Below are 230,686 nucleotides of genomic sequence, written 5' to 3' on the forward strand. Positions count from 1 at the left end.
AAGCCATACCAAGACCAGTTGCCCCTTTAATACCATAGTCTGTCTCCAATATCTTGCCCCACGCACCTGCCGTACCGTGACCTCCAGTCAGGGTGATAGAACCTGTTATCAAGCCCATAATAGGATTTTGCCCCAATGCACTCGCCAGCCCTACCCCTACCGAGTTTTGTACTACGATAAACAGTGCTACTACTCCTAAAAAAATAATAAGCCCTTTACCACCTGCTTTTAGTCGGGAGAAATCAGCACTAAGCCCAATAGACGAAAAGAAAAACAACATAAAAGCATCTTGCAGATTCGTATTAAAGTCTAACGAAATCTTGTATTTAAGATACAGCAGATAGATAATAACAGCTGCCAATAACCCTCCAGCTACTGGCTCAGGAATATTAAAGTTCTGTAGTAATTTTATTTTCCCTACCAATAAGCGTCCTACCAATAGCACAAGAGTAGCAATAATAAGTGTGTAATAAGGGTTGATAATAATGTTGTTCATTATAGTTTAAAAGATTAATGTTTTTTTGTTAGCTTTTTTCCGACTGCAAATTTATAACATTTATCTCAATATTACCAAATATTTAACCTTTTGTTTTGTTAAAAAAATAAGGCTATACAAGATTTTCCAACACTCTTGTATAGCCTTATTTCATTCATTTAAAAGAAGAACCGCTCTTTTTCGCCTTTATCATTCAACAATTCTAATGAATTACGACTGTTAGATGACAAACTTCCCATTATGTTTTTGAGCTCATCTACATCTTTAAAGCTCTTACCATTCACTGAAAGTAGTACTTTTCCTACAATACTAAGGTTGTTGTACTCGTAAAATTGCGAAGCTCCCGTTATTTTAACTCCCGTTTTAGTTTTAAAACGTTTTTGGTCTGCCTCCGATAAGTTCTTTACCTCCAAGCCTAAAGCATTAAGCACATAAGTACTATTCTTCATCAGAGTAATATTGGCAGTTTGATTCTTGCCATTGCGCTCATAAATAACTTTTAACACATCACCAGGTCGTTTAGAAGCTATATAGCCACTAAGGTCTGAATATTTGTGTATTGTTACATTATCTATCTGCTTGATAATATCACCTTTTTTAAGCCCAGCCTTACCTGCTCCCGAATCTTCCTCTACTGTTTCTATGTAAAAACCTTCTGTGTCTTTGATATTCAGCTTTTTAGCACTTTCCGAATCTAAATCAGTACCACGAACCCCCATTACACCTCGTTGTACGTTACCGTATTCTATAAGGTCTTCCACTACTTTTTTAGCAATATTACTTGGCACGGCAAACGAATATCCCATATACACCCCCGTAGTTGATGAAATAGCCGTATTGATACCTATCAGGTCGCCATTTAGGTTTACCAAGGCACCACCACTATTTCCCATATTTACTACGGCATCTGTTTGTATAAACGATTCTATTTTATCACTTCCTCGTTCACTGATATTACGTGCTTTAGCACTGATAATCCCCGCAGTAACTGTTGAGTTTAGGTTAAAAGGATTTCCCACAGCCAGCACCCACTCCCCTACTTGAGTATTATCAGAGTCGGCAAAAGTAAGGAAAGGTAATTTCTCTTCAGCTTCAATTTTTAGCAAAGCTATATCCGATGATGTATCCGTTCCTATAAGTTTTGCAGTATAAGTTTTGTTGTTGTTTAAAGTTACCTCTAGGGTAGTTGCGTTAGCAATCACGTGATTGTTTGTTACTATATAGCCGTCAGGCGTGATTATCACTCCAGAACCCGTACCCACTTGTGTTTGTTCTCCTCCTCTATTGCCGTAAAAAAGATCAAAGATAGAGGTAATATTCCCTTGTGATTTCACCGTATTCTTCACGTGCACCACACTATTCACTGTTTTATTGGCAGCCTCCACAAAGTTTGTCTCGCCCAGCACCGCCTTATCTGGGGTCGTATGATTCGTTTGTACAATTGCCGGACGTGACAATAATTCAAGCGCCGACTGTTTTGCATCTTGTTTGTCTATAAAAATTTTGTAACCTCCTAAGGTTAAAGCACCACCCAATATAGCGGCTGATACTACATTTGCATAATTCTTTATCATATTCTTTGTTTTAGTGTTTATCCTTAATCTATTAGGCAACAACTGTGCCAAAGTGATAAAGAAAAAAGCTGCTGCTTTGTGTAGCAACAGCTTTTTTTAGTTTATAAGGCAAAACAAAAATTACAATTTAGGCGCACCTGCCAATACATCAGCATCCGCTCCTTCAGCAAAATTTTTCTTTTTGAAGTTTTCTACGAATGATTCTGCCAATTCTTTTAGTTTTGCATTGAATTGTCCTTTGTCTTCCCAAGTGTTTTCTGGGTTCAAAATGCTTTGGTCTGATACCCCTTCGCAAGCTTGTGGTACTTCAAAACCAAAGATAGGCAATTTCTTGTACTCAACGTTATTTAATTTGCCGTTAAGTGCTGCTGTAATAAGCGCACGAGTATCTTTTAGGCTACATCTTTTCATTTTTCCGTTGTAACCAGTGTTCACCAACCATACATTCACGCCAGTCTCTTTAATTTTGCTTGCCAAACGTTTTCCGTATTCAGCTGGGTGCAATGGCATAAATGCCGCTCCAAAACAAGCTGAGAATGTTTTTTGTGGTGTAGTAATACCTACCTCAGTACCAGCTACTTTTGAAGTATAGCCCGATACAAACTGATAAGCTGCTTGCTCAGGGGTTAATTTTGAAATTGGAGGCAATACCCCATAAGCGTCAAAAGTAAGGAAGAAAATATTTTTAGGATTATGTCCTATTGAACCTGGTTGTATGTTAGCAATGTGGTAAATAGGATATGAAACACGAGTGTTTTCAGTAATGTCTGTACGAGCAAAATCTACCACTCCTTTTTCATCCATAATTACGTTTTCAAGGATAGCTCCTTTCTTAATAGCTGCAAAAATTTCAGGTTCTTTCTCTGCTGTAAGGTCTACTACTTTAGCATAGCAACCTCCTTCAAAGTTAAACACTGTATTTTCAGGAGTCCATCCGTGTTCGTCATCACCTATTAAGTGACGGTTAGGGTCTGCTGAAAGGGTAGTTTTTCCTGTACCAGACAAACCAAAGAAGATAGCAGTATCACCATCTTTACCCACGTTAGCAGAACAGTGCATTGGCATAGTGTTGCGGAACACAGGCAATTCAAAGTTCATAGCCGAGAAGATACCTTTCTTAATTTCACCTGTATAACCAGTACCACCTATCAAGGCAATCTTTTTAGTAAAGTTAAGAATTGCAAAGTTAGCTTGGCGAGTTCCATCTACTGCTGGGTCTGCAAGAAAACCTGGTGCATTCACCACCAACCAATCTTCTTTAAATGAAGCCAATTCACTATCCTCTATGCGCAAAAACATATTAAAGGCAAAAAGATTGCTCCAAGGAAGTTCTGTAATCGTACGAATGTTTGTGCGATACTTAGGATCTGCACACACATAACCATCGTGCACATAAATTTCCTTTGATGAAAGGTAAGCCACAACCTTGTCATATAGTTTGTCAAACTTGTCGGCATCAAAAGGAATGTTGATGTCGCCCCACCACACACGGTCTTTTGTGATGTCGTCTTTTACAATAAAACGGTCTTTAGGCGAACGACCTGTAAACTTACCAGTGTTAATGGCAATTGCTCCTGACGAAGCCTCAACTCCCAATTTCTTGTCTAAAGTTTCTTGGTGTAGTTCGTCAGCTGAAAGTTGGTAACGAACATTAGCATTCTTAATTCCGTATTTATCTACGGAAAGTGTTTTTGAATTACTCATAATGTCTCAATTTATTTAGAAATCTGTAATTTACAATCCCTCAATCTCGCAAATTTCCTGGAAAGAAACTTACTGCGAATATGAAATAGAGCCAACTCACAAAATTCTTTTACCAAAACTTTTTTTCAAACTTTCACCTAAAAAGCACCTTGTTATTGTGCGTTTAACTCTATCTCCTAAATATGCTGCAAATGTACGCATATATTTTTTAACAACAAAATATTTTTAGCATTTTTTTTGGCTAAAATAATATTTTTTTAGCAACTTATTGTGCCACATAAAACCACACTTCACTATTACGCGCACTCGTAAATAAATAGTAACCATTTTGCTGGTCTTCTACCGTATACGGACTGAACTTCGCCAACTGCAAAAACAAACTTTTTACATTTGAAAAAAAGTACAAACTATTGTATTCTTTCTCCAAAGTATCTCTAAAAAGTATCTCCACTTGGTTTGGCTTCCCTGCTACCCCCACAAATTCCGATTCGTAATAACAAGTATAACCACTCACTTCAGCATAAAATTGTGATACACTTGTACCGTCATTCCCCACCGATAATGGTAAAAAATAAAGTGCATCCGATAACACAAAATTACTACCAAACTCTCTTGTAATAGCTCTCTTTCGTCTGTTGAAATAGGTTAGTAAACTTGGCGATACCCATCCCGTTAAAAAATTTATCCTATGCGCATTATTAGTAGGAATAAAAGCAGGATTTACAAAATTAATACTTATAGAACCATCTGCCGTAGTAAGTCCTGTTTTAGTATCATTAATATAAAATTCACTAAAGGTAACTCCATTGATAGTTATAGGTTCGTAAAGCTTAAATCCTTTTTCAGTAATAGCAAAAGCTCTTTGGTCATATTTCTGATTATTATCCCACAAAAAAGCAAGTTGCCTATAACTAGAGAAAAATTTCAGCGTTACTTCAGTACCATTTGCCATAATAGGAGTTAATGCCTTGTTTTTTAATGTATTTGTGTTTTCACGTAACTTATTCAAAAAAGCCTCCCTATCCCCTTCTAATTTTTTCAAAGTCGCAAGGTTGTTAGATTTTCTCCCTCTCAACATTAAAACCCCATTTTCTTCTTTCAAGATTACAAATTCTGTTTCTCCTCCTCGTCCTGAAGGAAAATTATTTGTAACGTATGAAAAATGGTGTAGTGAACTATCATAAGTTTCAAAACTCAAAGTAGGTCCCTCTGTAGTTGTATAGCTAAAGTATGAACTACTCTCATTATTATTAGCTTTCACTTCCGATGAGGAGGTTACCATTCCTTCGTTAAACTTTAATACAGTGCTATATCCACCTATGCTACGAGGGTAGCGAGGATAGTCTCTTTCAGTTGCAAAAACAGTAGGATTATATGGGTATGCCCAAAAAGCCGTATTATTTACACCTGGGTAACTCGTTAGCACCCAATAGGTATCAGGAGTTTCCAACAAGTCCTTATAAGTTTGTAGCACTTCCGCACTCCGTTCAGATGGTTTCTTGCTAAACAATTCTTTTTCTTTATAATCACAGCTCGTAAAAGTGAGAAGAGCAAATGCTATGTATATATATCTTTTCATCGTTAATTGTCATTTAAAATTGAAAAATCTTTTCTTTGTACAGGCACACCGTCAAAAGTCTTTCCTGCTACATAAGGATAACGACTGCGTATTTCAGCGCGAAACTCATCAAGATTGATATTCCAAGTGTTGCTAAGATATTGTTTCATAATAGCCATTTTTTGCTCTATCTTTTCTTTACCTGTATATCGTTCTGTATCCCTTATTTTTACATTAGCTTCTGCTAACACCTCTTCCCATACACTTGCCGACTCATAACCTGCTGTATTACCATAGTTTACAAACTTAGCTTTCCAAGCTGTATATAACGCATCGTCAAAACCATCTCCATCGGTATCCAAACTGCTATCGCTGGTAGCACAACCACAGTCCAACGAAGCATTGTAATACACTATATAACGTGCCAATAACTCTACAAAGTCCTCATCGTGGTCAAAGCTCGAATAAGCTGTAATAAATCCTGCTTTCAAATAATCCTTAGTACTTCCCCAGTAAGAAAAACAATTACCTCCTTGGTAGTCGTTTAGTGATATTTTTTCATAATCAGTACCATACAACACCGATTGGTGTAATGTATGCGAATTTTCGTGGTATAGCGTAACCAATAGGTTATCGTTTAGCCAATAAATATTATTAGGCTCTATGTTGTTTATCTCGGTTAAGTGTACTTTAGTCCCTGCCATAGCAAGTCCCACATTTTTAGAACCATCAGTGTTAAAAGCTGGCTGTCCCAACAATACAAGTGTATTGAAAGAATGTTCTTTCAAAAACCTTTGTGAAGTAATTTTCACATAAGGCTCTATGAATAAGTATTTAAATACATTTACAAATTCTACTGCCTTATCGTATTGTGTAGGTGTATAGGGATACTCTCGGTTAATAAATTTTTTATCCTGAAAACGATACACTACCTCTATACCGTAAGGTCCCGCAATGTATTTGTCTAAATATTTATCCAATCGGTTTTGAGGATTCAAAGGGCGTTGAGGAGTAGCGTTTTCTTTCATCACCTCCTCAGGAATTATATCATCGTTATCACAGCCCATAAAGCTGAGTGCAACGAGCAAAGGAAATATTATTTTTCTCATAACGGTCTCTTTTTTAAATTATTTCTAAAAGGTTATCTAGGGTTTGCTTGCATCCCTGCCCCAATGGCTGCATCGGGTAGTTGTAGCGTGCGTCTTAAGTCGTTAGGAGGCAAAATAGCTTTAATAGTAGAAAGGTTTCTATCACTATTATCGCGCTCATAGCGAGCCACTTCTATATTGTAGCGGCGTATATCTTGCCAGCGTAAGCCTTCACCCAAAGTAAGAATACGCCTACACTGTAGTACATAGTGTAATAAAGGTTCTTGTATACCGTCATTTACTATTGTAAATGAGGGTGATAAACGTTTCTTCTGGGTGGCACCATTGTTAGTAGCTGTAGATGAATATTCCAGTCCGTTATAAAAATCAACAATTTCTTGTTGTGTAAATTCGTTCTTGCTGGTATATCCTCCTATGGTTACATCTTTTTTTATAAATTTAGCCGTCCACATATTTAGGTCGGTAATAGCACTTTGATATTGTTGCAAATGTATTTTAGCTTCTGCACGCACCAATAGCGTTTCATCTGTAGTAAAAGGCACTATTATACTCTTTGTTGTGTTGGCACCCATTTCTGTTTTAGCAGTAAATTTAGGAAATTTATCCAGTACAACCCCATCAGCTCGGGCACTAGTAGGTATAAAAGGCTCAAAATAGTAGTAATTAAATACAAAATTAGTACTTGATTGTCTTTGTTGATACCACACATTGGCAGTTACCAAAGTTTCTTCACTATTAGTACGCCTATTATGTACAAACCGAACAGTATAAGGATTGAAATACAAAACCGACATATCTGAATTTACAGGTAAAAGTAATAAATTAGCAATATGGCTTTCTTTAGTATAGTAAATTGCAAACCTACCAAATACTTTTCCTCCAGTTTTATTAGCATCGGTAAAATCGCTCCAGTTGCGCAATAAGCCTGCCGTAGTAGCATTATTAGTAGTTAGTACTACATTAGCAGCATCTAAGGATTTTTGCCATTGTTGATAGTACAAATAAAAACGTGCTGCAAAAGCATAAGCCGCTTTTTTATTGAAGTGATATTTAGGCGTTTTATAATAGCTATCGTTTATCAGTGGTAAGCCTGCTGTTAGGTCAGCATCTATTTTGGCATATACCTCAGCCACAGTACCCCTATCGTATTTAGGAAAAAGTTTTTCTTCGGGACGCAACATATAAGGAATACCCAAATCGGTAGCGCTGGTGGTAGGATTATAAGGTTTTGAAAAAAGATTAACTAGTACAAAGTGAGCATAAGCTCTTGCCAATAAGGCTTCTCCTTTGCTCGCTTTCACTTCGGCAGAGTTACCCATCTTCTCAAGGGCTTCCAATGCTGTATTAGCTGTATTAATCGCTTGGTAGTGAGCTGTCCAAACGTTTTGTAACCCATCTTTATTAGAGTATTCTTTTATCACCTGCCAATACGAAGCCTCTACACTCAAGTAGTTCGCATTAGATATAATAGTACCATTATCATCTATATTGTCTGATGATAACTCACTAATAAGTGCTTCACTACTTTTAGGATAGGCATTAGTAAGCAAGCGGCGCGCTTTTTCGGGAGTATCTATGCGCACTTGGTTATCAGGTATTTCATCTAACAGATTGTTACAAGCAGTTAAACTACAAGCCGTTAGTATTAGGGTATATATCTTTTTCATCATATGCTAAGTTTAAATGTTAAGTATTAAAGTCCTACACGTAATGTAAAAATCAATCGTTTAGGCTGAATAGGTGTACCAGTCGCCAAATAGTCAGGGTCATCACCATTCAGTTTTTTATCAGCATATAGTAGAGCAAGGTTAGTACCTTGTACTTTGATACTCAGCTGGCGAAGGTGATTTCTCTTCAAGAAGTCTTTATCAAAAGTATAGCCTATAGAAATCTCTTTCAAGCGTATATTATCACCTTTAGCAATACGAATATCAGTATAATCATAGGTGCTATAAGCTCGTACTAAAGGATCTCTTTGATATTGCTCAAGCATATAAGAGGTAAATGTCCTTGGCATATTAGTTATTTTTTCATCACCTTCTTTTAGCCAACGATTATTTACTTCACGAGGGGCAGAACCATATTCAGTAACATAAGCATTAATAATCTTGCTAAGACGTACTACGTTACCGTAAGAATACGTAAATACCACACCTAATGACAATCCTTTATAAGTAAATGAATTGCTCAAACTTCCTTTATCAGTAGGAATGAGTGTACCCGAGTATTTAAGAAAGTCTACATTTCGGCTGTCAAAACTTATACCACTCATAGTAGGGTTCCCGTCAGCTCCTATAAAGGTAGGTAGTCCTTTTTCGTTCAAACCGTTAAAAGGTACCGAAAAGAGTGAGTTCAGCGGATAACCTTCTTTTGCAAAACCTACAGAACCGTTAGAGGTAGAGTAGCCTGTCATATCCTTAATTGTAGGGGCAGTAAGTAGTTTGGTAATTTTATTAGTAGCACGAGAGTGAATAAACGACGTTTTCCAGCTGAAGTCTGCTGTTTTTATATTCGTAGTTTCTAACCCAAATTCCAAACCTTGAATACGCATCTCTGCCATATTTCCTTTTTTGGTTACGACACCTCCCACACCTTGTGTTGTAATGTTACCTATCAAGTCGTAGCTATTACGGTTAAACCACTCTGCCGATATATTGATGCGATTATTAAATAATCCAAATTGGGTACCGAGGTTTAACTCTTGGTTTTTCTCGTAAGTAAGGTCGTGATTGGCTGCATTTTTTATATATAAAGCCGTTTCACGCTCATTAGAGTTACGCCAAGGTATATCGGTATAAATTTGAGAAAGCGAATTGGTAATTGAAGGTGATATTGCAGTTATCCCAAAAGATGCTTTAAATGATAAGTGTGAGAGAGGTTTAAGTTTAGGGAAGAAACTTTCATTGGTTACATTCCAGCTTACCCCCGTATTCCAAGTTGGCATCCAGCGTATATAACGCGATTCTGCAAATTTGTTAGACGCATCGTAGCGCAAAGTGCCGTTAAAGCTATAACGATTTAAAAACGTATAACTCATATTGCCAAAAAGTGCTTGGTTGTTATTCACTGTGTTGTTAATGGCGTAATAACCTTTATTTTCCTCTTGTCGTTTTTTGAAGAATAAATAAGAGTAATAACTATGGTTTCCAGAATTGTAAAGCACTCCATAATCTTCATTTTCATCTACGTGGCGTTTTGTATTGTCCATTTCAAAACCTGCCAACATTGTCAAGGCGTGCATACCATTTTTGAAACTATCATTGTAGCGTAAGGTCGTACGAAAGTTATTAGTAAAAGTAGAAGTTTCTCGTTTAGAACGTATTCCACCTTCTGGCAGTACCGAGATAGGCAAAGCAAAAGGATCATTAGGATCTTTATACAAATAAGTATTGTTACTGCGTATTATATCGGTCGACATTTCGCGATATGACATTGCTTCGTTTGAATTTTCAGTACGCTCAGTATTGCGTATGAGCGTTTGGTAACGCACAGCTCCCATCATAGCCGCTTCCAATTTTGCGTTTATTTTCCACGTAAGTTGTGCTTGCAAGCGCACATTAGAAGTATATTTGTTTCGGTAAGCATTATCTATCTCATTAAATATATTATAGGGAGTATGTCTGTAAGTGTAATAGGCTTTAGGGTCTAAAGTACGTGAATAACCCAAAGCATAGTTATACAAATCCCTCTCAGGGTCTCTTTCTTCTCTATACGACAAATCATTGATGATATTCAAGCGAAGTTTCTTTGATAGATTGTAGTTGGCATTTAAGTTACCTGCGTATTGTTGTAGCGTACTTCCTTTTGTCCATCCTGGGTCGTTTAGCATACTCAAGGCTGCATAATAGGTAGATTTTTCATTCCCCGAAGTAAAAGAAAGTGTATAATTTTGCATTATATTAGTTTGAAACAATTCATTAAACCAATTAGTATTTCTAAGAGCTGCTTCTCGCAAATATGCATTACGTCCTGCATCGGTATTAGGAACTATAGCATTACCATTAGCATCAAGTTCTCGGTAGAGTTTATACATTTTATAAATAAGCCCCGATTGAGCGTAATAATCATCTACCTTGAAGTGTCCATTCTCTATAAACTCCTTATATAGTATTGCCTGATTTTGTGAGTTCATAATATTGTATTGTCCATAGGTAGGAATAAACCTAAAGGTAGACTCATTGGTATAAGTTATATTACTACTACCTGTACTACCGCGTTTGGTGGTGATTACCACTACCCCACCAATAGCTCGCTGCCCATAAATAGCCGTTGCCGAAGCATCTTTCAGTATTCTAAAACTATCAATACTTTCAGCTGTAAGCCCTGGTATAGCAGAAGCTATAAGCATCTTAGCATCGTCCGATACCAAATCTTCAGGCTTAAGGTCTACCGTATCTTCCAAGATTACCCCATTGAGCACCCATAAAGGCTTGTTACTCCCCGAAATTGAAGTCTCACCCCTCGTATTGGTATTCATAGGCGTTTGGGCTGTAGCTGTTTGGGTAGTTTGCACCGTAGTTTTCGTTTGTTGAGCAAACAACGTACTTGCAGTAGCCAAACAAAGTAATAAAAATAATTTGTTCAGTTTTTCCATAGTCATTATTTTAGTTTTACTACCTATTATCTTTACATTCCTTTTTGTAGGTTCAGTATTTTTTAATACTTTTGTAAAGTAATACAATATTTATTATTTTTTAAAACAATGAAACAACGTAATCTTCTTATTGATGTACTTAAAGGATTTACTATTATCTTAGTAGTAATGGGGCACGCCTCGCAATGGTTCTCAGGTGATGACCGTTCCAATCCTTTTTATGTAACTATCTACGCTTTTCATATGCCCTTATTTATGTTCCTATCAGGCTATGTGTGTTATAACAATCGTGGTGAAATAAACTTATTTAAACGTTTTCAAGTGCTGGTAATCCCTTTTTTTGTTTGGTTTTTTATCTCACTCGCCTTCCACAAAGAAATTATTTATCCCAATATAGTAATAGAAAAACTTCTCATTCTGCTAAAGAACCCTGCTAAGGGAATGTGGTTCTTATGGTTGTTGTTCTGGCAATGTGTGTTACTATATCTTGCTATTAAAGTCAACAAACAACGCGAAGTGTTTGTACTTATAGGGTTATGGAGTATCCTTATTTTCATTCATCGCATTTTAGGTGCTCCTATTCCTTTTTACGGACTTTCAGATTTATGTTGGTATCTCCTTTACTTTACAATAGGTTATGTACTACATAAATACGAACCCATTGCTATAAAAGTGATACGCCCTGCAGGCTGGTGCAGTTTGATCATTTTCCCTACCTTACTCTTCATTACTATAGATCCCGCAGAAAATCTATTTTATGCACTCCGTCTCTATTGTTTAGCACTATCAGGTACTTTTGCTTCCTATGTGTTTTGGGAATGGATAACCCAACGTAACAGCCTCTTAAAGCGATGCCTTGTCTATTTAGGAGGTATCTCGTTAGAAATATATGTTACACACTATTATTTTCGCTTTTTAAAACAATACATTACAAAATATATAGGTGATAATTTCTATATCAATGTAATTGTATTTACAGCTTTAGCTATTTTAGGTTGCGTACTTACCGAATTGCTCATTCGTCGTATCAAACCCTTGCGCCGTATTCTTTACGGACGCTTTTAGTTAGCATTCTCGTTTTCTTTTTCTTTTTCCCTATTCATTTCTCTTTTTCGTGATACCTCTATAAAGGTTTTAAATTCCTTGCCATAGGTAGAAGCAGCTACCTCTTTTGAAAGTTTGTTGTAAATAGAATCTAAGTATTTTACCCTTGTATTAGGTGCATCTACTAATACCACATAAGGTGTTATATACGAATCGGGGTGGGTAAGTGCGTAGTTCAGTACAAATAAATGTCTGCGAAAGTTATTCTTTTCAGATACTGTATTTAGTGAATCTACCAGCTTCATCTTCCCTGCTTTAAAAGCATTCACTTGTTTTTCTAATAATTCAGCATTTCTATTAGAAAACTGGCGCATCACTTTAGAGTATTCAGCGTATTGTTTTTGTGATTCAGAACCACTTACCCTCGCCTTTACCTCCAACATATCATACGAGCTATTAATTGTAATTTTCTTAGGCTCACCAAAGAACATCAATCTATCACCAAGGTCAGTGCCTGCTTGTTTGTGAAGGTCTAAGTAAAGGTAAAAAACTTCAGGTGTCTTTAAAGGCTGTTTAAAGCTAAATTTGCCACTGCCATTTGCCACTACCGAGTCTATATTTACGAGCTTATCTTTTATGTACTTCTGCAAATAGATAGTCCCTATTTTTAGCCCATTGATATCACCCTCCACTGTCATTGTATCCTTCTCTTCTGTATCATTACAACTAATTAAAAATAAAGCTGTTATGGCTATAAAAACTTTTTTCATAAAGGTATAGTAAAATTAATTTGATGTGGCAAAAGTAATAAAAAAAATCATATTAACAAGTTTTTATAACATTCAATCTGTAAAAAATACATTATATATAATCAATCCTATCTATCTATAAATAATTTTTGTATATTTGCACCCACTTGTATTACTTACAATTAATAACACATAGAAACAATGGTACAAATTAAAATCTTTGGTAAGCTTACCGAGCTTTTCGGTACCGATACCTACAGTACTTCTTTTGATAAAAAAACAGTAGCCGAGCTAAAAGCCCAGCTACATAATACTTTTCCTACCCTTGCTACAATGACCTACCTTGTGGTAGTAAATAACCAAAAAGCTAATGATGATACTATTATACCCGTCAATGCTTCATTGGCACTACTACCACCTTATTCTGGAGGATAGAGAATGCTTATTTTTCTTTCTCTTTTTTTGCATTATTTATAAAGCTTAGAACCAAAGATGTAGCGTAAAGTAATCCCAATACACCCCACATTGCTCTACGCAACAAGCTATCGCTGTATATAATATTGTACCCTACTAATACAACCATAAGCACAAATAATACTATTATAGCAACTTTCTTACTTTTCATCATTCACCACTAACCACTAATCATGTCTTCCCCCTTTTAGCATCTTAAAGATGTGAAATACAGCAGGAAAAACAGCATCCATAGATTCGGTAGCACCTTTGGTAGAACCTGGCAAGGCAATTACCAAGCTATTACCTATGGTACCCGCTACACTGCGCGAAAGCATAGAATAAGGGGTGCGATCTTGCCCGTAACTGCGAATAGTTTCGGCAATACCTTCAATTTCTCTATCCAACAGAGGGCGAACCGCTTCCGGAGTAACATCGCGAGGCGATAAGCCTGTACCTCCCGTAATAAGTACCAACGAGGTGTTTTTGTTTACAGCTTGTTTTATATGGTTTTGTATATCAGCTACTTCATCAGGAATAATGGTATAAGTAGCAGGAACAGCATAGCGTTCTAAGTGGGCTATAATCGCTTTCCCAGCTTTGTCTTCTTTTTTACCCGCTGCAATAGTATCAGAACATACTATTACTGCAGCAGTAAGTCCTTCAGTAGCTTCTTTATAGTCAGTTTTACCTCCTTTTTTCTCTACCAAGCGAATATTGCGTATTTCAATACCCTTATCAATAGGTTTTAGCATATCGTAAAGTGTAAGAGCTACTACCGAAGCAGCGTGCATAGCCTCTACTTCCACCCCTGTTTTGTAAATAGTATGTACTTCTACAAAAATGTGTATTTCTAATTCTTTTACCTCAAAACTAATATGCGTATATTCTATAGGTAACGGGTGGCAATCAGGAATCATATCACTTGTGCGTTTAGCAGCAAATAGCCCTGCTGTTTTGCTCATTTCAAACACGTTACCTTTAGGCACTTGATTGTTATTAATTGCAGTAATTGTAGCCTCGCTACTTACTGCCACTACTGCGGTTGCGATAGCTTTGCGCAGCGTATTACTTTTATGAGTTATATTTACCACTATTTTAATGTTTAATTATTTTCTTTCCACTGATGGCTACCATCTTCAAAAAGTTCTTTCCCAAAGATAGGCACTTCGTTTTTGATGCGATCTACCATTTCATCACAAGCCTGAATGGCAGCTTTGCGATGTGGGGCTGAAGTGAAAACAAAAAAACATACTTCACCAGCAGCAATTACACCCAATGAATGATGAATATGCGCACACGATAAACCGTATTTTACAATAATTTCTTCACGTATTTCAGCAGCTTTTTGGTTTGCCATTTCTTCGTAAGCAGTAAATTCTATAGCACTTACCGTCTTGCCGTCAATTACATCGGCACGCACTTGTCCTAAAAAAATACTATGTCCGCCAATTTCAGTTTTCACTTGGTGCTTAGCAATACTATCAGCTACAGCAGTTGCTTGTATAGCTCCTTGTTTAAATATATTTTTTATCTTCATATTTCTTATTATTACACTAATGGTGAAAAGCCTTTTGTAAAACTTTTAAGTTCCTTTTCAGGGAAAAAGTGTTGCATAAATTTAAGTGCTTTTTTGCTTCTAACGCCAGCCACGCACACAAAGCAAATTTTAGGGTAATCTTTCAGCTGTTCCCACTCATCAGGTAAGGTAGATAATGGAATTTCCAATACTTTGTACTTTTTTATCTTAGGTTGCTCATCGGCTTCGCGTACATCTACCAAGATAGCATTTTCATCAGCCAAAAAGCGTTCTAAACCGCTCACAGTATCAATGTCTTCGTCTATACCTTGATGACAAAAAGATGGGTAATCGCAGTTTTGCACCTCTTCTACAGTTTTCGGTACATTTTGTTGTTCAGTTGCCATATATTGTATTTTTGTAAGTTGATAATTTTTAGTATTTACAATTAAAAGAGTATGTATTAGTATCTCATCAGAATGGGTAAGGAGTTTTATTACCTCATTGGCTTGCAAATGTGCTATAAATGACGATATAGTTGGCAGTACCCCCGCCTGATTGCAAGTAGGGATTTCCTCGGGCTGAGGGGCAGTAGGAAACACATCGCGATAAGTGGTAGTATAACCATTTTTAGGAACATTAAACACACTCACCTGACCTTCATATTGGTAAAGTGCCCCATATACTAAAGGCTTTTTAGCAATAGCACAAGCGTCAGATAATAAGTAACGAACCGCAAAATTATCAGTACAATCTACTACTATATCGTAAGGAGAAATTGTAGCAAATACGTTAGCATTAGTAAGTGTATAAGGATAGGTAAAATATTGAATACTATCATTACGCGCTTTCAGGCGAGCCACAGCAGCTTCAGTTTTCAGTAAGCCTACCGAAGCCTTATCAAAAAGAAACTGACGGTGCAAGTTGTGTGCCTCTACCCTATCAAAATCAACCATTCCCAGCTTCCCCACTCCCATTGAAGAGAGCAGCTGCAATACAGGGCAGCCCAATCCTCCTATACCTACCACCAGCACGCTTGCATTTGATAAAAGTTCCTGATTATCAGCTCCAAAAAGCTGTATTTGTCGTGTATAATCCACTTAACAATCTCTTTATTAAATTTCAAGTGCAAAGATATAAAATAATGTTTAATTATCAATACCTAATGATTATTTTTTCTATTTATCAATTCATAATTCTTCCCAGCGAACCTTCAGCGAAGGATGAGCGAAGGATAAGCGAAGGAAAGTCGGCGAGCTGGCGCAGCCGAGTATGTGACGAAGGATAAGGGGAAGATATGACAAAAGTCAGTGAGCTGGTGCAGCCGACAAACCAATATATTCATATCATATTTTTTTTATGCTATCTCTTTGTTTATTTCTATTTTTTTACTACCTTTGCCCGCTCAATGGGAGTAATTTATAACACTACTTAAATTCTAAAATCACAAAAAATGAATAAATTAGACGCTTTTAAAGAAACAATACACAACGGATATACTTTCAAGGGGGACTATATTACCCTAGGAAGTGCTGTTTATGAAGGGCAACCTCTTCAGAATGTATTCGTGAATATTCCTTTAAAAACGCTCAATAGGCACGGACTAATAGCAGGAGCTACAGGTACTGGTAAAACAAAAACCTTACAAGTAATGGCTGAGCATCTCTCAAAAAAAGGAGTGCCTGTATTGTTAATGGACATCAAAGGAGACCTTAGCGGCATCGGGGCTGCTGGTGAGGTAAAACCCTTTATTTTGGAACGTCTTCGCAAAATAGGGCTCGACTTCCAGCCTCAAGCCTTTCCTACCGAACTGCTTACTATTTCAAAACAAAAAGGCGTTCGCTTGCGCGCTACAATATCTGAATTTGGAGCTGTTCTCTTATCGCGTATCTTAGACCTTAGCGATGTGCAAGAAGGAGTTTTAGCCGTTGTATTTAAATACTGCGATGACCATTCTCTACCCTTGTTAGACCTTAAAGACCTAAAAAAGGTACTTCAATACGCTACCGATGAGGGAAAAGCTTCTTTTGAAAAAGAATACGGCTCGGTAGCCAAAACCTCTACAAGTGCTATTTTACGCAAAATAACCGAATTGGAACATCAAGGAGGAGATCAGTTCTTTGGTGAGCTGAGTTTTGACCCACAAGACCTAATGCGCACCAACGAACAAGGTGAAGGTTACGTAAATATCATTCGCCTGACAGATATACAAGACCGCCCAAAGCTGTTTTCTACCTTTATGCTCAGTTTATTAGGTGAAATATATACCACTTTCCCCGAAGTAGGCGATATGGCTAAGCCTAAATTAGTAATTTTTATAGACGAAGCTCACTTAATATTCAACGAGGCATCAAAAACATTGCTAAACCAATTAGAAAACATCGTAAAACTGATACGTTCTAAAGGTGTTGGGCTTATCTTTTGTACTCAAAACCCTACCGACATACCCGATGGCGTACTTTCACAGCTGGGTATGAAGGTACAACACGCCTTGCGTGCCTTTACAGCCAAAGACCGTAAAGCCATTAAGCTCATCGCCGAAAACTACCCCTTGTCTGACTATTTCGATACGGTAGACGCACTAACAACATTGGGTACGGGCGAAGCTCTTATTACTGCTTTAAACGAAAAAGGAGTTCCTACCCCCTTGGCAGCTACAATGATGCGTGCCCCAATGAGCAAACTCGATATCCTTACCGATGAAGAAATAGACGCTCTTGTAAACAACTCAGCTTTGGTACGCAAATACAACGAAACCATAGACCGCGAAAGTGCTTATGAAATCCTCAACAAAAAAATAGATGAGGTGCACCAAGAAGAAGAAAAACAAAAAGAAGCTACACAAAGCAAAGAAACCGAAAAAACAAATACCACAAGCAAAGGAAAAACAAGTACTGCCAAAAAAACAACTACCAATAGCACTACCAATAGTATTATAAAAATGGTTACAAGTGCTACTTTCATAAGAGGTGTTTTTGGTATATTAAATAAAATAATGAAAAAATAATGAAAAAGTACATCATCACTGCTATTACACTTTTAGGTATTATAGCTTGTAATAATAGCAAAAATGAATTTTTAATTACGAATAATAGTGTAGGTGGTATAGAAAAAAATACTCCTATACAGAAATTAGATTCTATTTTTGCAAAAGATTCAATTGTAAATTCTAATTTGGAAGGAGAATTGCGCTATGCAAGTACCGAACGCATTACAATATACAACAAAGAGGGTAATGAATTATTAGAAATTACTCCCAAAATAGATGAAAAGAACGAAAAATTGGTAGAATCAATCTTTGTTTTATCACCTTTATACGTTACTGAAAAGGGAATTTCACTAAAAAGTACCTTTAAAGACGTAAAAGAAAAATATCCCGATATAGAGATAGAGCCCTCTATCAGCAGTATTATTGTAACTCCTAAGGGCAAAAACTACTATTTTACTTTTGATAAAACAGCATTGAAAAGTACTAACTTTGGGCTCAGCGACAGTGTGAGCGAAAACGACATTGAAGAGAGTGCTGTAATCACAAGAATAACGCTAAACTTTTAAGTAACAATCGTTACCCTATAAATTTTAAAAATAAATGAACACTTTTAAACTAAACAGCATAGAAGAAGCTGTTGAAGATATTAAAAAAGGGAAAGTAGTTATCGTAGTAGATGACGAAGATCGTGAAAATGAAGGAGACTTTATAGCTGCGGCAGAAAAAGTTACTCCCGAAATGATTAACTTTATGATTACACACGGGCGCGGGCTGGTATGTGCCCCGCTTACTGAAAAACGCTGTGCCGAACTGGACTTACCTATGATGGTACAAAACAACACGGTATTGCACGAAACACAGTTTACAGTATCTGTAGATTTAAAAGGGCAAGGGTGCACTACAGGTATTTCAGCTTTTGACCGTGCCAAAACCATAAAAGCATTAGTAAATCCTGATACCAAGCCTTTTGACTTGGGTAGACCGGGGCACATATTCCCTTTGCGTGCTAAAGAAGGAGGGGTATTGCGCCGTACAGGGCACACCGAAGCAGCTATAGACCTTACTCGTATTGCAGGATTACAGCCTGCAGGTATATTGGTAGAAATACTAAACGAAGACGGCACTATGGCACGCTTGCCACAACTGATAGAAGTTGCTAAGAAATTTGACCTTAAAATTATATCAATAGAAGACCTGATTGCCTACCGTATGCGCAAAGATACTTTGGTAATTAAAAAAGAGGATTTTGCTTTGCAAACACCTTATGGCGAATTTCGTTTGCGTGCATACGAACAAACTACAAATCACCAAATACACTTAGCTTTTACTAAAGGGTCTTGGAAGGCTGAAGAACCTGTGCTCACAAGGGTACATTCATCATTCATCAGCAATGATATACTAGAAGTATTAGCAGGTGATAAAGATAACCCCTTAGAGCGTATTTTTAAGAAAATAAGCGAAGAAGGTAAAGGAGCGGTAATCGTTATCAATAAAGAAGGCTATTCGCAAAATTTATTACAGCGAATTACCGAAATGAAAGAACAACAGAAAGGGCATACACTTCCTAAAACCGACAAAGATACTAAGGACATAGGAATGGGTGCACAAATACTAAACGATTTAGGCATCAGGAAACTGCGATTGCTCACCAATTCTAAAAACGCTTCTAATTACGTAGGTATGTCGGGTTACGGATTGGAAATTACAGAGGAAATTCCTTATTAATAATATTTACTTATTAAATTTAATTATTTAATTGAGAAAGATTACATTAATTTTATCATTATTGGCTACAGCTCTTGCTACTGCGCAAGAGCTGAATGCCATTGTAACAGTTAATACACAGCAGGTAAACCAAAGCAATCGTTCGGTATTTAAAACCTTAGAAAAGTCATTGCACGAGTTTATCAATCAGACGCGTTGGACAGAGCTGAAAGTAGAGGAAAATGAGCGCATTCGTTGTAATTTTACTTTGGTAATCAACAAAGTGGAAGGCAATCATTATCAGGCAACACTTTTAGTACAGTCATCACGCCCTGTGTATAACAGCAATTACCAAACGCCTATATTCAATCTACAAGATAAGGAAGTAGATTTTGATTATCAGGAGTTTGCTCCGCTTACATTTTCAGAAAATACCTTTGAGTCTAACCTTACTTCAATAATAGCTTATTATGTATACATGCTTTTGGGTACTGATGCAGATACTTTTGCCTTGCAAGGAGGGAAACCGTATTTTATAAAAGCACAACAAATAGCCAACATAGCACGTACCAACAACAATGGAGGTTGGGAAGACAACGGCAAGAGCAATCGTTTTTTGCTCATAAACGAACTTATATCGGAAAACTACGACCTTTACCACAAGGCTTATTACGATTATCACCGCTTAGGCTTGGATATAATGAGTAGTAATGAGAAACAAGCCAAAGAAGAGGTAGCTGCTGCTGTAGATTTGCTCACACAAATCCCCAGTTTACGGCTTAATTCATATGCTATGATTGCATTTTTCAATGCAAAGACCGATGAAATTACAGCTATTTTCTCTTCAGGAGCTATGGTAGATACCAAAAAGCTAAAAGAGGCAGTATTTAAACTATCACCAGCACAAGTAACCAAGTGGAACAAAATAAAATAAACTAAGAAAAGTATATGCTTACAGCTTTATCTATAAAAAACTACGCCCTAATAGATGACTTAAAAGTTAATTTTGGGGAGGGATTTATTATTATCACAGGAGAAACGGGGTCGGGTAAATCGATTATGCTTGATGCACTATCGCTTATTTTAGGAAAAAGAGCCGATATGTCGGCATTGCACAATAAGGAAGAAAAATGTGTAATAGAAGCCGAGTTTAGTGTAGATAAATACAATTTTCAGTCACTTTACGACTCTTTAGAACTCGAGTACGACCCTCAAACCATTATAAGGCGCGAGATACTCCCTTCGGGAAAATCACGTGCTTTTGTGAATGATTCGCCCGTAACCTTAGATGTACTTTCACAATTAGGGCAAGCCTTAGTAGATATACATTCGCAACACCAAACGCTTGCCTTAAGCGACACTTCATTTCAGTTTGAAATTATAGATGCAATGGCTGATAATTACCAGCTACTTACTGACTATGCACAATTGTACAAACAACTGAAAAAAGAACAAAAAAAATTGGAAGAGCTCATTGAGTTTCAGAAAAATGCCAAAAAAGAATACGATTACAATGTACATCAGCTAAAGGAGTTTAAATCGGTAACATTAGAGCCCGGTATATTGGAAGAATTGGAAGAAAGTTATGAAGAAGCATCAAATGTAGAGGACATCAAGGCTACTGTGGAAGAGAGCTTGCAACTGCTAAACGATGAAACAATAGGAGTGCTAAACAATTTACGCGACTTGAGGCGTATATTTGCTGGGCTTACCGAATACAAACAGCAATATAGGGAACTCTACGACCGCATAGAATCGGCTTTCTTAGATTTAGAAGATATAAATAGCGAAATTATAGATATAGATGAGAACATAGAAACCGACCCTGAAAATTTAGAACATATATCACGACAGCTAAACAAAATATACGCCCTACAAAAGAAACATAGGGTACAAACCATTGAGGAGCTTATTGCCATACGCAAAGAATTAGAAGAAGCCGTATCTAAAACAGAAACTGCTGATTTAGACTTAAGTGAACAACAAAAAGCAGTAGCTGAACAACAAGAAGCTACCCTGAAGAAAGCAACTCAGCTACACAAAAACCGAAGCAAGGTATTGCCTGCTTTAGATAAAAAACTTACTGAATATATGCACGAGCTGGGAATGCCCAACGGTAAATTTAACATACAACTCACTACAAGTAGCAATTTCTTCGGTAATGGTAATGATGAGCTTACGTTTTTATTCTCGGCAAACAAAGGCGGTGACTTTGGCCCGCTAAAGAAAGTAGCCTCTGGAGGGGAACTTTCGCGTATTATGCTGGCTGTAAAAGCTATAATGGCAGCGCATACAGCATTGCCTACAATAATGTTTGACGAAATAGACACAGGAGTATCGGGCGAAATATCACAAAAAATGGGTGATATAATGAAAACTATGAGCCAAAACCGACAAGTATTTGCAATTACACACTTGCCACAGGTGGCAGCAAAAGGAGCTTACCACTACAAAGTATTTAAAGATGATGTGAAAGGTAAGACTACTACCCATCTAAAACTCTTAAGCGAAGAGGAACGCATCGTAGAACTATCGGAAATGCTGGAAGGCAAAAATAGTGGAGCTTCGGCACGCAATCACGCAATAGAACTACTCAGAAAAGGTTGATACAGAAGCAATGAAACAACACCTCTTAATATTTATTTTACTACTGAGTAGTGGCAGCATACTCTGGGGGCAGCAGCCTACCCCTATGGCAACTATCAAAGGTGGAAGTTACTTGCCGCTGTACGGCATTAAAGATCGTGATAAAACTACCAAACGCATAAGCTTAAAATCTTTTAAGATAGATATTTACCCCGTTACAAATGCTCAGTATAAGCAATTCTTAGAAAAATATCCTGAGTATAGACGGTCTCGCCTCAAAGGTATTTTTGCAGAAAAAAGTTACCTTTCGCAATGGAAAGGAGATATAGACTTTGGAACACTTGATGCTGAAGCTCCTGTTACTAATATTTCTTGGTTTGCTGCTAAAAAGTACTGCGAGTGCCAAGGCAAACGTTTACCTACAATGGACGAATGGGAATACGTAGCACAAGCTAATGCCACACTGATAGATGCTCGCAAAGAAAAAAGTTATCAGGAGTTTATTAGCTTATGGCTACAAACCCCTAAAACTTACCTAAACAAGGTGGGCAGTACTCCTAAAAATTATTGGGGGGTGTATGATATGCACGGACTGGTATGGGAGTGGGTATCAGACTTTAACAGTGTATTCTTTTCGGGTGAAGGACGTAAAGATAACTTTGGTGATGATAGTTTATTTTGCGGAGGGGGTGCTTTAAACGCTACCGACCTTACTAACTATGGAGCGTTTATGCGATATTCACTTCGCGGTAGCCTAAAAGCGAACTATACAAGTATCAATTTAGGTTTTAGGTGCGCAAGTAGTAAATAATTGAGGTAATTTAAACATTTATAATTAAAAATTATTTTGTAACTTTGCACTTTAATAATTTATAGTATTTATGAAAAAAATTAGTATGACCCTTATGGCGATGTTGCTGCTTATCCCTGTAGCACGTGCTGATGAAGGAATGTGGTTTTTGATGTTCATAGAACGTTTAAACCAAAGGGATATGCAGAAGCTGGGCTTGCAACTAACAGCTCAAGAGATTTACAGCATCAACAATAATAGTTTGAAAGATGCTATAGTGCAATTCAATGGTGGGTGCACAGCGAGTATCATATCAAAAGACGGATTGGTGCTTACGAACCACCATTGTGGCTACGGCAATATAGCTGAGCTTTCTACTCCTGAAAAGAACCACCTAAAGAATGGTTTTTGGGCACGTACTAAAGCTGAAGAACTATCACCTAAACAATCATTTGTGCGTTTCTTTGTGCGTATGGATAACGTAACCGACCGTATGCTAAAGGTGGTAACTCCAAAAATGACCGAAGAGGAACGCCAAGCGGCATTAAACCGAGAAATGGCTGCTATTCAAAAAGAAAATAGTGAAGGAGGAAAATACGTAGTTTCTGTACGTCCTTTCTTTCAAGGGAATGAATATTACTATTTTGTTTACCAAGATTTTAAAGATGTGCGCTTGGTAGGAACACCACCTGAAAGCATTGGTAAATTTGGTGGAGATACCGACAACTGGGAATGGCCACGCCAAACAGGAGATTTTTCGCTCTTCCGTGTATATACTGATAAAAATGGAAATGCTACTAATGGTTATGCAGCTGATAATATACCTATGAAGGCTAAAAAATACCTAAAAGTAAGTTTAAAAGGGGTACAAGATAAAGATTTTGCTATGATTATGGGATACCCTGGCAGAACAAACCGTTGGGAAAGTTCATTTTGGGTAGATCAGAAGGTAAAATATGCTTATCCTGCGTGGGTAGAAGGTTCTAAAACAGCAATGGATGCTATGAAGCAATTTATGGATAAAGATGATGCTATCCGCTTGCAATACGCTTCTAAATACTCAAGCATAGCTAACTATTGGAAGAACCGACAAGGAATGATAGATGCTTTGACAGCTCACAAGACAGCTGATACCAAACGAAAAGCAGAAGCTAAATTTGAGAAATGGGCAAATAACCCTGAAAACAAAGCTGAATATGGTATTGTATTAAAAACTATGGCTGATTATTTTGCTAAAACAAATGATAAATCGGCTGATGAGAACTATATGATTTCTATATTGCGCTCTTCATTCTTAGCAGTGTTTCCTTCGCGTTTTATAGCGATGAAAGAAGCAACTGAAAAAGGTAATATGCCTGCAGAAGTAGCGAAACAAAACTTAAATTCGCTTATTGCAGGATATGACGATATAAATATAGATGTAGAACAGGCTTTATTGGCAGACCTTTTGAAACTTTACGCTACCAAAAGTAAAGACGTAGCCCCCGAGGTATTGGCTATTAAGAAACAATACGGAGGAGACTTTAATAAATACGTAGATAATGCTGTGCAAACAAGCTTTTTTGGTAGTAAAAAAACAGCACAACAAGCTACTGCTGCAAAAACTGCTGACGAACTGAAAGAAGACCCCTTATACAAACTTTCGGCTGGATTGTTTGAAAAATACAATACCATTTCGCCTGAATTTAACCGTTTGGAAGATGCTTACCAAAAAGCTTTCCGCAAGTTTGTAAAAGGAATGCGTGATTCAAAAATAAGTACTATTCTTTACCCCGATGCTAATTCTACTTTGCGCCTTACTTATGGTACTGTAGTACCTTTGGCTGCTGATAAACGCAATCCCGATGTAAGTAAGAATTTTTATACTACCTTTGGTACAATGGTAGCTAAATACAAAGCAGGAGATGCTGAATTTGATATGCCCCAACGTTTATTAGATCTTTACAAAAAGAAAGAGTTTGGAAGGTATTTAGACAAAGATGGTTCTATGCACGTAAACTTCTTAACAAATAATGATATTACAGGAGGAAACTCAGGTTCACCAGTAATGAATGGCAAAGGAGAGCTTATAGGGCTTGCTTTTGATGGTAATATAGAAGCAATGGCTGGTGATGTAATTTTTGACGAGAAATTACAGCGCACTATCAATGTAGATATACGCTATGTACTTTGGGTAATAGATATTTACGCCGGAGCTAAGAATATTATTGATGAAATAGAAGTAAATTAGAGTTTGGAAGTTAGTCTTTAGTTGTTAGAACTATGTAATCTAATGACTAAAGACTAATTTTTACATAGGTTTACTAACTATAATACAATCCACTACCAAAATGTTTTACCTTTTTTTTTGATGCTACCAATAGCATTAAAATTAAAAAATTAACAATTCATAATTAGAGAAAGTGTCGTTATCAGATTATACAAAAGAATTTAAATACAATTTTAAGATAGCTTACCCTGTGATATTGGGAATGTTAGGACATACGTTGGTAGGTTTTGTAGATAATGTAATGGTGGGTAAAGTGGGTATTACCGAATTGGGTGCTGCGGCTTTGGGTAATACCGCTATTTTTATAGCGATGTCGTTTGCCATAGGTTTTTCAATAGCTACAACTTCATTGGTAGCGATGAATGACGAAGCAGGCAATAAAGATGCTGTACAATCTATACTAAACCATAGTATGCTATTAAATGTAATATTAGGTATTATCCTTTTTGTACTGATGTTCTTTGTAGAACCTGTAATGCGACTTACAGGGCAAAGTGAAAATGTCGTTGCTTTGGCAGTACCTTATACTCACTTAGTAGCTTTTTCACTAATTCCTTTGGGGGTATTCACTACCTTTAAACAGTTTGCCGATGGACTCTCAATGACCAAATACGCAATGTACGTTACCTTACTAGCAAATTTAGTAAATATATTTTTCAATTACCTATTTATCTATGGTCACTGGGGTTGCCCTAAATTAGGGGTATTGGGAGCTGGTATTGGTACGCTCATTTCACGAATAGCGATGCCTATAATGCTGTATTATATGCTGAAATACTTGCCAAAGACCAAAGCATATGTTACGCACATCAGTTTAAAAAACATCAAGAAAACAATGCTGAAGAAAATCAGTGGGATAGGTTTTCCTACAGGATTACAAATGATTTTTGAAACAGGAGTATTTTCAGCAGCAATATGGATTAGTGGTATGCTGGGTGAGAATGAATTATCGGCGAACCAAATTGCCTTAAACTTATCTACGATGACTTTTATGGTGGCTAACGGTTTAGGGATTACAGCAATGATACGTGTAGGAAACCAATTAGGAGCTAAAAACTATGTAAATTTGCGTAGAGTAGCCTTTTCGGTATTTCTATTAGTGCTTTGTACACAAGTATTTTTTGCTATTCTTTTAGCCGTATTGCGTGAATGGCTGCCCTCATTATACTTAGAAATGGATAATATAGAAAAAGCTGCTAATAACGCCGTTGTAATAGGTGAAGCTGCCAATCTTTTGCTTATAGCTGCTATTTTCCAAATTTCGGACGGATTGCAAGTTACAGCTTTAGGAGCTTTACGAGGGGTGCAAGATGCTAAGGTGCCTATGTATATTACTTTTGTAGCTTATTGGCTTATTGCCTTTCCAATATTATATGTGCTAGGGGTACATACCTCTTTGGGCAATATCGGTATTTGGATAGGTTTATTAATAGGACTTACTGCGGCAGCTGTGTGCTTATTTTATCGTTTTAACCGCATCAGTTTAAGACTTATAAAAAACAGACATCAAATTAATTAGCCTATTTGCTAATTCAAAAATCATAACTTAAAATTCAAAATTAATTCAATATGAAAGCAGGGATTGTAGGCTTGCCAAATGTGGGCAAATCCACTCTTTTTAATTGTTTATCAAATGCTAAAGCACAAAGTGCAAATTTTCCATTTTGCACTATAGAACCAAATTTGGGGGTAGTAAATGTTCCTGACCCACGCTTGGAGATACTTGAAAATCTTGTAAAACCAGAACGAGTGTTGCCCGCTACGGTAGAAATTGTAGATATAGCAGGACTTGTGAAAGGGGCGAGCAAAGGTGAAGGATTGGGCAACCAATTTTTAGGAAATATACGTGAGTGCAACGCTATCATACACGTATTGCGCTGTTTTGAAAATGATAATATAGTGCACGTAGATGGTAGTGTGAACCCTATACGCGACAAAGAAACAATTGATATAGAACTACAACTAAAAGACCTTGAGACTGTAGAAAAACGATTGGAAAAAGTAACTCGTGCAGCTAAAGCTGGCGATAAAAAGGCAGCTAAAGAAATGGAGCTGCTAAATCGTATAAAAGAAGCCCTTTTGACAGGAGTATCTGCACGGGCAGTACAGGTAAATGACGATGAAAAAGAGCTTTTAGAGAGTTTTCAGTTACTTACTACCAAGCCTATACTTTATGTGTGCAATGTAGATGAGAAATCGGCTAAAGATGGGAATGCTTTTGTTGCACAAGTGAAGGAAGCTGTAAAAAATGAAGAAGCCGAAGTAATTGTACTTGCTGTGGCTACAGAGGCTGATATTACCGAATTGGAAAGCTACGAAGAACGCAAAATGTTTTTGGAAGACATAGGCTTAGAAGAGCCAGGAGCTTCTAAACTAATACGTGCGGCTTATCATTTACTGAATTTACAAACCTACTTTACAGCAGGGGTAAAAGAAGTGCGTGCTTGGACGATACACCAAGGAGATACAGCACCACAAGCCGCAGGGGTAATACACACTGATTTTGAAAAAGGGTTTATTCGTGCTGAAGTAATTGCTTATGATGACTTTGTAACCTATGGTAGTGAAGCAAAAGTAAAAGAGGCAGGAAAAATGCGTGTAGAAGGTAAAGAATACATAGTGAAAGATGGTGATATTATGCACTTCCGTTTCAATGTATAAAAAAATCGGTAAGTGATTCACATCTCTTACCGACAAAATAATTCTAAATTAAATAATCTTTATGGTTCAACTCAGTCATTCAAAGATCTTGCTTACCTTTGAATAACGATGCAAAGATACAATAAGATGCCTTTAGAAACAATATAAATTGATAATTTTTAGTTATACGTATTTAGATTGTTTTCTATTTTTATACATAATACACTGAATTACAGAAATATAATCTTTCTTACCAAAGATGAAATATTGAAATTTAACACTTGTTATTAAAAATTCATCATTGATAATTAAACATTATTTCGTATCTTTGCCCCAAAAGAAATAGAAACCAAAAATTCATTATATGAGAAAAAAAATTGTAGCAGGTAACTGGAAGATGAACAATGATATAAAGAAGTCATTATCATTAATTTCAGACCTATTAGGAAAACTACCTCAAACAGAAGCAGAGGTGATGATAGCTCCTACTTTCGTAAACCTTATACCATCGGTAGAGGCTGTAAAAAACAGTAAAATAGAGGTAATTGCACAAAATATGCACTTTGCTGAAAGTGGGGCTTATACAGGTGAAATATCAGCTGATATGCTTACAAGCATAGGTGTAAAAACTACCATTTTAGGGCACTCAGAACGCCGTGCTTACTTTAATGAAACAGACGAAAGTTTATCAAAAAAAGTAGATACTGCACTTAAACACGGTATTCGCGTGGTGTTTTGTATTGGGGAAGAGTTGGCAGACCGTAAAGCTAACAAACACTTTGAGGTGGTGGGTAACCAAATAAAGAATGGTTTGTTTCATTTGCCAGCCGAAGCGTGGCAACACCTTGTATTGGCTTATGAGCCAGTATGGGCTATTGGTACAGGAGAAACAGCTACTCCTGAGCAAGCACAAGAAATTCACCACTTTATTCGCAAAACAATTTCAGATAAATATGGTAAAGATGTAGCTGACAATGTATCTATTCTTTATGGTGGTAGTGTGAAACCTGATAACGCTAAAGAAATCTTTGCAAAAGAAGATGTGGACGGCGGACTTATAGGGGGAGCTGCCCTTAAAGCTGATGACTTTGTGAGCATTATCAAAAGCATTTAATTTAGTATTATTAGATGAAGGGACTGCCCAATGAGAGTTGAGCAGCCTCTTCTTTTTTATCTTATAAAAAATGTTACAGAACGATATATTTTTAAGAATCCTCAATGGTGAAATTACCGAACGCCCTGCTGTGTGGATGATGCGACAAGCAGGACGCTATTTACCCGAATTTAGGGCATTACGTGATAAATACGATTTCTTCACACGATGCAAAACCCCTGAATTAGCAGCAGAAATTACTGTACAGCCCGTAGACATTGTGGGGGTAGATGCTGCAATCTTATTTTCAGATATACTTGTAGTACCCCAAGCTATGAATATAACTGTTGAGATGAAAGCAGGTGTGGGACCTGTAATTCCTAACCCTATACGCACTATCCAAGACCTTAACAATGTAATTATCCCCAATATAGAAGAGCGCTTGGGCTATGTAATGGACGCTATAAAACTTACTAAGGAACTTTTGAACAATAGGGTACCTCTTATAGGTTTTGCAGGAGCCCCTTGGACGATATTTTGTTATGCTGTTGAAGGGTCGGGGTCACGAGATTACAGTAAAGCCAAAGAACTATGTTTTACTAATGCTGCTGTAGCTCATCAATTTTTACAAAAAATCACAGATACAACAATTGCTTACCTAAAAGAGAAAGTAAAGGCTGGAGTGGATGCTGTACAGTTATTTGACAGTTGGGGAGGGGTTCTTTCTCCTGAAGATTATAGTAGCTTTTCACTTCCTTACATCAAGCAGATTGTAGAAGCTCTTGCCCCTATTACTAAAGTAATTGTTTTTGCTAAAGGCTGTTGGTATGCCTTGCCTGAAATGGCTGCTACTAATGCTGCTGCTTTGGGTATCGATTGGACTTGCTCTGCCGCCAAAGCACGCCAACTGACAGGGGGCAAAAAGGTGCTACAAGGTAATTTAGACCCTTCTTTTTTGCTATCTTCTCCTGCAGATATTAAACAAAAAGTACAACAAATGATTCGTGATTTTGGCAGTGCTCATTATATTGCCAATTTAGGTCACGGCATCTTACCCAATGTGCCTGTAGCTAATGCACAAGCCTTTGTAAATGCTGTAAAAGAATATCATTCTTAAAAAACTCGTATCATAGGGTGCAGATATCAATAAAAATTGTATTTTTGCACCCACTTATTAAAACTATAATGAAATCAAAATATGCTTTCCTTATTATCCTATTGGTACTTATTATAGATCAATGGAGTAAAATATATATAAAAACTCACTTTATATTGAATGAAGCAGTAAGAGTATTTAGCTGGTTTCAAATCTATTTTGTAGAAAATGAAGGAGCTGCTTGGGGTACTAAAATACCTGGTGAATATGGTAAGCTTCTATTGACCCTTTTCCGTATTATAGCTGTAATAGGTATTGGGTATTGGTTGATAACAGCCACTAAAAAACAACAGCCTAAAGTGCTTATTGTCTCTATTTCACTGATTTTAGCAGGTGCATTAGGAAATATTATCGACTCGGTTTTCTATGGTATACTATTCAACCATAGTTATGGACAGATAGCCACCCTATTTTCTAACGAACCCTATGGAACGCTATTACACGGTAAAGTTGTAGATATGTTCTACTTTCCTTTAATAGATACCACACTACCCAATTGGGTACCCATATGGGGGGGCGAACGTTTTCGTTTCTTTGAGCCTGTTTTCAATGTAGCCGATTCGGCTATTTGTATAGCTGTAGGGCTAATGATTATTTTCCACAAGAAAGTATTTAAAAGTTAGTATTTTTCAGTTCCACATACACTTTGACAAGGCTTTAGGCTTTGTCAAAGTTTTTTATTGCTCATACTTCCTTTCGACAATTCACATAATACTAATTTCAAATTAGCAAATTAGCAAATTAGCTAATCTGCCAATTATCCCCTATCTTTGCCTCTATTATCATTTTATTAGTTGGTATGGTGGGAATAGAAGCCCACTTGTGGGACGATCAAGAATATTTTGCTATCATCAAAGGATATTACAACCTTGAAGAGGAATTTCCTAAGTTTGTATTTCACTACTTTAGTTGTTAAATCATTAACCACGCATCTTACCACTCACATAAAAAAGCAAATTTTTGAACAACTCTCTCAAAAAATTAAAAAATATAAGTGTAATGAAAAATATATCTAAAATATTAAAATCTGATATAAAAATAGAAGACGTAAAACAAGAAAATGGTATTTTTTGCTGTATGAATGACCATTTTGTAAGTGGAGACCCAATACAAAAAAAGCCTCTTCTCTAAATCCTATTTTAAAGACAAAACAGTAGATTTGAATGCTATAGAACAATGTATTCCTACTTCAGTAACAGAAAAGAAAACAGAATTGTTCTGGGATAATAAATTTTATAGTATTACTTTTAGAAAACCTATTTAAGCGTGATGTAACGGAGTATTCTCCCTTTTCAAAGTATAAAAACAAAGTAAGATTTATGATAACACAAAAACTAATAGCCTTAGCCGATGTTCCTTACCGCGATTTCACGGCTGCTCTTATCCCTACGGTTGATAAATCACGCATTATAGGGGTACGCACCCCTGCTATACGCACATTGGCTAAAGATTTGCTAAAAAACGAATCTGAAAAAGCAATGTTTTTCTTGGAAAAACTGCCGCATTATTACTACGAAGAAAACAATTTGCACGCTTTTATAATAGCAGAACTAAAAGATTTTGAGCAGGTAATGAAGTATACCGAACGCTTTTTGCCTTATATTGACAATTGGGCTACTTGCGATACATTTGCGCCTAAAATCTTTCTGAAATACCCCAAAGAGACACTCACCTATGTACAGAAATGGTTGGCAAGCACTGACACTTACACAGTGCGCTATGGTATAGGGATATTGCTATCTAACTATTTAGACGCACACTTCAACCCTATACACCTGCAATGGGTTACAGCTATTCAATCGGACGAATATTATATCAATATGATGATAGCGTGGTACTTAGCAACGGCTTTAGCTAAACAATACGAGGCTACCTTACCTTATTTGACATCTAAAACGCTGAAGCCTTTTATCCAAAATAAAACAATACAAAAAGCACGCGAAAGCAGACGTATTGCTCCCGAAATAAAAGATTATCTAAAAACGTTACGCAAGTAATAGAACACATTAATTGGGGGAGTCCCTCCCCTACTCCAAAAAAATTAACGAAAAAAACTTGCTACTTTCAGTAGAATCATTTATTTTTGCACCAAATTTAACATACTCTAATGAAAGTAGCTATAGTGATGGGTAGCCAAAGCGACCTTCCGGTGATGCAACAGGCTATAGACATCTTAAAGACATTTGGTATAGAAACCGTTGTGGACATTGTTTCGGCACATCGTACCCCCGAAAAGCTTACAGATTTTAGTACAAACGCACATAAGCGTGGAATAAACGTAATTATAGCAGGTGCTGGAGGTGCAGCCCACTTGCCAGGTATGGTAGCCGCTATGTCGCCTTTGCCAGTAATAGGAGTACCCATTAAAAGCTCAAACTCTATTGATGGCTGGGATTCTGTGCTCTCTATCTTGCAAATGCCCGCAGGAGTGCCTGTAGCCACCGTAGCCCTCAACGGGGCTAAAAATGCAGGTATCTTGGCTGCGCAAATATTAGCAAGCCAACAAGCTTCATTATTACAAAAAATATTAGATTACAAAGATAGTTTAAAACAAGCCGTACTCACTGCTGCGGCTGCTCTCAAAAATGAATAAAGATACTTTTCAGGGCTCTCGCCTATTGATTTTAGACTTTGGGTCGCAATACACCCAGCTCATAGCACGCCGTGTGCGCGAACTTAACGTTTATTGTGAAATACACCCTTATAACCATTTGCCTGAGAACATCAGTAGCTTTTCGGCAGTGATACTTTCCGGCTCACCTTATTCAGTGCGCAGTGCTGAAGCTTTACACCCCGATTTAAATGCTCTAAAAGGTAAAATGCCACTTTTGGCGGTATGCTATGGGGCACAATATTTAGCACACTTTGGAGGTGGAGAAGTAGCACCCTCTAACATACGCGAATATGGGCGTGCACAGCTATCTTACATCAAAAAAACTGACGATCCTCTGTTTGAAGATATTAGTGAAGGTAGCCAAGTGTGGATGAGCCATAGCGACACTATTAAGCAACTACCTACCAATGCGGTTTGCTTAGCAAGTACCGCCGATGTTGCTAATGCTGCTTATCGCATTGAAGGTGAAGACACTTATGCTATTCAGTTTCACCCTGAAGTTACTCACTCTACCGATGGTGTAAAACTATTGAGCAACTTCCTCTTCAAGATTGCTAAATTAACTCCTAATTGGACATCTGCCAACTTTGTAGATATGACTGTAGCCCAGCTAAAGGAACAAATAGGCAACGATAAAGTAGTTTTAGGTTTATCAGGTGGAGTAGATTCTACCGTGGCAGCAGTGTTATTACATAAGGCTATTGGGAAACAACTACATTGCATTTTTGTAAATAACGGCTTATTGCGAAAAAACGAGTTCCAAAACGTACTAAAGCAATATGAGGGTATGGGCTTAAACGTGAAAGGTGTAGATGCAAGTGAACGCTTTTTAACAGCCTTAGCAGGAAAAACAGACCCTGAAGAAAAACGCAAGACCATAGGACGTGTATTTATTGAAGTCTTTGATGATGAAGCACATAAAATAGCTGATGTGAAATGGTTGGGACAAGGCACTATTTATCCTGATGTAATTGAGTCGCTATCGGTGAAAGGTCCTTCAGCAACTATTAAATCGCACCATAATGTGGGTGGCTTGCCTGACTATATGAAACTGAAAATTGTAGAGCCCTTGCGAATGCTCTTCAAAGATGAAGTACGCCGTGTAGGACGCAGTATGGGCATTAGCGATGAACTATTAGGGCGACACCCTTTCCCAGGTCCTGGTTTAGCTATCCGTATTTTGGGAGATATTACAGCTGAAAAGGTAGCTGTATTGCAAGAAGTAGATGCTATTTTTATCAATGCACTAAAAGAACATCAGTTATATGATAAAGTATGGCAAGCTGGGGCTATTTTACTACCTATTAATAGTGTGGGGGTAATGGGAGACGAACGTACTTATGAACGTGTAGTTGCCTTGCGCGCTGTAGAAAGTGTAGACGGAATGACTGCCGACTGGGTAGATTTGCCTTATAAGTTCTTGCAAAAAGTATCAAACGACATTATTAATAAGGTAAAAGGCGTAAACCGTGTGGTGTATGATATCAGTAGCAAACCACCTGCAACAATTGAATGGGAATAATAAGCATCAAACTAAAAACGAAACTATATGAAAAAATTTTTATCACTAACCACCTTATTATGTTTTGTTGCAGTAGGCGCACAAACAAAGCACACTGCAAGTAATTACGAAAGCATTGAAAGCATTGCCAAAACGTATCGCTTTTCACCTTCCGATATACTAAAACTAAACCCAGGTGTAAAAGAAGGAATTGCTAAAGGCGTGAGTATCAATATTCCTGTAAGCGATGTAAAACACTATAATACTGAACGTCCCGTAGGCTTTGATTCCTATATAGTACAACCCAAAGAAACATCTTTTAGTATTGCTCAAAAAAAAGGCATCTCAGTAGATGATTTGAAGCGCTACAACCTTGAATTGTACAAACGCGATATTTACGAAAATGAGCGTATCACTATCCCTATCTTTAAACGAGCTCAAGATATGGTAAAAAAAGGTGTAGAGGGTTACAAACGCTATGTGGTAAAACCTCAAGAAACGCTTTGGAAAATAGCGAAAAACCACAATGTGAATGTAGAGGATTTAGAGCGTATCAATAAAAAAGAAAAAAACTTCAACCCCGACCAATTGCGTGAGGGACAGGAAATATGGATACCTGCTTCAGCAGTAGATAGTTCGGTACCCAACACTAATAGTAGCTATGTAGCACCTGCGAGCAATAATAGCACAGGAGGTATGGTTACTTATATCATTGAAAAAGGGGAAGGTTTTTTTAGCTTAGAACGCAAATTTGGGTTATCTGAAAACGAACTTATCAAACTAAATCCTTCACTTAAAAGCGGATTGAAAAGCGAGATGCAAATAAATATCCCTAAAGAGAATTACAATCGTTATGTAGCGAGCTCTTTTGGTACTTATAACTTTGAGGATTCTAATAGTGCCCTACGCTCTTCATCTCACCCTTCTAATGTAAAAGAAATCTCATTTGTATTACCTTTCAAGGTGGAGGGTGGAAGCAACAAAACTACTCATTTGCGCAGCCTCCTTACCGATAACAAAGTAACGCCTATAGCTACTGATTTTTATTCAGGGGCACTTATCGCTTTGGACTCATTACAAAAAATGGGCTATAAGTTTAAAGTAAACGTTTTTGATAGTGAAGGTGACATAAAAAAGATTATTAATAATGCTAATTTTAAGAGTTCACAAGTGGTAATAGGGCCTTTTGCTACCAAAACATTCAATAGCTTAGCTTCGGCAGTGGGTGGTGGTAGCAACACTGCTTTATTAGCTCCTTTATCTAACAAAAATGTATTGTTAAACCCCAATGTATATCAAACATTGCCTTCAGATGATGCACAGCAAGCTCAAATGCTTAGTTATTTAGCTAAAAACTATTCTGATGAAAATATGATTCTTTTAGCAGATAGCAAAAATGCTGCTCTACGCGAAAAAATGGAGCGTTTATTCCCTAATGCTAAAGTAGTAACTGAAATGTCTGCTAATGGTTTTACCAATGCACTGAATTACGGCAAAGAAAACGTAGTGATTTTACAATCTAACGACATAGGCTATGTATCTATGGCTGTACGTTTATTGCACGGAGCTTTGAAATCTAAAAAGAATAACGTTTCGCCCAAAATAGTACTTGCTACAGTTGATAGAGGCTCTGTATTTGATTCGAGCAGTCTTTCTAACAACCAGCTTTCCGACCTTCACTTTACTTACCCTACCGTAAATAAATACAGCAATGGTAGTGATACATTCTCTGTGCGTTACCTAAAAACTTATGGTGTGTTGCCCAACAAATATGCCGTACGAGGCTTTGACCTTACTATGGACGCTGTACTACGTTTGGGAGTAGCTGGTAACCTGACAAATAACAATAATACCATAGGAGAAACCTCGTTTTTAGAAAACAAATTTGCCTATAGCAAGAATAGCCAAAAAGGTGGAGGTTATGAAAACCAAGGTATTTATATTGTGCAATACGACAATATGGAAGTAAAAGAAGTAAAATAATTATGGAAGTACGTATAGACCCCAGCTGGAAAGCCGTATTACAAAACGAATTTGACAAGCCTTACTTTGCTACGCTCACAGCGTTCGTAAAAGAAGAATATAAAAAAAATATTTGTTACCCAAAAGGGCAACAAATATTTTCTGCTTTTAACCATTGTCCACTCCCCAAAGTAAAAGTAGTACTTTTAGGGCAAGACCCCTATCACGGAGCAGGGCAAGCTAATGGGCTTTGTTTCTCGGTAAATGATGGGATAGCTCACCCTCCTTCATTGGTGAATATCTTTAAAGAAATAAGCGATGATGTAGCTTTGCCATACCCTATTAGTGGTAATTTGGAGCGCTGGGCTACCCAAGGTGTGCTGTTACTCAACGCTACCCTCACTGTTCGTGCTAATGAGGCAGGAAGCCACCAGCATCAGGGGTGGGAAACTTTTACCGATAATGTTATAAAAACCGTATCTGACAACTGTGAACACGTAGTATTTATGTTATGGGGAAGCTTTGCTAAAAAGAAAACAACCCTCATAGATAGTACTAAGCATTGTATCCTTACTTCAGGACACCCTTCACCCTTGAGTGCCAACAAAGGCTATTGGTTTGGCAACAAACACTTTAGCAAAGCCAATGACTACTTGAGCAGTGTAGGCAAAACAGTTATCAATTGGGCATAAAGGTTAATTAGCCTTTTTTACATACTGGGTAAGTATCACAATTGTTGCCCCTCTACTTTCCCCTCGATATATTGCGCATTTTCGGGGTCTAACGCAATCTTACGCACTACCGTACCTTGCTTGGCAGTCATACTACTACCTTTTACTTTCAGGTCTTTGATAAGTACCACATTATCACCATTGGCAAGTACTGCCCCATTACTATCTTTGTGAATAACCTTTTCACTTTCCTCTAAATGGTCGTTAGATGCTTTTGCAAAAGTTAATTCCTCATCGTCTAAATACATCATATTGAGCAAATCAAGAGACCAACCTTCACTTTTCAAGCGGTTGAGCAAACGCCACGCCATTACTTTTACAGGACGATGCTCACTCCACATACTATCATTTAGACAACGCCAATGGTTGGAATCCATAGTTTCGGGGTGCTGTATTTGGTTAAGACAAGTATCACACACCAAGATAGCGTTATCTACACTATCCCCTTTAGTAGGTGGTACCCCGTAAACACTTAGGTTTACCGTAGCATTACAAAGTTCGCAATGATTATTGCTTCGTTTTTTCAGTTCTTGTAATATATCCATTTTAATTATTAGTTTAGGCGCAAAGTTACAAAAAATCATACAAATATAGCAGAAAAAAAACTAAGCGACACTTTTTGGCGTTTTGCTACTGTATCTTTGCCCCGTGAAACTAAAAACTAATAAAAATGGTATACTTAGAAACTTTTTATTTCCCTTCAGTAGAAAAAGAGGAAGATGAACTACAGGAGTTTTTCTATAGTGAAGAACATAGGCGTCCTATAAAGCCAGCACTTAATTACATTGCTGAAAAAGTTTATCCGTTTAGCCTTTTAGCCCATCGCCTTACCTGCTTAGATTTTGAACCTATTACTATTCTCTATGGGGGTAATGGTTCGGGTAAGTCTACAATTTTAAATGTAATTTCAAACAAATTGCATATTTCAAGAGAGGCTCCTTATAATTCGTCTTATTTAATGGAAAAATACGTAAAAATGTGTTCTTTCAAAACTGATTTGCGTTATACAGGCGAAGAATTTGACTTCTTGGAAATGCGCAACAGCAAGTATGATATTGCAGAAATCAGCAAGGTGATTACCAGCGATGATGTATTTAAGAATATGATAGAGAAACGCCTTAAAGACGAGCAAAAACGTTTTAAAAGTGACTTACTTATAGAGAAAAAGACAAAGCAAAAAAGAGATTGTATTATGCCTAAGTCTATCAATTTGGAAGATAGGAGAAGTGTAGAAGAATTTAATGATTTTTACACTATGAGGGAGAGCAGTTATACCCAATACCTCAAAAAAACGATAGGCGAAGTAGAACCTTCATATTCTAATGGCGAAACAGGGCTTTTGTACCTTATAGAGCAGATAGCCGACCCAGGGTTGTACTTATTAGACGAACCAGAGAACAGTATGTCGTGCGAAACCCAATTAAAGTTAGTAGAGTTTATTGAGCTTTCAGCACGTGCTTATAATACCCAGTTTATTATCGCAACTCACTCGCCTTTTCTACTTTCTATTCCCAATGCAAAAATATACAATCTCGATACCCGTCCTGTAAGTTTATCTAAATGGTGGGAACTTGAGAATATGAAGCACTATTTTAAACTTTTTAATAAATACCAAGCCGAATTTCAAAAATCATTATAAATAACTTCACTGCCCGTAGGGCTCATAATAAATTTAACATTATGGCAAATAAAAAAAGTAGAAGAATTCAATATCTATTGCAGATTCTTAAGACTAGAGGTGAAAGAGGCGCCTCTTTTGAAGAGATAAAGAATTATGTAGAAAGATGTTTTGAAGAAAAGAGAATTTCTTACGAATACAGCGAACGCAGTTTTTCACGTGATAAAAACGACCTTTGCGAAGAACGTGAAATAGTCATTGATTATAACCGCGCTTATAATGTTTATACCATCAATTGGGACGCAGTAAGTGAATACCAATTACAGCTAATGGAACACGATTGGCTAATGGAAGCCTTGCGACAAAGTACCTATAACCGTCAGTTTATACACTTTGAAAAACGCCCAGCACGCGGACTAAATCACCTACACGGACTTATCTATGCTATTGAGAACCACCTCCGGCTTCGCTTTAGCTATCATAAGTTCCGCGAAAATACTCATACTCCACACACTGTGCATCCCTATGCCCTAAAAGAGTTTGATTATCACTGGTATTTGTTGGCGCGCGATGTGGTTAATAATACCGAAGAAACTGCTATAAGGGTTTTTGCTGTAGATCGCATCAGTGATTTGGATATTCTAAAAAAGAAATTTACCCCTACGCCATTTGATGTGGAAAAGCATTTCAAAAATGCTTTTGGAGTGATAGCCCTACCCGATGCCCCTGAAGATATAGTGTTGCGTTTTGACCGTCATCAAGGCAATTATATCAAGGTGCGACCTTTGCACCACAGCCAACAGATAGTGAGTGATAATAATGATGCATTGGTAGTACGTTTACATCTTACCCCTTCCTACGATTTTGATTTGAAACTATTATCACTTGGCAACCGCGTGCAAGTGCTTGAACCACAGTGGTATCGCGAACATATTGTAATGCGAATCAAGCAAGCATTGGATAATTATAGTTAGCAATCTAACAATCCTTAAAAAAAGACTGTTAAAAAAATTGGAAAATATTTTGTATTTGTGAAAAAAATATTAATTTTGCGCCATAAAGAAAAAGATAACAGCGTTTCGCTTTACATTTTCCGCATACTCGAGAATACGACCAATTTTTTCAAAATGCTAAAGGAAAGTGAAGTGGAAATGCCTACGTTTTATAAGCGTGGGCATTCCTTTTGCATTTAGCATTAGCCTTTGGTCGGGCTTCGAGTATAAGCAAAGAGGAATGGCTCACGCTTTTTTAAATACCAAAAAAGATAAAAAAAATAAAAACCATTTTTTGGCGTAGTCATACCTTACCTTTGCCACCGAAATAAAAAATAATTAAATATGAGTACAGAAGTTCAAAACAACCACACAAATGAATGGGTATGGGCTGGGTAGATGATTTTTTTGTAGCTACCATAGGTGGGCTCAACCTTTTGCAAGGCTACGCTGCCGATAGTAGCCGAAGCCTTGCAGGTATTTTAAAGATGATAAAATGGGCAGTTATCATCTTAGGGGTCATCTGTATCCTTTTAGTAGTGCTATTGGGAGCCTTGATCGTAAAACTATTTACAAATTAAACCTTTAAAAAATATGGCATTATATAGAGTAACCGTAACCCGTACCGTAGCCAGCAATGGCATACGTTTAGAACCAGGAATGTCAGTAGACATTCCCACCCAAATTACCACCAATCCCGTATCAGTAAACGGGGGTCGTGAGGTAATAGCCGCCTTTCAGCGTATTTATGGCATAGATGTAACCAAAAGTTTTGGTATCTTAAGAACGGCATTGAAAGTGGAGAAGGTGGGGTAAAACGACTAAAGAGGGTGTCCGAAAAGTTTTGTTTTAGCTTAAAACAAGCTTATTAATAAATAGAACATTTTTGTAACTAATTGATTATTAATATCCCCCCATTAACACATACTCCGCTGCACCAGCTCGCGGACTTCTTTCAAAAGGGGGATGCCGAAGTTGTACTATTAAAGACTTTTTGAACAGTCTCTTTCTAGTTTAACTCAAATAATACATTAGGCAGTAATTGACTAATATTAAGAGCTACCGCTGTTAGATTTTAAAACAAAGAACGTGCACCTTTAACCAAGAAAAATATTTTACCTATATACTATGAAAAAACAACTTTTGTATATACTATTTCTTTTTACTTGTTGTCTTCTTTCTTGTACAAAGAAAGCAAACATTGAAAAAAAATGGGTAACTACTGATAATAACTATCTATTACTTACACAACCTGATGATAGCCTTTCATATCATTGGGAAGGGGGATTTTTTGAAAATGTTATTAATGGAAAGGGGACGCTCTCAGCTTATTATAATGGACGGCAGATAAGTTCAAAAACTATAGAAGCCTATTATGGAGCTACTTCAAAAGAAGATGTTTTAAATAGTAATGGTAGTAAGTATATAGGTAGTGTAAAGGAAAATAATTTTATAGGTTTTGGTGTTTGGGTGCTTCCTAAAGAAATTTATATAGGTGAATTTTTAGAAGGTCATCCTAATGGTTATCTTTCTTATTATAAAAATGGAAAACTATCTTACAGAGGTGAATGGCAGAACGGAATGCGCTCCGGAAAAGGAACCAACTATAAAGAAAATGGGAAAATAGTTTCAGGTATTTGGAAAGATAACAAAATATTTGAAGCTGATACTACTATTACTACAGCTAAAGGTGTTTACAAGGGTGGATTACGCAATAATTTATATCAAGGGTATGGAGAACTAAATTATTTTTCAGGTAGCCAATATCGTGGTAATTGGGATAAGGGTAAGTGGCACGGAGAAGGCTCTTTTACTTCAGCTACTGATACTATTATAGGCGAATGGGCAGAGGGGAAACTCAATGGTTATGGACTCTGCAAAACACCTTATGTTCTTTTAGAAGGAGATTTCAAAGAAGGTAATTTAAATGGTGAAGGGTATATGCTCCTGCCTGATTCTACCTTTTATTCGGGAGGTTGGACAAATGGCAAAAAGAATGGTAATGGTGATATTATGATGAGTAATGGCGATACCTATATGGGAGGCTGGAAAGATGATCAGTATAACGGCGAAGGTCGTTATAATTACCATACCGGAGAGGTATATGACGGACATTGGAAAAACGGACAGCAAGATAGTTTAGGTAAATACACCTGCAAAGATTATACCTATATAGGTAATTGGGAAGAAGGATGGATGAATGGGCACGGTAAAATAACCTACCCTAATGGTGATTATTACGAAGGTGATTTTGTTGAAAACCAAAAATATGGTATAGGTTATTACCATTTCAAGGACGGTAATGCGTACGATGGTGAGTTTGTCGATGATAAATTTAATGGATTAGGGGTCTTTACTTTTAAAGATGGTAGTAGGTATCAAGGAGAGTTTAGAGAAGGTAAGATAAAAGGCGATGGTACACTTTTCTTAAAAGAGGGTAAAGAAACTATTGCTATTACAGCTAATTGGGACGGCTCTACTAAATTTCCTAAAAAAGCAAGTGTACTCTTTGAAAATGGAGATCTTTATGAAGGCGAATTAGATAGTAATGGTTTCCCTACCCAAAATGGTGTATGGACAAGTGCGCAAGATAGGGAGAAAGGGATCACAGCTTATGATAAGGCTAATGAATTCTACAAAAGACATAAAGAGACTTGGAATAATATAGTTTTTTACACAAGTATAGCGCTTACCGCTATTGAGTTAGGGGCTCCTCTTGTAGCAAGTGTTGTAGCTTTTACACCTGCAGCTCCATTAGCTCCTGCTATAGGAGTAATAGGAGTGGGAGCAGGAAGAGTTAATACAGCTCTAAATGCCGCTGATGCGGCTCTTGCAATGGCTTCAGCTTCTATAGATATGTATGAAGGGATTAGAGATGATGATACAGAAAAAACAAAAGAAAGTGCTAAAGCATTAGGTGAAGAAGTTGCTATTAACGCAGCATTTATATTAGTTCCTAAAGCCCTACAATCAAAACCAGCAAGAAAGTTAGCTAAAAAACTTAGTAATGTGGCAAGACAAGTAGGCAAGACAGCTATACATTTTGCTAAAAATAAGACTTTTGGGAAAGTAATAAAGTTAGTAAAAAATAGTAGTGGGGTTATTGAAAAGCAGTGGGTGAAAATAGTTGATAAGGTATGGGTTAATTCAAAACTACATGTTTTTACAGAGCGTTTAGCTAAGAAGTTTGATAATCAATTAGTTTCACAATCTCGATATGCACGTAATGCTGACTTTATCAAGAATCAAGATTTAGGAAAACCTGCAAATGGAACAACTTTACTAAAAAATATGATGTCTTTTATGAGTAGTAAAGAGAAAAGAGCTATATTAAAAGAGAAAGCATTAAGTAAAAGGCTAGGACAAAAAGGTATTCAAGCACATCATATAGTCGCAGGGAATAGCCCTACAGCTAAAGAGACAAGAAAAATATTAGAAAAGTGTGATATTGATATAAATGACGCTCGAAATGGTATACTCTTACCAATGCATCCTAAAAGTATTTTTAAAGGGAGTCTTCACGGGAACCATATTAGACAATATGACGAAATAATTTATCAAAGGATATCAGAAGCCTATAAAAAAGCTGGTAAAAAAGGAGTTGAAGAAGCTCTTGATTACATCAAAAAGGATTTATATAAAGGGAATATACAACTCCTATCAAATGATAAACATTATGTAAATAGACTTTGGAATTCCTTTAACAACATAAGACAATAGAATTATGAGTATTTTTTTAGCAAAAAAACAAAATATAGATTGTGCTGAACCATTAATTGAAGATGATAAAATTTTATTTCTTTTAGAGAAAAGATTTGGAACACAATTATCTAATAAATGGAAAGAAGTAGAGGCAAAATGGTATCGAGAAGTTGGAGAACTTATTTGTGATTTTCCTTTTCTGTTAGGGACAATGCCATTATGCAATGTAGAGATATATCATAAACTACACAAAAAACTCAATTTAGAAGGTATAGAGTTTCTTCCTATTAGGATAGAAAATGAATTGTATTATATTATGAATCCTTGTCTTTCAATCAAAGGGATACTTAATAAAAAGCAATCTAAGATTGATTATTTTTCTAATGGAGAAATAATGTGGATTTCAAAATACGTTTTTTATCCTAATGAAATAGAAACAAGTATGTTTAAGATTCCTGAAATGTATACCTCTATTTTTGCAACAACTAGTTTTGTAGAGTTTATTAGAGAGAATCATTTTACAGGGATAGAATTTGAGCCTTGTGCAATTAAAAAAGAATCATTTTTAAGTAGAATTTTTAAATAACTAAAATTATGTCAGAAAAATGTATCAAATGCTCAAAGATGATACCAGATGAGCAGGTATCCAACGGAAAACAAACCTCACAGGGTTTTGTGTGTGCGAATTGTAATCGTAAAAAGAAAGGAGGAATAATAGTAGGAGCTCTAATTGTTGCAGCTCTGTTAGGAAGCGGTGGCTATTGGTACTATAATCAACCACTTGATATTCCTAATAATTATAAAGGGGCTGGAGAAGCTGATGATGTAATAAACCCAACTACGCCTGATGAGCCTACCTTTAATTGGCAGACCTCTTTGGCTGTAAGTAGTCCACTTACTAATGTTGGAGGCACTATAGAAAATTTAGAATCTTTTAAACGCCAAATGGAGGAGAATCTAAAGAATGCTGAAGCTAATAAGAATACTGAAATAGCTATTCCCTCAATTGGAGTTTTGTTTGAAAAAGGTTCTTATGTTTTAAAACAAGAAGCTGAAGACTTACTAAAAGAGTTTGCTAAAACTTATCTCCAAACTAATAAACAAGCTACTCTTTTGATTGAAGGTTATACTTGTGATCTTGGAACGGATAAGCTTAATGATCGTCTTTCAGAACGTCGTGCTGAAACTATCAAGAATAACCTTATAGCCGAAGGTCTACCTGCTGATAAAGTAGAAACAAAATGGTATGGTGAGAGTCTGTATGGTACTCTTTACAAAGGTAGAGAAGAAAATAGAAGAGTGAATGTATCTATTAAATAAACTAAAGTATGAAAAAGGTAATATTTTTTTCATTCTTAGCTTTTGCTTTTGGGAGCTGTAATGACACTGCCAAAACAACAGCAGAAGTAACGGAAACTATTGGGAAAACAGCAGGTTATATAATGGCACCAATAGTAACTTCAGGGGTTGAAATATATAGAGATTACGCAACTACTGAGGAAGAAAAAGAATATGTAGAGATGCACAAGGAATATTTTTTGAATAAGAAACTCTACAATATAGATAAAAGTATAGCACTATCTGGAACTCAAAAGTACTCTGAACTTAATCTTACGTTAGATACTCTAAATGGTTTGTCTTGCATTCTAGCTTCAGAGTTTGAAAAATCAGGTTATAAGCTCCCAGATACTTATAAGGATATTTTAGAGAGCAAGAAGTTTAAGAAAACGGAAAATAAGGTTAGTTATCTCATAAAAGTACCTACAATTTCAAGTTATACAGATATGATGAATTATCTGAAAGCAGAGTATGGTGAGGTATTCTATTATGACTATGTTGTTGACCAAAATACAGGAGAAGCAATAGCTTATATCTATTCCAATACTAAAGACCCTAACTATATTGTATCCGGCACCAAATTAAAATTTGAAGCATATAAGATTAAACACGAGTATGAGGGAAAAAGTAGGGAGGAAAATAAGACGATGAAGTAATAGAAAGATAGTTTAATACTTTGGATTTAAATGATATTTAAGCTTCGTTAAATAATAGTAAGGCTTCGTGCCTTACTATTATTTTACAGGGTTGTATCATCGTGAGACAACTATTTGGATATTTTGAAAAAGTGTTGGAACTTTGCGGCGTAAAAGTAACAGAAAAATAACGGAAAAAGTAACAGATACTATGGATACATCTTTAAAAGAGGAACAAAAGCTGTTGAAGAAGGCTGAGCGTAAGCTGCGTATGGAGCAGAGTAGAAGTTATAGGGCTATGAAGTCGGCTACTAAAATGATGGACGACTACTACTTAGACCCTATACTTGGTTTGGTGCCGGTGGTGGGCGATATTGTGCCGCACTTGTTCAACGCTTCTTTTTTCTATATTTCTATTTTCAAAATTAGGTCGTATGCGCTTACTGTAACACTCTTGCGAAATGTGCTAATAGATACTTTCGTAGGTATGATACCTTATCTGGGGATTGTACTTGATTTTTTCTATAAATCTTATCGCGAAAATACGATTTTGATAGAGGGCTTTGTAAATGATGACCCGAATATCGTTAAAAAGGTGAAGCGAAGGGCTGTCTATACTACTATATTTATTGTGGTTTTAGGGGTGGCTGTTTATTACCTTGCGGTATTTTTATGGTGGACAGTAACACAATTGGTAGAGATGATAATGAGGTAACATAAAAAAAGATAGAAAAAATTAGTAGGTATTATTTTTTTTTGTACCTTTGCCGCGTGAAACTATAAAAGATGTTTTACCAAATAAAACCTACATACAAAAATGTTTAGTGAAAATACTCCGAAAGTATCTAAAATCTTTGCGTGCTCTAAAAGTATTGCATTAGCAGAGAAAATTGCAGAAAAGTACGGCACTCAACTCGGTGAAATTAAACTATCATACTATAGCGATGGCGAATTTCAGCCCTCATTTGAGGAATCTATTAGGGGGCTACGGGTGTTCTTGATAGGTTCTACCTTTCCAAACTCGGACAACTTGATGGAGCTTTTGCTGATGATTGATGCTGCAAAGCGCGCTTCGGCAAGGCATATTACAGCTGTAATACCTTATTTTGGTTGGGCAAGACAAGATAGGAAAGATAAACCTAGAGTACCTATAGGGGCTAAATTGGTAGCTAACTTACTGCAAGCAGCAGGTGCTACACGAATAATGACAATGGACTTACACGCTGACCAAATACAAGGTTTTTTTGAGCGTCCTGTGGATCATCTTTTCGCATCGAGTATATTCTTGCCTTATTTAGAGAGCTTGAACTTAGATAACTTGTGTATCGCTTCACCCGATATGGGAGGTTCTAAACGTGCTTATGCATACTCTAAATACCTAAATTGTGATGTTGTGATTTGCTACAAACAACGCAAACAGGCAAATATTATTGATACAATGGAACTTATAGGTGATGTAGAAGGTAAAAATGTAGTACTTGTAGATGATATGGTAGATACTGCTGGTACTCTTGTAAAAGCTGCTCAAATAATGAAAGAGCGTGGCGCTCTGAGCGTACGTGCCGTTGCTACTCACGCTATACTAAGTGGAAATGCTTATGAGCGTATTGAAAACTCTCAAATGGAGGAACTAATCGTTACTGACACTATTCCGCTAAAACATCCTTCATCTAAAATAAAAGTGCTTACTTGTGCTGATTTATTTGCTGAAGTAATGCATAGGGTGCACGAGAACGAATCTATCAGTTCTAAATTCATAATGTAACTTAATAACTATTTATAAATAAATGAAATCAATTACAATCAAAGGATCTCAAAGAGAAAGCGTGGGCAAAGCTGCGACTAAAGCCTTACGTAATGCTGGACAGGTACCTTGCGTATTATACGGAGGAGACAATGTTCTGCATTTTTCGGCGCCTGAAATGGCCTTCAAGAGCATAGTATATACTCCTAACGTATATACTGCTACGATTGAATTAGGCGGTAAAAGTTACACTGCTATTTTGCAAGACATTCAGTTTGACCCTGTAAGTGACAAAATCCTTCACGTAGATTTTTACGAACTTAACAAGAATAAGGAAATCACTATTGAAGTGCCTATCCAAATAGAAGGTACTTCGCCTGGTGTAATGGCTGGTGGTACTTTGCGCATTGTAAACCGTAAATTGAAGGTAAAAGCGCTTCCTGATAATCTTCCTGACTTTGTATCAGTAGATATTTCGGGTATGGAAATGGGTAATAAATTGTATGTTACTAAATTACCTCAAGAGAACTACAAGATTATGCACCCTGATAACACTGTAGTTTGCCAGATAAGAATATCACGTGCTGCTATGAAGGCTGCGCAAGATGCGGCTAAAGCTGAAAAAGGTGGTAAAAAGAAATAATTAGGAATTTTGAATTCAAAATAAAGGCTGTCTAAAAAGTTATCATTTTTTTAGACAGCCTTTTTTGTGGTAATATACCCCCTCTTTTAACTATAGCTTTGAAAAAACTGCTCTTTCTAAAGCTTCACGATGATTGGGGTGCGCAATATTAATAAGGGCTTTGGCTCGCTGATGTAGGTTTTTACCAAAAAGTTCGGCTACACCATATTCTGTAACAATGTACTGCACGTGTGCACGGGTGGTTACTACGCCTGCGCCTTGTTTTAAAAAAGGTACTATTTTACTTTCGCCTTTGTTGGTTAATGAAGGAAAGGCAATAATAGATTTTCCTCCTTCGCTTAACATAGCTCCCCGTACAAAATCTACTTGCCCTCCAAACCCTGAATATATATTACTACCAATGGAGTCGGCGCATACTTGCCCTGTAATATCTACTTCTATAGCGGAATTGATAGAGACTACTTTGGGGTTTTGCCGTATTACTCCTACCTCGTTGGTATAAGAAGCTTCTGCAATTTCTACAGAGGGATTTTTATCAATAAAATCGTATAATCTTTGGGTGCCCATAGCAAATGAAGCTATGATTTTGCCTTTATCAATTTTCTTTTCATAGCCGTTGATAACTCCTTTTTTCACCAAATCGAGTACTCCTTCAGTGAGAAGTTCGGTGTGAATACCTAAGTTTTTGAGGTGTCCCATTTCAGCTAAAGTGGCATTGGGAATATTGCCTATCCCTAATTGTAAGGTACTACCATCTTCTATCAGGGGGACTATATGTTGTGCTATTTGGGTTTCGATAGCAGTAGGTGTGGTAAGTTGTAGCGAAAATATAGGAGCATCGTGTTCTACCAGAAAATCTATTTCATCTATATGAAACATAGCATCGCCGTAGGTGCGTGGCATTTGGTTATTTACTTGTGCAATAACGTATTTGGCATTGCGAATAGCGGACTTGGAGGCTTCGACACTTACCCCCATAGAGCAGAACCCGAATTTATCAGGAGGAGTTACTTGTATAAGTACGACATCTACTTTGATGTGTTTGCGGTCGAATAATAACGGCATATCACTCAGGAAAATAGGTGTATATGAGCCATTATCAGTTTGATTGATATGTCTCACATTGGAAGAGAGAAAGAAAGAATTGACGAAGAAGTTATCTTTATACTGGGGGTGGGCATAAGCTGCTTTGCCTTCGATATGTATATGCCCAATAGTAACGTTACGCAGTTCGGGGGCTCGTGCCACAAGAGCATCGATAAGGATTTCGGGTACAGCAGCTCCGCCGTGAATATAGACGAAATCGTTACTTTTGACAATTTTCAGTGCTTCTTGCGCTGTTGTAATTTTTGTCATAAAAAATAGTTTTTAGTTTTGCGGCTCAAAGGTAGTTATAAAAAACGATTTTACAAAATATTTGGTGAATAAAAAAAAATTAGTACCTTTGCACCAATAAAATAAAGAATATTATGTATCCACCTGAATTGGTAAAACCTATGATAGAGGAACTAACAAATGTTGGTTTCCACGAATTGAAGACTGTAGAAGCTGTAAAAGAGGCGATAGAGCGCGATGGGACTACTTTGGTAGTAGTAAATTCGGTATGTGGTTGTGCAGCTCGCAATGCACGCCCTGCGGTAGTATATAGCTTGCAAAATGCTAAAAAGCCTGATTATTTAGCAACTGTATTTGCGGGTGTAGATAAAGAAGCAACTAATGAGGCTCGCGAATATATGCTACCTTTTCCGCCTTCATCACCAAGTATTGCGCTATTTAAAGATGGTGAATTGGTGCATATGCTTGAACGTCATCATATTGAAGGGCGTATGGCTGAAGCAATTGCTGAGAATTTACAGCAAGCTTATGACGAATATTGTTAATACTTATCTTTTATTTTACACTTTGCTAAAGTATAGTTGCTTTAGCAAAGTTTTTTATTTTTAAAATATGATGAAAATACTTTCTTATCCTCTTAGTGTTTTGCATTACTTGCTTTACGGCGGCTTATTGCTTCTTTTTCACCCCATACAATGGATTTGTATTCACTTTATAGGGCGAAAAGCTCATAAAGCCGTTGTAGATTTTCTCACATTGATACTTACCAAAATAATGATCGTATCAGCCAATTGGGTACGCTTTACTATAGAAGTACCGCTACCCGATAATGTTCCGCTTATTTTTGCTCCTAATCACCAAAGTATTTACGATATACCACCACTAATATGGTATTTGCGCCGTTACAGCGTACGTTTTGTAGGTAAAAAAGAGTTGGGCGGCGGAATACCAAGTATCACAATAAATTTGCGTAATAATGGTTCCGTACTCATAGACCGCAGTCGTCCGCAAGATGCTGTGCCACAACTAAAAGAATTTGGTGCCGACTTGCAAGCAAAACGAGGTGCTGGACTCATATTTCCTGAAGGTACGCGTAGCCGCAACGGAGTGCCTCGCCCTTTTAAAATAAAAGGATTGCAAACAATTATGGAGCAAATGCCTGATGGCTATGTAGTGCCTGTAACTATTAATAATTCTTGGAAAATACTCAAATATGGACAATTTCCTTTAGGAATTGGCAATCTCATTAGTTTTTATGTGCATAAACCTATTAAGATAGAACAAGATAGAATCATAGAACAAATAGAGGAAGTGGAAGCAAAAGTAAAATCGATGATTGATAAATAAGGATATAAGCAAAGGATAAGCCTATAAATCAAAATTTATGATTTGTTGTTTATCATTTGTCATTTATCATTATTTTCGTATCTTTGCAGCAAAATTAAGACAATGGCTAATTGTAAATATATATTCGTTACGGGGGGGGTTACTTCCTCTCTTGGCAAGGGTATTATTGCAGCATCTCTTGCTAAATTACTTCAGGCACGTGGCTATCGCGTTACTATTCAAAAATTTGACCCTTATATAAACGTAGACCCTGGTACGCTTAATCCTTATGAACACGGCGAATGCTATGTAACAGAAGATGGTGCAGAAACCGACCTTGACCTTGGACATTATGAGCGTTTTTTGAATGTTCCTACTTCGCAGGCGAACAATGTTACCACAGGACGCATCTACCAAAGCGTTATAGAAAAAGAAAGACGAGGAGAGTTTTTGGGTAAAACAGTGCAAGTAGTGCCTCATATTACCAATGAAATAAAGGAACGTATACAGATACTTGGCAAGACAGGCGAGTATGACATAGTGATTACTGAGATTGGCGGTACTGTAGGCGATATAGAATCATTACCTTATATAGAGTCGGTACGGCAATTGTTATGGGATTTAGGAGAACACAATGGTATTGTTATTCACCTTACTTTGGTACCTTACCTTGCTGCTGCAGGCGAACTCAAGACAAAACCTACCCAGCATAGTGTAAAGATGCTGATGGAAAGCGGTATTCAGGCAGATATTTTGGTATGCCGCACTGAACACGAACTTTCTGATGATCTTCGTTATAAATTGGCACTTTTCTGCAATGTAAAGCGCGAGGCTGTTATACAATCAATAGATGTGCCTACGATTTACGATGTGCCCAATATGATGCTCTTGGAGGGCTTAGACAAAGTGGCTCTGAAAAAATTAGACCTTCCTTATAAAAATGACCCTGATTTGACCCAATGGAACGCTTTCTTGCAACGATATAAAAACCCAAAACATCGTGTAAAAATAGGTTTGGTGGGTAAATACGTAGAGCTACAAGATTCTTATAAATCTATTTTAGAGGCATTTATTCACGCTGGCGCTGCAAATGAAATACGAGTGGATGTAGAAACCATTCACTCTGAACATCTAAACGAAGAAAATATAACAGCTAAATTGTCTCATTTAGATGCAGTGCTTGTGGCACCTGGTTTTGGTGGGCGTGGTATTGAAGGAAAAATAAAAGCAATAGCCTACGTACGCGAACACAATATACCTTTCTTGGGTATTTGCCTAGGTATGCAAATGGCTGTGATAGAATTTGCACGTAATGTGGCTGGAATGCCTGATGCTAATTCTACTGAAATGAACCCTAACACACCTTATCCTGTTATCAGCTTAATGGAAGCACAAAAAGAGGTAACGCACAAAGGGGGTACAATGCGCTTGGGTGCGTGGGATTGTGATTTATTGCCCGATAGCAAGATTTATGAGGCTTATGGCAAAACTCACATCTCGGAACGCCACCGTCATCGCTATGAGTTTAATAACGATTTTAAAGAGCCATTAGAAAAAGCTGGCTTGCGCTGCACAGGGTTAAACCCTATAACGGGATTGGTAGAGGTAGTAGAATTGCCTACCCACCCTTGGTTTATAGGGGTACAATACCACCCAGAGTATAAAAGTACGGTAGCCAATCCGCACCCGCTATTTGTGGCGTTTGTGAAAGCTGCTTTAGATAACAAACTTAAAAAGAACTAAAAAACGGATATTTATATATATATGGAAGAAAAAAGGTTTGATATACAAACGATTATTGGTTTTGTATTATTGTCGGTGTTATTTATTTGGATAGTAATAAACAACCGACCTAACGAGGCGGAAATAGCAAAACAAAAAGCACAACAAGAACAAGCAGAAGCTGCAGCAGCCAATAAGGCTAAAGCAGAGGCTGCAACAACGGCGGCTTCATATCAAAACATACCTACTGACTCTGTAGCATTGGCAGCTTACAAGGCTACTTTGGGTGATTTTGCTTATTCAGCAACTTTACCTTCTGCTAAAAATGCAGTAACTGTTATAGAAAACAAGGATTTAAAACTAACCATTAGTAATAAAGGTGGTATCCCTAAAGAAGTATTACTGAAGGAGTTTAAAACTTATGACACTTTGCCTGTATACTTAATAAAAGACGGCAATGCTTCATTTGCAGTGGATTTCACTACTGTAGATGGAAAAAAGCTAAATACTAAAAACTTGTATTTTGAACCTTCATTGACTACAAAAGACGGCAAGCAAGTGCTTACAATGCGTTTGAAAACAGCTGAAAACAATTATTTGGAATACGTGTATACACTTGGGGCTGAGGGATATATGGTGGATGTAGCCGTACGCAGCCAAGGTTTGGCTAAAACGTTAAATAGTAGTGCTCCTATTGCTATAGATTGGCAGCTGAAAGCACGCCGTATGGAAAAGAGTGTTACTTATGAAAACCGCTATACACAAGCTACTATACAATACGACAATGGCGAGATTAGCCGTATGAACCAAGCTGGTAATGATGGCAATAAAAAATCTCAAGTGAACTGGGTGGCTTATAAACAACATCTTTTCACTTCTGTAATGATTCAAGATACTCCTTTTGCTAATGCCGATTTTCTCTCATACAATATCGCTAATAATGAGGGAAAAGAAGTGAAATACACAAAAAACTTCAGAACTACAGCTCCTATAAAAACAAAAGGAGGAGAATTAAGTGAATCATTGCATTTTTACTTTGGACCAAGTGATTATAATGTATTAAAGCAATACAATGATAAATATGATCTTACAGAGCTTATACCATTAGGTTGGGGAATTTTTGGATGGCTAAACAAATGGGCTTTTATACCGCTCTATAATTTCTTATCTGACTATTTTTCAGTAGGCTTGGTAATTATACTAATGACCATTATTGTACGTTTATTCTTGTCGCCAATGGTATATAAATCATATGTATCACAAGCTAAAATGAAGGTATTACGCCCTGAAATAGAAGAGATTAACAAGAAATACGAAGAGCCTATGAAACGCCAGCAAGAAACAATGGCACTCTACAGTAAAGCTGGTGTAAACCCTATGAGTGGCTGTATACCTGCCTTGTTGCAGTTGCCGGTTTTCTTGGCACTCTTCAACTTCTTCCCTACTGAATTTGGACTTAGACAAAAGAGTTTCTTATGGGCACAAGATTTATCATCATACGATGCTATTTTTGAATTGCCTTTCTCTATTCCGTTCTATGGTAGTCATATTAGTTTGTTCCCACTATTAGCTTCGGTAGCGATTCTTATTTATTCGCTGATGACAATGGCGCAAACAGTACAACCGCAGCAACCTGGTATGCCTAATATGAAATTCTTGATTTACTTATCCCCTATAATGATGTTGTTTTTCTTTAATAACTATGCGAGTGGATTGAGTTTGTACTATTTTATATCAAACTTACTAACTATCCTAATAATGTTGGTTATTAAACACTTTATTATAGATGAAAAGAAGATTCACGCACAAATACAAGAAAATAAGAAAAAACCTAAAAAAGAAGGTAAATTTCAGGCAAAAATGCGTGAGATGATGGAGCAAGCAGAAGCGCAAAGAAAAGCGCAACAACGAAAATAAAATAAGAACGAGATACGTGTATAGGTATCTCGTTTTTTTTATAGAAAGAAGTTGTAAATAAATCTTAAAATTATTTGTACAATTCATAAAAGAATTGTACCTTTGCCGTGTTAAAGAAAAACTAAAAAATTATCATTTATCAAACAAAATGAGAACACATATTAAAAAAGAAGTTTCATCGATTGCTCATCACCCAGCGGGGTCGGTGGAAGAGACACGTTTTGAGAAGATCGATAATGTAATTTTCTCAAGCTCAATAACAGCTTCAATAAGTGTTGCACACGAAATAGCTGCATTAATCAGAAAAAAAGAAGCAGAAGGCAAACCTTGTGTGCTGGGCTTAGCTACAGGGTCATCACCTGTGAAAGTGTATGATGAATTGGTGCGAATGCACAAAGAAGAAGGACTTAGCTTTAAAAATGTCATTACCTTTAACTTGGACGAGTATTATCCTATGGAAAAACAGGATATACAAAGCTATTGGTACTTTATGCACGAGCATTTGTTTAACCATATTGATATTCCAAAAGAAAATATCAATATTCCTAACGGAACGGTTTCACACGAAGAACTTGAAGCTTACTGCCAAGGTTACGACAAAAAAATAGAAGAATGTGGCGGTATAGACTTTCAGCTTTTGGGTATAGGGCGTACAGGGCATATTGGTTTTAACGAACCTGGTTCTAACCGCAATTCGGGTACTCGTATTATCACGCTTGACCATATTACCCGTTCTGATGCTGCTGAAACTTTTCACGGCATAGATAACGTACCACGCCAAGCTATCACTATGGGTATCCGTACCGTAATGAAAGCGCGCCGTATTGTACTATTGGCGTGGGGTAATAGTAAAGCCTCTATCGTAGCAAAAGCTGTAGAAGGCGAAATCACTTCGGAAGTACCTTCATCTTACCTACAATTGCACGACAATACTACTTTCGTGCTTGACCAAGAAGCGGCTTCAGACCTTACTCGTATCAATACTCCTTGGCTAGTAACTGATGTACAATGGAATGAAGACCTTAAAGCTAAAGCTATTGTATGGCTATGTGAGCACTTGGGCAAAACAATACTTAAACTTACCGACTCTGACTACAACGAAAACGGTATGTCTAAACTTCTTGCGGAATCGGGTCCTGCTTACGATTTGAATATTGCGATGTTTAACCGCTTACAACACACTATCACAGGCTGGCCAGGTGGTAAACCTAATGCTGATGATACTAATCGTCCTGAACGCGAACACCCACACAAAAAACGCATTATTATCTTCAGTCCGCACCCTGATGATGACGTTATCTCAATGGGCGGTACTTTTGACCGCTTGGTATCACAAGGACACGAAGTACACATTGCTTACCAAACTTCTGGTAACTTTGCCGTATCAGACCACGAAGCGTTGAAATTTGCTGAAGTGTTTAAAGATATGGTAAAAGAAAACAAGGGCGAAGTAGCTGTACTTGATGAGATTATCAGCAATATCACTAATAAAAAATCTAATGAAATAGATACTTTATTAGTACGCCAACTAAAAGGTAATATACGTCGTCACGAATCATTGGCAGCTACTCGCTACGAAGGTGTGCCTGATAAACACGTACACTTCCTGAACTTGCCTTTCTACGAAACAGGAGGTGTGAAGAAAAACCCTATAGGTGAGGCAGATATCAAAATCATTATGAATTTGATTGAAGAGGTAAAACCACACCAAATATATGCGGCTGGTGACCTTGCTGACCCACACGGCACTCATAAAGTGTGCTTAGACGCTATTTTTGCAGCTCTTAAGAACTTGAAAAACAAGGATTATATGAAAGACTGCTGGGTATGGCTATACCGCGGAGCTTGGCACGAATGGGATATACACGAAATAGAAATGGCAGTGCCTATGAGTCCGGCGCAAGTGCTTAAGAAACGTCAGGCTATTTTCTTCCACCAATCACAAAAAGATGGTGCAATGTTTCAAGGAGATGACTTGCGTGAGTTCTGGCAACGTGCAGAAGCGCGCAATAGCCAAACGGCACAACGCTATCGCAATTTAGGCTTAGCTGATTATGAGGCTATAGAAGCGTTTAAACGTTACTTTTTTTAATTAGTAAATTTGAGAATTAGCAAATTTGAGAATTAGTAAATTAAATTATAGATAAAATAAAAAAGGCAGTGCAGTGATGTGCTGCTTTTTTAGTTTGTAAAGAAAATATGAATTATAGTTGCAGGAGTGAAAAAATAGTTGTACTTTTGCCTAATCATTTAACTTAAAAAACTTACTATAAAAAATAATTAAAAAACAATGAGAAAAACTTTTTTAAACTTAGGTGTTTTTGTGCTTTTATCTACTTCGGTAGGAGCACAAGTAAAAGATATTAGCTTCGCTGTAGCCCCTACGGGTGATTATGTGTGGTGGCAAAAGAAAACCGCTATCACCAATGGCTTTATGGCAGGTGGTTACGTAGGCTTCGGGTTCGGTAGAAATATAGAGTTATTGGGTTCGTATAGACAATCGATAGGAATGAAATCGAATCTTGCGGGTTATGATGCTCCTAATGCTATTAGCAATGTTTTTGAATCTAAAGAGGTAGCTGTGCACAGATGGGGTGGCGAACTGAAAGGTAATATACCGATGGCATACTCTTTTCAGCCTTATGTTACCTTGGGTTCAGGAGTACAAACCATCAAAGCTAATGACTTGAGCCAAGACCAAGTGTACTTTGCTTTAGGATTGGGGGCTAAATTTAACCTTGCGCGCCGCCTTACCCTGAACCTACAAGCTAAAGCGACTCGTTTCAGTTTTGACCCTAGCAATGTGCTTTATAAACCTACAGAAGCTAACACTTCAGCTTATAACACTTGGATAAATAATAACGTAGATGAAGAAAATCACTTGGCGTGGAGTGTAGGCGCAGGACTACAGCTTTACTTAGGAGGTCGCAACCCTAATCAGCTAACAGAATTAGACCAAGCGTATACAAACTTAAAGAGTTTCAAGGTAGTAATAGAGCCTACTTTGGGTTACTTAAACTTCAATAGTGATAGTAATTTACGCGATGCTTGCTTTGGAGGCTTGGCATTGGGAGTAGATTTTACTGAATACATAGGCATCAGAGGGTATTACCACCAAGCAATGACTGAAGGAAAATTATCAACTAAATTTGATAAATTATCAATGTATGGTGGTGATTTCTTAGCACGCCTAAACGTAGCTAATGGTGTAGTGCCTTACGTGCAATTGGGTGCTGGTTATATGAGAGTAGGCGATGATTATGTAGGTAAGGTAGCAAGTGTAGCAAATAAATCGGGGATTTTTGCTAAAGGGGGGATAGGATTAGCTATACCTTTAGGCAAGCGCGTAGAGCTTTTTGGGGTAGCTAATTTGCTCTATACAACTCATAACAAAGATGTAAGTACTGCCCTAAGTGCTATAAATGAATTGCAAAGCAATGTATTTTACAACGCAGGGATACGTATCAAGTTAGCTAAAAAGGTAGAAAGAGAAGTGTATGGAGAACCAAAAGAAGTAACAGCTGTTGCTACTACTCCTGTTTCGCCCGAAAAACAAAAATTAACTTACTACAATAGCCAAATAACCATAATAGAAAAACAAATACAATTGGCTTACCAAAATGGCGATACGGCTAATGCCAATCGTTTGCTAAAGGAAAAACAACAATGGGAAGACCTTAGAAATACGTATGTGGCAGAGCATCAGCCCTACCCTACTGCTGAACAAGTGCGCTTGGTACGTATGACTCCAGAAGAACTACAACAACTTATAGATAATGTAGTAAAAAGTATTAAGGAGGGCGAAGGCAAAACTCCTGAGCAACGTATAGACCGATTAGAGAAACTACTTTTAGAGGCGCAAAAAGCTAAAGACGAAGTTCAAAATACAAAAACTGTAGTACCTACAGCAGAATAATTTATGAAGTATATCTATCATATTATAGGGGTTTTATTGCTATGTGTACCTACTATAAGAGCACAAGTAGCTCCTACCCCAACAAAAACAGAGATAGTAATGACGGTAGATGAACTGCGCTTACTCTTAGAACAAATAGGGAGAGCAGAGCTAACTTCCTTAAGAGATAAGCAGTTAGACAGTATGCTATCGGCTGTAAATTACAAAACAACAGCAGTATCGCCTACTTCGGTAGTTATAAATGAGTATCGATTAGTAGAAGTAGCTGCAGTAAGTCCTACAGTAGTGGGAACAAATAGTAGTACTATTATCAACCGCACGATGAGTAATACTGCTATCGCTCGTACTGCGAATTCTATGGCAGTTGTCCATACGGCGAGTATTACTACAGCTCAGCGTTCTGTAGTACCTGCTGCTGTAGCTCAACCACAGAATACTGCTGCGATAGCCCAACAGGTAGCTCAACTATCGGGGGTAGTGGAACAGTTGCGCAAACAGCAGCAATTGTTATTGGCAGCTTTGACGGCTAATACAGGAGTGGTAGCGGCTAAAAGTAAAGCTACTCCTACAGCTACTGCTACCCCTGCCAATACTCTGTCTGCCGCTGTAAGTACCCAAGCTACGACAACAGCCACTACGGCAACAGCGGGCTATACTCCCATAGTAGTGCAAAGCGTAACTGCTACAGGGGTGCCTGTACAAATTTCGGCAGAAAAACGCAGTGAATTGGAACAGCTATTGGCTGCATATGGGCATAAGAAAGCGGTACTCTATTTTGCTAATAATAAAACTATACCTTTGGCTTATGACCCTACAATAGTAGACGAAATGGTAGCGATGCTACAAGCACACCCTGAACTATCTATACTCTTAGAAGGTTATGCAAGTGCCGTAGGGAGTGCTTCCTACAACAATGTGCTCTCTATGGAGCGCGCTGTAGCAGTTGCCCAAATACTAAATGGTAAGGGGATAAGCAACGAGCGTATATTGACCGCTTTTAAAGGGATAGACTCGCAAGCTACTCCTGCTCAAGCGCGCCGTGTAGAGCTACGGGTAATCATTCGCAGTTATTAGGTGTCATCAGTTTAAAATAAAGACTGATTGTTTTAGAAATTAGTTTTAGAAATGAAATAGAAAAAGGTAGTATAACAATAAACTGCCTTTTTCTTGCTTTTATGTTATAGATATAATGCTATATGTATTGACAAGTGTCCTTATTATAAGTGTTCTTATGGTTTTAGTATTCCATTTGATACGAAAAAAGTATAGGATTTTTTATTACGAATTTTATATTTCGGCTTCATTATTTGATGTTATAGTTGAAACAGAAAATGAGGTTAATAAAAAGGCAATTTATCATTTCTTTAGTAGAAAACCTTATTTTTGCGACAAAAAGAATATCAGTATAATAAGACAAGCTGATAAACTTTTCTATTTGTATATAAGATTTTATGATGAAGAAAAAATGATTCTTTTTAGAGAAGAAATTGAAAAATATAAAGAAATATTTCCTTTTTGGGTGGTGTTTCCTAATAATTTTTATGGAGCTCCTCGTTGGAATCAAGGATATCAAGAACAATATAGGGATGTTTTTTTGAAATATTGGAAGACTTTGAGCAATAAAGAGCAAGAAGAATATATGAATAAATACAACTGCCCAACTGAGTGGTGTGAATGGTTGGGTGATTATAAAAAATCTCTTTTGAACTGATTGTATTATTTTTTGTAATTTGGTATTTTATTCGTAATTTTGCAGGCAAAAATAATAGAATATTATGTTTCATAAAGAAGGTTTTAAGATTATCTTGGTTAGCTTTACTATTACGATGGTAGTAGCATTGATAGCTCATTATTGTATTGATATAGAATGGATTAGATTGACAATACAGCTGTCGGCTTTTGTCTTTTTGATAGCTATACTACAATTTTTCAGAAACCCTAAACGCATCACCCCTAAGAATGATACCCATATTATTGCTCCTGTAGATGGTAAGGTAGTGGTAATAGAAGAGGTATTTGAAAAAGAATACTTCAAAGATAAACGTTTGCAGGTATCAATATTTATGTCGCCTTTAAACGTACACGTAACACGTTATGCTTTAGGTGGTAAGGTAACCTACAGCAAATATCACCCAGGTAAGTACTTGGTAGCGTGGCACCCTAAGGCTTCTGAAGAGAATGAACGCACTACTATAGTGGTAGATAACCCTGTGTTTGGTGAGGTACTATACCGACAAATAGCAGGAGCTTTGGCAAAACGTATTGTTAATTACGCTAAAGTAGGCGATACTGCAGTGCAAGGCGAAGATGCAGGCTTTATAAAGTTTGGCTCGCGTGTGGATGTATATCTGCCTTTAGGTACCAAAGTGAAGGTGCAGTTGGGAGATAAAGTAAAAGGAGGCGTGCAAGTAATTGCTGAAAAATAAGAAAGACGATGAAAAAAACACTTCTGTTATTAGCAGTTATATTTGTAGGGACTATTTATTCACAAACTGATAATCAAATAGATACGACTTCAGTAGTAACAAAAGATACTCTTACTATTGTGGCAGTAGGCGATGTAATGATAGGCTCAGCTTTCCCTGCAGGCAATCTGCCACCTGATGATGCTAAGAATAGCTTTAAGCACGTGAAACCTTATCTGAAAGGAGATATAGTGTTTGGCAATTTGGAAGGTGCTATTTTAGATGCAGGAAATTCAGAAAAATGTAAAGGGTCTGAATCAGGTACTTGTTACGCTTTTAGGATGCCAGACCGCTATGGTGATATACTGAAAGAGGCGGGTTTTAACCTTATGAGTACTGCTAATAATCACGCTAACGACTTTGGTGAAAAAGGGCGCCGCAATACGGCTAAAGTATTGGATAATGTAGGGATTTACCACGCAGGGCCTGTAGAAAATAAGTCGGTAGTATTTGAAAAAGATGGAGTGAAGTATGGCTTCTGTGCTTTTTCACCTAATAGCAATATGTTGTCGGTAAACAATATAGCTCAAGCGACTGACTTAGTAAAGGAGCTAAGAGCGCAAGCTGATATAGTTATTGTTTCGTTTCACGGAGGTGCCGAGGGCTCTAAACATACCCGCGTACCCCGAACGAATGAGTTTTTCTACGGTGAAAATAGAGGAGATGTGCATAAATTTGCTCACTCAGTAATAGATGCAGGAGCAGATATAGTATTGGGACACGGGCCGCACGTTACACGCGCTGTAGAGGTGTACAAAGGAAAGTTTATCACCTATAGTATGGGTAACTTTAATACTTATGGGCAGTTTAACCTACAAGGTGTTAATGGGATAGCTCCCCTCTACCAAATAAAAATAGATAAGAACGGCAATTTTATATATGCAGATGTCATCTCTACAAAGCAAACTAAAGGGATTGGCTTAGAGTTGGACGCTGAAGGTAGGGTATTTCAGGAAATAAAAAAGCTTACAGGACTTGATTTTCCTGAAGCACAATTGCAATTTGAAGAAGGAAAAATTAGACAATTAGTCAATTAACTATTAAAATAAACAATTAACCATTAATAATTAATTATTAAAAAAGATGGGAAGAGCATTTGAATTTAGAAAAGCCCGTAAATTTAAACGTTGGGCTGCAATGGCAAAAACATTCACTCGTATAGGAAAAGATATTGTAATGGCAGTGAAAGAGGGAGGTCCGCACCCTGAAAGTAACTCTCGACTACGTGCCGTAATACAGAATGCTAAGGCAGCTAATATGCCGAAAGAAAATATAGAACGCGCTATAAAAAAAGCAAGTGAAAAAGATACCGCTAACTATAAAGAAGTGCTTTTTGAAGGCTATGCACCACACGGTATAGCTGTGCTGATAGAAACTGCTACTGATAATAACAATCGTACCGTAGCAAATATACGTAGCTACTTCAATAAATGCAATGGTACATTGGGGACTTCTGGTTCTGTAGAATTTATGTTTGACCATACGTGTAACTTTCGTATCAATGCTGAAGGTATAGACCCTGAGGAATTGGAACTTGAGATGATAGATTTTGGAGCAGAAGAAGTATTTGCAGACGAAGATGGTATTCTTATTTATGCTCCTTTTGAGAGTTTTGGAGCTATACAAAAAGAGCTTGAAAGTAGGAATATAGAGATTCTGTCATCAGGTTTTGAACGCATTCCACAGGTTACCAAAGAACTCACTCCTGAAGAACAAGCTGATGTTGAAAAACTATTAGAAAAAATAGAAGAAGACGAGGATGTCCAGAATGTTTATCACACTATGAAGGAATCGGAAGAATAAGCCTATTATAGTTGACTATTCATCAAAAAAAGAGAATGTTTAAACCAAGCATTCTCTTTTTCTTTTTGTAAGCAAAATTAAAAACTTTGCCAAAGTCTTAAACTTTAGCAAAGTTAATTACATTGTTATCTACATTTTATTACTAATTGCTTGTAATTTGTTCAAAATTGCGCTTTACAAAATCGGAAAGTTCTTTGCCTTTTAGCAAACCTTGTGATAAACGAGCTAAATCAAAGGCTTGTTTTATAAGAGTTTCTTTATCAGCCTCTGCAGGGGCAGCTAATATTGCATCTGCTAAGGGAGAATTACTATTCACTACCACGTGATATATTTCGGGTAAGCCCATAGCCATCATACCGCCACCTGTAGCACTCATTTCCTTCATACGGCGCATAAACTCAGGTTGATTGATAACAAAAGGAACATCATCACTACCCAAATCTTCCAACTGCACCATATATCCTTCTTTAGGCACTACTTTTTCTATCTCAGCTTTTAGCGTTTGTTTCTCTTCCTCGCTATGTTTAGCAATTATAGGCTCGTCTTTTTCAATAAGCTTTGTTATAGGAGCAGCATCTACGCGAGCAAAAGTAAGTCCCTCATTATCCCCTTCTAATTTTTGTATTAAATGCGGTACAATAGGACTATCCAATAGCAGTACTTGGTAGCCTTTTGCTGTAGCTTCTTCTATAGCAGCATATTGTTGTTCCTTATTTTGGGCATAAAGCACTACTATTTTACCATTTTTGTCTGTTTGAAGCAACTGAATTGCTTCTTTTAGTTCGGTAAGTGTATAGTATTTGCCATCTACAGTAGGATATAGCACAAAATCACCTGCTTTTTCATAGAATTTATCATCGGTGAGCATACCATATTCTAATACCACCTTAATATCATTCCATTTTTGCTGAAAATCCTCACGATTATTAGTAAAAAGCTGTTTAAGTTTATCAGCAACCTTACGCGTAATATAGGCACCTATTTTCTTCACATTGCCATCAGCCTGCAAGTAAGAGCGCGATACATTTAGCGGAATATCAGGAGAGTCTATTACCCCTTTGAGCATCGTCAAAAAGTCAGGGACAATACCTTCTACATTATCGGTTACAAACACTTGGTTTTGGTAAAGCTGAATGCGGTCTTTTTGCAATTGCATATCTCCGCTAAGCTTTGGAAAATACAAAATACCAGTAAGGTTAAACGGATAATCTACATTCAGGTGAATATGAAACAAAGGTTCATCAAACTGCATAGGGTACAAACTATGGTAAAATTCCCTATAATCCTCATCGGTAAGGTCGGCAGGTTTTTTAGTCCACGCAGGGTGAGTATCGTTGATGATATTATCTACCGTAACGTATTCTGTTTTGTAGTCCTCAGGAGCATTTTCAGGGCGAGGCAAAGCCTCTTGTTTAGTACCAAACTTAATAGGCACAGGCATAAAACGATTGTATTTGCGCAAGAGCTCGCCTATGCGATACTCTTCCAAAAACTCAAGCGAATCGTCATTGATGTGCAGTATAATTTCAGTACCACGTTCTGTACGCAAGGTGGTTTCTTCTAAAGAATACTCCGGACTACCATCACACACCCAACGCACAGCAGGTGCATCGGTATATGATTTGGTTATGATTTCCACCTCGTTAGCCACCATAAAAGCCGAGTAGAACCCAAGCCCAAAATGACCAATCACCCCAGCATCTTTAGCCGTATCCTTATATTTTTCTAAAAACTCTTCAGCTCCGGAAAAAGCAATTTGGTTGATGTACTTTTCCACTTCTTCGGCAGTCATACCAATCCCTTGGTCGGTGATATGTAACGTCTTAGCCTCTTTGTTTATTTTCACCTCAATCAGCGGATTGCCATAATCTACCTTAGCCTCACCAATACTACAAAGGTGTTTCAGCTTCAAAGTAGCATCAGTAGCGTTAGATACAAGCTCACGCAAAAATATTTCGTGATCGCTATACAAGAATTTTTTAATTAGCGGAAAGATATTTTCCACCGAAACGTTTATATTACCTTTCATTTTGTTTTATAATTATTCTGTTATTATTTTTCAGTTCTATACCATAGCCAAAAGAATACCAAACTGCTTTCAACTGCCAAATTGTCAGTTCTTATCCCCTTCAATCAATTACATCTTTACTATTATCTTACAAATCGATTGCTCAGTTACTATTCCCAACAAACCTTCATAAGAGGAAAGTAAGCAAACAATAGCAGTGAGATTGACCAAAAATAAAAAAATAATCATTAAGTATTGTCAATTAAACATTATTTTGTACTTTTGGGCGATAAACATCTACAAACAAACAGCCTTATGCTCATCATTCCTAAAAATTACCATTCTCCTTATGGGATTATGGATACCGAAAGAGCTATCAAGCTCATCAAAGATACATTTGAAACTACTCTTGCTAAAGCACTGAATCTCACCCGTATATCAGCGCCATTATTTGTGCGAAAACGCACAGGACTCAACGATAACCTCAGCGGCGTAGAACGACCTGTAACTTTCCAAATGAAACACTATCCCGATGACGATATAGAAATTATCCATTCCTTAGCCAAGTGGAAACGCTTAGCCCTAAAACGCTATGGCATCGCGATGCACGAGGGTATTTATACCGATATGAATGCTATCCGCCGTGATGAGGAATTGGATAACACACATTCTATTTACGTAGACCAATGGGACTGGGAAAAAATCATTACCCCTCAGGAACGTACTTTGTCATATTTGCACTATACAGTACGACAAATATACCAAGTGTTTTTAGCTACTGAAGCACAGCTTATTGCACAATATCCTCTATGCCGAAAGCTATTGCCGCCCGAAGTTACTTTTATTACTTCGCAAGGCTTAGAAGATCGTTACCCTAACTTATCACCCAGTGAGCGCGAACAAGTTTTTGCTAAAGAAAAAGGGGCTATCTTCATCACTCAAATAGGTAACACCCTACGTTCAGGCAAAAAACACGACAATCGTGCCCCCGACTATGACGATTGGCAGCTCAATGGCGACCTTATTTTTTGGAATCCAGTGCTCGACAAAGCATTAGAGCTTTCGTCTATGGGTATTCGTGTGGATGAGAGTTCGCTTAGCCAACAGCTAAAAACTGCCAATGCCGAAGAACGCAAACAGCTTGAATATCACCAAATGTTGCTAAAAGGGCAATTGCCACTCACCATAGGTGGAGGTATAGGTCAGTCTCGTATCTGTATGTTTTTCTTGCAAAATTACGAATAAAAAGCAAAACTACAAAAAATAATGTAATTAGCTCATACAAAGAGGATTAATTTTTTGACAGGAAGATAAGAGAAGACAGGGTCTTAGATGATTTGGATAGGTTTTTTCAAAATTAGGTTTCTAAATCGTTACCTAATACATTGAAAAATATTTTTTATTAATAGGTTATATTTCAGTGTTTTACACCTTTTTTCATATTGTACAGTAACTTGATAAAAAGTACTTTCGCAAATTAAAAAATTAGAGTATGAAAAAAGTAAAACGCTCAACCTTTAAGGTATTGTTTTACCTTAAAAAGAATGCCCCAAAGAAGAACGGTAAGGTTGCTATTATGGGACGTATTACCATTGACAATCAGGTAGCTCAGTTTAGTACCAAACTTGAAATTCTTCCACAGAAATGGGATTTGAAATATGGCAGAGTAACAGGTAAAACAGAAGAAGCTACCCAACTTAATCGCAAGCTGGAAGAGATTCGATCACGTATCATTACTCATTATGAGGAGTTGATGAAGTACGAGGGAGTGGTTACTGCTCAGAAGCTAAAAGCTACTTTTCTAGGCATAGGAGTAATGGAAGATTCCTTGCTAAAAGTCTATGAGAAGTTCAAAGAAGACTTTGCCCTGATGGTAGAAAAAGGTGTTAGAAGTTACAGTACGCTTAACAAATACGAAAATGTATACACTCATTTGAGCGAGTTTATCCAGTACAAATACCACAGAAGTGATATTTCTTTCAAAGAGCTTACAGAAGACTTTATCAACGATTTTGACTTCTATCTTAGAGTTAATAAAAGTCTTACTCACAACACAATATGGGTTTATATGATGCCCCTTTGTAAAATGGTAGAAATAGCTATAGACAAAGGTATCATCTATCGCAATCCTTTTAAGAATTATATAAGTTCTATGGAGGAGAAAGACAGAGGCTATTTGCTTAGAGAGGAAGTAGAAACTCTTTTACAATATCACCCTAAGAGTGCTTCTGCTGAATTAGTACGAGACCTATTTGTTTTTAGTTGCTTTACAGGTTTTTCGTATATTGACATCAAGCAGCTCAAGAAAAGTCACTTACAATCATTCTTTGACGGCAACAAATGGCTTATCAAACGCCGTCAGAAATCCGATGTGTCCTGTAATGTACGTCTGTTGGATATAGCCGAGAAAATTATTGAAAAATATGAGGGCACTACTCGTACTGAGGCATTGTTTCCTACGCCCTCCAATGCTAATTGCAACCTCCTGATCAAAAAGATGATGAAAGATTGTAACATCATTCGTGAAAAACCTATCTCCTTTCACTGGGCACGCCATACCTTTGGTACTCTGTTCTTAACAGAAGGAGTCCCCTTGGAAAGTGTTAGCAAGATGATGGGACATAAGAATATCAAAACCACCCAGATTTATGCTAAAATCACCAATGAGAAAATTAGCAAGGATATGGAAATTGCTGCCGAACGATTAAAAAACTTAAAGATAGGATAACTAACAAATTCCCTCTGAGAATTAAAATCCATTGATAACATTTCAAAAAGAGATGTGTCAATGGATTTTTTTGTTGCCTTACAGAAAGCTATTAGAAGAGAAAAAGACTTCAACAAATAAGGAAAAGGGTATTCGTTTGTCACAAATAGAAATACGTCATTAAGACTTACCTATTTTTCCTGTTTTAAACACTTAAGGCACGTAATGGCGGTTCGTTGTTCGAGTGCAAAGGTATTTCTGTGTTCTTAACGCTTCTTGCAAGGTCAAGCCCGATGGGTTTTCAAAAAAATCTCCAGCCCTTGTCCGTTGTCCTGCGGGTAGTATTTTTTTGAAAAACCTTGCAGAAGCTAAACACAGACCTTTTATGGCACTCGAAACGAAACCAGCTCATTCCGACCTTTAAGCGAATAAAAAAAAATGTCAAATATGAGAAAAATGCTGCTTCTTACAGATTGTTTTTTGAAACGAATACCGCTTTTCCTCCCATTGTCGAATGAAAAAAATTCAAAGTATGTAGCTACTTAATTACGTTTTTACTTTCGTACATACTTGCTTGCTTTGATACGTGAATGCAAAGTAATGTACAAATATACATATAGCTTTACATAGAATTGTAAATAACTTTGTAAGTAAGTGATTGATTAAATATATTGCTAATATGCCCTAAATCACTTTATGAGCTTGTAGTGTTTATCTTCTTTTCTTATGGTTAATTAAAATTTGACCTTTAGGGAGAATTTTCTGTTCACCCGAACAGAGCAAGTTGTGTTTTGAGGCACGCATTAGGCGTTTAGGCACTCAAAACAACTTGCCCTTGCAGGGAGCTTAAAACGCACTCCGAAGTCGTGGTTTTTTAATTTTATATTTTTATTGCATTAAACTAAACGACGAAAAAAGTCCTTATAAAGTTTTCTTTCATAAGGACTTTTTTATTTATTATATTTCTATTAGACTTATTCTTAAGCATAGAAGTGAAAAATATTTTTCTCTATGAATTCTAAAATGAAATAAACCTTTGTTGTTTTTGTGTTAGATTGACTTCTAATGTAACAAAATTTTAACAACTCATTTGAGGCATTACCGAAAACACACACCAATTAGAGCAGAAAGTATCATTCTCTTTTTAGATGAACAATCCTATTCGGTATAAAAACCGTTGCTTCATCTCCAATAGTTTCAAATACCCACTCATTTTTATCTTTCCAACACTTTTTTTTGAGTTTTCTGAATAAAGATTGCACATCTTTTTTAAACTCAGGAAACTCATTTGCCCCAAAATAGGCTAAGCGACCACTATAATACTTATCATCGTCTATTCCTGATGGAGAATATTCAATAACAGGACTATCATAAATAGAAATGGACGATTTACCTGAAAGGGTGATTATTTGAGAAGCCAAACTTTCATAAGTTAAATAAATTTCAAAAGGAGCGGGAGGAAATTCTTCTATCTCTTTTATTATACTTTCTTTCTTCCCAAAGTAATCTCTTACATAAAGAGAACCGAACTTCTTTAAAAGTTCTTGTCTTATAATTTGCTCTCCTTGTTCGTCTGCAAAATAATTAAACTGTATTGAACTCATAATTAACAACTATTTTTTCTATGTTTTTTACTTGGCTCTTTCCAATCATCGGCTTTGTCGGGGTCTATAAGTGTTACCTGTCCCTTTTTATCGTGGAAAACTATTCTTACATTATCCCCTAAAGCCTCTCTAATATCCATAATTGCCCCTCGCTCTCTTGATGAAGGTCTAAACCCGCCACGAGTACGCATATCCCCGATTTGATGTACTTCTAATATTTGTTTCTTTTTATCGTCTGCATATACTACTACATCACCAAATCTTGATTTATCGTTTTTTAATTTTATCTGCCCTTCTGTTCCTACATTTTTGCCCAAACCTTTTAAATCATCTCGTAGTTGCTCTTGAATTTCCTTATGTTTAGCACCACCACGACCGCTTAACCCCAATGGGTCTATCCAACTATTTGGGTCAAAAACATACCCATATAGTGTAGGATTCCCTCCCGCAAGTCCTATTGGGTCTTGTGAAATATAAGCCCCCGTTTCAGGAGAATAGTAACGATAACGATTATAAGCAAGATTGGTCTCAAAATCATAATACTGCCCTTGATAAAGGAATGGTATAAATGGGCGTACGTCATCTCCTAATGAGGATGCTTTAATTTCTCTTTTTACCCTGCCATATATATCTAATTGTCGATTCCAAACCTCATTCCCCTCGCTATCAATAGCAAGTATAGGAGTGCCTAAGTGGTCGCTTATGATAGAGTACGCTTTGCCATTCACCAACTTGGCGGTAGGCACAAAACCTTCAAAGACCCAAGTAGTAAGCTCAGTGTTTTCGGAGTTGTCTTTTTTGAAAGTTTCGTGCAGGAGCACATTCCCGTCCCATACAAAACGGAACGTGGAAGCCATACGGCGTTTTTCTAAACGCCTACCGAAAGCATCGTATCTAAATCTATAAGTAACGCCTTTTAGGTCTGTAACAGAGCGGAGTGAGCCATTAGCGTTCCAAGTATATAAAAAGCCTTTACCAGTGCTTTTGGGATTTATGCCTAAGTCACGGAGTTCACTACCACTAAAGAAAGGACGGAAACCAACGTCTTTAATATGCTCTTTAAAGATAAGGTTACCTTCTACATCATAGTGGTAAAAATAGGTTTGGTCTTGTTGGAGTTGGCTGTTTTTATACTTGCGGTCTTTCTTGTCCTTTGTCTCGTATAAGTTACCGAGTTTGTCAGGAGTACGGAACTGTTCTTCTTTCTTGGCATAAATAGCACGTACGAGGTAGCCCTTATCATCGTAGTCAAAGGCAACATCACGGTCTTTATAGGTATGGTCTATGATGTTGTACAAGCGGTAGTCTATGCCCCATTGGTATTCTTTCCAATAGATATTTGCCCCTTGTCCATCTTTGGTTACTTGGTGGCGCATACGCCCCAAGCGGTCTCTTCGGGTTTCGTGTTTTACACCTCCTGTAAGCTGTCGGTAAATTTCTAAACCTAACTCGTCGTAGTCTATTTTAGCTTCCCAAGAATCCTGCCCCTCCAAAGAAGGGGAGGTTGTGGCGTGAATATGAGAGATGTTACTTAGTTTATCAAGTTCAAAAGATATCTCTGCTCCTAAGTTGCTACTTAGTTTGATACGTCTGCCGAGAATGTCGTATTCGCTATAGACTTCGGTTACTTCATCGCTATTGGTGCGTTTGGTACTTTCTTTGGTGATGTTGCCTAATTTGTCTCTTTCAAAGCTCACTACTGCATCGGCATTAGTGGCTTCTTTTAAAAATCCTGCTTCGTAGAGGTACTGCTCGCTGCTGCCGTCGTGGTAACTTACTTGGGCTATACGTCCGTTAGGGTCGTAGTCGTAGTTTGTATAGCGTTTTTTAGTGCGTTGTACTCTTGTTACCCAACCTGCTTGGTTGCGCTCATATTCTCTGATGAGTCCGTCAAAAGCGTTTTCTTTGCGTACATTGCCATTGCCGTCCAAATCAAAGAGATATTCTTCGCCTTCTTCGTTTACAATACGGCGTAGTTGTCCTTCGGTATCGTATTTAAAGCGTACAGTGCTATCACCCTCAGTGCGTTCTATGAGTTTGTTTAAGCCTTTGTAACGGTAGCGGATGTCCTTGCCGTTGCTGTCTCTATAACGCACCACATTGTCCATCGCATCGTAGCTCAATGAGATGTTGTTGTTGTCAAAGTCCTGTAAGTATTCCACACGTCCCAACAGGTCATAGTGGCGCAGTTGCCTTAGCTGGTGAGGGTTGGTAATAGCCGTACATTGCCCTAAGTGGTCGTATTCGTATTTGGTATAGCCTTCATTAGGGGCTTTTATCTGCTTGATGTTCTTTTGGTCGTCGTATTTTACTTCCGTAGTAGCTCCCAATGCATCGGTGAGGGAGCGCAACAGTCCTTCTTCGTATTTAAAGGCTGTGGTAGCTCCCAAAGGCGTTTTGCGTTCGGTAAGGTTACCTACCTCGTCGTAGTTCCATTCCCATTTGCCTCCTCTTGGGTCAGTGGCTTCGGTAAGCAGGTGTTTGTTATAAGGGTCGTAGTACTCCATTTGGGTAAGGCTCCCATCGGGTTCTATGACCTTTACCACATTGCCCCATTTATCGTGGAGATAGCTGGTGGTATTACCCAAGGGGTCAGTTTCCATTTCCAATTCGCTAAAGCTGTTGTAATGGGAGTTCCATTCGCCTTTTTCGGGGTCTATGTATTTTATGACACGTCCGTTGTGATGATAGAAAGATTTGGTATAGCCCAAGCTATCTCTTACCAGTGTGCAATGTGGGTCGGAGTAATCAAAGGTATAGTGCAAGAGGTCTTCACTACCTCGTACTTCTACGCATTTAGCTCCTGTGCCTTTGCCATCGTAAGTAAATGTCCATACCGTACCATTGCGCCAAATTTCTTTTACCATTAGGTGGTTTTGGTAGGCAAAGTGCATAGGCTGCCCTAAAGCATCGGTATGGGTGAGCAAATCTCCTTCCTCGGAGTAGCTATATTGTGCGATCGCAAAGCGTTCGTTTTCTTGTTTGGGGTGAGGTGCGTATATAGTGGTGATACGTCCCTCGTTATCTGTTTCAAAGGTTAAGGTACGTTCGGCTGAGTCTATTAGCTGGGTAAGGGCTCCATTGGCTTTATAGCTCAGTTGTATTTGGTGTCCGTTTCTATCTACTATTTTCTCCAGCAGCTGTTGCTTGCGCTCACTGCCTTTCATTGGGTATGCTGTTTCCGTAAAATAGTAGCAGAGTCCTGAGGTGTCTTTTACGTAATAACGTCCGCTTTCATCCACACATAAGTAGAGTTTTTCTAAGCGGTGGAAAGTAGGTTTGTCGGGACTGTTAGGTAGTTCTATATCTACCCCTCGTCCGTCGTTCATTCTGATAGTGGCTACTCTGGCTTCCCAATCAAAACCTATAGCCATATCGTAAGAGTGGTGCCAGCCATAGCCTAAAGGACCTTCGTAAGGGCTATAGCTATACCAAGTGCGTTCCCATACCAAAGGAATCACTCCTGAGAGGCTAAAGTCTTCATTATCGGTATAGAAATATCCTTCGGCTACTTCCACAGGGTGGCTTTGTCCTGTACCCAGATGTTTAGAGAGTTTGGTTTTGGTAGCACAAGAAAAGGGCAGTTTGGAGATGCCTTTTTCGGCTAACTTTCGGAAGCGTTGTCCTAACTTGAGTTTGCCCAAACCTGCTTTGAAGAGTCTATCGCCTATACTCAAAGGGTTGATAGGGGTAGGTATGGTATTGACCAGTACAGGTCGGCTCCAAGGGATAGGCAGGATACTGCCTGAAGGGACAAAGAGTTCTGTTTTAGGGTTTTTAGGGTCGGGTGATTTTTTGGTACTATTGCGTTGGCTTTTGAACAGGTCTATAATGCCTATATCCCAGCAGTCATAGTTCAGGTGCATCATCCCTGCCATAGGGTCGCCATCGGCTGTTACAAAGAGGCTTCCTAAATAGACTGTACCGTTGTCTTTAGCCACAGGCACATCAAAGCTAGGATGAAAACCTGCTCCCATAGGGATATGTGGAATTACTCTTGAGGTAGTGCCTGTAATAGCTCGTGGTAGTACGCCTCCAATAAGCACGGTGGCACTAAGCCCTGCCATTCCTAAAGCCGTAGATACTAAGCCATCGGCTTGATTGATGAGTTTATCAGTTTTGGCTTGTGCGGCTTCTTCTGCTTCTGTTTGAGGTTCATTGGCATTGGGTTGTGCTTCTTGTACCGCACTCATTACTTCTGCCTTTACCATATTGACCATACAGCTAACCCAATCCTTAGCTCTGAAAAGTACAGAAATGTAAGGGTGAGGCAGGGGAACAGGAGTCCCTGGCGGAACAGTAACAAAGTGTACATCTATCCCCATTACAGGGTCTAACTGCTTTGCTACAGGCAAAAAGGCTTCACCTTTAAACGCTGCTAAGTGAGTCATCAGGGGCATCATCAGCGACTCGGAGAGCTGTCCTGAGAGTCCTTGTACTGCATCGATAGCCGCTTTGATGTCTAAGGCTGCCTCTATAGGGCTTACACTCCCATCGGCAAGTCCTTTTAGGGCATTTACTGCCCCAACAACAGCTTCAGAGTTCTGCAAAAGGTTTTCCTCAGCTCCCTGCAACGCTTGGTCTGTACTACCTGCGTCAGCTATGGAGTCCTCTCCGTCCTTCTTGAATATCTTCTTTAAATAGTTGTTGTTTGACATCTTTTGTTAATTTTGTGTGTGTTATTATTTATTGTCCCTTGTATGTAAGGCTATATAGGAGAAATAAAATCCTATGACTATAAAGAGTATTCCTATGAAAAAGCCAATAATGTGTGCCTTATATCACGCCCTAAGTAGCGACTTATCTGTCGCATTGTTCAGCCATTTTATTTAAAGTTTCCTCATCAGAGACCTTTTTCCAACTTGATACTATCTCTCTCCACTGTTTACCAAATAGAGGTTCGCAGATAGCTTCTATCTCATCATAGCTAAGATACTTTTCATAGTTCTTTTCCATAAATGTATCCACTGCAATGCGGTAAGAAGAACCAAAAGCAGCTTCTTTGCTTAAAACTTTTCCTAATGAAACAGCTACTTTTAAAGCCTCCATTGCTTCTTTGGTTTTGTTACAGTGAAAGCCTGCATTAGCCAACATTCTTGCTGCCTCAATCAATAAGATAGGGTTATCTGATTGCAAGTAAAGTTCATAGGCTGTAAGATAATCAGTATATGAGTTTTCCCATTTTTCTTTAATATAATAGATAGTTCCTCTATACAGTAAGGTTTGTGCAAGGAGCGCTTGAGATACTGATTTTTCCAATTGACTTTCAGCGATAACAGCAGTAGCTACAGCTTTGTCAGCATACTCTAAAACTTCTTTGTCTTTTTTATAACGCATTTTATCATTAGACAAAATGGTATAAATTACCACTAATTGAGTAAGCCAATAAGGGTCTTTACTCAATAAGTTTTGAGCTTCAGCGATACATACCTCTCCATACTTTTCGGCTTCACTCTCTTTTTCTTCTTCTATAGCCTTAGTCATACTTATAAAAGCCTTACGGTATTTGACAGAAGGCTCATCAGGAGGAAGCATTGAAGTAATTTGTTGCATAGCCAAAGGCATATTTAAGTTTAAAAAAATTGTATAAACTTTTTGTTTGCCTTCCCTACTTAAGCTGTCAAATACAAGAGTATTCACTGTATCAGTTACAAGGAAACGTACTTTTTCACTAATACCATAGTCAAGGCATTTAAAAAGCCATTGGATAAAGTTTTTGCTTTTGTTGGTGTTTTTAAGAATAGCTACGGTATAGTTGCCTTCTAAGAGATGGAGTGCTTCGGCTAATTTATTGAAATTAGCTGTAAAAACACCTGCCCATCCCATTTCTTTTCCTATATTGTAATCTACTTCCCAATCAATTTTTTCGGAAGTTTCCTGTTCGTCTTCTCCTACCTCTTTTTGATTTGTATTCCAAATGGTGATAGTTTCTTTTAATTCCTCTAACAGAGATTTAGTATATTCTTCATCATTGGTATACATTGCATCGAAATGGAAAGCAATATCCATAATATCAGTATCTGTAGCAATCATATAAGTAAAGAAAGTATCTACTATATCCTGCTCATCTCTTTGAGAGAGTATACGCACTATACGTGCTTGGGAGTCCGTTTTTGAAATGTCCCACTCATCTACTATTTGCTCGATACGTTGTTCAATAGGGTTTGTTGCCATTTTCTAATTTGATTTTAAGATACTTCCTTGAATAGAAGTGTCCACTTGAGGTTACTGTTGCTTTTCTTTCTTTAGTGGTACTTTAGCACTCACTGATGAGGTTTTTACCTCCTTACTAAGTCAGTATTTTTAGAGTCAGATTTAACAATCTTTTTAGATATGAAACCTTTCCTATGATAAAGCTGTTTTTACCTTAGAATAGCTATCACCATATCTTTAATGATTTTAAATTAAATATGGGGCAAAGCTACAAAAGATTTTTCAGTCTTACAAAGGCTTGGGCAAGTTTTTTGATTTTTGTAGTAATTCTACTACATAGATAGGCAGAACATTGACATATTACCAGCCCCACACAAACGTGCGTTGCTGCACGGGCTTTTATAAAAGCCCGTGCAGCAACGCACGTTTGTGGGTGCAAAGGTAAAATTTTTTGGTTATATTGTCAAGATGTTGTACCTTTGCACCTAGAAGTTACTGAGAAAATAGGTGTAATCAAATGAAATAAGAGCTATTACTAAATCATTACCTAATCTTCTTGTAATTCCTGTATCTTCTTTATTTAAAATAGATTATATAAGTAGTTTCAATTTTTCTGCAAAAAGCCCATATAGGCGAAGTACAGGCTTCTGTATGGACAGATGATATGGTACTACTTTGTGAAAACAACGGAATGAAACTTTTGTAATTTGCTAATTATATCGTATTTTTGCACCCAAAAAGAAAACATAATTCACTAAAAATGGCGCACTTAAAACACGTACGTAAATACTTTTTTAAATACAAATACCACCTCCTTTTAGGAATCTTTATTACTATTATATCACGTGTATTTTCACTCTTTATGCCCCGATATGTAAAGAATGCAATTGCTGCTATTGAAAATTTTGCTCGTTCTACTACCAAAAATACAGACCAAATAATATCATTGCTCATAGAATACGCTGCTATTATCATTGGAACTACCATTATTTCGGCAATTCTTATGTTTTTTATGCGCCAACTCATCATCAATGTGTCTCGTTACATAGAATACGATATGAAAAATGAGATTTTTGCCAAATATGAGCAACTATCATTGAGCTTTTATAAGCAAAACCGCGTTGGCGACCTGATGAATCGTATTAGTGAAGACGTAGGAAAAGTACGTATGTATGCAGGGCCTGCCATAATGTACAGCGTGCAAACCATCACGCTTTTTGCTTGTGTAATCCCACTGATGTTTATCATTTCGCCGAAACTTACCCTCTTTACGCTTATCCCACTGCCTTTGCTCTCAATTCTCATCTACACAATGAGCAAAAAGATAAACGTAGAGACAATGAAAGTACAAGCTTTCTTATCTGATTTTTCTACCTTTTCACAAGAGACCTTCTCGGGTATAGGGGTTATCAAAGCCTACAACCACGAAAATACTACCCAAAAACAATTAGCCACATTGGTAGAAGACGGACGACAAAAAAACATCAAATTAGCCAAAATACAAGCCTTTATTTTCCCAACAATGATACTAATGATAGGGCTAAGCCTTATAATGGTGATATTCGTTGGGGGCAGACTTTATTACACTGGTGAAATACAATCTATAGGGGTGATTGTAGAGTTCAGTATCTATGTAATGATGCTCACTTGGCCTGTAGCTACCGTAGGCTGGGTAAGCTCTATTGTGCAACAAGCCGAAGCTTCTCAAAAACGCATCAACGAGTTTCTTGCCGTAGTGCCCCAAATACGCAATCTAAACCCACACCCTACCCCTATCAACGGCAATATAAGTTTTGAAAACGTATCCTTCACCTATGACGACACACATATACAAGCACTTAAAAATGTGTCTTTTGATATTAAAGCAGGACAGACGGTAGCTATAATAGGCAAAACAGGTAGCGGAAAAAGTACCATTTTAGACCTTATATCGCGTATGTACGATGCCGATGAGGGCAAGATACTCATTGGTAATCAACCTATACAACAGCTAAATCTTCACAATCTGCGACAAGCCATTTCGGTAGTACCTCAAGAGAATTTTCTATTCTCGGATACCATTCGCAACAACCTGCGCTATGGCAATAACGCTACCGAAGCGCAGATGATAGAAGCCTGCCAAAAAGCTGTAGTACATCACAATATTATAGATTTCACACACCAATACGACAGTATGCTGGGCGAGCGAGGTGTATCGCTTAGCGGCGGACAGCGACAACGCGTAGCCATTGCCCGTGCCCTGCTAAAACCTGCTGAAATTTATTTGCTGGACGATTGCCTTTCAGCCGTAGATACCGACACTGAAGAGAAAATACTTAGCAACCTGCGCGATAGCCTTCAGCACAAAACAGTTATCATTGTTAGCCACCGCGTATCGGTAGCCAAGTACGCCGACAAAATATTGATGCTCAGCAACGGAGAATTAGTTGAGCAAGGAACCAAAGAAGAGCTTTTAGCTAAAAATGGTGCTTTCAAAGCCTTTTACGACACCCAAACATTCTAACACTTTACCAATAATCACTAACCTCAACAACGAATCATCAGAAAAAATGATAGAAAAAGCGCAAAGCCTATACACACAACAGCTGCCTTTTGTATGCACAAAGCAACCTTTTAGCAACAAAGTAAGCCTACATTGGCAAACTGACGATACCTTGCATTATTTTCAAGAAAATCGGGCAACTGACGGCTTTTTATTCGCCCCTTTTAGCAGTGATAGTCCCACTGTTTTTCTTCCTTTTAGTACCGAAAATACTTTAGAAAGCTATTTGCCTACCGAAAAAGCAGATATTCCCACTCAAACTGCTTTGCCCAACAACGAAGCCGAAAAGGCACAACACATCGCTTTGGTAGGACAAGCTGTGCAAGCAATACAAGAAGGCAAACTACAGAAAGTAGTGCTTTCTCGCAAAATAACTCTGAACAAGGCGGCTGACCCTATAAAGAGTTTTCAAAATATGTTGGTGAGCTACCCGAGTGCTTATTGTTATTTATTCTATCACCCACAAGTAGGCACGTGGTTAGCAGCCACCCCTGAAGTGTTATTACATCACCAGAACGGGCATTTTAGCACAATGGCATTGGCAGGCACACAGCCTTTTAAGGAGGGTGAAATACTATGGCATACTAAAGAAAAAGAAGAGCAACAAATAGTTACCAACACCATTGTAGCACAGCTGGAAGGTTATGCCACTTGTTGCGAGGTAGCCCCTGCCAAAACAGTACGCGCAGGTGGCATAGTACATTTATGTACCGAAATAAAAGGTGATTTACCTAACAATCTCGTTTTCAAAACAGTAGAACGTTTGCACCCTACCCCTGCTGTATGCGGCTATCCCACCGATAAAGCCCGCCAATTCATCTTGGAAAACGAACCCTACCACCGAAAATACTACACAGGCTATTGTGGAGAAATGCAAGAAGGAAAAGAACTGCGCTTATATGTAAACCTGCGATGTATGGAAATAAGCAATAGCGACACTTACCTATATGTAGGAGGAGGTATCACCAAAGATTCTGTACCCGAAAAAGAATACGAAGAAACACAAAATAAAGCACAAACAATGTACAAAATTATTGCTTAAGAGTTTGCAGAATCAAAAATAATTAGTACCTTTGGAGCAAAAATCAGCCGAGATATGTTAGTAAAAATTTATGGAAGTGCCGTATTTGGCGTAGAAGCAACTACAATTACCATTGAAGTAAATATAGATAAAGGCGTAGGCTACCACTTAGTAGGTCTTCCCGATATAGCTATTAAAGAGAGTAATTACCGCATAGCTGCAGCCCTACAAAACAACGGCTATAAAATACCAGGCAAAAAAATAACCATCAATATGGCACCTGCCGATATGCGCAAAGAAGGTTCTGCTTACGATTTGAGCTTTGCTATTGGTATTCTTGCTGCCAACGAGCAAATCATAGCCGATAAAATTGACAAATATATTATTATGGGCGAACTATCATTGGATGGCAGCTTACAACCCATCAAAGGAGCTTTACCCATTGCCATACAAGCCCGCAAAGAAGGTTTTGAAGGCTTTATACTACCTGCACAAAACGCTAAAGAAGCTGCTATCGTAGACCAACTAAAGGTGTATGGTGTTACAAATATCAAAGAAGTAATAGCCTTTTTCAATGGTGAAAAAGAGTTGGAAGCTACCAAAATTGATACTCGCAAAGAGTTTTACAAAAACTTAGACAATCCCGAATTTGATTTTGCTGATGTAAAAGGACAAGAGATGGTAAAACGCTGTATGGAAATAGCAGCTGCAGGAGGGCATAATATCATCTTGATAGGGCCCCCTGGATCAGGAAAAACAATGTTAGCAAAACGTCTACCAAGTATCCTACCCCCTATGACACTACACGAAGCTTTGGAAACTACCAAAATACACAGCGTAGTGGGGCGCATCAAAGACAGTGGACTGATGAGTCATCGCCCATTCCGCAGCCCACACCACACCATCTCTGATGTAGCTTTAGTAGGAGGAGGGGCTTATCCGCAACCAGGTGAAATATCATTAGCCCATAATGGAGTGCTCTTTCTTGACGAATTGCCCGAATTTAAAAGAGCGGTGCTGGAAGTGATGCGACAACCCTTAGAAGACCGAGAAGTAACAATTTCGCGAGCTAAATTTTCGGTTACTTATCCCTCATCATTTATGCTGGTAGCAAGTATGAATCCTAGCCCTAGTGGTTATTTCAACGACCCCGATGCGCCTATGGTTTCTACTCCTGCCGAAATGCAGCGGTATATGAATAAAATATCGGGTCCTTTGCTTGATAGGATTGACATACATATAGAAGTAAATCCTGTACCATTTGAAAAGCTATCGGATAGCAGACCAAGCGAAAGTAGTAGCCAGATTAGGCAGCGCGTGATTGAAGCACGCAATATACAAACGGAACGTTTCAAAGACTATGAGCATATTCATTACAATGCACAGATGAACACCAAGCAAATTCAGAAGTTTTGCAAAGTAAATGAAGCCTCATTATCTTTATTGAAAAGTGCAATGGCACGGCTAAACCTATCGGCACGTGCCTACGACCGCATACTGAAGGTAGCACGCACCATTGCCGATTTGGCTAAAAGTGAAGAGGTATTGCCAGAGCATATAGGCGAGGCTATACAGTACCGAAGTCTTGATCGTGAAGGTTGGTTTGGAAATTAATAATTAACTATATAAAAAATGAAAATTCGCAGTATTTTTACAATGTGTATTGCCCTATTGGGCTTTGTAGCTTGCAACAACAGCAAGCAGCTTGATAATGACGAAATTACCGAACTCATTAGCAGTCATTTAGAAGAGCAGCCCCTATTTGAAACCGCTAAATTCCGCACTGATAAGCAGAAATTAGTAACCAACAAAGATAGGGAAACTATTGATGCTATACAAAAGCTAACAGATGATGGATTTATAGAAATCAACGATGAAAAAACACGCAAAAGATGGTTTTCAAAAGATAGCGTGCACATCATTACCCCTGTGCTTACCAAAGAGGCTTTGCCTTATTTAGTAAAACAAAACAAGAATAGTGCCGAAGTAAAAACAATCATTTATAAGCTAAATGAGAAAAAAATAACTATTGAAAAAAATACTGAAAACGTAGCTGTTTGCACGGTGATATTGGATAAAGAAAAAACACCTTTTTACGCTTTTGGCAAAGACCCTTATCCTAATGCCTCATTCATTACCCAAAAATTCAAACTGAAATACAACGAAAATACAGGCTGGAAGATTATCAAAAAATAAGTATATGAAGAATTTTAGTATATTAACTCTTGTACAAGCTTTATTAAGCCTAATATCGGGGGTGCTTATTTCAAAAATGTCGTTTATAGGCAGAATAGGCGTAAGCACAGCATACAACCAATACGCTGTTTTCAAAGTATGGTGGAAAACAGCTATTTTGTTATTTATAGTGCAGTTTATATTAGCACTATTTTTACAAACCTTCAAGAGCAAAGTAAGTCATAATTTTGCGCGATTGCTTGCCTTACTGCTAATAATAGTGGGAGGTATAGGTGCTTATCTCACTTATATAGATTTTACCACTACAGCTCATAAAGTAATGAATATTAAGTTTCATTCGGGTTTTTACTTATTTTGGGTAGGGTGGTTTATCACTTGTTTTTATTTTTTGTTATCAAAGGCAACAAAACAAACGACAGCCCCCCAAGAATAAGGGTCATAGCAAATTGAGAACTCCATACAAGCCAACCAAAAGCTGTGCTTATGGGAGTAGCAACCCCAAACAGCAGTAACACTTCGGCTATAAAAAACGGATAGGAACCAAAGCCTGCATTGGTAAAGGTCATAGCAAAGCTACCTACTACAAAAGCCGTAAGCACATTGGGCAAGCTAATATTGGCTGTTTCGGGCAAAGCAAAAAAGGGAATATAAAACATCAAGAAATACATAGCCCATATAAAAAGGGTATGTAACAAAAACAATAGTTTATGGCGTATTTTCAGTACTGAAAGTACGCCTTCTTTTATACCATTGAGAAAGTTTTTTAATTTTATAAATAGTTTATTTTGAGAATTATAGATGAAGTACAACAGCACAACGAAGAGTAATCCGCCCCCAATGAGCAGCCACAAAAGCTTTTGGAAAGGAATTTTAGACAGCAAAAAAGTACTTATCACTTCAAATTGCAATACGAAAGCTACAGCAGTAAATAGCAAAAGTAGCAGCATATCAATTACGCGTTCGGAAATAATTGTGCCGAGCGATTGGTCTATAGGCACTTCATCGTAATTGCTTACCAATAGGGCTCTTGATACCTCGCCCGAACGTGGAATGGTTACATTTACTAAATAGCCAATAAAGACAGCCATTGTTCTATGTAAAAGAGAGGTGCGATAACCTAAAGGACGGAGCAGGAATTCCCAGCGAATAGCGCGTGAAAAGTCGCTTAAAAAGCCTAAAAATACAGAAAAACCAATATAATAATAGTTGGCGCTTAAGAAAGTAGTTTTTACCTGTGATAGTTGTTCTTCAGTAAATTGACTATAGGCATAGGCACACAAAAACACTCCCACAGCAAGCGGGAGTGTTATTTTTAATAGTTTTTTCATTTCAGTAAGTTAGTCTGTTCATCGGGGAAAATAATAGCAGGCTTGAAGTTTTTAGCCTCTTCAAAATTCATAAGAGCGTAAGAAATAATAATGACGATATCACCTTTTTGTACTCTACGAGCTGCAGGCCCATTGAGGACAATAGCACCAGAGTTTCGCTTTCCCTTAATAATATAAGTATCAAAACGTTCGCCATTATTCACATTCACGATTGATACTTTTTCACCTTCAATCATATTAGCAGCTTCTAAAAGAGCCTCATCGATGGTAATACTACCTATGTAATCTAAATCGGCACCCGTAACCTTTACGCGGTGTATTTTAGATTTTAATACTTCTATTTGCATTTCTCATTAATTTTATAAAAGTGCGGCAAAGATAGGAATTAATTGGTAATTACGAGCAAGAAAAGCTAAAAAATATAATAATTAATATTTTTATAAAGTATTGAAAACTAACTTTATATAAAATAAATGTTACGTTTTGTTATTTTTTTATTGCTTAAAAGTTGTAGATTTAAAAAAAATACTTATCTTTGCTTCAATAAAAGTTAAAAAATTAACCGCAATGAGTGTATTAGTCAATAAAAATTCAAAAGTAATTGTACAAGGCTTCACAGGAAGCGAGGGTACTTTTCACGCAGAGCAAATGATTGCTTATGGCACGAATGTAGTAGGAGGTATTACCCCTAATAAAGGGGGACAAACTCACTTAGGCAAGCCTGTATTTAATACAGTAGCCGATGCCGTAAAAGCTACTAATGCTGATGTATCGATTATCTTCGTTCCGCCTGCCTTTGCTGCTGATGCCATTATGGAAGCTGCCGATGCTGGAATAAAAGTGATTATAACTATCACAGAGGGTATTCCTGTAGCTGATATGGTGAAAGTAGCTTCTTACATCAAGAACCGAGACTGCCGTTTGATAGGTCCTAATTGCCCTGGTGTAATTACTCCTGAAGAAGCTAAAGTGGGTATTATGCCTGGTTTCATCTTTAAAAAAGGTAAAGTAGGTATCGTTTCTAAATCGGGGACACTTACTTATGAGGCTGCCGACCAAATTGTTCGCCAAGGATTGGGTATTACTACTGCTATAGGTATAGGAGGTGACCCTATTATTGGTACTACTACTAAAGAAGCGGTAGAACTACTAATGAACGACCCTGAAACTGAATGCATTGTGATGATTGGTGAAATTGGGGGGCAATTGGAGCCTGAAGCTGCTCGCTGGATTAAGGCTAATGGTAATAAGAAACCTGTGGTAAGCTTTATTGCTGGTGAAACTGCTCCTAAAGGACGTACTATGGGACACGCTGGTGCTATTGTGGGTGGTGCTGATGACACTGCCGAAGCTAAAAAACGTATCCTTAAAGAATGTGGTATACACGTAGTTGATTCGCCTGCTAAAATAGGTGAGAAAGTAGCGGAGGTAATGAAGAAATAATTATATAACTCGTTCCATAATAGTGAAGTGTTCGGAAAGGTTTTAAAACTTTTCTGAACACTTTTTTTATGTCTTTTCATTATTTTTACTACTTTTGCCGCACTTTTAAAATATTCATTAATATTTATGAAAAAACTAATTTCAATTACTTTGCTTTCAACAATATTTACTTTTTTCAGCTCATTATTCGGACAGAAACGACTTTTAGATACTGAAGTATTTAGAAAGAATCCTTCGGAAGTAACTTCTTTTGAGGAGGCACGTGGTGAAGGTGAGAAGATAATCAATTACCTTATTCAGGAGGAGATGATACCAGGTGCCTCAATAACAGTAGCTAAGGAAGGAAAAATACTATGGCAAGAGGGCTATGGTTATGCCGATATTGCTAAAAAAACACCTATCAACCCTAAAAGTACTTTGTTTAGAATAGCAAGTATGAGCAAGGCTATTACTGGAGTGGTTTTGGCACGCCTACAAGAGCAAGGCAAGTTTGATTGGAACACTTCTTTGTACGAATATGTGCCTAACTTCCCTGAAAAGCCATTTGATTTTACTATCAAACAGTTGGCAGGGCACTTAGCAGGCATTCGTTCTTATAAAGGCAATGAATATACGCTTAATAAACCATTTACTATAGAACAGGGTATTGACTTGTTTAAAGATGATTTATTACAATCGGCACCTGGTACTAAGTTTTTATATAGTAGCTATGGCATCAACTTAATTTCATACGCTATTGAAAAGTGTTTGTATAGAAAATTTGAAGATATTGCTAAAGATGAAGTATTCAAACCGCTAAATATGTGGAATACCTTTCCTGATAGAGGAAAGATTATCAATAATGAGGCTACCCCCTATACTCGTAGCAAGAAAGGATTAAATAAGGCTACTGAAGTAAATAACTACTTTAAATTGGCAGGAGGTGGCTTTTTATCTACCTCACACGATATTGCTAAAATGGGAATTGCTATTGAACGACACAGTTTTCTTTCGCAAGCTATTGAATATGAAATGCTACAAAAGCAATGTACTATTGATGATGAAGAGGTAAATTACGGTATCTGCTGGCAAAACCAAACTGACTGGAATAGCCGTGAGTATTTTGGTCATACAGGTATGGGTGTAGGTGGTTATGGGTGGCTATCAGTATATCCTAATGAAAAAGTGGTTATCGTAATGCTTTTTAACGTTACTGACCCTCAAATTAGTATTTATTTGCAGCGGCTTACGGATTTTATATTGGAAGGTGCTGAACACGTGAACAGTGCTAATTAATTACCTATTAAAAAAAATAAGGGCTACCTGAAAGTATTTTTCGGGTAGCCCTTTTTGTATGCTGTTTATTATTTAAGGCTTCCTACCATATCTTCGGGGCGCACCCATTTATCAAAGTCTTCTGCGGTAACGTAACCTAAACGCACTGCTTCTTCTTTGAGGGTAGTGCCGTTGCGATGTGCTGTTTGAGCTATTTCGGCAGCTTTGTAGTACCCTATCTTGGTATTGAGTGCAGTAACTAACATTAATGAATTATCTACTAATTCTTTAATTCGTTTGTAGTTAGGTTCTATACCACTTGCACAATGTTCTTCAAATGACACACATACATCGCCTAACAATTCTGCTGACTGAAGGAAGTTGGCAGCTAATAGCGGTTTGAATACGTTTAGCTCGTAATGACCTTGAGTGCCACCTACTGTAATAGCTACATCATTACCCATTACTTGTGCGGCAACCATAGTCATCGCTTCGCATTGTGTAGGGTTTACTTTACCCGGCATAATAGAGCTACCTGGTTCGTTGGCAGGGATAAGGATTTCGCCAATACCTGAGCGAGGTCCTGAAGCCATCATACGAATGTCGTTCGCAATTTTATTGAGTGAAACAGCTAATTGTTTTAGAGCCCCGTGACTTTCTACGATAGCATCGTGAGAGGCTAAAGCCTCGAACTTATTAGGAGCGGTAACAAAGGGGTGCCCTGTAAATTTAGCAATATATTCGGCTACTTTTACATCGTAACCTTTAGGGGTGTTAAGCCCTGTACCTACAGCTGTACCTCCCAAAGCGAGTTCTGAAAGGTGTGCAAGTGTATTTTTAATTGCTTTGATAGCGTGGTCGAGCTGGGCTACATAACCAGAGATTTCTTGACCGAGTGTAAGAGGAGTAGCGTCCATAAGGTGTGTACGACCTATTTTTACTACATCTTTAAAAGCTTCAGCTTTAGCTGCTAATGTGTCGCGTAGTTTTTGAACCCCTGGTAGTGTTTTCTCTACCACCATTTGGTAGCAGGCAATGTGCATACCTGTAGGGAAGGTGTCGTTAGACGATTGTGATTTATTTACATCGTCATTGGCTTTTAATACGGGGTCGCCTTCGCCAATTTGTTTTCCTGCCAATACTTGAGCACGGTTGGCAATCACCTCATTGACGTTCATATTTGATTGTGTACCTGAGCCTGTTTGCCAGATAACCAATGGAAATTGGTCATCGAGCTTTCCTGCAAGGATTTCATCGCATACTTGTGCGATTGCATCTCTTTTTTCGGCTGGAAGTACGCCCAAATCGAAGTTGGCATAAGCAGCGGCTTTTTTGAGGTAGGCAAAACCGCGAATAATTTCTTTTGGCATAGAGGCAGGAGCCCCAATTTTGAAGTTGTTACGTGAGCGTTCGGTTTGAGCTCCCCAATATTTATCGGCGGGGACTTTTACTTCGCCCAAAGTGTCTTTTTCAATTCTGTAACTCATATTCTATATTTACATTTAAAAAGATGATTTATAATCAGATAGCGTAAGAAAACGAATGATTTCTTCTGAATAACGCTACAAATGTACGATAATTTGTCTAAATATCAAAATTATTTTAAATATTTTTTTACACTCTTTTGAAATTCCTTAGTAACAATATCTCGGTCATAATTTTATGTATCTAAATCTTTTTCAAAAAAGCTAAACACACAGCCTCCGTACTTTTTTTCGTAGGAAAAAAAAGGGAGCGTAGAGGTATCGGTACGGGTGGAATGTTCAATAATGAGGATACCATCTTCGTTAAGTAGTTCATTATCAAATACAAGTTGTACTATTAGTGCTATTTTTTCTAAAGGGAAATCATAGGGTGGGTCGGCAAAGATGACATCAAATTGTTGCTTGGTGCGTTTTAGGTATTCAAATACATCGGCTTTTAGTGCTGTAATCGGGTAATTGAGTTCGCGGGCTGTTTTATTTACAAACTGTATGCAGGCATTATAGCTATCTACGGCTATTACAGCAGGACAGCCCCTACTTGCAAACTCATAAGATAGGTTGCCTGTACCTGTAAAAAGGTCGAGTACAGAGAGTTGTTCAAAATAGTAATCATTATTAAGGATATTGAAAAGGGCTTCTTTTGCAAAATCTGTTGTGGGGCGCACGGGTAGTTTGGAGGGTGCTATAAGTTGTTTTCCTTTGTTTTTTCCTGAAATAATACGCATTTTCTTATTTATTTTTCATAGGCAAAGATATAAAATAATGTTTAATAAGCAATGATTAATCATTAATTTAGTATCACATATTTGGCAATTGCTGACTTTCCTTCGGTGCGTTTTATCCTTCGCTCAAGGTTCGCTTATCCTTCGCTCATCCTTCGCTCAAGGTTCGCTGAGAGTATTGCAAAAAAAACTTTGGCAAACTATAAAAGTTTGCCAAAGTCGTGATACTATTTTTCTTCTTATAAAGACTTTTCAGCTTCGTTCTATGATAGTTGGAAGGCTTCTTTTACCTTTTCTACATAATCTAATTTTTCCCAAGTGAAAAGCTCTACAGTAAGTTCTTTGGTTTTGTGATACGGTGATGAAAATACCTTAGTAACTACTTGGGGGGTACGTCCCATATGCCCATATGAGGCGGTTTCGCTATAAATAGGATTTCGCAATTTCAAACGTTGTTCTATATCATAGGGACACAACGAAAAAATTTCTTGTATTTTTTTTGCTATTTCACCATCAGTTAGGTTTACTTTGCTTGTTCCATAAGTATTCACATATACTCCCGTAGGTTCAGCTACCCCAATAGCATAGCTTACTTGTACAAGCACTTCGCTAGCAACCCCTGCAGCGACTAAGTTTTTAGCAATATGACGCATCGCATAAGCCGCACTGCGGTCTACCTTGCTAGGGTCTTTGCCTGAAAAAGCACCTCCTCCGTGAGCCCCTTTTCCTCCGTAGGTATCAACAATAATTTTACGTCCTGTTAAGCCTGTATCGCCGTGAGGACCCCCAATTACAAAGATACCTGTAGGGTTGATGTGGTAAATGATATTGTCATCAAAGAAGGGTGCGTACTGGGGGTACTTCTTAATCACGCGAGGAATGAGGATGTGCACAATGTCTTCTTTGATTTTTTTTAGCATTGCTTTTTCGGTATCGAAATCATCGTGTTGCGTTGAGATAACAATGGTATTGATGCGCACAGGCTTGTTGTTATCGTCATATTCTAAAGTTACTTGGCTTTTAGCATCGGGGCGTAAATAGGTAATTTCTTTATTTTCGCGGCGCAAATCGGCTAATTCTCTTAGTAATGCGTGCGAAAGGTCTAAAGCCAATGGCATATAGTTTTCAGTTTCGTTTACGGCATAGCCAAACATCATTCCTTGGTCGCCAGCACCTTGTTCTTCAGGTTTTCCGCGTTCTACTCCTTGATTGATATCGGGCGACTGTTCGTGTATTGCTGATAATACCCCGCACGAGTTTGCTTCAAACATATACTCGCTTTTGGTGTAACCAATTTTTTTGATTACATTGCGCGCAATTTGTTGCACATCAATATAAGTGTTAGATTTCACTTCCCCTGCCAATACCACTTGCCCTGTGGTTACTAAAGTTTCGCAAGCCACCTTGGAATGTGGGTCAAAGGCGAGAAAGTTATCAATAAGGGCATCGCTAATTTGGTCTGCCACTTTGTCAGGGTGTCCTTCAGAAACGGACTCAGAGGTAAATAAATATCCCATTTGTTATTGTATTTTTAGGTAGAAGACAATTGTTGCCCTGCTTTTATTTGGGGTACTATGATGTTGAAGAGTAATGAAAATTACTGTTTTAGCATTTTTAGGGGAGTACCCCAAGAGGTTGCAATCAGTACAAATTTGTCCTCCTGTTATTATTTCTGCGGCAAAGATACAAAATAATGTTTAATTGTCAAGTTTAAAATAATTATTTTTTGCGAGCTGCACGGGATGTTATAGTCCTATTACTACCCCTATATTGGGTATAAATCGGCTGCCAAAAATACTTTTTCCTTCTTTGTAAAGTATATTATAGCTTCCGCCAAAGCGCATATATACATTAGCTCCGAGTTGTTGCATATAGCCCGCTCCAATATATAGCGCATCTTCGTTGGTGTTATAAGTAGTATCGAGTGTTTTGTGTTTTTGTGATACAAAATAATGCTGATAGGAGGTGCTAAGGTAAGCAACTCTACCTATATAGTACGATGCCACAGGGCCTACCCCCAAAAGAAGACTACGAAAGTACTCTGAATTTTGCAAACTACCATTCACTACAATCCCTACTTCTAAATCATCTGTAACTTTTAGCCCTATTTGAGGTGATAAGTCTATTCCTAAGCCGTAACTCGTGAAGTTTATGCCAACGTTTCCGCCATAAGTCCATATATTTTTCTTATTTTGTTGGTAGGAAGGTGATAAAATATTGGGACTTTGCCCCATAACGTAGCTACTTACTAATAAAAAAGTAATAAAACTAAAAAAAAGTCTCATTTTCATACGATAATTTATTTAAAAGTTCTTTATTATTTTATTTTCATTGTTTCTGTAGGGGATATTTTAGTAATTACGTAAGTAGGTACTAATAACATCAGCAGACATAAGAGCAATACACCTATGTTTAGCAATATCACTGCAATACTGCTTATTGCAATGGGTACTTCGCTTACGTAATAAGTTGCGGCATCTAACTTGATGAGGCTATATCGCTGTTGCAGCCATAATAACAAAAAACCTAAGACATTTCCCCATAAAAGCCCTAAGCCAATGATGTAAGTGGCATTGTACAAAAATATTTTTCTGATACTGCGATCGGTCATTCCTAAGCTTTTCAGTACGCCAATCATAGGTGTTTTTTCTAATATAAGTACTAAAATGGCTGTAATCATATTAAAACCTCCTACAATAATCATTATACCGATAATTAGGTATATATTGAAATCGAACATACCTACCCATTCAAAGATAAAGGGAAATTTCTGAATAATTGTTTGGGCATCTAAAAATGACCCTACAGCACCATATACTTTGTAACCTACATCTTCAATACGGTCAAAATCATTGATAAAGAGTTCAAAATTACCTACTTCATCTTGTTGCCATTTGTTCATTTTCTGTATTTGTCGTATATCTGTAAAAACGTAGGAGGCATCAAACTCCTGAAAACCACTGTTATACAGACCTACAATTTTAAAACTACGCTGGTTGGGCGTTTGCGAATCTTCATCTTTTAGAAAAATAGCGTGGCAATGATCTCCAATTTTTAGATGCAGCCGGTTAGCTAAATAGGTAGAAAGAAGAATTTCGTTTGAGATTTCTTCGCCCGATACATTAGGGGTACGCCCTTCGGTGATAAAATCTTGCAAAAGTTGCCAATTATAATCTTTGCCTACTCCTTTAGCTAAGATAGACTCATAAGTGTTTTCAGTACGTATAATTCCTCCTTTAGTAGCAACTGCTTGTATATGAGTAACTTCTGGAACTTGCTTAAAGTAAGGATAAAATTCTTGGTTTATGGAAATGGGATGGGTACTTACTTCTGAGGCGTTATTGTCATACGCAAAAATCTGTATATGCCCGTGAAAGACTACTAATTTTTCACGAATTTTTTGGCGTAATCCTGTACCTGTAGCAATAGCAATAAGCATCATCACCATTCCTATTGCAATAGCTGCAATTGCCATTTTGATAATTGGTGAAGATATTGTACCTTTGTCGCCCTTTGAAAATATAACCTTTTTAGCTATGAAATATTCTGTATTCAAAACAATATGCCCTTTTTATGGTGCCAAAGTTACAATTTTTTTAATATGTACGCTCATATCTTGCAAAAATAATGGACAACCACGTACCGACACTACTCAGCAAACAAAGGATAAACACCCTAAAGAAATAGTAGAAGGTGCTAATCGAATGTATCTATATACCAATGATTTACAAAATAAGAATGTAGGAATAGTTACGAATCAAACAGGTATTGTTCGCACTAAAAAAAATACCTATGTTCATTTAGTTGATACGCTTCTGAAGAAGAAAATTAAGGTAACTAAAGTATTTGCTCCCGAGCACGGTTTTAGAGGGCAAGCCGATGCAGGAGAAGTGATTAAAGATGGTAAGGATACTCAAACAGGTCTTCCTATAATTTCTTTATATAGCAAAAATAAAAAACCATCGCCGCAACAACTTAAAGATATAGATGTTATGCTTTTTGACCTCCAAGATGTTGGGGCTCGCTTTTATACCTATATCTCTACACTGCACTATGTGATGGAAGCCTGTGCCGAACAGCATATTCCTCTTATAGTGTTAGATCGTCCTAACCCTAATGCTCATTATATTGACGGACCTGTATTACAACCTGCTTTTAAAAGTTTTATAGGAATGCACCCTGTACCTATTGTATACGGAATGACCATAGGCGAATATGCTCAAATGATTAATGGTGAAAAATGGCTTGAAAAAGGAGTTACTGCCAATCTTAAAGTTGTAAAATTGGCTTATTACAATCATCAAATGCCTTATAAACTGCCTGTAAAACCTTCACCCAATTTGCCCAATGAGGTAGCGGTCAATCTCTATCCAAGTTTGTGTTTCTTTGAAGGAACTAATGTGAGTATGGGGCGGGGTACTAATCAGCAGTTTCAAATATATGGCTCTCCTTATTTTGCTAAAACAACTTTTCACTTTACCCCCAAGCCCAATGAAGGCGATAAAAGCCCCAAATTTAATGGCAAACAGTGTTATGGTGAAGACCTAAGCCATACACCCTATCTATCACAAATAAATCTTACTTGGCTCAAAAAAGCCTTTGAACAAGGCAAAAGTGTAAAAACACCTTTCTTTACCTCATCATTTAATAAAATTGCAGGCAATGATTTGCTAAAAAAACAAATTACTGAAGGGAAAACAGAAGCCGAAATACGCCTAAGTTGGCAACAAGAACTCAATAAATTCAAAAAAACAAGACAAAAATACCTGCTTTATCCATAAGCAGGTATTTTTTTGTTGATTTACTTGTCCATTCTTACTATTTTAGGCTGAAAAGTGCCAATAACAGCTACCAAATCAGTTTGTGACTGCATTACAGCTTCAATGTTTTTATACGCCATAGGTGCTTCTTCAGCATTACCCCCAATAAGGGTAATATCTTTGGTTTTCAGAGCTTTCTTAATATCCGAACTCGTAAAGCGGTTTTTGCTCTCATTGCGCGAGAAGGCACGCCCAGCCCCGTGTGAGGCTGAATTGAAACTCTCGGCATTGCCCTTGCCACGCACAATGTAGCCAGCATCGGTCATCGAGGCAGGGATAATACCCAATACTCCCTCACCAGCAGGGGTAGCCCCTTTGCGGTGTACTATCACCTCCTTGCCATTATGAATTTCTTTCCAAGCAAAATTGTGGTGGTTCTCAATACGCGCTCTGAGTCGCCCACCTACCGCACGAATAAGTCGGCGATGAATGTCATCGTGACAAGCTGAAGCGTAATCACCAGCGAGGTTCATAGCCGTCCAATACTCCAATCCCAAGTGAGTATTGAGGTCAAGCCACGCAAACTGCTGCGCTTCTTTGGGTAGCGGACATTGTTCGGCTGCCACACGTACGTAATACTGCGCTATCTCCGCCCCGAACCCACGCGAACCGCTATGCGAAAGGATACCCAAGTACTTTCCTTTAGGGAGCCCTATTTGTGGGTCGTCTGCTAAGAGTTCTACCTCGCCAAACTCTACAAAGTGGTTGCCACTGCCCGAAGTACCCATCTGCTTAATTGCCTTATCTTTCAATCGTTTGAGGATAGGGATAAGCGAAAAAGTATCGCGGTCAAAAATCTCGTGTTCTACGTGCGATTTGTGGGTTTCGTACATACCAAACTTCGTATGTTCGGCGAGGGCTTTCTCGTACTTATCACGAGCCCCCGAGAGATACGACACTGGTATATCCAAGATACTGAGGCACATACGGCAACCGATATCCAACCCTACCCCATAAGGAATCACTGCATTCTCTACCGCTAGCACGCCCCCTATGGGCAAGCCATAGCCGCTATGGGCATCAGGCATCAGGGCACCCCCAACCGAAATAGGGAGTTTCAGAGCCGTATAGAGTTGTGTTTTTGCCTCTTCGGTGATGTCCTCGCCAAAGATATGATAAGGGGCACGCAAGCTGTTGAGCTGTCTTTTTTCAGTTTTAGTAGACGAAAGTAGCGCTTCGGCTATCTGACCAAAAGTAAGATGACCTTCGTATTGTGCAGGATTTTTTAAAATATCTTCGAGCACCGACTTAACATACGCTAAGTTTTTAGTAGCGTAATTGCGCTTCATCACTTCCAACGCTACATTAATAGATTGATTATTTGGGAAACCTAACTTCAGTAGGTCTTTCCCTTTGAGTTTTAAATTTGCCATAATAATTTGTTGATTTGTCAATTTGCTAATTTGCTAATTTTCTCATTTGCTAATTAACAAATTCCCTAATTTCCCTCTTAGCCGCAGTGCGTTCCTTCTTATAGCTCTTCTCTACGTAAGTGCTTTTGAAGTCAGAGCCATTAAAGGTACGAACAGGATTGCCCCGCTGCACTTGGGTGTGATTGTTCCAATGGTTTTGCGCTTGCTCGGCAAGTTGCCGAAGCTCTATTTCAGCGAGCTTTTCCCTCAGACGGTTGAGGGCGAGCTTCTTATTGTCGAGTTGCGAACGCGAGTCCTGCGCAAATACGCTGACACCAGTAGGCAGGTGGGTAGCACGTACTGCCGAATTTACCTTGTTTACATTCTGTCCGCCATTGCCTTGCGACCGAGTAGTTTGGAATTGTACATCGCGCTCCGAGAAAGGCTGGCGTTGCAGTTGGTTAAGTTCAAAAACGCCTATATACCAATTGCTTCGCTGGTGGAATTTGCGAAAGGTGCTCTTGCCAACCCAACAAACCGTACCGAGCCAACTTTTCAGGAAATCCGATAGCTCCTTTCCTTTAAGTTGTAACGTAACCGATTTTATAGTCAGATTAGCATCGCCTTCCTCTCGGCTGAGAATAGTATAGTTGATACCTGCTTGGGTAGCCTCTTGCAAAAATATTTTCAGTACTTTAGCTACCACCCATTGGCATTCTAAGGGACCACGCCCTGCGGTGATTTGTATGATTTTTTCTTCCATTTTTTCTTTTATTTTATAATTGCACATATGGCTTGCACTCTAAAAGCATCTCCCCTATTTCTATTGCTGGGGTGTGATACTTAAGGGGGGCAATCTCTTTCAGTGGAGTGCGTTTGTACTTTTCCTTAGGTGTATAGTGCTTTTGATATTGATTCCACGAATAACTACCTCCATAGATTTTACTATTGCGAAGACGAGAAACGCCTTCGGGGGTAATATATAGATTTCCCATTTTTCAATTGACAATTAATAATTAACAATTTAATTGCTTCGGGAAAATGTGATAGGAAGATGTCCTAAAAATTCTATTTGTGAGGAAAAACAAAAAGCCCGAAGCGGGTGCTTCGGGCTCTTCTATATTTTATACTATTATTCTAATCAAGCAGATACGCCACGAAGCGTTACCTTGTGCAAAGGTAATACAGATGCGATATGTAACTTGATGTAGGTCATTTCTTCGTGTGTATTTATAAGGTTAAACAATGATTTGTTCGTAATTCGGCGGCAAAGGTACTACTATTTTTTGAATTAGCAAGAAAAAAAGAAGAATTATTTTTTAAATAGTGTTGTTCCCTAAATAGTTAAACATAAATTTATAAGCTATATTTCTGTTGGCTTGTTCTGAAAGTTCTTTTATAAGCTTATCTTTTTCAGCATTGGTTAGTTTTTTTTAGCTTCTTTTTTAGCGGGTTTAGCTGTTTTTGTAATTAATGTCTGCATAGTATTTTAGTTTTTGTGGTTACACAAGGTAATAATAAAATCTGAACAAACAAAAATCTATATATAATTCCAGATTTCTACCAATTCCAGAAACAAGAATATTTATTTTTTGCAGAAAATTCCCTTTAAAAAGCTGAACAAGAGATAAAAGAATAGCATTGGTACAATCAACTCACCAAATGATACCAAACTAATGGTAGCGTCCTTATTACATAAACTTTTAAGGAAATGATATAAGTTTTGAGGGAAATGTAATATAGAGTTAGGATTCTTAAATAGTACATAATACACAAACAGTACAATAAAACTATAGCTTATTAAACCGTAGACTAATAAGAGAAAATCTATTTTTGTCCACTGTACCTTTTTACCTTTGATCATTCTAAAAATATCACCTATTTTGCGGAAAGAGTGTTGCAAAAGGTTAGGTTTATTTGTAATATCTGAGAGTATCCAATAACCATCGCTTCTGAGAAATGGATTGAGATTAAAAAAAGTATGTAAACAAACAATAATAGCAATGAGAGTTAGACTTATTTGTCCTAACAATAACCCTACTAATGAGAGCAAGGTACAGAAAATGATTTCAAAATACATTCCTGCACAATTTACTACCACCCGTTGCCATTTCTTGAGTCGCCATACATCAGTAACATCGGCAAAATAAACAGGAGTAAACAAATAGAAACCACCGCCGATTCCTCCGTGTTCTGCCCCAAAATGGCTTGCTGCGGTAGCGTGCCCCAATTCGTGAAAAGTAACACTTATAGCCATTACCACCAAAAAGAAAATAACACTTTCTTGCACCTTAAAACTCTTATAACCATCTAAAAGTAAATAAAGCTCTGTACCTATCACCATTGTACAGACGAATAAGATAAGCCAAGCGATTTTCTTGCGAAAAAGAAAATGTAGTGAAGGGGTGATTTTAGCAATAAAACGCTTGCTAAAAATGATAAAACTCAGCTTGAGATAAGAAGGCTTTTGATAAGGTTTTATTTGTTCTTCTTCGCCTTCTAACAATCCATACTTTGAGAGTTTGTTGTAAAGAAGAAAGTGCAGAGCGTTTACTGTAATTTTCTTTTCAGATTGCTGGTTGTGTAGTTCACATATCTCTTGAAGAGAGCGCTCATTGTCTATGAGTGAAAGGAGGTCATAAGTATCTTTATTAATTTTCAAATAATGCTTATGCAGAATGTTACAGAGAATAAACTCTTTATCATTGAGTTTATTGAAAGTAATAGAGGGATTAATATGTGGAATTTTGTTTTGCATTAGAAGCAAAGGGCTTTAAGGGCGTAAGCCGTAGTGAGTGTCTCGCTTTTATAAGGTTCGTACGCTTTAGGTTTGATAAAGTTCATAGCTTCCCACCCTCCTGAGGTATTTTGAGTAGCAAGCAATTGTTCTTGTAGGATTATAGCAGTTTCATCAGTGTTGAGCTCCACTATTTTTAAAGTGAGTAAAGCCAATGCCATAGAAAGGGGTTCAGTAGGGAGATGAGTTTTGATATAATTGACAGCACGCTGTATCTGGTTTGTATATTGCTCACTAAAGCGTTGCAACAAGCGCACACAAACGTAGGTACCATAGTAATTGCCGTAATACCAACGACTCTCCCAATAACCTTCTTCTTTTTGTTGAGAGAATAAATAACTAATTCCTTTTTGGATAACAGACAAATAGGCTTTTGGGTCATAAAGATGGAGCGCATACAAGAAGTTAGCTACTACCTCCACATCGGGACCTGTACCCCATTTGCTTTCGTTGAAATACTGTTGCTTTTGCTGTAGAGGTGTTAGGTTGTGCTTGGGAAGTATCCACGTTTCAATGCCCCCATTAGTACAACTTCTACTATTGATAGCCGTATCAATAGCTTTTTGACAGTGTTTAGCAATCTCATTTTTTTTGCCAATATGAATAAAGAACTGCATTATTTGCGCCAAATCGTCAATATCAGGAGCTATTTCTTGTACGGTGGGGAAGTATTGCCAAGCGCCTACTTCGGGATTGATACGCTCCATAAAGTAGTGGAATTCCTCCTCAAAGAAAGATGTAATGAGCAACTGGTATCTTTGAGCAATAGTGTAAAAGCAATCGTCTAATAGTGCACGTTGGAAAGTATCGGAGGTATGTACCTGACAAGTGTTCTCAAAGCCTTCGGCATTACCTAAGTACATAGTATGTTTCAGTTCAGCGTAATGCTGACGGAAATCTTGCTCTATAAAATCCAAGCCTTTGTGTATGCTCTCTTCTTTTACTGCTGAAAAATTGAAAAGAGGGGCAGTGTTTCGTTCTTTTTTAAGAGCAAGAGTGGTTTTTAGCACAGCCAAATAACCTTCGGTAGTTTCCAAATAGCTTTGGATAGTAGTAATCATCTGCTCAATAGTTTGCAACCACCCGCTGGGAATATTCAGCTCAGCTACTACAGCTTTTGCCTTTTCAAACTGTACAATAGCTTCTTTCAGCAAGTCTTGCCCCACGCCTTTTACAAACAAATATTTGTGAAGGGTGTTAGGCTCGTGTTGTTCTCCTGCAAAATCTACTTTTTGTTGCAACTGATAAACCGCCCAATTGAATTGCCCACGGCGTACATCACGTGCAAAATCTTTTACATCGTCATAGAGCTGAAACCCTACTGAAAAATAGCGATGTGACAATAATAATTTTTTGTACACAGCCTTGTTTTGAGAGTTGCTTTGTACCCAAAGGCTATCTATAGCTATTTTGCCAAAAGCCGACTTGTCATCTGCTAAGCTACTGTATTGTTCAAACGATACTTCAGGGGTAGTAAGTAGGCGTTTTTCGGTTTGTATAGCCTTAAAGTACTCCGCTTTACGCTGTTGCCATAGTTCCCAAAAAGACGATTTATAACCGTAAATACTTGTGAGAATTTTAATTGTTTCCTCTTGCAAGGCAAGCATCTCTACCAATGCTTTTGTATCGCCCTCATCTACTAAGGCGTCTAAACAAAGCACTGCATTGTAATAGGTATAACCTGCTTTGCAGAGCAAATGTAAGGTTTCAGCACTTATAGTAGGAAAATAAGTGTGAAACAAAGCGGGGTAATGCTTGTAAAATTCTGGAGATTTCTCAGTGGAGGGCATAAGGCTATTGGTTTATAAATTCTTGTTCTTCTTTAGTAAGTAAAAACTTGGCTTCACCTTGTTTGTGAGGGGTAACATATTCAAAGAAAGGTTTTTCTACGTCTATTCTATTTTCTTTTTTGATATGTTTGTTTTGTATACCTGTGCGTAAAAAAGATTGCTCAATATTAACATAATCTTGCTTGTTTTCATATTGAAACATACAACTCATTTTTACAGTAAATGAACTGAATAATAATTTATTGTTGTAAGAGGTAAAGGTAAGTTCCCAAGTACCTTTGTTATTAATTGTCTTGTAAGGTATCTTTTTCTTTTCTGACACTCCGCCTCCATTTATAGGTTTTTGAGTGAATGCAATTCGCTTGATAGCATTAGTAGTATTATCAAAATAAATTACTGAATTTGCAAACTGTATTATTTCTTTATTGGAAATAATGTCAAAATCAAAAGTTACAATAGTATGCTCTTTATCCTTTTCTACTTTTTTGATTTGTATATTCTTAGCATTATACAAAAACACTAAATATGGATTGAGATGAAGATACTGAAAAATAAAAGTAGGTTCAAAAAATGCTGAGTTGGTTCCGTCTTCAAAATTAGAAATCTTGGAATAATCAGTATTTTTAAGGTGTATTTGTACATTTTTATTTAATGGTTCTTTAAACTGATATACATAATTCTTACTCCACCAGTCTAATTGTATTTGGTAAAGTCTTCTTAGAGTATCATTTCTTATCATCTTTTCTCGATAAGTACACTCTACTATCTTTGCCTTAGTGTCATATAATTTGAAGTAATTATCTAAAACATACTTCACTCTCTTCTTCAAATCAAAATTGTACAACACAACTTCCTCAAGTTGTATTTCCTGAGGATTGAGATAAATGGTTGCTTTAGCAAAGGTTTTATCTGTGAAATTCTTCTTAGTAGTATAGCCTATATGACTCAAAGTAAGGGTATCATTTTCTAAAGCTATTTTTGCCTTGCCTTCTTCGTTAGTAATAGTACCATTGATAGAGTTAGTATAATATATCTCTACATTACTTATAGGTAGTTTTGTTGTAGCATCAAGTACAGTAAATTCTATTGTTTGAGCTTGTAATAAACTTTGCAACAAGAAAAATTGTATTAGTAAAACTTTTTTCATACTTAGGTTTTAAAATAAGGGTAATTAGAAAAACTAATTACCCTATGCGAAATTAATTTATTTAATAGGAAGTGTTGCTCCAGCTTTACCTCCTAAATTCCCATTGTGGTCTACAGTGATTTCGAAATTCATAGAACCACCACTAAACCATCCCATTTCATAGCGCTTTTCAAGTTCCTCTACTTCAAACGCATTTACTAAAGCTTTTTCGTCAAGTTCGCAAACTTGCACTTTGTTTACATTTGTTTCCATAACTATTTATATTTTAATACTGGAAATCAAACCTTCTTTGGGTAAGGCATCGGTTACTTCCTTTTTACGGTACAAAGATAAAAAAAAGTATTTTAAAGTAACCAAAAGAAAAGTACAGTTTAACTCAAATTTAACAGTAAATTCTTTATAAAATAAACAATTATAAAGGTATAACCTACTAAAATTTTTAGAACTCTTAATTTTTTGAAAAAATGATATATTTGGAAGGTATTTTTTAACAACTTAGCAAAGATAGTGTAAAAACGATACTTATCTAATGATAATATAGAGAATATTTTTACAAAAAAAATCAACATAAAAAATACTGAATTGAATTTAGAATAGCCTTTTGCCCCTCTGCTACATAGCCTGTAGCTGAGCGGTATTTAAACATAAATGCTGTGAGAAACGAATATAATTCTCTATCTATAGTTAAGCTAGTGCGTTTAGTGTGTTCTATTAGTACATTTATCTTGTTATATTGGTCTTCTGAAATAATACTGATGTTATTAATGCTGTTTACCGGTATCTCGATGATATGCAATAGCTTAAAAATGTATAATTTATCTTGACATAGCATAAAGGGAGGTAAGTGATACAATAGTCTCGATACTTGCTTTACCTTTTCCAAATAGGCAAAATCTTCTTCGCTCATCTCTGCCAAGAGCAGTTGTTGCGCTTGTGTAGTCCTATTGATAATGTAGTATAAATAATAGAAAATTATTAGCAAATATGGGACAAATGTGGTAATAGACGTTAACAATATATAACCAAAAAGCAAGTAGGGTACGCTATCCATTTGGCGTATCACCTCAAAATCGACACACAGCCCAATAAACAGAAAAGGGATTAACGAAAAGACAATTGCTGCGATTATAAAAATATATTTTATAATTTTTTTTCGCTTAGTGATGTATAGCTGTCTCGCCTCAGGTAGAGGAGAAGACGGGCAATAGGCTTCTACTCGCTTTTCAAAATCATTTCTGTGCGTTTTTAAATACCATTTAAGGGCATAAAAAACACCTACTGCTACCGAAAGCTCTATAGTAAAAAATAGAATCTGATCCATAAAAAACATAAAAGCTAAAACAATATCGCATTGTTTTAGCTTTTCATAAATTTTGCGGAGAGAGAGGGATTCGAACCCCCGGAGGTGTTACCCTCAACGGTTTTCAAGACCGCCGCATTAAACCGCTCTGCCATCTCTCCATTTGCACCAATATTCCGTTGTTTCATTTATGCGGGTGCAAAGGTACGACTATTTTTTAAACTTGCAAATTTTTTGTCAAAAAAATATCAACTTTTTTTACTGCAAAAATATAATACATTATTAATCAGCGCATTTAATCATTCATTGTCAATAAAAACTCTTCATTGTTCCTACTCTGTTTTATCCTATTTTCCATAAATTCCATTGCCTCAATAGGGTTCATATCTGCCAAATATTTTCGTAGCACCCAAATTCGGTTCAGTGTCTTTTCGTCAAGTAAAAGGTCATCACGGCGCGTAGAAGAAGCCATTAGGTCAATAGCAGGGAAAATACGCCTATTAGCAATACGGCGGTCTAATTGCAGTTCCATATTACCCGTACCTTTAAATTCCTCAAAAATAACCTCATCCATTTTAGAACCTGTATCTGTCAGTGCTGTAGCTATGATAGATAAAGAACCACCATTTTCTATATTACGAGCAGCACCAAAAAAGCGCTTCGGACGATGCAAAGCATTAGCATCCACCCCTCCAGTAAGTATTTTGCCCGAAGCAGGTTGCACCGTATTATAAGCACGCGCCAAGCGAGTTATCGAATCCAGAAGTATCACCACATCGTGCCCACATTCCACCATTCGTTTCGCTTTTTCCAATACAATATTAGCTATTTTTACGTGTTCAGCAGCCTCTTTGTCAAAAGTAGAAGCAATAATCTCACCACGCACATTGCGTTGCATGTCAGTAACCTCTTCAGGACGCTCATCTATCAGCAGTACCATCAAATACACCTCAGGGTGATTTTTGCTAATAGCATTAGCAATTTCTTTTAGTAAGGTCGTTTTTCCCGTTTTAGGTTGTGCCACAATCATTCCTCGTTGTCCCTTACCTATGGGTGCAAAAAGGTCTATTAAGCGTGTTGAAGTAGTACTTCCCTTGCCAGCCAATTCAAATTTCTCATTAGCAAATACAGGTACTAAGTGTTCAAAAAGCACGCGGTCTCTCACCACTTGAGGGTCTAACCCATTGATTTTTATAACTTTTAATAACGGATAATACTTTTCTCCCTCTTTAGGCGGACGTACCTCTCCGTGTACCGTATCACCCGTTTGCAATCCAAATAAACGAATTTGTGAAGGGGAAACATAGATATCATCAGGCGAAGCTAAATAATTATAGTCCGAAGAACGCAAAAAACCATACCCCTCAGGAGCAATGTCCAACACCCCCTCACAATCAACAATACTATCAAACTCAAAATCAGGAGCGCGATAACGATTCTTTTTCTCCTTATCAAAGTTATAAGAATCTATATAACTATCATAGCTATTGTTATTGCTGTTATTATTGTTATTATTGTTATTGTTGTTGCTATTATTGCCGTTACCATTACCATTATTATTACTATTATTAGTAGTGCTAACAGCAGCATTATTAGGGTTCTGATTTTTGTTTTGCAGATTATTCTTTTTCTGATTATCTTGGTGTGAGCTACCTACTTTTTGTGGAGTATCTATTTTTTTCTTCTTTGTTTTCTTGCTCGTAGGCTCTTTTTTAGCAGTAGACTCATTAATTTTCACTTTGGGTAGAGTAGTTGTTTCTTTTTTAGCAGCAGCTTCTTGTGGTTGGTCGTCAGCCTTATTATCTTCAGCAGGAACTGTTTTTGCTTGATAATTAATAATTTGTTCAATTAGTTCAGGCTTATTTAGCGACCTATATTTAGGTACATTTAGCTGCTTAGCCATTTCCTGTAATTCAGTTAGCTTTTTTGCTTTTAATTCTGTAAAATCAGACATTTCTAGGTAAAAAATAGTTGTTATTAAGGTGAATGATTATATACTAGTAGTTGAAAATCTTTGGTTTTTCATTCTTGTTTCTCAGAAAGTTACGTGGTTATTCTGATATAATAAGGAAGAGGAATCGGGCGCAAAGATACAAAATAATGTTTAATGTTCAATTTTTAATAAATATTTTTTTTTGCGCTGCCAATGCCACCCCCAAGTAATTTTTTTAGTTTGTCTTTTGGTAAAATAAATCTTTAGGTTCGGTCTGTTATTAATTTTATATTGATATTTCTTTATATCTTCAATAGTCATTTGTAGTTGTTTGACAACAAAGAAAAACATTTATTTTTGTTCAGTAAATTGCATTTACTACTAGAACTTACAAAAAACAAAATTAAGCACTAATCATTGATAATTAAACATTATTTCATATCTTTGCCCCGAAAAATAGTTTCAATAATGAAAAGAACAATACGACATATTTTAATAACAGGTAGTATTATATTGATGTCAGGTTTTTTAGTGAATGCAATGTCAGTAAAAAAAGATGAAAAAAACATCTACGAGCAAGCTGAAGAATTGCGTTCAGACGAAACAACTACCCTAGAAGATACTGAGGATTCCCCCCTAAAAGAGAGCTTTTTTAATAATTACAAAGTATATGCAATTGATTTGCCTGAAAAATTAGACTTTGCAGGCGAAAGAGTTCCTATTGAAGAACCCGATGTATATGAGCGTCTTGACCGTGAATTTTTAGTAAATACCTATTGGCAATCAAATGGATTGTTGTATATCAAGCGAGCTAATAAATACTTCCCTATTATAGAGCCTATTTTAAAACGTAACAATATCCCCGATGATTTTAAGTATTTAGCACTTATAGAAAGCGGACTTACCAATGCGGTATCACCAGCAGGAGCAAGTGGTTTTTGGCAGTTTATGAAGTCGGCAGCTAAGGAATATGGTTTAGAAGTAGGTGATCAAGTAGATGAGCGTTACCATTTAGAAAAAGCCACTCAGGCTGCTTGTGATTATCTAAATGCAGCCAAACGCAGTACTGGCAGCTGGACAATGGCTGCAGCAGCTTACAATGCTGGCGTAACCGGAATGAATAGGCAAGCCAATCTGCAAGAAACTAATAATTATTATGACCTTTGGCTAAACAATGAAACCTCTCGCTATGTTTTTCGTATTTTAGCAGTGAAAGAAATAATGAAAAACCCTAAGAAGTATGGTTTCATATTTGATAAAAGACATTTGTATAACGAGCTGCCTACTTATAGTGTAATGATAGATTCTTCAATAACCAACTTAATCAGCTTTGCTAAACAGTACAATATCACTTATAAAGATTTAAAAATATACAATCCTTGGCTGCGTGATAGAAAATTAGAAAATAAAGATGGTAAAACCTATTATATAAAAATACCAAAAAAGTAAACCTATAAAAAGATGTAAGCACAGCAGCTTACATCTTTTTTATTTGTAGATTAGGCATATTTTTTGGAGCAAACATTTCCAATATAGGTAAATTTCCATTAGTAATCCATAAATGCGAAGGTGTAGTTGTTTTCTCATTCAATAGGTGATATTTAGCAAGTATATTACGGGTCTGTTTAGCAACTGCGTAACCCGAATCTATTACTTTTATATGAGAAGGTATAATTTGTTGTATTTGAGGTAATAAATAAGGATAGTGCGTACACCCCAACACTAAATAATCTATTCCTTGTGCAACCATTGGTAAGAGATATTTGCGTAACAAAACTTCCATTTCAGGACTTTCTATAGCACCAGCTTCTATCAAATCTACAAGCCCCTCCCCTACTTGCTCTATAATTTGTACTTGTTCTTCTTGTTTCAAATGCTCACTTGTTTGGGCAAATAGGCTACTTGTGAGCGTACGCCGTGTTGCCAGCACACCTATTTTTTTAGTAATACTTTGCAAACCAGCAGGTTTAATGGCTGGTTCTATACCTATAAAAGGTATTTGTTTATATTTATCTCTCAAATAAGTAATAGCATTGGTAGTACCTGTATTACAAGCTACTACTATTATTTTAGCTCCGCTATCCAATAAAAATTGCGTATTTGCGTCACATAAAGCTATAATCGCTTCACGACTTTTTTCACCATAGGGAGCATTTTTATTATCTGCCAAAAACAAAGTATTTTCATATGGCATTAGGCTAACAATTTCTTTCCAAATAGTACTCCCTCCTACTCCCGAATCAAAAAGACCTATAGGTGCTGTATTTTTATCATTTAAAGTGTCCATTCTTAATCATTTTTTACAGTACAAAATTAAAAAAAGTGTTCTAATTAAGAACACTTTTCCAAAAAATTAACTTACTATGATTAAAATCCTAATTTCTTTTTTACTACACTATACAAGTCTTCTCCTGTAGCTACAATTACGCTTGAGCCTGTACTTGAATCTAATACATACTGAAGTCCTTTTTCTTTAGCTACATTTTCAATTGCTGTTTTCACTTTCTTAAGCAAAGGTTCTACTAGCTCTTGTTGTTTCTTTTGTAGGCTTTGTGCAGCTGTTTGTTGTGATTGACGGATGTTTTCTTCCATCTTTTGTAACTCTTCTTGTTTTTTTAAGAACTCCGTTTCACGAGCTTTTAATTGAGCTTCTGTAAGTGCTGCTATTTCCTTTTGATACTTTTCTGCACGAGCTTGTAGTTCTTTTATAGCTGCCTGAATATCGTTGGTATAGCTTTGTTCCAATTTCTTCAATTGGGCTTCTACCGATTTTCTTTCGGGCATTTCTTCCAAAAGTTTTTGCACATCAATATGTGCTATTTTCACTTGTGCAGTTACTGCCGTAGTAGCTCCTATAAATAGAGCTAATGCTATCATCAGCGTTCTAATTTTTTTCATCATTGGCTTTATAATTAATTGTTTTTAAAAGTTTACTATTTTCCTTGTTGTTTTTTTGCTTCTCTTTCTTGTTGCAATTTTTGTGCTTGTTCAGCTTGTGCTTTTTGGCGTTGTGCTTTTTGGGCTTCCCGCTCTTCTTTCAGTTTTTGCTGGCGTTCTTCTTGCTCTTTTGCTTTTTGTAATCGCAAGGCTTCGCGCTGTTGCTTCATTTCTTCCGTTTTTCGTAAGCGTTCTTGCTCATATTGCACTCGGCGCTCTTCACGTGCTTTTTCAGCCTCTTTTCGCTTCTTTACTCGTTCCTCTACAAACTCAAAATCATAACTCTCTTTTAGCAGTTCAGCCATATCTTTATTCCTATCTTCGGCATTATCTTTCTTCTTTAATGCTCGAAGTACCACTTTGCTCAAGTTATGCTGTTCAGTAGAATATAACATTGTAGCTTCGCTTTTTTCAAATATAAAGTCATATTTGCGCATTTTACCTATCTCTTGTACTATATTGAATACTTGATCTTGTATAGGCTTTGCCAACATAAACTTCTGGCTTATATACTCTCCTTTCTCAGGGTCAAATTTTTGTTCTTTATAAGCATTCAAGTTTCGTTCCAATAGGGCTATTTCTTCTTCTTTATCTTTGATAAGTTCAGGAGTAAGAAGAGCACGCTCTGCTTCCAATTTTGCTTTTTCGGCTGCTATTTTTTCTGTTCTTTTGTCTATTTCTTGTTGCCATTGGGCTACTTGCAAAGCAAATTGCTCACTTGCCACTTTATAGTCTTCTAATTGCCCCAAAATGTATTCCATATCTACATAACCTATCTTAGACGGTTTTTGTGAATAGGATACCTTTACAGCGCATAAGAATATCAAAAATAATATCTGTATTTTTTTCATAGAAAATATCGTGCCAAAAATTAAAATTGCTGACCGAAAATAAAATGTGTTTGCCAACCACTGCGATTATTAGAATTAGCAGGATTATCAAAACCATATCCAAAATCTATACCAAGCATACCAAATTGTGGCATAAAAAGTCGTAATCCTAAACCAGCAGAACGTTTTACCTGAAATGGATTGAAATTGCTCAACCCGTTATACACATTCCCTCCTTCGGCAAATGCCAATCCGTAAATTGAAGCCATAGGTTTTAGCGTAATAGGATAACGCAGTTCTAATGAGAATTTATTAAATACATTCTCTCCATCGTCGGTAGATAGTCCGTAGTTTTCATAACCACGTAATTGTATTGTTTCGCGGCTATCCATATTGTAATAGCTCAAACCATCACCTCCCATAAAGAAACGTTCAAAGGGAACAATACCACGTTGTTTATTATAAGCCCCTAAGTAACCCATTTCAGCACCGAATTTCAGTACAAATTTGCTATACAAATTGGTATACCAAGCCGAGGTGAATTTCACTTTGTAAAACTCTAACCAGCGGAAGCGCTGTTGGTCTATTTCAGATATTCTATCGGCGTTTTGTGCAGTTACAGCTGCTGTGCGTTCATTGGCAAGTTGCTCATAATTTACACCATTAAAAAGCGAATATGGAGGGGTAAGCTTTAAGCTAATATTAAAGTTACTGCCCGACATCGGATAAATAGGGTTAGGTCCACTTGAGTTTCGTGATAATGATAGTGTATAAGCCAATGAGTTTGACACGCCATCTTTGAAGGTAAAAAGCCCTAAGTTGGCATAATTTTTCAAATCGTAGTGGGTGTAGCCCAAGCTATGTGAAATCTGAAAATAGTCATCGGGAATGCGCAAGCGTTTTGCTAAACCTACACTTGCCCCTGTGATATAAACACGTCTGCTTTTATCTACATCATAATTGCGGTAATTGTAACCAAATTGCTCGGTACGATTAAACGACACCGAAAACTGCACAGGCTGTTTGCCTCCCATCCAAGGTTCTGCAAATGTAAAGCCATAAGTGCGGTAATACCTACTCACTTGTACACTAAGTGAAAGCGACTGTCCATCACCCATAGGTACGGGGCGATATTCCTTAAAGTTAAAAAGGTTCTTAATAGAAAAATTGTTGAAAGACAATCCCACTGTACCTATAAAAGTACCACCACCATAACCACCTTGTAATTGTACTTGGCTAGAACCTGTTTCGGTAAGGTTGTATTCTATATCTACCGTTCCTGCATTAGGGTCGGCATTTTTAAAATCGGGATTGATGTTTTGTGCATCAAACAATTGTAATTGCCCCAACTCACGCACGGTACGCACTACTGCATCTTTGCTGTACAAATAGCCAGGACGGGTGCGCAACTCTCTATATATTACATAATCATTGGTACGCTCATTTCCTACTACTGATATTTTATTGAAATAAGCAGGTTTCCCTTCTACTATGCGTATTTCAAAATTAATAGTGTCATTAACTACTGATGTTTCCACAGGGTGTACCTGAGAGAACAAGTAACCACTATTTTGGTATAAATTTGCTATATCTTCAGAATCGGGTTTTGAGTTGTCTTGAATACGTTTTTTCAACAATACTCCATTATAGACATCTCCTTTTTTTATACCCAATACTTCATTTAGTACACGGTCGTTATATACAGAGTTACCTAAGAAGCGAATATCGCCAAAGTAGTAACGTTTTCCTTCTTCAATAGCAATTTTCAAATCAATATTACCATCTTTATTGCGTATGAGAGTATCATTCACTACACGAGCATCGCGGTAACCTCGCTCTTTATAGAAGTCTACTAATTTTGTTAAATCTTCTTCAAAGTCTTTTTTTACGTATTTTGAGCGTTTCCAAAAGCGTCCCGCAAAGCGTTGTTTTGTCTTTCTGAGTTTTTTACGTAGTTTTTCTTGTTTAAATTCCTTATTTCCCTCAAAAGTAATATTATCTATTTTTACTTTACTACCTTTATCTATATGGATAAGCATTGAGAGCCCGTTAGCATCAGTAATTGTATCTACGGGTTTAGTATTTATTGTTACTTTGGTATTTAAAAAACCTTCTTTTCTATACTTATTAATGAGATAATTTCGGGTATTAGCTATTAGGCTTTCATTTACCTTTACTCCTTTTTTGTCAAGACCAACATCCTTTAGCAAACTTTCTTTCTTTTTTTTGCTAACTCCTGATATTTGGGCATCAACAAGTGAGGGTGTTTCCTGTATAGCCAATTCTAAGAACACCTTATCGCCTTCGGTACGTTGTATGTATATATTTACATCGCTGAACAACTTATAGCCCCACAATTTATGTATAATAGCACTAAATTTTTCACTTGGTATTTCTATTTCGTCACCTACTTTTAGTCCTGAAGTTGTGAGTATTGTTTGAGAGTTATAACGTTTTGCTCCCGTTACTTCTATGCCTCCTATAGTATATTTTTTTCCTTGTCCTAATGAAATTCTCTCTTCTTCTTGAGCATTAGCTAAGCTTATGAGCGTTATAAATGCTACGAATAATATTTTTTTCAACATAGTGTTATGTAAGTTGTTCGCTAATTTTTCCAAATCGTCTTTCTCTACCCTGATAGCTTAACAAGGCTGTTTCTAAATCTTTTTTAGTAAAGTCTGGCCAAAGTACATCAGTAAAATAGAGTTCGGCATAAGCTATTTGCCACAATAGAAAGTTACTGATGCGGCATTCGCCGCTGGTACGTATCAACAAATCTACATCAGGTAAATTGCTGGTATACAGATGTTGTTTAAATAGTGTTTCATCAATATTCTCTACAGCTAAATCTCCTTTACTCACTTTATTGGCTATGTGTTTTGCAGCTGTCAGCAATTCTTCGCGAGCACCGTAGCTAAGAGCCAAAGTAAGTGTAGTGCCTGTATTGTGTTTTAGTTTCTCTATGGTATTTAATAATACTTCTTTTGTTTTATCAGGAAATCTATCCAAATTACCAATCACATTCAGCCTCACATTATTCTTATTGAGGTCATCAAATTCTTTCTTCAAAAACTTGACTAATAAATCCATCAAAGCTTTCACCTCATCAGCAGGACGATTCCAATTTTCAGTCGAAAAAGCATAAAGTGTAAGATACGGAATCTTATGTTCTACACAATACTCTAAAGTTTGTCGTACAGAACGTGCCCCATTCTCGTGACCAAAAATACGTAGTAACCCCTGCTTTTTTGCCCATCTACCATTACCGTCCATAATGATAGCCAAATGTTTAGGATATTTCGTTATTTCCATATAAATTACTATTTCCTACAATAACACGGTTCTTCTCCGAATGTATAAGTGAGTGTAAATCCTGTAAATGTATACCAATCATTGGTAGCTTTATTACCAAAGGTAAAAGTGCGCCCTTGTGGGTTGCTACCGTCTAAGTTATTGGTAAGAGTATATCTGAATCCTACTTCTCCCGCCAAGATAAGTCGGCTTGTTATTTTCTTTTTAATTCCGAAAATAACGGGTACGGCGTATCCTGTGGAGCGTTTTGTAGTATCGGTAGCATCTACAGGGGGTTGTGTATGCGCATTAAAGTACAAGTCATCTTGCCAAAAACCCGCGATGCCCATATATACATAAGGTGTCATTGGTTTATCCAGCAGGTGTTTTATACGAAAACTATAAAAGTTAAATTCAAGCCCTGTTGTAAATTCAAGCAAGTGGTTTTTGTAACTAAATTGTCTATTTATTTTTCCCCGTATATCGGAGGTGCTGTCATCGCCTCGCAAAGATGCAGCTGTGATTTGAAAGCGGAGGGTTAGGCGCTCGTGCATATTCCATTTTACTAAGCCTCCAAAAGCGGGCTCATTAGGATAGACATAATAAGTGCTACCCACATCCGATATAGGATTGCTTCCTCCTAAGAAAGCTCCTATTTCATACCTTTGTGCCGATGCGATTTGCACCGTTAATAGTATTCCGATAATATATAAACATCTATACATATATACGCTATTCTATGCAAGGTGCAAATATAGGGGTTTTATATGAAACAACATCTTTTTTTTACTTTTTTTTTTTGATTTTTTTGTATTTAAGATTTTTATAATATATATCTTGCTGACTTATAATAATATACAATTATTGTGCCATTTTGTTAAGTTTAATGTTTAAAGTGCATAGTACTACCATACTTTTTAAGAACGAATAATAATTGCTTGCCAATCCTTCGTTACATATTCGGCTACACCTGCTCACCTACTTTCCTTCGGTGCGAGCCGTATAGGCTTTTATGCTTCGCCGAAATTTTAAATGCTGGATTGGGTGATGTACTTTATAGTGTTATTAGCTTTTATTATCAATTTTTTATTGTTTATCAGTATTTCTTTTGTATTTTTGCACATCAAAAAAAATTAATCTTTATTATGGCAAACATTGAAAAAATAAAATGCCTTATTATAGGCTCTGGTCCTGCTGGTTATACAGCTGCTATTTACGCTTCTCGTGCTAATCTTTCTCCTGTGCTGTACCAAGGAGAACAACCTGGTGGACAGCTTACTACTACTAACGAAGTGGAGAACTTTCCTGGTTATCCTGAGGGGGTAATGGGTAGTGAACTGATGATACATTTAGAACAACAAGCCAAACGTTTTGGTACCGATATACGCAATGGGTGGATTACTAAGGTTGATTTTTCAGCTCTGCCTCACAAAGTGTGGGTAGAAGATAAAGAAATTCACGCTGATGCGGTAATTATTGCTACTGGGGCTTCGGCTAAATACTTGGGATTGCCTTCAGAACAGCATTATCTTAAAACAGGTGGCGGGGTATCGGCTTGTGCGGTATGTGACGGGTTCTTTTACCGCAATCAGCACGTGGCTATCGTAGGAGCTGGCGACTCGGCTTGTGAAGAGGCTCTTTACTTGGCTAATATTTGTGCTAATGTTACAATGCTTGTGCGCCGCGATGAGTTCCGCGCTTCGCAAATTATGAAAGAACGCGTATTGAAAAACGAGAAGATTAAAGTCCTTTTCAATACTGAAACTGAAGAAATTATAGGGGACGGACAGGTAGTTACGGCTATCAAAGTACGCAATAACAAGACTAACGAAAGTACCGAAATTCCTATTACAGGTTTCTTCGTAGCTATTGGGCACAAACCTAATACTGATGTATTTAAAGCTTATATAGATACTGATGAGGTGGGGTATATTAAGAATGTGCCTGGTACTTCACTTACCAACGTAAAGGGTGTGTTTGTGGCTGGTGATGCTGCTGACACTCGCTACCGACAAGCTATTACTGCGGCTGGTTCGGGCTGTATGGCAGCATTAGATGCTGAAAAGTACTTAATGACACTTGAGTAGATTTAGGGTTTAGATAAATATTTAATAAAAAAGAGGCTGTTCTTATGGTGAATAGCCTCTTTTATTTTATCTGTTTGTGCCGCTGGCAGCTAATTTGCTAATTTGCGATGAATAATCCTATCCATATAATCCTGCATAAAGGCTTTCAGGTCTTTGATGCCCTTTTGTATTTCGGCATTGTCTTCTTTTCCTAATAGATTATCTTTAAGTCCTCCATCTTCTTTTTTATAGATGCCATTTACCTTTCCTGTTTCGTCTATTATATAGATGTAATTTCCTTGCATCATTTGGTAGTTCATAGCATTAGATATAAAAGCTCGTGGTGTTTCATCGGATAATTTAGTAAATACACTGCGCCCCCACGAGCGGAAGGGTTTGTTATAGCCCATTAAGTCGGCTAATGAGGGATAAATATCTATTTGTTGCGTTATTTCAGAATTTACCCCTGTGGGCACTAAGTTAGGATTAGGACTATAGAACATTATAGCAGCCCCCATACCTGTAATTGGCTGAAAATACTGCTCGTAATAGGTTTGATTGGGGTGGTCATTTACAAAGACGAAAATAGTATTCTGGTACCAAGCTTGTTTTTTAGCACATTCAAAAAATTGTTTCAGAGCATAATCGGTATAACCTATACATTGATGTATTTCTAAATGTCCTTTAGGAAACTTACCTTCGTATTTTTGAGGTATTTTGAAAGGGTGATGAGACGAAAGTGTAAAGATAGTACCAAAGAAAGGTTGTTGTTTTTGGGAGTAGGTATTGCACATATATTGGAAAAAAGGCTCGTCCCAAATGCCCCACATACCATCGTCATCGGCATCGTTATTGTATTCGGTTTTACCATAATAGTGGTCAAAGCCCAAGATATTAGAAAAACCTAAGAAACCCATTGAGCCATTAGGTGCTGAGTGAAAAAAAGAAGTATTATACCCCATTTCCTTAGCTACCGAAACCACCGACTGCACGGGTTGTTGTGAATAAGGTGATGATGTATAAGCCACTTGTATTGTAGGAATACCTGCTAATACCGATGACATTCCGTGTATGGACTGGCGCCCTGTACAATAGGCATTATCAAGTACATAAGAATGCTGCGAAAGCGAGTCTAAAAAAGGAGTATAGCTTTCAAAATTGGGAATATTCGTCTTTTTATTCATACAGCCCCAATACTCTTTGCCAAAACTCTCCAAAATAAATAACACTACATTAGGTTTTTGGGGTATTTGGCGGTTATATTGCTTAATAGGCTTTAAATTTTTGGATATATATGCTTCATCTACTAAGTGATATTCCTTAAAGCCTTTACTTTTGCCCAATGTGCGTATCAGGGTAAAAGGAGTATTGAGTATCACATCAGCTTGAGCGGTAATATTCACGTGCCTGCTGGCATCTACAATATTTATTGGTCTTGAAGAATGCGACAAAGTACCACCTCTAATCCCTGTAAGTGTTCCTAAAACTGCCAAAGCTAAAAAGAGTACTGAAGTGATGAAATAAGGAACTATTGCAGGTTGTTTTTCATTCACTTTCACCCGCTTGTAAAGTAGTATCCATAAAAACAACAAACCTGCAAATAGTAATATCATATACCAATACAAGCCTACAAAATTCAGTAATAACTTTCCTTTTTCTTCATTTTCAATCACAGCGAAGGAAGCTGTTGTAAGGCGCGATTTGCTGTAAGGATAGTACAAAACATCTACAAAATTAAGCAAATAAGCCACCCCATTCGTAATAAAGTAAACGTATAGCAACAGTTTTTGATAAAAAGGCTTGGTATTGATACGCAAAGGCAAGAAGCTGAGCAATATAAATAGTAAATTTACGTACAATATAGCCGTAGTATCAAACTGCAAACCATAATACCACAATTTTAAGAAAAGAGAAAAAGTAGCAGGTTCTCCCATAAATTCAGCATTCAGGATAAAGAAAAAAGCTCTTGCTATGGCATAAAATAAGTATATCAACAATAAACGATACAAAAATACTAAGTACTCTCTAATTCTCATAAATAATTATAGTTTTTTTTAGATGATTTGCAATACAAGTATTACCACCGCCAGCAGCGCAGTCGCAATAAGCACTCCGCGTGCGCGTTCATTTTCATAGCGATGAATAAAGAAGAAAAAAACAGCGAGATTTAACAACGCTCCTAAGAGAATGAGTTTGCCTAAATAGCCTTTATAGAAGGCATCTAATAGGGTGTCATATATAGAATGTTGCGAGAAAATTAGTATATAAGCCAATATTCCTATAGCATCAGCAAGTAAGCCCACTATAAAACCAATAATATGGTCTCTAATTTCTATAAATCCCATTGTTTGAAGTGTTCTAATGAATTATACGCTGTGAGGTCAAACTGTATGGGTACTACTGATATATAGCCATTTTCAAGTGCCCATTGGTCAGTATCAGTACCTTCATCTTGGTTTACAAAAGTACCTGTCATCCAATAGTAAACGCGCCCTTGAGGATTTACGCGTTTATCAAATCTTTCAATCCAGCGTGAGCGTGCTTGCCTGCATATTTTCACCCCTTTTATTTCTTCTTGGCGAAGGTTAGGAATATTTACATTCAGCACGGTACCTTTAGGAAGACCATTAGCAAGTACTTTTTCGGCAATACGTTTGATATAAGCACGAGCTTGTGAAAAATCGGCATTCCAAGTATGGTCTAAAAGTGAAAAACCTATAGCAGGTATATCTTCAGTGCCAGCCTCTATAGCGGCACTCATTGTCCCCGAATAAATTACGTTGATAGAAGCGTTACTCCCGTGGTTGATACCACTCACACAGAGGTCGGGCAAGCGCCCATTTAGCACCTCGTGTTTAGCAATCTTCACACAATCGGCAGGAGTACCACTACAAGCATACTCACGTGTAGCGCCATTTTGTGAAGGCACAGGGTCACAATACATAGTAGCATCTAAGGTTACGGCGTGTCCTTTGCCGCTTTGGGGAGAATCAGGCGCTACAACTACTACCTCACCTAATTCTTGCATAATATCAATAAGATAACGAATACCAGGAGCGGTAATACCGTCATCATTAGTTACTAAAATTAATGGTTTTTGCATATAACATCAAGTTATTTTTTGAGGGTACAAAGGTACGAAAATAATGATAAATGACAAATGATTAAATGATTTTTGCTATCTCGTTTTTTTTCACTACCTTTGAAGCGTAAAAGAACATTAAAATCAACAACCAATGATTATTCATCATTTAGGGGAAGAACCCTCTGTATTAAATCGTTTTATCGCACAACTCCGCGATGTAAATATTCAAAACGACCGTATGCGATTCCGCAAAAACTTAGAGCGTATAGGCGAAATTCTCTGCTATGAGATGAGCAAGTTCCTTCACTACAAAAGCGAACTCATTACTACACCTTTAGGCGAAAAGAAAGTGCAACTACCTAAAGACGAAATTGTTATTTGCTCTATACTGCGTGCAGGATTAGCACTCCATCAAGGGCTTATGAACTATTTTGACAATGCCGATAGCGCTTTTATCTCTGCTTACCGAAAGCATACTTCCGAAACTGATTTTGACATCAAAATAGAGTATCTTGCTTCACCTTCATTAGAAGGAAAAATACTCTTCCTCGCCGACCCTATGCTCGCTACAGGGCGATCGTTTGCCAATGTATATACTGCTTTAGCACCTTTGGGAAAACCTAAAGAAGTGCATCTTTTTGCTGTTATTGGTTCGGTACAAGGTATTGATTACTTAGAAGATAAATTTCCCGAAACTACTCATCTATGGATTGCTACTATAGACCCTGCCTTAAATGAGCACGGCTATATAGTACCAGGTTTGGGTGATGCTGGCGACTTAGCTTTTGGTGATAAAATGGAGGAATAAAAACACAGCTGGTAGTGATAACATCAGCCAAAGGAGTGTTTCTTTTAGCCACCATACTCTTATTTTTTCTATATATAAGGCAAAAAGTACGGCTATAGGGGCAAAACTGTACAACACTTCGCCCGATAATACGGCTACACCTATAGAAACCCATAAAAACTGTATTACTATTAGTGAGCTTATAGTGTGGTAACTTCGTTTAAAATAATAAATAATAAGTGATATTAGCAATAATACCACCAAGCAAACTAAGGCTACTAAGTAGGGTATAGAATAATTGTGAAAGATTTCTAAATATGTCCATTTATATTCTGTAACAGAAGTATATAAAAAAGGAATAACGGGATAGTACGAATTTACCACAAGCGTCACACTGCCAGCAAGTATAGCTACCACTACAATTGCTAATAATGGTATAAACCAATAACGCCGTTTTTGGGCTCCATAAAATAGTAGGGAAATCCATACGTTTAGCAAAAATAATAAAGCCCAATAATGCAACAAACTGGCACACACTATCAATAAGGAGGTATCGAACAATTTTTGGGCGATACCTTCTCCCGTTTTTAGAGTAAGAACGCGCCAAAGTGCAATAACTATCAGTAAATTAGCTCCTATTAGGTTAGGTTCTGCAAATACAGAAGGAAATAGCACTACAAAAATACTAAAAAATGCTATAGAATAGCTATTTTTTGTTTCGGTAAGTTCATTCCAACGGTCTATCTGGTGTAGTAAAAGCAAAGTAAAAAACAAAAGTACAAACGAAAGTAAAAGTTTCCCTACTCTGTACATATCGTGAGTAGTCGGCGCAAATACTACATACTCATAAAGGGCATCACCTATAAGTAATGCCACAAGTACAATAGCAAAAGTGCTAGGCTTTATATTTTCAAGGTATTTTGAAAGCATCAATTACTGATAGTTATAATATTACCTGCTACCGATACCGCATAATTAAGCAGTGGATAAACACCCTCCCGCTTATCTGTACTGATAACTCCTCCATTTGCCAAACTATATACAGTGTGGTCGCAAGAGCATTGCACAAATATAAAGGAGTGTTTATTAGGGTCATTACAAGGCTCAAAACGATCACTTTCAGATACTTTTGTAGCACAAGTAAGCCGCTCACAAGTATTTACTGAATGATTAGGGCAAGCAGCCTCCCAAGCGTAATACGTATTGCCGGTTGTATGCGTAACAAAAAAACCCTTTATCCCTCCATAGGGCACAAATACCGTACTAAAATCGCTTTTCAAAACATTATAAAGCGGTAAATTTGTATTAAGTGAATAGCTAAAACGAGCTTCACCCAAATTAGGATTCCGCAGCAAACGTTCTTTTTGGCAAGCCGATAAACAAAGTAGTGTTATCAAAAAAAATAAATATCGTTTCATCTATTTTCCAAAAACATAGCCTACACCCAAGCTCAAAGTTCTGTTTTTAAAATCGTAGTTATTACTAAATCCTATTGTTGTAAGACTTGCATTATTTTCAAAAATATTAGTAACCCCTTGCACCCATCGTATTTGGAACACCCAGCCTGTATCAGTAGTATAGCCTACGCCCAGTGTCATAGCACCATCTACTACATCTATAGCCTCTTGTTTCACGCGAGTTACGGGATCTGTAGCATCAAAATAGAAGTTTGGGTTTGCAATGCGGTATTCCAACTGAGGTCCCACGTGCAAGTTAATACCTTTTCCTATGTTGAAACGTGCTAATACAGGCACCGAAAGATAATCCAAGTCCAATATACCTTTACCATATTGAGTCGTAGTAATTTTAGCACCACGCCTATTGTATATACATTCAGCTTGTGCCGAAAATAAGTTAGAAAGCGGAAACTCAAGAGTTACCCCTGCGTAATAGCCGTGATAAGCACTTATGGTGGCATCAGCCGCCATTTCACCTTTTAGGGTAGCGTAGTTATAGCCCGCTGTAATTCCTATGTACTGGGCTTTCAAGCTATAAAAGCTCAATGTAAGCATCATTAATAATATTATTTTCTTCATTGGTTATATTTTTTTAGTTGTTATAATTTTTACAGGACAAGCTTTCTGTGCCTTTTCACAGTTCTCAAAGATACTATCATCGTGCGATTTTATAGTAAAAAATCCCTTCTTTTCAGTAGATTTTAGCAATACACTTTTACCATCTTTTTTTGACATTTGAAACTGCTCGGGGGCTGCCTCTACACAATAGTTGCAGCCTATACATTTATCCCGTTGTAAAGTTACTATTACCATTTATTACTCTTTAGTCCTTAGTCTCTAGTTCTTAGCCGTTAGTCTCTAGTACATTAGTTCTCAGCTGTTAGCAAAAACTGCCCGTGCGGCTCGCACCTAACGCCTAATTCTTAACTATTTTATACAATTTATCAGATAATCGCACTCTGAAATCTGTCTTGATAGTACAAGAATCACCTTTTTTAGCGCGCTCGGCAGGCTCATCATTCACCATCATACTGGTAAGTACCAGCTCTTGTACCCCCGTAGAAGGCCCCGTAATAAGCAGTTTATCACCTATTTTTATATCAAAAGCCTCAATGGCAAATTCAGCGATGCCCGTTTTAGGAAAATAATGTTTTCCTTGTCCTATGTATACCTTCTTTTGGGTAGCGTTAGAACCAGGACTATCACTCCATTCTCCTAATTTTTGTCCTAAGTAATATCCCCCCCAAAAACCGCGATTATACACCGTTCTCAAGGCTTCTATCCAGCCTTCAAACTTTTCTTTGCTATAAGTACCCTCGTAATAAGCATCTATAGCCTCTCGATAAGTACGAATTACCGTAGCCACATATTCAGGAGCACGCCCACGCCCCTCTATTTTTAGCACTTTAGCCCCCGTATCAATCACTTGGTCAAGGAAGTCTATAGTGCAAAGGTCTTTAGGCGACATCATATACTCATTGTCCAGCTCTATTTCAAAACCACTCTCTTGGTCTATTACAGTGTATTTTTTGCGACAATTTTGCTTACAAGCACCCCTATTAGCCGAGGAGTTATGTGAGTGCAAACTGAGGTAGCATTTACCTGATACCGCCATACATAGAGCCCCGTGTCCAAATATTTCAATCTCTACCAAATTTCCCGAAGGCCCCTTTATCTGTTCCTTCTCTATTTGCTCGCATATTTTTTTTATTTGTCGGAGGCTTAATTCTCTACTCATTACCATCGTATCGGCAAACATTGCATAAAAGCGTACCGTCTCTATATTGGTAATATTTATTTGTGTAGAAATATGCACCTCCATACCTATTTGTCGAGCATAGGCTATTACTGCCTGATCCATCGCTATCACTGCTGTAAGTTTTGCCTTTTTAGCAGCATCCAGTAATGTTTTGATGATTGTAAGGTCGTGATCGTAAATAATTGTATTGAGGGTGAGATAAGTGCGAATACCCTTAGGTGCACAACGGCGTGCTATTTCTTCTAAGTCATCAATTGTAAAATTGATACTTGCCCTTGCGCGCATATTCAGCTGATCTACCCCAAAATATACCGAGTCAGCACCATTGTCTATTGCCGCTTGCAGCGATTCAAAATTACCCGCTGGTGCCATTAATTCTATCTTTCCTGTATTTGTCATTGTATAGTGAGTGAGGGTGCAAAGGTACAAATAATTTATAAATTATCAAATTACGAAATATATTTCCATAAGTTTTTATAACGTTGCAACTGCTCAAGAGTGTAAGCGATACACTGATGTTCTGGCAAAGTAAGATTAGGGTCTTTTTTAATAATTGCAATTGCTTCAGCACGTGCCGCTTTTAGTATATCTTGGTCTTTTACAATATCGGCTATTCTCAGGGCAAGTACCCCACTCTGCTGGGTTCCCATTAGGTCACCAGGACCCCGCAGTTTAAGATCTACTTCGGCAATCTCAAAACCATCGTTAGTGCGCACCATTGTTTCCATACGCACACGGGTATCGTTGCTCATCTTGTTGCCTGTAAGCAATATACAATAGCTCTGTTCACTTCCTCGCCCTACCCTACCCCTCAATTGGTGCAGTTGCGAAAGCCCAAAGCGTTCAGCACTCTCAATTACCATTACCGAAGCATTAGGCACATTCACCCCTACTTCTATCACAGTAGTAGCCACCATTATTTGGGTTTCGTTGCGCACAAAACGCTCCATTTCAGCATCTTTTTCAGCAGGTTTTAGCTTGCCGTGTACTATTGATACTTTGTATTTAGGGGCTGAAAATAAAGAAGTTATATAGGCATATCCTTCAGTAAGATTCTTAAAATCAAGTGCTTCCGACTCTTCTATCAGTGGGTATACCACATAGGCTTGTCGTCCTTTGTCTATCTCTTTTCTAATAAATTCGTAGGTTTCCACTCTTCGGTTTTCAAAGTGATGTAGCGTTTTTATAGGCTTCCGCCCTGGTGGCAATTCATCAATTACCGATACGTCCAAATCACCGTAAACACTCATCGCCAAAGTGCGCGGTATAGGGGTAGCCGTCATCACAAGTATATGAGGCGGAATATGATTTTTACGCCATAGTTTAGCACGTTGCTCCACCCCAAAACGATGTTGCTCATCTATGATAGCCAATCCTAAATTGTGAAATTGTACCTTGTCTTCTAGCAAAGCGTGCGTACCAATCAAAATTGAAAGGGAGCCTGCTTGCAATTGTTCATCTAATAAGCGGCGCTCTTTAGTTTTTGAAGAGCCCGTGAGCAAAGCCACCTCCACCCCCGTATCTTTCAGTAAGTTTGCAATACTTTGATAGTGCTGGGTAGCCAATATTTCGGTAGGTGCCATCAAGCACGCCTGAAAGCCATTATCTACTGCCAACAGCATCGTCATTAGGGCAACAATAGTTTTCCCAGAGCCCACATCACCTTGCAGCAATCGGTTCATCTGTGTATTAGACCCCAAATCAGCGCGAATTTCTTTCAATACCCGTTTTTGAGCATTGGTAAGCGGAAAAGGCAAATGATGGTTGTAGAAGTTCATAAATACCTCGCCCACTTTCTTAAAAGGCATTCCTTGAAATTTCTGCTTTTGCAATAAATTCTTCCTAACTAATTGTATTTGAATGTAAAAAAGCTCTTCAAATTTAAGCCTTACAGTGGCTTTGGTAAGCATCGCTTGTGTAGTAGGAAAGTGAATATTGAGCATCGCCTCCTGCTTACCTATCAGGTTCAGTGTGTTTAAAAGATTTTCAGGAAGATTTTCAGCAAAAGTAGTCCCCACCTCTTCAAATAGCGTATGAATAAGCTGTCGCATCACCCTATTGCTAATGTTGCGTTTGGCGAGTTTTTCGGTAGAAGGATACACAGGTTGAATGCTGCTATAGCCTGCTTTATTGAAATCTACAAGCAAAACCATTTCAGGGTGAGGCATTGAAAAAGTATTGCCAAAATGATTGAGCCTACCAAATATTACATAAGGCTCGTTGAGTTTCAGCGTATCGCTAATCCATTTAATACCTTTAAACCACACCAATTCCATCTGTCCCGTTTCATCCACAAAAGTTGCTACTAAGCGCATTCCCTTTTGCTGTGCCGATTCTACAGTACGCCAATGCACCACCTTTCCTATAATCTGCACTTCAGCGTTATTAGGCTGCAACTCATTGATTTTATAAAACTTTGTACGGTCTATATAACGATTAGGAAAAAGGTTCATCAAATCTTGAAACTCTTCTATGCCCAATTCGCTCTTCAGCAGCTCAGCACGCTGTTTGCCCACACCGCGCAAGTATTCTATAGGTGTATGTAATACGTTTTCCGAAATCATAGTGGTAAAGGCAGATTATAAAGTGCAAAGATAGTAATAATTAGCAAATTCACAATTGGCAATGCATAATTTTTCTATCAATTAGCTGTAATTCAATTTTTTTTCATACTTTTGTATTCATAATCATTTAAAAGTTTATTTTTATGCGTAAATTACTAACTTTTATATACTTTTTTTCTACGCTATCAGTAGTCTTTGCCCAGCAGCCCGATAGCCTTCCTACACACCCTCTCATAGGCACTTGGACGATACAAGAACAACGCTTAGACGGCGGCAGTACACACCTAAATGACTGCGAAAAACAAAGCACCTATATTTTTACTACCGATGAAATCATTGAGAATTATTACAAAAACTACAAAGGCAATTGTGTTGTACTCAATACCAACAAAGATAAATATACCCTACAAGGCAATCGTATCATACGCCGTGACGAACCCGAACTGAACAATACTTTTTATATACGTGATAACATCCTTACCCTCACCTTCTCAGGTAAAGACGAAGACGGTAATAAACACATAGCCATCATTATTTTGAAAAAAACAAACCCATAGAATATCAAATGAAAAAAATACTTTTTTTGCTGTTAGTGCCCGTAATAGGTACTGCTCAAAACCTTTGGACGTTAGATGCTTGTATAGAATATGCCAAAAATAACAACCTATCTATCAAACAATCAGAAGTAGATATCGAAGCTACTAATATAGATGACTTGCAAGCCAAAGCCGCTTTTTTCCCTTCAGTAAATGGTAACCTTTCTTATAACCTAAATCAAGGTAAAAACATCAATCCCGTTACCAACCAGTACGAAAACGCCTTCTTTCAATCTGCTTCAGAAGGGGTAAGTGTAGAGCTCACCCTGTTTGCCGGACTACAAAACTGGCGCAAGCTACAACGGGCTAAGCTCAACCACCTTGCCTCGGTATACCAATCCGAAAAAATGAAAGACGATATCGTACTGATGATTATCAATGCCTATGGCGAAGTATTGAGCTATAAAGAGCAGTTAAAAAACCAAAAAGCACAATTAGAAATATCTAAAGAAAGTTTAGAGCGCACCCGCAACCTTATAGAAGCAGGCTCTCTACCACAAGGCGATATTTACGAAGCCGAAGCGCAAATACTCACCCAAGAACAACAAATCATTGCAACCGAAAATGCCCTTTTTATTGGCAAAATGGGGTTAGCACAATTGTTATTACTCAAAAACTACCAAGATTTTGACATTGTTGATAACGGTTCCGAAAACCTAAATAACGACATACTCAGCAAAACACCACAAGAAATTTACCAGCACGCACGTGAAGTAATGAATGATGTAAAAATAGCCGAAAACAACGTTACTTTAGCTCAAAACTCCCTAAGTATAGCCCATTCGGCTTACTCTCCACGCCTATCAGCCCAATGGGGTTATAACTCGCGATGGACAAAAAACGAACTGCAAAACTTTTGGCAACAATTAGATGCCAACAAAGGTATGTTTGGCGGACTTTCATTAACGATTCCCGTATTCAACGGATTTAATACCTTAGGAAACGTAAAACGACAACAACTAAATCTCATAAAAGCAAAGTTAGCCAAAGAACAAGCCGAACAAAATACCGAAAAGAAAATATACCAAGCCTATACCGATGCTGCTAATGCTAAAAAACTGTTTGAGGCTACCCAAAAAACTACTCAAGCCAAGCAGCAAGCCTTTCAGTACGCCCAAGAACGACATAACGTAGGCTTGATGAATACCTTCGATTTCAACCAAGCAAAATACCAATACGAAAATGCCCAAAACGACGTCGTAAAAGCAAAATACCAATATATTTTCAAATTAAAAGTATTAGAATACTACTTCCAGCACTAATTTAGTCGTATCCCTATACACACTTTGGCAAAGTTTTAGACTTTGCCAAAGTTTTTCCTCACAATCACACCACACACTTTGGCAAACTTTTCCCTCACAATCACACCACACAAAATAAAAAAAGACCATTACAAAAGTAAATGGTCTTTTTTGTGGACTCTACTGGATTCGAACCAGTGACCCTCTGCTTGTAAGGCAGATGCTCTGAACCAGCTGAGCTAAGAATCCAAAGATTATAAAAATAATAATAAAATCTAAATTTTGTGGGTCCTACTGGATTCGAACCAGTGACCCTCTGCTTGTAAGGCAGATGCTCTGAACCAGCTGAGCTAAGAACCCCAAAAATAATAATAAAACCTTAAATTTTAAACCTAAGTGGGTCCTACTGGATTCGAACCAGTGACCCTCTGCTTGTAAGGCAGATGCTCTGAACCAGCTGAGCTAAGAACCCTTACGTTTTAAATCGGGTGCAAAAGTACAACCTTTTTTTGTAACCTCCAAATATTTTCCAAACTTTTTTACAAAAAATATACCTCAACAACCCTTACTACCTGATTATTAGCAGATAGTGGCTAATCCTAACAACACAAAAATCTTTAAACGCTTTTTAAAATTCTTTGCAACTCTTCCTTACCACTACGCCCTTCATACTGTGCTATCCCCCTATTCCACCACGCACTATAACTATACTCTCGCCACACACTTCAGCCGGACGCAAAAAGTAATTGCCAAAAGCTATATATTCCAACGCCTACGGATAATTTCCTTTGGCAAACACCTCGCCGTAAACCTTACCAATAACCATAGCTTGTTGTACTACGCTCATACCATTCCTGCCCCACCTTATGATTATAAGGAGCAGGCAAATAATGACTCTCCCCCAAGAAAAGCACCTTTAAAGGAGCTTGAGAGTAGTGTTTTCCAATAAAAGGAAAAAGTTCAGGGTGTAAGCCGTAGCACGGCAAGCTGTTTTTCAACATAGCGCACTAAAATTATTGTTATGCATTTTCTCCAATTCAGCAACTCTTGCCTCATCAATACCTAAGGCAGTAGCTAAACGATTGAGTAAGCAGCGTTCGCGCTCTGAAATTGTTCCGTTTTGCAAAGAGTTTCTGTATTTCTTAACGAGGGTGGTTACAACGCAGCAAAGATAACACTATTTTTAAAAACTCACAAATATTTATTAAAAATTTTAACAATATTTTTAGCTATCACAAGTGTACGGCATTTTTTTCCTTAAAAGTATTGCATTTATAAAAAAAAGTCGTATCTTTGCGCCCTGAAAATTACGTAATTAAAAGATTTAACATTGCAATGAAAAAAGAAATTCATCCAGCATCTTACCGATTAGTAGCTTTCAAAGATATGTCAAACGACGATATCTTTATCACAAAATCTACGGTAGATACTAAAGAAACTATTGAAGTAGAAGGAGTTGAGTATCCTTTAGTGAAATTGGAAATTTCTCGTACCTCTCACCCTTACTACACAGGAAAAGCGAAACTTATCGACACAGCCGGACGTATCGACAAGTTCAAAAACAAATACGCTAAATTCCAAAAATAAAAAAACCTCCATATGGAGGTTTTTTTTATGTCTTATCCCTAACGCTAAGGGGTTATCAAACGCCTATACCAGTTTTTCCAGCCGTATTTTCGGGCGTAAAGCCACAATAGCAACGGGAAAAGCAATAATGGCAAAAATACACTGATGCCCAACTGAGGCTCAGATATATCACGCAATAGGGCGGGCACCTGAAAAACCGACCAATCAGAAGTTACAAACAACATCGTAAAAAAGTTATTGGCGGTGTGAAATCCCCAAGCAAGCTCAAGCCCATCATCCATAAGGGTAGTAATACCCAAAAAGAATCCTGTTGCGATATAATATACCAGCAACCCCATTCCCAACTTTCCTACTTCGGGGTTGGCAATATGCATCAGCCCAAAGGTAACCGAAGTGAAAAACAACGGCAACCACGCATTGCGCACTCGCACTCCTAAGACTTGCATCAGGTAGCCTCTGAAAAAAAATTCTTCAAAAGCAGTTTGTATAGGTACAAACACTATCGCCAGCAATAATAATATCGCAAACTTATCTGCCTGAAAGTTAGCTACATAATTTTCTGGATGCATAAGATAATCGGCTAGGGTAACCGATAGTGTTATAGCCCCCCATAGGCAAAAAGCCAAGAAAAATCGTTGCCAGCTAAAGCGTTCTCGGCACGATGCAAGCTTTATAAGCGGCAGCTGGTGTACGTATTTATACCACACCAGCAACACGCCTAAAAATACTGCAAAAACAGCCATATTCTCAAATAGCACCTGCAATTCGCCTTTTTGGGCTATCATTGCTTTCGTTAGGGCAGTTACATCTATTACTTGGGCTATCAAAAAATTGAGTGCTGTGAATCCAAAAAGAAGCACAGGCAATACTATGTAAAACCACTTAGGGCTTGGCGATAATCTTCCGTTGTATAAATACATTATTGAATAGTGTTTTCTGATAGGTAAATACCCATATTGCTAATTAGCGGTGTGCTCTTAGCCTCCAAAATTGTAAAGCGAACTTTGGTAGCGGTTACCGTATCAAAACGCAAAAGGCGTTTGTAACCAATAGTAGTACCTTCTTCTATAGTAAGCCACTTGCCATTATTTTCGTACTCCAATTTAAACTTTTTAACGCGTTGCCCCAAACTGATAGGTTCTTGTACCAAAAAGCGATTGAAAGCTGTCGGTTTAGCAAAAGTAATTTCTATAGTACCCTGTGTCAAGCCGTCATCGGTTGCCCAATAGGTATTTTTATCGTTGTCGGCTACATTTTCAGCAGCATATTGTGATGAGTTGCCTCGTACATTATCAGCTTTTAGGGTAGCTTCTGGCAATATATTATGAGCAAAATCTTTGTTGATAGATTCTTTTAGCTCCATTAGTCGTTTGATGTCGTTTTCGTGCACCAAGCCGCGTCTATCTACGGGCAAATTGAGCAATAAGCTGTAACCACGACCCACCGAAGCGTAGTAAATATCGCGCATTTCGGCAAGCGAGCGCACTTTGTCATCTTCGTGGCTGTGGTAATACCACCCTGGGCGAATAGATACATCGGCTTCGGCTGGTATCCAAAATTCGCCGTTTTCTTCACCTGTTTGCAAGTGATTGCGGTAGGCAGTTTCATCGTGTTTAAAGTCTTTATTAGGGGTATACAAAGCCCAGTTGGTAGGCGTACCTTTTCCTAATTCGTTGCCTATCCATCGTATATCAGGACCTTCATCGCCAAACATACAAGCTTCAGGCTGCAATTCACGCACTATTTGGTATATTTTATCCCATTGGTAGTAAGTTTTAGCATCTATTTGTCGGTTTTCGTTAGCACCTCCGTAGTAACCTGTTCCGCCATTAGCCCCATCAAACCACACTTCAAATACTTTCCCGTAATTAGTAAGTAACTCTCTCAATTGGTTGTGATAATAGGTTACGTATTCGTCTTTGCCATATTGAGGGTGATTTCTGTCCCAAGGAGATAAATAAACCCCAAACTTGATACCTTCTTTTTGGCAAGCTTCAGACAATTCTTTTACCAAGTCGCCTTTGCCGTCTTTCCAAGGAGAATTTTTTACAGAATGCTCTGTATACTGCGATGGCCACAAGCAAAAACCATCGTGGTGCTTAGCTGTTATGATAATTCCTTTCATACCAGCATCTTTCACTACTTTCACCCATTGGTTTACGTCTAATTCAGTAGGATTGAAGAGCGTAGGGCTTTCAGCACCTGTTCCCCACTCCATATCGGTAAAAGTATTCATATTGAAATGAATAAAAGCGTAGTACTCCATTTCGTGCCAAGCAATTTGTTTGGCAGTGGGTAAAGCTCCTATGGGCGTAGGTGCTGGTACTTCTTCTTTTTTACAAGCAGCAAGGCTCAAAGCCAATGCTAATAATACTAATTTTTTCATTATATATAGTTTTTTTTAGTTTTTAGGTATGACGACTAATGGCTATATTACTCTTCCCCTACCAATATATTGTTTTGGTGGAACAACTTGCGCGAGTTATTAATAAACACTTTCATCTCTTCTCTTGCTTTATCAGTAAGGTCTTTATAGTTAGCAGCTTCATAATCTTTACAAGGTAAAATTTCAAAAAGATATTTTTTATTAGCTTTAAGCGTGCGGTTCACCCATACCAATTGGTAGCTTTTTTTTTCTATAAAAGTGCTATAACCGTCTTTGAAAAGGGTAAGCCCCACCATAGCACCGCCATCAGATGGACTGGTGCGCTGGTTAGAAACGAAATTGCCCAGCGAATAAACTACCAGCTGCTCGTTGTGCAACCCCGTTTGGGGGCTGTAGTACATTGGTTGCAATACGTGAGGATGCCCACCAATGATTATATCCACTCCGTTATCAAACAGAAACTTAGCAACACTTTCTTGTTGTTTATTTTGATGCTGTTGATACTCAATTCCCCAATGAATTACGACAATCAACTTATCTAATTTATTTTTTTTAGCATTTTCAATATCTTGCTTCATCAGTTCGGTATTGATGCGATTCACTACCGTAGGTTCGGGTACAGGCAAACCGTTAGTGCCATAGGTATAATTGAGTATTCCTACCGTGATGCCGTTTTTAGACAGCACCAAGAGGTTGTTTTTGTCAAACTCTGCTTTGTTTCTGAAAGTACCTGTGTGAGGAATTTGCAGTGAGTCGAGAACATCTAAGGTACGAATAATTCCTTTTTTACCGCGATCGCAAGTGTGATTGTTAGCAGTTACAAAAGCACTGATACCCGCCTCTTTGCAGGCAGCCGCCAAAGCATCAGGCGATGAGAATTGCGGATAGCCTTTATAAGGTGCTCCTGCAAGAGTTACCTCAAGGTTGGCAATAGTAAAATCTGCTTCGGCAAACTTATGTTTTATTTTGGCAAAAACAGGAGTATAATCGTATTGCTTGGTAGCGGCATTGTAAGCTCCGTCTATTTGAGGCCCGTGCCCCATTACATCACCTATAAATAAAAGCGACAAGCGGCTGCCCACCTCTTGCCCCTGCAAGGTAGTAATAATAAGTAAAGAAGCGTAAAAAAGTATTTTTTTCATTATTTAAAGCCTATTTTAGCAGGTTTTTCGTCTTCTTTTAGTTCTTTATTGTCAATATTTGTAAGCTCGGCTAATGAATAAGGTCTGTCTACCTTGAAACCCCTATCAATAGATTGCAAATAGCGATTGCATTTTTCTATTGTAAGCTCTTTAAATTTATATTCGGCTATCAGGCGCCCTTTGCGAAGCAGTGCAGGATCTATTTTAGAAATATCCGAATTGAAAGTGCATATCAGTTGGCACTCCAATACATCCGAAAGCATACCATCAGCAATATTGAGGATAGAGGAAACCACATCAGTATTATTGTTCAGCACGGTGCGTTCAGCAATGTAATTTTCGCAGTCTTCAAGCACTAAAACCGAATTTTTATTATCGATAAGCAACCCAATAAAAGCGGGGTCGGTGAGTGAAGCTATCATAGAGGTAGGCACAAAAATGAATTTTTTGTTAGGTATTTGGCTGGTAAGCCATTTAATGTAGTTACTTTTTCCAGAACCAGCAATGCCATGAAAAAGTACAACTCCTTTATCGCCGTTAGTAAGAGTTTCTTTCACGTGGTGATGTATTTCTAAAAAATCATCGTTGTACATTGTATCAAAGTCGATGCGATAAGGCTTAATAGTATGCGTTTTCACATCAATACCTCGCTGGGTTCTCAGCAGTATAGAGACTTTAGATTCTTTAGATACGTACTTTTCTAAATAATCAGAAAAAATTTTTTTAAGGTTATCCTTGCTATTAGGGTTGAAATTCTCGTAGTATACCGAATTGACTTTGTAGAGTCCGTCCTCAAATATCTGGCTGTCGTATTCGTTAGAGAGGTTTCTATCAATGATAAGGAACACCTCTAATTGAGGGTGAAAATAACACTCTTCAGACTCGTACAATTCGTTTTGTTTAGAAGCATAGTCGAAGATATAGAAATCAGTGCATTTTACGAAGTGTTTTAGCTTATCGCGCTGGATAACAAGGTCATCACTTCCGCAATAGATACGCGCCATAAGGTCGTCTAATAACGAGCGATAAGGATTTGCAAAAGTGAGTACTTTGTATTTGTCATATACTTCTAAATGGTCATCAGTATCCACTTGCAAGATATTTACAGGGTGGTAGTATTTAGATTCTTTTATTTTCATTATCTGCGATTTATATTTTTTTCAGAAATTTATTGAAATGCAAAGGTAGTGTTTTTTTTTGAATTATAAAATTTAAATTAACTTTTTTGTTTTTTTGACATACTAGGCTGTAGTGCGAGCCGCACAGGCATCACATACTCCGCTGCGCCAGCTCGCGGACTTTCCTTCGGTGCGAGCCGCACAGGCTTATCGTTCGCTCATCCTTCGCTCAAGGTTCGCTCATCGTTCGCTGGAAAAGAATTTTGAATTTTGAAATTTAATTTTTTAACTTTTTTTTTGCATATACAATTATTATTTATAACTTTGCAGTCGAGAATATTAATGACTAATATGATGACTAAAAAGCTATAGAAGAATGAAAAAATATTTATTTGAGATATTTTTATTAATTTTCAGCATCGGACTTCCTTTTGCGCTAGATACGGCACTGCCTGTATATGGTATGCTCTCTACCTTTTTGTTATTCCTTGCGCTAAGACGTCTTTGGTATTGGCTCTTCTTTGCTGTTTTTGGCTTTGTACTTATCACTAGTGTACTCTTCTTGCCACAAACATTGTGGTTTGGGCATCCACCCGCTACTATGATTGGGGCTTTCTTTGAAACCGACTTGCAAGAATCTAAAGAATTTGTACAATCACTACCTTGGTATGCCTATGGTACTTCAATCATTACTTTCCTCTTCGGAATTTATATCCTCTATTTAGGCAAGAAAAAACAATATACCCCCAGTGTAAAACACCACTTTTATACATTTATTTTCACACTGATTGGTATCGGGACGGCACTTTATAAACCTATAAAAACGGTTTGCGAAGGGGGCAACTTCAGCTTGGTAGATTCGCGTACTTCTATTATTACATTTTACGCCTCTATCAATGCCAATTTGCAAGAATATTGGCAATTAAAAAAGGAACTTGAGCAGGGCATTGGGGGTACGCCCTCGTGGCAGATAGAGAACGTTCATCCTGAATATAAAGACTATGTACTGGTGATAGGCGAAAGCGTACGCCGTGATTATATGCACGCTTATGGTTTCCCACTGCAAAATACCCCTTTTATGGAAAACGTAAAAGGCACTGTAATTGAGGGATTTACAGCTACCGCTCCTAATACAACTCCCTCTCTATTGCGCACTTTTGTAGTGAATAAAGGTACTCAGATGGATTATGCTAACAACCTGATAACGCTGGCTAATATGGCAGGATTTGAAACCTATTGGTTGTCCAATCAAGGGTATGTAGGGCAATATGATACACCTATTACCAAAATAGCCTCGCTGAGCAAATACATTACTTTTACCAAAAAGGGCTATTCAAGCTCTATGAATTATCACGACACAGTGCTACTGCCTGTATTAGATAAACTATTACAAGAAAAAAGCGATAAACCTCGCTTATTTGTACTTCACTTGTTGGGCTCACATACGCTTTTTGAAGCGCGTTTAGAAGCACCTATCCACTTTGATTATTACAACCGAAAAATATCGGCTTACGTGCAAACCATAGAACAGACGGACAAGCTGCTCTCTGGAATCTATAAAACACTACGCACCAATAGCCAAAAATTCAGTATGATTTACTTTGCCGATCACGGACTGATGACGCAAGATAGAACATCAGCATTTGCATCGCTCACTCACGGCGATACGCACCCTAATAAGGCGTGCTACCGCGTGCCTTTTGTGCTTATCAACAGTAACGATACTGAACATAAACACTTAAAGGTAAACAAATCGGCTTTTAACTTCCTGAAGGGGTATGCTCATTGGTTGGGCATCAAAGAGCAGTCGCTGAATAACAACTATAGCTTCCTATCCCCCACCCCCGATAGTTTGCAGGTATTCAACCACTATGAAAATGTACCTTTTGAAAGTTTAGAAGAAGACGATATACTAAAACCGTAATAAAATTGTATAAAAAAACTAATTTATAAAAGAAATGGCACATAACATTAAAAAAGGCGTAATCCTTGGAACAGACGTTCAGGAAGTATTTAAATACGCCAAAGAAAAAGGTTTTGCACTACCAGCAGCCAACGTTATCAGCTCAAACTCTATCAATGGGGCATTGGAAACTGCTGTAGCAGTAAATGCGCCTATGATTATTCAGTTTTCTAACGGAGGAGCTCAGTTTATGGCTGGGAAATCACTCTCTAACGAAAACCAACGCGCAGCCGTATTAGGAGCCGTTGCAGGAGCTAAACACATTCACCTATTGGCAGAGGCTTACGGGGCTTCTATCATCTTGCACACCGACCACTGCGCTAAAAAACTATTACCTTGGTTGGACGGTATGCTCGATGCTTCTGAAAAACACTTCAAAGAAACTGGCAAACCGCTATTTAGCTCGCATATGATAGACCTATCGGAAGAGCCTATCAAAGAAAACATCGAAACTTGCAAACGCTACTTAGAGCGTATGAGCAAAATGGGTATGACTCTTGAAATAGAGCTTGGTATGACAGGTGGCGAAGAAGACGGAGTAGACAATTCGGGTGTGGATAGCAGCAAGCTTTTCACGCAACCTGAAGATGTGGCTTACGCTTACGAAGAACTTTCAAAAGTAAGTTCGCAATTTACTATTGCTGCTGCTTTTGGTAACGTACACGGGGTATACAAACCAGGTAATGTGAAACTAACTCCTAAAATATTGAGAGATTCACAAGAGTATGTTTCTAAAAAATACAACTTAGGACACAATGCTCTAGACCTAGTATTCCACGGAGGTTCAGGCTCTACCCTTGAAGAAATACGCGAAGCAATATCATACGGTGTAGTGAAAATGAACATAGATACCGACTTGCAATATGCTTTCACCGAAGGTATTCGTGATTATATGAGTGCTAAAGCAGCTTATTTGCAAAGCCAAATAGGTAACCCTGAAGGACCTGAAGCACCTAACAAAAAGTACTACGACCCTCGTGTTTGGCTTCGTGAAGGTGAAAAAACATTCGTAAAACGATTGAAAAAAGCCTTTGAAGACCTTAACAACGTAAATACATTGTAAGATACTGAGAAGTATAAAAAAGGGACTGCTAAAAGGTACAACTTTTTGGCAGTCTTTTTATTTGGCAAAGTTTTTGCTACATTATAGATAATAATTAAAATACAAATAAAACTATGAGTTACAATTCTAATTACAACACGGGTTACAACACCAGCTACCAAGCACCACAATTGGTGAGCTATGCAGCTCCCGAAGCGCAGGCTACTTTTTACCGAAAGACATATAGCCACGTGGCGATTGCCTTATTGGCATTTATAGCGGTAGAAACTGCCTTACAACTCGTCATTCCGCAAGAGTTTATGTTTAAAATGATAGAAGGCAAATGGGTATGGATGTTTGTGTTGGGTGGCTTTTGGTTGGGCTCTATGCTTGCCCAAAGATGGACACAATCACAAGACCGCAATACGCAGTATATGGGCTTGGCTTTCTACGTATTTTTAGAAGCACTTATCTTCCTGCCAATGATAGCTTTCGCAATGATAATGGGCGGCACTGCCATTTTGGCACAAGCAGGGATTATTACTTTGGCACTTTTTGGAGGACTTACAGCGCTGGTATTCTTCACTCGTGTAGATTTTTCGTTCTTGCGTTCGGTATTGGTAATAGGCGGCTTTGTATCTTTGGGGCTTATCGTAGCAGGAGCTATCTTTGGCTTTGATTTAGGCTTGTGGTTTTCGCTCCTAATGGTAGGTTTAGCTGGTGGTGGTATCTTATACGAAACTTACAACATTAAGAACGTATACCAAACTGACCAATATGTAGGTGCTGCACTACAGATGTTTTCCTCAATAATGTTGCTTTACTGGTATGTATTGCGCATATTATTATCACTGATGAGAAGAAACTAATTTGAAACATAAAAAAGAGGCTATCCGTCAAAAGATAGTCTCTTTTTTTAGTGTCATATACTGAAAATAGGTTTATTAAAAAAACAACCTGAAAAATTACTTACTACAGTAACTTATAGGAAAAATTCTTAATAGTTACCTTTTTTCTGTTTGAATAGGGTATTGGGGTTGTTGGGTAAATATGATTTATATAGGAATAAAAAAATTAAGTGTTATGTGAAATATATACCTATATTTCTAAAAACGATAGGTAACGGTAGCATTTACATTGCGGGGAGCTCCAGGGAAGTTACGAAGGTTGTCATAACCACTAATCCAATAGGTGCGGTTTAGTAGGTTATTTACATTCAACTGCAATTGTACTTCTTTTACACGATAGTAAAGTACACCATTCAGGATAGTGTATTCAGGGTAAGCTGTAGCAGTAGCTCGTCTGCCTACTTGTCCTAATCGCTCACCTACGTAATTTACTCCTAACCCTATCCCTAAATCTTTCAGCTTTCCTTCAGGAATAATATATTTCGTCCAAAGGTTGGCTGCGTGGCGAGGAGTGCTGGGGCGTTGTACATTTATATCTCTGATAGCTCCTTCTGCTTTTAGTTTCACAATACGAGCATCGGTATAGGCGTAATTGGCAATGATATTCCAATGTGGCAATATACGTCCCGCTACATCAAGTTCAAAACCGTTAGACTCTTCATCTACAGGCACACGCCAATCGGGCTTGCCTGCTTTAGGACTTTGCTCTAAGGAGTTTTCTTGTTTAATCTTAAACACCGAAAGGGTAGCACTTAAACGTTTCTGAAACCATTCGGTTTTCATACCTATTTCGTAAAGTTCACTCTTCATATAATCAAACGGCCCTCCATAACGATTGGCATCTGCCTGAAAGTCTGAACGCTGTACATCAAATCCTTTTACCCAAGTGGAATACAGATTGATATTTTCTGAAGCTTCTACTACCAAACCTACACGAGGTACAAAGGCAGTTGTTTTGCGAGTAATTTCTTTATTAGTGGTTTTATTGAGTATCTCGGTAAACCACTCTTGTCGTAACCCAATGAGCAATTTCACGATACTAATTTCCATTTGCTCTTGTACATACACGCCTTGTGAACTTTGTTCGTAGGGATCGAGATTGCCTGCTTGCTTCCAAATATACTTGCTAATATCTTTATAACCATTCCCTGCAATAGGATTCAGCAGGTTGAACACCGGCACATTGGTAGTGGGTGTTTGCACACTGCCTGCCAATACATTTGCTGTAGTGGTGTACGTTTTTTCGGTTTTGGTTTTATCTTTATTTAAATAACCATCAGCCGCTACTGCCGAAGAACCTGCTTTTTGTTCAGAAACAAAATAATCATACCCTACTAGCAACTTGTGTTTTACCACTCCTGTACTGAAATTGAAGTTGAAATAAGTATTGAAGCTGTTATTAGCAAAGTAGCGTTTGCGCTGGTTGGCTACCATTAGTACTTTATTAGGGTCGGCATAGCGCAAGTTATTGCCTATTTGCTTATAATAAGCATTGGCTTGAGTGTGTTCTTGCATATCTTCAGAATAGGTAGAATTGAGATATATAGCATTGAACGAAATATTGTTGGTAAACTTATGGGTGAGACCTATAGTAGTATTCAAGGTTTTTTCTTTAAGGAAGTCATTGGCAGCACTCAACGACATAGATATAGGTGTAGAATGCAAATTGCCATTAGCAGGGAAGGGCTGCCCACGATCTATTTTACCATTGAAGTCTTGGTAAACAAAATCTACGTTCAGTTGTGTTTTTTCTGTAGGAATATAGGAGAATGAAGGAGCTACGATAAGACTTTCAGAACCTTGTAAATCACGGAAAGAGTCGGTTTTCTCATAACCTAAGTTTAAGCGGTAAAGCAAAGTCTTTTCTTGGTTTAGCGGTCCTGTAAAGTCACCATAAGTTTTGAGAGTATTCCAGCTACCTACCCCCACTGTTATATTGTGTTGTGCGCTTAGTAGTGGCTTTTTAGTAACACGATTGATTACCCCACCAGGTGCGGCATTGCCAAAGAGTGCCGAAGCAGGCCCCTTAATCACTTCTACGCGCTCTATGTTGGCAAGAGATGATTGTTTCCAAAGACTAGATTGAGCGCGCATACCATTAATTAAATTCCCCGAATTGCGGTTACCTGTAGCGCGAAAGCCTCGTATAGAAAAGTCGTTATAAGTAGAATAGGCATTTACCCCACTGATGTTCTTCACTACCTCGTTTATAGTAGTGGCTCCTTGGTCTAAAATAAGCTCTTTAGTAACATACCCTACTGACTGTGGTACTTCTTTAAGTGCCGAAGCTGTTTTAGTACCTATAAAAGAGTTGGTATTTTTATAGGAGCTTTCTTTGCGCCCTATAACCTCTACTTCTTGCAAGGCAGTCAGTTCTTCTAAAAGTTGTACATCTAAATGCGTGTGTGTACCGCTGGGGTTAGGAGCTACATCGGTACGCACTTTCATAGGACGATAGCCTAAATAGCTAAATACAAGCGTTTGTTTGCCTATAGGTACATTCAGCAAGTTGTAGAAGCCTTTGTCATCGGTACTTACTCCTTATAGTAGTACCTTCTAAGACGACATCTACCCCAATAAGTGGTTGATTATTTTCATCTGTTACACGCCCACGTACCTCAGTAACCTGCTGGGCAACAACAGAAAGCAAGCCACAACAAAAGCACAATAATGAAAAGAGTATCCTCATAATGATTATTATTTAAAATATTTCTTATTAATTTCGGGGTGCAAAAATAATATAATTATTATAAATAACAAGTCATTTTCAATGTTTTTTTAGCTATTATCTGCTTTTATCAAAATAATGGAAGTTTTTTATATTTTAGCAGTAGATACTTTGCCTATTACAAAAGAGTTATTCGCTTTGCATAGAAAAGAAAACTATTTACAACCTCAATCACCCAAGTATATTCTTCTTTATAAACTGTTTTATCCTTCAATATTTTAAGCAATCGCTTTCCTTTGGATAGAGGCAGCCTCTTTCGCTCCTCAGTAATACGTTCTTCTTCAGGAGCTTCAGACCATGAAGTTTCTTTTGTCCAGCCCGTACGATGTATAACTGCGACACTATCTATTTTGCCCTGATAGAGCTTGCTAAAATCCATTGCTTTAGGATATTGTGCGAATGCGAGACAAGGGAGAAGGAATAAGAATAAACGGAGCATAATATAGTTTTATTTCAAATAGGAATGAATTTGTCACATCACGCCCGATGCAGCAACGGGGGTAAAAACCAAAATAATAGTCTCTAAAATAGAAGTTATGGTGATTATTTTAAAATTAGAAAATTCTACTTTCATATTTAAAAAATTTTTCATCATAATCGAAAAATAAAATGTTATTAAAAAAACTATTAAAATAATTCCGTTGCTGTCAATACTGGGGTGATTGCAAAAAGCAATGTTTTAAATATCTTTCAAAGCCAATTTCTTATAAGAAAATAGATTAGTTATTGGTTGTCGAGTCTCTTAACTATTTACTCAAATACATCTTCCTCCTTGTATAAATATCGTAGAAAGCATCATCTTTAAGGCTATCTATAAACAAGATACTTTCGCCAGTAGATTTCATTTCAGGACCGAGTTTCTTATCTACGTTCGGGAATTTGTTGAATGAGAACACAGGTTGCTTGATAGCAAAGCCCTCTAAGTGCGGATGGAAATGAAAATCAGTGAGTTTTTTCTCGCCAAGCATTACCTTAGTAGCGTAGTTCACATACGGCTCTTGGTAAGCTTTAGAGATAAACGGTACTGTACGCGAAGCGCGTGGGTTCGCCTCGATGATATACACTACATCGTCTTTTACAGCAAACTGCACATTGATAAGTCCTACCGTGTTGAGTGCTAAGGCTATTTTATGAGTATGGTCTTTTATTTGTTGCAAAACAAATTCACCCAAGTTGAATGGAGGCAAGGTAGCATTACTGTCGCCTGAGTGGATGCCACAAGGCTCTATATGCTCCATAATACCAATGATATACACATTTTCGCCATCGCATATCGCATCGGCTTCAGCTTCTATGGCACCGTCCAAATAATGGTCGAGAAGAAGTTTGTTATTAGGTATCTTGCGCAAGAGGTCTACCACGTGGGCTTCTAATTCTTCTTTGTTAATCACAATCTTCATCCCTTGTCCGCCCAATACGTAGGAAGGACGTACGAGTAGCGGGAAGTCAAGTTCATCGGCGAGTTTAAGCGCCTCATCGGCAGTTTCAGCAACGCCAAAACGCGGATAAGGAATATTATTTTCTTTCAGCAGCGTTGAAAAACTACCTCTATCTTCTGCCAAATCGAGCGACTGGAAGCTGGTACCTATGATTTTAATACCATATTTATCTAATTTCTCAGCCAACTTCAATGCCGTTTGTCCGCCGAGCTGTACAATAACTCCCTCTGGTTTTTCGTGCTGAATGATATCATAAATATATTCCCAGAACACAGGCTCAAAATAGAGTTTGTTAGCCGTATCAAAGTCGGTAGAGACAGTCTCAGGATTGCAGTTAATCATTATGGTTTCATAACCACACTCTTCAGCAGCCAATACCCCGTGCACACAGCAGTAATCGAACTCAATCCCCTGCCCTATGCGGTTAGGACCTGAACCGAGTACTACCACCTTTTTGCGGTCGGTTACTATACTGTCGTTGGCTACGTATTCCTTGCCGTCAGCAGTGCGAATAGGCGCCTCAAAGGTAGAATAATAGTAAGGAGTCTGCGCCTTAAACTCAGCTGCACAAGTGTCTACTAATTTAAATACACGGCGTATGTTCAGTTCCTCGCGTTTTTTGTGTACTTCACTCTCCCAACAGCTCAGCATATAAGCAATTTGTCGGTCGGCAAAGCCTTTTTGTTTGGCTTCAAAAAGGAGTTCTTTAGGCAAGGTATCTATCTTGTAGTTGCTTATTTCTTTTTCGAGCGCACAGAGTTCTTCGTATTGTTTGAGGAACCACATATCTATCTTGGTGATTTCGTGTATACGGCTCAGCGGAATACCCATTTGTACGGCATCGTATATCACGAATACCCTATCCCAGCTAGGGTAAGTAAGTTTCTCGATAATTTGTTCGTAGTTTTTATAGCCTTTGCCGTCAGCTCCCAAACCATTGCGTTTGATTTCGAGCGATTGGGTAGCTTTTTGCAATGCCTCTTGGAAAGAACGTCCTATACCCATTACCTCTCCTACCGACTTCATTTGCAAACCAATAGTACGGTCAGAGCCTTCAAACTTATCAAAGTTCCAACGCGGTATTTTTACAATCACATAATCTAATGTAGGCTCGAAGAAAGCAGAAGTAGATTTGGTAATTTGGTTTTGCAACTCGTCTAAATGGTAACCGATAGCCAGTTTGGTAGCAATCTTAGCAATAGGATAACCTGTAGCCTTAGAAGCCAAAGCCGAAGAGCGCGATACTCGTGGGTTGATTTCAATAGCAATGATATCTTCCTTTTCATCAGGCGACACGGCAAACTGCACATTGCACCCTCCAGCAAAATCACCTATACTGCGCATCATCTTAATAGCCATATCACGCATACGTTGGAAAGTGCGGTCGGATAGGGTCATTGCAGGGGCTACAGTAATAGAATCTCCTGTATGAATACCCATAGGATCCATATTTTCAATGGTACAGATAATCGCCACATTATCGTTCTTGTCGCGCAAGAGTTCGAGCTCGTACTCCTTCCATCCTAAAAGAGCCTTATCAATAAGCACCTCGTGGATAGGCGAGGCTTCCAAACCGCGATTGAGGAGCATATCAAAATCTTCTTTTTTATAGACAATAGAAGCTCCTGTACCGCCCAAAGTAAAGGACGGACGTATTACGAGTGGAAAACCAAAGCGTTGTGCGATTTCTTTTCCTTTGAGGAAAGAAGTAGCCGTTTCAGACGGAGCCATAGGGATACCTATTTTATCGAGCAACACGCGGAACTTCTCGCGGTCTTCAGTGATTTGTATTGCATCAATATCTACCCCGATAATTTCTACCCCAAAGTCTTTCCAAATACCTTTTTCGTCAGCCTCAATACAAAGGTTGAGGGCTGTTTGTCCGCCCATTGTAGGGAGTACAGCATCTATTTCGGGGTGTGCTTTTAGAATTTCCACTAACGATTTAGTGGTGAGAGGTTTCAGATAGACCACATCTGCCATAGAGGGGTCTGTCATAATGGTAGCTGGGTTAGAGTTGATGAGTATGGTTTTAATACCATCTTCGCGCAATGAGCGCAATGATTGCGAGCCTGAGTAGTCGAACTCGCAGGCTTGCCCAATGATAATAGGTCCTGACCCGATGAGCAGAACACAATGTAGGTCGTTTCTTTTTGGCATTTTATATAGTTCTTGCTGTGTTTTTTATTTAATTCTTCTCTAAAACATAAAACAAATGATTGTGTATCAGCCCAGTTAAAGGTGCAATTTGGTTCTCTAAAGAGTGTTGAAAAGCAAAATTACACTTTTCAAGCACGTGCTTAGAAGCTCTGTTTTGCTCATAAACAACAGCTTTTAATCGCTCTAACCCTAACTGTTCAAAGGCGTATTTAATCATAAGTTTAGAGGCTTCAGTAACATATCCCTTTCCCCAAAATGGCTCACCTAACCAATATCCTAGTTCAGCTTCATTTTCTTCCAAAGGGCAGTTGCTATTTCCCTGAAAGTGCAACCCTATACTGCCTATAATTGTATTGTCAGCCAGACAAATAGCAAATATATGCGGCTTGCAAAGAATATGTTCTATAACATATAGGCTTTCTTCTTCGTTTTGGTGAGGATTCCACCCAGTTATAAGAGCAACATTAGGATTTTTAGCCAATTCATACAAATTAGCACTATCAGAAAGCTGCCACCGGCGAAGTGTAAGTCGTGATGAGGTTAAGGGTATATTATTTGTCATTTTATTATGTTGCATAAAAAAATAGCTACATTTTTCAAAAGAAAAATATAGCTACTGCAATGGTAAAGAATATTGATGCCCTGCGTATCTCTTACGAGTACTGCATATCAAAGCACAAAAGAGTGCTAACTGACTCATATTCTTTAAATTGTTCATTTAGTGAGATGTTAAATAATGGGGCAAAGATACAAAAATAATTTAAATAACAAATTATGAATAATGTTTTATTTGACAATAGAATCAAGAAATTCTTTTGGAGTTATAACCGAAATATCATCTACTAAAAAATCTTTTTGATTTCGTGTAATTATAATGGGTATATTGTATTGTTTAGCAGTGAAATACTGAAATGCATCTTCTAAATCTTTAAAAGCCGAATAGTGAGCTGAAAAAACTATTTTTTTGTCAAAAGGAAGGATTGATGCAAATTGATAGATGAACTCTAACATTTTTCTTACTTCACTCTCTGTAAAAATTTTTGATAAGATATAGTTTATGGTAGCGACAGACAATGATGAGATATAAACAACAATTTGTTTTTCTACACAATAGTTAAATAGCCTTTCTGCATCTTTATAAAAATTTTTGCGTCTTAATAGAACATCTAATAGTACATTAGTATCTACAAAAATCCTCCTCATAATTATATCAAATGTTTTTTTATAAGATAGTTAAATCTTAAAGTATCAGCATTTATATCTATTTCTTTAGGAACAATTTTATTAAGTTGATCAAAAATAGTATTCATATCAATATGTTTCATTTTCTCCTTCCATTCCGTTTCTTGTTGGTAAAATTCTTCTAACTGACCTTCGCTTAAATTGTAATCTTCATCATAGAGCTTGTTTTTTTTCAAAACTATTGATTTTTGTATGTTCATAAATAAAATAAATTTTAAGGATTATTTAATGTAAAAAAGGCTGTCCGAAAAGTTTTAAAAATATGATTGCACCACACACTTTGTCAAACTTTCAAAGTTTAAAAAAGTTAATTATACTGATAATCAATCACTTTTATTCACATTGTAGGAGCGATTGGCAAATCGCTCTCACAAAACAAAACTTTTCGGACACCCTCTTATTAGTTAAAAAAGAGCGAAAAACGGGTCTCGAACCCGCGACCTCAACCTTGGGAAGGTTGCGCTCTACCAACTGAGCTATTTTCGCTTGTTTGCGCTGCAAAGGTACAACAAATTTTAATTCCTGCAAAATTATATTCAAAAAATCAAATTAAAAATACATTTACTATCAGAACTTACACAAAGTATTATTTCTTTTCTTTCCAGGTCTCATATCTTTCACAAGCACTTTGATCACCAGCTTTACAAGCTTTTTCAAACCATATTAAAGCTTTTTCTATTTCAATTTTTGTTATATAATAAAGTCCTAACAAAAATTGAGCTCTAGTATTACCTTGTTTAGCAGCTTTCAAATACCACTCTTCTGCCTTTGTTGGGTCTACCTCTACTCCTTCCCCATCTTCATAACATACCCCTAATTGAGTTTGAGCATCTGCATCACCTTGATTAGCTGCTTTTAGAAACCATTCAAAAGCCTTTTCATACGATTGCGCTACTCCATCTCCGTTGTAGTAAAACCAGGCTATTTCTCTTTGAGCATCAGCATCGCCTTTTTTAGCTTCTTTTTCATAACTTGCAAATGCCTTTTGATACCACTCAGCAGCTTTAGCGTATGATTGTGCTACCCCTTGTCCCTTTTCATAACATTCCGCTACATTGTTTTGTCCAACAGCATTACCTTGATTAGCTGCTTTTAGATACCATTCAAAAGCCTTTTCGTAAGATTGCACTACTCCCTCCCCGTTTTCATAAGCAAAACCTACACCGTTTTGTGCAAGAGCATTACCTTGATTGGCTGCTTTTAAATACCATTCAAAAGCCTTTTCGTACGATTGTGCTACCCCTTGTCCCTTTTCATAACATTTTGCTACATCGTTTTGTGCATCTACATTTCCTTGATTGGCTGCTTTTAGATACCATTCAAAAGCCTTTTCGTACGATTGAGTAGTACCAACCCCCTCTTCATAGAAAAGTCCTAACAAATTTTGAGCATTAACCTCTTCTTGTAAAGCCGCCTTTTGTGCCCAATAAAATGCTTTTTCATATGACTTTGCTACATTCTCTCCTGTATAATACTCTATAGCCAAACTTCCTTGTGCTATTACCAGTCCCGCTTCAGCTTGCTTAAGCAAGCTTTTTATATCTACTTGTTGTGAGTACATCACAAAAGTAGGGAAACAAAATATAAATTGAATAAATCTCTTCATTGGTAGTTGTTTTTATGGTTTCTATTTTATATTTAGTTTCAATTTCTTCTTATACTCATTCTTTTCAAACAGTTGTTTTCCGTTTGTATTTGGAGCTTATATAGTGCATTCGCTAACAGCCAATACTCCTAATTCCTGCTTCAAAAAGAGATACTTTATAGCCTAAATTGCGGGCATCTTCAGCACTATATGCCACACAAAAATCACCTGCTAAGCCACAAATCACAAGTTCAGTAATACCTTTTTCCTGCAAATAACCGTGTAATCCCGTAGGGTTTTGCTTGTTATTGTCAAAAAAAGCACTATAACTATCCACCTCTGGATTCATTCCCTTACGAAAAACAGCTGCTATGGGTGCAATATCTAAATCTTTATGTAATTCTGCTCCAAAACTTCCTTGCACACAATGGTCTGTCCAAAGAATTTGGTCAATTCCGCCCAATTTTATCACCTCAAAAGGCTTTTTTCCTTGGTGATTGCTCGCAAAGCTCTTATGATTAGCAGGGTGCCAATCTTGGGTAGCTACAATCAGGTCGTAATTGTTTTTCATTTCGGCATTAATGGCAGAAACTACCTCATCTCCATTAGGTACAGGCAAAGCTCCTGTAGGCATAAAATCATTCTGTACATCAACGATAATAAGTGCTTTCATAATTTGATTAATTATTTATTTTTATTAGGATATTCTTCTAATATTTTATTTACGAAGTTTTTAATAGCTTCTTCTTTACGCTCTCGGTTTTGTGGCAAATAGCCTACTCCTTTGCCTTGCCATATAAGTTCTTTCTTTTGGGCATCAATGATTTCTATATACAAGATACCTTCAGAATTTCGGCTTACACTATAGTTAGCACCACCCCAAAAGGGTCCGTAGCCTATCCCCCAACCCCAATAATAGGGTGAATAATTGTCATATACATCTATATTTTCACGTTCGCGTGTGAATATATTTACAAGTATATCGGGGGTTTCGGAAAGGGTCATTCCTCGTTGGGAAAGGTTGGCTTCAATAGCACGCAAAATACGCTTTTTATCTAAGTCCGAGATTTCTGCTTTATCTACACCTTCTTTAAAAAAAGCAAAGGTTTTATAGGTGCTGAAATCTGTTTGGCTGTCATAATCGGTAGTTACGTAGATACTTGCACAAGAAGTAACTATCATTGCTAATAGACTGACTACTAAAAGGGTTACTCTTTTCATATTTACTGTAAATTAATGTTTTTTTCTATAGTAAAAAGTGCAAAATCTGTGCCAGTTTTAGCCGTTAGAGGTTAGTTGCTGGTCATAGGCAGATACCTCATAGCTAACGCCTAAAGGCTAAAGACTAACTCTAAAATAGCAAATGTACTACAGTAGGGGCTATAAGTGCTGTAAAAATCCCGTTGAATATCATTCCTAAACTTGCATAAACAGCGTATTTTTCGCTCAAATTAAACGCTGCCATAATACCCAAAGCGTGCGAAGCGGTACCTAATGAAATACCTTTTGCCATAGGGCTTTTGATGTGAAACCAGCTAAGGAGTGAAATGCCAAAGATATTCCCCAAAAAGCCTGTAGTCATCACAGCCATTACGGTAATAGGTTCTATACCGTGCAGCATACGAGTAACTTCAATAGCAATGGGCGTAGTAACCGATTTGGGTGCTAATGAAATAGCAATATCATCTGCCAGCCCCATCCATTTAGCTACGAGGCATACTGTAAGAACTCCAAAAAGACTTCCTACAAACTGTGAAACTATCAGCGGAATGAGCTGTTTCTTGATTTTAGAAATTTGCAGATAAAGTGGCACCCCAAGTGCTACAATAGACGGTTTTAGCCAAAAATCTATATACTGTCCTGCTTCTTCGTATTTAGATGGCGATATATTAAAAATAGTAAGGTATGAAATAAGTACTATTACAGTGAGTAATACGGGATTTAGGAATACTGATTTATACTTTTTCTGCAACAACAATATTCCGTAATAAAGAATAAAGGTAATTGCCAATAGCAACACCTGATTTTCAGCTATTGATTTCATTTTAGTTTAAGTTTTTTGCGTAGATATTGATACACGTGTCCTGTAACAACTATCACCACTACAGTACTGATGATGATAGAGAGAAAAATGGCTAAAAAATTTTGCCCTATTTGCTTAAAATAAGCCATAATACCAATACTTGGGGGCACAAAAAAGAGTCCTAAATTAGAAATCAACAAATCGGAGAGGGCTTTAATAGCCTGAAGTTTAATCCAGCCAAAATGTAAGGCAAGCGTGAGAACAAGCATCCCTATAATACTTGAAGGGAAAGGAATATGGGTAAGGGCTACTATCAATTCACCTATACCCAAACAGCCAAAAATAATGGCAAAATAACGTATAATCATTGTTAGTAATCTAAAAAAAACGATGCAAAAGTAATATATCTTTTTCAAATGCAAATAAAAAGTTAATTTTTTTTGTTTGTATTTTTTTATTACTACCTTTGCACCAATAAATTAGTTAAACATTATGAGCAATAACTACGAATCTTCTACCACTACCAAAAACGCTGCACTCCCTGCTTACAATTCAGGAATTAATACTGATGAAGAACCACCTAAAGGGGGCGGTGTTTTCTCTAAGATTATCATTCTATTATTAGCTTTAGCTACAGGTGGTTTGGGGTATTACACCTATTCGCTTTATCAAGACAAGGAAGCGACTGAGCTGGACTTCCAAAAACAGAAAACACAAGTGGAGAACGAGCTAAAAGCACTCAAGAACAGCTACGACAGGGTTGTAGATGAGAACAAAAACGTGAGTAGTGACTTGCTAGAAGCGCGCAACAAAATTAGGAAATACATAGACTCGTTGCAGGCTATGAAGGTAAATATATCGGCATTGGCAAGATATAAAAATCAGGCTTTTGCACTTGCTAAAGAACGCGACTTTTTATTAAAAAAGAATGACTCACTATTAAGAGTGAATAGGAGTATTCGCAAGAACTTAGATAGTATTTCTACCCAGCTGAGTGCCCGTTCGGCAAAGCTCGATTCGCTTACGCAACAGGCTAAAAAGCTAAAAGAGGTAGTAGATGAGGGGGCTGCACTACAAATAGCTAAATTGGTAGCTGAAGGGGTGAAAGGCTCTAAAAACAAAATAACAGAAAAGGCACGTGCTACCGATAAAATACGGGTATGCTTTACTGTGGAAGGCAATAAAATAGCTAAAAAAGGCAATAGATTTTTCTACATCAAAGTGAGTGCGCCTTCGGGGACAGTATTAGGAGCTAATGAAGAACAAAGCAAAGCAGGAGTAAGTATCCGTTACAGTACTGCTACCAAGTTTATTTACAGCAACAAGAGTGTAGATGTGTGTGATTTTATAAGCAAAGCTACTAAAGATTTTGAAAAAGGAACGTATAAAATCACCGTATATGATGACCGCTTAGCCGAAGTGGGAACATCTGAATTGATATTGAAATAGGAAATACATAAAAACAAAAAAAAGCTGCCTAATTTGGGCAGCTTTTTTTGTTTTCTATTTTATAGATTGTAGTTTTCCTTGTGATTTCAGCAGTTCTATTTCGGCTAATTTATAGTCTAAAAGAGCGTTAGTATAGTTATTTTTAGCGTCTGATAGCGAGCGTTCAGCATCTAACAAATCGGTGAGGGAAGCTAAGCCTTGCTGATAGTTATTTTGGGTATTGAGGAGCACTTCTTCGGCTAATTTTACGTTTTCTTTTTGAGACTCTATCGTAAGGAGGTTGTTGCTTAGCTGGCTATGGGCGTTTTCTTGAGCTAAATCCATAGCAAGACGGGTATCTTTGAGGGTAGCTTCTAAAGCCTGACTTTCAATTTGTGCTTGGCGTATTTTGGCAGTGTTGCCAAAACCTGAGAAAATAGGTACATTGAGCCCTAAAGTAATAGCCGAATAGTCTGCCCCATAGACTTTATCTTTTTTGCCATAAACAATAGGCATTTTGGGTCCCATACTCAAATAACCATAAGTAGCTTGCAAGGCTAATGAAGGATAGAGCGCTGCACGTTTTACTTTGACATTCAGGTCTAAGAGTTGTTTTTGTTTTTCAAGCACTTGTAGCTCGATACGGTTATTGGTACTACTTTTTTCAAAAGCGAGGTCGTAATTAGCTTCAAAGCCTTCTTTGGGGAGCGTAATGAGTTCATTCATTGGCATTCCTATCATATATTTGAGTGCATTCTCGGTAAGTTGCAGTCCGTTGAGGGCTTGTTGTTTTGCTGATTTGAGGTTGTTGATAGCCACTGTAGTACGATCGAGGTCTATTTTTTTAGCTAAGCCTGCTTCGTTGAGTCCTTTTACTACTCCTGCTGTTTTTTCAGTAAGAGCAAGGTTGGCTTCTATGTTTTGCAATGTTTGGCGTGTTTGATAAACTTGATAGTAGGCTTTGGCTACTTTTTCAATAATATCGTTTTCGGTAAGCTGTTGGTTGAGCATATAAAATTCGCGGGTGGTGCGTGCTGCTTTTAGCCCCATAAAAACAGCTTGGTTGAAGAGTACTTGGGTAAGTTTAGCTTCTGCATTTGCTGTCCATTTTTGCCCCATTTCCATTTTTAGAGGCTCACTCCCTGGAAAACCGAAGGCACTACCATCAATATAGGTAGCTTGCAACTTGGGGTTGTGTATCATAGCGGCAGTACCTGAAAGATTGGGCAGGGCATTGGCACGTACCTCTTGTATTTGGTATTCACTTTTTTTGACATCTAAGCGGGCTTTTTCGGCATCGGCTTTGTGTTCTAAGGCGTAACGTATTGCCTCTTGTAGGGTTAGTTCTTTATTTTGTGCTATACTTATGGCACTGAAGCTACCTATTAAGATGCTTGTAATGATTTTTTTCATCGTTTTTCTTATTATTTTAGGCGTTTGTTGTTTATTTTAGATATTCTTTGATGTAGGGTATTAGGATGGCGTTTTGCTTATTGGTAAATATATGTCCGCCATTGGGAATTGTCTTCAGTGTTGCATTGGGGAAAGTGCGTTGGGCTTGCTGAGCGCATTGCAAGGGCACTAAATTATCTTTTTCGCCTTGTATGATGAGCACTTTCTTATTAAATTTGGGCAGTTCGGCGTAAATATCATAACTGAGGGCGCGTTCAAAATATACTTTACCAATAGTTTTACCGAGGAAGGTGCTTGTAGGGGGGATATGGCTGACGGTAGGGAATGTGTTTCGTGCATTATCAAAAAGCATAAAAGCGGTGTTTATCAGTATCATTCCTTTTAGTTTATCGGGGTTTTGAGTCCCTACGATTGAGGATACTACGCCTCCTTGACTAAAACCAAATAGATAGATATTGTTTTTATCTACAAAGGGTTTTTCGCGTAGGTAGTTTAACACGGCGGTAAGGTCATCAGCTTCTGTAAAGGGGGACATTTCGGTCATACTACCCCCGCTACGGCTTCCGTCATTGCCTCCGTAGAAATCGAAACTGTAAGTTACGTATTGTTTTTCGGCGATAGCTTCGGCATAAGGGTGTGCAACAAAATCTAAACTACTACCAAAGCCTGTTGATAGGATTACTAAGGGTAATTGGCGTTGTTGATAGTCTTTGGGTGCTATGATTTCGCCATAGATAGTAATTTGCTTGCCGTCATTGCGCTGATAGGATATTTGTTGTACATCCTTTACTAAGGGTACGTTTTTATTGGTATTTTGTTGTGCTTGGGTGGGTTCTTTAGCACAGGCTGCAAGTAGCAGTGCTAAGAGGGTGTATAAGATTTTTTTCATATTATTTTTTCTTCTCTAAGTTTTTGTAATACACGTTCTAACTCTTCTAATCCTTTTTGATTTACCAATGTTCTGAATATATATTCAACTACTGTATGATTGATATACCAAAGAGAGAAGTCGTTTTCAGAAAAGACATCGGTAAGGGAACTGGAACGTTGTACTTGTACGTAAAAGATTTTGAAGAATTGGAGGTCGATATCTTTTCTGAAAAGGTTTTCGCTCCAGCCTTGTTCTAAAATTTTATCTACAAATAGGTAATCACACTTAGTAAATTCAGCATCCATACGTTCGTAGGTTTTGGGGTAGTATTTTTTTAGTTCCCAAATGGGGCGAACGCTGTTGAAGTTGAATATATCTTGCATTTTTTTTTGGTTGCGGAATACATTTTCTATAAGGGAATGTTCGCCTTGCAGAAAAGTATCGGCTTTGGATACGGTTATATCTAAGGCATAATCTAAGCAGGCTTCTACGAGATCGTTTTTGGAGGGGAAGTACTCATAGAGTGTTTTTTTAGACATACCGAGTTTTCGTGCCAAGTCTTCCATTGTAAAGGTTTTGAATCCATACCGCATAAAGTCGTCCATAGCACGTTTTACTATTTCTTGTTTCATAGGGTTCATTAATTTTGGGGGCAAAGGTACTACAAAAAAACTTAATAAACAAAAAAAGTTTTCTATATTCTTTTTTTTGAGGTGTTATTGTTCGCTCATCCTTCGCTCAACCTTCGCTCATCCTTCGCTGAAGGTTTGGTAATTCTGAATTTTGAATTTTGAATTTTGAATTGGGCACAAGCTGCAAGCTTGCGCCAGCGAGGGAAATTGGAGGGTGTCCAAAAAGTTTTATTTTAGCTTAAAACAAGCTTATTAATGAACAGAATATTTTTGTAACTAATTGATTATTAACATCCCCCCTTCCCCCCTTCAAAAGGGGGGAGATGCCGAAGTAGTACTTTTAAAGACTTTTTGGACAGCTTCAGCGAAGGGGGAATTGGGCACAAGCTACAAGCTTGCGCCAGCGAGGGGCTCAACCTTCGCTGAAGGTTTAGTAATTTTGAATTTTGAATTCTGAATTCTGAATTGGGAGGGTATTGACTAAAGATAATCATTGCCTATTAAACATTATTTTGTACTTTTGCGCCTTGAAAATAAGAGGTTAAAAATGGAACAAGAAAACAACACTCAATATCGTATTTTGCTACTCATAGCTTTATCTCACGGTCTTAATGATGTGATACAGGGGATTATTGCGTCTATTTACCCTGCTCTTCAGGCTAAATATGTGCTGACTATGGCGCAAATTGGTATTATTACGTTCTGCTACCAGATGTCGGCTTCAATATTGCAGCCTTTGGTGGGAAATTATACTGATAAGCATCCTCAACCTTATTCACAATTGGTGGGTATGGGTTTTTCTACATTGGGGGTAATTTTGTTATCTATAGCGAATAGTTATCCGTTTATATTGGTTTCGGTGGTGCTGATAGGGATTGGGTCGTCTGTATTTCACCCTGAGGCTTCACGGGTGGCGTTTTTGGCTTCGGGTGGGAAGCGGTCGTTTGCTCAGGCTATTTTTCAGTTGGGTGGTAATTTAGGGACTGCATTAGCTCCTTTGTTGGTTATTTTGTTTGTTTTTAGTAGGAAGGTTGTAGATGGGCAATTAGTAGAAGAGGCACATCAGGAGCGCATCATATGGTTTGCGCTGATAGGGGTATTGGCAATGGGGGTGCTAGCAATGATTGGCAAATGGCGAAGTATTATGCTGAAGTTGCAAAAGAAAAAGGTACAAAAAACGATAGCAGTGCCTAACCTTACCAAAGCACAGATACACAACTCTATGATTATACTGATGTTATTGGTATTTAGTAAGAATTTTTACACTTCGGCTATCAATAATTATTTTCAGTTTTATACTATTGGTAAATTTGGTTTTACGAATGCTGAAGCGCAGCTCTATTTGTTCTATTTTTTGGGTGCTGTGGCATTAGGAACGCTCATTGGGGGGTTCTTTGGCGATAAAGTAGGACGGAAGTTTATCATTTGGTTTTCTATTTTGGGGACTGCTCCTTTTGCGCTTTGGTTGCCTTATGCGGATGCGGCTACTACGGGTGTACTCATCGTGCTGATTGGGTTTATTATAGCTTCGGCATTTGCGTCTATCTTGGTATATTCGCAGGAGTTATTGCCTAAGAAGATTGGGATGATTTCGGGATTTTTTTACGGATTTGCTTTTGGTATGGGTGGTTTGGCTTCGGCAGTTTTGGGGCGACTTATAGATATTACAAGTATTGATTTTGTATATAAGGTTTGTTCTTTTTTACCGCTAATGGGGTTAATTGCTTATTTTTTGCCTGATATGAAGAAAGTAGAAAAGATTAGCAATCAGTAATATAAGCTACTGTTAAAAATATTTTTGTCAATTTATTTTGTAGATTTAGAAAAAGGTTATACTTTTGCAGCTGCAAGAAAATAAAATCGGGATGTGGCGCAGTTGGTAGCGTACACGTATGGGGTGCGTGTGGTCGCTGGTTCGAGTCCAGTCATCCCGACTTTTTTTTATATAAATTCACAAAAACTATGAATAAGATTTATCTTCTTTTCTTATTATCTTTATTTACTTTTCTTTCTTGGGGACAAACACAAACGCTTAAGAATAATTTTGTTGTGGGTGCTGAGCTTCCTTTTTTGTATAACAATGATCGGGAAAAGCCTGACACTAATAGCTCTTCAAGTGTTTCTTTTTCATTTCGTCCGCGTATTAATGTTTTTCTTCAAGCAGATAGATATAAAATAGTGGAGGAGGATTTTTTAAGAGTAAGAAAGTTATCCTTATTTAGTGCAAGGGTAGATTACACTTTTTTACAAACGCAACAGAACGATGATTACAGTCGTTATAACCACATTCATCAGGTATCGTTTTTGTATATCATAGGGGGTATGCACAAAGAATACGGTACACAGGTGGGGATAGGTCCTAATTTGAATTTTGGTGATGCTAAAGGTGTGAATGCGCGTTTGTTCTTGAGTGGCTACGGTGAATGGAAGGGGTTTATAGGGAGTGTAGATATTAATTTTTATCTTCCTAATGCTAAAAGAAAAGAGGGTGTGCCGAGTGATAGTTATAAATATGGACATATAGCTATTGGGCTGGCATATCGTTTATAAATAGATACTTATTGAATTGAAAAATATATGAAACTTTCAAACTTCAATTTTGACTTACCCAAGGAGCTATTGGCAGAGTATCCTAGCGAAAACCGCGATGAGGCTCGGCTAATGGTGGTACATCGCAAAACGGGTGAAATAGAGCATAAATTATTTAAGGATGTTATCAACTATTTTGATGACGGTGATGTGTTTGTAATTAACAATACGAAGGTTTTCCCTGCGCGCCTATATGGCAATAAAGAGAAGACTAAGGCGCGTATAGAGGTATTTTTGCTTCGTGAGCTGAGTGCTGACCAGCGTTTGTGGGATGTGCTAGTAGACCCTGCTCGTAAAATACGTATTGGCAATAAGCTTTACTTTGGAGAAAATAGTGATTTGGTGGCTGAGGTGATTGATAATACGACTTCGCGAGGGCGTACATTGCGCTTTTTGTATGATGGTACTTATGAGGAGTTTCGCCAACGCTTGGTGGAGCTAGGACAAACACCACTACCTAAATATATATCGCGCCCTGTAGAGCCTGAAGATGAAGAGCGTTACCAAACTATTTACGCTAAACACGAGGGGGCTGTGGCTGCGCCTACTGCGGGATTGCACTTTTCTAAACATTTGATGAAACGCCTTGAAATAAAAGGGATTACATTTGCTGAAGTAACTTTGCACGTGGGCTTGGGTACTTTTAATCCTGTGGAAGTGGAGGACTTATCTAAGCACAAAATGGATAGTGAGGAAATACACATTCCTGAAGAAGCTAGTAAAATTATTAATAATGCTAAGGAGAAAAAGAAAAGGATTTGTGCCGTGGGTACTACTGTAATGCGCTCATTGGAAAGCTCGGTATCATCGGCGGGGCTTGTAAATCCGTTTGATGGTTGGACAAATAAGTTTATTTTTCCTCCTTATGATTTCAGTGTTGCTAATGCGATGATTACTAACTTTCATACGCCTAAATCTACTCTTTTGATGATGGTTGCTGCGTTTGCGGGGTATGATTTGATTATGAAAGCATACAAAGAGGCTGTGGAAGAGAAATACAAATTCTACTCGTATGGTGATGCGATGCTTATTCTTTAATAAATAAAAGGGGTAAACTTACCTAAACAATAATGAAAAATTAAGCTGTCTTAAGAAGGTTGGACTTTTTAAGACAGCTTTTTTTGTTATTAATATTATTGTTTAAAACTCTGAAGTGAAATGGAGTTTTAGGGTTGGGTATTTTTGTTTTACCATTTCGATAGAGAAGGCAGAATCGGCAAGGAAGACTAATTGGTTTTGCTTGTCGCGAGCTAAGAATTTTTGTTTTACGCGCAAAAAGTCTAAATACTGGGGGTCTTTTGGGTTGGCTGGGGCTTCTACCCAGCAGGCTTTGTAGATAGGAAAGTTCTCATAGCTACATTTTGCCCCGTATTCGTGTTCTAATCGGTATTGAATTACTTCATACTGAAGCGCACCTACTGTACCAATAACTTTTCTTCCGTTGAAATCTAACTTGAAGAGCTGTGCTACCCCTTCATCCATTAGCTGATCGATACCTTTTTCGAGCTGTTTAGATTTGAGAGGGTCGGCGTTATTGATATAGCGGAAGTGTTCTGGCGAGAAGCTTGGTATTCCTTTGAAATGAAGTACTTCTCCTTCGGTGAGGGTATCGCCTATTTTGAAGTTGCCCGTGTCGTGCAAACCTACGATATCGCCTGCATAGGATATATCTACTACTTCTTTTTTTTCGGCAAAAAAGGCATTAGGACTTGAAAATTTAAGTTTTTTGCCCAATCGTGTATGTAAATAGGGTTTATTACGCTCAAAAGTTCCTGAAACTATTTTCACAAAAGCCAAACGGTCGCGGTGATTGGGATCCATATTGGCGTGAATTTTGAAAACGAATCCAGAGAAAGTGGGTTCATTGGGGAGTACGAGTCGTTCTTCACTCATTTTAGGGCGAGGTGAGGGTGCTATTTCTACAAAACAGTCTAACAATTCTCTTACGCCGAAATTATTGAGTGCAGAGCCAAAGAATACGGGTTGCTGCTCGCCTCGCAAATAAGCTTCTCTATCAAATTTGGGATATACTTCATATACGAGTTCTAAATCGTTGCGCAAATTGGCAGCTGATTGTTGAGAAATTATTTTCTCTAATTCGGGGCTACTGATATCATCAAAGGAGATGGTTTCTTCTATATTTTTGCGGCTATCGCCTGAAAAGAGGTTGATATTTTTCTCCCATATATTATAAATTCCTTTGAAATCGTAACCTATACCTATAGGGAAGCTCAGAGGAGAGACTTTTAGTCCTAATTTTTGTTCTACTTCGTCAAGCAAATCGAAGGCGTCTTTTCCTTCACGGTCTAACTTATTGATAAATACAATCATTGGGATATTGCGCATACGGCATACCTCAACGAGTTTTTCGGTTTGTTCCTCTACCCCTTTGGCAACGTCTATGACAACAATTACACTATCGACAGCTGTGAGGGTACGGAAGGTATCTTCGGCAAAATCTTTGTGACCGGGGGTATCGAGGATATTAATTTTGTGTTGTTTGTAATTAAAAGCAAGTACTGAAGTAGCTACCGAGATACCGCGTTGTCGTTCTATTTCCATAAAGTCGGAAGTAGCTCCTTTTTTTATTTTGTTGGATTTTACGGCACCAGCCTCTTGTATAGCCCCTCCGAATAGAAGAAGTTTTTCGGTAAGGGTAGTTTTACCAGCATCGGGGTGAGAAATGATGCCAAAGGTGCGGCGTTTTTGTATTTCTTGTTCTAAATTCATAGAGTTAATATAAAAAAAATAGCACATTAGCAAACAGTGCTTGCTAATGTGCTCATAAGGTAATCAATATTACTTTTTGTTTAGTACGTATTTAGCTGCAAGCTCGGTATCGGTGATTTCGCTACCATCAGCACTTAGCATTTTCAAAGCACCTTCGGTTACGCGATAGCATCTTTTATCGTTTGCATTAGCAGCATCTGTAAGGGTTAGTAATTGTTTTTCGGCATCGTAGCTTACAGAGCCTTTAGAATCGAACACTCCTTCTTTACCCTCATATTCTTCTTTAAGGGTATAGCTTTCTTTTTCAACAGTAAGGGTAGTTTTGATACCTGCACAATCAGCGCAAGGTAACACACCTTCATAAGTACCTGCATATGAAAGATTTTCGGTCATTGCTTCACGTTGATCTGCCATTGATTGTTGGGTAGTATCGGTTTCGGTAGTGCTTTCGGCACTGTTGGTTTGGTTACAAGCGGTTGCTAATAAGGCAATTACGCTTAATGATAAAAATAGTTTTTTCATTGTTATAAAAACATTTATTGTTAAAAACGCTGCAAAGATATAAAACTAATAATAAACAGCAATAACATTTAACATTTTCTTCTTCGGTATGTTAAAAAAAAGTTATATATTTGCCTCGCTAATTATAACATATTTAAACGATGAAGATTCATTTAATTTCTGCTTTTGCAATGCTGTTGGCTTTGTGTGCGTGCAAAACTACCACTACTGTAGAGCCTTCTACTACAGCTAATTATGAGGTGGTTCCTCTGCCCCAAACTATTACTACTACGGCTAACGAAAAACCTTTTTTACTGAGTGCTAACACTCAAATTCTGTACCCTGCAGGCGATGCCGATTTGGAACGCTATGCAGGTTTTTTGCGTGACTATATTTTTAAACAAACGGGGATTGAGCTGAAAACAGCTACTGAGCAAGGAGAGGCAGCTAATGCTATCCAGCTACTAAAAAATTACCAACACACTAATCCTGAAGCTTATAACGTAAAGATAAGCAATGTGGGTATCGTCATCAATGGGGCTACTGAAAAAGGTACTTTCTACGGAGTACAATTCCTCAGAAAGGCTATTCCTGTGGAAAAAACTACGGGGGTTAGCTTTCCTGCAGGAGAAATAAATGATATGCCTTTTTTTGGGTATCGCGGGGCGCACTTAGATAGTGCTCGCCATTTTTTCACTACCGATTCGGTACGTATTTTTATTGATATGCTGGCGTTGCACAATATGAATCGCTTTCACTGGCATCTTACTGATGACCAAGGTTGGCGTTTTGAATCTAAAAAATACCCTGAGCTTACAGTGGTAGGGGCTACACGCAGCCAAACGCTGGTAGGCAAACAAGACGAAGTGTATGACGGCAAGCCTTATGGTGGTTTTTATACCCAAGAAGAGCTTAAAGAGATTGTAAAATATGCAGCCGACCGCAATATTACAGTTATTCCCGAAATAGACCTTCCCGGTCATATGGTAGCTGCACTGGCTACCTATCCACAATTGGGCTGCAAAGGCAGTGGCTATAAAGTACGAGAAAAATGGGGCGTGGCTGAAGATGTATTGTGTGCGGGGAATCCCGAAACTTATGAGTTTATCAAGAATATATTGGAAGAGGTTACCGAAGTGTTTCCATCAGAATATATTCATATAGGGGGCGATGAGTGTCCTAAAGTGAGCTGGCAACAATGCCCTAAGTGCCAAGCTAAAATAAAAGAATTGGGAATAAAGACTGATGCTAAACATTCGGCTGAAGAGTACTTGCAAAGCTACGTTATTGGTTTTGCTGAACAAGTATTGGCAGCCAAAGGACGTAAAATTATAGGTTGGGACGAGATTTTGGAAGGCGGACTCACACCTAATGCTACTGTGATGTCGTGGCGAGGTATCAGCGGTGGTATTCAGGCTGCTAAAGCAGGACACGATGCTATTATGAGCCCTATGTCGCACTGCTATTTTGATTATTACCAAACTGACGACACAGAGAATGAACCCCTTGCCATTGGTGGTTATTTGCCTGTAGAGCGTGTTTACTCTTTTAATCCTTACCCCGATAGCCTTACTCCTGAAGAACAAAAACATATTTTAGGCGTACAAGGCAATCTTTGGACAGAATATATAGCAACTTTTAAGCACGCTCAATATATGGTTTTACCACGCTATGGAGCTTTGGCGGAAGTGCAATGGGAAAACCCTGCTTTGCCTAAAAACTACACCGCTTTTGCACAACGCTTATTGCGCTTATTGCCTATCTATCAGTTGGAAGGCTATAACTACGCTAAACATATTTTTGATTTGCATACTGAAGTGTTGCCTCAAACTGACTTTATAAAGGTTACTTTCTCTTGCTTGCAAGATGTGCCTATTTACTACACTACCGATGGCAGTGAACCTACTGAAAAATCAAATGTGTATAAAGAGCCTTTACAAATCACACAATCTATGCAGCTAAAAGCTAAAGTTTTTGGTAAAGAACGCGAGAGTGGTTTTAGCCAACAATTCTTTTTCAATAAAGCTACTGTACGCCCTATAGAATTTATCAGTAAGCCTTCGCCTACTTATACTTTTGAGGGGGCTGTAACTTTGGTAGATGGCTGTAAAGGGGGTAGCAATTCTCGTTCGGGACAATGGTTGGGCTTTACTGAAGCACCTTGTGAAGTGGTGATTACTCTAAAAGAGAATACACCTATAAAAGAAGTAAGCTTTACTGCCTTTATAGAAACGGGTGATTGGATTTATCCGCCTACTCATTTTGAGGTGTTAGGCTCTACTGATGGCAAAAACTATGAGCTACTTGCTAAAGAAGATTACGCTCTGCCTAAAGAACACTTCAAAGAGATAAAGAAATATGCGCTTTCTTTTCCTGAAAAGAAGGTTACTTACCTAAAAGTAAAAATCAATGAGGTGAATAAGATACCTGCATTCCATAAAGGTGCTGCTGGCAAACCAGGTTTCTTGTTTATAGACGAAATAGAAGCAAATTAATAATGCTTTATACTTAATAAAAAAAGGCTGCTTGATTGTTCAAACAGCCTTTTTTATTATTACTTTAGTACTTTATTTACTATTTTTTAGTAGGTAGAGGGTAAGTACCTTCTACTAAGATACTACTATCTACATCTTGTAGGTTTCGGTGTCCTGAGAAAGCCATAGTTGTATCCATTTCATCATAAAGGATTTGCAGAGCACGAGTAACCCCTTCTTCGCCATAAGCTCCTAATCCGTATACAGGGGCACGACCAAGCATAATACCACGTGCGCCCATAGCCCACGCTTTTAGCATATTTTGCCCTGTATAGAAACCAGAGTCAATCCATACTTCGGTTTGGTTACCTACTGCGCTTACGATGTCTGGAAGCGCTTTGATAGAAGAGATAGTATCGTCCATTTGGCGACCTCCGTGGTTTGATACGATGATAGCATCAGCACCATATTTTACAGCCTCAATAGCATCTTCTGGGGTCATAATACCTTTTAAGATGATAGGTCCGCCCCATAGTTCTTTAATTTCAGCTATATCTTTCCAGCTAAGACTTGGGTCGAATTGTTCTTTTGTCCAAGAAGAAAGAGAAGATAGGTCGGATACGTTTTCGGCGTGTCCTGCGATATTGCGGAATGTCCATCTGCGGTTTCCGAAAATGTAACGCATTCCCCAAGGTAATTTTGTTGATAGGTTGATAATGTTAGGGATGGTAAATTTAGGAGGTGTAGAGAGTCCGTTTTTGATATCGCGGTGGCGGTTACCAAGCACTTGCAAGTCTACAGTTACCATTAGGGCAGAACATTTAGCAGCTTTGGCGCGTTCTATAAGGTTTTTCATAAACTTACGGTCGCGCATTACGTATAGCTGGAACCAGAAAGGTTCTACTCCTGCTTCAGCAAGGTCTTCAATAGAGCAGATAGACATTGTAGAAAGCGTAAAAGGAATACCAAATTTTTGGGCAGCTTTTGCCATATGTATTTCGCCATCAGCCCACATCATTCCCATAAAGCCTACTGGAGCTGTCATTGCAGGGAATTTTACTTTTTGCCCCAATAAAGTACTTTCAAGCGTACGGTTATCCATATCTACCAATATCTTTTGTTTGAATTTGATAGGGTTGAAATCGGATACGTTGTCGCGATAAGTGGCTTGTGTCCAAGAACCTGTATCTACATATTCGTAGAACATTTTAGGTACATTGCGCTTGCATACTACACGCAAGTCTTCAATGTTAGTCATTTTTGATAAATCTCTCATTCGTTGTAGTTTTTAGTAATTATTATTTCCTTTACCAACTTATTAGTTTAGTTGAAAATAGGAGTTTTAATAAAATCGGTTGCAAATTTAATAATTTATTTTTATATAGCAATTTTTAAAGGCTTTTTTTGTTTCGGTTTGTTATTTTTTGTTTACAAGTTTAAGAAAGTGAAGCCTACGCCTATAGTAGTTTGCTTGTAATTATAATCGATGAGTGAGTCGGCATAGCCGTGAGCAGCTTGTACAATGAGGCGTAAATCGCGACGTTCGGGTATGGGGCGATTTAAATTGAGGCTTCGGGGTTGTTCGGTAGACACAAAAGAATAATTTTAAACATTAATCTTTAAACATTATTTCGTACCTTTGCCGTAATTTTATGATTAATACTTTTTTAAAGATAAATGAGAAAACTCGTTGCTATATTGCTTATTTTGTATTGTTATGGCGGATATGCACAAGGTGAAGTGGCTACTAAAACTGAAGAGGTTACTAAAAAAGATGTAAAAGTAGGATTAGTATTAAGTGGTGGTGGAGCTAAAGGATTGGCACATATAGGCGTGCTAAAAGTGCTGGAAGAAGCTGGTGTGCGAATTGACTACATAGGTGGTACAAGTATGGGGGCTATGGTGGGAGCTATGTATGCTGCTGGATATAAAGCAAAAGAGCTGGATTCTATTTTTCGCCATTTAGATTTTGATAAGCTTTTACAAGACAAGGTTTCACGGGATAACCTTTCTCTGCACGAGCGTTATCTGTACGACCGCTATGTGGTTGCCTTGCCCTTCGACCATTTTAAGGTAGGACTACCTCGCGCCGTTTCTAAAGGACAAAACGTATATAACGAATTTATAAAACTGCTCTATCCTGTAAATGAATTTTATGATTTTTCACAATTGCCAATCCCCTTTTTGTGCGTAGCTTCCGATATAGAAACAGGAAAGGCTGTGGTGTTGGAAAATGGCATTCTGCCACAAGCTATACGGGCAAGTGGTGCTTTTCCTTCATTATTTGATTTGGTAGAAATAGACGGCAAACTGCTTACCGATGGTGGTATTGCCGATAATTATCCTGTAAAAGAAGTTAAAGACAAAGGTATGGATATCATCATTGGTGTAGATGTGCAAGACCCTCTCACCAAACGAAAAGATATAAATTCGGTAGTGAGCATTCTCTCCCAAGTAACTACGTTCCCAATGATGAAAGATATGAGCGAAAAAATTAAACTCACTGATATTTATATCAAACCTAATATTGAGGGGTTTAACGTTATCTCGTTTGACAAAGGGGAAACAATCATTAAAAATGGAGAAATTGCAGCTTCGCTCTTTTTACCGCGATTGCGAGAGATTGCTGCCGAACAACGACACGACAGAGTGGAAGACCCCGTCATAAAAACCGACCGTTTCTTCCTGAAAGACATACACTTTCACGGCAATGAACACTTCACTCGCAGCTACTTGCGCGGTAAACTACGCCTGAGAAACCTAAACAAAATGATTACGTTTGACCAGCTAAACGATGGGCTCAATAACCTAATGGCTACCAACAACTTTCACTCAATCAATCACCTTATAAGACATACTGATGAGGGCGAACATATAGATTTTTTCCTAAAAGAGAACCCACAACGCACCTATTTAAAGTTCGGAATACATTATGACAACTTGCTGCGTACTGGCTTTTTGCTGAACTATACCAGCAACTACCTCTTGCAAGATAGCGACTTCTTGTCATTAGATGTAATTATTGGCGATGTACCTCGTTATCAGTTTGATTATTTTGTTGATAAAGGATTCTATTTTGGTTACGGAGTGCGCTCTAAACTATTGCGTTTTAGCCGAAAACTGAACAGCAATCGCTTGGCAAACTATCGCATTGAGGACTCTGAACTCAACCGTATGGATGTGGAAGCGTATGACTGGGTAAACCAATTGTATCTGCAAACACTCTTAGGCAATGGTTTCGTTTTTGGTATAGGGGCTGAGCATAGAAATATTAGGTTTGATACAGAACAGGTGTACAATGTAAGTTCGTTGCGTTCTTATACTGAAAAAGCTCACTTTGGGAGCTTGTATTCGTATTTAAAGTACGACTCGTTCAACAATAGTTTTTTTCCTACCAAAGGTATATATTTTAATTCGCAGTTCAATTTATATAGTTTTGCTTCAGGCTATAAAGATTTTAATGATTTTGTGTCGGGCAAAACAGAACTTTCAGTGGCTTTTCCTATTACAAATAAGGTGAGTGGACGTGTAAGTACCGAAGCTGGTATTACAGTGGGTAACCCCGATACTTACTCGTTGAATTTCTTTTTAGGAGGGTATAATAGAAATATTTTTACTAACTATTCGCATTTTTACGGTTATGATTTTTTGAGTTTTGGGGCTAAAAATTACTTAAAATCGGAGTTGGTTATTGATGTACAAGCTTTAAAAAAACAACATCTTTTGTTATTGGCAAATATAGCCAAAGTTGATAACAACCTCTTTAAGAGCTTACAATGGCATCAGTACCCCGATTATTCAGGCTATGGTATAGGCTATAGCATTGAAAGCTTTATAGGACCCATAGAACTGAAATGTACTTACTCGCCTGAGGTAAAAGAAGCGGTTTGGCTACTGAATATAGGGTATTGGTTTTAGATAAATGACAAATAATTATGATTAAAATAACGACAAACGTTATGATATTATTGTCAAAACAATTATCTTTGCACCCAAAAACATTGGTATAATGAACTTTAGTGTTACACCTATTGGTTATTTGGAAACACCTTTTGAGGCTGTGGCTCATATGCCTATACAGCCTTCGGTGATTGCATCTTCGCGAGGAAAAGCTGTATTATACGATGAATTTGCTGCGGGTCTTAAAGATTTGGACGGCTTTTCGCATATTATTCTCTTATTCTTATTACACAAAATAGAGGGCTACCAGCTGGAGGTTATTCCTTTTATGGACGATGTGCCTCACGGGGTATTTGCTACTCGTTCGCCTAAACGCCCCAACCGCATAGGTATGTCGATTGTAACGTTGGAGCGTATTGAGGGTAATGTTATTCACTTTAAAGGAGTGGATATGCTCAATGGAAGTCCGCTATTAGATATTAAGCCTTATTATTATTATTTTGATAACCGCCAGAACGTTCGTAATGGTTGGTTGGAAGGCAAGGTACTAACCGCTGAAAGACTAAAATCGGACAATAGATTTGAAAATTAAAGACAAGTAGCAAGCAATATGAAAATAAATAAACGCAATATGTGGCTAACAGGACTATTGATAGGGCTAATCGTACTATGCTTGTTGTCATTAAGCGTAGGTAGGTATCCTCTGCCTATAAGCGATATTCTCGCTTTTGTTTTTTGTCAAAAGGTTGTTGATGAGCATACAGCCTTGCTACTTACGGATGTGCGCTTGCCTCGTGTTGCTGCCGCTCTTTTGGTAGGAGGAGCGTTATCGGTATCGGGGGTAGCTTATCAAGGAATGTTTAAAAATCCGCTCATTAGTCCTGATATATTGGGGGTGAGTTCTGGAGCGGGCTTTGGAGCGTCTTTGGCGATATTGCTTTCGTGGGGTATGCTAGGAGTGCAACTTTCGGCTTTTGGCTTTGGCTTAGGGGCTGTACTTATTGCATTGGCTTTGAGTAAGCGCATCAGTGGGATGCACAGTCAGGCATTGGTATTATTGCTTTCGGGAATCATTACGGGCTCTATGTTTGGGGCGTTTATATCGCTTACCAAATACATAGCCGATGCCGAATATAAGTTGCCCGACATCACTTTTTGGCTAATGGGTAGCCTCACCAATATAACTACTACTCAGGTGCTTACCATCGCACCTATTGTGTTACTTGCCGTGCTACCGCTTTACTTTTCGTCTTGGCGACTGAATGTGCTTTCGTTTGGGGAAGACGAGGCTCACACTATGGGAGTACAAGTGCAGCGGTTGCGCTTAGTGGTGGTATTGTCGGCTACTTTGCTCACTGCCACAGTGGTTTCTATTACAGGATTGATAGGGTGGATAGGCTTGGTAGTACCTCATATTGCACGTTTTATCATAGGTTCTGACAATCGGTATTTGCTGCCTGCGGCTTTTATGTTGGGGAGTTGTTTCCTCATCATTATTGATTTGTTGTCGCGCACACTATCGGCACTTGAAATTCCTCTAGGTATTATAGCCTCTATCATTGGGGCTCCTATTTTTTTCTTTGTGCTTAAATCAGTAAAAAGCAAACAAAGCGTATGGGAATAGCAGTACACAACTTATCAGTAGGTTACCAAAAACCTCTTCTTACCAATGTAGATTTTACCTTGCAAAAAGGTGAAATATTGTGCGTATTGGGCAGAAATGGAGCTGGTAAAACTACACTTTTTAAAACGCTTTTGGGGTTGTTACCCAAACTTTCGGGTGAGGTACTGATAGATGGTATACCCTTGAACCCGCTCACGCCTAAACAACTCGCCCAAAAAATAGCCTATATACCCCAAGCACGCAAAATAGACTTTGCTTTTACGGCTTTTGAAGTAGTGCTTTTTGGGCGTACCCCTCACCTACCCTACTTTGGTTTCCCTACAGAAAAAGACAAAGCCATAGCAACCAATACGATGCAACAAATAGGTATACTACACCTAAAAAACAAAACTTTTGCACAAATGAGTGGTGGCGAACAGCAACTCACTATCATAGCACGCGCTCTTACCCAACAACCTGAATATATAGTAATGGACGAGCCTACTTCTGCACTCGATTTTGGCAACCAACTAAAGGTGCTACAACAAGTGAAGGCTTTGCAAACTAAAGATATAGGTATTATTCTTTCTACTCACAATCCCGACCACGTTTTTATTTGCAATTCAAAAGTGGCTGTAGTGAAAAACAATACTATAGCCGCAATTGGCACTCCCGATGAGGTAATGACTGAAGCTTTGCTAAAAGACCTCTACGAGATAGATATTAAGATTATTAATCAAAAAAACAGAAAGATATGTTTCCCATTGTAATAATTGGTATGGGTCCTGGCAACCCCGAGCTGCTTACCTTAGCGGCTAAAAATGCCCTTGAGGAAGCCGATGTTATCCTCTTTGATTGTATGCCCGATGATACGCTGCTGAAAACCTTTCAGTTTAAGGGTGAAATCATTGCTATCGATAAGAAACCTGACCCTACAGCTATGTTGGCTGCAATGGAAGAGCATTACCGCGCAGGCAAAAAAGTATGCCGACTAAAGCCTGGTGATGCGCTGATTTTCAACGGAACAGGCAAAGAAATACGGGCTCTAAAAGCTAAAGGCATCGACTTTCGTTTGATACCTGGTATTACTGCCTCGTGCGCGGCTGTTAACATTTTTGCAGTACCCATTACTGAAATGGACGAAAGCGATGTATCGGTAAATTTCGTATATCACGACAATGAAACAAACCATCAACAACTAAAAGACTTGGCTGGTATACTGAAATATGGCAGTACAATACATATTTACTTTGCTGATACTGACTGCATAGGGCGAATTGCAGAGATTATCACCTCAGCAGGAGTAACTCCTGATATGTCGGTAGTGGTTGCTTCGCGCATTTCGGCTAAAGACGAAACTTCTGTAAAAACTACTTTAGGTAAGGTAGAAGCTACTTTGCGCTCTTTGGATATGAAGCGCCCTATGCTGTTCATCGTAGGTAAATATGTAGAAATACTCTCAAAAAAACAGATTATACCCTTAGATAATTTGCTAATTAACAAATTATCTAATTAATAATTTTATATCGTTATGCTTGCATATTCACAACCTTTTTGTATCTTTGCAGCACAAAAGGAGCTTATGCAAGCTCTCTTTTTTAGGTAGCGTTATGCAACATACAACATAACACATTAATAATTAATAATTAATAATTAACCATTAATAATGAAACGTTTAGTATTTACAATTGCTTTGCTTTCAACAGCTATGCAGGCTCAAGAAAAAATAAAAGACTCGGTAGCTGAAAAGCATTACGACTTGCAAGAGGTAACCATCTTCGGGAAACCAAACGAAAAGGTAACATTCATACCCACCCAAAAACTGCAAGCTTCTACGCTTCAAAACAACAACAAAACCAATGTAGTAGATGCTCTCAACCTACTTCCTGGGGTAAGCATTTCACAGTTTGGGGCACGCAATGAAGGTAGTATCTTAGTACGTGGGTTCGACAACCGCCATACTCCTGTATATTACGATGGAATTCCTATCTATGCCCCTTACGATGGCAATTTTGACCTTAGTCGCTTTCTTACCTACGACTTAGGGAGTATTTCGGTAGAAAAAGGTTTAGTATCTGTAAAATACGGAGCAAACGCTATGGGAGGTGCTGTGAATATTGTATCACGTAGCCCTGAAAAAGAATTAGATTTCAATGGTACTTCGGGGGTTGGTTTTGCTGATGGTGCAGGAGTAAATTCTTATTTTACAGGGCTAAACGTAGGTACTCGCCAAAATAAATATTACGCTATGGTATCGGGCTCGTTCAACAAACGTGAAAACTTTGTGCTCTCTAAAAATTTTGAGCCTACACGCTACCAAAACATAGGAAAACGTCGTAATTCTGCTGCTTTTGATAAGAAAATAAGTGCTAAGTTTGGTTATACTCCTAACCAAACTGACGAATACGCTTTGGGTTTTGTAAACCAACAAGCTAATAAAGATATTGCACCAAGTGCTGATATGGCAGGTAATAGCAGCTGGCGAAGCTATCCTATTTACAACAAAACAAGCTTGTATGCTAAAACTAAAACAAAAATAGCTCGTGAAACTTTTGTGTATTTTACAGGTTATTACGACAAGTATTACAATGAAATGCACCAATATGACGATGATACTTATACAACAATGAATAGCTCTAGAAATCCTTTTACATTCCGCAGTATCTATGACGATTATTCATTAGGTAGTATTCTTACTTTCAGTACACAAGCAATTAATCGCAACGCTATCACACTTACTATTAACGAAAAATACGACCACCACAAAGAACACAATGCCGAAATTGCTGCTAATCCTGCTATTGGTCAGATTTTTAGAGAAGGTGAACCCGAACAATCTTATAAAGACAACACCCTTTATGTAGGTTTGGAAGATGTTATCACCCTTACCGATTGGTTAAACGCAGTAGTAGGCGCTTCATACAACCAACGTAAAAATATTTTAGCTCAAGACTATGGCACTCATTACTTAACAGGAGTGCGCAATGTATTGTATGATTTCCCTAGCGGCAGCGATAGTGCATTTGATTTTAAGGGCGGACTTATATTCAAGCCTATTAAAAATCAACAAATTACCCTATCAGCTTCTAAACGCTCTCGTTTTGCTTCTCAAAAAGAACGTTACTCAAGTAGATTTGGTGGGCAAGTACCTAATCCTGACCTAAAATCAGAATATACTCTTGCCTATGACCTTAGCTATACAGGCAATATATTAGAAAACAAATTGCAATATGAAGTATCTGCCTTTATAAATAATGTAACCAATGCCATTTATGAACTCACTGTGGGGGTAGATAGTAGTGGTAGAAATATAATATATAATACCAACCTCGGTAAGGCACTCTATCAAGGTTTTGAAGCGGGTGTAGGCTATGCTCCTATTAAATATTTCTCTTTTGGAGCTAATTACAGCTTTATAGAAATGAAAGACCAAACCCAAAACAGCAATTTGAAACTTACCAATGTGCCTAAATACAAACTAGTAGGTTTTGCAACTATTTCTATACCTGAAATCAGAACTAAACTACACCTAAATACTGAAACTTACGGCAAACGTTACCTAAATAGTCAGGGTGATGAAGCTCCTGATTTTACACTTGTAAATACCAAACTCAATGTAACTCTTTACAAAGGATTAGAGTTTAACTTCGGTGTAAACAACCTTTTGGACAGAAATTATTATTGGGTTGCTGGTTGGCCACAAGCAGGACGCAATTTTATAAGTGGTTTATCTTATAATTTCTAAGATTTTGTTTTACTCTTAATAAAAATGCTTTGGTAGCATTTTATCAAAGCATTTTTTCAATGAAAATCATTTAAATACTAATTATATATACAATGAAAAGATTTTTTAAATATGTATCGTTTGTAGCTATCAGCATCGCTTTGGCTACTGCTTGTGAAAAAGTTGATGAAAGTGCTTTGCCTAATATTCCTTTGAAACTAAGTACCGATGATGGAAGTGAAAAAGCTGTAGTACTTACACTTGAAAAAGGAAAAGTTTTCCCCGAAGCAAAGCAAGATAGCGGTAAGGGAGGCAATAATCAAGGAGGTGGTAAAGGCAACAAACAAAGTGGTGACAAAGGTAATAATCAAGGAGGTGGTAAAGGCAACAAACAAAGTGGTGACAAAGGTAATAATCAAGGAGGTGGTAAAGGCAAAAAAGATGCTGCCCCTACAAGTATTACTATCATTTCGGGCAGTAGTGATTACAGTATAAAATCACTTAATGAAGCTGTGGCTACTGTTTCTCTAAAAAATATGAGTGTAGTAATAAAAGCTATAGAAGTAGGTACTACTACAGTAGTAGTAACCGATAATTACACTAAGCAAACCAAAGAAATAGGTGTAAAAGTAACTACGCCTAAACAAGGCGGCAACCATAGTGGAGGCAAAGGCGGTAAAAAGAATTAAGAAGTTTGCTTTTTATAGAATAAGATTTTGTTTTTACTCTTGATAAAAATGCTTTGGTAATCATCTATCAAAGCATTTTTTTTATTATATTTGCAGCGTATTACAGCCCATATAGTTTCCGATGAAGAATTATTTATTTTTATGTATTGCTTTCTTGCTAATAGTAAGTTGCAATAATACCCCTAAAAAACAAACAGAAAACGTTTCTGCCGAAAAAATATCTCTTACCGATATGGCAGGGCGCAAAGTGCTAGTACCCAAAAGCATTAGCAAGGCTTTTATAGACCGCACCTCAGTGCATCTAGTCTATGCACTCGATACCTTATTACCTGTAAATAGGGTATTTAACTACAACAAATCCGAAAAAAAATACCTCAAAAAGAGCTTTTACGAAGGAAAACCCTACGTAATTGGCACCCCCATAGAGGAGATTATCAAACTGCGCCCAGAGGTAATACTACTCACCGTATCGCTACAAACAGAAGCCGAACGAGCTAAAGAAATAGAAAAAGCTGATATTTTGCAAGAAAAAACAAAAATACCTGTAGTACTATTCAGTGGCGATTTTGAGCAATACACCCAAGCCCTTACGCTCTTAGGAACGCTTTTGCACAAAGAACAAGAAGCAAAAGAACTCAACGCTTTTATTGAAAAGTATTGCTATAGCATTCCAAAAGTGGTAGCTACCATACCCGAAAACAAACGCAAAACTATCTATTATGCCGAAGGTATGAATGGGTTGCAAACCGAACCGCCTACTTCATTGCACAGCTATCTTATCAACTACACAGGGGGTAAAAACATTGCCGAAGTAGAGCTGCTCCCTGGTAAAGGCAAAACCAACGTATCTATTGAACAGATATACCGCTGGGATCCTGATATGATACTAGTATGGTCGGGTAATTTTGACGATTTATACAGCTATAAGGCTATTCGTAAAGAAAAAATATGGCAACAGCTACGGGCTGTGAAAGAGAACCAAGTATACCAAGTGCCTTGGCGCCCCTTTGGCTGGATAGACCGCCCACCTGGTTTAGGTCGTGTGATGGGAAGTATATGGCTGGCAAGCCTCACTTACCCCGATTACTTTAGAGCTGATATAGTGCCTATTACTCAAGAGTTTTTCAAGAAATTTTACCATTATGATATGGATTATATAGAAACAAGAGAAATTATTTCAGCACAAATAACTATTGATAATTGAGAAATTAATTAACTTAAAAAACATTCATACAATGAAAATAACAGAATTAGAACCAAAACAATTATGGGCGAACTTTGCCAGCCTGAATGCTGTACCTCGCCCTTCAAAAAAAGAAGAGCGCGTAATTGCTTTTATGGTGGCTTTTGGTAAAAGTTTAGGGCTTGATACTTATCAGGACGAAACAGGTAACGTGATTATCAAAAAACCTGCTTCAGCAGGTATGGAAAACCGAAAAACGGTAGTACTACAATCACACCTCGATATGGTACACCAAAAAAACAATGATACTGTATTCGACTTCAGTACTGAAGGTATCAAAATGCTAATTGATGGCGATTGGGTACGTGCCGAAGGTACAACTCTTGGTGCTGATAATGGTATAGGGGTAGCAAGCATTATGGCTATCTTGCAAAGCAAAGATATTGCACACCCTGCTATTGAAGCCCTTTTCACTATTGATGAAGAGACTGGTATGACAGGGGCTAAGGGATTGAAAGGGGGCTTACTATCAGGAGCTTACCTGCTAAACTTAGATACTGAAGAAGATGACGAGATAGATATAGGTTGCGCTGGTGGGGTGGATGTATCGGCTTTTAGAGAATACGATACAGTACCTACTCCTGCAGAAGCTGTGGCTTATACCTTATCGGTGAAAGGACTACACGGCGGTCATAGCGGTATGGACATTCACAAAGGTTATGCCAACGCCAACAAACTAATGAATAGGTTGTTATTTACTTGCGCTGAAAAGTTTGACTTGCACATTGCTGAAATAGACGGCGGCGGACTTAGGAATGCTATCCCTCGTGAAAGTGTTGCCATTATCACTATAGATAAAAAAGAGGAAGATGCTTTCAAAAAAGAGATAACACAGCTTACAAAGGATTTACAACACGAATTTTCAGTAACCGAACCTACCCTAAGTGTACTTCTGGCTCCTACTGTTTTGCCTGAAAGGGTAATGGAAGTAGAGGAACAGCAAGATATATTGCGAGCTATTTATGCTGCTTTCAATGGGGTATACAAAATGAGTCAATCCATAACCGACCTTGTGGAAACGAGTAACAACGTAGCAAGGGTACAACTAAAAGACGGCGAAGTGAATGTATATTGCCTTACACGCTCGGCTTCCGAAACTTCTAAATACGACTTGGCTGATACCATTAGAGCTGCTTTTGAATTAGCTGGCTTTGAGGTAGAATATACAGGTAGTTACCCAGGTTGGGAGCCGAAAGTAGATGCCGAAATACTGAAAATTGTAAAAGAGCAGTACGAAACCCTTTTTGGTGAAACGCCACAAGTAGTAGCGTGCCACGCAGGTTTAGAATGTGGTATTTTGGGCACTCACTACCCCACTATGGAAATGGTAAGTTTTGGACCTACTATCAAAGGAGCGCACTCACCTGCCGAAAAAGTAAACATTGCTTCAGTACAAAAATTCTGGAAGTTCTTGCTGTCTATATTGCAAAATATACCCGTTAAATAGTAAATAATCAGCTTTTTATAACTGAATATCCCCTATCGCTCATACTCGTAAAAACGTATGAGCGATATTTTTTTAATCAATTTATAGGAAACTTTTTTTGTTTATTAAGTTTTTTTGTAGTACCTTTGCCCCCGATTTAGAAAAAACAACAAATGGATTTAATTAAACTTTCTATTAAACGTCCCAGCGTCCTGATTGTAATGCTAACGCTGTTACTATTAGGGGGCTTTTATTCTTATAAATTATTGAACTACGAACTTATCCCTAAGTTTGAAGTGAATGTAGTAACTATCTCTACTATTTATCCTGGTGCCTCACCTTCTGAAGTTGAGAGTACAGTTACTAAGAGGATTGAAGATGCGGTATCTGCCTTGGAAAATATCAAGAAGATACAATCGTATTCGTATGAAAGCCTTTCGGTGGTAGTGGTACGACTTACCAATGATGCCAATGTAGATAATACCCTCAATGAGGCACAGCGTAAGATTAACGCTATCCGTGCCAATTTGCCTACCGATGCCAAAGAGCCTTCGCTTAGTAAATTCTCTCTCTCTGATTTGCCTATCGTTTCTATTGGGGTAACCTCTAAACTCTCTTCGCAAGAGCTTTACGATTTGGTAGATAAGAAAATACAACCTGAACTATCGCGTGTGCCTGGGGTGGCGCAAGTGAATATCATCGGGGGGCGCAAGCGTGAAATACGAGTAAATATTGATGCTAAAAAATTAGAAGGTTATGGTATTTCTATTGGGCAAATACAACAGCTCATTGCAGCTTCTAATTTAGAGATACCCGCAGGTAAAATTAAAACACGTGAGAATAGCACCTCTATACGTTTGCTGGGTAAAATTCAAGATGTAGCGCAGTTGCGTAATCTTACCTTAGCTTCGCAAAATGGAATAGAAATACGACTTTCGGATGTTGCCGATGTGCAAGATACCGAAGAAGAGGCTGAAAAAATAGCACGTATAGACCAAGAAAATACGCTCTTATTACAAGTGCTTAAACAAACTGATGCCAATGCAGTATCGGTGAGCGAGTTGGTACGCAAGAAAATGGAACAAGTAGAGCAAACTTATAAAAATGAAGGTGTAAAAATGTTATTGGCAGAAGATACCAGCGAATTTACCCTACACGCTGCCAATTCAGTAATGTTCGACCTTGTTTTGGCTATCGTATTGGTAGCTGTGGTGATGTTCTTCTTCTTGCACAGCTTGCGCAACGCCCTTATCGTAATGGTATCTATCCCTACCTCACTTATTGCTGCCTTTATAGGGATGTATTTCTTCGGCTTTACACTGAACTTGATGAGCTTAGTAGCCCTTTCGTTGGTGGTAGGTATCTTGGTGGATGACGCTATTGTGGTGCTTGAAAATATACACCGCCATATGGAAATGGGCAAAAATAAAGTACGCGCTGCCTTCGATGGTTCAAAAGAAATCGTACTAACGGTTATGGCGATTACTTTGGTAATTGTGGTGGTATTCGTGCCTATTTCTATTGGTAACTCTATAGTAGTGAATATTGTGCGCGAGTTCTGTATGACGGTGGCTATCGCTACAATGCTTTCATTGCTAATGTCATTTACCGTAGTGCCTTGGTTGTACTCACGTGTTGGTAAGTTGGAGCACGCCAATCCTAATTCGGTATTAGGAAAGATTGCTATAGGTTTTGAGAGTTATCTCAAACGATTTACTCAATTTTTCTCAGACTTATTGGTATGGGTATTTGCCAACAAGTGGAAAACGATTATTTTGGTATTCTTCCTCTTTGTGGGCTCTTGTTCGCTTATCCCTACAGGCTTTATAGGTGCTGAATTTATGCCTCCTATGGATAGAGGGAAATTCTTAGTACAGTTTGAGCTCAACAAAGATGCTTCGTTAGAACAAACTAACTTTATCACCCAAAAAGCTGAAAATTACTTGCGTGGCTTGAAAGTAGAGGGTACTAATAAACCTTTGGTAGAAAGTATGATTACTACGGTAGGACAGTCTACAAGTGGTATGGGAGGTACACAAGCAACTCCTTATAAATCCGAAATACAACTTACTCTTGTAGATAAAAAAGAACGTAGCGAATCTACTAATATAATAGCTGCCAAACTAAAACGCGAACTCACACAGTATTTAGTAGATGCCAAAGTGAAAACAGTACCTGTCGGATTGCTGGGGGCTGAGCAATCACCTATTGCTTTGGTAATTACTTCCGATAACGTAGAAGTTGCTCAACAATATGCTGAAAAGGCGGCAGGATTGCTTAAAACTATTGACGGAGCTACCGAAATAAAACTTAGCTCAGAAGCAGGTAACCCCGAAATAAACGTAGAGTTAGACCGCGACAAGATGACCCTATTGGGGCTAAACGTGGCTACTGTAGGTACTACTATGCGTACTGCTTTCAATGGTAATGACGATAGTAAATTCCGCACCGGCGATTCTGAATACGACATCAATATACTATTTCAAGACGGCGACCGCCAGTCAATAGCAAATATTGAGAATATGACCTTTATCAATGCTGCAGGGCAACAGATAAAACTCTCGCAATTTGCAACTATCAATTATGCATCAGGCCCTACACAGTTAGAGCGTTATGACAAGTCGCCTTCGGTAACAGTACAAGCGCAATCAGTAGGTCGTCCTTCTGGTACTATCGTAGCTGAATGGAAAACAAAACTCGAAACCCTACAGAAACCTACTAATGTACACTTTGTATTTTCAGGCGACCAAGAGATGCAAGATGAAGGATTTGGTACTATATTCATATCACTATTTGCGGCTATCCTTTTGGTATATATGGTAATGGTAGTGCTGTACGACAGTTTCTCACGTCCGTTTGTGGTGTTGTTCTCTATCCCACTATCGTTTATTGGGGCACTGATAGCTTTAGCCTTAGCCAATATGTCACTCAATATCTTCACCCTTTTGGGTATGATTATGCTTATCGGGTTGGTAGCCAAAAACGCTATTATGCTAGTAGATTTTGCCAACCACCGCAAGCTGGAAGGGGAAGATACAGTAACCGCACTAATACAAGCCAACCACGCCCGTTTGCGCCCTATCTTGATGACAACTATTGCGATGGTGGCAGGTATGATTCCGCTTGCTATTGCCAATGGAGCAGGTGCTGAGGTGAACAAAGGTTTGGCAATTGTAATCATCGGCGGACTTCTATCGTCTCTATTCCTTACGCTTATTGTAGTGCCTTTGGTATATCTCATCTTTGATAATATAGGCAAACGCTTTGGTAAAGAAACCAAAGTAGATTATGAAAAACTAATGATTGCCGACTATGAGCACAAAGAAATAAAAGGCGAACACGAAATATAAATAATTAGCAAATTAGCCAATTAGTAAATGTGAAAATTACTAATTGGCTAATTTTTTATTTCCTAATTTGCTAATTCCCTAATTTGCTAATTTTTTTATCGTCTCTTCATTGTCTATAGGAATATTGTTATACTCTAAAGTCCAACCTACAGCACGAGTAGCAAAAATAAGAGTAGAAAGTTCAGAAAAAAGTCGGTTTTGAGCATTGCTCTTTAGGTTAGAAGCTGCTATTTTCTTTTCAAGTACCTCATTTACTTTCTTTTCTATTTTGGGTACATCTTCTGCTTTAAAAGGGTTTATCTGGCTTTGCGAGATATCGTAATACTTCATTTTAGGATAAATCTTCACCTCAGCTTCTGGCAGCGACTTGATAATCACTTTTCGCTGTGCTTCATCTACCTCAAAAGCTATCTTATGCAAATCGTAGCTCACCGTTACATCGGCATTTACGATGGTTAAGATACGCTTGTCAAACGAAAACCAATCCATAAAGTATTTTTGAGTATCTACGTATGAAAGAACTTCAGTGAAGTGCCCTTCCGTTACTACCAACTTGCTTACATTGGCTATTTGCGTTTGTATAAGTGCCGAATCAGCCTCCAAACGCGCTTCTTCTTCTTTTTTCTCTTTGAAAAAATAAACTACCAACAGCACCACCGCCGCCGTAGCCATTCCTAATAAAAATTTCTTCATTGTTTTTATGTTATTAAATCAGCCGTATTTTAATCTGTTATTACCTTATTAATTTGCGATAAAGCAAACAACGGACATACCCAAACGGTACGTATTGCTTCTTCTTCAGTATCTGTATAGGTAAACACATCAAAATTCTCTAATGAAGCTCTTATAGCATTTTTTAGCTTCTTTTCACGCATAAACTGCCATAAACTCTTCATACCCCCTTGGGTACCTGCTTTTATTTCTATGGGCAATACTTCCGATTGATAGGTAGCCAAATAATCTACTTCAGCTTGTGCGTTTTTTGCTTTGCGTACCCAATAAAAAAGCTCGTGTCGCATATTAGGGGTGCGGTAGCGCAGCAATTCAAGCCCCGCTATCATCTCAGTAAGCGCACCTTTATTTACCAAGTCGGTAGCAGAATGAGTGAGTATTTGGGCTGTGAGCTCCGATGTATCACCCGTCATATTAAGCCATCGAAGTAGTAATCCATTGTCAAGCAATAACATTTTCCTATAAGTAGGGTCTGCTTCACTACCCAGCGGAAGTCCGTTAGCATTAGTATGCATTACAGGGGTAATTATCCCTGCCAAAGTAAGCATTTCCAACGCTTTTTTCACCTCATTGGTACTATACCCTCCGCCTACTTGCGAATAGACAAACTTATTGCCTATTTGTAGAGCTACACTTTGCAAAGTAAGCCTAAGCAAAGTAGGGTCTACTCTCTTTCGGTATTTAGGAAAATCGTCTTGATAGGTAAGTACAATATCATCTTGCACTTCTTGGCAAGCCAAATAATCACGAGTTTCTACCCATTTAGCCACTACCTCGGGCATACCGCCTACCAACATATATGAGCGAAATACCCCCACCAACTTCTCATACAAAGGAAGTGCCAAAGGCGTTTTGGCAGTAGCATTATTGCGCGCCTCTAATAGCAATTGTTCGCCACAAGCGGTGAGAAATTCATCAAAAGTCATTGGGTATACAAACATAGAATGAATACGTCCTACTCCAAAAGTAGGCAGCGTTTCAAGCGCAAATTCTAAGAGAGAGCCTGCCGCTATTACGTGCAAATCGGGCATATCTTCTTTAAAAAAACGCAACGACATAATCGCTTCAGCAGAGGCTTGTATTTCATCTATAAAAAGCAGTGTTTGCCCCGCTACTATAGGCTTACCTACCATAGCCGAAAGTTGAGGTACTATACGTTTTACATCAAGGTCGCCTTGAAAAAATTGTATAAAGGAAGGTTGTTTTTCTAAGTTTATTTCTACGAAATTCTCAAACTGCTTGCCTAATTGTCTTACCGCTGTTGATTTGCCCACTTGTCGTGCTCCTCTTAGCAACAACGGCTTGCGAGCAGGGCGCAAAGCCCATTCTTTTAGATAGTTGTCTATTAACCTTGGGTAATACATCTTGTAAATAGTTATATATCAAGCTGCAAAGATACAAAAATAAAATTATCCAAAGAAATAAATTGCCATTTTTTGCAAAAATCCAAAGAAATAATCTGCTTATTTTCGCAAAAATCCAAAGAAATAATTTGCTTTTTCTTGAAAAGTTTCAAAGCACAAATCACCTACTAAAAGTTTTTCTTCTACTAAAAACAGTTCGCTTTTTTATTAACAAATGTGTTTAAACTTTTTTGAGGAAATTGAACGAAAGACATATCTAATTTTCTTTTCTTCTTGCTTAATAGATTCAACCATATTCGCTGAAAACTACCACCTTTACTTTCCTATACTTAAAAAGGTATAATCCAATTATTTATTGTATCTTTGCACAAAGTTCCTGAATTTTGGTGTTCTTTTTTTTTCAAACACAAAATTACTAATTTTCGGGAACTTTTATTTTATTATAGGAAAAAGTTTAAACAGCTTCAGGGTTAAAAAATGTCTGTTCTTTCTATTTAAAGAATTTTTTCACATCGGAATTTGCTATACTGTGAGCTAATGAATAGGCACTTACTCCATAATTATTTTTTAAATGAGCATCGGCACCTTTATTTAGTAATATATTAATCATTTCACTATAAGTATCAATATCGCGTTTGTAATAAAAAACTAAAGAAAATAAGATTGTATTACCATTAATATTTTGTGCGTTTATATCAGCTCCTTTTTCTATGAGATAGTCAAAAGCCTCTATATTTTTAGTAATAACAGCAAAATGCATAGGAGAATATCCATATTGTTTGTCCTTTTGTTTTTGATTAATATCAATACCTCTATTTATTAAAGCATTTAATATCTTTTTTGTGGAAATTTTTTTTGCTTCCTTAGTTTTAAGATAATAATGTAATATATTGTTTCCAAACTTATCATAATCATCAATATTATAAGTCTCTAAACAATTTTTAAATTTTTCCCAATCTCCTTCTAAAAGGACTTTTTTTAATTCATCTATTGTCATAACTACATTTTTTAATGTTCATACCCTCTATATTTTCCTCCATCAGAAGAACTTTCCCTCTTATCTTCAAACCCTAAATTTGATAAATCGTTATAATCATCTATAACTTCTCTTCTTGTCTTATTTTGATTTTCAGTAGCCTCTTGATATTCTCTCCAAGATTGATTTTGGTGTCCAATTATTTCATCACCAGGCTCTATGGGTTTACCTGTCTTAGCACTTATATATTTTCCATCTTCTGTTTTTTCACTATTCTCATATAAATAATCTTTGGTCTCTTTTCTCCATTTGGGACGTCTCTGTAGGTTTTTAGGTAAATCTTTTACTCGTTTTCCTCTTGTAAGCCCCAGCAAATCCACCCAAGCATTGGTATCCCCCACATAAGCGAACACATTAAACCCACCTAAGAGTTTAATAGGGTCTTCACTTATATACCTCCCCGTTTCAGTATGATAATACCTAAACCTATTGTAGCACAACTCAACCTCATTGTCATAGTACTGCCCTTGGTATTTAAACGGACACCTAAAATTCTCTTTAGCAAAACCTTGATGGGAGTTGCCGTAGAGGTCTTGTTCACGTTCCCATATCAGCTCACCTTCTTGGTTGTAGGCTCTTTATTAGTGCATAGTGTATAGAGTACAGTGAACAATGGTGATATTCCCTCTATATACCCTGCTCTGAGCCTTTGCATACTCTGCCTGTGAGGCACCATACTCCCCTATGTGGTAAAAGTACGGTAAATTCCTCAACCTATAAAATTACTACTTTTTAAAACATTGAGCAAGTACCTAACACAAAATTTTTATATCCAATACTAAGAAAATATTTAAATAATATACTGGTAAAAATTTTCGCAATCCTTTCCATTTAATGCAGATATATATTTTTCTTTAAATTCATAAAATGAATTAGCAATTATAGCTACATCTTCGTACTCAGGTTCTGTACCATAAAATATTTTTCCATTATTAAATTCACCTATACCTATTGCGACATAGCTATATCCATTTTTTACAGACATTAAAATTGGCAAATGTTTATCCCAAAAGGATTTAATATCAGATAACATTTCTTCGTCTAAGGCAGAATCAATACTCTGACATTCAAATTCATTCCAAGAAAAAGAGTTTTCATCATTTTTAGAAAAATCTTGATAAGATAAGAACCAAATATTGTCTTCCCTATTAGAGCATAAAGAAAATATTTTAAGAAATTCTTTATATTCTTCTATTGTTTTTGCAACTCTTCCTTTAGTTGAAGAGTTAATTACAAGATTTGAAATATCTACTGTTTTGACATTCCATCCTTTATTACATAATTGTTCAATAAATATTCTATTTTCCATTTAAAATTTGTTTTTTTATTACATTTATGACTCTTTTTTGCAATCCTGTCACTTTAGAATGAGTAGGATTTTTATTTGTACTAGTTTCGTTTGTTATAGTAAGATCTTGTCCGCTGTGCCAGCTCGTGGACTTTGTTCGCGCGGCACTATCTTGCTTATCTTCTGTATTGACGAGGTTACCCGTCTTATCGCTCTTGCACCATTATTAACTATTATAAATGTGGGATTAACAAAAGTTACCAATTTAACCAATAATTATAAATTCTTACAAAATCAGGGTTCTTCTCCTTTGATAAAATTTCATGTATATATATCTTTATTTCAGACGACATATGTCGTGAGAGCCAAATTTCTATTGCATCTGAAGTTTCATGATCATATTCAGAGCATGCGACAGGGAATAAATCAATCATTTTCTTTAATGCACCTATAGGATCATTTATATATAACCCTTCATATTCTTCTAATAATTTTGAGGCATTACATTCATAATTATTTTCCATAGCTATGATTATATTATTATTGGTATATGTGCTTTTGGTATATCCCCCGCTGGCGCGAGCTTGTAGCTCGTGCCTACTATAATAAAAGCGTGTCGCTCATTCCTTATCAATTACTGTAAGTTCCAGTAGTAAGTGCAATTTTTAAATATCAATTTTTTATATAAAACTTATCTTTTTTCAAAGAGACTTCATCAAAGAAAGAAATGTCTTTTATCTCAATACGATATATAATATTGTACGTTGCTTCGGGAGGATTATAAGATTGGATGGAAAACACCATTTTTTTATGTGTTTGCGGATTCTGATAAATATAGTTACTCCTTTTGGTGTCTTTAGCTTGAAAAACAGAATCATAGAAAATATTTCCTAATTTTTCTGTTAATTCAGGAAAGGAAATAAGGTATTTAGTCTTATCATAACAGACTTTCCCTTTTATTACATCATACCTACTATGGATAGATAAATCTAATGTATATACTTTTTTATCTCCTTTTTTATAAAAAATTAGTGATGCTTCACCATCATATTCATCCCCTTTTAAATTAGCATAAACTATTTTTTCTTTGGCGAATCCTGCTAAGTTATTCTTCTTTTCTATAGGAAGAAAATTTATCTTTTCAGAAGGTATACTTTGAAAAATATAAAGTATTTTTTCTTCTTCAGGCTCTTCTTTGGTTGCTTCTGAGCAAAAATTAAGCAATACATCTATTAAATGTATAGAGTCTTGTGCTTTTAAAGGGAAATAAATGTATAGAAATAAAATAATCAATATTCTTTTTTTCATTGTTTTATGCAATTTTTGTTACTGAAACTTGTAAGTTCCTCAAAAAAGTTTAAACACGTTTATCGAATAGTTTTATCAATGAGAGGTATATTATTCTTTCAGCTCTTCTTCTGTAAAAACGTCTTGATTCAAATAATATTTACCATCAGAATAAAGATAATATCTGCAATTTCTCCAAACAAGTTTATATTTATTGGGCTCTTTGCTAATAATATGTAATTCCCATCTGTCTGACCACTCTTTTAATAGGTATAAGAATTGCTTATCTTTTGAAAAACCTGTATCAGCTAATTTTTCATACGTATCTCTATCTACAATGTCCTTTATTTTTATTAATTTATCAGAGTTCATAACATAAAGTTCTGATATATATATTGGACGAGAATAGTAAAAAATTATATTATTAGTGCCTTGTATATACAAATTTCCTTGTTTATCTTCAAAAAGATTATCTTTTACTTGCTTATAAATTTCCGTTATCTTTATATATTGACAACCTTGACTGTCTATATATAAATCATTCTCAAAAAAATTATTACCTACTTTTTTTATATTTATATTTTTAGAGCAAGATATAAATATTAGTAATAAAAGAAAAAATATTATTCTTTTCATAGTTTTTTTTATCTCTTTAACTTCCAAATAGTTGTACCATAATAGATATCTCCCCCCGCTGGTGCGAGCTTACAGCTCGTACCCCAATATTACCAAACATTATATTTCCAAATCAAATTCTTCTAATAAATCGATATCTCCTAACATATTACATTCTCTTTCTACATCAGTATTATTAAACAAATACATATTATCTTCATATCTTGGTGTAGAAGCTGTTTAAACTTTTCCTTACAATAAAATAAAAGTTCCAAAAGATTAGTAATTTTGTGTTTGAGAAAAATAACACCAAAATTCAGGAACTTTGGGCAAAGATACAATAAATAATTGGATTATTCCCTTTTTAAGTGTAGGAACTTACATACTTTTCACCTATAAAATCTTCTATTGGAAATAGTGAGCCTTTATATTCAAATTTATGATATTCATACGATAGCCTATCTATTAAAACTAAAATAGACATTGTTATTTGAAACATAAATAATAGTATTATAAATGTATCTATTACTTTTCTATAAGACATTTTAACAGTTCCTAATCCAATCCTTTCTTCTTTATCTCTATAATTACATCATCATTAGATAAATAAAATATAGTATCATTCTTTTTTTCTTTTATATAACTGATATATTTTTTATCGGAATATATAGTATCAATATCAAAGCTATTTAATAAGGCTACATCATTTTTTAGTTCTGACAATGTATATTTCAAAAAACCATTAGGTCTATTCCAAAAAACTTCTTTTAACTTTCCTTCCTTATCGTAGTGAGAAATGGTTTTTATATTTAACTTTCCATAGCTATTTTCTATAAAACCCAAAGGATTATAAGAATACTCTTTACTTACTTTTTTTGTACAGATAATTTCAAACTCAGTTTTTTTAACACTACAATTTATAAGTAGAAAACTAATAAAAATACTTAATTTTATTTGGTATTTCATTCTTTTTTCTATGAAGCTGTTTAAACTTTTTCCTATAATAAAATAAAAGTTCCCAAAAGATTAGTAATTTTATGTTTGAGAAAAAAAATAACACCAAAATTCAAAAACTTTTATCCCTATACTACCTATCTACCCCTCAAATTTGCTAATTCCCTAATTTCCTAATTCCCAAACTGTCTCATTCCCAAATAGCACGCCGCTACCCCTACTCCTACACTCCCTACTACGTAAAGCGCCGCTTTTAGCCATTCGTTTTGTTGCAATAGCTGTATGGTTTCAAACGAAAAAGTAGAAAAAGTAGTAAAGCCCCCTAAAACGCCCGTCATCAGTAGCAAAGGCAATACAGGGTCTGTAGTGGCTTTGCTTTTGAAGTAGCCATACAATCCCCCTATCAAAAAGCAGCCCAGTACGTTTATTACCATAATACCTATGGGGAATGCCCATAAGCGTCCTAACTTGCTAAGCCCTACCGAGAGTATATAGCGCAAGGCACCTCCTGCAAAGCTACCAACTCCCACTATTAGTATTTCTTTTGTCATAACTGTTAAAATCACAATCTAAAAATATCCTCAGTAGCAACTCCCAGCTCAGGAAACTTAGCCGAGTAGATAATATCCCCCTCTACAATAGGAGGTTGAGCATAATATTTGCCGTTTTCAAGCACAAACTGAGTAATTTCTTTATCAATAGGGCGTACTACCCAATATTCACACACCCCTGCTTCTTCATAAAGTTCGTATTTATAGCGCATTTCCTTCTTAGTATTCCCAGGCAATAATATCTCTATAATCAGGTCAGGAGCACCCAAGCAACGCTTGTCGTTTTCTAACTTTTTAGGGTCGCATACCACACAAAGGTCAGGCTGCACCACACTATCTTCCAAACCATTTTGGTTCTTAAGTACCACATCAAAAGGAGCCGCAAAAAGCTGACAAGTTTTCCCTTTAAAATAATTGTAAAATTCCCCCCGTTAGGTTTCTCGCTACTTTTTGGTGAGAAATAGCAGGAGCAGGGCTCATCTTAAAAACTTTCCCTCTAAGAATTTCCAACCTATCTTTTATTCTCCAAAGCACATAGTCGGCATAGGTATACACCCCATTGATAGGGTCTAATTGTTCTATATCAGTAATAACGGCACTCATAGTAAGTTATTTTTTAGATTATCAAGGGCAAAGATAATGATAAATAAGTAGATTGGCAAATTACAATCTTCCTACCTCTTCCACTTCGCTTGTGTGTACCTCTTTCGCTTTTCCAAATTGGTAAGTAAGGTTCAATTTCACCTGTCGGCTTTCGCTATTACCATAAGCGTAGAGGTCTAAGTTAGGCAAATGGCTCTCGCTATCCCAGCGTTGGGTGTGAAAAATATCAGTAAAGCTAAAAGTAGCTGTAAGGCAGTCGTTTAAGAAAAGGCGTTGCAAACCAATATCTATTCCCCCAGAAGACTTAGCTATTTCGTTAATACCCGCCAACCTACGCGAATTGTAAACGGCAGTAAGCTCACCTTTCAATTGGTAAGGCAAGCGAAAGTAATTTTGCATTGTCAGGCTGTACTGCCACCTGTGTAGGTGCAAGGGGCTCCCCTCTATTACCGCCCCTTTGTTCTCTATATAGCTCAGATTAGGGGTAAGAGTCGTCTGATAGCCATTGCCCCAATTCAGCTCTTGATAGAGCGAAAAAAGCAAATGGTGCTGCTTGCCTATATTCTTAGGGATAGAAATGATTTTATTAGCTTGAAAAGGCTCATTGATACTGCTAAAAAAGTCGGTAGAATAACTATAAGCCATTGTAAAAGAAGTCTTTTTGTACGAAGCCGAAAAAGTAGCTTTTTGTATCTTTTCAGGCAATAAAAACGGATTACCTTTCCAATACGATAGTTCGTCCAAAAGGTATTCAAACGGATTCAGGTTTTGGTACTCAGGTCGGTTGATGCGAGTGCTATAGCCTGCAAATAGCTGTAAGTTATCGTTGTATTGGTACTGCAAATTAAGGGTAGGAAAGAAATTAGTATAGTGCTTTCGGTGTTCTTGGGGTGTGGAAGCACTCCCTTTTTCGGGTAATAACTGTCCTTTAGAAAAAGTAGTTTCGTTGCGTATGCCCACCTCAGCACTCAAGCGTTCAGTAATAGGGTAGTGATATTGGGCATATACAGCAAAAATGCGTTCTTTGAAATCAAAAGCATTCGAGCGGTTTACATCTATGAGGTTATGGGTAGGCAATTGCCTAAAAAACTGAAAACTATTGTCCGAAAATACTTGCGAATACTTAGCTCCTGCCGTAAGGCTTCCGCCCCATAAGGGTAATTCTGAGCGGAAAGAAGTAGCCAAAATATGTATTTTTCTATCGTTTTCTGATAGGTAGGTTTCGTGAGAAAGTATCGTACCCGCTGGCGAACGATAGGTGTTGGGTTGCCTATTGCCAGAGCCTCCATCAAAAAAAGCGTAATCTATGTCCAACTGATAGCGTTCGTTATCCGAAGGACTAAAAGTATAATAAACATTAGTGCTATAGCGATTAGCTTTCTGCATAAAGTAATCGTTATAGCCCGATAGCGTTTTTTCCAATACATTAGCTCTGTCGAAAAAACGAGTAGTGGTGCTGGTCGTTCCTTTTCCAAATAGGGTATTAGCAGCCAGTTGTGCGCCTAAAGAGTGCCGTTGGTCAAGCCAATAGTCATAGCCTATATGCCCCGCTATGGTCTTGCGCTTCTCAGTATCATCTGTCGGACTTTCGTAGCGCAGTCCGTTTTGCACGCGCTCGCTGCCGTAATCCATTGCGTAATATCCCAATTGGTGATTGTAACCTAAATGTAGAATACCTTTCTTCACGCTGTGTTGTAATTGTAGTTCGGTATTTTGCCGCAAGTTCCACCAATACGATACCCCATTGTTCAGCGATAAGAACGTCCCTTCTATTGTCTTTTTATCGAGTACAATATTCACAGCTCCTGCCCCTCCTTGTGCTTCGTATTCAGCAGGCGGATTGAGCAGCAATTCCGTCTTTTTAATTTGTGTTATAGGGATAGATTTTAGGTAATTTGCCAAATCGTCAGGCTGCATATAAGTAGGTTTGCCATTGATAAGAACCAACACATTGCTTTTCCCGCCAATGCTCAGGTGATTTTGATTGTCCACTACCACATTAGGAGTGCTTTTCAGTGCATCGAGAGCCGTCCCCTGCTGATGAGTAAGACTATTTTTTGGCGAAAACACTATTTTTCCTTGCTCCATATACACGGCGGACTTCCTTTTTGTAGCCGTTACCACTACTTCTTCCAAATTCAGTGAAGAAGCAAGAGGTATAGAGAGCAACTCTATATTGTTAGTCAGCAAGAAAGGCTCACTGGTATATGATAGGTAATCGCCTGTACTTTCAATATAAATACGCAGATTGCGTTTAGCAGAAGAAAAGCTAAAAAGCCCATTGTTTCCCGTAACAGGTTCATTCACTATCACATTAGTATCCGCATCCAATACCTTAATAGCTACATTAGCAATACCTTCAAGCGAAGCATTATGCACAAAACCTTTTACGGTATATTGCGTTTGTGCACAAAGGGTAGCGCCTCCTAAAAGAAGACAAATAAAAGAAATAATTTTTTTCATTTTTAAAAAGTTTTTTATAGAATTTGCATACTTACATAAAAAGTATTATCTTTGCACCGCAAAACAGCATAAAGTTGTTTTGAATGGTGCGGGACGAGACTTCGGGTCTCTATAAGCCTTCACCCCTCCGGGAGGCAAATTGATAATAATTCAGTTTGCCTCCTTGTTATTTAAATCGCTCTGTATTTACTTGTAACACTCTTTTATCAGGCATAATAAAGGTGATTGCTTCTATATTTTCTGCACGTTTTTGTTTAAATGTTGCTTTTAGCATATCAAAAGCTTCTCTATTAGACTCTAATTCTTGGGTAAAATGAATAATAACTTCTGAAACCTCCTGTTTATTAGCTTCTTTCAAAGCATTCTGAATCGCGTTTTTACCATTAGTACTTTCTGCTACTTTTATATCTACATATTTTAAAGTCTGCAAATTAAAAGCATCAGGGTTCTTCTTCCCATCTTGAATTACGGGTAATAAACGATACTGCTTGCCATTATTAGCCAAAATTTTCAAAGCCTCAATATTCTTGTATTTTTCAGTCTTGCTTTGCGAACCTTGGTTAAACTTCTCTACAATACCACCATTAACACTTTCATACATCACACTGAAAGTGATTTCGTTGTATCGCTCTCTAAGAACAATATGCTTTTTTGTGGTAGGAATATGTTTCATAACTTATTTATCTTTAAAATTGGCTAACATTCTAACAACTAAATACTAGCCCCTGCTGGCGCGAGCTTGTAGCTCGTGCCTACTATAATTAAGAGCGTGTCGCTCATTCCTTATCAATTACTTCCCCCCTTACTTGCGTAAATAATGTTTAAACTCACTTGTTAATTTTTTCTCTCTAAGAAGCTGTTTAAACTTTTTCCTATAATAAAATAAAAGTTCCCGAAAATTAGTAATTTTGTGTTTGAAAAAAAAAGAACACCAAAAATCAGGAACTTTGGACAAAAATACAATAAATAATTGGATTATTCCCTTTTTAAGTGTAGGAAAAAGAGGATTTAAAAGTAATTTTGATTTGGCTTCAATATTTTTAGGTATAATGGAGAAAATTCAGGCTGTTTTTTACACCCACTTTTTGGATAATATAGAAAACTGTCTTACCTTTGCCTCATCTGTATGAAACGGAAATAGGCTCTGCTGGGGAGCAACCTATCAGGGATAATACAGATGTTATACAAAATGTTGATAAGAGGTTGTCTGTTTTATGGCAACCTCTTTTTATCAATATTTTGGCAACCCTATACCTTTAAAAACCCTTCAATAAATTTCTTCTTTCTGTCTAACGATAAACCGTTATGATTTCTAAGTTTATTCTTTAAATCGGCAAAATGTCCATCAATAGCATTGGTTGTATTAGGTATATTTAGCTCTATATTATCATAGCAAGTAAAAAGCCAAGATAAGTTATTTTTTAGGCTTCTATAGGTACTTCTTAGTTTCTTATGGGTGTAAAATGTTTTATTATTCAATAGATTAACACTTCTTTCTTTAAGGAAGTCTTTCTATTTTTCATACCATAGCCCTAATGCTCCTTCAAACGATTCTTTGTCGGTATTGGTCAATAAATTTAAAACATTCATCAGTTCTTGCCCTGCTTGAAGTTTAGGCTTCTTTGTTAAATACCTTACCACAATTTGCTTTTGGTGAAACTGACACATCTGAACAGGAATGTCTTTAAATGACTGCAATAGTCCTTTTCTTCCATCACAAACAATGGCTAAGATTTCAAATCCTTTGTTTATAAGTTCTTGAATACCTTGTATATACAAGGCGTTTGTTTCAGTCTTTACATAGTATTTTAAGAGATTTTCTTTAGTTATAGCATCTTTAAAAAGCATTACTCCAAATGTTCTTCCCCAATATGTTGTATCCATTAAAACAATCACTTTTCGAGCTATTTTAGCCTCTTTTTTGACTGAATAACTATCTAATTTCCTTTTGATTGTTTTTGCTGAACAAGCGTGTTTTTCGGCTAATTGAGCATAAGTTTGTTTACCTTTAACATACTCTTCTATCCAAAGCTGCTCTTTGTCTAAAGAAACTTGTCGCTTAGCTAAGAATTGCTTCCCACAAGCATAGCATTTGTAACGCTGAATACCATTTACCTTGCCATTTTTCTTGGCTATTTTACTGCTACAGTAAAAGCATATTTTTTGTTCATATTTTCAAATGCTTGCAAAGGTAGATAAAATAAGGGCTTACACAACTTTTTAGCCTGAATTTTGTCCATTAAGCCATTTTTTGAAACATCGCTCAGTCGAATACAGATAGGTATGCACCTTAAAGCGATTGGCTTAGCTTGTGGCATTCGGCAACCACTTTCATTTCATGTCGGTCGCCATTCCTTCGGCACACTGACATTAGAAGCAGGTGTACCCATTGAGAGCATCGCTAAGATGATGGGGCATGCCTCCATTGCAAACACAAATTTATGCTCAGATTACGGATAGCAAGATTTCAAGGAATATGGATAGGCTGATAGAGAAGAATCTAGCTAACATTCGTCTTTAGACTGTATGAAGCAACTTCTGATTATTTTCCATAGTACTCAATGCTATAGAAATATAATCTTTCATATAACTCCAATCAGGAGCCCCTGATGTATCGACTGGGAGCTTCAACTTAGTCTTATTCATAAGGTCTTTGGTCCACTTTTCATCAAACTTAAAACGCTTGCCTACATTTCGAATGAGGGGAATGAGAAATAGTGCGATTTCTTTAGATAAGTGATGAGTTTTCAAGTTCAAGACATTCACATCATCAGATGCCCAAAAAGGTTTGTCTTGATAAAACGCTTCACCTACTGAACCATTATAATTTACAGTAATTGTATTAGCAGGATGCAAATGAGTTGTATTTGCAATATGTGCAGTAACACCATTGTTGATAGCACTTGCTCCAATAAATCTTATATCACCATCTTTCATATTGGCTTTTGTTAGCCGCTTCCCTTTCTCGATATTGAACAAATCTGAAAATAAAAACTCGCTCCACTGTTTGATTTTTAACTGTTTTTCACAACAGAGAGGGGGGGTAGAAAGTAGCAATAGATCAAGATGCTTGTTCTGTTTTGCTATCACCTGTTTTATGTAATTCTCCATATATGCCCAATCTGGTTGCCCTTGAGTATCAATTGGTAATGGCAAAAGCGTTCGCATATAACTATTAAGACGAAACTGGTCTTTATAGCTGTACATTTCTGACAGATACTGTAATACACCAACAATATAAATGAGTTCAAGTTCTGTCCTATGTTGTCCATTTAAAACGAGAACATTGTCATCAGCATAGAATGAGTAATTGCGATAAAATACATTTCCGAACATATCAATAGTGATATTTCGACCTGAAAACAACTCTCCTCCTTTGGCTATATACGCTGCTACTCCTTGCCTTTCCATTCCTGCGGTAACTAATGGAATCTCTCCATCAATTCTATCACTTTGTTTAAGGCGAGTACCCCTTGTTGGAGTTCCAAATATCTCTTCCATCGGGAACTTAGTCCACTTAGAAACATCTATCTTATTCTTCATTTTTTGTGTGTAGACTTATGTTTACATCATTTCCGTGTTGTGTAATAGAACTTGAATACATCACTTTACTAATGAGATTTTCTTGGAACACCCTGACATCTATACCTTGCTGAAACATGAGGTAATCCATTACGGTTTTATTGAAATCCTCCTCATATATCTCAAACTCTTTCATTGGCATCTGATACGATAGATGCTCATTGGGGTTTATCCACTGAATAGTATCATTTCCCGACTGCTTTTGTATTACTTCTACCCAATAGTCCTCAATCTCTTGCCATCGGTCTTTGACATCTTGACGACCCTGATTTTTTACTGTTTCAAGCCCATCGTCTTCAATATAGCAAGCAAAAATTTCTCTATTGCCATGAGGTGTGCCAGACTTGAAAATGAATACAGATGTAGTAACCCCCTCCGAGAAAATATTTTCAGGGAGTTTAATAATTTTGAGAAGAGTGTGGTACTTCAGTATTCGTTTTGCCTTTTGCACTTTCTCCATTTTCTTGTCTGGCATAATAAAGGCACATACAGCATCCTTAGCAACGCTATCCAAAGTGTTCTTGACAATATCGATACATCCATATTTGTTCTCAAAAGGAGGGTTCATCAAGACTTTTGTTATTCCTTTTGACTGTATCCACTTCTTTGCTTCGTCTCGCCTTGCGTCTAATTGTTCAAGGTTGGTCTTTCCATCCTTATGAATCAACATATTAGCACAAGCTAATGCGAAAATTTCTCGATCAAACTCAATCCCGTAGAGTTGTTCTTGTTTAATCTGTTTAGCTTTATGAGTACGGTTACCACCAGCTTCGTCAACCATATTACACATAGCCTTTACTAGGAAAGAGCCTGAGCCACATGCCGCATCCAATACAATGTCATCTTTATTTGTCTCAGTCAATCGATACATCAATGATGTGATATGGTCAGGGGTAAAGACTTGTCCTTGTTCGGATTTTCCCTTGTAGCGATTGAACTCGTTAAAGAAGATTGCCATAACATCTTCTCCCTGCCAAAAGTCAGAATTGATATTGTCTGATATTTCTTCAACACAAGCAATAAAATCATCTATCGCCTCTTGATTGTTGGTAATATTCATTCTGATTTCTGAATACACCTCCAGCAATAGATTTAGCTTAGAATTCTGAGCAATAGCTTCTTCGTAAGACTTTGACAAGGTATCAAAAATAGATTGACGGAAGGTATTGTAGCTCATTCCTTTGGTCAGTACTGCTCCATAACGTTTTGCCACCAAGGCACAAGCAGTAAATATCATTCGGTGGTTTAGATTTTTGATACCAAAGCTAAAGTGAAGCGTGTCATTAATCCTCTTAGTTAATCGAAAAATCTTGGACTTGTCAATCAGATTTTCCGCAAACAGATTGAGGTAATATTCTTTATTGTGTAATTCAGTTTCGCCTTGTAATTTCTCTCCATTCTTAAAAACCACTATATCTTCGCCGTTGTAGAGAATACCTACCACTTTGGCATATTGAGAAGAGGCAATCTTGCAATTTTTCAGCAATTCCGCTATTTGTTGTTCTTTCAAAGGCGTAACTACACTCTTCACTTCAAGAATGATGGCGGGGAACATTTTTTCATTAGGTAGGTACCAACCATCTGGGCGGTCACTTACTCCTTTGAAGCCAAGCTGATTAAATGTGGTTAGCTGACCGACACCAGCTTTTGCTGTTTCGGTATCCTCTAACCCTAATTTATGCTTAGCTAGATCTCTAACCTTGTCCTCTGTCATAAACTCTAAAACACTAAATCCTTTGGTGACACTCCGAGCAAATCCGCAATTTTGAAAATGGTTTTAAGATTGGGCTGTTTGCGATTACAGACATAAGCATTTGTAATGCTAAAAGACACCCCAAGTTGCTCCGCAAGCCATACTTGCGTATACCCCTTAGCTTTTAACTGCTCTTTGATGAGATTGCCACGTCCTTTATCTTGTGCCATATTGAAGCTGTTTAAACTTTTTCTTATAATAAAATAAAAGTTCCCGAAAATTAGTAATTTTGTGTTTGAAAAAAAAAAGAACACCAAAATTCAGGAAATTTGGGCAAAGATACAATAAATAGTTGGATTATTCTCTTTTTAAGTGTAGGAAAAAGAGGAAAAAACTTTTACCCCCTATCTACCCCTCAAATCTGCTAATTCCCTAATTCCCAAATTCCCTAATTCCCAAATTTGCTAATTTGCTAATTTTCTAATTCCCTAATTTTCTAATTCCCTAATTTTCTAATTCCCCAATTTTCTAATTCCCTAATTTGCTAATTGAATATTTTTTGTATATTCTTATAAGAGCTTTTTGCCAATTCTTTGGCGGTAGCCTCATCCTTCCAGCATACTTTTTCTATACCCTCTTCCGTTTGGGGTACTAATTTCTTCTTATAAGTAGTCGTCATATCATACCAGTAAGTTTCTTTCAGAAAGTAGTGTCCATCGCGTTTAAATATGTGGTAAGTAATCGTCCTAAAACGCTGTATGAGCAGCTTTTTCACCCCCGTTTCTTCCTCCACTTCGCGCAGCGCACAAGTAGCAATATTTTCGCCCTTTTCTTTCTTTCCTTTAGGCAAATCCCACTTGCCGTTTCGTTTGATGAGCAGCACCTTACCCTCCTGATTATACACTATCCCACCCCCTGCTTTTATGGTGGGGATAAGCTGCTTAAATTTCTTCATAAGTTTCTCAGCCTTAGGGTGATAGAGGTATATTCTCTCTACCTCTTTATGGCTTAGTGCTTCGATGATTTCATCAAGGCTTACATCTTTTAACCGAAAATATTTTTCGTTCTCAATATTTTCTTGTACATTTGTCAAAATAATCGACTTATTGTCTAAAAATATTTCATTCATAACATTATGATATTAGATAACACTACGGCACAAAGTACCGCCGAATTTTTACTGCAAATTAACGCAATAAAATTGAATTCTGAAAATTATTTTACTTGGGCGAGTGGCTGGAAATCGCCTATTTATTGCGACAACCGCATAATCCTCTCATTTCCAGAGGTTCGCAATTACGTAGCCAATACTATGGCTACCTATATAAAAAGCCATTATCCCACTGCCGAAGTAGTAGCAGGCGTAGCCACAGGGGCTATTGGTATGGGTATGTTAGTAGCCAACGTGCTGGGGTTGCCTTTCGTATATGTACGCCCTGAGCCTAAAAAACACGGTCGTCAGAACCAGATAGAAGGCTTGCTAACAGCAGGACAGCGCGTAATTGTTATTGAAGACCTTATCAGCACAGGTATGAGCAGCCTCAATGCAGTAAAAGCCCTCCGCGACTTTGGGGCTGAGGTATTAGGTATGGTAGCTATCTTCTCTTATAATTTTGAGGTAGCCAATGCTAATTTTGCCACTGAAAAGCTCACCCTCCACACCCTCAGCGATTACGACCATCTGCTCGTCAAAGCCTTAGAAATAGGCTATATCGGCGAACACGAACTCGATACCCTCAAAGAATGGCGCAAAAGCCCCGACACGTGGCGCAATTAACAAATTGACAAACTATTAGTCAAAACATTGCGAATCTTTCAATAAATCTATAATTAGCAAAATAGCAAATCGAAAAAATAATCACCCTTGATAATCAGCGTTTTAAAGATTAACTTACTCCTTTTTTTGGATATAGGAAGGATATAGGAACACCGAAGGAAGAACGAACCTATACCGAACACATACCGAACATAAGACGATACAACACTGAATTTCAATCGTTTAACCACCTTACCACACAATTAAAAGATTCGCAATAAAAACCAAAGAATATTAATAAATTCGCAATATAAAAGATTGTGCGGCTCACACTCTCACCCGTCCCACTTGTCCCACCCGTCCCACCGAAGGTTCAGTGAAGGTTCAGCGAAGGATGAGCGAAGGATAAGCGAAGGAAAGTCCGCGAGCTGGCGCAGCGGAGTATGTGACGAAGGAAAGTCCGCGAGCTGGCGCAGCTCGCACTCTCACCCGTCCCACCCGTCTTACCTGTCCCACCGAAGGTTCTGCGAAGGATAAATATGCGCCACATACTTTGACAAACTTTAAGAGTTTGTCAAAGTTTACAAAACTGATAATCAATCACTTTTATTTACATTGTAGGGCTGATTTGCAAATCGCCCTTACAAAACAAAACTTTTTGGATACCCTCAATAATTAAAAAAAGAATAACTATGCAAAAAATAGAAATCCCCGAAAACTGGGCAGTCTATATCGGTAGAGTAGAAGATAAGCCCGCTGTGTTTCGCATCAATTTAGGTATAGGCGAAACCGATTTCCCTATAGAGGGTTACACCCAATGCGTAAGGCTAAACCTTGTGCTTAAAGCACCCGATGAGCACGGTTTTACTACCGATGAGGAAAGAGAACGCCTCTATAACATTGAAGATATTATAATGCCTTCGCTAAAAGAAACCGATTTTTTAGCAGGAGTTGTAACCTATCAAGGCAATACAACGTGGTTTTACTATACCCAAAACGCTCCTCTATTGGTAGCCAATATCGAAAAGGCTTTCACAAATATTGCCGACTACGAACCTGAAATACGTATCGTAGATGACCCTAATTGGGAGATATATTCCGACTATCTTTACCCCAATATCTACGAACATCAAAGCATCAAAAACAGTGCGGTACAGCGCCATTGCGAAGAGTCAGGCGACCATACCGACCAAGAACGCCCTATAGAACATTGGCTGTACTTTGATACTGAAAAAGATATGAATAGTGCCCTTAGCAAAGTAATAGCTTTGGGGTATAAGGTAGAAGATAGCGGTAGGGTAGAGCCCGAAGAAGAAGACGCTCCCCAAGAACCTTACTACCATCTCATAGTTTCTAAAGTAAATACAATCGATGATATTAACGGCGACACTTGGGATTTGATAGATGTTGCCCTCGATACCAATGGTCAGTATGACGGCTGGGAAACCGTTTTAGTAAAATAACAATTAACCATTAAATAATTAATCATTGTGAACTTAGAATCTCCAAAAACAATCGTCCCAAAAAGTGCAAAAGACCTCTTTGCTCTTTTAGAAAAAGTTGAAAACTTTGAACGCCTAATGCCCGACAACATCAGCAAATTTCAAAAACTTAGCGACACTTCTTTTGTGTTTGCCCTGAAAGGAATGCCCGAAATTTCATTAGAAAAGAAAAGCGCTACCCCCGATAGTCAGTTAGTATTAGGCGAAGCAAATGGCAAAATCCCTTTTCAGCTTACTACCAATATTGCTGAAATATCAGATAAGGAAAGCGAAGTACAACTGCTTTTCAAAGGGGACTTCAACCCTGTAATGGCGATGATGGTCAAAACGCCCATTAGCAAGTTTATAGAAGTATTAGTAACCAAAATGAAGGACTTATAAATGGCAGGCAATAGCTTTGGTACACTTTTTAGGCTCACCACCTTTGGCGAGTCGCACGGCGAAGCATTAGGAGGCATCATCGATGGTTGCCCTCCTAATATCCTTTTAGATTTTGAAGCCATACAGCACGAACTCAACCGCCGCCGTCCGGGGCAATCAGCTATTGTTACCCAGCGCAAAGAGGGCGACAAGGTACGCTTCCTTTCGGGTATTTTAGATGGCAAAACTACCGGCACTCCCATTGGTTTTATCATTGAAAACGAAAATCAGCATTCAGCCGATTATGCCCATATAGCCGAAGTATACCGCCCCAGCCACGCCGATTATGTGTATCAACAGAAATATGGCATTCGCGATGTTCGTGGGGGCGGACGCTCATCAGCACGCGAAACGGTGAGCCGTGTGGTAGCAGGAGCTATTGCCAAACAGGTACTCAAAGGAATACAAATCAATGCCTATGTGTCGAGTGTAGGCGAACTTTCCCTTACCCAACCCTACACTAATCTTGATTTAGCCATAGCCGAAACCAATGCCGTACGCTGTCCCGACCCTATCTTAGCCGAACAAATGGAAGCCTATATCAAAGCCATACGCAAGGAGGGCGATACGGTGGGCGGAGTGGTAAGCTGTGTGGTAAAAGGGGTACCCGTAGGTTGGGGCGAACCTGTATTTGATAAGCTCCACGCACAACTCGGCAAAGCGATGCTCTCTATCAATGCCGTAAAAGGCTTTGAGTATGGCAGTGGCTTTGCGGGTACAACAATGCGAGGCAGTCAGCACAACGACCTTTTCAATCCCGATGGCACTACCCAAACCAACTATTCAGGGGGCATACAAGGAGGCATTAGCAATGGTATGGATATTTATTTTCGGGTAGCATTCAAGCCAGTAGCAACCCTTATGCAGTCACAACCCGCCCTTGATAGCCAAGGCAACATTGTAGAGATGCAAGGCAAAGGCAGACACGACCCCTGCGTAGTACCCCGTGCCGTCCCCATTGTCGAAGCAATGACCGCAGTGGTACTATTAGATTTTTACCTGATTAATGAGACTATAAAAACATTTTAAGGTGTATTAACTATGCTTGATATACTCAAAAATAATTGGAGTGATGCACAAATAGTAGATGTATCTTATCAGAAAGGAATATTACTATTAGCATTAAAAGACTATCAAAATACAATACATAAGTACCTTTTTGAGAATGTCATTGCATTATCATTTGAGAATTATCTCAATGAAGATATTAGTGAAATACGTTCTTCTTTCCAAAAAGAAGAAAATGATACCATTTGCCAAATAGTCATTCTATCGGCTTGGACAAATAAAGAAATTGTACGTTTTTCATTTTTCACATATTAACTATGGCAGCAGAAGCTTATGTAATATTTGAAGATACTACTTGGTATCAAAAACATAAAGAAGAAATCAGAGAACAAATTTTTCTGTTAGATACTTATGTGGGTCATCCAATACAAATAGGCAACTATCTAATGAAAGAAGGTGAATATTGGCTAAAAGGTACTGAGAGTAAACCTCCTCCAACTGATTGGCCATATAGTGTACGTATCTTTTTAGATCAAGAGGTCTATATTTTTATAGAAATCAGTGCACACCCACCAAGTATAGAAAGAACCCTCACTCAATTTTTAAATTGGATAAGAAAGCAAACCCCTATTGTTTTTCAAGATGAAGATGGAGAGGATTTTGGTTATCAATGATTAAAAAAATATGAACTTAGCTTTCAATGTAAATTTAGCTTATGGCTATAAAAATAACTCCCAAATAGCAAGATTACTGACTGAGAATTGGGTTTTAAATAATTGTTATTGTCCAAATTGTGGAGCATTACCATTAAATGAGTTTGAAAATAATCGTCCAGTTGCTGATTTTTATTGTAATAGTTGTAAAGAAGAGTTTGAATTGAAAAGCAAAAATGGGAAGTTGTCAAAAACTATTACAGATGGTGCTTATTCTACAATGATAGAAAGAATAAACTCTGAAAATAATCCTAATTTTTTCTTTTTGACTTATACAAAAAGTTGGACTGTTGATAATTTTCTGATTATACCTAAGCAATTTTTTATACCTGAGATTATCATAAAAAGACCTCCACTTGCAGAAACTGCCCGACGAGCAGGTTGGATAGGATGTAATATAGATATCTCAAAAATAGTTGATATAGGAAAGGTATTTTTAGTTAAGAATGAACAAATCATAGACAGAGATATTGTAAAAGAAGCTTTTAGAAAAACCTTATTCTTGCGATTAAAAAATAAAGAATCAAAAGGTTGGCTTTTAGATGTTATGGCTTGTGTAGATACCATAAGAAAAGAATATTTTACTCTTGATGAAGTCTATAAATTTGAAGAAAAATTAAAGCAAAAATACCCAAATAATAATTTCATCAAAGATAAAATAAGACAACAGCTACAACTTTTAAGAGATAAAGGAATTATTGAATTTATTGGGCGTGGTAACTATAAAAAAGTAAAATATGGAAACATTTAAGATTGAAATTCAAGAATTATTATCAGAAACTATTGAAATTCAAGCCGAAAACATAGAAGAAGCTATTGAGAAAGTAAATCAAATGTACAGAAAGGAGGAAATAGTTTTAGATTATAGCAACCTTGTAGATAAAAAAATAATACCCCAAACCCTAATGAATGAAAAAGAAATTCTGATAAAAGAAATTATAGAATATTTATATATAGAAGAGAAAAAACATTTTGAAGAATTAGAAGAACCTGATAATCATATTTTTTCTAAAATAAAGAAACTAAAAAACTTGATAGATTAGATTAAAAATAAAAACCGTTTATGACCTCAAAAGAAATAGCAAATGGCATATTGCGTGCCGTAGCAATCATTGTTTTAGTAGTATTAGGGCTATACACCCTTTATTTGCTACAATCTATTATCGTTTATCTTATCGTTTCATTAGTACTAACACTAATGGGCAAACCCCTCATTCAGTTCTTCCACAAGCGACTGCGCATAAAAAGCCGTTCCCTCTGTGTTATTCTTACAATGACTATCTTTATCTTGCTAGCCTTGAGTGTGTTTAGCTTGTTTATACCGCTGCTCGTTTCGCAAGGCAAAAACCTTTCAGGACTTAATATTGATTTGCTCAAAAACAATCTCGATGACCTTATACAGCAGACTCTTAGCAAAATAGGGCTTAACCCTGAAGAATATTCTTTCGGAGTACAAGAAATTCTAAATTTTATTGATATTCCTAACTTCCTTAATTCCTTTATCTCTTTTATTAGTGATTTTGGAGTAGGTGCTTTTTCGGTACTCTTTATCAGCTTTTTCTTTATGAAAGACGGTGAAAAAATCCTTTTTGCCCTTCTTTCTACTTTCCCCTCTCATAGAAAACGAAAACTTAAAACTTCTATTTTCAAAATAAACAACCTTTTGTCTCGTTATTTCGTAGGGTTGATACTCCAAATTACTATACTTTTCGTTATTTACACCATTGTTTTACTTATTTTTGGGGTAGAAAATGCTTTTATCATAGCGTTGCTCTGTGCTATGCTTAATCTTATTCCTTATATAGGTCCTATGATAAGCTTTGTGCTAATGGCATTGCTAACGATGAGCAGCAACCTGCAAAACGACTTTATGAGCGTTAGCCTGCCTACAACTATCTACGTACTGATAGGCTTCTTAGTAGGGCAATTTATTGATAATGTGTTCTCGCAACCGCTTATTTTTTCAAATTCTGTAAAATCCACCGCCTTAGAGATTTTCCTTATTACTCTTATCAGTGGTACGCTTTTTGGAATGGTAGGTATGGTAGTAGCTATTCCCGCTTATACCGTCTTAAAAGTAGTTTTAAAAGAGTTTTTACCTAATAACAAATTGATAGGGCTAATTACTAAAAATATATAACTATGAAACAATTCTTATTATTTACATTACTCATTGGGTATTTGCCCTACTGCAAGGCGCAACCATTAGAGGTTATTAAGGCTACACAGGATAATAGTCTATCAGTACAGCGAACTATGAGTCCGAGTCGCTATGTGCGAGATGTTTACATTATGAATGAAACCTATGTAGTATATCAGGATTATGACCTTAGAAAAGTGTTCTACCCCGATATGGCTACATTTAAAGTCATAGACGAAGATTTTTCGGCAGATAAAAATAGCATTTACTATCAAGGGAAGTTGGTGAAGGTAGATACTACGGGCTTTAAGATTATTGGTAGTAAAGAAATCAAAGAGATTAAAGGCTGGTCTCGAGGAGTCGACAGGTATTATTGGCGTACCAACAAACAGGCTTTTTTTGGTACCAAACCTATTGCTATCTCCGATCCTGCTACTTTTGAAACTGTCACTTATTGCTATTTCAAAGACAAAAACCACGTGTATTACTACGACCAAATTATAGAGGGTATAAACCCTAATAAGATTAACGAAAAATTCACAGAAGACGACAGAATTTGTGATGATAAATTCTTGTATCGCAAAGGGAAACCTTTGTATTACAAGGGGGAACCCGTACAGCAAATTTCATCACTGATATTCAAAACATCTAAGTATGTACTGGGGTATAAGTGGGAAGACGATGAAACTAAGTCTATTTTTACAGAATTACATTCGGAAGATTTTGATATTCCTACCCTTAAAACCTTAACCAATTACTATTTAATAGATAAAAACAGCCTTTATAATATCCCGAGCTACTACCCTGTGAGAGATGAGGGCTTTAGGGTGCCTATTGCTACTGAAGATTTACCCAATGTAAAGGCTTTCAAAAGTTTTGCTACCGATGGAAAATTGGTATATTACGGCAGAGAGCCTTTAGAAATGTATGATGCGGCTACCTTTGCCGAATTCCCTGAGGTAGATTATTATCAATACGATAAGAATGGAGTCTATAATTGGAGCCAAAAACTACCTTTCAGATACACCACACCACCTGTGTATGGTAAAAATCTATTTTATATAGATGGGGTTGTTTTGTATGAAAATCAGCTGTATCATCATTACCCTAAAACTCTTATAGATAACCTTACCGATAAGCAAATACAAGAGCTGAAAGATAAAAAAATAAGCTATAACGAATTATTAACCAACAATAATGATGCTATACAAGAGGATTATGACAGACCTAACCCCTACCCCAGCAAAACCGTTTACCAAGAAGTGAGTTATCCTTATTACAAAGACGCTAACAAGGTGTATTATTTTGACCGTTGGGCTGAAGATGGAAAACCCTTAAAAGAGGTAAAGGGGTATGATGCTGCAACCCTAAAAGAGGAGCGTAATGGCTTTTTGGTAGATAAAAATTATGTGTATTTCGGTAGATATAGGCTCGTAAAAAATAGAAATTTTGAGATATTGGCTATCTATACAGGGTATCGTATGGGTTGCAGCCGAGATACACACCCTCAATCAGATTTTTATCTTCTAAAAAACGTAGATGGTTATTGGCTTACCGAATTAGGAGGTGGAGCTAAAATTCGTTTCTTAGGTACTGAATTAGGAGATTTTGAACTGTAAGCTATAAATTATAAACACCATAAAGAATTATTTTTCAGATAATTATAACTTTAATACGAAAGAAGAACAATTAAAAAAGGAAAATAATGATGCTTGTTTAAAAAATATTTGTAACTTTGTAGCCTAATTATAAACTTGACAATTAAAATTAGAAAAAATGAGTAAATACGATGTTATTGTTTTAGGAAGCGGACCTGGTGGATATGTTACCGCTATTCGCGCTTCTCAATTGGGTTTTAAAACAGCCATTGTTGAAAAAGAAAACCTTGGAGGCGTTTGCCTCAATTGGGGTTGTATCCCTACAAAAGCACTACTAAAATCAGCTCAGGTATTTGAGTACTTAAAACACGCTAAAGACTACGGTATCAACGTAAATGAAGGTAGTTTTGACAAAGACTTCCCAGCAGTTATCAAGCGTAGCCGTGATGTAGCGGGTACTATGAGCAAGGGGGTTCAGTTCTTGATGAAAAAGAACAAAATTGATGTAATAATGGGGTATGGTACCCTAAAAGCTGGTAAAAAAATTGATGTAAAAGATAAAGATGGTAAAGTAACTGAATATAGTGCCGACCATATTATCATTGCTACAGGAGCTCGCTCACGTGAATTACCTGCTTTGCCTCAAGATGGTAAGAAAATCATTGGCTACCGCCAAGCACTTACTCTCCCTGAACAACCTAAAAAAATGATTGTAGTAGGTAGTGGTGCTATCGGTATTGAGTTTGCTTACTTCTACAACGCTATGGGTACTGAAATTACTATCGTAGAATTTATGCCTAACATCGTTCCTGTAGAAGATGAAGACATCTCTAAACAATTAGAAAAGAGCCTCAAAAAGTCTGGTATCAACATTATGACTTCTGCTGAGGTTACTAAAGTAGATACTTCAGGCAAGGGTGTAAAAGCCTTCGTAAAAACTGCTAAAGGTGAGGAAGTATTAGAAGCCGACATTCTTCTTTCGGCTGTAGGTATTAAAACTAATATTGAAAATATTGGCTTAGAAGCTGTAGGTATCAAAACAGAGCGCGATAAGATTTTGGTAAATGAGTTCTACCAAACTAACGTTCCTGGTTACTACGCTATTGGTGACGTTGTTCCTGGACAAGCTTTGGCTCACGTTGCTTCTGCTGAAGGTATCTTGTGTGTTGAAAAAATTAAAGGACTACACGTAGAACCGCTTAACTATGGTAACATACCTGGTTGTACTTATTGTACTCCTGAAATCGCTTCAGTAGGTCTTACCGAAAAACAAGCTAAAGAAAAAGGTTACCAAATAAAAGTAGGTAAATTCCCATTCACTGCATCAGGTAAAGCAAATGCTGCTGGTACTACCGAAGGGTTTATCAAAGTTATATTTGATGCTAAATACGGCGAATGGTTAGGCTGCCATATGATTGGTACAGGTGTTACTGATATGATTGCTGAAGCTGTAGTAGCTCGTAAATTAGAAACTACAGGGCACGAAATCATCAAAGCTGTTCACCCTCACCCTACAATGAGTGAAGGCGTAAAAGAGGCTGTAGCTGCAGCTTATGGTGAGGCTATTGACATTTAATATTTTAATTCATCTATTTCATAAACTGAAAACTCCAAACATATAAGATACTCTTACTTGTTTGGAGTTTTTTAATAAACAATTCTTTTTAATGTACTCCGTTGATTATTACCGTGAAGCTTTTTTAAAGCATCTTAACACTGCAATTACACTCAAAGAGCCTCGCAATTTATATGAGCCTATCCAATATATACTGCAACTTGGCGGCAAACGCTTGCGACCTGTATTGGCTCTCATAGCTGCTGATCTTTTTGATAGCAACTACCAAAAAGCAATGAATGTAGCTATAGCTATTGAAGTTTTCCATAACTTTTCATTAGTACACGATGATATTATGGATAAAGCTCCCCTCAGGCGTGGCAAACCTACCGTACACCAAAAATGGAATACCAATATAGGAATACTCTCTGGCGATGCTATGCTTATTATTGCATACCAACTCTTTGAAACCTATCCTCCTGAAATATTTGCCCAATTAGCCAAACTTTTTTCTAAAACAGCTTTAGAAGTATGCGAAGGACAACAATGGGATATGGACTTTGAAACAAAAACAGAAGTAAGTGTTGCTCGTTATACACAAATGATTCGCTATAAAACTGCCGTACTAATAGGAGCTGCATTACAAATGGGTGCTATTATAGCAGAAACTTCAGAAAAAAATCAGCAATATATTTATGACTTTGGAGTAGAAATAGGGCTTGCTTTTCAGCTACAAGATGACTATTTAGATGCCTTCGGCGATGAAAATTTTGGTAAAAAAATAGGAGGTGATATTATTGAAAATAAGAAAACTATACTATACTTAAAAGCTTTAGAATTAGCCAATGAAAACCAGCGAAAACAACTATTGCAATGGTACAACACTACAGAAGAAAGCGATGAAAAAATAAACAAAGTAAAACAACTATTCAAAGATACAAATGCAGCAACGCAAGTACGCGAAGCAATAGCTCAAACCACTAAGAATGCTCTGAGTATATTAGAAAAACTATCTATTTCAGAAGAAAAAGTACAATACCTAAAAGATTTTTCGTTAGATTTAATGGAACGTAATGTTTAGTTTAGGATATAGAAAAAGCCCCAAGCACTACAAAGTAACTTGGGGCTTATTTTTATCTCCTTAATTATGCAAGCATAGTTACAGGATTTTCTATATAAGCTTTCAATGTTTGTAAGAACTGAGCGCCGGTAGCACCGTCAATAGTACGGTGGTCACAAGCAAGAGTTACTTGCATAGTATGTCCCACTACTATTTGTCCATTCTTCACTACAGGTTTCTCAATAATAGCACCTACCGACAAGATTGCTGAGTTAGGCTGATTGATAATAGAAGTAAATACATCTACCCCAAACATACCCAAGTTAGACACTGTGAAAGTACTACCTTCCATTTCAGCAGGAGTCAATTTCTTATTGCGCGCTTTTCCTGCCAAATCTTTCACTAAAGCTCCTATTTGAGTAAGAGTTAATGAATCAGTAAATTTAATCACAGGTACTACCAAACCATCTTCAATAGCTACAGCTACACCCACATTCACGTGTTTGTTATACACTGTAGTATCTCCTTTCCAAGATGTATTTACTTGTGGGTGTTTCTTAAGTGCCATTGCACAAGCTTTCACTACCATATCATTGAAAGATATTTTGGTATCAGGCAAACTATTTATTTGAGCTCGTGATGCCATCGCATTATCCATATCTATTTCAATAGCCAAATAGTAGTGTGGCGCAGTAAATTTAGATTCTGATAAGCGTTTTGCAATAGTTTTACGCATTTGTGAGTTCTTCACTTCTTCAGTAACTTCCACACCCACAGGTATTACTGTTGGTATAGCCGCAGAAGCTGATGAGGCAGCAGGAGCAGCAGCTTTAGCACTCGGAGTAAAGTTTTCTACGTCTTTTCTTACAATACGTCCATTCTCTCCAGAACCTTTCACCTCAGCCAAGTTAATTCCTTTATCTTGTGCAATTTTCTTAGCAAGTGGCGAAGCAAATACACGATCATTAGCATTTGCTGGTGCAGCAGGAGCAGCCGCAGCAGCTGGCTTGCTTTCAGCCGCTGGTGCAGCCGCAGCAGCAGGAGCACTAGCACCACCTCCTTGCAAAGCTGCCAATACCGCATTTACATCAGTACCCGCAGGACCTATAATCGCCAATAATGAATCTACTGAAGCACTTTCGCCTTCTTTTAAACCTATATACAATAAAGTACCTGAATGGAAAGATTCAAATTCCATAGTAGCTTTATCAGTTTCTATTTCAGCAAGTATATCACCTTCTTTTACAGTATCACCCACTTTTTTCAACCAAGAAGCTACAGTACCTTCTGTCATAGTATCGCTCAAGCGAGGCATTGTAACCACTTCTACACCTGCAGGCATAGCCGCTGCAGGCGCACTTGCTACTTCAGCTACAGGTTTTGCTTCAGCCGCAGGTGCAGCCGCCGCAGGAGCTCCACCTCCTATAAGTGCCGAAATATCCTCTCCTTCTTTACCTATAATAGCCAAAAGAGTATCTACTTTAGCACCCTCACCTTCTTGCAAACCTATATATAATAGAGTCCCTGAATGAAAAGACTCAAACTCCATCGTAGCCTTATCTGTTTCTATTTCGGCTAAAATGTCACCTTCGTTTACTTTATCTCCTACTTTTTTAAGCCACTTTGCCACAACACCCTCTTCCATAGTGTCGCTAAGGCGTGGCATAGTAATAATTTCTGCCATTTATGTTGTTATTTTTATTAGTGTTTATCTCTATTTTACAATCTGCTAGGCAAGAATGGATAGTTTGGTTCAGCATAAACAACGTCATACATCACGTGTTTTTCTGGATAAGGTGATTCTTCTGCAAACTTCTCACACTCTGCTACGTGTTCTTTTACGCGTTCTTCTATAGCGTCCAATTCTGCATCAGTAGCATAACCCTTTTCTTTTATCACTTTTAGTACATTAGTAATAGGGTCATTCTCTTTTTGTTTCTCTACCTCTTCTTTTGTACGATAGTGTTGTGCATCCGACATTGAGTGCCCTCTATAACGATAAGTACGAATATCAAGCAAAGTAGGACCATCGCCTCTACGTGCACGTTCTACAGCCTCATACACTGCTTCCGCTACTGGCTCTGGGTGCATACCATCTACCTCTTGGCAAGGCATTTCGTAGCCCAAACCAAGCTTCCAAATATCCACGTGGTTAGCAGTTCTTTCTACTGATGTACCCATAGCGTAATGATTGTTTTCTACAATAAAAACTACAGGCAGTTTCCAAAGCATTGCTAGGTTAAGTGTCTCGTGAAAAGCTCCTTGACGTACAGCTCCATCACCCATAAATGTAAGGGTAACTGCTCCTCTATCAAAATACTTGTCAGCAAATGCCAAACCTGCACCCAATGCTATTTGTCCACCAACAATACCGTGTCCTCCATAAAAATTATGTTCTTTAGAAAAAATGTGCATAGAGCCACCTAATCCTTGTGAAGTACCAGTAGCCTTACCATACAATTCAGCCATAATACGGCGTGGATCTACTCCTAATCCTATGGGTTGTACGTGGCAACGATAAGAAGTAATCATCTTGTCTTTGGTCTTATCTATAGCGTGCAAACATCCTGCTGCCACTGCTTCCTGACCGTTATACAAGTGTAAAAAACCTCTTACTTTTTGCTGAATATAAACTGCTGCAAGTTTATCTTCAAACTTTCTCCAAAAAAGCATATCCTCGTACCATTTTAGGTACACTTCTTTATCAAATTCTTTCATTCGTTTATGTGTAAAAATCTATTATTTGTTATTCTTTTTTATGTTAATTCCACTGATTTTCAGCCTATAGAGTAGTCTCTAAACACTACACCTTAAAAATATTTGCAAAGGTGCAAAAAAAATATCACTTAGCAAAATAAATCGTAAGTTTTTTTTATTTTTTATTTGTATCGTTTTTCTATATAGTATAAAAAACATCTATACTACGCCCTACCAAACTATTTTCTATCAGCATCCTATTTGCTGCCGAAGCCAATTCTTTATGAGCCTCATCACACAGCAACTCATCAGCCTGCGCTATAAGTGCGTATAAATAAGCCTCTATACTTGTTACCCAGCAAGCTATGGGCAACTTCTTTCCCAATGTGGCTGCCATTGCACGCAATTTTCGCAAGTCCGCTATACTTTCATACAGCCTATTTTCATCAAGTAGGTAAAGGATTCTATATGGCTCATTTGGCACAAATTGCATTACCAACTGCTTATTATGGTCTTCTTCCAAAAGCTCCACCGCTGGCAAGTAATACGAAGGCAAATGCGCTATATTTTCCACGACCTTCAGTTCAGGCATTTTCTTCAAATACCCCATATAGTCATATCCTCGTTCATAAGGCGGAAGTCCTGCTATTTGTGTCGTCTTTTTGTCCATATTGCTTTTCTATCTTTTCCCAAAGCCGTTTAGCTACAAGTGGTATTATCACTCCTTTTTCTGCTTGTCTTTTGCTAAACGGATAAAAATCCCACTCCTTCCTGCCGTAAAAAGTCAATGTAGTCCCTGCCAATAAGGCATCGCATTGTTTATCAAAAATCGCCTGTTCCTCATCTGCCTTTTGCTTTATTTGCCGCTGCAATTTATTGCTATTAAGCAGCATAGTAAAACCTCCAGCTTTCATCACTTGCTCCAATAATTCAGATGATTTTTTATAAATTTCATAACTCAATGCCTCAATAGCGCAAGCTCCATTAAGTAGAGCCGACTGTCGGTTGTTAAGCAATTTATTGATAACGCCCACATTTTCCTTTTCTATATTCAAATGGCTCTTTTTAAAAAACAGCGGATTTTTAGGCAACAGATAATCCACCCCACCCAATACAGCTCCTTCATAAGCCAAATGCACGTAATTCCTATTGTAATCCCCTTTTTGCAAACTTAGTCCTCTATTAGAGACCTCTGCTATCAGTTGTATATTGTACTGTGGAAAACACTCTGAAAGTAACCTTCTAAAAGCTCGTAATTTTGCAATTTCCAACAATAAGCTACCTCCTACCGCCACTTTTATAGCAATATCCCTACCTTGCAAAGCACTTATATTTTCTGTTATTTGCGCTATCGCAAAAGCAATTTGTTGCACTATGGTAGCTCCTGCATTCTGGTAAGCAGTTACATCTACAAGGCTTGTAGCAAAAATGTAATTAGCCTCTTTAAGCAACCATTGTAACACCTCCGCTTGGGTTGTGTCCTGCTGTATTACAAGCAAAAAATCACCAACCGAAAAACCTTTCCATAAACTAATACGTGCCAAAGTAAGCTCCTTATCTCGTACAAATAGCGGTATCATTACTTGCGTCTTTACCCCTACTCCAAAAGATTCCTTCACATTCTCAGCAGTATAAAATGGCAGTATAGGAATACCCTCGTGCGAGGTATATACCAGCGACTGATAATCCTCCCCCTGCAATTCGTATTGCAAAGCTTGTTTCCATTGTTTTACTGCTATGTCCATCAGTTTTTAGCCTTATCCCTTCGCTTTTTCGTTAGGTTTTAGTACCATTCGGTATGATTGGTCTTTGCTAATGTAGTAACCCACCCAATTATAAAAAGCACGCATCTTATTTCTAAAATTCACTAACGACATTATATGAATAAAAGCCCAAATAGCCCACGCCCAAAAACCTTTAATAAAAATATTTTTAGGCAAATCAGCTACAGCTTCGTTTCGTCCTATAATAGCCATAGAACCTTTATCTACATAGCTAAAAGGTTTAGGTTTTTGAAAGTCGTTATTCATATTAGCAGCTAGGTTATCAGCTTGTTGTATTGCTACTTGCGCTAGCTGAGGGTGTCCTTCAGGATAATTAGGGTCAGCAGTCATAATGCACGAGTCGCCTATAGCATAAATATTATCAAAACCTTCCATTTTGTTATATGCATCAGTCTTCATACGTTTGCCGCGTCCCAAATATTCCTTATCGTCTATCCCTTTAAAGGTTTTTGCCGATACCCCTGCTGCCCATATCAAGTTACGCGCTTCCAGTATAGTCCCGTCCGAAAGTACAACCTCATCATTCACAAAATCCTTTACGAATACCCCCATTTTCAGTTTTACTCCTTTTTTCAAAAGGGCTTTCTCGGTATATTCTTGAGCTTTTTTTGACATAGGAGCAAGCACCGTTTTTTGCCCATCTATAAGGTAAATATCCCCCAAATCCGATTGGCTCAATTCAGGGTAATCTTTTTTCATAATATTTTGCTTCATTTCAGCAAAAATACCCGAAAGTTCCACCCCTGTAGGTCCCGCACCTGCTATAGCAAATGAAAGCAGCTTGCGGCGTACTTCTTTATCCTCTGTTCGTGTTGCACGCTCCAATCGCGTGTATACCAAATTGCGCAACATCAGCGCATCACCCACCGTCTTCATCGGCATCGCCTTCTCTTCTACATTCTTATTGCCAAAGAAATTAGACTCCGCACCCGTTGCCATTACCAAAATATCATAGCCAAGCTCTCCGTTGCTAAGAATAACTTTATTTTCAGCAGGCACTACCTCTTTTAGCACCCCCATTCTAAAGCGCGCATTTTTATGCTGTCTGAGCAATCGCCTAAAAGGATAAGAAATAGAAGAAGGCTCCATAAAGCCCGCCGCCAATTGGTATAGTAAAGGTGGAAAAAAATTATAATTATTAATATCCACCAAAGTAATATTGTATTTATCCGAGCGGTCAAGTCCTTTCATCAATTGCAAGCCTGCAAATCCACCGCCCACAATCACTACGTGTTTCTTATTTTCCATAAGATTTTTAATTTAGTTTTCTTTTTCATTGTGTTGTTCCTCTTCTTCTTTCGGAAATATATCAATATTAGGTTCCTTAATAGTGTGTTTGTTTGATAGTGAGCGTTCCAACGAAAGCAATAAACTTGGCAATAATATCAAATTCGTCATCATTGCAAATAGTAAAGTTGCCGATATTAAACCTCCAAGAGCCTTCGTACCTCCAAAACTTGACAATAAAAATACCGAAAATCCAGAAAGTAATACTACAGAAGTATAGAACATACTTATACCCGTTTCTCGCAACGCCCCATACACCGATTTACTAATTTTCCAATTACGCGCCACCAGTTCCAAACGATATTTTGCTAAAAAATGAATTGTATCATCTACCGAAATCCCAAAAGCAATACTAAAAACCAATATTGTCGAAGGTTTTAGTGGAATACCAAAATACCCCATCAAACCAGCAGTAATAAGTAATGGTAACAAGTTAGGTATCAGCGAAACCACTATCATTTTAAACGATCTAAACATATATGCCATTATCGTTGCAATAAGCAATATAGCTAATGCCAATGACCAAATCAAATTGCTCGCCAAATAATTCGTCCCTTTGGTAAATAAATAAGCCTTACCCGTAATTTTTACCTCATATTTATCACTCGGAAATAGTTTTTGTGCCTTATTATAAATATCCTCCTCTATTTGTTGCATCTTTTCTGTGCCTATATCCTTCATAAAGGTAGTAATACGCGCCGTTTGTCCTAACGAATCCACATAAGCCGAAAGAATATTGGCTTTGCCCTTAGAATTCTTTATATAAGAAAGTATAAAAGTCTGTTCTTGCGAAGTGGGCAAACTGTAATATTTAGGATTACCATTATAGTACGCCTGCTTCACATATTTCACCAAGTTTACTATTGAAAGAGGTTTAGATATTTCAGGTATTTCCTCTATATGACTGCAAAGCTCATCTATGCGCTTTAAGTTTGCCAACTTGGTAACTCCGTTTTTCTGCTTCGTATCAATAGTAATTTCCAAAGGCATAATACCCCCATAATTCTTCTCAAAAAACGAAATATCATCAAAAAAAGCTGCCGATTTAGGCATATCCTCTATCAAACTACCCGATACTTTTATTTTGTAGATACCTATAATACTTGCTACAAGCAAGCCTATTGCCACCACAAATACAGCTATTCTGTGATGTTTCACCGTATTTTCTATAAATTTAATCAAGCCTCCTATCCAATTGCGATGTAAGTGTCGCAAGTGTTTCTCTTTAGGTATAGGCAAATAACTATATACAATAGGAATAAACAACAGCGATATAAAAAATATAGATAATACGTTGATAGAGGCAATAATACCAAATTGTTTCAGCAAGGTACTTTCTGTAAAAATAAAAGTAGCAAAGCCTATTGCCGTAGTAAGGTTCGTAAGTAGGGTAACATTACCCACATTACCTATCACCCTAACCAACGATTTTGCCTGATTACCGTGCTTGCTGATTTCTTGTTGGTATTTATTAATCAAAAATACACAATTAGGAATACCTATCACAATCACCAATGGGGGTATTAAGCCGGTAAGTATTGTAATTTCATAGTCAAAAAGTCCTAAGAATCCAAATACCCACATTACTGCTATTGATACAACTCCCAGCGAGATGAGCATAGCCCTAAATGAACGGAAGAAAAAGAAGAAGATTAATGATGTTGAAATAAGTGCCGCAATGATAAAAAGCCCTATTTCGTCCATAATATTTTGAGCACTAAGCGTACGTATATAAGGCATCCCCGAAGTGTGTACCTTTAGCCCTGTTTGTTGCTCAAACTTTTCAATAATAGGTATAAAATCATTCAGTATAAAATCCTTGCGGGCTTTCGTATTGACGATTTTTTTATTCATATACACCGCTGTTTGCAGTGTATTGGTCGCTTTGTTGTAAATAAGATTTTCGTAAAAAGGAAGACGTTCAGAGAGTACTTGTCGCAAGCTATCAGCTTCTGCTTGTGTTTTAACCTCTTTTGTAATGAATTTATGGGTAATAAAACGCTGTGTAGCCGTATCTTTTACCAATATTGGCAAATTATCAATAGATATTACAGCATCTATTTGCTTAAACTGTTTTAGTTCTTTGCTAAGTGCTATCCATTTATTCAATACATCGGGAGTATAAATATTAGGATCATCAAGTGCCAGCAATATAAGGTTTCCTTCTTCACCAAATTTAGAAAGAAAATTTTTGTACTGCATATTTACAGGGTGATCATCTGGTAACATATTTGCTTCTGTAAAAGTGAAGCGTATATACTTCCACTGCGATGCCAAACCTATTGTAATGGCAACCAAAAGTAGCAAAAATGTAATTCTATTGCGCAAAATTAAACCTGCAATATTACTCCAAAAAGCTGCTTTAACCCATTTAAACATTTACAAATTATTTTTATATTCAGGCAGCAAAGGTACAAAATAATGTTTAATTATCAATAATTATTTTTTTTAGATTGCCAATTCTTTATTGATAATCATCTCGGTTACAGTTCTTATAGATAAAAATCCTATCTTATCAACTGGGATTTCAGCTATAGGAAACCACTCAAGAGATTTTATTTCATCAGGAGCTGTTATAGATAGTTGTGTAGTGGGTAATTCACATAAAAAAAACATATCCATTGTTCTGTAAGGCACTTCTTTGTATAGATAGTTATTAGGAAAGGTTGTAAGAAAGCGCATTTGCGATGGTACAACCTCTATGCCCAACTCTTCTCTCACTTCACGACAAGCAGCCTCTTGAGCTGTTTCATTAGGATCTATAAAACCACCTGGCAGGTCTAATTTTCCTTTGTCAGGGTCTATATTTCGTACTGTAAAAAGTATCTTATCACCTTGTTTAAAAACTACTGCTACCGCAGCTGCTATATTGTGAAAATAGGTAAAACCACAATTGTGACACTCAAAACGCACATTGTTAGGAAACTCTATATCTGTAGAAGTACAATTGGGGCAATATTTAAAAATACTTTTCATACTCTTATTTATATTTTTTATCTATTATTTAGTTTGTCATCGCCAAACGGCAAAAAAGAAAAGCACTAAATACCAAGCACTACTTCTTCTAATGAACTTCTATAATCAAACCATTTAATTCGTTTATCTTTCTGAAACCACGTAAATTGACGCTTTGCAAAACGGCGTGTGTTCATTTTTATTGCTTCTATGGCTGCCTCAAAACTGCACTCTCCTTCAAAAAAAGAGAACAACTCTTTATATCCTACAGTTTGTAGCGCATTCAGGTGTTTATAGGGCATCATATTTTGTGCTTCTATCAGTAGCCCTTCTTCAAGCATCATATCCACACGCTTATTGATACGTTCATACACTTCTGTTCTATCTGCGGTAAGCCCTATCTGCACACTTGTAAAATCCCGCTGCTTCTCCTTTCTTTGCAAGAATGAAGAATAAGGCTTCCCCGAAGCTCTACACACCTCAAGTGCCCTGATAAGTCGCTGAGGATTTTGTACGTCCATTTGGTTATATTGCACCTCATCTAAAGTTTTTAGCAGCTCTTGTAGGTACCCAATACCTTTTTGTGCATAAGCCTCGTTCAGTTCCTGCCTAATTACTTCATCTACTTCGGGAAAATCGTCCAAACCATCAATAATTGCTTTGGCATATAAGCCACTACCGCCCACCATTACTACTACATCGTGTTTTTTGAACAATTTATCTAACAATGCTATCACATCACGCTCAAAATCTCCCACCGAATAACTTTCAAAAATACTCTTGTGTTGTATAAAATGATGAGGTACCTGCGCCAATTCCTCTGCCGAAGGAACAGCAGTACCTATACGTAATTCTTTAAAAAACTGACGTGAATCACACGATAGTATTTCTGTGCCAAAGTGAGTAGCAAGAGCTATTGCCATACGTGTTTTTCCTATAGCAGTAGGTCCCACTATCGTTAGTAATGTTTTACGTTTGGGCTGCATCTATTCTTTTTTCTATTAATAAATGTCCACACTCCGAACAATATTTCGCATCAGGCAAATGTTGCGTATTACCACAATGATTGCAAATTATCTTCTTTTCTCGTTGTGCTATTTCCTCACGGTAGTTCATTTCTTCTTCCTTCAAAATATTAGCTCGCGATACTTTTGTATATTCAGCCGTTACAATACCTGTAGGCACCGCTATAATACCATAACCTAATATCATTACTACTGCTGCTACCAGCTGTCCCAAAGTGGTAGAAGGCGATATATCGCCATAACCCACTGTAGTAAGGGTTACTATACACCAATAAATACTGCGCGGAATACTTGTAAAGCCATTTTGGTGTTTTTCTATAACGTACATCAAGGAACCTAATAATATAGAAATTACCAATACAAAGTATACAAAAACTATAATCTTATTACGGCTTGCCCTAAGTGCCATTTTCAGTTCTTCCCCTTGGTTCATAAAAGTTACCAAATCAAGAATACGGAAAATACGCAACAAACGCAATGCTCGTACTACCGAGATAGCTTTCGTATAGGGGGTTATAAATGATAGATACATTGGCAATATGGATATCAAATCAATGATACCATACATACTGAAGATATAGCGATATGGTTTTTTATTGCTAATGATACGAAGTATATATTCTATTGTAAAAAAAACAGTAATAATCCACTCCATAAAAACTAATAATCCGTGCAAGCGATGGTCTATGCCTTTTACGGTTTCAAGCATCACCATTATCACACTAACGGTTATTAGTGCCAAAAGCACAAGGTCAAAAAGCCTGCCTAAGCGTGTATTAGTTCCATAAATAATCACGTAAGCCAGCCGCTTGAAAAGTTCATACTTCTCTTTAAACTCTTTCTTAATCATTGCTAATCCTTGTTTGTAAGCCAATCTCGAAATGAATAAAAGTTTTGAGGCGATACACCGTGCCCTACAGGATATTCCTCGTATTTGTATTTTATTCCTAATCGTGCTAATATTTCGGGTGTTTTCCTCGCCCATTCCACAGGTATTACTTGGTCGCTCGTGCCGTGCGATACATAAATGCGTACCCCTGTATGATCTTGTTTTTCGTAACCCTCTTTTATAAGTTCTTCGTTTAAATAACCACTCAGTGCAATTACATTGCGTATTTTATTAGGATATGAAAGAACTATTGCCATACTCAATATACTTCCTTGGCTAAAGCCGAGCAAAGTAATATCGTTAGTATCCAGCTTATATACCTTGCAAGCCTCCTCTATAGCGTGCATAATCAAATCTCGCGACTCTATCGCTTGTTGGTTATCACTCCATTTATTTTGGTCTGCATCAAAGTTAATCATATACCACGCATAACCAAAAGTAGCCAAATGATAAGGTGCTCTAAAAGAAATAATCATATATTCTGGCGGCAAAGCATTTGCAAACGAGAAAAGATCTTCTTCGTTGCTACCATAACCGTGTATCATAAAAATAACTGGCGGTAATTCCACTTTTAATAACGGTTCTCTAAGAATGTACTCCAATGGTAATTTTTTATTTGCATTCATAGTTTCTTTATGCGTTGTTTTCTTTTGTTATCACCTTATTGTTTGCTATTACACCCACTACACTTCCTTGATGCTCAGCACCTATAAAAGCACTGTTTTTTGAAGCTGAAAGTATATCTTCTTTTCTAAAAATATGCGTACCTTCTGTTCTAAAAATAGTAAGGTCAGCTATTCCATTTTCTTTTATAGGGTGTGTTTCTATAGCAAAACGCTTTCTAGCAGCTGTAAGTAAGTCTACTGCTTTTTCCACCGAAACATACTTGCTCAATATCCCCCACATATTTTCCAACCCTATAGTGCCAAAAGCAGCCAAATCAAATTCTTTAAATTTTAATTCTATGTCTAAAGGGTTATGGTCAGAAGTTACAAAGTCTATCACTCCCTCATTTAGTGCTGCTCTCAAAGCCGCTACAGTAGCAGCATCACGCAATGGTGGCAATACTTTATAGTTCGTGTCAAAATCTTCAAGTACCTCGTCTGTCAAATGCAAGTTAGCAAGGGCTACACTACAACTCACATCCAATCCTTTCTTTTTAGCTTCCCTAATAAGTGCTACCGATTGCTGGGTTGAAATTGTAGGAATATGCAGCTTTCCCCCCGTATATTCCAATATAGCCAAATCACGCGCTACACATAGTTCTTCTGCCAAAGGGGGTATCCCTTTTAGCCCTAAGCGTGTACTCTCTTTGTACTCGTGCACCACTCCTTTACCCATAATTTTAGTATCATTGGCAAATGAGATAACCAAACCTCCAAATGGCTGCACATATTGTAAGGCAATCTTCAGCAAATTGCTATTAGCTATTGGCTTTTTATAATCGCCAAAAGCCACAGCTCCTCCTTGTTGCATATCGTAAAGCTCCGCAAGATAATCGCCTTTGCTCTCCACCGTCAAAGCTCCTATAGGGTGTGCCGTAGCTGCAAAACCTCGTGTTTTATCCTTTATATACACCACCCCCGATTGGCTATCCACTACAGGATGCGTTAGCGGATTTACCAGCACGTGTGTAAAACCACTCCTTTCCGCAGTACGCATTCCATTAGCCAAAGTTTCTCGTTCCTCATAACCTGGCTCCCCAAAGCACACACTGCTATCTGTCCAGCCCTGCGAAACAAATATATTTTCAATTACACTATCAGCCTCTATCGTTCCTAATGCTTCTCCTATCTGTCTTATTACTCCATCTTCAATCAATATATCCTTGATAGTATTATGAAAAGCACTCTCTTTATCAATAATATGTGCTGACTTTAAAAGTATTTTCATAAGAAAAAAATTAATAATCCACAATTAAAGAGGTCGTCCTATCAAGAACAACCTCTATATACTATATATTATCTTAAAAACTGACGAACTTCGTCTTTCAAATGGCTAAGCGCACTCGCTGTGGGCGTACTCCTATCTATGTACTCCTTAAAAACAGTCTCTACCATAGCATTCGCATCAGCCACCTCATTATTATAAGCTGCCTTCCTTATTACTTGTATTGTAGCTGCTTTGGCAGTACGTATAATGTTCCACAATTTAGGCGTTAAGTAAATTTGTTGTGCCAAATTGTGCTCAAATTCTTCATCTATACTATTCACCAACAGCATCTCGTATTCCTTCTTTGATAATGTTCGAGGAGGAATCCGCAAAAACAACTGCTGCGGACTTATACGCTCCAAAAAAAGCGTCATTCGCTCATAGGCTTGCAACCTGATAGGCAAAGCGTATTTGTGCGCCTCTTGTTGCAACAAAAACAACCGTTTGCGGTCTTCATTCTCTATGTGTATCCTAAAAAAATAGAATGCCACCGCTCCCACTATTATAGCAGGAATACAATACATTACCAGCGTAATAATCTGATTTGTCATAACTAAATTATGATTCTTTTAGCAATAATATCTTTTCTAAGTTAGGACTAAAAATATCTTCAAATGCCGATATAATTCGCCCATTTTTATCTATAATCAATGATTTATTGATATTGTTGATTAAAAACTTCTGTGATAAATCCATAAAGTTGATAGAGTGATATTGGTCTGTCCATTTAGTACGCTCTATTTGCTTACGCCATTGGTGCTTGTCTTGCCCTATATCTATCCCTACAAACTTTACATTAGGAAACAACTGTTTTAATTGTGCTATCCTATCAAATATAAGATTAGAAAGTTCTTGTTGGCTCACCGACCAAAAATAGTAAATTGTTACCTCCTGCCTCTGTATCTGCGAAAATTTTGTAGGCTCTCCCTTTGTATCTATCAAATCAAAGTCCGGCGGTATCTTCCCTGCTTGCAAGGCTACTACATTCCCAAAAACCTTATCAAGTTCTGCCTTGTGCTTATTATCTTTGTTATACGCTGCAAATTTATCAAAGTAATCCTTATAAGCTATATGTCCCTGAATGTTAAACACATAAGCATAGGCAGCATTCCTATACAAATTATCTCGCAAGTTCCCTTTACTAAACAAGCTATCTATAATCTTTATTTTCTCTAAATGAAATCCAAGCTCCCTACTCACATCCACCAGTGTTTGCCTATCACGAGTATATTTCGTAAAAGCAAGATTATTCACATACATCACCATATAGCTGTAATACGGACGAAAATACTCCAAAAAAGTATTATTGTAATTAATTCGCTTTCTATAATCGTAAAAATTAGCAGGCAAACGATCTGTTATAGCACTTCCATCTACATCTTGATATACAAACGGATATATCTCCATCTCTTTGTAAATAGGAAATGTAGCACTCACTAGTGCCAAATCTCTTGCTCGTGCTGATAATCTAGGATTATTTTTTACAAAATTATTGTATTCCTTTTGCTTTTGTAGGCAAATAGAATCCATTACTCGTTTATAAATAACAGGTGGCAATCTGTGGTATGCCTTAAACAAGCTCTCTTGAGTGTCAAACTCACTCGCTTGCAATATAATAAAATTATTTACACCTGCCCCTTTGCCCGAAAATGAAATACTCTCTGCAAACCTAAAAGCATTGGCATACACCACCAAACTATCTTTAGGTTCTAAAAACACATACTGATAATTCTTATCTATCTCAAAATTGTAAAGCTTACTCTCAAATAACTTCATATTAAATATGAAATTCTTATCCTTGGTCAAATAAGCCGTATCTATAGGAACATCATCAGCATATAGGGTTACTTGCATATCCTTTGCGTTAGGAAAAAATCCTCGCAAAACCGTATTGTCCTCACCTTTCCTATTACAAGAAAATAGAAACAATAAAATTATAAGCAATAGTCTTCTCATCTGTCATTAAATCAATTTTCATTCAACTTTGCGCAAAGATACAAAAAACATCTCACAAATCAATGTTAATGAAATGTTAAAAAATCAACCGCTACCTATCCCTACTGGCTTCAAACAAAAATCTCTTCTCTGCTTCCGTCAAACTGTCATAACCACTCATCCCTATTTTCTCCAATAACTTATTGATTTTTAGTTGTTTTATCCTTTGTTGTTCAGCTGCTATAGCCTTTTTTTTCTCTATAGCTGCCTCTTTATCATTTAAAAATATTTTTCGCAAGGCAACATTATACCTACTTAATAAAGCATAAATAAGCCCACCAATAGCTCCTCCCAAATGAGCTATTTTACCACCTGGGTTTTCTGTAAAATTAAACATATCCAGCACCATTACCCCTACAAACAAGTAAATTAATGGTATGCTCAGCGTGAATAAATTTACCTTATGTCGTGGCGTTTTTATTGCCATATAAGCTAGCAAACTCATTATGCCCCCCGATGTCCCCAACAACATCGTGTGCTCGGTAGCCTCCCTGAAGAAATATCCCTTTCCCAAAAACAACACACCTCCTGTAATTATACCCACCAAAAACACCTCCCAAAAACGCTTCCATTCCAAAAAATGAAACCATATACGCCCTATAAAAAATAAAAAAAGCATATTGCCTAAAAAATGCTCAAAACTCACGTGATAAAAGGCATAGGTGAGTATGGTAAATGGTCGTTTCACAAATAAAGAAAAATCTTCAGACAAGCAAAGCCAACGATTCAGTGTCTCTACCTCAATGAGCTCCGTAGCTACAAACACTTTCCCTAATAAAAATACCCCACTTATTAGCAGTATAAGCCTATCCGATAGATTAAGGTTCATCTGTTGCCAATAAATATCTCTCTTCATTCTCCTATAATTAAAGCCGCTGTTTTTTCACTCGCTCCTTTGCCTCCCAATTTTTCCCGCAACAATACATAGTTTTTAAAAACTTCATATCTATGCACATAGGTTGTGAGCTTGTGCAATTCCTTTTTCAAATTTTCAGTCGTCAAATCTCCTTGTATAAGCTCTGTAACCACAGGCTTGTCCATTATTAAGTTTACTAACGATATATATTTCAGCTTAATAACGCGTTTTGCTATTTCGTATGAAATTCTATTCCCTTTGTAGCACACCACCTCTGGCACATTCAGTAGTGCCGTTTCCAAAGTAGCTGTACCACTTGTTACCAAAGCTGCATACGATAGTGATAGCAGGTCATAAGTCTTGCCACTCACAAAATGCACGTTTTCATTGCAGATAAATTGCTCGTAAAAACTGTAATCTATCGCTGGTGCCCCTGCTATTACAAACTGATATTCGTGAAAATCATCTACTACCGTTAGCATTACTTTTAGCATCTTGGCTATTTCTTGCTTCCTACTGCCTGGCAGCAGTGCTATGATAGGGCGTTTGTCCAATCCATTAGCTTCTCTAAAGGCTTCTTCATTCACTTCTTCTCGTTGCCCTATAGCATCAAGGAGCGGGTGCCCCACAAAATGCACCTCATATTGGTGCTTTTGCTCGTAAAACTCCTTCTCAAAAGGCAGTATTACGTACATTGCATCCACATCTCGTTTTATAGCTTTTATGCGGTTCTCTTTCCACGCCCATATTTGTGGCGAAATATAGTAATGTGTCGGGATATGCTGCTGTTTTGCCCATTTAGCTATCCGCATATTAAAACCTGGGTAATCTATAAAAATAAGCACATCTGGCGCAAAAGCAGTAATATCTTTTTTGCAGAAGTCTATGTTTTTCAAAATAGTGCGCAAGTTAGTAAGCACCTCCCAAAAACCCATAAAAGCAAGGTCTCGGTAGTGCTTCACCAGCGTCCCTCCTGCCTGCTGCATTTGGTCGCCCCCCCAACAGCGAATCTCTGCCTTGGGGTCTTTTTTGTATAGTTCTTTCATCAGGTTAGCCCCATGCAAATCACCCGAAGCTTCTCCTGCTATGATGTAGTATTTCATTGCTCGCTATTTATTGAGAATAACAACCTTCATCTTTATATCTCGTTTAGGCCAATTGTCCCTGCCTTCTGTCTCCACCTGATTAATTTTATCCGCAACCTCCATTCCTGCTATCACCTTGCCAAAAGCTGTATAATGCCCGTCTAAGTGATATGCTCCTGGCTTTTGCACCACTATAAAAAACTCATAAGGCGATGCAAATTGGTGCGGATTGTCTATATCGCTACTCGGCATCGATACAATACCTCGGTGGTGCTTAAATCCTTTTTTTGTGTCAGGAGGCAGTAGGTACGAACCTATTGCAGCTCGGCGTCTGCTTATTTTCCAACTTTCCGAATTTCCCCCTTGTATCACAAAATCCTTCACTACTCTGTGAAATACCGTACCGTCAAAATAATGCTGCTTTGTCAAAAAAATAAAATTCGCCCTATGGTAAGGCGTTTCGTTAAAAAGCTCTATATCTATATTTCCGTAATCGGTAATAATACGCACATAACGTTCTTTATGTTGTTTTTCGTATTCGTACAAAAAAGGTATTGCTGAATCGGTAGTGAGTGTCTTGCTAAGCACACTACCTTCCGCTTCATCTGTTTTAGCCTCTTTATCTTTTTCGTTGGTGGTAGGTGTTGCTGTCTCCGCTACTGTGGTTGTAGTTGTGGTCTTTTTTTGTGACGTCTCATTTCCACTACAAGCCACCAGCATAAGCACCCCCAGCCCTATTGCCCAATATTTTACCATATTTTTTTACTAACAACTAAATGCCAACAACGCTTCCAGCGTTTCTGCCTCATTTTCTATATACGATAAGTGCCCACCTGAAAGAAGTGAATAGGTAGCCCCTGCACTATTTGCCAGTGCTACCAAGCTATCCGCAGGAATGAGCGCGTCATTAGCTCCTATAAATATATGTTTTTTTGCCGTCAATTGTTCAAATACTATCGTACGGTCTAAACGTAGCTTCATCCCCAGCGAAGCCGCTTTTATCCCTTCATTGTTGGTAGCCATTCCTATAGCTACCAATTTTTCCAAGGCGTCCTTCATCGCCACCTGATTTTCAGTACTAAATAGGTTCGTTACCGCAGCTCTCACAAATAGTTCTTTCTGCGTAGGTATAATCTTCAATACCCTATCCCTATTTTTCTTTTTTTCTTCACTGTCAGGAAGTGTAGTAGAGTTCATTAGGGCAAGCCCTTCCACCATTTCAGGATACAATTCTGCAAAAGCAAGTGCCACATATCCCCCCATAGAGTGCCCCACCAAGCTACAGCGGCTAATACCCTCTTTTTGTAGTACATCGCGCACCGCAGCAGCCATTAGCTCCATAGTGTGTACCTCAGCTATTACAGGCGTTTTGCCGTGCCCCAATAAGTCTATACAAAGCACTTGATGCTCGCCCGATAGTTTTTCGGCAAGTGATTGCCACACACTGCTATCTTCCAAAAATCCGTGCAAAAATACTATCGTTTTTGCATTTTTATCACCTTGTAATGTATAATATGATGAAACTTCCATCGCTATTTTTTTAGCCAATTGTTAGAAAATTCACACTTTCTGTATTCGCCTTTTACTGCTATATAAGTTTTTTCAATGTGTTCTTTCAGCCATTTACTAATAGCTTTTAGCTGTTTTTCTTTTAGTGCCAAATCTTGTATCTTTACGTAATCCTTCACAAAATCCGCTTGGTGTTCCTCTATACGATTGGTAATTTGGTAAATTCTATAACTTTTCTTACCCGTGCGGTCTTCATCTAAAAAAGGTACAGATACTTCATTGTCTTTTAGGTCTGATATACGCGCATAAAGTGAGGGTTCTATACGTGTCAGCTCAAAGCGTGTAGATAAGTCTTCAGGATTTATGAGTTGTCCTCCATCATTACGGGTCTCTTTTTCGTCAGAAAAGTTACGAGCAGCCTCGTCAAAGGTTAATTCTTTATTTACAATGCGGTCGCGTATTTTTGCTATTTTCTCTTTAGCCTCATTCAAAGCTTCATCAGGTATATCAGGCATTATCAAAATATGGCGTACACTCACCTCTTTCCCTCTTATTTTATCCATCTGAATAATATGCCACCCAAAACTCGACTCAAAAGGCTTTGATATTTCCCCTTCTTGTAGGGTAAAAGCTACCTCTTTAAATGCTTTGTCAAAAGCCGAATTTCTATTGAATGTAAGTACTTGTCCTCCAGTCGCTCTGTCTTGTGAATAAAGTATTGCCTTAGTAGCAAAACTCATCCCTTCCTCTTCCACATCTTTTTTTATGTCGTTCAGCTGGTCTATTACCTTTTGTACTGCACTTGGGGGTGCTACAGGGTTTACCACTATCTGTGCTATCTCTAATTCTGTACCAAAATGCGGACGTTCATCGGCAGGAATAGCATTAAAAAAGTTGCGCACCTCTTCAGGGGTTACTTCCACATCTTTCACCACCTGTTGCTTCATTCGTTGGGCAAGTGTATTCACCTTCAAGAGGTTGAAAAGCTCATCGCGCATAGCCTGCTCATCATCTTTTTTATAAAACTCCAATAGTTTTTTAATATCTCCCCCTAATTGAGCTGTCAAAAACTCAATACGTTGGTTCACTTGGTCGCGTATCTCAGCATCCGTAAGTTTAATACTATCCTGCACGGCTTGGTGTGCATATAGCTTGTCCTCCATCAGCTTGCCAAGCATCTGGCAGCGCGATATATCTTTAGTATCCACCTCCTGCTGGCGCAAATCTATATATGCTTTATCTATATCCGACTCCAATATCAAATAATCGCCCACTACAGCAGCTACTCCGTCTACTTTTTTGCGGCTCGTTTGTCCAAAAACTACCATAGTAGCCAATAACATTCCCAAAAATGTGAAAATCTTTGTTCTATTCATAAGTTTATTATTCTTCTCCTTTTAATAGGTTGCAAAAGTAATACTATTATTCTACAAATGCAATTTTATATATATTTTATTTTATAACACCCTATGCGCCAACCTATGGCTGGTAAGTAAAACAAGGCGGTCGCTACAAAAAGCCAATCGTATAACTCTGTAAGTATAGGATACTGAAACACAATTGCAAATCCCTTATAGGCTATCAGCAATTCTGTACTAAAAAATGCAAACAAATATATATAAAGCAAATAGCGATTTACCTTATATACTTCTTCCAAAAACAAGAACAGCCCGATGGTGATAATTCCCAAAAAATTGAAGTGCAAGTAGGTTATCAGCAGATCCATATTAGTAAAAAGATACTGCGTAAGCACAGGCAGGGTTCCAATGAGCATCAACAACACTTTTACGGCAAAAGCTCCTATAAAAATACTTGCCAAAAGTGTTCGTTCTTTGTGTTTCAAGTACAAATACCCTATCACACACACCGCTGCCAACCACATCAGTGCCGAAACTGCCCCCACTACATAGTAAATGGAATAACCAAAGTACCCCAACCACGAAACAAATAACGTGCCAATAATACCTATATGAAAACCTATAAATACTTTTTTTAGCAACTGAGGATAACGTTCTGCCCAACCGTATTTCTTTATAAAAAGCCCCATCAGGCTACTTAGCATCCAGCCGTTGTACTGAAAGTGCAAAAAAAAGGCAATAGCACACATATACATATCAGAGTATTTGCCAAATTTCACAATCATTACAGGCATCAACCAAATCCCTATACTTGATAATACAAGGTAAAACACCCCCATTTTTACAAAATCTTCCCCTTTTACCGCTCTTTTCAGCAACGAAACATCTTTTTCAGAATGTTTAAAATAAAATCTTGCAAAAATATAAGTACATATAATAAATACCGATGAAAAACTGATAGACACCGCTCCATAGCCCTGAAAAGGAAAACTAAAAAGCATTCCTAATACCGAAAACTGTGTGATGTAAAACAGCAACCGATAGTTAAAAAGCCGCCTATTTACGATGCGAATACCCCAAGAGTTCTCACCTACCTCATCAATATTCTTTTGAGGAAAACGAATAAATGTTCGCACCAATAGTGCCGAAAGTAGCCCATACACCCAGCCTAATAACGCCAAATGCGAATGAGTATGTACTATATTCCGATAATTAAAAGTAAAAGGATAGGCTACCACTGTTGCCGAACGCATAAATATCCCCAACAATACTACTATTGCAAAGTAAGTAAATGCCCATTTTACATCGGTACGTATATCCAATTTAGTATTCAAAAGTGCCATACTCACTCTTTATAGTCAGGCGTTTTTTATCCGAAACCTCTACGCGTCCTATCACTTGGGCAGGCACACCAAAGCTCTCCGAAATAGCTATCAAATCATTAGCTATCGCCTCATCTACATACAACTCCATACGATGCCCACAGTTGAACACTTGGTACATCTCCTTCCATTCTGTCCCCGACTCTTGTTGTATCAATTGAAATAGCGACGGTACAGCAAATAAGTTATCTTTTACAATGTGCAGATTTTCAATAAAATGTAGTATTTTTGTCTGTGCCCCTCCGCTACAATGCACCATACCATTTATTTGGGTATTGTCGTATTTTTCTAAAATCTTTTTGATGATAGGAGCATAAGTACGTGTAGGCGAAAGCACTAATTTACCAGCATCCAACGGACTCCCCTCTACTCTATCGGTAAGTTGTTTAGTACCCGCATATACCAATTCTTCAGGTACTGAAGGGTCAAAACTTTCAGGAAACCGATTTGCCAATTCCTTAGCAAATACATCGTGCCTTGCCGAAGTAAGTCCATTGCTACCCATACCGCCATTATATGCCGTTTCGTAAGTAGCTTGCCCATACGAAGCCAAGCCTACAATCACATTTCCTGCTTTGATGTTCGCATTATCAATCACCTTACTGCGGTGTATACGCGCCGTTACTGTCGAATCGACAATAATAGTGCGTACCAAATCTCCCACATCAGCGGTTTCCCCGCCCGTAGAGTAAATATGCACCCCGTGAGCTGCCAACTCTGCTATAAGTTCCTCAGTACCATTAATGATTGCCGAAATTACTTCTGCAGGAATAAGGTTTTTATTGCGCCCTATGGTGGAAGATAGCATAATATTATCCACAGCACCCACACACAGCAGGTCGTCAATATTCATAATCAGAGCATCTTGAGCAATTCCTTTCCACACACTCAAGTCACCTGTTGTTTTCCAATACATATATGCCAAAGATGATTTTGTACCAGCCCCATCAGCGTGCATCACAAGGCAATAGTTGTCATCGCCTGTAAGCATATCGGGTACAATCTTGCAAAATGCCTTCGGAAACAATCCCTTATCTATATTTTTGATAGCTTTATGCACCTCGTCTTTGGCAGCCGAAACTCCCCGTTGTGCATAGCGTTTGCTCACTTCCATTGTTTTAATTATTTATTTGTAACTTTCAAACCGCAAAATTACAAAAAAATACACTAAAACCAAAATTCAAGATTTAATTATTAACGCCGTGCCCTTTATATCTATTTTGGGTAGTATTGAAATTATAATCAATCCCCACTTTGATGCAGTAATTCTCGTAGTTTTTAGACTGCCTACTCATTATGTAGGGATTGCGAAACTCACTGTGATTGTTCAGCTGATTAAAAGCGTCCATTACCCCTCCATATATAGTAAGCGATTGATTGAACAGCATACGGGCTACAAACAAATGTACCCCACTGCGTTGTTCATACATATAGTACTCTCGTTCTGTACCTTTACTAACGTAATTGAAAAGTGCCAATACCAACCATTTGTCGTTAAGCGCTATTTGGTTCATCAATTCGGCTGAAAAAGCAGCTTCACTAGTAGGTAATACATCTTTAGCAAAAGGCTTGTAGTAAGTAAGCGTTAGTTTAGGCATCCATTTGCCTATTTGCATTTGTGCATTCAGCACCCCTTTTAGCAAGTTGTAATGGTCATAATTGCGAATTGTTTTTTCAATCACATTAGGGTTTATTGCCGAAAGCGAATAATCATTGTGAATAGCGTTGCGTATATGTCCGTACATCAGCGAAGCCGAAATAGGACCATAGGTAGCCAAGGCAGTCCATTCGTCATTGAGTTGGGGTATTATGTAAGGATTACCCCTATCGTACAAGAAAGGAGAAGAATAGGCACTATAATCGCTAAGCTCGTAGAAGGCAGGTCGTTTTATTTTGCGCACATAGCTGAGGGTGAATTGTGTTTTATCCCAAGGGAAAGCGACAGACACATTAGGCAACCAATGGCGATAAATTCGGCTTTTCACCTCACTTTTTTGTTGATTTTCATAATAGCCAAAATCAGCGTATTCATAACGCAATCCCACTTTAGTACTTATTTTGCCTAAAGGATATGCCCAACTTGCAAATCCTGCCGAACGCACTTCGGTATTTTTAATATCGGGAGTAGTGAGAGCGTTATCATTGTAGGTTTCTTTGCGGTATTGGTTACTAAGTTCCGTTCCGTAGTTGAGGGCACCTTTGCCTATTTGTTGTAAAAAAGTAGCTTTTAAGTTCCACCAATTAGAAGAAGCCTCTTGATGTTTGTGCACTTTTTGTGCCGAAGAAGTGAGCAAGTTGTGTTCTATTATGTCGGTTTGGTTGTTAGAACGTTGCCCTATATAGTCAATATCAGTTTGCAGTTTGAGTTTATCAGTAAGTTTTCCTTCGTAATAAGCATTTGCATTGAGGTCTTTGTTTTGGTTGAATTGGTCGTATTCATTCAGTCCTTTAGCAATAATATCATTATTTCGGTAAGTGGCTGTTTCTTGCTGGGTATAAGCGTGCCCAGAATAAGGCGTTATACCTCCCCACACACTTGCTCCAATAGCGTGTTTGTCAGAAAAATCGTGTGAAAAACCTACCTTCACCTCAGCACTTTTATCATTATTATCGCTTACTTCATTGGTAGTTACACGCCATTGGTGAGGGGTAGTGAAAGTTTGCAACTCATTATTGCGGTAAAAATGATTTTTGAAGTTGTTATATGCACCTATGTTTAAGAAGAGATCAGTTTTTCCCGAGCGGTAATTCAAATTTGCCCAACTATTATTGTGTAGCCCGTTTTTGCGGAAGTATTCTTCGTTTTCAATAGAGCCACTAAGTCCATCGCCTTGTTTCTTTTTCAGTTTGATATAAATCACAGCCCCCACGCTATTATCGTGTTCAGCTCCTGGTTGGGTTTCGAGTTCTATGCTTTCAATGTCTTTAGGCGAAAGGTGATACACATCATCAAGGTTACGCACACGTCTGTTATTGATAAAGAAAATAGGGTTACCTTTGCCAAAAACCTCAAAACCACCCCCCGTGTAGGAAGTGCTAACCCCAGGCAGGAAGTTAATAAGCATCTCAGCACGAGGCAAGTTTTGCAAGGAAGATTGCGCCACATTAGTGCTGATGCGCGTACCTTTCTGCTCAATAATAGGACGGCGAGCGGTTAGCACTACTTCGCCCAACTGATTAGTAGCAGGAGTGAGCTCAATAGTACCCAACTGCGATTGTGAGGGAGTAAGTATCTTAGGCTCATACTCCAAATGAGTAATTTTAATAATGATTTTCTTATACTCTGCCGTGTTAGGCAATTCAAAAACACCTTTAGCATCGCTAATAGCCCCTTTTACAAGAGTAGAATCAGGAAGCGTTATAAGAATGATATTAGCAGCATTTATAGGTTTCTGGTCAGTACCTACAAGTACCCCTTTGAAGATAGGTTGCGCCCCGCCCATAGCGCAGAACGCCAAGAGCAATAATAAAATAGCTTTTTTCATTTATTTATAGTGTTTATTAGTTAATTGTTTATTTTTGTAAAGCCAAGCACTAAATGCCAACACTTTCTTTTTGGTCAAAAAAACCTTCAGGAAAACGCATTTTTTTCAGCATTGCATTCGCTTCAGCTAGTTTTTTAGGAAAAGAATTCTTAATAGGATCGTATTTTTTTGTTGAAAACTCTGTAAAATGTACATTTATTTTAAATTTATCCCACAAATATTTTTCCAAATCTTTTTTTTCTTCTGCTGTCATAATTATTCTTTTTTACGTTGTATTAAAAATCCTATATATTCAGTATTAGGAACAAAACTAACAATTTCTCCACTTGGTAATATACCATATACATTAAAATCTTGTTGAGCAATTTTTAAATATTTCGTAATTTTCCTTCTATACAATCTATTTCTTGCTGGTGTTCCCCCTTTTGCATAAACAAAAGCATCAGGATGTTCTTTTGTAAAATAAAAAAGAGTAGTAGCAACTGTAGTCAAAACTCTTTGTGTATCACCATTATCACTTACAGCTTCATCATCTAAATACCCCGTAATAGGGTCTCTATCACCAAATCCTAAATTAAAGAAACCTTCTGTTTCCATCTCTTCATAGAGAACTACTTTTTCTATACTGCCTTTCTTTCCTTCACTAATGAAAGTAAACAAACAAGTATTTTCATCAGGAGTAATTTCATATCTTGGTATACCCATTTCTATTTACTAAGTTGGTTATTGATTTTGAGGCAAAGATACAACTTCTCTATATAATTAACAAATTTTTAACTATTTTTTTTTCTTCATCCCTACACTATAAATGTTCTATAAAAATAAAAGAGCAAATCATAAGCCGGATTCTGTTCTTATCATTGCTGATAAGTGCTTATCATTTATCTCGGCTAATGATTACTCATTAGCTCTAACCGCCTACCCTCCAACATCGGGCGAGCAACCCTCAAACGCTGGTTTACGCGGCGTTGCACCTCATAGAGTTTACCTGATTTCACTATGGCATTACCCATACATCCTTTCTGTTGCACTTGTCCTCGCCTCGCGGCGGACGGGCGTTACCCGCTATGATGCTCTGTGGTGTCCAGACTTTCCTCTACCTTAGTAGCGATAAGCTGATTTGCTCTTTTTATAATTCTTAACTCAACCCCATATAATTAATATGTGGTTTTTCGTAAGACTTTAACTCGCTTGGATTAAGCGTATTAAAGTTTAACAATAGGTTATTTTCTTTTTCTTCATCAAAAAGCAAGTCGTAAAGATAATGATGAACAAAAATATACCATTTTTTGTTAGGATTTACCACTGCAAAACCTCCGTGGTCATTCCCTTTATCAAGATAGAAATACTCCCATTGATAAAAATTCATTACCGCATTAGCAAATAATTCTCCTAAACCATAAGCTAAATCAACCTTGTCGTATGCTAAGGTATTAGCAGTAACTTTTTGTTCTTTATAAGCATCAATAAAATGCCTCAAAGAAGTAGCTACTTCTTTAGGATGGCTTTCATCACAAGTAAAATTGTTCTCTTTTAGTAAGTCAATAGCTTTTTCTTTCAAAGCTGATAGCTCTTCCTTTTCTTCACTATCAGCTAATCTTTCAGTAATTTCAGTCATAAATATTAATTTGCTAATTATCAAATCGTCAAATTAGTAATCTCCCAACGTCTCAGCATTCTGTGCCAAAGCTTTCGCTAATTGCTCGTCATTAGGAGCCTTGCCGTGCCAAGCGTGAGTACCCATCATAAAATCTACACCATTACCCATTTCGGTATGTAGCAAAATACAAACAGGTTTCCCCTTACCGGTCAGTGCTTTAGCTTCTGCCAAACCTTTCAAGATAGCACTAATATCATTGCCCTTTTCAATGTCAATTACCTGCCAACCAAAGGCTTCCCATTTAGCGCGAAGGTTACCCAAGGGCAGTACCTTATCGGTAGGACCATCTATCTGTTTTTGGTTGTAATCAACCGTAGCGATGAGGTTATCCACCCCTTTGCCACCAGCGTACATTGCCGCCTCCCATATCTGTCCTTCCTGTAGCTCGCCATCACCGTGTAGGGTATAAACCAAATGCTTATCGCCGTTTAGTTTCTTAGCCAAAGCCGCCCCTATAGCTACCGAAAGCCCTTGTCCCAAAGAGCCTGAAGCTACACGTATGCCTTCCAACCCTTCGTGAGGTGTAGGGTGCCCTTGCAAGCGCGAATTAAGCAAGCGGAAAGTATTGAGTTCTTCCACTGGAAAAAAGCCTCTACGTGCCAACACACTATAGAGTACAGGCGAAATATGTCCGTTAGAAAGGAAGAAAAGGTCTTCATCTTTGCCCTCCATACTAAAAGGCAGTTTGAAATCCATCACCTCGTTATACAGGCATACTAAGAACTCAGCGCAGCCCAAAGAGCCACCAGGGTGTCCCGAATTTACTTTGTGTACCATTCGCAATATATCCCTACGCACTTGGGTAGTAAGGTCAGTAAGTTGTTGGGTATTCATCGTTTCTTATCGTTTTATAATTTGATGCCACAAAGGTACAACTTTCTTTTATAAATGCAACTCTTTTTTCAACAGAAATAGTAAAATGCCAATTCAAAATTCAAAATTGCCTCACCGAACCTTCAGCGAAGGATGAGCGAAGGATAAGCGAAGGAAAGTCGGCGAGCTGGCGCAGCCGAGTATGTGAAGCCCGTGCGGCTCGCACCGAGATGGCACAGCCGAGTATGTGACGAAGAATAAGCGGAAGATAAGGGGAAGATAAGGGGAAGGTAAGGGGAAGGTAAGCGGAAGATAACGCCTGTGCGGCTCGAGAATATACCCCCTCTTAAAAGATTAATCATTAATCATTAAACATTATTTCGTATCTTTGCAGCCATAAACATATAAATCATTATGGAAGAAATAAGATATGACGAAGATAGTATTCAAACGCTCGACCCCTTAGAGCACGTACGACAACGCCCTGGTATGTACATCGGAAAGCTCGGCGATGGCTCTTCTGCCGATGATGGTATCTACGTACTCCTCAAAGAGGTACTCGATAACAGTATAGACGAGTTTATTATGGGAGCTGGTAAAACTATTGATGTGAAAATCAGCGATAATAAGGTAGAAGTACGCGACTATGGGCGTGGTATCCCCTTGGGAAAAGTAGTAGATGTAGTCTCTAAAATGAATACAGGAGGCAAATACGACTCTAAGGCTTTCAAAAAATCTATCGGACTTAATGGCGTTGGTACAAAAGCTGTTAATGCGCTCTCTATTTATTTTTGGGTAGAGTCTGTACGCGACAATCAAGCCAAATCAGCTTCATTTGAAAAAGGTATTTTAAAAGAAGAATCACCCATTGAAGAAAGTACCAAAAAACGCGGTACAAGCGTAACCTTTATTCCCGATGATACCATTTTCAAAAACTTCAAGTTCCGCAATGAGTACGTAGTGCGTATGCTCAAAAACTACGTATACCTCAACCCTGGGCTTACGATTAATTACAACGGCGAAAAATACTATTCTGAAAACGGATTGAAAGACCTTCTGACCGAAAACAATAACGAAGAGGATTTTCTTTACCCTATTATCCACCTCAAAGGCGAGGATATCGAGGTGGCTATCTCACACAGCAAAACCCAATACAGCGAGGAGTATTACTCATTTGTTAACGGACAAAATACGATACAAGGAGGTACGCACCTCAATGCGTTCAAAGAAGCCTATGTAAAAACCATCCGCGATTTTTATAAGAAGAATTTCGATTCGTCTGACGTGCGCAAGTCTATCATTGCAGGGCTTTCTATCAAAGTAATGGAGCCTGTGTTTGAAAGCCAGACCAAGACAAAACTCGGTTCTACTGAAATGGGCGAAGGAATGCCTACCGTACGCACTTATATTAACGATTTTGTAGCGCGTCATTTAGATGATTATCTGCACAAAAACAACGAAGTAGCCGATGCTATTTTGCGCAAAATTATGGAAGCGCAACGCGAACGCGAAGACCTTGCTGGTATCAGAAAATTGGCTAAAGAAAGAGCTAAAAAAGCAAACTTACACAATAAAAAACTAAACGATTGCCGCATACACCTTACCGATACAAAAAATAAGCGCAATTTGGAGAGTACACTGTTTATTACAGAAGGAAATTCGGCTTCAGGTTCTATTACCAAATCTCGCGATGTCAATACCCAAGCCGTCTTTTCGTTGCGAGGTAAGCCGCTGAACACCTACGGAATGACTAAAAAAATAGTTTATGAAAACGAAGAATTCAATCTCTTGCAAGCAGCTTTAAATATAGAAGACTCTATGGACGACCTCCGTTACAACAACATTGTCATTGCCACCGATGCTGATGTAGACGGAATGCATATCCGCTTGCTACTTACTACTTTTTTCTTGCAGTTCTTCCCCGAGATTATCAAGGAAGGACACTTATATATATTGCAAACGCCTCTTTTCCGAGTACGTAATAAGAATGAAAAAATATATTGTTATAGCGAAGAAGAAAAACAAGCTGCTATAGAGAAACTAAAAGGCAAACCCGAAATCACGCGTTTTAAAGGGTTAGGAGAAATATCACCCGATGAGTTCAAAAATTTTATAGGCGAAGACATTCGTTTAGACCCTGTAATGCTCGATAAGACTATCCATATAGAGCAGTTATTAGATTTTTATATGGGTAAAAACACCCCCGATAGACAAGATTTCATCATCAACAATCTAAAAGTAGAAATTGATAACTTTGACATTTAAGGAAACAAAAAAAGCTGTCTTTTTAGACAGCTTTTTTTGTTAATTATTATGTGCCTACGACTGGATTCGAACCAGCACGCCCGAAAGGGCACCACCCCCTCAAGATGGCAAGTCTACCAATTTCTCCACGTAGGCGGTAAGTTTTTGTGACCTGGCTGGGGCTCGAACCCAGGACCCCAACATTAAAAGTGTTGTGCTCTACCAACTGAGCTACCAAGTCCTTAAAAATAAAAAAACAAATTGTATAACCCTTGTGACCTGGCTGGGGCTCGAACCCAGGACCCCAACATTAAAAGTGTTGTGCTCTACCAACTGAGCTACCAAGTCCTAAAATATTAAACTATATAATCCTTGTGACCCGGCTGGGGATCGAACCCAGGACCCCAACATTAAGAGTGTCGTGCTCTACCAGCTGAGCTACCGAGTCGTTGTGGTAATCACAAGTATTTCTTGTTTGCGGGTGCAAAGGTAATACTTTTTTTATATATAACAAGAAAAAAAGTATTATTTTTGCATTTTATTTTTAACTTTTATTTCAATACCCTAAAAAACAACTATTTATATATGAAAATAATTTTAATGGGATATATGGGTAGTGGCAAATCTACGCTTGGAAAAGCCCTAGCCAATGCTAAAAACATTCCTTTTATAGACCTTGATGATTACATAGCTGAACGTGAAAACAGCTCTATCCCTCATATTTTTAAAACTAAAGGCGAGATTTATTTCAGAAAAAAAGAAGCTGAGTACCTACAAGAACTCCTACAAAATCCCAATGATTTTGTACTTGCCTTAGGCGGTGGGTCTCCTTGTTTTGGTAATAACATCAGTATTATTAAAACAGCTGATGCTACATCTATTTACCTGAAGTATCAACCCAAAAATCTCGCTCTCAGACTCATAAAAGAAAAAACTCATCGCCCTATGATAACCGATATCAATGACGATGAGTTAGAAGATTTTATTCGTAAGCACCTTTTTGAACGCAATCCGTTTTATATGCAAGCTGATTGCCTTATCACTATGGATAACCTCTCAGAAGACGAAAGCCTCAGGCTCTTATTAGATAAATTGGCTAATGAGCCTATTATCTAATTGGTAATTAGCTGCTCTATAGCTTTTTCAGGTTAGACGACTTCGTCCAGCCTGTTTTTCCATTGGCTAACTGTATTTGTAGCCAATCGTTTTCTTGCCCTATAATAGCTACTTTAGTACCCTCGTGAAGCTCTAAAACTTCACTACTATAAGCATTGGGCTCTGCAAATATTCGTACTGTTTTCTCAAACAATATGGCATATTGCTCATTTGCTATTTGTTGTTGCTTGTAATGAGCTATACTATAAGTACCTATAGCAATGACTATTGTTACTAATAATAAAGTAAAAAAAGTACGTTTCAAAGCTGTATGTACTACAAAATAGTAACACAAAAAAAATACTACTACCCCCCATATGGCTATAATTGAAAGAATAGCCCACGTATGCAATTCAAATAAGCCCGTAATACTATCCGAAAGCTGTTGCAACCACGTCTTAGGTAGAGGTGTAATCGCATCTACTGTCATTTGTTTGGCAAATGTGAGATTATTTTTAGCCGCTGTATTTTTGGGGTCTAACTTTAGTGCTTTCTCGTAATAATATATACTTTCGGGTACTTTATTCAGCTTGTAATAAGCATTTGCCATATTA

The 230,686-nt window shown here is 37.7% G+C and carries 208 protein-coding genes, 10 tRNA genes, 1 other RNA gene and 5 pseudogenes (2 of these 224 running past the window's edge); 96 read left to right on the forward strand and 128 right to left on the reverse strand.

Going from position 1 to position 230,686, the window contains the following annotated elements; genetic code table 11:
- The 7 genes from gltS to J4N46_RS00570 form a co-directional block, all read right to left on the reverse strand.
- Positions 1-496, reverse strand: the 5' end (the start) of a protein-coding gene (gltS, locus tag J4N46_RS00540; RefSeq protein ID WP_208057445.1) for a sodium/glutamate symporter. 737 nt of this gene lie to the left of the window's left edge; the window shows 496 of its 1,233 coding nt (coding positions 1-496); the start codon lies at positions 494-496; the stop codon falls past the left edge of the window.
- A gap of 158 nt (positions 497-654) precedes the next feature.
- The gene (locus J4N46_RS00545; protein WP_208057446.1) at positions 655-2,070 is read right to left on the reverse strand and encodes a S1C family serine protease; all 1,416 of its coding nucleotides are present in this window, start codon (positions 2,068-2,070) and stop codon (positions 655-657) included.
- A 120-nt stretch (positions 2,071-2,190) separates the two neighbouring features.
- Positions 2,191-3,774, reverse strand: a complete 1,584-nt coding sequence (gene pckA / locus J4N46_RS00550) for a phosphoenolpyruvate carboxykinase (ATP) (protein WP_208057447.1) — start codon at positions 3,772-3,774, stop codon at positions 2,191-2,193.
- Between the two features lie 265 nt (positions 3,775-4,039).
- Entirely contained in the window at positions 4,040-5,353 is a 1,314-nt protein-coding gene (locus tag J4N46_RS00555) for a DUF4302 domain-containing protein (RefSeq protein WP_208057448.1), read from the reverse strand.
- 2 nt (positions 5,354-5,355) lie between these two features.
- Complete coding sequence (locus tag J4N46_RS00560; protein WP_009751239.1) at positions 5,356-6,441, reverse strand: substrate import-associated zinc metallohydrolase lipoprotein; 1,086 nt, start codon at positions 6,439-6,441, stop codon at positions 5,356-5,358.
- Between the two features lie 32 nt (positions 6,442-6,473).
- Entirely contained in the window at positions 6,474-8,108 is a 1,635-nt protein-coding gene (locus J4N46_RS00565) for a RagB/SusD family nutrient uptake outer membrane protein (protein WP_208057449.1), read from the reverse strand.
- Between the two features lie 26 nt (positions 8,109-8,134).
- Entirely contained in the window at positions 8,135-11,035 is a 2,901-nt protein-coding gene (locus tag J4N46_RS00570) for a SusC/RagA family TonB-linked outer membrane protein (RefSeq protein WP_236013491.1), read from the reverse strand.
- A gap of 108 nt (positions 11,036-11,143) precedes the next feature.
- Here J4N46_RS00570 and J4N46_RS00575 point away from each other — a divergent pair, with 108 nt between their 5' ends.
- Positions 11,144-12,100 carry an acyltransferase family protein gene (locus J4N46_RS00575; RefSeq protein WP_009751236.1) on the forward strand — a complete coding sequence of 319 codons (957 nt, stop codon included), beginning with the start codon at positions 11,144-11,146 and terminating at the stop codon, positions 12,098-12,100.
- On the opposite strand, the gene J4N46_RS00580 is transcribed toward J4N46_RS00575, so the two are convergent.
- Positions 12,097-12,849, reverse strand: coding sequence for a DUF4369 domain-containing protein (locus J4N46_RS00580; RefSeq protein ID WP_009751235.1), 753 nt, complete (start codon positions 12,847-12,849; stop codon positions 12,097-12,099). The genes J4N46_RS00575 and J4N46_RS00580 overlap by 4 nt on opposite strands.
- Positions 12,850-13,029: 180 nt before the next feature.
- Here J4N46_RS00580 and J4N46_RS00585 point away from each other — a divergent pair, with 180 nt between their 5' ends.
- The gene (locus tag J4N46_RS00585; RefSeq protein ID WP_208057451.1) at positions 13,030-13,263 is read left to right on the forward strand and encodes a MoaD/ThiS family protein; all 234 of its coding nucleotides are present in this window, start codon (positions 13,030-13,032) and stop codon (positions 13,261-13,263) included.
- 206 nt (positions 13,264-13,469) lie between these two features.
- Here the strand turns inward: J4N46_RS00585 and moaCB are convergent, their stop codons facing one another.
- From moaCB to J4N46_RS00600, 3 genes are read right to left on the reverse strand one after another with little or no spacing between them, the layout of a single operon-like run.
- Positions 13,470-14,375 carry a bifunctional molybdenum cofactor biosynthesis protein MoaC/MoaB gene (moaCB, locus tag J4N46_RS00590; RefSeq protein ID WP_208057452.1) on the reverse strand — a complete coding sequence of 302 codons (906 nt, stop codon included), beginning with the start codon at positions 14,373-14,375 and terminating at the stop codon, positions 13,470-13,472.
- An 11-nt stretch (positions 14,376-14,386) separates the two neighbouring features.
- On the reverse strand, positions 14,387-14,821 hold the full coding sequence (locus J4N46_RS00595) for a molybdenum cofactor biosynthesis protein MoaE (RefSeq protein WP_208057453.1): 435 nt from the start codon (positions 14,819-14,821) through the stop codon (positions 14,387-14,389).
- Between the two features lie 11 nt (positions 14,822-14,832).
- Complete coding sequence (locus J4N46_RS00600) at positions 14,833-15,900, reverse strand: ThiF family adenylyltransferase (RefSeq protein WP_208057454.1); 1,068 nt, start codon at positions 15,898-15,900, stop codon at positions 14,833-14,835.
- A gap of 44 nt (positions 15,901-15,944) precedes the next feature.
- Between J4N46_RS00600 and J4N46_RS00605 the strand changes: the two genes are divergently transcribed.
- The 20 genes and pseudogenes from J4N46_RS00605 to ung all read left to right on the forward strand — a co-directional run bounded on the left by J4N46_RS00605 (position 15,945) and on the right by ung (position 36,796).
- Positions 15,945-16,088, forward strand: a complete 144-nt coding sequence (locus J4N46_RS00605) for a hypothetical protein (RefSeq protein WP_208057455.1) — start codon at positions 15,945-15,947, stop codon at positions 16,086-16,088.
- 165 nt (positions 16,089-16,253) lie between these two features.
- Positions 16,254-17,807: a helicase HerA-like domain-containing protein gene (locus J4N46_RS00610; protein ID WP_208057456.1), complete on the forward strand. Its 1,554-nt coding sequence runs from the start codon at positions 16,254-16,256 to the stop codon at positions 17,805-17,807.
- Entirely contained in the window at positions 17,807-18,355 is a 549-nt protein-coding gene (locus J4N46_RS00615; protein WP_009751228.1) for a hypothetical protein, read from the forward strand. The genes J4N46_RS00610 and J4N46_RS00615 overlap by 1 nt, the downstream gene beginning before the upstream one ends.
- Positions 18,356-18,389: 34 nt before the next feature.
- Positions 18,390-19,514, forward strand: a complete 1,125-nt coding sequence (gene ribB / locus J4N46_RS00620) for a 3,4-dihydroxy-2-butanone-4-phosphate synthase (RefSeq protein WP_208057457.1) — start codon at positions 18,390-18,392, stop codon at positions 19,512-19,514.
- Between the two features lie 31 nt (positions 19,515-19,545).
- On the forward strand, positions 19,546-20,427 hold the full coding sequence (gene porD / locus J4N46_RS00625; protein ID WP_208057458.1) for a type IX secretion system protein PorD: 882 nt from the start codon (positions 19,546-19,548) through the stop codon (positions 20,425-20,427).
- Positions 20,428-20,441: 14 nt separating this feature from the next.
- The gene (recN, locus tag J4N46_RS00630; protein ID WP_208057459.1) at positions 20,442-22,100 is read left to right on the forward strand and encodes a DNA repair protein RecN; all 1,659 of its coding nucleotides are present in this window, start codon (positions 20,442-20,444) and stop codon (positions 22,098-22,100) included.
- A gap of 10 nt (positions 22,101-22,110) precedes the next feature.
- The gene (locus J4N46_RS00635) at positions 22,111-22,890 is read left to right on the forward strand and encodes a formylglycine-generating enzyme family protein (RefSeq protein ID WP_208057460.1); all 780 of its coding nucleotides are present in this window, start codon (positions 22,111-22,113) and stop codon (positions 22,888-22,890) included.
- Positions 22,891-22,960: 70 nt separating this feature from the next.
- Positions 22,961-25,099: a S46 family peptidase gene (locus J4N46_RS00640; RefSeq protein ID WP_208057461.1), complete on the forward strand. Its 2,139-nt coding sequence runs from the start codon at positions 22,961-22,963 to the stop codon at positions 25,097-25,099.
- A gap of 172 nt (positions 25,100-25,271) precedes the next feature.
- The gene (locus tag J4N46_RS00645) at positions 25,272-26,657 is read left to right on the forward strand and encodes an MATE family efflux transporter (protein ID WP_208057462.1); all 1,386 of its coding nucleotides are present in this window, start codon (positions 25,272-25,274) and stop codon (positions 26,655-26,657) included.
- A gap of 50 nt (positions 26,658-26,707) precedes the next feature.
- Positions 26,708-27,799, forward strand: a complete 1,092-nt coding sequence (ychF, locus tag J4N46_RS00650) for a redox-regulated ATPase YchF (protein ID WP_208057463.1) — start codon at positions 26,708-26,710, stop codon at positions 27,797-27,799.
- Positions 27,800-28,142: 343 nt separating this feature from the next.
- Positions 28,143-28,892, forward strand: a complete 750-nt coding sequence (gene tpiA, locus J4N46_RS00655; RefSeq protein WP_208057464.1) for a triose-phosphate isomerase — start codon at positions 28,143-28,145, stop codon at positions 28,890-28,892.
- A gap of 70 nt (positions 28,893-28,962) precedes the next feature.
- Positions 28,963-29,988 carry a uroporphyrinogen decarboxylase gene (gene hemE, locus J4N46_RS00660; RefSeq protein ID WP_208057465.1) on the forward strand — a complete coding sequence of 342 codons (1,026 nt, stop codon included), beginning with the start codon at positions 28,963-28,965 and terminating at the stop codon, positions 29,986-29,988.
- Between the two features lie 68 nt (positions 29,989-30,056).
- Positions 30,057-30,650 (forward strand): lipoprotein signal peptidase, encoded by a 594-nt coding sequence (locus tag J4N46_RS00665; protein WP_009751218.1) that lies wholly within the window; start codon positions 30,057-30,059, stop codon positions 30,648-30,650.
- 376 nt (positions 30,651-31,026) lie between these two features.
- Entirely contained in the window at positions 31,027-31,158 is a 132-nt protein-coding gene (locus J4N46_RS12815) for a hypothetical protein (RefSeq protein WP_262897127.1), read from the forward strand.
- Positions 31,124-31,291: pseudogene (locus J4N46_RS12900) on the forward strand (SAM-dependent methyltransferase); the annotation flags it as partial. The gene J4N46_RS12815 and the pseudogene J4N46_RS12900, both read left to right, overlap by 35 nt.
- A gap of 55 nt (positions 31,292-31,346) precedes the next feature.
- Complete coding sequence (locus tag J4N46_RS00670; RefSeq protein WP_208057466.1) at positions 31,347-32,024, forward strand: DNA alkylation repair protein; 678 nt, start codon at positions 31,347-31,349, stop codon at positions 32,022-32,024.
- Positions 32,025-32,134: 110 nt separating this feature from the next.
- On the forward strand, positions 32,135-32,620 hold the full coding sequence (gene purE / locus J4N46_RS00675; RefSeq protein ID WP_009751215.1) for a 5-(carboxyamino)imidazole ribonucleotide mutase: 486 nt from the start codon (positions 32,135-32,137) through the stop codon (positions 32,618-32,620).
- Positions 32,613-34,163, forward strand: coding sequence for a glutamine-hydrolyzing GMP synthase (gene guaA, locus J4N46_RS00680; protein ID WP_009751214.1), 1,551 nt, complete (start codon positions 32,613-32,615; stop codon positions 34,161-34,163). The genes purE and guaA overlap by 8 nt, the downstream gene beginning before the upstream one ends.
- A gap of 27 nt (positions 34,164-34,190) precedes the next feature.
- Positions 34,191-36,125: a PBP1 and LysM peptidoglycan-binding domain-containing protein gene (locus tag J4N46_RS00685; protein WP_208057467.1), complete on the forward strand. Its 1,935-nt coding sequence runs from the start codon at positions 34,191-34,193 to the stop codon at positions 36,123-36,125.
- A gap of 2 nt (positions 36,126-36,127) precedes the next feature.
- The gene (ung, locus tag J4N46_RS00690; RefSeq protein ID WP_208057468.1) at positions 36,128-36,796 is read left to right on the forward strand and encodes a uracil-DNA glycosylase; all 669 of its coding nucleotides are present in this window, start codon (positions 36,128-36,130) and stop codon (positions 36,794-36,796) included.
- A 3-nt stretch (positions 36,797-36,799) separates the two neighbouring features.
- Here the strand turns inward: ung and J4N46_RS00695 are convergent.
- Positions 36,800-37,374 (reverse strand): annotated as a pseudogene (locus J4N46_RS00695) (PhnA domain-containing protein).
- A 131-nt stretch (positions 37,375-37,505) separates the two neighbouring features.
- Between J4N46_RS00695 and J4N46_RS00700 the strand changes: the two are divergent.
- From J4N46_RS00700 to J4N46_RS00750, 11 genes are all read left to right on the forward strand, one after another.
- Positions 37,506-38,474 carry an AAA family ATPase gene (locus J4N46_RS00700; RefSeq protein ID WP_208057469.1) on the forward strand — a complete coding sequence of 323 codons (969 nt, stop codon included), beginning with the start codon at positions 37,506-37,508 and terminating at the stop codon, positions 38,472-38,474.
- A gap of 41 nt (positions 38,475-38,515) precedes the next feature.
- Complete coding sequence (locus J4N46_RS00705; RefSeq protein WP_208057470.1) at positions 38,516-39,427, forward strand: helix-turn-helix transcriptional regulator; 912 nt, start codon at positions 38,516-38,518, stop codon at positions 39,425-39,427.
- 404 nt (positions 39,428-39,831) lie between these two features.
- A complete protein-coding gene (locus J4N46_RS00710; RefSeq protein WP_208057471.1) occupies positions 39,832-40,026 on the forward strand; it encodes a hypothetical protein in 195 nt (64 codons plus the stop codon).
- Between the two features lie 13 nt (positions 40,027-40,039).
- Entirely contained in the window at positions 40,040-40,261 is a 222-nt protein-coding gene (locus J4N46_RS00715) for a DUF6140 family protein (RefSeq protein ID WP_208057472.1), read from the forward strand.
- 312 nt (positions 40,262-40,573) lie between these two features.
- Entirely contained in the window at positions 40,574-43,165 is a 2,592-nt protein-coding gene (locus J4N46_RS00720; protein WP_208057473.1) for an AHH domain-containing protein, read from the forward strand.
- A 4-nt stretch (positions 43,166-43,169) separates the two neighbouring features.
- Entirely contained in the window at positions 43,170-43,733 is a 564-nt protein-coding gene (locus J4N46_RS00725) for a hypothetical protein (RefSeq protein ID WP_208057474.1), read from the forward strand.
- An 8-nt stretch (positions 43,734-43,741) separates the two neighbouring features.
- Positions 43,742-44,467, forward strand: coding sequence for an OmpA family protein (locus J4N46_RS00730; RefSeq protein WP_208057475.1), 726 nt, complete (start codon positions 43,742-43,744; stop codon positions 44,465-44,467).
- 8 nt (positions 44,468-44,475) lie between these two features.
- Positions 44,476-45,141 carry a hypothetical protein gene (locus tag J4N46_RS00735; protein WP_208057476.1) on the forward strand — a complete coding sequence of 222 codons (666 nt, stop codon included), beginning with the start codon at positions 44,476-44,478 and terminating at the stop codon, positions 45,139-45,141.
- 190 nt (positions 45,142-45,331) lie between these two features.
- A complete protein-coding gene (locus J4N46_RS00740; protein ID WP_208057477.1) occupies positions 45,332-45,835 on the forward strand; it encodes a DUF4112 domain-containing protein in 504 nt (167 codons plus the stop codon).
- 102 nt (positions 45,836-45,937) lie between these two features.
- The gene (locus J4N46_RS00745) at positions 45,938-46,885 is read left to right on the forward strand and encodes a ribose-phosphate pyrophosphokinase (protein WP_208057478.1); all 948 of its coding nucleotides are present in this window, start codon (positions 45,938-45,940) and stop codon (positions 46,883-46,885) included.
- A 22-nt stretch (positions 46,886-46,907) separates the two neighbouring features.
- Positions 46,908-47,507 carry a 50S ribosomal protein L25/general stress protein Ctc gene (locus J4N46_RS00750; RefSeq protein ID WP_009751199.1) on the forward strand — a complete coding sequence of 200 codons (600 nt, stop codon included), beginning with the start codon at positions 46,908-46,910 and terminating at the stop codon, positions 47,505-47,507.
- A gap of 90 nt (positions 47,508-47,597) precedes the next feature.
- On the opposite strand, the gene J4N46_RS00755 is transcribed toward J4N46_RS00750, so the two are convergent.
- Positions 47,598-48,863: an acetyl-CoA hydrolase/transferase family protein gene (locus tag J4N46_RS00755; RefSeq protein ID WP_208057479.1), complete on the reverse strand. Its 1,266-nt coding sequence runs from the start codon at positions 48,861-48,863 to the stop codon at positions 47,598-47,600.
- Between the two features lie 113 nt (positions 48,864-48,976).
- Between J4N46_RS00755 and J4N46_RS00760 the strand changes: the two genes are divergently transcribed.
- From J4N46_RS00760 to J4N46_RS00810, 11 genes are all read left to right on the forward strand, one after another.
- Positions 48,977-49,387, forward strand: a complete 411-nt coding sequence (locus J4N46_RS00760) for a BrxA/BrxB family bacilliredoxin (RefSeq protein ID WP_009751197.1) — start codon at positions 48,977-48,979, stop codon at positions 49,385-49,387.
- A gap of 67 nt (positions 49,388-49,454) precedes the next feature.
- The gene (locus tag J4N46_RS00765) at positions 49,455-50,189 is read left to right on the forward strand and encodes a lysophospholipid acyltransferase family protein (protein WP_009751196.1); all 735 of its coding nucleotides are present in this window, start codon (positions 49,455-49,457) and stop codon (positions 50,187-50,189) included.
- Between the two features lie 102 nt (positions 50,190-50,291).
- Positions 50,292-51,911, forward strand: a complete 1,620-nt coding sequence (locus J4N46_RS00770; protein ID WP_009751195.1) for a CTP synthase — start codon at positions 50,292-50,294, stop codon at positions 51,909-51,911.
- Positions 51,912-51,932: 21 nt separating this feature from the next.
- Positions 51,933-53,807 carry a membrane protein insertase YidC gene (yidC, locus tag J4N46_RS00775; RefSeq protein WP_208057480.1) on the forward strand — a complete coding sequence of 625 codons (1,875 nt, stop codon included), beginning with the start codon at positions 51,933-51,935 and terminating at the stop codon, positions 53,805-53,807.
- A 148-nt stretch (positions 53,808-53,955) separates the two neighbouring features.
- On the forward strand, positions 53,956-55,899 hold the full coding sequence (gene nagB / locus J4N46_RS00780; RefSeq protein WP_208057481.1) for a glucosamine-6-phosphate deaminase: 1,944 nt from the start codon (positions 53,956-53,958) through the stop codon (positions 55,897-55,899).
- Between the two features lie 198 nt (positions 55,900-56,097).
- Positions 56,098-57,723 (forward strand): hypothetical protein, encoded by a 1,626-nt coding sequence (locus J4N46_RS00785; RefSeq protein ID WP_208057482.1) that lies wholly within the window; start codon positions 56,098-56,100, stop codon positions 57,721-57,723.
- A gap of 3 nt (positions 57,724-57,726) precedes the next feature.
- Positions 57,727-58,797 (forward strand): OmpA family protein, encoded by a 1,071-nt coding sequence (locus J4N46_RS00790; protein ID WP_208057483.1) that lies wholly within the window; start codon positions 57,727-57,729, stop codon positions 58,795-58,797.
- Positions 58,798-58,954: 157 nt separating this feature from the next.
- On the forward strand, positions 58,955-59,434 hold the full coding sequence (locus J4N46_RS00795; protein WP_236013498.1) for a hypothetical protein: 480 nt from the start codon (positions 58,955-58,957) through the stop codon (positions 59,432-59,434).
- A gap of 64 nt (positions 59,435-59,498) precedes the next feature.
- Positions 59,499-60,149, forward strand: coding sequence for a phosphatidylserine decarboxylase family protein (locus J4N46_RS00800; RefSeq protein WP_208057485.1), 651 nt, complete (start codon positions 59,499-59,501; stop codon positions 60,147-60,149).
- An 8-nt stretch (positions 60,150-60,157) separates the two neighbouring features.
- Entirely contained in the window at positions 60,158-61,225 is a 1,068-nt protein-coding gene (locus J4N46_RS00805) for a CapA family protein (RefSeq protein WP_208057486.1), read from the forward strand.
- Positions 61,226-61,271: 46 nt separating this feature from the next.
- On the forward strand, positions 61,272-61,991 hold the full coding sequence (locus J4N46_RS00810; RefSeq protein WP_009414800.1) for a YebC/PmpR family DNA-binding transcriptional regulator: 720 nt from the start codon (positions 61,272-61,274) through the stop codon (positions 61,989-61,991).
- A gap of 142 nt (positions 61,992-62,133) precedes the next feature.
- On the opposite strand, the gene htpG is transcribed toward J4N46_RS00810, so the two are convergent.
- A complete protein-coding gene (gene htpG, locus J4N46_RS00815; RefSeq protein WP_208057487.1) occupies positions 62,134-64,020 on the reverse strand; it encodes a molecular chaperone HtpG in 1,887 nt (628 codons plus the stop codon).
- A gap of 294 nt (positions 64,021-64,314) precedes the next feature.
- Here htpG and asnA point away from each other — a divergent pair, with 294 nt between their 5' ends.
- Both asnA and J4N46_RS00825 read left to right on the forward strand, forming a co-directional pair.
- Positions 64,315-65,244, forward strand: a complete 930-nt coding sequence (asnA, locus tag J4N46_RS00820) for an aspartate--ammonia ligase (protein ID WP_236013574.1) — start codon at positions 64,315-64,317, stop codon at positions 65,242-65,244.
- Between the two features lie 247 nt (positions 65,245-65,491).
- Positions 65,492-66,727, forward strand: a complete 1,236-nt coding sequence (locus tag J4N46_RS00825; protein ID WP_095900568.1) for a site-specific integrase — start codon at positions 65,492-65,494, stop codon at positions 66,725-66,727.
- 1,112 nt (positions 66,728-67,839) lie between these two features.
- On the opposite strand, the gene J4N46_RS00830 is transcribed toward J4N46_RS00825, so the two are convergent.
- From J4N46_RS00830 to J4N46_RS00840, 3 genes are all read right to left on the reverse strand, one after another.
- The gene (locus J4N46_RS00830; RefSeq protein WP_208057488.1) at positions 67,840-68,310 is read right to left on the reverse strand and encodes a hypothetical protein; all 471 of its coding nucleotides are present in this window, start codon (positions 68,308-68,310) and stop codon (positions 67,840-67,842) included.
- Between the two features lie 2 nt (positions 68,311-68,312).
- Positions 68,313-72,968, reverse strand: a complete 4,656-nt coding sequence (locus tag J4N46_RS00835; protein WP_208057489.1) for a DUF6531 domain-containing protein — start codon at positions 72,966-72,968, stop codon at positions 68,313-68,315.
- 142 nt (positions 72,969-73,110) lie between these two features.
- Positions 73,111-74,484 (reverse strand): hypothetical protein, encoded by a 1,374-nt coding sequence (locus J4N46_RS00840; protein ID WP_208057490.1) that lies wholly within the window; start codon positions 74,482-74,484, stop codon positions 73,111-73,113.
- Between the two features lie 739 nt (positions 74,485-75,223).
- Here J4N46_RS00840 and J4N46_RS00845 point away from each other — a divergent pair.
- Genes J4N46_RS00845 through J4N46_RS00865 form a run of 5 tightly spaced genes read left to right on the forward strand, consistent with a single transcriptional unit; the run spans position 75,224 to position 80,655 of the window.
- Positions 75,224-76,966 carry an ABC transporter ATP-binding protein gene (locus tag J4N46_RS00845; RefSeq protein ID WP_208057491.1) on the forward strand — a complete coding sequence of 581 codons (1,743 nt, stop codon included), beginning with the start codon at positions 75,224-75,226 and terminating at the stop codon, positions 76,964-76,966.
- A 46-nt stretch (positions 76,967-77,012) separates the two neighbouring features.
- Positions 77,013-78,047, forward strand: coding sequence for a chorismate-binding protein (locus J4N46_RS00850; RefSeq protein WP_208058013.1), 1,035 nt, complete (start codon positions 77,013-77,015; stop codon positions 78,045-78,047).
- Positions 78,048-78,101: 54 nt separating this feature from the next.
- The gene (locus J4N46_RS00855; RefSeq protein ID WP_009751324.1) at positions 78,102-79,640 is read left to right on the forward strand and encodes a YifB family Mg chelatase-like AAA ATPase; all 1,539 of its coding nucleotides are present in this window, start codon (positions 78,102-78,104) and stop codon (positions 79,638-79,640) included.
- Between the two features lie 24 nt (positions 79,641-79,664).
- On the forward strand, positions 79,665-80,222 hold the full coding sequence (locus J4N46_RS00860; RefSeq protein WP_208058014.1) for a hypothetical protein: 558 nt from the start codon (positions 79,665-79,667) through the stop codon (positions 80,220-80,222).
- Positions 80,223-80,226: 4 nt separating this feature from the next.
- Positions 80,227-80,655, forward strand: a complete 429-nt coding sequence (locus J4N46_RS00865) for a hypothetical protein (protein ID WP_208057492.1) — start codon at positions 80,227-80,229, stop codon at positions 80,653-80,655.
- On the opposite strand, the gene J4N46_RS00870 is transcribed toward J4N46_RS00865, so the two are convergent.
- Together J4N46_RS00870 and panD are read right to left on the reverse strand one after the other, a co-directional pair.
- On the reverse strand, positions 80,594-81,550 hold the full coding sequence (locus J4N46_RS00870; RefSeq protein WP_208057493.1) for a lysylphosphatidylglycerol synthase transmembrane domain-containing protein: 957 nt from the start codon (positions 81,548-81,550) through the stop codon (positions 80,594-80,596). The two genes, J4N46_RS00865 and J4N46_RS00870, sit on opposite strands and share 62 nt — an antisense overlap.
- Positions 81,547-81,897, reverse strand: coding sequence for an aspartate 1-decarboxylase (panD, locus tag J4N46_RS00875; protein ID WP_208057494.1), 351 nt, complete (start codon positions 81,895-81,897; stop codon positions 81,547-81,549). The genes J4N46_RS00870 and panD overlap by 4 nt, the downstream gene beginning before the upstream one ends.
- Positions 81,898-82,117: 220 nt before the next feature.
- Here panD and sucD point away from each other — a divergent pair, with 220 nt between their 5' ends.
- Complete coding sequence (gene sucD / locus J4N46_RS00880; RefSeq protein WP_208057495.1) at positions 82,118-82,993, forward strand: succinate--CoA ligase subunit alpha; 876 nt, start codon at positions 82,118-82,120, stop codon at positions 82,991-82,993.
- 126 nt (positions 82,994-83,119) lie between these two features.
- Positions 83,120-84,268 carry a serine hydrolase domain-containing protein gene (locus tag J4N46_RS00885; RefSeq protein WP_208057496.1) on the forward strand — a complete coding sequence of 383 codons (1,149 nt, stop codon included), beginning with the start codon at positions 83,120-83,122 and terminating at the stop codon, positions 84,266-84,268.
- A gap of 68 nt (positions 84,269-84,336) precedes the next feature.
- Here J4N46_RS00885 and fumC read toward each other — a convergent pair whose 3' ends face one another.
- From fumC to J4N46_RS00910, 5 genes are all read right to left on the reverse strand, one after another.
- A complete protein-coding gene (gene fumC, locus J4N46_RS00890; protein ID WP_208057497.1) occupies positions 84,337-85,734 on the reverse strand; it encodes a class II fumarate hydratase in 1,398 nt (465 codons plus the stop codon).
- Between the two features lie 173 nt (positions 85,735-85,907).
- On the reverse strand, positions 85,908-86,456 hold the full coding sequence (locus J4N46_RS00895; protein ID WP_208057498.1) for an RsmD family RNA methyltransferase: 549 nt from the start codon (positions 86,454-86,456) through the stop codon (positions 85,908-85,910).
- 260 nt (positions 86,457-86,716) lie between these two features.
- Complete coding sequence (gene metK, locus J4N46_RS00900; protein WP_208057499.1) at positions 86,717-87,970, reverse strand: methionine adenosyltransferase; 1,254 nt, start codon at positions 87,968-87,970, stop codon at positions 86,717-86,719.
- Between the two features lie 228 nt (positions 87,971-88,198).
- Complete coding sequence (locus tag J4N46_RS00905; RefSeq protein WP_208057500.1) at positions 88,199-88,744, reverse strand: hypothetical protein; 546 nt, start codon at positions 88,742-88,744, stop codon at positions 88,199-88,201.
- A gap of 26 nt (positions 88,745-88,770) precedes the next feature.
- Positions 88,771-89,928 carry an ABC transporter permease gene (locus tag J4N46_RS00910; RefSeq protein ID WP_208057501.1) on the reverse strand — a complete coding sequence of 386 codons (1,158 nt, stop codon included), beginning with the start codon at positions 89,926-89,928 and terminating at the stop codon, positions 88,771-88,773.
- A 61-nt stretch (positions 89,929-89,989) separates the two neighbouring features.
- On the opposite strand from J4N46_RS00910, the gene J4N46_RS00915 reads away from it, so the two are divergent.
- Positions 89,990-91,234, forward strand: a complete 1,245-nt coding sequence (locus J4N46_RS00915; protein ID WP_236013503.1) for an exo-beta-N-acetylmuramidase NamZ family protein — start codon at positions 89,990-89,992, stop codon at positions 91,232-91,234.
- A gap of 20 nt (positions 91,235-91,254) precedes the next feature.
- Here J4N46_RS00915 and J4N46_RS00920 read toward each other — a convergent pair whose 3' ends face one another.
- Genes J4N46_RS00920 through J4N46_RS00930 form a run of 3 tightly spaced genes read right to left on the reverse strand, consistent with a single transcriptional unit; the run spans position 91,255 to position 93,620 of the window.
- Positions 91,255-92,646 carry an RtcB family protein gene (locus J4N46_RS00920; RefSeq protein ID WP_208057502.1) on the reverse strand — a complete coding sequence of 464 codons (1,392 nt, stop codon included), beginning with the start codon at positions 92,644-92,646 and terminating at the stop codon, positions 91,255-91,257.
- A 49-nt stretch (positions 92,647-92,695) separates the two neighbouring features.
- Positions 92,696-93,388 carry a peptide chain release factor H gene (gene prfH, locus J4N46_RS00925; RefSeq protein WP_208057503.1) on the reverse strand — a complete coding sequence of 231 codons (693 nt, stop codon included), beginning with the start codon at positions 93,386-93,388 and terminating at the stop codon, positions 92,696-92,698.
- 13 nt (positions 93,389-93,401) lie between these two features.
- Positions 93,402-93,620 carry a hypothetical protein gene (locus tag J4N46_RS00930; protein WP_208058024.1) on the reverse strand — a complete coding sequence of 73 codons (219 nt, stop codon included), beginning with the start codon at positions 93,618-93,620 and terminating at the stop codon, positions 93,402-93,404.
- 79 nt (positions 93,621-93,699) lie between these two features.
- Between J4N46_RS00930 and J4N46_RS12820 the strand changes: the two genes are divergently transcribed.
- Positions 93,700-93,831 (forward strand): hypothetical protein, encoded by a 132-nt coding sequence (locus J4N46_RS12820; protein ID WP_009751308.1) that lies wholly within the window; start codon positions 93,700-93,702, stop codon positions 93,829-93,831.
- Between the two features lie 379 nt (positions 93,832-94,210).
- Here the strand turns inward: J4N46_RS12820 and J4N46_RS00935 are convergent, their stop codons facing one another.
- The 7 genes from J4N46_RS00935 to rho form a co-directional block, all read right to left on the reverse strand.
- Positions 94,211-95,383: a site-2 protease family protein gene (locus J4N46_RS00935; protein WP_208057504.1), complete on the reverse strand. Its 1,173-nt coding sequence runs from the start codon at positions 95,381-95,383 to the stop codon at positions 94,211-94,213.
- Positions 95,383-97,212, reverse strand: a complete 1,830-nt coding sequence (locus J4N46_RS00940) for a prenyltransferase/squalene oxidase repeat-containing protein (RefSeq protein ID WP_208057505.1) — start codon at positions 97,210-97,212, stop codon at positions 95,383-95,385. The genes J4N46_RS00935 and J4N46_RS00940 overlap by 1 nt, the downstream gene beginning before the upstream one ends.
- Before the next feature lie 4 nt (positions 97,213-97,216).
- On the reverse strand, positions 97,217-98,359 hold the full coding sequence (locus J4N46_RS00945; RefSeq protein WP_208057506.1) for a carboxypeptidase-like regulatory domain-containing protein: 1,143 nt from the start codon (positions 98,357-98,359) through the stop codon (positions 97,217-97,219).
- 57 nt (positions 98,360-98,416) lie between these two features.
- The gene (locus J4N46_RS00950) at positions 98,417-98,611 is read right to left on the reverse strand and encodes a hypothetical protein (RefSeq protein WP_208058025.1); all 195 of its coding nucleotides are present in this window, start codon (positions 98,609-98,611) and stop codon (positions 98,417-98,419) included.
- A 310-nt stretch (positions 98,612-98,921) separates the two neighbouring features.
- Complete coding sequence (locus tag J4N46_RS00955; protein ID WP_236013505.1) at positions 98,922-99,680, reverse strand: hypothetical protein; 759 nt, start codon at positions 99,678-99,680, stop codon at positions 98,922-98,924.
- A 55-nt stretch (positions 99,681-99,735) separates the two neighbouring features.
- A tRNA-Ser gene (locus J4N46_RS00960) sits at positions 99,736-99,820 on the reverse strand.
- A 134-nt stretch (positions 99,821-99,954) separates the two neighbouring features.
- Positions 99,955-101,613, reverse strand: coding sequence for a transcription termination factor Rho (rho, locus tag J4N46_RS00965; protein ID WP_208057508.1), 1,659 nt, complete (start codon positions 101,611-101,613; stop codon positions 99,955-99,957).
- A 447-nt stretch (positions 101,614-102,060) separates the two neighbouring features.
- On the opposite strand from rho, the gene J4N46_RS00970 reads away from it, so the two are divergent.
- Positions 102,061-103,041, forward strand: coding sequence for a lytic transglycosylase domain-containing protein (locus tag J4N46_RS00970; protein WP_208057509.1), 981 nt, complete (start codon positions 102,061-102,063; stop codon positions 103,039-103,041).
- A gap of 28 nt (positions 103,042-103,069) precedes the next feature.
- Here the strand turns inward: J4N46_RS00970 and murI are convergent, their stop codons facing one another.
- From murI to porG, 6 genes are all read right to left on the reverse strand, one after another.
- On the reverse strand, positions 103,070-103,879 hold the full coding sequence (murI, locus tag J4N46_RS00975) for a glutamate racemase (RefSeq protein WP_208057510.1): 810 nt from the start codon (positions 103,877-103,879) through the stop codon (positions 103,070-103,072).
- Positions 103,880-103,959: 80 nt separating this feature from the next.
- Positions 103,960-104,493 carry an OmpH family outer membrane protein gene (locus J4N46_RS00980; RefSeq protein WP_208057511.1) on the reverse strand — a complete coding sequence of 178 codons (534 nt, stop codon included), beginning with the start codon at positions 104,491-104,493 and terminating at the stop codon, positions 103,960-103,962.
- A gap of 32 nt (positions 104,494-104,525) precedes the next feature.
- A complete protein-coding gene (locus tag J4N46_RS00985) occupies positions 104,526-105,380 on the reverse strand; it encodes an OmpH family outer membrane protein (RefSeq protein WP_009414923.1) in 855 nt (284 codons plus the stop codon).
- 20 nt (positions 105,381-105,400) lie between these two features.
- On the reverse strand, positions 105,401-107,944 hold the full coding sequence (locus tag J4N46_RS00990; protein WP_208057512.1) for a BamA/OMP85 family outer membrane protein: 2,544 nt from the start codon (positions 107,942-107,944) through the stop codon (positions 105,401-105,403).
- Positions 107,945-107,948: 4 nt separating this feature from the next.
- Positions 107,949-108,671 (reverse strand): isoprenyl transferase, encoded by a 723-nt coding sequence (locus J4N46_RS00995; RefSeq protein WP_208057514.1) that lies wholly within the window; start codon positions 108,669-108,671, stop codon positions 107,949-107,951.
- Between the two features lie 8 nt (positions 108,672-108,679).
- Positions 108,680-109,375: a type IX secretion system protein PorG gene (gene porG / locus J4N46_RS01000; protein WP_208057516.1), complete on the reverse strand. Its 696-nt coding sequence runs from the start codon at positions 109,373-109,375 to the stop codon at positions 108,680-108,682.
- A 420-nt stretch (positions 109,376-109,795) separates the two neighbouring features.
- Between porG and trxB the strand changes: the two genes are divergently transcribed.
- The gene (gene trxB, locus J4N46_RS01005; RefSeq protein ID WP_208057518.1) at positions 109,796-110,737 is read left to right on the forward strand and encodes a thioredoxin-disulfide reductase; all 942 of its coding nucleotides are present in this window, start codon (positions 109,796-109,798) and stop codon (positions 110,735-110,737) included.
- An 89-nt stretch (positions 110,738-110,826) separates the two neighbouring features.
- On the opposite strand, the gene J4N46_RS01010 is transcribed toward trxB, so the two are convergent.
- From J4N46_RS01010 to surE, 3 genes are read right to left on the reverse strand one after another with little or no spacing between them, the layout of a single operon-like run.
- Positions 110,827-112,752 carry an LTA synthase family protein gene (locus tag J4N46_RS01010; protein ID WP_208057520.1) on the reverse strand — a complete coding sequence of 642 codons (1,926 nt, stop codon included), beginning with the start codon at positions 112,750-112,752 and terminating at the stop codon, positions 110,827-110,829.
- A gap of 18 nt (positions 112,753-112,770) precedes the next feature.
- The gene (locus J4N46_RS01015) at positions 112,771-113,061 is read right to left on the reverse strand and encodes a hypothetical protein (RefSeq protein ID WP_208057522.1); all 291 of its coding nucleotides are present in this window, start codon (positions 113,059-113,061) and stop codon (positions 112,771-112,773) included.
- Complete coding sequence (surE, locus tag J4N46_RS01020) at positions 113,049-113,819, reverse strand: 5'/3'-nucleotidase SurE (RefSeq protein ID WP_009414916.1); 771 nt, start codon at positions 113,817-113,819, stop codon at positions 113,049-113,051. Before surE ends, J4N46_RS01015 begins: the two co-directional genes overlap by 13 nt.
- A 133-nt stretch (positions 113,820-113,952) precedes the next feature.
- Between surE and upp the strand changes: the two genes are divergently transcribed.
- The gene (upp, locus tag J4N46_RS01025; protein ID WP_009414915.1) at positions 113,953-114,609 is read left to right on the forward strand and encodes a uracil phosphoribosyltransferase; all 657 of its coding nucleotides are present in this window, start codon (positions 113,953-113,955) and stop codon (positions 114,607-114,609) included.
- On the opposite strand, the gene J4N46_RS01030 is transcribed toward upp, so the two are convergent.
- The 6 genes from J4N46_RS01030 to recG form a co-directional block, all read right to left on the reverse strand.
- Positions 114,580-115,518: a hypothetical protein gene (locus J4N46_RS01030; protein WP_208057524.1), complete on the reverse strand. Its 939-nt coding sequence runs from the start codon at positions 115,516-115,518 to the stop codon at positions 114,580-114,582. The genes upp and J4N46_RS01030 overlap by 30 nt on opposite strands.
- Complete coding sequence (locus J4N46_RS01035) at positions 115,518-116,006, reverse strand: hypothetical protein (RefSeq protein ID WP_009414913.1); 489 nt, start codon at positions 116,004-116,006, stop codon at positions 115,518-115,520. Before J4N46_RS01035 ends, J4N46_RS01030 begins: the two co-directional genes overlap by 1 nt.
- Positions 116,007-116,624 (reverse strand): porin family protein, encoded by a 618-nt coding sequence (locus tag J4N46_RS01040; RefSeq protein WP_208057526.1) that lies wholly within the window; start codon positions 116,622-116,624, stop codon positions 116,007-116,009. It abuts the gene before it with no gap.
- Positions 116,625-116,627: 3 nt separating this feature from the next.
- Positions 116,628-116,858: a ferredoxin gene (locus J4N46_RS01045; protein ID WP_009414911.1), complete on the reverse strand. Its 231-nt coding sequence runs from the start codon at positions 116,856-116,858 to the stop codon at positions 116,628-116,630.
- Between the two features lie 103 nt (positions 116,859-116,961).
- Positions 116,962-118,203 (reverse strand): peptidase U32 family protein, encoded by a 1,242-nt coding sequence (locus tag J4N46_RS01050; protein ID WP_009414910.1) that lies wholly within the window; start codon positions 118,201-118,203, stop codon positions 116,962-116,964.
- Positions 118,204-118,253: 50 nt separating this feature from the next.
- Positions 118,254-120,368 (reverse strand): ATP-dependent DNA helicase RecG, encoded by a 2,115-nt coding sequence (recG, locus tag J4N46_RS01055; RefSeq protein ID WP_208057528.1) that lies wholly within the window; start codon positions 120,366-120,368, stop codon positions 118,254-118,256.
- Between the two features lie 143 nt (positions 120,369-120,511).
- Here recG and J4N46_RS01060 point away from each other — a divergent pair, with 143 nt between their 5' ends.
- Both J4N46_RS01060 and J4N46_RS01065 read left to right on the forward strand, forming a co-directional pair.
- Entirely contained in the window at positions 120,512-120,925 is a 414-nt protein-coding gene (locus tag J4N46_RS01060; protein WP_208057532.1) for a lipocalin-like domain-containing protein, read from the forward strand.
- 8 nt (positions 120,926-120,933) lie between these two features.
- Positions 120,934-122,226 (forward strand): TolC family protein, encoded by a 1,293-nt coding sequence (locus J4N46_RS01065; RefSeq protein ID WP_208057533.1) that lies wholly within the window; start codon positions 120,934-120,936, stop codon positions 122,224-122,226.
- 153 nt (positions 122,227-122,379) lie between these two features.
- Here the strand turns inward: J4N46_RS01065 and J4N46_RS01070 are convergent.
- From J4N46_RS01070 to J4N46_RS12575, 5 genes are all read right to left on the reverse strand, one after another.
- Positions 122,380-122,454: transfer RNA gene (locus tag J4N46_RS01070), tRNA-Val, on the reverse strand.
- A 36-nt stretch (positions 122,455-122,490) separates the two neighbouring features.
- Positions 122,491-122,565: transfer RNA gene (locus J4N46_RS01075), tRNA-Val, on the reverse strand.
- A 37-nt stretch (positions 122,566-122,602) separates the two neighbouring features.
- Positions 122,603-122,677: transfer RNA gene (locus tag J4N46_RS01080), tRNA-Val, on the reverse strand.
- A 340-nt stretch (positions 122,678-123,017) separates the two neighbouring features.
- Complete coding sequence (locus tag J4N46_RS12570; protein ID WP_009414905.1) at positions 123,018-123,206, reverse strand: hypothetical protein; 189 nt, start codon at positions 123,204-123,206, stop codon at positions 123,018-123,020.
- Entirely contained in the window at positions 123,200-123,331 is a 132-nt protein-coding gene (locus J4N46_RS12575) for a tellurite resistance TerB family protein (protein WP_236013507.1), read from the reverse strand. Before J4N46_RS12575 ends, J4N46_RS12570 begins: the two co-directional genes overlap by 7 nt.
- A gap of 209 nt (positions 123,332-123,540) precedes the next feature.
- On the opposite strand from J4N46_RS12575, the gene J4N46_RS01090 reads away from it, so the two are divergent.
- Positions 123,541-123,792, forward strand: a complete 252-nt coding sequence (locus J4N46_RS01090) for a type B 50S ribosomal protein L31 (protein WP_009414903.1) — start codon at positions 123,541-123,543, stop codon at positions 123,790-123,792.
- Between the two features lie 44 nt (positions 123,793-123,836).
- Here J4N46_RS01090 and J4N46_RS01095 read toward each other — a convergent pair whose 3' ends face one another.
- The 4 genes and pseudogenes from J4N46_RS01095 to J4N46_RS01110 form a co-directional block, all read right to left on the reverse strand.
- Entirely contained in the window at positions 123,837-124,712 is an 876-nt protein-coding gene (locus tag J4N46_RS01095) for a CPBP family intramembrane glutamic endopeptidase (RefSeq protein WP_208057534.1), read from the reverse strand.
- A 23-nt stretch (positions 124,713-124,735) separates the two neighbouring features.
- Positions 124,736-126,178 (reverse strand): annotated as a pseudogene (locus tag J4N46_RS01100) (alpha-L-fucosidase); the annotation flags it as partial.
- A 47-nt stretch (positions 126,179-126,225) separates the two neighbouring features.
- Positions 126,226-127,320: a CapA family protein gene (locus J4N46_RS01105; RefSeq protein WP_208057537.1), complete on the reverse strand. Its 1,095-nt coding sequence runs from the start codon at positions 127,318-127,320 to the stop codon at positions 126,226-126,228.
- Positions 127,320-128,459: an AAA family ATPase gene (locus tag J4N46_RS01110; RefSeq protein WP_208057545.1), complete on the reverse strand. Its 1,140-nt coding sequence runs from the start codon at positions 128,457-128,459 to the stop codon at positions 127,320-127,322. The genes J4N46_RS01105 and J4N46_RS01110 overlap by 1 nt, the downstream gene beginning before the upstream one ends.
- 355 nt (positions 128,460-128,814) lie before the next feature.
- Here J4N46_RS01110 and J4N46_RS01115 point away from each other — a divergent pair, with 355 nt between their 5' ends.
- The 3 genes from J4N46_RS01115 to J4N46_RS01125 all read left to right on the forward strand — a co-directional run bounded on the left by J4N46_RS01115 (position 128,815) and on the right by J4N46_RS01125 (position 132,312).
- On the forward strand, positions 128,815-130,362 hold the full coding sequence (locus tag J4N46_RS01115; protein WP_208057549.1) for a phosphoethanolamine transferase: 1,548 nt from the start codon (positions 128,815-128,817) through the stop codon (positions 130,360-130,362).
- A gap of 34 nt (positions 130,363-130,396) precedes the next feature.
- Complete coding sequence (gene fbaA, locus J4N46_RS01120; RefSeq protein ID WP_208057560.1) at positions 130,397-131,464, forward strand: class II fructose-bisphosphate aldolase; 1,068 nt, start codon at positions 130,397-130,399, stop codon at positions 131,462-131,464.
- Positions 131,465-131,577: 113 nt separating this feature from the next.
- Positions 131,578-132,312, forward strand: a complete 735-nt coding sequence (locus J4N46_RS01125; RefSeq protein ID WP_208057562.1) for a Bax inhibitor-1/YccA family protein — start codon at positions 131,578-131,580, stop codon at positions 132,310-132,312.
- 237 nt (positions 132,313-132,549) lie between these two features.
- Here J4N46_RS01125 and J4N46_RS01130 read toward each other — a convergent pair whose 3' ends face one another.
- The 13 genes from J4N46_RS01130 to J4N46_RS01185 form a co-directional block, all read right to left on the reverse strand.
- Entirely contained in the window at positions 132,550-134,859 is a 2,310-nt protein-coding gene (locus J4N46_RS01130) for a TonB-dependent siderophore receptor (RefSeq protein WP_236013508.1), read from the reverse strand.
- A 16-nt stretch (positions 134,860-134,875) separates the two neighbouring features.
- Positions 134,876-135,040 carry a carboxypeptidase-like regulatory domain-containing protein gene (locus tag J4N46_RS12580; RefSeq protein ID WP_236013516.1) on the reverse strand — a complete coding sequence of 55 codons (165 nt, stop codon included), beginning with the start codon at positions 135,038-135,040 and terminating at the stop codon, positions 134,876-134,878.
- 157 nt (positions 135,041-135,197) lie between these two features.
- Positions 135,198-135,458, reverse strand: a complete 261-nt coding sequence (locus J4N46_RS01135; RefSeq protein ID WP_236013524.1) for a hypothetical protein — start codon at positions 135,456-135,458, stop codon at positions 135,198-135,200.
- A 367-nt stretch (positions 135,459-135,825) separates the two neighbouring features.
- Entirely contained in the window at positions 135,826-138,678 is a 2,853-nt protein-coding gene (gene carB, locus J4N46_RS01140) for a carbamoyl-phosphate synthase large subunit (protein ID WP_208057571.1), read from the reverse strand.
- Positions 138,679-138,706: 28 nt separating this feature from the next.
- On the reverse strand, positions 138,707-139,255 hold the full coding sequence (locus J4N46_RS01145; RefSeq protein ID WP_208057574.1) for a GNAT family N-acetyltransferase: 549 nt from the start codon (positions 139,253-139,255) through the stop codon (positions 138,707-138,709).
- Between the two features lie 209 nt (positions 139,256-139,464).
- Positions 139,465-139,881, reverse strand: a complete 417-nt coding sequence (locus J4N46_RS01150) for a type II toxin-antitoxin system VapC family toxin (RefSeq protein WP_208057576.1) — start codon at positions 139,879-139,881, stop codon at positions 139,465-139,467.
- Positions 139,882-139,883: 2 nt separating this feature from the next.
- Positions 139,884-140,120, reverse strand: a complete 237-nt coding sequence (locus J4N46_RS01155; protein WP_009414885.1) for a hypothetical protein — start codon at positions 140,118-140,120, stop codon at positions 139,884-139,886.
- 213 nt (positions 140,121-140,333) lie between these two features.
- Positions 140,334-140,406, reverse strand: a tRNA-Gly gene (locus J4N46_RS01160).
- Positions 140,407-140,506: 100 nt separating this feature from the next.
- Positions 140,507-141,526, reverse strand: a complete 1,020-nt coding sequence (locus J4N46_RS01165; RefSeq protein WP_208057578.1) for an SEL1-like repeat protein — start codon at positions 141,524-141,526, stop codon at positions 140,507-140,509.
- Between the two features lie 112 nt (positions 141,527-141,638).
- The gene (pncA, locus tag J4N46_RS01170) at positions 141,639-142,178 is read right to left on the reverse strand and encodes a bifunctional nicotinamidase/pyrazinamidase (RefSeq protein ID WP_208057580.1); all 540 of its coding nucleotides are present in this window, start codon (positions 142,176-142,178) and stop codon (positions 141,639-141,641) included.
- A gap of 11 nt (positions 142,179-142,189) precedes the next feature.
- Positions 142,190-142,726 carry a DUF4136 domain-containing protein gene (locus J4N46_RS01175; RefSeq protein ID WP_009414880.1) on the reverse strand — a complete coding sequence of 179 codons (537 nt, stop codon included), beginning with the start codon at positions 142,724-142,726 and terminating at the stop codon, positions 142,190-142,192.
- A 130-nt stretch (positions 142,727-142,856) separates the two neighbouring features.
- Positions 142,857-143,549, reverse strand: a complete 693-nt coding sequence (locus J4N46_RS01180; RefSeq protein WP_208057582.1) for an LrgB family protein — start codon at positions 143,547-143,549, stop codon at positions 142,857-142,859.
- Entirely contained in the window at positions 143,546-143,896 is a 351-nt protein-coding gene (locus J4N46_RS01185; protein WP_009414878.1) for a CidA/LrgA family protein, read from the reverse strand. The genes J4N46_RS01180 and J4N46_RS01185 overlap by 4 nt, the downstream gene beginning before the upstream one ends.
- Positions 143,897-144,020: 124 nt before the next feature.
- Here J4N46_RS01185 and J4N46_RS01190 point away from each other — a divergent pair, with 124 nt between their 5' ends.
- Positions 144,021-144,977 carry a hypothetical protein gene (locus tag J4N46_RS01190; protein ID WP_208057586.1) on the forward strand — a complete coding sequence of 319 codons (957 nt, stop codon included), beginning with the start codon at positions 144,021-144,023 and terminating at the stop codon, positions 144,975-144,977.
- Positions 144,978-145,031: 54 nt separating this feature from the next.
- On the opposite strand, the gene J4N46_RS01195 is transcribed toward J4N46_RS01190, so the two are convergent.
- The 3 genes from J4N46_RS01195 to J4N46_RS01205 are packed head-to-tail and all read right to left on the reverse strand — an operon-like array spanning position 145,032 to position 147,881.
- Positions 145,032-146,369, reverse strand: coding sequence for a TolC family protein (locus J4N46_RS01195; protein ID WP_208057590.1), 1,338 nt, complete (start codon positions 146,367-146,369; stop codon positions 145,032-145,034).
- A gap of 31 nt (positions 146,370-146,400) precedes the next feature.
- Positions 146,401-147,258: an alpha/beta hydrolase family protein gene (locus J4N46_RS01200; RefSeq protein WP_208057594.1), complete on the reverse strand. Its 858-nt coding sequence runs from the start codon at positions 147,256-147,258 to the stop codon at positions 146,401-146,403.
- Positions 147,255-147,881, reverse strand: a complete 627-nt coding sequence (locus tag J4N46_RS01205; protein ID WP_208057598.1) for a TetR/AcrR family transcriptional regulator — start codon at positions 147,879-147,881, stop codon at positions 147,255-147,257. Before J4N46_RS01205 ends, J4N46_RS01200 begins: the two co-directional genes overlap by 4 nt.
- Before the next feature lie 538 nt (positions 147,882-148,419).
- Between J4N46_RS01205 and J4N46_RS01210 the strand changes: the two genes are divergently transcribed.
- From J4N46_RS01210 to queA, 4 genes are all read left to right on the forward strand, one after another.
- A complete protein-coding gene (locus tag J4N46_RS01210; RefSeq protein ID WP_208057602.1) occupies positions 148,420-149,646 on the forward strand; it encodes an MFS transporter in 1,227 nt (408 codons plus the stop codon).
- A gap of 87 nt (positions 149,647-149,733) precedes the next feature.
- Positions 149,734-149,806 (forward strand) — tRNA-Pro (locus tag J4N46_RS01215).
- A 28-nt stretch (positions 149,807-149,834) separates the two neighbouring features.
- The gene (locus tag J4N46_RS01220; protein WP_208057604.1) at positions 149,835-150,422 is read left to right on the forward strand and encodes a hypothetical protein; all 588 of its coding nucleotides are present in this window, start codon (positions 149,835-149,837) and stop codon (positions 150,420-150,422) included.
- 27 nt (positions 150,423-150,449) lie between these two features.
- Complete coding sequence (gene queA, locus J4N46_RS01225; protein WP_009415540.1) at positions 150,450-151,499, forward strand: tRNA preQ1(34) S-adenosylmethionine ribosyltransferase-isomerase QueA; 1,050 nt, start codon at positions 150,450-150,452, stop codon at positions 151,497-151,499.
- Positions 151,500-151,601: 102 nt separating this feature from the next.
- On the opposite strand, the gene J4N46_RS01230 is transcribed toward queA, so the two are convergent.
- Together J4N46_RS01230 and J4N46_RS01235 are read right to left on the reverse strand one after the other, a co-directional pair.
- A complete protein-coding gene (locus J4N46_RS01230; protein WP_208057607.1) occupies positions 151,602-153,191 on the reverse strand; it encodes a peptide chain release factor 3 in 1,590 nt (529 codons plus the stop codon).
- Positions 153,192-153,260: 69 nt separating this feature from the next.
- Positions 153,261-153,713: a copper resistance protein NlpE gene (locus J4N46_RS01235; RefSeq protein WP_208057609.1), complete on the reverse strand. Its 453-nt coding sequence runs from the start codon at positions 153,711-153,713 to the stop codon at positions 153,261-153,263.
- 140 nt (positions 153,714-153,853) lie between these two features.
- Between J4N46_RS01235 and J4N46_RS01240 the strand changes: the two genes are divergently transcribed.
- Positions 153,854-156,187 (forward strand): beta-N-acetylhexosaminidase, encoded by a 2,334-nt coding sequence (locus J4N46_RS01240; RefSeq protein ID WP_009415535.1) that lies wholly within the window; start codon positions 153,854-153,856, stop codon positions 156,185-156,187.
- Positions 156,188-156,266: 79 nt separating this feature from the next.
- Here J4N46_RS01240 and J4N46_RS01245 read toward each other — a convergent pair whose 3' ends face one another.
- Both J4N46_RS01245 and J4N46_RS01250 read right to left on the reverse strand, forming a co-directional pair.
- Complete coding sequence (locus J4N46_RS01245; RefSeq protein ID WP_009415534.1) at positions 156,267-157,442, reverse strand: alpha-hydroxy acid oxidase; 1,176 nt, start codon at positions 157,440-157,442, stop codon at positions 156,267-156,269.
- Between the two features lie 152 nt (positions 157,443-157,594).
- Positions 157,595-157,759 carry a phospholipase A gene (locus tag J4N46_RS01250; protein WP_317194281.1) on the reverse strand — a complete coding sequence of 55 codons (165 nt, stop codon included), beginning with the start codon at positions 157,757-157,759 and terminating at the stop codon, positions 157,595-157,597.
- A gap of 84 nt (positions 157,760-157,843) precedes the next feature.
- Here J4N46_RS01250 and J4N46_RS01255 point away from each other — a divergent pair, with 84 nt between their 5' ends.
- The 10 genes from J4N46_RS01255 (at position 157,844) to J4N46_RS01300 (ending at position 172,101) form a co-directional block, all read left to right on the forward strand.
- Positions 157,844-160,084 carry a patatin-like phospholipase family protein gene (locus tag J4N46_RS01255; RefSeq protein ID WP_208057611.1) on the forward strand — a complete coding sequence of 747 codons (2,241 nt, stop codon included), beginning with the start codon at positions 157,844-157,846 and terminating at the stop codon, positions 160,082-160,084.
- 91 nt (positions 160,085-160,175) lie between these two features.
- The gene (tsaA, locus tag J4N46_RS01260; protein ID WP_208057613.1) at positions 160,176-160,658 is read left to right on the forward strand and encodes a tRNA (N6-threonylcarbamoyladenosine(37)-N6)-methyltransferase TrmO; all 483 of its coding nucleotides are present in this window, start codon (positions 160,176-160,178) and stop codon (positions 160,656-160,658) included.
- 18 nt (positions 160,659-160,676) lie between these two features.
- Complete coding sequence (locus J4N46_RS01265) at positions 160,677-161,690, forward strand: FecCD family ABC transporter permease (protein WP_208057615.1); 1,014 nt, start codon at positions 160,677-160,679, stop codon at positions 161,688-161,690.
- Positions 161,681-162,439 (forward strand): ABC transporter ATP-binding protein, encoded by a 759-nt coding sequence (locus J4N46_RS01270; RefSeq protein WP_208057617.1) that lies wholly within the window; start codon positions 161,681-161,683, stop codon positions 162,437-162,439. Before J4N46_RS01265 ends, J4N46_RS01270 begins: the two co-directional genes overlap by 10 nt.
- Positions 162,424-163,185, forward strand: a complete 762-nt coding sequence (locus tag J4N46_RS01275) for an SAM-dependent methyltransferase (protein ID WP_208057619.1) — start codon at positions 162,424-162,426, stop codon at positions 163,183-163,185. Before J4N46_RS01270 ends, J4N46_RS01275 begins: the two co-directional genes overlap by 16 nt.
- Before the next feature lie 150 nt (positions 163,186-163,335).
- The gene (locus J4N46_RS01280; RefSeq protein WP_208057621.1) at positions 163,336-165,414 is read left to right on the forward strand and encodes a TonB-dependent receptor plug domain-containing protein; all 2,079 of its coding nucleotides are present in this window, start codon (positions 163,336-163,338) and stop codon (positions 165,412-165,414) included.
- A gap of 92 nt (positions 165,415-165,506) precedes the next feature.
- Entirely contained in the window at positions 165,507-166,082 is a 576-nt protein-coding gene (locus J4N46_RS01285; protein WP_208057623.1) for a hypothetical protein, read from the forward strand.
- Positions 166,083-166,203: 121 nt separating this feature from the next.
- Positions 166,204-167,286, forward strand: a complete 1,083-nt coding sequence (locus tag J4N46_RS01290; protein ID WP_208057625.1) for an ABC transporter substrate-binding protein — start codon at positions 166,204-166,206, stop codon at positions 167,284-167,286.
- Positions 167,287-167,317: 31 nt separating this feature from the next.
- Positions 167,318-168,772 (forward strand): aminoacyl-histidine dipeptidase, encoded by a 1,455-nt coding sequence (locus tag J4N46_RS01295; protein ID WP_208057626.1) that lies wholly within the window; start codon positions 167,318-167,320, stop codon positions 168,770-168,772.
- A gap of 152 nt (positions 168,773-168,924) precedes the next feature.
- Positions 168,925-172,101, forward strand: coding sequence for an efflux RND transporter permease subunit (locus J4N46_RS01300; protein ID WP_208057627.1), 3,177 nt, complete (start codon positions 168,925-168,927; stop codon positions 172,099-172,101).
- 78 nt (positions 172,102-172,179) lie between these two features.
- Here the strand turns inward: J4N46_RS01300 and J4N46_RS01305 are convergent, their stop codons facing one another.
- The 14 genes and pseudogenes from J4N46_RS01305 to J4N46_RS01375 all read right to left on the reverse strand — a co-directional run bounded on the left by J4N46_RS01305 (position 172,180) and on the right by J4N46_RS01375 (position 183,667).
- Complete coding sequence (locus J4N46_RS01305) at positions 172,180-172,794, reverse strand: DUF4230 domain-containing protein (protein ID WP_208057628.1); 615 nt, start codon at positions 172,792-172,794, stop codon at positions 172,180-172,182.
- Between the two features lie 29 nt (positions 172,795-172,823).
- Positions 172,824-174,197 (reverse strand): ATP-binding protein, encoded by a 1,374-nt coding sequence (locus tag J4N46_RS01310; RefSeq protein ID WP_208057629.1) that lies wholly within the window; start codon positions 174,195-174,197, stop codon positions 172,824-172,826.
- 490 nt (positions 174,198-174,687) lie between these two features.
- The gene (locus tag J4N46_RS01315) at positions 174,688-175,194 is read right to left on the reverse strand and encodes an ankyrin repeat domain-containing protein (RefSeq protein ID WP_208057630.1); all 507 of its coding nucleotides are present in this window, start codon (positions 175,192-175,194) and stop codon (positions 174,688-174,690) included.
- Positions 175,195-175,205: 11 nt separating this feature from the next.
- Positions 175,206-175,574 (reverse strand): GH-E family nuclease, encoded by a 369-nt coding sequence (locus J4N46_RS12910; RefSeq protein WP_208057631.1) that lies wholly within the window; start codon positions 175,572-175,574, stop codon positions 175,206-175,208.
- A 21-nt stretch (positions 175,575-175,595) separates the two neighbouring features.
- Positions 175,596-175,787: pseudogene (locus tag J4N46_RS12915) on the reverse strand (RHS repeat domain-containing protein); the annotation flags it as partial.
- Between the two features lie 236 nt (positions 175,788-176,023).
- Positions 176,024-176,542: an SMI1/KNR4 family protein gene (locus tag J4N46_RS01335; RefSeq protein ID WP_208057634.1), complete on the reverse strand. Its 519-nt coding sequence runs from the start codon at positions 176,540-176,542 to the stop codon at positions 176,024-176,026.
- Between the two features lie 236 nt (positions 176,543-176,778).
- Positions 176,779-177,045 carry a hypothetical protein gene (locus J4N46_RS01340; protein ID WP_208057637.1) on the reverse strand — a complete coding sequence of 89 codons (267 nt, stop codon included), beginning with the start codon at positions 177,043-177,045 and terminating at the stop codon, positions 176,779-176,781.
- Between the two features lie 148 nt (positions 177,046-177,193).
- Positions 177,194-177,829, reverse strand: coding sequence for a hypothetical protein (locus tag J4N46_RS01345; RefSeq protein WP_208057639.1), 636 nt, complete (start codon positions 177,827-177,829; stop codon positions 177,194-177,196).
- 90 nt (positions 177,830-177,919) lie between these two features.
- A complete protein-coding gene (locus tag J4N46_RS01350; protein ID WP_208057641.1) occupies positions 177,920-178,444 on the reverse strand; it encodes a hypothetical protein in 525 nt (174 codons plus the stop codon).
- A gap of 534 nt (positions 178,445-178,978) precedes the next feature.
- Positions 178,979-179,389, reverse strand: coding sequence for a hypothetical protein (locus J4N46_RS01355; RefSeq protein WP_208057645.1), 411 nt, complete (start codon positions 179,387-179,389; stop codon positions 178,979-178,981).
- A 161-nt stretch (positions 179,390-179,550) separates the two neighbouring features.
- Positions 179,551-179,928: a fluoride efflux transporter CrcB gene (gene crcB, locus J4N46_RS01360; RefSeq protein WP_208057657.1), complete on the reverse strand. Its 378-nt coding sequence runs from the start codon at positions 179,926-179,928 to the stop codon at positions 179,551-179,553.
- A gap of 11 nt (positions 179,929-179,939) precedes the next feature.
- A pseudogene (locus J4N46_RS01365) lies at positions 179,940-180,531 on the reverse strand (Uma2 family endonuclease).
- Between the two features lie 60 nt (positions 180,532-180,591).
- Positions 180,592-182,994, reverse strand: a complete 2,403-nt coding sequence (locus J4N46_RS01370) for a TonB-dependent receptor domain-containing protein (RefSeq protein ID WP_208057667.1) — start codon at positions 182,992-182,994, stop codon at positions 180,592-180,594.
- Positions 182,995-183,160: 166 nt separating this feature from the next.
- Complete coding sequence (locus J4N46_RS01375; protein ID WP_208057682.1) at positions 183,161-183,667, reverse strand: hypothetical protein; 507 nt, start codon at positions 183,665-183,667, stop codon at positions 183,161-183,163.
- A gap of 241 nt (positions 183,668-183,908) precedes the next feature.
- Between J4N46_RS01375 and J4N46_RS01380 the strand changes: the two genes are divergently transcribed.
- On the forward strand, positions 183,909-184,124 hold the full coding sequence (locus J4N46_RS01380; RefSeq protein ID WP_236013526.1) for a hypothetical protein: 216 nt from the start codon (positions 183,909-183,911) through the stop codon (positions 184,122-184,124).
- Between the two features lie 382 nt (positions 184,125-184,506).
- On the opposite strand, the gene J4N46_RS13040 is transcribed toward J4N46_RS01380, so the two are convergent.
- Positions 184,507-185,154 (reverse strand): IS256 family transposase, variant Zn-binding type, encoded by a 648-nt coding sequence (locus J4N46_RS13040; protein WP_449506356.1) that lies wholly within the window; start codon positions 185,152-185,154, stop codon positions 184,507-184,509.
- 123 nt (positions 185,155-185,277) lie between these two features.
- Here J4N46_RS13040 and J4N46_RS12990 point away from each other — a divergent pair, with 123 nt between their 5' ends.
- Positions 185,278-185,454 (forward strand): tyrosine-type recombinase/integrase, encoded by a 177-nt coding sequence (locus J4N46_RS12990; RefSeq protein ID WP_236013541.1) that lies wholly within the window; start codon positions 185,278-185,280, stop codon positions 185,452-185,454.
- Positions 185,455-185,511: 57 nt separating this feature from the next.
- Here J4N46_RS12990 and J4N46_RS01395 read toward each other — a convergent pair whose 3' ends face one another.
- The 4 genes from J4N46_RS01395 to J4N46_RS01410 all read right to left on the reverse strand — a co-directional run bounded on the left by J4N46_RS01395 (position 185,512) and on the right by J4N46_RS01410 (position 189,398).
- The gene (locus J4N46_RS01395; protein WP_208057687.1) at positions 185,512-186,537 is read right to left on the reverse strand and encodes a restriction endonuclease subunit S; all 1,026 of its coding nucleotides are present in this window, start codon (positions 186,535-186,537) and stop codon (positions 185,512-185,514) included.
- Complete coding sequence (locus J4N46_RS01400; protein ID WP_208057689.1) at positions 186,527-188,290, reverse strand: HsdM family class I SAM-dependent methyltransferase; 1,764 nt, start codon at positions 188,288-188,290, stop codon at positions 186,527-186,529. Before J4N46_RS01400 ends, J4N46_RS01395 begins: the two co-directional genes overlap by 11 nt.
- A gap of 5 nt (positions 188,291-188,295) precedes the next feature.
- Positions 188,296-188,499 carry a helix-turn-helix domain-containing protein gene (locus J4N46_RS01405; RefSeq protein ID WP_208057691.1) on the reverse strand — a complete coding sequence of 68 codons (204 nt, stop codon included), beginning with the start codon at positions 188,497-188,499 and terminating at the stop codon, positions 188,296-188,298.
- Between the two features lie 314 nt (positions 188,500-188,813).
- Complete coding sequence (locus J4N46_RS01410) at positions 188,814-189,398, reverse strand: NUDIX hydrolase (RefSeq protein ID WP_208057694.1); 585 nt, start codon at positions 189,396-189,398, stop codon at positions 188,814-188,816.
- Between the two features lie 6 nt (positions 189,399-189,404).
- Here J4N46_RS01410 and pyrE point away from each other — a divergent pair, with 6 nt between their 5' ends.
- From pyrE to J4N46_RS01470, 12 genes are all read left to right on the forward strand, one after another.
- The gene (pyrE, locus tag J4N46_RS01415; RefSeq protein WP_208057696.1) at positions 189,405-190,046 is read left to right on the forward strand and encodes an orotate phosphoribosyltransferase; all 642 of its coding nucleotides are present in this window, start codon (positions 189,405-189,407) and stop codon (positions 190,044-190,046) included.
- A 671-nt stretch (positions 190,047-190,717) separates the two neighbouring features.
- Complete coding sequence (locus J4N46_RS01420) at positions 190,718-191,488, forward strand: DUF695 domain-containing protein (RefSeq protein WP_208057698.1); 771 nt, start codon at positions 190,718-190,720, stop codon at positions 191,486-191,488.
- A gap of 27 nt (positions 191,489-191,515) precedes the next feature.
- Positions 191,516-191,908 (forward strand): SRPBCC family protein, encoded by a 393-nt coding sequence (locus J4N46_RS01425; protein ID WP_208057700.1) that lies wholly within the window; start codon positions 191,516-191,518, stop codon positions 191,906-191,908.
- Complete coding sequence (gene aroC / locus J4N46_RS01430; protein ID WP_208057705.1) at positions 191,909-192,976, forward strand: chorismate synthase; 1,068 nt, start codon at positions 191,909-191,911, stop codon at positions 192,974-192,976.
- A 12-nt stretch (positions 192,977-192,988) separates the two neighbouring features.
- Positions 192,989-193,270, forward strand: coding sequence for a hypothetical protein (locus J4N46_RS01435; protein WP_208057706.1), 282 nt, complete (start codon positions 192,989-192,991; stop codon positions 193,268-193,270).
- Positions 193,271-193,272: 2 nt separating this feature from the next.
- A complete protein-coding gene (locus J4N46_RS01440; RefSeq protein WP_208057707.1) occupies positions 193,273-193,629 on the forward strand; it encodes a hypothetical protein in 357 nt (118 codons plus the stop codon).
- Positions 193,630-193,639: 10 nt separating this feature from the next.
- A complete protein-coding gene (locus tag J4N46_RS01445; RefSeq protein WP_208057711.1) occupies positions 193,640-194,419 on the forward strand; it encodes a DpnI domain-containing protein in 780 nt (259 codons plus the stop codon).
- A complete protein-coding gene (locus J4N46_RS01450) occupies positions 194,406-194,711 on the forward strand; it encodes a DpnD/PcfM family protein (RefSeq protein WP_208057712.1) in 306 nt (101 codons plus the stop codon). The genes J4N46_RS01445 and J4N46_RS01450 overlap by 14 nt, the downstream gene beginning before the upstream one ends.
- A 20-nt stretch (positions 194,712-194,731) precedes the next feature.
- On the forward strand, positions 194,732-195,808 hold the full coding sequence (locus J4N46_RS01455; RefSeq protein ID WP_208057713.1) for an AI-2E family transporter: 1,077 nt from the start codon (positions 194,732-194,734) through the stop codon (positions 195,806-195,808).
- A 2-nt stretch (positions 195,809-195,810) separates the two neighbouring features.
- The gene (locus J4N46_RS01460) at positions 195,811-197,427 is read left to right on the forward strand and encodes a DKNYY domain-containing protein (RefSeq protein WP_208057714.1); all 1,617 of its coding nucleotides are present in this window, start codon (positions 195,811-195,813) and stop codon (positions 197,425-197,427) included.
- A gap of 157 nt (positions 197,428-197,584) precedes the next feature.
- Positions 197,585-198,982, forward strand: coding sequence for a dihydrolipoyl dehydrogenase (lpdA, locus tag J4N46_RS01465; protein ID WP_208057715.1), 1,398 nt, complete (start codon positions 197,585-197,587; stop codon positions 198,980-198,982).
- A 91-nt stretch (positions 198,983-199,073) separates the two neighbouring features.
- Positions 199,074-200,042 (forward strand): polyprenyl synthetase family protein, encoded by a 969-nt coding sequence (locus J4N46_RS01470; protein ID WP_208057716.1) that lies wholly within the window; start codon positions 199,074-199,076, stop codon positions 200,040-200,042.
- Positions 200,043-200,106: 64 nt separating this feature from the next.
- On the opposite strand, the gene J4N46_RS01475 is transcribed toward J4N46_RS01470, so the two are convergent.
- From J4N46_RS01475 to J4N46_RS01600, 26 genes are all read right to left on the reverse strand, one after another.
- On the reverse strand, positions 200,107-201,705 hold the full coding sequence (locus tag J4N46_RS01475; RefSeq protein ID WP_208057717.1) for a dihydrolipoamide acetyltransferase family protein: 1,599 nt from the start codon (positions 201,703-201,705) through the stop codon (positions 200,107-200,109).
- A 35-nt stretch (positions 201,706-201,740) separates the two neighbouring features.
- Positions 201,741-202,739 (reverse strand): pyruvate dehydrogenase (acetyl-transferring) E1 component subunit alpha, encoded by a 999-nt coding sequence (gene pdhA / locus J4N46_RS01480; protein ID WP_009415929.1) that lies wholly within the window; start codon positions 202,737-202,739, stop codon positions 201,741-201,743.
- A 178-nt stretch (positions 202,740-202,917) separates the two neighbouring features.
- Positions 202,918-203,388 carry a hypothetical protein gene (locus tag J4N46_RS01485; RefSeq protein WP_208057718.1) on the reverse strand — a complete coding sequence of 157 codons (471 nt, stop codon included), beginning with the start codon at positions 203,386-203,388 and terminating at the stop codon, positions 202,918-202,920.
- The gene (locus J4N46_RS01490) at positions 203,345-204,463 is read right to left on the reverse strand and encodes a methylmalonyl-CoA mutase family protein (protein ID WP_208057720.1); all 1,119 of its coding nucleotides are present in this window, start codon (positions 204,461-204,463) and stop codon (positions 203,345-203,347) included. The genes J4N46_RS01485 and J4N46_RS01490 overlap by 44 nt, the downstream gene beginning before the upstream one ends.
- Positions 204,464-204,475: 12 nt before the next feature.
- Positions 204,476-205,750 carry an NAD(P)/FAD-dependent oxidoreductase gene (locus tag J4N46_RS01495; RefSeq protein WP_208057722.1) on the reverse strand — a complete coding sequence of 425 codons (1,275 nt, stop codon included), beginning with the start codon at positions 205,748-205,750 and terminating at the stop codon, positions 204,476-204,478.
- 12 nt (positions 205,751-205,762) lie between these two features.
- Complete coding sequence (locus tag J4N46_RS01500; protein WP_208057724.1) at positions 205,763-208,168, reverse strand: efflux RND transporter permease subunit; 2,406 nt, start codon at positions 208,166-208,168, stop codon at positions 205,763-205,765.
- Between the two features lie 69 nt (positions 208,169-208,237).
- A complete protein-coding gene (locus J4N46_RS01505; RefSeq protein ID WP_208057726.1) occupies positions 208,238-208,765 on the reverse strand; it encodes an NUDIX hydrolase in 528 nt (175 codons plus the stop codon).
- Positions 208,766-208,830: 65 nt separating this feature from the next.
- Positions 208,831-209,730 carry a tRNA (adenosine(37)-N6)-dimethylallyltransferase MiaA gene (miaA, locus tag J4N46_RS01510; RefSeq protein ID WP_208057732.1) on the reverse strand — a complete coding sequence of 300 codons (900 nt, stop codon included), beginning with the start codon at positions 209,728-209,730 and terminating at the stop codon, positions 208,831-208,833.
- Positions 209,714-210,619 (reverse strand): ion transporter, encoded by a 906-nt coding sequence (locus tag J4N46_RS01515; protein WP_009415922.1) that lies wholly within the window; start codon positions 210,617-210,619, stop codon positions 209,714-209,716. Before J4N46_RS01515 ends, miaA begins: the two co-directional genes overlap by 17 nt.
- Positions 210,620-210,621: 2 nt before the next feature.
- A complete protein-coding gene (locus J4N46_RS01520) occupies positions 210,622-211,284 on the reverse strand; it encodes an alpha/beta hydrolase (protein WP_009415921.1) in 663 nt (220 codons plus the stop codon).
- Positions 211,285-211,291: 7 nt separating this feature from the next.
- The gene (locus J4N46_RS01525) at positions 211,292-212,551 is read right to left on the reverse strand and encodes a dihydroorotase (protein ID WP_208057745.1); all 1,260 of its coding nucleotides are present in this window, start codon (positions 212,549-212,551) and stop codon (positions 211,292-211,294) included.
- A 68-nt stretch (positions 212,552-212,619) separates the two neighbouring features.
- Positions 212,620-213,141, reverse strand: coding sequence for a DUF7935 family protein (locus J4N46_RS01530; RefSeq protein ID WP_009415919.1), 522 nt, complete (start codon positions 213,139-213,141; stop codon positions 212,620-212,622).
- A gap of 7 nt (positions 213,142-213,148) precedes the next feature.
- The gene (locus J4N46_RS01535) at positions 213,149-214,546 is read right to left on the reverse strand and encodes a TlpA family protein disulfide reductase (RefSeq protein ID WP_208057746.1); all 1,398 of its coding nucleotides are present in this window, start codon (positions 214,544-214,546) and stop codon (positions 213,149-213,151) included.
- 91 nt (positions 214,547-214,637) lie between these two features.
- Positions 214,638-215,441: a rhomboid family intramembrane serine protease gene (locus tag J4N46_RS01540; RefSeq protein WP_208057751.1), complete on the reverse strand. Its 804-nt coding sequence runs from the start codon at positions 215,439-215,441 to the stop codon at positions 214,638-214,640.
- Entirely contained in the window at positions 215,438-216,544 is a 1,107-nt protein-coding gene (gene lpxB / locus J4N46_RS01545) for a lipid-A-disaccharide synthase (protein ID WP_208057753.1), read from the reverse strand. The genes J4N46_RS01540 and lpxB overlap by 4 nt, the downstream gene beginning before the upstream one ends.
- A 6-nt stretch (positions 216,545-216,550) precedes the next feature.
- A complete protein-coding gene (locus tag J4N46_RS01550) occupies positions 216,551-217,282 on the reverse strand; it encodes a peptidylprolyl isomerase (RefSeq protein WP_208057754.1) in 732 nt (243 codons plus the stop codon).
- A gap of 9 nt (positions 217,283-217,291) precedes the next feature.
- Positions 217,292-218,056: an alpha/beta fold hydrolase gene (locus J4N46_RS01555; protein WP_208057755.1), complete on the reverse strand. Its 765-nt coding sequence runs from the start codon at positions 218,054-218,056 to the stop codon at positions 217,292-217,294.
- Between the two features lie 2 nt (positions 218,057-218,058).
- Positions 218,059-219,411 carry a peptidylprolyl isomerase gene (locus J4N46_RS01560; protein WP_208057756.1) on the reverse strand — a complete coding sequence of 451 codons (1,353 nt, stop codon included), beginning with the start codon at positions 219,409-219,411 and terminating at the stop codon, positions 218,059-218,061.
- Between the two features lie 65 nt (positions 219,412-219,476).
- The gene (locus J4N46_RS01565; protein ID WP_208057757.1) at positions 219,477-220,736 is read right to left on the reverse strand and encodes a hypothetical protein; all 1,260 of its coding nucleotides are present in this window, start codon (positions 220,734-220,736) and stop codon (positions 219,477-219,479) included.
- On the reverse strand, positions 220,717-221,889 hold the full coding sequence (locus tag J4N46_RS01570) for an AIR synthase related protein (protein ID WP_208057758.1): 1,173 nt from the start codon (positions 221,887-221,889) through the stop codon (positions 220,717-220,719). The genes J4N46_RS01565 and J4N46_RS01570 overlap by 20 nt, the downstream gene beginning before the upstream one ends.
- 73 nt (positions 221,890-221,962) lie before the next feature.
- On the reverse strand, positions 221,963-224,260 hold the full coding sequence (locus J4N46_RS01575; protein ID WP_208057759.1) for an outer membrane beta-barrel protein: 2,298 nt from the start codon (positions 224,258-224,260) through the stop codon (positions 221,963-221,965).
- 49 nt (positions 224,261-224,309) lie between these two features.
- Positions 224,310-224,513: a hypothetical protein gene (locus J4N46_RS01580; RefSeq protein ID WP_208057762.1), complete on the reverse strand. Its 204-nt coding sequence runs from the start codon at positions 224,511-224,513 to the stop codon at positions 224,310-224,312.
- 2 nt (positions 224,514-224,515) lie between these two features.
- Positions 224,516-224,965: a DUF6934 family protein gene (locus J4N46_RS01585; protein WP_208057764.1), complete on the reverse strand. Its 450-nt coding sequence runs from the start codon at positions 224,963-224,965 to the stop codon at positions 224,516-224,518.
- Between the two features lie 117 nt (positions 224,966-225,082).
- Positions 225,083-225,387, reverse strand: an RNA gene (gene rnpB / locus J4N46_RS01590) — RNase P RNA component class A.
- A gap of 11 nt (positions 225,388-225,398) precedes the next feature.
- Positions 225,399-225,878: a hypothetical protein gene (locus J4N46_RS01595; RefSeq protein ID WP_208057765.1), complete on the reverse strand. Its 480-nt coding sequence runs from the start codon at positions 225,876-225,878 to the stop codon at positions 225,399-225,401.
- 33 nt (positions 225,879-225,911) lie between these two features.
- Positions 225,912-226,754, reverse strand: a complete 843-nt coding sequence (locus J4N46_RS01600; protein WP_208057766.1) for a transketolase — start codon at positions 226,752-226,754, stop codon at positions 225,912-225,914.
- A gap of 393 nt (positions 226,755-227,147) precedes the next feature.
- Here J4N46_RS01600 and J4N46_RS01605 point away from each other — a divergent pair, with 393 nt between their 5' ends.
- Entirely contained in the window at positions 227,148-228,998 is a 1,851-nt protein-coding gene (locus tag J4N46_RS01605; protein ID WP_208057768.1) for a DNA topoisomerase IV subunit B, read from the forward strand.
- Positions 228,999-229,049: 51 nt separating this feature from the next.
- Here the strand turns inward: J4N46_RS01605 and J4N46_RS01610 are convergent.
- From J4N46_RS01610 to J4N46_RS01625, 4 genes are all read right to left on the reverse strand, one after another.
- Positions 229,050-229,133 (reverse strand) — tRNA-Leu (locus tag J4N46_RS01610).
- Positions 229,134-229,145: 12 nt separating this feature from the next.
- Positions 229,146-229,218, reverse strand: a tRNA-Lys gene (locus J4N46_RS01615).
- A gap of 34 nt (positions 229,219-229,252) precedes the next feature.
- Positions 229,253-229,325 (reverse strand) — tRNA-Lys (locus J4N46_RS01620).
- A gap of 27 nt (positions 229,326-229,352) precedes the next feature.
- Positions 229,353-229,425: transfer RNA gene (locus tag J4N46_RS01625), tRNA-Lys, on the reverse strand.
- A 137-nt stretch (positions 229,426-229,562) separates the two neighbouring features.
- Between J4N46_RS01625 and J4N46_RS01630 the strand changes: the two genes are divergently transcribed.
- A complete protein-coding gene (locus J4N46_RS01630; protein WP_208057770.1) occupies positions 229,563-230,093 on the forward strand; it encodes a shikimate kinase in 531 nt (176 codons plus the stop codon).
- A gap of 16 nt (positions 230,094-230,109) precedes the next feature.
- Here the strand turns inward: J4N46_RS01630 and J4N46_RS01635 are convergent, their stop codons facing one another.
- On the reverse strand, positions 230,110-230,686 hold the 3' portion of the coding sequence (locus J4N46_RS01635) for a tetratricopeptide repeat protein (protein ID WP_208057771.1). Its footprint extends 179 nt past the window's final position; only the last 577 of its 756 coding nucleotides appear in the window; its start codon lies beyond the right edge, outside the window — the gene reads right to left on this strand; it ends in the stop codon at positions 230,110-230,112.

Source organism: Capnocytophaga bilenii, assembly GCF_017565765.1.
GTDB classification, from domain to species: Bacteria; Bacteroidota; Bacteroidia; order Flavobacteriales; family Flavobacteriaceae; genus Capnocytophaga; species Capnocytophaga bilenii.

What these genes read in the sequence shown, in the direction of transcription:
- J4N46_RS00545 (WP_208057446.1), bottom strand. Translation starts at nt 2,070, where the DNA reads ATGATAAAGAATTATGCAAATGTAGTATCAGCCGCTATATTGGGTGGT.
- pckA (WP_208057447.1), bottom strand. Translation starts at nt 3,774, where the DNA reads ATGAGTAATTCAAAAACACTTTCCGTAGATAAATACGGAATTAAGAAT.
- J4N46_RS00555 (WP_208057448.1), bottom strand. Translation starts at nt 5,353, where the DNA reads ATGAAAAGATATATATACATAGCATTTGCTCTTCTCACTTTTACGAGC.
- J4N46_RS00560 (WP_009751239.1), bottom strand. Translation starts at nt 6,441, where the DNA reads ATGAGAAAAATAATATTTCCTTTGCTCGTTGCACTCAGCTTTATGGGC.
- J4N46_RS00565 (WP_208057449.1), bottom strand. Translation starts at nt 8,108, where the DNA reads ATGAAAAAGATATATACCCTAATACTAACGGCTTGTAGTTTAACTGCT.
- J4N46_RS00570 (WP_236013491.1), bottom strand. Translation starts at nt 11,035, where the DNA reads ATGGAAAAACTGAACAAATTATTTTTATTACTTTGTTTGGCTACTGCA.
- J4N46_RS00575 (WP_009751236.1), top strand. Translation starts at nt 11,144, where the DNA reads ATGAAACAACGTAATCTTCTTATTGATGTACTTAAAGGATTTACTATT.
- J4N46_RS00580 (WP_009751235.1), bottom strand. Translation starts at nt 12,849, where the DNA reads ATGAAAAAAGTTTTTATAGCCATAACAGCTTTATTTTTAATTAGTTGT.
- J4N46_RS00585 (WP_208057451.1), top strand. Translation starts at nt 13,030, where the DNA reads ATGGTACAAATTAAAATCTTTGGTAAGCTTACCGAGCTTTTCGGTACC.
- J4N46_RS00595 (WP_208057453.1), bottom strand. Translation starts at nt 14,821, where the DNA reads ATGAAGATAAAAAATATATTTAAACAAGGAGCTATACAAGCAACTGCT.
- J4N46_RS00605 (WP_208057455.1), top strand. Translation starts at nt 15,945, where the DNA reads ATGTTTAATTATCAATACCTAATGATTATTTTTTCTATTTATCAATTC.
- J4N46_RS00610 (WP_208057456.1), top strand. Translation starts at nt 16,254, where the DNA reads ATGAATAAATTAGACGCTTTTAAAGAAACAATACACAACGGATATACT.
- J4N46_RS00615 (WP_009751228.1), top strand. Translation starts at nt 17,807, where the DNA reads ATGAAAAAGTACATCATCACTGCTATTACACTTTTAGGTATTATAGCT.
- ribB (WP_208057457.1), top strand. Translation starts at nt 18,390, where the DNA reads ATGAACACTTTTAAACTAAACAGCATAGAAGAAGCTGTTGAAGATATT.
- recN (WP_208057459.1), top strand. Translation starts at nt 20,442, where the DNA reads ATGCTTACAGCTTTATCTATAAAAAACTACGCCCTAATAGATGACTTA.
- J4N46_RS00635 (WP_208057460.1), top strand. Translation starts at nt 22,111, where the DNA reads ATGAAACAACACCTCTTAATATTTATTTTACTACTGAGTAGTGGCAGC.
- J4N46_RS00640 (WP_208057461.1), top strand. Translation starts at nt 22,961, where the DNA reads ATGAAAAAAATTAGTATGACCCTTATGGCGATGTTGCTGCTTATCCCT.
- ychF (WP_208057463.1), top strand. Translation starts at nt 26,708, where the DNA reads ATGAAAGCAGGGATTGTAGGCTTGCCAAATGTGGGCAAATCCACTCTT.
- tpiA (WP_208057464.1), top strand. Translation starts at nt 28,143, where the DNA reads ATGAGAAAAAAAATTGTAGCAGGTAACTGGAAGATGAACAATGATATA.
- hemE (WP_208057465.1), top strand. Translation starts at nt 28,963, where the DNA reads ATGTTACAGAACGATATATTTTTAAGAATCCTCAATGGTGAAATTACC.
- J4N46_RS00665 (WP_009751218.1), top strand. Translation starts at nt 30,057, where the DNA reads ATGAAATCAAAATATGCTTTCCTTATTATCCTATTGGTACTTATTATA.
- J4N46_RS12815 (WP_262897127.1), top strand. Translation starts at nt 31,027, where the DNA reads ATGAAAAATATATCTAAAATATTAAAATCTGATATAAAAATAGAAGAC.
- J4N46_RS00670 (WP_208057466.1), top strand. Translation starts at nt 31,347, where the DNA reads ATGATAACACAAAAACTAATAGCCTTAGCCGATGTTCCTTACCGCGAT.
- purE (WP_009751215.1), top strand. Translation starts at nt 32,135, where the DNA reads ATGAAAGTAGCTATAGTGATGGGTAGCCAAAGCGACCTTCCGGTGATG.
- guaA (WP_009751214.1), top strand. Translation starts at nt 32,613, where the DNA reads ATGAATAAAGATACTTTTCAGGGCTCTCGCCTATTGATTTTAGACTTT.
- J4N46_RS00685 (WP_208057467.1), top strand. Translation starts at nt 34,191, where the DNA reads ATGAAAAAATTTTTATCACTAACCACCTTATTATGTTTTGTTGCAGTA.
- ung (WP_208057468.1), top strand. Translation starts at nt 36,128, where the DNA reads ATGGAAGTACGTATAGACCCCAGCTGGAAAGCCGTATTACAAAACGAA.
- J4N46_RS00700 (WP_208057469.1), top strand. Translation starts at nt 37,506, where the DNA reads ATGGTATACTTAGAAACTTTTTATTTCCCTTCAGTAGAAAAAGAGGAA.
- J4N46_RS00705 (WP_208057470.1), top strand. Translation starts at nt 38,516, where the DNA reads ATGGCAAATAAAAAAAGTAGAAGAATTCAATATCTATTGCAGATTCTT.
- J4N46_RS00710 (WP_208057471.1), top strand. Translation starts at nt 39,832, where the DNA reads ATGGGCTGGGTAGATGATTTTTTTGTAGCTACCATAGGTGGGCTCAAC.
- J4N46_RS00715 (WP_208057472.1), top strand. Translation starts at nt 40,040, where the DNA reads ATGGCATTATATAGAGTAACCGTAACCCGTACCGTAGCCAGCAATGGC.
- J4N46_RS00720 (WP_208057473.1), top strand. Translation starts at nt 40,574, where the DNA reads ATGAAAAAACAACTTTTGTATATACTATTTCTTTTTACTTGTTGTCTT.
- J4N46_RS00725 (WP_208057474.1), top strand. Translation starts at nt 43,170, where the DNA reads ATGAGTATTTTTTTAGCAAAAAAACAAAATATAGATTGTGCTGAACCA.
- J4N46_RS00730 (WP_208057475.1), top strand. Translation starts at nt 43,742, where the DNA reads ATGTCAGAAAAATGTATCAAATGCTCAAAGATGATACCAGATGAGCAG.
- J4N46_RS00735 (WP_208057476.1), top strand. Translation starts at nt 44,476, where the DNA reads ATGAAAAAGGTAATATTTTTTTCATTCTTAGCTTTTGCTTTTGGGAGC.
- J4N46_RS00740 (WP_208057477.1), top strand. Translation starts at nt 45,332, where the DNA reads ATGGATACATCTTTAAAAGAGGAACAAAAGCTGTTGAAGAAGGCTGAG.
- J4N46_RS00745 (WP_208057478.1), top strand. Translation starts at nt 45,938, where the DNA reads ATGTTTAGTGAAAATACTCCGAAAGTATCTAAAATCTTTGCGTGCTCT.
- J4N46_RS00750 (WP_009751199.1), top strand. Translation starts at nt 46,908, where the DNA reads ATGAAATCAATTACAATCAAAGGATCTCAAAGAGAAAGCGTGGGCAAA.
- J4N46_RS00755 (WP_208057479.1), bottom strand. Translation starts at nt 48,863, where the DNA reads ATGACAAAAATTACAACAGCGCAAGAAGCACTGAAAATTGTCAAAAGT.
- J4N46_RS00760 (WP_009751197.1), top strand. Translation starts at nt 48,977, where the DNA reads ATGTATCCACCTGAATTGGTAAAACCTATGATAGAGGAACTAACAAAT.
- J4N46_RS00765 (WP_009751196.1), top strand. Translation starts at nt 49,455, where the DNA reads ATGATGAAAATACTTTCTTATCCTCTTAGTGTTTTGCATTACTTGCTT.
- J4N46_RS00770 (WP_009751195.1), top strand. Translation starts at nt 50,292, where the DNA reads ATGGCTAATTGTAAATATATATTCGTTACGGGGGGGGTTACTTCCTCT.
- yidC (WP_208057480.1), top strand. Translation starts at nt 51,933, where the DNA reads ATGGAAGAAAAAAGGTTTGATATACAAACGATTATTGGTTTTGTATTA.
- nagB (WP_208057481.1), top strand. Translation starts at nt 53,956, where the DNA reads ATGAGAACACATATTAAAAAAGAAGTTTCATCGATTGCTCATCACCCA.
- J4N46_RS00785 (WP_208057482.1), top strand. Translation starts at nt 56,098, where the DNA reads ATGAGAAAAACTTTTTTAAACTTAGGTGTTTTTGTGCTTTTATCTACT.
- J4N46_RS00790 (WP_208057483.1), top strand. Translation starts at nt 57,727, where the DNA reads ATGAAGTATATCTATCATATTATAGGGGTTTTATTGCTATGTGTACCT.
- J4N46_RS00795 (WP_236013498.1), top strand. Translation starts at nt 58,955, where the DNA reads ATGGTTTTAGTATTCCATTTGATACGAAAAAAGTATAGGATTTTTTAT.
- J4N46_RS00800 (WP_208057485.1), top strand. Translation starts at nt 59,499, where the DNA reads ATGTTTCATAAAGAAGGTTTTAAGATTATCTTGGTTAGCTTTACTATT.
- J4N46_RS00805 (WP_208057486.1), top strand. Translation starts at nt 60,158, where the DNA reads ATGAAAAAAACACTTCTGTTATTAGCAGTTATATTTGTAGGGACTATT.
- J4N46_RS00810 (WP_009414800.1), top strand. Translation starts at nt 61,272, where the DNA reads ATGGGAAGAGCATTTGAATTTAGAAAAGCCCGTAAATTTAAACGTTGG.
- htpG (WP_208057487.1), bottom strand. Translation starts at nt 64,020, where the DNA reads ATGAAAGGTAATATAAACGTTTCGGTGGAAAATATCTTTCCGCTAATT.
- asnA (WP_236013574.1), top strand. Translation starts at nt 64,315, where the DNA reads ATGCTCATCATTCCTAAAAATTACCATTCTCCTTATGGGATTATGGAT.
- J4N46_RS00825 (WP_095900568.1), top strand. Translation starts at nt 65,492, where the DNA reads ATGAAAAAAGTAAAACGCTCAACCTTTAAGGTATTGTTTTACCTTAAA.
- J4N46_RS00830 (WP_208057488.1), bottom strand. Translation starts at nt 68,310, where the DNA reads ATGAGTTCAATACAGTTTAATTATTTTGCAGACGAACAAGGAGAGCAA.
- J4N46_RS00835 (WP_208057489.1), bottom strand. Translation starts at nt 72,968, where the DNA reads ATGTCAAACAACAACTATTTAAAGAAGATATTCAAGAAGGACGGAGAG.
- J4N46_RS00840 (WP_208057490.1), bottom strand. Translation starts at nt 74,484, where the DNA reads ATGGCAACAAACCCTATTGAACAACGTATCGAGCAAATAGTAGATGAG.
- J4N46_RS00845 (WP_208057491.1), top strand. Translation starts at nt 75,224, where the DNA reads ATGGCGCACTTAAAACACGTACGTAAATACTTTTTTAAATACAAATAC.
- J4N46_RS00850 (WP_208058013.1), top strand. Translation starts at nt 77,013, where the DNA reads ATGATAGAAAAAGCGCAAAGCCTATACACACAACAGCTGCCTTTTGTA.
- J4N46_RS00855 (WP_009751324.1), top strand. Translation starts at nt 78,102, where the DNA reads ATGTTAGTAAAAATTTATGGAAGTGCCGTATTTGGCGTAGAAGCAACT.
- J4N46_RS00865 (WP_208057492.1), top strand. Translation starts at nt 80,227, where the DNA reads ATGAAGAATTTTAGTATATTAACTCTTGTACAAGCTTTATTAAGCCTA.
- J4N46_RS00870 (WP_208057493.1), bottom strand. Translation starts at nt 81,550, where the DNA reads ATGAAAAAACTATTAAAAATAACACTCCCGCTTGCTGTGGGAGTGTTT.
- panD (WP_208057494.1), bottom strand. Translation starts at nt 81,897, where the DNA reads ATGCAAATAGAAGTATTAAAATCTAAAATACACCGCGTAAAGGTTACG.
- sucD (WP_208057495.1), top strand. Translation starts at nt 82,118, where the DNA reads ATGAGTGTATTAGTCAATAAAAATTCAAAAGTAATTGTACAAGGCTTC.
- J4N46_RS00885 (WP_208057496.1), top strand. Translation starts at nt 83,120, where the DNA reads ATGAAAAAACTAATTTCAATTACTTTGCTTTCAACAATATTTACTTTT.
- fumC (WP_208057497.1), bottom strand. Translation starts at nt 85,734, where the DNA reads ATGAGTTACAGAATTGAAAAAGACACTTTGGGCGAAGTAAAAGTCCCC.
- J4N46_RS00895 (WP_208057498.1), bottom strand. Translation starts at nt 86,456, where the DNA reads ATGCGTATTATTTCAGGAAAAAACAAAGGAAAACAACTTATAGCACCC.
- metK (WP_208057499.1), bottom strand. Translation starts at nt 87,970, where the DNA reads ATGGGATATTTATTTACCTCTGAGTCCGTTTCTGAAGGACACCCTGAC.
- J4N46_RS00905 (WP_208057500.1), bottom strand. Translation starts at nt 88,744, where the DNA reads ATGAAAATGAGACTTTTTTTTAGTTTTATTACTTTTTTATTAGTAAGT.
- J4N46_RS00910 (WP_208057501.1), bottom strand. Translation starts at nt 89,928, where the DNA reads ATGGCAATTGCAGCTATTGCAATAGGAATGGTGATGATGCTTATTGCT.
- J4N46_RS00915 (WP_236013503.1), top strand. Translation starts at nt 89,990, where the DNA reads ATGAAATATTCTGTATTCAAAACAATATGCCCTTTTTATGGTGCCAAA.
- J4N46_RS00920 (WP_208057502.1), bottom strand. Translation starts at nt 92,646, where the DNA reads ATGGCAAATTTAAAACTCAAAGGGAAAGACCTACTGAAGTTAGGTTTC.
- prfH (WP_208057503.1), bottom strand. Translation starts at nt 93,388, where the DNA reads ATGGAAGAAAAAATCATACAAATCACCGCAGGGCGTGGTCCCTTAGAA.
- J4N46_RS00930 (WP_208058024.1), bottom strand. Translation starts at nt 93,620, where the DNA reads ATGGGAAATCTATATATTACCCCCGAAGGCGTTTCTCGTCTTCGCAAT.
- J4N46_RS00935 (WP_208057504.1), bottom strand. Translation starts at nt 95,383, where the DNA reads ATGCAAAACAAAATTCCACATATTAATCCCTCTATTACTTTCAATAAA.
- J4N46_RS00940 (WP_208057505.1), bottom strand. Translation starts at nt 97,212, where the DNA reads ATGCCCTCCACTGAGAAATCTCCAGAATTTTACAAGCATTACCCCGCT.
- J4N46_RS00945 (WP_208057506.1), bottom strand. Translation starts at nt 98,359, where the DNA reads ATGAAAAAAGTTTTACTAATACAATTTTTCTTGTTGCAAAGTTTATTA.
- J4N46_RS00950 (WP_208058025.1), bottom strand. Translation starts at nt 98,611, where the DNA reads ATGGAAACAAATGTAAACAAAGTGCAAGTTTGCGAACTTGACGAAAAA.
- J4N46_RS00955 (WP_236013505.1), bottom strand. Translation starts at nt 99,680, where the DNA reads ATGGATCAGATTCTATTTTTTACTATAGAGCTTTCGGTAGCAGTAGGT.
- rho (WP_208057508.1), bottom strand. Translation starts at nt 101,613, where the DNA reads ATGTCTGATTTTACAGAATTAAAAGCAAAAAAGCTAACTGAATTACAG.
- J4N46_RS00970 (WP_208057509.1), top strand. Translation starts at nt 102,061, where the DNA reads ATGAAAAGAACAATACGACATATTTTAATAACAGGTAGTATTATATTG.
- murI (WP_208057510.1), bottom strand. Translation starts at nt 103,879, where the DNA reads ATGGACACTTTAAATGATAAAAATACAGCACCTATAGGTCTTTTTGAT.
- J4N46_RS00980 (WP_208057511.1), bottom strand. Translation starts at nt 104,493, where the DNA reads ATGATGAAAAAAATTAGAACGCTGATGATAGCATTAGCTCTATTTATA.
- J4N46_RS00985 (WP_009414923.1), bottom strand. Translation starts at nt 105,380, where the DNA reads ATGAAAAAAATACAGATATTATTTTTGATATTCTTATGCGCTGTAAAG.
- J4N46_RS00990 (WP_208057512.1), bottom strand. Translation starts at nt 107,944, where the DNA reads ATGTTGAAAAAAATATTATTCGTAGCATTTATAACGCTCATAAGCTTA.
- J4N46_RS00995 (WP_208057514.1), bottom strand. Translation starts at nt 108,671, where the DNA reads ATGGAAATAACGAAATATCCTAAACATTTGGCTATCATTATGGACGGT.
- porG (WP_208057516.1), bottom strand. Translation starts at nt 109,375, where the DNA reads ATGTATAGATGTTTATATATTATCGGAATACTATTAACGGTGCAAATC.
- trxB (WP_208057518.1), top strand. Translation starts at nt 109,796, where the DNA reads ATGGCAAACATTGAAAAAATAAAATGCCTTATTATAGGCTCTGGTCCT.
- J4N46_RS01010 (WP_208057520.1), bottom strand. Translation starts at nt 112,752, where the DNA reads ATGAGAATTAGAGAGTACTTAGTATTTTTGTATCGTTTATTGTTGATA.
- J4N46_RS01015 (WP_208057522.1), bottom strand. Translation starts at nt 113,061, where the DNA reads ATGGGATTTATAGAAATTAGAGACCATATTATTGGTTTTATAGTGGGC.
- surE (WP_009414916.1), bottom strand. Translation starts at nt 113,819, where the DNA reads ATGCAAAAACCATTAATTTTAGTAACTAATGATGACGGTATTACCGCT.
- upp (WP_009414915.1), top strand. Translation starts at nt 113,953, where the DNA reads ATGATTATTCATCATTTAGGGGAAGAACCCTCTGTATTAAATCGTTTT.
- J4N46_RS01030 (WP_208057524.1), bottom strand. Translation starts at nt 115,518, where the DNA reads ATGCTTTCAAAATACCTTGAAAATATAAAGCCTAGCACTTTTGCTATT.
- J4N46_RS01035 (WP_009414913.1), bottom strand. Translation starts at nt 116,006, where the DNA reads ATGAAACGATATTTATTTTTTTTGATAACACTACTTTGTTTATCGGCT.
- J4N46_RS01040 (WP_208057526.1), bottom strand. Translation starts at nt 116,624, where the DNA reads ATGAAGAAAATAATATTATTAATGATGCTTACATTGAGCTTTTATAGC.
- J4N46_RS01045 (WP_009414911.1), bottom strand. Translation starts at nt 116,858, where the DNA reads ATGGTAATAGTAACTTTACAACGGGATAAATGTATAGGCTGCAACTAT.
- J4N46_RS01050 (WP_009414910.1), bottom strand. Translation starts at nt 118,203, where the DNA reads ATGACAAATACAGGAAAGATAGAATTAATGGCACCAGCGGGTAATTTT.
- recG (WP_208057528.1), bottom strand. Translation starts at nt 120,368, where the DNA reads ATGATTTCGGAAAACGTATTACATACACCTATAGAATACTTGCGCGGT.
- J4N46_RS01060 (WP_208057532.1), top strand. Translation starts at nt 120,512, where the DNA reads ATGCGTAAATTACTAACTTTTATATACTTTTTTTCTACGCTATCAGTA.
- J4N46_RS01065 (WP_208057533.1), top strand. Translation starts at nt 120,934, where the DNA reads ATGAAAAAAATACTTTTTTTGCTGTTAGTGCCCGTAATAGGTACTGCT.
- J4N46_RS12570 (WP_009414905.1), bottom strand. Translation starts at nt 123,206, where the DNA reads ATGTTGAAAAACAGCTTGCCGTGCTACGGCTTACACCCTGAACTTTTT.
- J4N46_RS01090 (WP_009414903.1), top strand. Translation starts at nt 123,541, where the DNA reads ATGAAAAAAGAAATTCATCCAGCATCTTACCGATTAGTAGCTTTCAAA.
- J4N46_RS01095 (WP_208057534.1), bottom strand. Translation starts at nt 124,712, where the DNA reads ATGTATTTATACAACGGAAGATTATCGCCAAGCCCTAAGTGGTTTTAC.
- J4N46_RS01105 (WP_208057537.1), bottom strand. Translation starts at nt 127,320, where the DNA reads ATGAAAAAAATACTTTTTTACGCTTCTTTACTTATTATTACTACCTTG.
- J4N46_RS01110 (WP_208057545.1), bottom strand. Translation starts at nt 128,459, where the DNA reads ATGAAAATAAAAGAATCTAAATACTACCACCCTGTAAATATCTTGCAA.
- J4N46_RS01115 (WP_208057549.1), top strand. Translation starts at nt 128,815, where the DNA reads ATGAAAAAATATTTATTTGAGATATTTTTATTAATTTTCAGCATCGGA.
- fbaA (WP_208057560.1), top strand. Translation starts at nt 130,397, where the DNA reads ATGGCACATAACATTAAAAAAGGCGTAATCCTTGGAACAGACGTTCAG.
- J4N46_RS01125 (WP_208057562.1), top strand. Translation starts at nt 131,578, where the DNA reads ATGAGTTACAATTCTAATTACAACACGGGTTACAACACCAGCTACCAA.
- J4N46_RS12580 (WP_236013516.1), bottom strand. Translation starts at nt 135,040, where the DNA reads ATGAGGATACTCTTTTCATTATTGTGCTTTTGTTGTGGCTTGCTTTCT.
- J4N46_RS01135 (WP_236013524.1), bottom strand. Translation starts at nt 135,458, where the DNA reads ATGGATTTTAGCAAGCTCTATCAGGGCAAAATAGATAGTGTCGCAGTT.
- carB (WP_208057571.1), bottom strand. Translation starts at nt 138,678, where the DNA reads ATGCCAAAAAGAAACGACCTACATTGTGTTCTGCTCATCGGGTCAGGA.
- J4N46_RS01145 (WP_208057574.1), bottom strand. Translation starts at nt 139,255, where the DNA reads ATGCAACATAATAAAATGACAAATAATATACCCTTAACCTCATCACGA.
- J4N46_RS01150 (WP_208057576.1), bottom strand. Translation starts at nt 139,881, where the DNA reads ATGAGGAGGATTTTTGTAGATACTAATGTACTATTAGATGTTCTATTA.
- J4N46_RS01155 (WP_009414885.1), bottom strand. Translation starts at nt 140,120, where the DNA reads ATGAACATACAAAAATCAATAGTTTTGAAAAAAAACAAGCTCTATGAT.
- J4N46_RS01165 (WP_208057578.1), bottom strand. Translation starts at nt 141,526, where the DNA reads ATGAAGAGATTTATTCAATTTATATTTTGTTTCCCTACTTTTGTGATG.
- pncA (WP_208057580.1), bottom strand. Translation starts at nt 142,178, where the DNA reads ATGAAAGCACTTATTATCGTTGATGTACAGAATGATTTTATGCCTACA.
- J4N46_RS01175 (WP_009414880.1), bottom strand. Translation starts at nt 142,726, where the DNA reads ATGAAAAGAGTAACCCTTTTAGTAGTCAGTCTATTAGCAATGATAGTT.
- J4N46_RS01180 (WP_208057582.1), bottom strand. Translation starts at nt 143,549, where the DNA reads ATGAAATCAATAGCTGAAAATCAGGTGTTGCTATTGGCAATTACCTTT.
- J4N46_RS01185 (WP_009414878.1), bottom strand. Translation starts at nt 143,896, where the DNA reads ATGATTATACGTTATTTTGCCATTATTTTTGGCTGTTTGGGTATAGGT.
- J4N46_RS01190 (WP_208057586.1), top strand. Translation starts at nt 144,021, where the DNA reads ATGAGCAATAACTACGAATCTTCTACCACTACCAAAAACGCTGCACTC.
- J4N46_RS01195 (WP_208057590.1), bottom strand. Translation starts at nt 146,369, where the DNA reads ATGAAAAAAATCATTACAAGCATCTTAATAGGTAGCTTCAGTGCCATA.
- J4N46_RS01200 (WP_208057594.1), bottom strand. Translation starts at nt 147,258, where the DNA reads ATGAAAAAAATCTTATACACCCTCTTAGCACTGCTACTTGCAGCCTGT.
- J4N46_RS01205 (WP_208057598.1), bottom strand. Translation starts at nt 147,881, where the DNA reads ATGAACCCTATGAAACAAGAAATAGTAAAACGTGCTATGGACGACTTT.
- J4N46_RS01210 (WP_208057602.1), top strand. Translation starts at nt 148,420, where the DNA reads ATGGAACAAGAAAACAACACTCAATATCGTATTTTGCTACTCATAGCT.
- J4N46_RS01220 (WP_208057604.1), top strand. Translation starts at nt 149,835, where the DNA reads ATGAATAAGATTTATCTTCTTTTCTTATTATCTTTATTTACTTTTCTT.
- queA (WP_009415540.1), top strand. Translation starts at nt 150,450, where the DNA reads ATGAAACTTTCAAACTTCAATTTTGACTTACCCAAGGAGCTATTGGCA.
- J4N46_RS01230 (WP_208057607.1), bottom strand. Translation starts at nt 153,191, where the DNA reads ATGAATTTAGAACAAGAAATACAAAAACGCCGCACCTTTGGCATCATT.
- J4N46_RS01235 (WP_208057609.1), bottom strand. Translation starts at nt 153,713, where the DNA reads ATGAAAAAACTATTTTTATCATTAAGCGTAATTGCCTTATTAGCAACC.
- J4N46_RS01240 (WP_009415535.1), top strand. Translation starts at nt 153,854, where the DNA reads ATGAAGATTCATTTAATTTCTGCTTTTGCAATGCTGTTGGCTTTGTGT.
- J4N46_RS01245 (WP_009415534.1), bottom strand. Translation starts at nt 157,442, where the DNA reads ATGAGAGATTTATCAAAAATGACTAACATTGAAGACTTGCGTGTAGTA.
- J4N46_RS01255 (WP_208057611.1), top strand. Translation starts at nt 157,844, where the DNA reads ATGAGAAAACTCGTTGCTATATTGCTTATTTTGTATTGTTATGGCGGA.
- tsaA (WP_208057613.1), top strand. Translation starts at nt 160,176, where the DNA reads ATGAACTTTAGTGTTACACCTATTGGTTATTTGGAAACACCTTTTGAG.
- J4N46_RS01265 (WP_208057615.1), top strand. Translation starts at nt 160,677, where the DNA reads ATGAAAATAAATAAACGCAATATGTGGCTAACAGGACTATTGATAGGG.
- J4N46_RS01270 (WP_208057617.1), top strand. Translation starts at nt 161,681, where the DNA reads ATGGGAATAGCAGTACACAACTTATCAGTAGGTTACCAAAAACCTCTT.
- J4N46_RS01275 (WP_208057619.1), top strand. Translation starts at nt 162,424, where the DNA reads ATGTTTCCCATTGTAATAATTGGTATGGGTCCTGGCAACCCCGAGCTG.
- J4N46_RS01280 (WP_208057621.1), top strand. Translation starts at nt 163,336, where the DNA reads ATGAAACGTTTAGTATTTACAATTGCTTTGCTTTCAACAGCTATGCAG.
- J4N46_RS01285 (WP_208057623.1), top strand. Translation starts at nt 165,507, where the DNA reads ATGAAAAGATTTTTTAAATATGTATCGTTTGTAGCTATCAGCATCGCT.
- J4N46_RS01290 (WP_208057625.1), top strand. Translation starts at nt 166,204, where the DNA reads ATGAAGAATTATTTATTTTTATGTATTGCTTTCTTGCTAATAGTAAGT.
- J4N46_RS01295 (WP_208057626.1), top strand. Translation starts at nt 167,318, where the DNA reads ATGAAAATAACAGAATTAGAACCAAAACAATTATGGGCGAACTTTGCC.
- J4N46_RS01300 (WP_208057627.1), top strand. Translation starts at nt 168,925, where the DNA reads ATGGATTTAATTAAACTTTCTATTAAACGTCCCAGCGTCCTGATTGTA.
- J4N46_RS01305 (WP_208057628.1), bottom strand. Translation starts at nt 172,794, where the DNA reads ATGAAGAAATTTTTATTAGGAATGGCTACGGCGGCGGTGGTGCTGTTG.
- J4N46_RS01310 (WP_208057629.1), bottom strand. Translation starts at nt 174,197, where the DNA reads ATGTATTACCCAAGGTTAATAGACAACTATCTAAAAGAATGGGCTTTG.
- J4N46_RS01315 (WP_208057630.1), bottom strand. Translation starts at nt 175,194, where the DNA reads ATGACAATAGATGAATTAAAAAAAGTCCTTTTAGAAGGAGATTGGGAA.
- J4N46_RS01335 (WP_208057634.1), bottom strand. Translation starts at nt 176,542, where the DNA reads ATGGAAAATAGAATATTTATTGAACAATTATGTAATAAAGGATGGAAT.
- J4N46_RS01340 (WP_208057637.1), bottom strand. Translation starts at nt 177,045, where the DNA reads ATGGAAAATAATTATGAATGTAATGCCTCAAAATTATTAGAAGAATAT.
- J4N46_RS01345 (WP_208057639.1), bottom strand. Translation starts at nt 177,829, where the DNA reads ATGAAAAAAAGAATATTGATTATTTTATTTCTATACATTTATTTCCCT.
- J4N46_RS01350 (WP_208057641.1), bottom strand. Translation starts at nt 178,444, where the DNA reads ATGAAAAGAATAATATTTTTTCTTTTATTACTAATATTTATATCTTGC.
- J4N46_RS01355 (WP_208057645.1), bottom strand. Translation starts at nt 179,389, where the DNA reads ATGAAATACCAAATAAAATTAAGTATTTTTATTAGTTTTCTACTTATA.
- crcB (WP_208057657.1), bottom strand. Translation starts at nt 179,928, where the DNA reads ATGACAAAAGAAATACTAATAGTGGGAGTTGGTAGCTTTGCAGGAGGT.
- J4N46_RS01370 (WP_208057667.1), bottom strand. Translation starts at nt 182,994, where the DNA reads ATGAAAAAAATTATTTCTTTTATTTGTCTTCTTTTAGGAGGCGCTACC.
- J4N46_RS01375 (WP_208057682.1), bottom strand. Translation starts at nt 183,667, where the DNA reads ATGAAACATATTCCTACCACAAAAAAGCATATTGTTCTTAGAGAGCGA.
- J4N46_RS12990 (WP_236013541.1), top strand. Translation starts at nt 185,278, where the DNA reads ATGCACCTTAAAGCGATTGGCTTAGCTTGTGGCATTCGGCAACCACTT.
- J4N46_RS01395 (WP_208057687.1), bottom strand. Translation starts at nt 186,537, where the DNA reads ATGAAGAATAAGATAGATGTTTCTAAGTGGACTAAGTTCCCGATGGAA.
- J4N46_RS01400 (WP_208057689.1), bottom strand. Translation starts at nt 188,290, where the DNA reads ATGACAGAGGACAAGGTTAGAGATCTAGCTAAGCATAAATTAGGGTTA.
- J4N46_RS01405 (WP_208057691.1), bottom strand. Translation starts at nt 188,499, where the DNA reads ATGGCACAAGATAAAGGACGTGGCAATCTCATCAAAGAGCAGTTAAAA.
- J4N46_RS01410 (WP_208057694.1), bottom strand. Translation starts at nt 189,398, where the DNA reads ATGAATGAAATATTTTTAGACAATAAGTCGATTATTTTGACAAATGTA.
- pyrE (WP_208057696.1), top strand. Translation starts at nt 189,405, where the DNA reads ATGATATTAGATAACACTACGGCACAAAGTACCGCCGAATTTTTACTG.
- J4N46_RS01420 (WP_208057698.1), top strand. Translation starts at nt 190,718, where the DNA reads ATGCAAAAAATAGAAATCCCCGAAAACTGGGCAGTCTATATCGGTAGA.
- aroC (WP_208057705.1), top strand. Translation starts at nt 191,909, where the DNA reads ATGGCAGGCAATAGCTTTGGTACACTTTTTAGGCTCACCACCTTTGGC.
- J4N46_RS01435 (WP_208057706.1), top strand. Translation starts at nt 192,989, where the DNA reads ATGCTTGATATACTCAAAAATAATTGGAGTGATGCACAAATAGTAGAT.
- J4N46_RS01440 (WP_208057707.1), top strand. Translation starts at nt 193,273, where the DNA reads ATGGCAGCAGAAGCTTATGTAATATTTGAAGATACTACTTGGTATCAA.
- J4N46_RS01445 (WP_208057711.1), top strand. Translation starts at nt 193,640, where the DNA reads ATGAACTTAGCTTTCAATGTAAATTTAGCTTATGGCTATAAAAATAAC.
- J4N46_RS01450 (WP_208057712.1), top strand. Translation starts at nt 194,406, where the DNA reads ATGGAAACATTTAAGATTGAAATTCAAGAATTATTATCAGAAACTATT.
- J4N46_RS01455 (WP_208057713.1), top strand. Translation starts at nt 194,732, where the DNA reads ATGACCTCAAAAGAAATAGCAAATGGCATATTGCGTGCCGTAGCAATC.
- J4N46_RS01460 (WP_208057714.1), top strand. Translation starts at nt 195,811, where the DNA reads ATGAAACAATTCTTATTATTTACATTACTCATTGGGTATTTGCCCTAC.
- lpdA (WP_208057715.1), top strand. Translation starts at nt 197,585, where the DNA reads ATGAGTAAATACGATGTTATTGTTTTAGGAAGCGGACCTGGTGGATAT.
- J4N46_RS01470 (WP_208057716.1), top strand. Translation starts at nt 199,074, where the DNA reads ATGTACTCCGTTGATTATTACCGTGAAGCTTTTTTAAAGCATCTTAAC.
- J4N46_RS01475 (WP_208057717.1), bottom strand. Translation starts at nt 201,705, where the DNA reads ATGGCAGAAATTATTACTATGCCACGCCTTAGCGACACTATGGAAGAG.
- pdhA (WP_009415929.1), bottom strand. Translation starts at nt 202,739, where the DNA reads ATGAAAGAATTTGATAAAGAAGTGTACCTAAAATGGTACGAGGATATG.
- J4N46_RS01485 (WP_208057718.1), bottom strand. Translation starts at nt 203,388, where the DNA reads ATGGACAAAAAGACGACACAAATAGCAGGACTTCCGCCTTATGAACGA.
- J4N46_RS01490 (WP_208057720.1), bottom strand. Translation starts at nt 204,463, where the DNA reads ATGGACATAGCAGTAAAACAATGGAAACAAGCTTTGCAATACGAATTG.
- J4N46_RS01495 (WP_208057722.1), bottom strand. Translation starts at nt 205,750, where the DNA reads ATGGAAAATAAGAAACACGTAGTGATTGTGGGCGGTGGATTTGCAGGC.
- J4N46_RS01500 (WP_208057724.1), bottom strand. Translation starts at nt 208,168, where the DNA reads ATGTTTAAATGGGTTAAAGCAGCTTTTTGGAGTAATATTGCAGGTTTA.
- J4N46_RS01505 (WP_208057726.1), bottom strand. Translation starts at nt 208,765, where the DNA reads ATGAAAAGTATTTTTAAATATTGCCCCAATTGTACTTCTACAGATATA.
- miaA (WP_208057732.1), bottom strand. Translation starts at nt 209,730, where the DNA reads ATGCAGCCCAAACGTAAAACATTACTAACGATAGTGGGACCTACTGCT.
- J4N46_RS01515 (WP_009415922.1), bottom strand. Translation starts at nt 210,619, where the DNA reads ATGATTAAGAAAGAGTTTAAAGAGAAGTATGAACTTTTCAAGCGGCTG.
- J4N46_RS01520 (WP_009415921.1), bottom strand. Translation starts at nt 211,284, where the DNA reads ATGAATGCAAATAAAAAATTACCATTGGAGTACATTCTTAGAGAACCG.
- J4N46_RS01525 (WP_208057745.1), bottom strand. Translation starts at nt 212,551, where the DNA reads ATGAAAATACTTTTAAAGTCAGCACATATTATTGATAAAGAGAGTGCT.
- J4N46_RS01530 (WP_009415919.1), bottom strand. Translation starts at nt 213,141, where the DNA reads ATGACAAATCAGATTATTACGCTGGTAATGTATTGTATTCCTGCTATA.
- J4N46_RS01535 (WP_208057746.1), bottom strand. Translation starts at nt 214,546, where the DNA reads ATGAGAAGACTATTGCTTATAATTTTATTGTTTCTATTTTCTTGTAAT.
- J4N46_RS01540 (WP_208057751.1), bottom strand. Translation starts at nt 215,441, where the DNA reads ATGAAGAGAGATATTTATTGGCAACAGATGAACCTTAATCTATCGGAT.
- lpxB (WP_208057753.1), bottom strand. Translation starts at nt 216,544, where the DNA reads ATGAAATACTACATCATAGCAGGAGAAGCTTCGGGTGATTTGCATGGG.
- J4N46_RS01550 (WP_208057754.1), bottom strand. Translation starts at nt 217,282, where the DNA reads ATGGTAAAATATTGGGCAATAGGGCTGGGGGTGCTTATGCTGGTGGCT.
- J4N46_RS01555 (WP_208057755.1), bottom strand. Translation starts at nt 218,056, where the DNA reads ATGGAAGTTTCATCATATTATACATTACAAGGTGATAAAAATGCAAAA.
- J4N46_RS01560 (WP_208057756.1), bottom strand. Translation starts at nt 219,411, where the DNA reads ATGAATAGAACAAAGATTTTCACATTTTTGGGAATGTTATTGGCTACT.
- J4N46_RS01565 (WP_208057757.1), bottom strand. Translation starts at nt 220,736, where the DNA reads ATGGCACTTTTGAATACTAAATTGGATATACGTACCGATGTAAAATGG.
- J4N46_RS01570 (WP_208057758.1), bottom strand. Translation starts at nt 221,889, where the DNA reads ATGGAAGTGAGCAAACGCTATGCACAACGGGGAGTTTCGGCTGCCAAA.
- J4N46_RS01575 (WP_208057759.1), bottom strand. Translation starts at nt 224,260, where the DNA reads ATGAAAAAAGCTATTTTATTATTGCTCTTGGCGTTCTGCGCTATGGGC.
- J4N46_RS01580 (WP_208057762.1), bottom strand. Translation starts at nt 224,513, where the DNA reads ATGACAGCAGAAGAAAAAAAAGATTTGGAAAAATATTTGTGGGATAAA.
- J4N46_RS01585 (WP_208057764.1), bottom strand. Translation starts at nt 224,965, where the DNA reads ATGGGTATACCAAGATATGAAATTACTCCTGATGAAAATACTTGTTTG.
- J4N46_RS01595 (WP_208057765.1), bottom strand. Translation starts at nt 225,878, where the DNA reads ATGACTGAAATTACTGAAAGATTAGCTGATAGTGAAGAAAAGGAAGAG.
- J4N46_RS01600 (WP_208057766.1), bottom strand. Translation starts at nt 226,754, where the DNA reads ATGAATACCCAACAACTTACTGACCTTACTACCCAAGTGCGTAGGGAT.
- J4N46_RS01605 (WP_208057768.1), top strand. Translation starts at nt 227,148, where the DNA reads ATGGAAGAAATAAGATATGACGAAGATAGTATTCAAACGCTCGACCCC.
- J4N46_RS01630 (WP_208057770.1), top strand. Translation starts at nt 229,563, where the DNA reads ATGAAAATAATTTTAATGGGATATATGGGTAGTGGCAAATCTACGCTT.